This is a genomic window from Kitasatospora sp. NPDC023385, assembly GCF_055664045.1.
In genome coordinates this window covers 1-203430 of sequence record NZ_JBVOOL010000014.1, presented here as the reverse complement: position 1 = coordinate 203430, position 203430 = coordinate 1, and the positions used below count along the sequence as shown (strand labels likewise).

At 73.0% G+C, this 203430-nt stretch carries 183 protein-coding genes, 7 tRNA genes, 2 pseudogenes and 1 riboswitch; of the genes and pseudogenes, 125 read left to right on the top strand and 67 right to left on the bottom strand.

What is annotated here, in order from left to right:
• Positions 1-275 precede the first annotated feature (275 nt).
• Entirely contained in the window at positions 276-929 is a 654-nt protein-coding gene (locus AC0B61_RS22965) for a DUF6000 family protein (protein WP_471742585.1), read from the bottom strand.
• A gap of 73 nt (positions 930-1002) precedes the next feature.
• On the bottom strand, positions 1003-2229 hold the full coding sequence (locus AC0B61_RS22960; RefSeq protein WP_471742584.1) for a hypothetical protein: 1227 nt from the start codon (positions 2227-2229) through the stop codon (positions 1003-1005).
• A gap of 164 nt (positions 2230-2393) precedes the next feature.
• Here AC0B61_RS22960 and argC point away from each other — a divergent pair, with 164 nt between their 5' ends.
• The 15 genes from argC to cobA all read left to right on the top strand — a co-directional run bounded on the left by argC (position 2394) and on the right by cobA (position 21204).
• A complete protein-coding gene (gene argC / locus AC0B61_RS22955; protein WP_471742583.1) occupies positions 2394-3422 on the top strand; it encodes an N-acetyl-gamma-glutamyl-phosphate reductase in 1029 nt (342 codons plus the stop codon).
• Between the two features lie 14 nt (positions 3423-3436).
• Positions 3437-4591: a bifunctional glutamate N-acetyltransferase/amino-acid acetyltransferase ArgJ gene (gene argJ / locus AC0B61_RS22950; protein WP_471742593.1), complete on the top strand. Its 1155-nt coding sequence runs from the start codon at positions 3437-3439 to the stop codon at positions 4589-4591.
• Positions 4592-4673: 82 nt separating this feature from the next.
• Positions 4674-5549 (top strand): acetylglutamate kinase, encoded by an 876-nt coding sequence (argB, locus tag AC0B61_RS22945; RefSeq protein ID WP_471742592.1) that lies wholly within the window; start codon positions 4674-4676, stop codon positions 5547-5549.
• On the top strand, positions 5546-6751 hold the full coding sequence (locus AC0B61_RS22940; RefSeq protein WP_471742582.1) for an acetylornithine transaminase: 1206 nt from the start codon (positions 5546-5548) through the stop codon (positions 6749-6751). The genes argB and AC0B61_RS22940 overlap by 4 nt, the downstream gene beginning before the upstream one ends.
• A 23-nt stretch (positions 6752-6774) precedes the next feature.
• On the top strand, positions 6775-7320 hold the full coding sequence (locus tag AC0B61_RS22935) for an arginine repressor (RefSeq protein ID WP_471742581.1): 546 nt from the start codon (positions 6775-6777) through the stop codon (positions 7318-7320).
• A gap of 114 nt (positions 7321-7434) precedes the next feature.
• Positions 7435-8859, top strand: coding sequence for an argininosuccinate lyase (gene argH / locus AC0B61_RS22930; protein WP_471742580.1), 1425 nt, complete (start codon positions 7435-7437; stop codon positions 8857-8859).
• A gap of 108 nt (positions 8860-8967) precedes the next feature.
• Entirely contained in the window at positions 8968-9225 is a 258-nt protein-coding gene (locus AC0B61_RS22925; protein WP_471742579.1) for an RNA polymerase sigma factor, read from the top strand.
• Between the two features lie 246 nt (positions 9226-9471).
• On the top strand, positions 9472-9972 hold the full coding sequence (locus AC0B61_RS22920; RefSeq protein WP_471742578.1) for a GNAT family N-acetyltransferase: 501 nt from the start codon (positions 9472-9474) through the stop codon (positions 9970-9972).
• Between the two features lie 548 nt (positions 9973-10520).
• Complete coding sequence (locus tag AC0B61_RS22915) at positions 10521-11546, top strand: methionine ABC transporter ATP-binding protein (protein ID WP_471742577.1); 1026 nt, start codon at positions 10521-10523, stop codon at positions 11544-11546.
• Complete coding sequence (locus AC0B61_RS22910) at positions 11543-12271, top strand: methionine ABC transporter permease (protein ID WP_471742576.1); 729 nt, start codon at positions 11543-11545, stop codon at positions 12269-12271. Before AC0B61_RS22915 ends, AC0B61_RS22910 begins: the two co-directional genes overlap by 4 nt.
• A 57-nt stretch (positions 12272-12328) precedes the next feature.
• A complete protein-coding gene (locus AC0B61_RS22905) occupies positions 12329-13153 on the top strand; it encodes a MetQ/NlpA family ABC transporter substrate-binding protein (RefSeq protein WP_471742575.1) in 825 nt (274 codons plus the stop codon).
• Between the two features lie 208 nt (positions 13154-13361).
• Positions 13362-14021 carry a GNAT family N-acetyltransferase gene (locus AC0B61_RS22900; protein ID WP_471742574.1) on the top strand — a complete coding sequence of 220 codons (660 nt, stop codon included), beginning with the start codon at positions 13362-13364 and terminating at the stop codon, positions 14019-14021.
• 163 nt (positions 14022-14184) lie between these two features.
• The gene (gene cbiE, locus AC0B61_RS22895; protein ID WP_471742573.1) at positions 14185-15441 is read left to right on the top strand and encodes a precorrin-6y C5,15-methyltransferase (decarboxylating) subunit CbiE; all 1257 of its coding nucleotides are present in this window, start codon (positions 14185-14187) and stop codon (positions 15439-15441) included.
• Between the two features lie 528 nt (positions 15442-15969).
• Entirely contained in the window at positions 15970-19848 is a 3879-nt protein-coding gene (gene cobT / locus AC0B61_RS22890; RefSeq protein WP_471742572.1) for a nicotinate-nucleotide--dimethylbenzimidazole phosphoribosyltransferase, read from the top strand.
• 108 nt (positions 19849-19956) lie between these two features.
• Positions 19957-21204, top strand: coding sequence for a uroporphyrinogen-III C-methyltransferase (cobA, locus tag AC0B61_RS22885; RefSeq protein WP_471742571.1), 1248 nt, complete (start codon positions 19957-19959; stop codon positions 21202-21204).
• 66 nt (positions 21205-21270) lie between these two features.
• On the opposite strand, the gene AC0B61_RS22880 is transcribed toward cobA, so the two are convergent.
• The gene (locus AC0B61_RS22880) at positions 21271-24012 is read right to left on the bottom strand and encodes a SpoIIE family protein phosphatase (protein WP_471742570.1); all 2742 of its coding nucleotides are present in this window, start codon (positions 24010-24012) and stop codon (positions 21271-21273) included.
• 89 nt (positions 24013-24101) lie between these two features.
• Here AC0B61_RS22880 and AC0B61_RS22875 point away from each other — a divergent pair, with 89 nt between their 5' ends.
• A complete protein-coding gene (locus AC0B61_RS22875; protein WP_471742569.1) occupies positions 24102-24908 on the top strand; it encodes a TrmH family RNA methyltransferase in 807 nt (268 codons plus the stop codon).
• A 789-nt stretch (positions 24909-25697) separates the two neighbouring features.
• Here the strand turns inward: AC0B61_RS22875 and AC0B61_RS22870 are convergent.
• Positions 25698-26972, bottom strand: a pseudogene (locus AC0B61_RS22870) (serine/threonine-protein kinase); the annotation flags it as partial.
• A 405-nt stretch (positions 26973-27377) separates the two neighbouring features.
• On the opposite strand from AC0B61_RS22870, the gene AC0B61_RS22865 reads away from it, so the two are divergent.
• Entirely contained in the window at positions 27378-27581 is a 204-nt protein-coding gene (locus AC0B61_RS22865; protein ID WP_471742568.1) for a hypothetical protein, read from the top strand.
• Between the two features lie 322 nt (positions 27582-27903).
• On the opposite strand, the gene AC0B61_RS22860 is transcribed toward AC0B61_RS22865, so the two are convergent.
• The 5 genes from AC0B61_RS22860 to AC0B61_RS22840 all read right to left on the bottom strand — a co-directional run bounded on the left by AC0B61_RS22860 (position 27904) and on the right by AC0B61_RS22840 (position 28421).
• Positions 27904-27975, bottom strand: a tRNA-Val gene (locus AC0B61_RS22860).
• Positions 27976-28016: 41 nt separating this feature from the next.
• A tRNA-Val gene (locus tag AC0B61_RS22855) sits at positions 28017-28088 on the bottom strand.
• 41 nt (positions 28089-28129) lie between these two features.
• Positions 28130-28201: transfer RNA gene (locus tag AC0B61_RS22850), tRNA-Val, on the bottom strand.
• A 33-nt stretch (positions 28202-28234) separates the two neighbouring features.
• Positions 28235-28308, bottom strand: a tRNA-Cys gene (locus AC0B61_RS22845).
• Positions 28309-28348: 40 nt separating this feature from the next.
• Positions 28349-28421 (bottom strand) — tRNA-Gly (locus tag AC0B61_RS22840).
• Between the two features lie 379 nt (positions 28422-28800).
• Between AC0B61_RS22840 and AC0B61_RS22835 the strand changes: the two genes are divergently transcribed.
• The 3 genes from AC0B61_RS22835 (at position 28801) to AC0B61_RS22825 (ending at position 31661) form a co-directional block, all read left to right on the top strand.
• Positions 28801-29862 carry a chorismate-binding protein gene (locus AC0B61_RS22835; protein WP_471742567.1) on the top strand — a complete coding sequence of 354 codons (1062 nt, stop codon included), beginning with the start codon at positions 28801-28803 and terminating at the stop codon, positions 29860-29862.
• Positions 29863-29905: 43 nt separating this feature from the next.
• Positions 29906-30736 (top strand): aminotransferase class IV, encoded by an 831-nt coding sequence (locus tag AC0B61_RS22830; protein ID WP_471742566.1) that lies wholly within the window; start codon positions 29906-29908, stop codon positions 30734-30736.
• A 79-nt stretch (positions 30737-30815) separates the two neighbouring features.
• Positions 30816-31661 (top strand): GNAT family N-acetyltransferase, encoded by an 846-nt coding sequence (locus AC0B61_RS22825; protein WP_471742565.1) that lies wholly within the window; start codon positions 30816-30818, stop codon positions 31659-31661.
• Between the two features lie 22 nt (positions 31662-31683).
• Here the strand turns inward: AC0B61_RS22825 and AC0B61_RS22820 are convergent, their stop codons facing one another.
• Positions 31684-32184 carry a DsbA family protein gene (locus tag AC0B61_RS22820; RefSeq protein ID WP_471742564.1) on the bottom strand — a complete coding sequence of 167 codons (501 nt, stop codon included), beginning with the start codon at positions 32182-32184 and terminating at the stop codon, positions 31684-31686.
• 110 nt (positions 32185-32294) lie between these two features.
• Here AC0B61_RS22820 and AC0B61_RS22815 point away from each other — a divergent pair, with 110 nt between their 5' ends.
• Entirely contained in the window at positions 32295-32753 is a 459-nt protein-coding gene (locus tag AC0B61_RS22815; RefSeq protein WP_471742563.1) for a hypothetical protein, read from the top strand.
• Positions 32754-32792: 39 nt separating this feature from the next.
• On the opposite strand, the gene AC0B61_RS22810 is transcribed toward AC0B61_RS22815, so the two are convergent.
• Both AC0B61_RS22810 and AC0B61_RS22805 read right to left on the bottom strand, forming a co-directional pair.
• Complete coding sequence (locus AC0B61_RS22810) at positions 32793-33362, bottom strand: CGNR zinc finger domain-containing protein (RefSeq protein ID WP_471742562.1); 570 nt, start codon at positions 33360-33362, stop codon at positions 32793-32795.
• Between the two features lie 399 nt (positions 33363-33761).
• Positions 33762-34175: an SsgA family sporulation/cell division regulator gene (locus tag AC0B61_RS22805; RefSeq protein WP_030056266.1), complete on the bottom strand. Its 414-nt coding sequence runs from the start codon at positions 34173-34175 to the stop codon at positions 33762-33764.
• 195 nt (positions 34176-34370) lie between these two features.
• On the opposite strand from AC0B61_RS22805, the gene AC0B61_RS22800 reads away from it, so the two are divergent.
• From AC0B61_RS22800 to AC0B61_RS22790, 3 genes are all read left to right on the top strand, one after another.
• Complete coding sequence (locus tag AC0B61_RS22800; RefSeq protein WP_471742561.1) at positions 34371-34829, top strand: TIGR02611 family protein; 459 nt, start codon at positions 34371-34373, stop codon at positions 34827-34829.
• 72 nt (positions 34830-34901) lie between these two features.
• Positions 34902-34973, top strand: a tRNA-Val gene (locus AC0B61_RS22795).
• Between the two features lie 209 nt (positions 34974-35182).
• A tRNA-Val gene (locus AC0B61_RS22790) sits at positions 35183-35254 on the top strand.
• 80 nt (positions 35255-35334) lie between these two features.
• Here the strand turns inward: AC0B61_RS22790 and AC0B61_RS22785 are convergent.
• Entirely contained in the window at positions 35335-36102 is a 768-nt protein-coding gene (locus AC0B61_RS22785) for an exonuclease domain-containing protein (protein WP_471742560.1), read from the bottom strand.
• A gap of 166 nt (positions 36103-36268) precedes the next feature.
• Between AC0B61_RS22785 and AC0B61_RS22780 the strand changes: the two genes are divergently transcribed.
• The 4 genes from AC0B61_RS22780 (at position 36269) to AC0B61_RS22765 (ending at position 40781) form a co-directional block, all read left to right on the top strand.
• Complete coding sequence (locus tag AC0B61_RS22780) at positions 36269-36829, top strand: DUF4365 domain-containing protein (RefSeq protein WP_471742559.1); 561 nt, start codon at positions 36269-36271, stop codon at positions 36827-36829.
• 32 nt (positions 36830-36861) lie between these two features.
• Positions 36862-38025 carry a hypothetical protein gene (locus AC0B61_RS22775; protein WP_471742558.1) on the top strand — a complete coding sequence of 388 codons (1164 nt, stop codon included), beginning with the start codon at positions 36862-36864 and terminating at the stop codon, positions 38023-38025.
• An 88-nt stretch (positions 38026-38113) separates the two neighbouring features.
• Positions 38114-40093, top strand: a complete 1980-nt coding sequence (thrS, locus tag AC0B61_RS22770; protein ID WP_471742557.1) for a threonine--tRNA ligase — start codon at positions 38114-38116, stop codon at positions 40091-40093.
• A 127-nt stretch (positions 40094-40220) separates the two neighbouring features.
• On the top strand, positions 40221-40781 hold the full coding sequence (locus AC0B61_RS22765) for an HIT family protein (RefSeq protein ID WP_471742556.1): 561 nt from the start codon (positions 40221-40223) through the stop codon (positions 40779-40781).
• Positions 40782-40853: 72 nt separating this feature from the next.
• On the opposite strand, the gene AC0B61_RS22760 is transcribed toward AC0B61_RS22765, so the two are convergent.
• Positions 40854-42500 carry a hypothetical protein gene (locus AC0B61_RS22760; RefSeq protein WP_471742555.1) on the bottom strand — a complete coding sequence of 549 codons (1647 nt, stop codon included), beginning with the start codon at positions 42498-42500 and terminating at the stop codon, positions 40854-40856.
• A 208-nt stretch (positions 42501-42708) separates the two neighbouring features.
• On the opposite strand from AC0B61_RS22760, the gene AC0B61_RS22755 reads away from it, so the two are divergent.
• Positions 42709-43137, top strand: coding sequence for a thiol-disulfide oxidoreductase DCC family protein (locus tag AC0B61_RS22755; protein WP_471742554.1), 429 nt, complete (start codon positions 42709-42711; stop codon positions 43135-43137).
• Here the strand turns inward: AC0B61_RS22755 and AC0B61_RS22750 are convergent.
• Entirely contained in the window at positions 43125-45173 is a 2049-nt protein-coding gene (locus AC0B61_RS22750; RefSeq protein WP_471742553.1) for an elongation factor G-like protein EF-G2, read from the bottom strand. The two genes, AC0B61_RS22755 and AC0B61_RS22750, sit on opposite strands and share 13 nt — an antisense overlap.
• Before the next feature lie 255 nt (positions 45174-45428).
• Here AC0B61_RS22750 and pgsA point away from each other — a divergent pair, with 255 nt between their 5' ends.
• From pgsA to AC0B61_RS22670, 16 genes are all read left to right on the top strand, one after another.
• Positions 45429-46076, top strand: coding sequence for a phosphatidylinositol phosphate synthase (gene pgsA / locus AC0B61_RS22745; protein ID WP_471742552.1), 648 nt, complete (start codon positions 45429-45431; stop codon positions 46074-46076).
• Positions 46077-46092: 16 nt separating this feature from the next.
• Complete coding sequence (locus tag AC0B61_RS22740; protein ID WP_471742551.1) at positions 46093-47058, top strand: phosphatidylinositol mannoside acyltransferase; 966 nt, start codon at positions 46093-46095, stop codon at positions 47056-47058.
• A gap of 40 nt (positions 47059-47098) precedes the next feature.
• Complete coding sequence (locus AC0B61_RS22735; RefSeq protein ID WP_471742550.1) at positions 47099-48283, top strand: glycosyltransferase family 4 protein; 1185 nt, start codon at positions 47099-47101, stop codon at positions 48281-48283.
• Between the two features lie 120 nt (positions 48284-48403).
• Positions 48404-48784: a 5-carboxymethyl-2-hydroxymuconate Delta-isomerase gene (locus tag AC0B61_RS22730; protein ID WP_471742549.1), complete on the top strand. Its 381-nt coding sequence runs from the start codon at positions 48404-48406 to the stop codon at positions 48782-48784.
• A gap of 88 nt (positions 48785-48872) precedes the next feature.
• On the top strand, positions 48873-49373 hold the full coding sequence (locus AC0B61_RS22725; protein ID WP_471742591.1) for a hypothetical protein: 501 nt from the start codon (positions 48873-48875) through the stop codon (positions 49371-49373).
• Positions 49374-49501: 128 nt separating this feature from the next.
• Complete coding sequence (gene pdxS / locus AC0B61_RS22720) at positions 49502-50413, top strand: pyridoxal 5'-phosphate synthase lyase subunit PdxS (RefSeq protein ID WP_471742548.1); 912 nt, start codon at positions 49502-49504, stop codon at positions 50411-50413.
• A gap of 99 nt (positions 50414-50512) precedes the next feature.
• Positions 50513-51136 carry a pyridoxal 5'-phosphate synthase glutaminase subunit PdxT gene (gene pdxT / locus AC0B61_RS22715; RefSeq protein WP_471742547.1) on the top strand — a complete coding sequence of 208 codons (624 nt, stop codon included), beginning with the start codon at positions 50513-50515 and terminating at the stop codon, positions 51134-51136.
• A gap of 111 nt (positions 51137-51247) precedes the next feature.
• The gene (locus AC0B61_RS22710) at positions 51248-52006 is read left to right on the top strand and encodes a YebC/PmpR family DNA-binding transcriptional regulator (protein WP_030240747.1); all 759 of its coding nucleotides are present in this window, start codon (positions 51248-51250) and stop codon (positions 52004-52006) included.
• 141 nt (positions 52007-52147) lie between these two features.
• A complete protein-coding gene (gene ruvC, locus AC0B61_RS22705; RefSeq protein ID WP_471742546.1) occupies positions 52148-52702 on the top strand; it encodes a crossover junction endodeoxyribonuclease RuvC in 555 nt (184 codons plus the stop codon).
• Positions 52699-53310 (top strand): Holliday junction branch migration protein RuvA, encoded by a 612-nt coding sequence (gene ruvA, locus AC0B61_RS22700; protein ID WP_471742545.1) that lies wholly within the window; start codon positions 52699-52701, stop codon positions 53308-53310. Before ruvC ends, ruvA begins: the two co-directional genes overlap by 4 nt.
• 55 nt (positions 53311-53365) lie before the next feature.
• Positions 53366-54451, top strand: coding sequence for a Holliday junction branch migration DNA helicase RuvB (ruvB, locus tag AC0B61_RS22695; RefSeq protein WP_471742544.1), 1086 nt, complete (start codon positions 53366-53368; stop codon positions 54449-54451).
• A gap of 259 nt (positions 54452-54710) precedes the next feature.
• Complete coding sequence (yajC, locus tag AC0B61_RS22690; RefSeq protein ID WP_471742543.1) at positions 54711-55118, top strand: preprotein translocase subunit YajC; 408 nt, start codon at positions 54711-54713, stop codon at positions 55116-55118.
• A 147-nt stretch (positions 55119-55265) separates the two neighbouring features.
• On the top strand, positions 55266-57095 hold the full coding sequence (gene secD / locus AC0B61_RS22685; RefSeq protein WP_471742542.1) for a protein translocase subunit SecD: 1830 nt from the start codon (positions 55266-55268) through the stop codon (positions 57093-57095).
• Between the two features lie 4 nt (positions 57096-57099).
• Positions 57100-58197 (top strand): protein translocase subunit SecF, encoded by a 1098-nt coding sequence (secF, locus tag AC0B61_RS22680; RefSeq protein WP_471742541.1) that lies wholly within the window; start codon positions 57100-57102, stop codon positions 58195-58197.
• A gap of 26 nt (positions 58198-58223) precedes the next feature.
• Positions 58224-58775: an adenine phosphoribosyltransferase gene (locus AC0B61_RS22675; RefSeq protein ID WP_471742540.1), complete on the top strand. Its 552-nt coding sequence runs from the start codon at positions 58224-58226 to the stop codon at positions 58773-58775.
• 190 nt (positions 58776-58965) lie between these two features.
• The gene (locus tag AC0B61_RS22670; protein WP_471742590.1) at positions 58966-61380 is read left to right on the top strand and encodes a RelA/SpoT family protein; all 2415 of its coding nucleotides are present in this window, start codon (positions 58966-58968) and stop codon (positions 61378-61380) included.
• Positions 61381-61465: 85 nt separating this feature from the next.
• Here the strand turns inward: AC0B61_RS22670 and AC0B61_RS22665 are convergent, their stop codons facing one another.
• Entirely contained in the window at positions 61466-62695 is a 1230-nt protein-coding gene (locus AC0B61_RS22665; RefSeq protein ID WP_471742539.1) for a DUF349 domain-containing protein, read from the bottom strand.
• A 263-nt stretch (positions 62696-62958) separates the two neighbouring features.
• Entirely contained in the window at positions 62959-63807 is an 849-nt protein-coding gene (locus tag AC0B61_RS22660) for a peptidylprolyl isomerase (RefSeq protein ID WP_471742538.1), read from the bottom strand.
• 254 nt (positions 63808-64061) lie between these two features.
• Between AC0B61_RS22660 and AC0B61_RS22655 the strand changes: the two genes are divergently transcribed.
• The 8 genes from AC0B61_RS22655 (at position 64062) to rpsD (ending at position 72514) form a co-directional block, all read left to right on the top strand.
• Positions 64062-64769, top strand: coding sequence for an MBL fold metallo-hydrolase (locus AC0B61_RS22655; RefSeq protein ID WP_471742537.1), 708 nt, complete (start codon positions 64062-64064; stop codon positions 64767-64769).
• A 12-nt stretch (positions 64770-64781) separates the two neighbouring features.
• A complete protein-coding gene (gene hisS / locus AC0B61_RS22650; RefSeq protein ID WP_471742536.1) occupies positions 64782-66044 on the top strand; it encodes a histidine--tRNA ligase in 1263 nt (420 codons plus the stop codon).
• Complete coding sequence (gene aspS, locus AC0B61_RS22645) at positions 66041-67831, top strand: aspartate--tRNA ligase (RefSeq protein ID WP_471742535.1); 1791 nt, start codon at positions 66041-66043, stop codon at positions 67829-67831. Before hisS ends, aspS begins: the two co-directional genes overlap by 4 nt.
• A 113-nt stretch (positions 67832-67944) precedes the next feature.
• Positions 67945-68451, top strand: coding sequence for a GNAT family N-acetyltransferase (locus AC0B61_RS22640; RefSeq protein ID WP_471742534.1), 507 nt, complete (start codon positions 67945-67947; stop codon positions 68449-68451).
• Positions 68452-68582: 131 nt separating this feature from the next.
• Positions 68583-69401, top strand: coding sequence for a polyphosphate kinase 2 (ppk2, locus tag AC0B61_RS22635; RefSeq protein WP_471742533.1), 819 nt, complete (start codon positions 68583-68585; stop codon positions 69399-69401).
• Between the two features lie 75 nt (positions 69402-69476).
• Complete coding sequence (locus tag AC0B61_RS22630; protein ID WP_471742532.1) at positions 69477-70091, top strand: antibiotic biosynthesis monooxygenase; 615 nt, start codon at positions 69477-69479, stop codon at positions 70089-70091.
• A 46-nt stretch (positions 70092-70137) separates the two neighbouring features.
• Entirely contained in the window at positions 70138-71589 is a 1452-nt protein-coding gene (locus tag AC0B61_RS22625; RefSeq protein WP_471742531.1) for a replication-associated recombination protein A, read from the top strand.
• 310 nt (positions 71590-71899) lie between these two features.
• On the top strand, positions 71900-72514 hold the full coding sequence (gene rpsD, locus AC0B61_RS22620; RefSeq protein WP_030240707.1) for a 30S ribosomal protein S4: 615 nt from the start codon (positions 71900-71902) through the stop codon (positions 72512-72514).
• A gap of 88 nt (positions 72515-72602) precedes the next feature.
• Here rpsD and AC0B61_RS22615 read toward each other — a convergent pair whose 3' ends face one another.
• A complete protein-coding gene (locus tag AC0B61_RS22615) occupies positions 72603-72929 on the bottom strand; it encodes a tetratricopeptide repeat protein (protein ID WP_471742530.1) in 327 nt (108 codons plus the stop codon).
• 94 nt (positions 72930-73023) lie between these two features.
• The gene (locus tag AC0B61_RS22610; protein WP_471742529.1) at positions 73024-75267 is read right to left on the bottom strand and encodes an ATP-binding protein; all 2244 of its coding nucleotides are present in this window, start codon (positions 75265-75267) and stop codon (positions 73024-73026) included.
• Between the two features lie 222 nt (positions 75268-75489).
• Here AC0B61_RS22610 and AC0B61_RS22605 point away from each other — a divergent pair, with 222 nt between their 5' ends.
• From AC0B61_RS22605 to mltG (AC0B61_RS22585), 5 genes are all read left to right on the top strand, one after another.
• Positions 75490-75969 carry a DUF948 domain-containing protein gene (locus tag AC0B61_RS22605; protein WP_471742528.1) on the top strand — a complete coding sequence of 160 codons (480 nt, stop codon included), beginning with the start codon at positions 75490-75492 and terminating at the stop codon, positions 75967-75969.
• Between the two features lie 4 nt (positions 75970-75973).
• On the top strand, positions 75974-76462 hold the full coding sequence (locus AC0B61_RS22600; protein WP_471742527.1) for a DUF6167 family protein: 489 nt from the start codon (positions 75974-75976) through the stop codon (positions 76460-76462).
• The gene (gene alaS, locus AC0B61_RS22595) at positions 76462-79131 is read left to right on the top strand and encodes an alanine--tRNA ligase (RefSeq protein ID WP_471742526.1); all 2670 of its coding nucleotides are present in this window, start codon (positions 76462-76464) and stop codon (positions 79129-79131) included. Before AC0B61_RS22600 ends, alaS begins: the two co-directional genes overlap by 1 nt.
• Positions 79131-79613, top strand: coding sequence for a Holliday junction resolvase RuvX (ruvX, locus tag AC0B61_RS22590; RefSeq protein ID WP_471742525.1), 483 nt, complete (start codon positions 79131-79133; stop codon positions 79611-79613). The genes alaS and ruvX overlap by 1 nt, the downstream gene beginning before the upstream one ends.
• A gap of 140 nt (positions 79614-79753) precedes the next feature.
• Positions 79754-81031 carry an endolytic transglycosylase MltG gene (gene mltG, locus AC0B61_RS22585; RefSeq protein ID WP_471742524.1) on the top strand — a complete coding sequence of 426 codons (1278 nt, stop codon included), beginning with the start codon at positions 79754-79756 and terminating at the stop codon, positions 81029-81031.
• Positions 81032-81216: 185 nt separating this feature from the next.
• Here the strand turns inward: mltG (AC0B61_RS22585) and AC0B61_RS22580 are convergent, their stop codons facing one another.
• On the bottom strand, positions 81217-81675 hold the full coding sequence (locus tag AC0B61_RS22580; protein WP_471742523.1) for a hypothetical protein: 459 nt from the start codon (positions 81673-81675) through the stop codon (positions 81217-81219).
• Here AC0B61_RS22580 and mltG (AC0B61_RS22575) point away from each other — a divergent pair.
• The 9 genes from mltG (AC0B61_RS22575) (at position 81661) to AC0B61_RS22535 (ending at position 91466) form a co-directional block, all read left to right on the top strand.
• Positions 81661-83160 (top strand): endolytic transglycosylase MltG, encoded by a 1500-nt coding sequence (mltG, locus tag AC0B61_RS22575; protein WP_471742522.1) that lies wholly within the window; start codon positions 81661-81663, stop codon positions 83158-83160. The genes AC0B61_RS22580 and mltG (AC0B61_RS22575) overlap by 15 nt on opposite strands.
• Positions 83161-83194: 34 nt before the next feature.
• Positions 83195-84025, top strand: a complete 831-nt coding sequence (locus AC0B61_RS22570) for a shikimate dehydrogenase (protein WP_471742521.1) — start codon at positions 83195-83197, stop codon at positions 84023-84025.
• A 198-nt stretch (positions 84026-84223) separates the two neighbouring features.
• Positions 84224-85408, top strand: a complete 1185-nt coding sequence (gene aroC / locus AC0B61_RS22565) for a chorismate synthase (RefSeq protein ID WP_471742520.1) — start codon at positions 84224-84226, stop codon at positions 85406-85408.
• Complete coding sequence (locus AC0B61_RS22560; RefSeq protein WP_471742519.1) at positions 85405-85926, top strand: shikimate kinase; 522 nt, start codon at positions 85405-85407, stop codon at positions 85924-85926. The genes aroC and AC0B61_RS22560 overlap by 4 nt, the downstream gene beginning before the upstream one ends.
• The gene (gene aroB, locus AC0B61_RS22555) at positions 85919-87010 is read left to right on the top strand and encodes a 3-dehydroquinate synthase (RefSeq protein WP_471742518.1); all 1092 of its coding nucleotides are present in this window, start codon (positions 85919-85921) and stop codon (positions 87008-87010) included. Before AC0B61_RS22560 ends, aroB begins: the two co-directional genes overlap by 8 nt.
• Positions 87011-87018: 8 nt before the next feature.
• Positions 87019-87447 carry a type II 3-dehydroquinate dehydratase gene (gene aroQ, locus AC0B61_RS22550; protein ID WP_380351208.1) on the top strand — a complete coding sequence of 143 codons (429 nt, stop codon included), beginning with the start codon at positions 87019-87021 and terminating at the stop codon, positions 87445-87447.
• An 89-nt stretch (positions 87448-87536) separates the two neighbouring features.
• Positions 87537-88460 (top strand): AAA family ATPase, encoded by a 924-nt coding sequence (locus AC0B61_RS22545; RefSeq protein WP_471742517.1) that lies wholly within the window; start codon positions 87537-87539, stop codon positions 88458-88460.
• A 117-nt stretch (positions 88461-88577) separates the two neighbouring features.
• Positions 88578-89387, top strand: a complete 810-nt coding sequence (locus tag AC0B61_RS22540; protein ID WP_471742516.1) for an Fpg/Nei family DNA glycosylase — start codon at positions 88578-88580, stop codon at positions 89385-89387.
• Positions 89388-89474: 87 nt separating this feature from the next.
• The gene (locus AC0B61_RS22535) at positions 89475-91466 is read left to right on the top strand and encodes an AAA family ATPase (RefSeq protein WP_471742515.1); all 1992 of its coding nucleotides are present in this window, start codon (positions 89475-89477) and stop codon (positions 91464-91466) included.
• Here AC0B61_RS22535 and AC0B61_RS22530 read toward each other — a convergent pair.
• Complete coding sequence (locus tag AC0B61_RS22530) at positions 91463-93145, bottom strand: hypothetical protein (RefSeq protein WP_471742514.1); 1683 nt, start codon at positions 93143-93145, stop codon at positions 91463-91465. The two genes, AC0B61_RS22535 and AC0B61_RS22530, sit on opposite strands and share 4 nt — an antisense overlap.
• 52 nt (positions 93146-93197) lie before the next feature.
• The gene (locus AC0B61_RS22525) at positions 93198-93581 is read right to left on the bottom strand and encodes an ArsR/SmtB family transcription factor (protein ID WP_471742513.1); all 384 of its coding nucleotides are present in this window, start codon (positions 93579-93581) and stop codon (positions 93198-93200) included.
• Positions 93582-93663: 82 nt separating this feature from the next.
• Positions 93664-93877, top strand: a riboswitch (cobalamin riboswitch).
• A gap of 32 nt (positions 93878-93909) precedes the next feature.
• Between AC0B61_RS22525 and nicT the strand changes: the two genes are divergently transcribed.
• From nicT to AC0B61_RS22495, 6 genes are all read left to right on the top strand, one after another.
• Positions 93910-95025, top strand: coding sequence for a Nickel transporter NicT (gene nicT, locus AC0B61_RS22520; RefSeq protein ID WP_471742512.1), 1116 nt, complete (start codon positions 93910-93912; stop codon positions 95023-95025).
• Between the two features lie 62 nt (positions 95026-95087).
• A complete protein-coding gene (locus AC0B61_RS22515; protein ID WP_471742511.1) occupies positions 95088-96194 on the top strand; it encodes a M24 family metallopeptidase in 1107 nt (368 codons plus the stop codon).
• A gap of 80 nt (positions 96195-96274) precedes the next feature.
• Positions 96275-96838: an elongation factor P gene (gene efp, locus AC0B61_RS22510; protein ID WP_471742510.1), complete on the top strand. Its 564-nt coding sequence runs from the start codon at positions 96275-96277 to the stop codon at positions 96836-96838.
• A gap of 4 nt (positions 96839-96842) precedes the next feature.
• Positions 96843-97280 (top strand): transcription antitermination factor NusB, encoded by a 438-nt coding sequence (gene nusB / locus AC0B61_RS22505; protein ID WP_471742509.1) that lies wholly within the window; start codon positions 96843-96845, stop codon positions 97278-97280.
• A 197-nt stretch (positions 97281-97477) separates the two neighbouring features.
• On the top strand, positions 97478-98299 hold the full coding sequence (locus AC0B61_RS22500) for a thioesterase family protein (RefSeq protein ID WP_471742508.1): 822 nt from the start codon (positions 97478-97480) through the stop codon (positions 98297-98299).
• A 147-nt stretch (positions 98300-98446) separates the two neighbouring features.
• Positions 98447-99373: a hypothetical protein gene (locus AC0B61_RS22495; RefSeq protein ID WP_471742507.1), complete on the top strand. Its 927-nt coding sequence runs from the start codon at positions 98447-98449 to the stop codon at positions 99371-99373.
• A gap of 142 nt (positions 99374-99515) precedes the next feature.
• On the opposite strand, the gene bldD is transcribed toward AC0B61_RS22495, so the two are convergent.
• On the bottom strand, positions 99516-100019 hold the full coding sequence (gene bldD, locus AC0B61_RS22490; protein ID WP_030056198.1) for a transcriptional regulator BldD: 504 nt from the start codon (positions 100017-100019) through the stop codon (positions 99516-99518).
• Positions 100020-100348: 329 nt separating this feature from the next.
• Between bldD and pyrR the strand changes: the two genes are divergently transcribed.
• The 14 genes from pyrR (at position 100349) to AC0B61_RS22420 (ending at position 117247) form a co-directional block, all read left to right on the top strand.
• Positions 100349-100996, top strand: coding sequence for a bifunctional pyr operon transcriptional regulator/uracil phosphoribosyltransferase PyrR (gene pyrR / locus AC0B61_RS22485; RefSeq protein ID WP_471742506.1), 648 nt, complete (start codon positions 100349-100351; stop codon positions 100994-100996).
• Positions 100997-101001: 5 nt separating this feature from the next.
• Complete coding sequence (locus AC0B61_RS22480) at positions 101002-102006, top strand: aspartate carbamoyltransferase catalytic subunit (protein ID WP_471742505.1); 1005 nt, start codon at positions 101002-101004, stop codon at positions 102004-102006.
• On the top strand, positions 102003-103307 hold the full coding sequence (locus AC0B61_RS22475; RefSeq protein WP_471742504.1) for a dihydroorotase: 1305 nt from the start codon (positions 102003-102005) through the stop codon (positions 103305-103307). The genes AC0B61_RS22480 and AC0B61_RS22475 overlap by 4 nt, the downstream gene beginning before the upstream one ends.
• Complete coding sequence (locus tag AC0B61_RS22470; RefSeq protein WP_471742503.1) at positions 103307-103954, top strand: PH-like domain-containing protein; 648 nt, start codon at positions 103307-103309, stop codon at positions 103952-103954. Before AC0B61_RS22475 ends, AC0B61_RS22470 begins: the two co-directional genes overlap by 1 nt.
• Positions 103951-105156: a glutamine-hydrolyzing carbamoyl-phosphate synthase small subunit gene (gene carA, locus AC0B61_RS22465; RefSeq protein ID WP_471742502.1), complete on the top strand. Its 1206-nt coding sequence runs from the start codon at positions 103951-103953 to the stop codon at positions 105154-105156. Before AC0B61_RS22470 ends, carA begins: the two co-directional genes overlap by 4 nt.
• Entirely contained in the window at positions 105149-108457 is a 3309-nt protein-coding gene (gene carB, locus AC0B61_RS22460; RefSeq protein ID WP_471742501.1) for a carbamoyl-phosphate synthase large subunit, read from the top strand. The genes carA and carB overlap by 8 nt, the downstream gene beginning before the upstream one ends.
• Positions 108458-108545: 88 nt before the next feature.
• Complete coding sequence (locus tag AC0B61_RS22455; RefSeq protein WP_471742500.1) at positions 108546-109649, top strand: quinone-dependent dihydroorotate dehydrogenase; 1104 nt, start codon at positions 108546-108548, stop codon at positions 109647-109649.
• A gap of 47 nt (positions 109650-109696) precedes the next feature.
• Positions 109697-110530 (top strand): orotidine-5'-phosphate decarboxylase, encoded by an 834-nt coding sequence (gene pyrF / locus AC0B61_RS22450; protein ID WP_471742499.1) that lies wholly within the window; start codon positions 109697-109699, stop codon positions 110528-110530.
• Between the two features lie 383 nt (positions 110531-110913).
• The gene (mihF, locus tag AC0B61_RS22445) at positions 110914-111240 is read left to right on the top strand and encodes an integration host factor, actinobacterial type (RefSeq protein ID WP_030056187.1); all 327 of its coding nucleotides are present in this window, start codon (positions 110914-110916) and stop codon (positions 111238-111240) included.
• Positions 111241-111289: 49 nt separating this feature from the next.
• Positions 111290-111847, top strand: coding sequence for a guanylate kinase (gene gmk / locus AC0B61_RS22440; RefSeq protein WP_471742498.1), 558 nt, complete (start codon positions 111290-111292; stop codon positions 111845-111847).
• A gap of 39 nt (positions 111848-111886) precedes the next feature.
• The gene (rpoZ, locus tag AC0B61_RS22435) at positions 111887-112153 is read left to right on the top strand and encodes a DNA-directed RNA polymerase subunit omega (RefSeq protein ID WP_030240625.1); all 267 of its coding nucleotides are present in this window, start codon (positions 111887-111889) and stop codon (positions 112151-112153) included.
• Positions 112154-112357: 204 nt separating this feature from the next.
• A complete protein-coding gene (coaBC, locus tag AC0B61_RS22430) occupies positions 112358-113587 on the top strand; it encodes a bifunctional phosphopantothenoylcysteine decarboxylase/phosphopantothenate--cysteine ligase CoaBC (RefSeq protein WP_471742497.1) in 1230 nt (409 codons plus the stop codon).
• A gap of 160 nt (positions 113588-113747) precedes the next feature.
• Positions 113748-114971: a methionine adenosyltransferase gene (gene metK, locus AC0B61_RS22425; protein WP_471742496.1), complete on the top strand. Its 1224-nt coding sequence runs from the start codon at positions 113748-113750 to the stop codon at positions 114969-114971.
• Positions 114972-115063: 92 nt separating this feature from the next.
• Complete coding sequence (locus AC0B61_RS22420; RefSeq protein WP_471742495.1) at positions 115064-117247, top strand: primosomal protein N'; 2184 nt, start codon at positions 115064-115066, stop codon at positions 117245-117247.
• Positions 117248-117372: 125 nt separating this feature from the next.
• Here the strand turns inward: AC0B61_RS22420 and AC0B61_RS22415 are convergent, their stop codons facing one another.
• Both AC0B61_RS22415 and AC0B61_RS22410 read right to left on the bottom strand, forming a co-directional pair.
• Positions 117373-117543, bottom strand: a complete 171-nt coding sequence (locus AC0B61_RS22415; RefSeq protein WP_471742494.1) for a hypothetical protein — start codon at positions 117541-117543, stop codon at positions 117373-117375.
• Positions 117544-117547: 4 nt separating this feature from the next.
• Positions 117548-118062 (bottom strand): annotated as a pseudogene (locus tag AC0B61_RS22410) (hypothetical protein); the annotation flags it as partial.
• Between the two features lie 288 nt (positions 118063-118350).
• On the opposite strand from AC0B61_RS22410, the gene def reads away from it, so the two are divergent.
• The 4 genes from def (at position 118351) to AC0B61_RS22390 (ending at position 122215) form a co-directional block, all read left to right on the top strand.
• Positions 118351-118896, top strand: coding sequence for a peptide deformylase (def, locus tag AC0B61_RS22405; RefSeq protein WP_471742493.1), 546 nt, complete (start codon positions 118351-118353; stop codon positions 118894-118896).
• 104 nt (positions 118897-119000) lie between these two features.
• Entirely contained in the window at positions 119001-119969 is a 969-nt protein-coding gene (fmt, locus tag AC0B61_RS22400) for a methionyl-tRNA formyltransferase (RefSeq protein ID WP_471742492.1), read from the top strand.
• A gap of 67 nt (positions 119970-120036) precedes the next feature.
• Positions 120037-121470 (top strand): RsmB/NOP family class I SAM-dependent RNA methyltransferase, encoded by a 1434-nt coding sequence (locus AC0B61_RS22395; RefSeq protein WP_471742491.1) that lies wholly within the window; start codon positions 120037-120039, stop codon positions 121468-121470.
• A gap of 157 nt (positions 121471-121627) precedes the next feature.
• The gene (locus AC0B61_RS22390; protein ID WP_471742490.1) at positions 121628-122215 is read left to right on the top strand and encodes a hypothetical protein; all 588 of its coding nucleotides are present in this window, start codon (positions 121628-121630) and stop codon (positions 122213-122215) included.
• Between the two features lie 61 nt (positions 122216-122276).
• Here AC0B61_RS22390 and AC0B61_RS22385 read toward each other — a convergent pair whose 3' ends face one another.
• The 4 genes from AC0B61_RS22385 to AC0B61_RS22370 form a co-directional block, all read right to left on the bottom strand.
• Entirely contained in the window at positions 122277-122729 is a 453-nt protein-coding gene (locus AC0B61_RS22385) for a hypothetical protein (protein WP_471742489.1), read from the bottom strand.
• Positions 122730-122926: 197 nt separating this feature from the next.
• Positions 122927-123220, bottom strand: coding sequence for a sulfurtransferase TusA family protein (locus AC0B61_RS22380; RefSeq protein WP_471742488.1), 294 nt, complete (start codon positions 123218-123220; stop codon positions 122927-122929).
• A gap of 44 nt (positions 123221-123264) precedes the next feature.
• Entirely contained in the window at positions 123265-123741 is a 477-nt protein-coding gene (locus AC0B61_RS22375; RefSeq protein WP_471742487.1) for a MarR family winged helix-turn-helix transcriptional regulator, read from the bottom strand.
• Positions 123742-123815: 74 nt separating this feature from the next.
• Complete coding sequence (locus AC0B61_RS22370) at positions 123816-124169, bottom strand: DUF6204 family protein (protein ID WP_471742486.1); 354 nt, start codon at positions 124167-124169, stop codon at positions 123816-123818.
• A 358-nt stretch (positions 124170-124527) separates the two neighbouring features.
• On the opposite strand from AC0B61_RS22370, the gene AC0B61_RS22365 reads away from it, so the two are divergent.
• A complete protein-coding gene (locus AC0B61_RS22365) occupies positions 124528-124686 on the top strand; it encodes a hypothetical protein (protein ID WP_471742485.1) in 159 nt (52 codons plus the stop codon).
• A gap of 337 nt (positions 124687-125023) precedes the next feature.
• Here the strand turns inward: AC0B61_RS22365 and AC0B61_RS22360 are convergent, their stop codons facing one another.
• Positions 125024-125713 (bottom strand): alpha/beta hydrolase, encoded by a 690-nt coding sequence (locus AC0B61_RS22360; protein WP_471742484.1) that lies wholly within the window; start codon positions 125711-125713, stop codon positions 125024-125026.
• Between the two features lie 457 nt (positions 125714-126170).
• On the opposite strand from AC0B61_RS22360, the gene AC0B61_RS22355 reads away from it, so the two are divergent.
• On the top strand, positions 126171-127763 hold the full coding sequence (locus AC0B61_RS22355) for an outer membrane protein assembly factor BamB family protein (RefSeq protein ID WP_471742483.1): 1593 nt from the start codon (positions 126171-126173) through the stop codon (positions 127761-127763).
• A 172-nt stretch (positions 127764-127935) separates the two neighbouring features.
• Positions 127936-128745 carry an alpha/beta fold hydrolase gene (locus AC0B61_RS22350; protein WP_471742481.1) on the top strand — a complete coding sequence of 270 codons (810 nt, stop codon included), beginning with the start codon at positions 127936-127938 and terminating at the stop codon, positions 128743-128745.
• Positions 128746-129211: 466 nt separating this feature from the next.
• Here AC0B61_RS22350 and AC0B61_RS22345 read toward each other — a convergent pair whose 3' ends face one another.
• The 3 genes from AC0B61_RS22345 to AC0B61_RS22335 all read right to left on the bottom strand — a co-directional run bounded on the left by AC0B61_RS22345 (position 129212) and on the right by AC0B61_RS22335 (position 131596).
• Complete coding sequence (locus AC0B61_RS22345; RefSeq protein ID WP_471742480.1) at positions 129212-129769, bottom strand: hypothetical protein; 558 nt, start codon at positions 129767-129769, stop codon at positions 129212-129214.
• Positions 129766-130908: a serine hydrolase domain-containing protein gene (locus AC0B61_RS22340; RefSeq protein WP_471742479.1), complete on the bottom strand. Its 1143-nt coding sequence runs from the start codon at positions 130906-130908 to the stop codon at positions 129766-129768. The genes AC0B61_RS22345 and AC0B61_RS22340 overlap by 4 nt, the downstream gene beginning before the upstream one ends.
• Positions 130909-131107: 199 nt before the next feature.
• A complete protein-coding gene (locus tag AC0B61_RS22335; protein ID WP_471742478.1) occupies positions 131108-131596 on the bottom strand; it encodes a hypothetical protein in 489 nt (162 codons plus the stop codon).
• Between the two features lie 255 nt (positions 131597-131851).
• Here AC0B61_RS22335 and AC0B61_RS22330 point away from each other — a divergent pair, with 255 nt between their 5' ends.
• Complete coding sequence (locus tag AC0B61_RS22330; RefSeq protein ID WP_471742477.1) at positions 131852-133234, top strand: pyridoxal-phosphate dependent enzyme; 1383 nt, start codon at positions 131852-131854, stop codon at positions 133232-133234.
• Here the strand turns inward: AC0B61_RS22330 and AC0B61_RS22325 are convergent.
• A complete protein-coding gene (locus AC0B61_RS22325) occupies positions 133231-134016 on the bottom strand; it encodes a TetR/AcrR family transcriptional regulator (RefSeq protein ID WP_471742476.1) in 786 nt (261 codons plus the stop codon). The genes AC0B61_RS22330 and AC0B61_RS22325 overlap by 4 nt on opposite strands.
• 127 nt (positions 134017-134143) lie before the next feature.
• On the opposite strand from AC0B61_RS22325, the gene AC0B61_RS22320 reads away from it, so the two are divergent.
• From AC0B61_RS22320 to AC0B61_RS22290, 7 genes are all read left to right on the top strand, one after another.
• A complete protein-coding gene (locus tag AC0B61_RS22320; RefSeq protein WP_471742475.1) occupies positions 134144-135148 on the top strand; it encodes an ATP-binding cassette domain-containing protein in 1005 nt (334 codons plus the stop codon).
• The gene (locus tag AC0B61_RS22315; RefSeq protein WP_471742474.1) at positions 135148-135969 is read left to right on the top strand and encodes an ABC transporter permease; all 822 of its coding nucleotides are present in this window, start codon (positions 135148-135150) and stop codon (positions 135967-135969) included. Before AC0B61_RS22320 ends, AC0B61_RS22315 begins: the two co-directional genes overlap by 1 nt.
• 110 nt (positions 135970-136079) lie before the next feature.
• Positions 136080-137066, top strand: coding sequence for an aldo/keto reductase (locus tag AC0B61_RS22310; protein WP_471742473.1), 987 nt, complete (start codon positions 136080-136082; stop codon positions 137064-137066).
• A 444-nt stretch (positions 137067-137510) separates the two neighbouring features.
• The gene (locus AC0B61_RS22305; protein ID WP_471742589.1) at positions 137511-137978 is read left to right on the top strand and encodes an Imm21 family immunity protein; all 468 of its coding nucleotides are present in this window, start codon (positions 137511-137513) and stop codon (positions 137976-137978) included.
• 319 nt (positions 137979-138297) lie between these two features.
• Complete coding sequence (locus AC0B61_RS22300; protein ID WP_471742472.1) at positions 138298-138987, top strand: TetR/AcrR family transcriptional regulator; 690 nt, start codon at positions 138298-138300, stop codon at positions 138985-138987.
• Positions 138988-139124: 137 nt separating this feature from the next.
• Positions 139125-139649 (top strand): DUF4188 domain-containing protein, encoded by a 525-nt coding sequence (locus AC0B61_RS22295; protein WP_471742588.1) that lies wholly within the window; start codon positions 139125-139127, stop codon positions 139647-139649.
• Between the two features lie 176 nt (positions 139650-139825).
• Positions 139826-140449, top strand: a complete 624-nt coding sequence (locus tag AC0B61_RS22290) for a C39 family peptidase (RefSeq protein ID WP_471742471.1) — start codon at positions 139826-139828, stop codon at positions 140447-140449.
• A gap of 86 nt (positions 140450-140535) precedes the next feature.
• Here AC0B61_RS22290 and AC0B61_RS22285 read toward each other — a convergent pair whose 3' ends face one another.
• A complete protein-coding gene (locus AC0B61_RS22285; RefSeq protein WP_471742470.1) occupies positions 140536-141387 on the bottom strand; it encodes an SCO6745 family protein in 852 nt (283 codons plus the stop codon).
• Positions 141388-141666: 279 nt separating this feature from the next.
• Between AC0B61_RS22285 and rpe the strand changes: the two genes are divergently transcribed.
• On the top strand, positions 141667-142350 hold the full coding sequence (rpe, locus tag AC0B61_RS22280) for a ribulose-phosphate 3-epimerase (protein ID WP_471742469.1): 684 nt from the start codon (positions 141667-141669) through the stop codon (positions 142348-142350).
• A gap of 645 nt (positions 142351-142995) precedes the next feature.
• Here rpe and AC0B61_RS22275 read toward each other — a convergent pair.
• Positions 142996-143382, bottom strand: coding sequence for a RidA family protein (locus tag AC0B61_RS22275; protein ID WP_471742468.1), 387 nt, complete (start codon positions 143380-143382; stop codon positions 142996-142998).
• Positions 143383-143857: 475 nt separating this feature from the next.
• Between AC0B61_RS22275 and AC0B61_RS22270 the strand changes: the two genes are divergently transcribed.
• The 3 genes from AC0B61_RS22270 (at position 143858) to AC0B61_RS22260 (ending at position 149666) form a co-directional block, all read left to right on the top strand.
• Positions 143858-144814 (top strand): LuxR C-terminal-related transcriptional regulator, encoded by a 957-nt coding sequence (locus AC0B61_RS22270; protein WP_471742467.1) that lies wholly within the window; start codon positions 143858-143860, stop codon positions 144812-144814.
• A gap of 127 nt (positions 144815-144941) precedes the next feature.
• Complete coding sequence (locus tag AC0B61_RS22265) at positions 144942-148013, top strand: helix-turn-helix transcriptional regulator (RefSeq protein WP_471742466.1); 3072 nt, start codon at positions 144942-144944, stop codon at positions 148011-148013.
• Positions 148014-148283: 270 nt separating this feature from the next.
• Positions 148284-149666, top strand: coding sequence for an MFS transporter (locus AC0B61_RS22260; RefSeq protein ID WP_471742465.1), 1383 nt, complete (start codon positions 148284-148286; stop codon positions 149664-149666).
• Here AC0B61_RS22260 and dpgD read toward each other — a convergent pair.
• From dpgD to AC0B61_RS22175, 17 genes are all read right to left on the bottom strand, one after another.
• Positions 149663-150553 carry an enoyl-CoA-hydratase DpgD gene (gene dpgD, locus AC0B61_RS22255; protein ID WP_471742464.1) on the bottom strand — a complete coding sequence of 297 codons (891 nt, stop codon included), beginning with the start codon at positions 150551-150553 and terminating at the stop codon, positions 149663-149665. The two genes, AC0B61_RS22260 and dpgD, sit on opposite strands and share 4 nt — an antisense overlap.
• Positions 150550-151983: an enoyl-CoA hydratase/isomerase family protein gene (locus AC0B61_RS22250; protein WP_471742463.1), complete on the bottom strand. Its 1434-nt coding sequence runs from the start codon at positions 151981-151983 to the stop codon at positions 150550-150552. Before AC0B61_RS22250 ends, dpgD begins: the two co-directional genes overlap by 4 nt.
• A complete protein-coding gene (dpgB, locus tag AC0B61_RS22245; RefSeq protein WP_471742462.1) occupies positions 151980-152732 on the bottom strand; it encodes an enoyl-CoA-hydratase DpgB in 753 nt (250 codons plus the stop codon). The genes AC0B61_RS22250 and dpgB overlap by 4 nt, the downstream gene beginning before the upstream one ends.
• Before the next feature lie 26 nt (positions 152733-152758).
• A complete protein-coding gene (gene dpgA / locus AC0B61_RS22240) occupies positions 152759-154078 on the bottom strand; it encodes a 3,5-dihydroxyphenylacetyl-CoA synthase DpgA (RefSeq protein WP_471742461.1) in 1320 nt (439 codons plus the stop codon).
• Between the two features lie 148 nt (positions 154079-154226).
• Entirely contained in the window at positions 154227-155498 is a 1272-nt protein-coding gene (locus tag AC0B61_RS22235) for an aminotransferase-like domain-containing protein (RefSeq protein WP_471742587.1), read from the bottom strand.
• A gap of 59 nt (positions 155499-155557) precedes the next feature.
• The gene (locus AC0B61_RS22230) at positions 155558-156448 is read right to left on the bottom strand and encodes an LLM class flavin-dependent oxidoreductase (RefSeq protein WP_471742460.1); all 891 of its coding nucleotides are present in this window, start codon (positions 156446-156448) and stop codon (positions 155558-155560) included.
• Positions 156449-156494: 46 nt separating this feature from the next.
• Positions 156495-157547 carry a methyltransferase gene (locus AC0B61_RS22225; RefSeq protein WP_471742459.1) on the bottom strand — a complete coding sequence of 351 codons (1053 nt, stop codon included), beginning with the start codon at positions 157545-157547 and terminating at the stop codon, positions 156495-156497.
• The gene (locus AC0B61_RS22220; protein WP_471742458.1) at positions 157544-158740 is read right to left on the bottom strand and encodes a glycine amidinotransferase; all 1197 of its coding nucleotides are present in this window, start codon (positions 158738-158740) and stop codon (positions 157544-157546) included. Before AC0B61_RS22220 ends, AC0B61_RS22225 begins: the two co-directional genes overlap by 4 nt.
• Before the next feature lie 24 nt (positions 158741-158764).
• Positions 158765-160099: a preATP grasp domain-containing protein gene (locus AC0B61_RS22215; RefSeq protein ID WP_471742457.1), complete on the bottom strand. Its 1335-nt coding sequence runs from the start codon at positions 160097-160099 to the stop codon at positions 158765-158767.
• A 113-nt stretch (positions 160100-160212) separates the two neighbouring features.
• Positions 160213-161448: an ATP-grasp domain-containing protein gene (locus AC0B61_RS22210; RefSeq protein WP_471742456.1), complete on the bottom strand. Its 1236-nt coding sequence runs from the start codon at positions 161446-161448 to the stop codon at positions 160213-160215.
• A 10-nt stretch (positions 161449-161458) separates the two neighbouring features.
• Entirely contained in the window at positions 161459-163048 is a 1590-nt protein-coding gene (locus AC0B61_RS22205; protein WP_471742455.1) for an FAD-binding oxidoreductase, read from the bottom strand.
• Complete coding sequence (locus tag AC0B61_RS22200; RefSeq protein ID WP_471742454.1) at positions 163045-164094, bottom strand: AurF N-oxygenase family protein; 1050 nt, start codon at positions 164092-164094, stop codon at positions 163045-163047. The genes AC0B61_RS22205 and AC0B61_RS22200 overlap by 4 nt, the downstream gene beginning before the upstream one ends.
• Positions 164095-164128: 34 nt before the next feature.
• Positions 164129-164818 carry a 2OG-Fe dioxygenase family protein gene (locus AC0B61_RS22195; protein ID WP_471742453.1) on the bottom strand — a complete coding sequence of 230 codons (690 nt, stop codon included), beginning with the start codon at positions 164816-164818 and terminating at the stop codon, positions 164129-164131.
• Positions 164819-165254: 436 nt separating this feature from the next.
• On the bottom strand, positions 165255-165698 hold the full coding sequence (locus tag AC0B61_RS22190) for a MarR family winged helix-turn-helix transcriptional regulator (RefSeq protein WP_471742452.1): 444 nt from the start codon (positions 165696-165698) through the stop codon (positions 165255-165257).
• Positions 165692-166408 (bottom strand): SDR family NAD(P)-dependent oxidoreductase, encoded by a 717-nt coding sequence (locus tag AC0B61_RS22185; RefSeq protein WP_471742451.1) that lies wholly within the window; start codon positions 166406-166408, stop codon positions 165692-165694. Before AC0B61_RS22185 ends, AC0B61_RS22190 begins: the two co-directional genes overlap by 7 nt.
• A 278-nt stretch (positions 166409-166686) precedes the next feature.
• Entirely contained in the window at positions 166687-167970 is a 1284-nt protein-coding gene (locus tag AC0B61_RS22180; RefSeq protein ID WP_471742450.1) for an MFS transporter, read from the bottom strand.
• Between the two features lie 264 nt (positions 167971-168234).
• Entirely contained in the window at positions 168235-169644 is a 1410-nt protein-coding gene (locus AC0B61_RS22175) for a right-handed parallel beta-helix repeat-containing protein (protein ID WP_471742449.1), read from the bottom strand.
• Positions 169645-169738: 94 nt separating this feature from the next.
• Here AC0B61_RS22175 and AC0B61_RS22170 point away from each other — a divergent pair, with 94 nt between their 5' ends.
• Positions 169739-170899: a Dyp-type peroxidase gene (locus AC0B61_RS22170; protein WP_471742448.1), complete on the top strand. Its 1161-nt coding sequence runs from the start codon at positions 169739-169741 to the stop codon at positions 170897-170899.
• A gap of 125 nt (positions 170900-171024) precedes the next feature.
• Here AC0B61_RS22170 and AC0B61_RS22165 read toward each other — a convergent pair whose 3' ends face one another.
• The 3 genes from AC0B61_RS22165 to AC0B61_RS22155 all read right to left on the bottom strand — a co-directional run bounded on the left by AC0B61_RS22165 (position 171025) and on the right by AC0B61_RS22155 (position 174767).
• Positions 171025-172314 (bottom strand): cytochrome P450, encoded by a 1290-nt coding sequence (locus AC0B61_RS22165; RefSeq protein WP_471742447.1) that lies wholly within the window; start codon positions 172312-172314, stop codon positions 171025-171027.
• A gap of 137 nt (positions 172315-172451) precedes the next feature.
• Positions 172452-173066, bottom strand: a complete 615-nt coding sequence (locus AC0B61_RS22160) for a TetR/AcrR family transcriptional regulator (RefSeq protein WP_471742446.1) — start codon at positions 173064-173066, stop codon at positions 172452-172454.
• Between the two features lie 120 nt (positions 173067-173186).
• Positions 173187-174767 carry an FAD-dependent monooxygenase gene (locus AC0B61_RS22155; protein WP_471742445.1) on the bottom strand — a complete coding sequence of 527 codons (1581 nt, stop codon included), beginning with the start codon at positions 174765-174767 and terminating at the stop codon, positions 173187-173189.
• 99 nt (positions 174768-174866) lie between these two features.
• On the opposite strand from AC0B61_RS22155, the gene AC0B61_RS22150 reads away from it, so the two are divergent.
• Together AC0B61_RS22150 and AC0B61_RS22145 are read left to right on the top strand one after the other, a co-directional pair.
• Positions 174867-175478, top strand: a complete 612-nt coding sequence (locus AC0B61_RS22150) for a TetR/AcrR family transcriptional regulator (protein ID WP_471742444.1) — start codon at positions 174867-174869, stop codon at positions 175476-175478.
• Positions 175479-175558: 80 nt separating this feature from the next.
• Positions 175559-176101, top strand: coding sequence for an MOSC domain-containing protein (locus tag AC0B61_RS22145; RefSeq protein ID WP_471742443.1), 543 nt, complete (start codon positions 175559-175561; stop codon positions 176099-176101).
• Between the two features lie 5 nt (positions 176102-176106).
• Here AC0B61_RS22145 and AC0B61_RS22140 read toward each other — a convergent pair whose 3' ends face one another.
• From AC0B61_RS22140 to AC0B61_RS22125, 4 genes are all read right to left on the bottom strand, one after another.
• Positions 176107-176553, bottom strand: a complete 447-nt coding sequence (locus tag AC0B61_RS22140) for a hypothetical protein (protein ID WP_471742442.1) — start codon at positions 176551-176553, stop codon at positions 176107-176109.
• A 10-nt stretch (positions 176554-176563) separates the two neighbouring features.
• Positions 176564-176857 carry a hypothetical protein gene (locus AC0B61_RS22135; RefSeq protein WP_471742441.1) on the bottom strand — a complete coding sequence of 98 codons (294 nt, stop codon included), beginning with the start codon at positions 176855-176857 and terminating at the stop codon, positions 176564-176566.
• Positions 176858-177023: 166 nt separating this feature from the next.
• On the bottom strand, positions 177024-177305 hold the full coding sequence (locus tag AC0B61_RS22130; protein WP_471742440.1) for a metal-sensitive transcriptional regulator: 282 nt from the start codon (positions 177303-177305) through the stop codon (positions 177024-177026).
• Between the two features lie 111 nt (positions 177306-177416).
• Positions 177417-177749, bottom strand: coding sequence for a heavy-metal-associated domain-containing protein (locus tag AC0B61_RS22125; protein ID WP_471742439.1), 333 nt, complete (start codon positions 177747-177749; stop codon positions 177417-177419).
• Positions 177750-177969: 220 nt separating this feature from the next.
• Here AC0B61_RS22125 and metF point away from each other — a divergent pair, with 220 nt between their 5' ends.
• The 3 genes from metF to AC0B61_RS22110 all read left to right on the top strand — a co-directional run bounded on the left by metF (position 177970) and on the right by AC0B61_RS22110 (position 181010).
• On the top strand, positions 177970-178914 hold the full coding sequence (metF, locus tag AC0B61_RS22120) for a methylenetetrahydrofolate reductase [NAD(P)H] (RefSeq protein ID WP_471742438.1): 945 nt from the start codon (positions 177970-177972) through the stop codon (positions 178912-178914).
• Positions 178915-179061: 147 nt separating this feature from the next.
• Positions 179062-180237: a permease gene (locus AC0B61_RS22115; RefSeq protein ID WP_471742437.1), complete on the top strand. Its 1176-nt coding sequence runs from the start codon at positions 179062-179064 to the stop codon at positions 180235-180237.
• Positions 180238-180440: 203 nt separating this feature from the next.
• Positions 180441-181010: a GNAT family N-acetyltransferase gene (locus tag AC0B61_RS22110; RefSeq protein WP_471742436.1), complete on the top strand. Its 570-nt coding sequence runs from the start codon at positions 180441-180443 to the stop codon at positions 181008-181010.
• 391 nt (positions 181011-181401) lie between these two features.
• Here the strand turns inward: AC0B61_RS22110 and AC0B61_RS22105 are convergent, their stop codons facing one another.
• Both AC0B61_RS22105 and AC0B61_RS22100 read right to left on the bottom strand, forming a co-directional pair.
• Entirely contained in the window at positions 181402-181611 is a 210-nt protein-coding gene (locus AC0B61_RS22105; protein ID WP_471742435.1) for a DUF397 domain-containing protein, read from the bottom strand.
• Complete coding sequence (locus tag AC0B61_RS22100) at positions 181598-182485, bottom strand: helix-turn-helix domain-containing protein (RefSeq protein ID WP_471742434.1); 888 nt, start codon at positions 182483-182485, stop codon at positions 181598-181600. Before AC0B61_RS22100 ends, AC0B61_RS22105 begins: the two co-directional genes overlap by 14 nt.
• 274 nt (positions 182486-182759) lie before the next feature.
• Between AC0B61_RS22100 and AC0B61_RS22095 the strand changes: the two genes are divergently transcribed.
• The 5 genes from AC0B61_RS22095 (at position 182760) to AC0B61_RS22075 (ending at position 184639) form a co-directional block, all read left to right on the top strand.
• On the top strand, positions 182760-183194 hold the full coding sequence (locus AC0B61_RS22095) for an ATP-binding protein (protein WP_471742433.1): 435 nt from the start codon (positions 182760-182762) through the stop codon (positions 183192-183194).
• Positions 183191-183472, top strand: a complete 282-nt coding sequence (locus AC0B61_RS22090) for a hypothetical protein (protein WP_471742432.1) — start codon at positions 183191-183193, stop codon at positions 183470-183472. Before AC0B61_RS22095 ends, AC0B61_RS22090 begins: the two co-directional genes overlap by 4 nt.
• Positions 183469-183666 (top strand): hypothetical protein, encoded by a 198-nt coding sequence (locus AC0B61_RS22085; protein ID WP_471742431.1) that lies wholly within the window; start codon positions 183469-183471, stop codon positions 183664-183666. The genes AC0B61_RS22090 and AC0B61_RS22085 overlap by 4 nt, the downstream gene beginning before the upstream one ends.
• A 150-nt stretch (positions 183667-183816) precedes the next feature.
• A complete protein-coding gene (locus AC0B61_RS22080) occupies positions 183817-184290 on the top strand; it encodes a hypothetical protein (protein ID WP_471742430.1) in 474 nt (157 codons plus the stop codon).
• Positions 184291-184399: 109 nt separating this feature from the next.
• A complete protein-coding gene (locus AC0B61_RS22075; RefSeq protein ID WP_471742429.1) occupies positions 184400-184639 on the top strand; it encodes a hypothetical protein in 240 nt (79 codons plus the stop codon).
• Positions 184640-184718: 79 nt separating this feature from the next.
• Here AC0B61_RS22075 and AC0B61_RS22070 read toward each other — a convergent pair whose 3' ends face one another.
• Positions 184719-185669 (bottom strand): hypothetical protein, encoded by a 951-nt coding sequence (locus AC0B61_RS22070; protein WP_471742428.1) that lies wholly within the window; start codon positions 185667-185669, stop codon positions 184719-184721.
• Positions 185670-185863: 194 nt separating this feature from the next.
• Between AC0B61_RS22070 and AC0B61_RS22065 the strand changes: the two genes are divergently transcribed.
• Complete coding sequence (locus AC0B61_RS22065; RefSeq protein WP_471742427.1) at positions 185864-188116, top strand: heavy metal translocating P-type ATPase; 2253 nt, start codon at positions 185864-185866, stop codon at positions 188114-188116.
• A gap of 133 nt (positions 188117-188249) precedes the next feature.
• Here the strand turns inward: AC0B61_RS22065 and AC0B61_RS22060 are convergent, their stop codons facing one another.
• Positions 188250-190019: a serine/threonine protein kinase gene (locus tag AC0B61_RS22060; protein ID WP_471742426.1), complete on the bottom strand. Its 1770-nt coding sequence runs from the start codon at positions 190017-190019 to the stop codon at positions 188250-188252.
• 227 nt (positions 190020-190246) lie between these two features.
• Here AC0B61_RS22060 and AC0B61_RS22055 point away from each other — a divergent pair, with 227 nt between their 5' ends.
• The 7 genes from AC0B61_RS22055 to AC0B61_RS22025 all read left to right on the top strand — a co-directional run bounded on the left by AC0B61_RS22055 (position 190247) and on the right by AC0B61_RS22025 (position 200897).
• On the top strand, positions 190247-194455 hold the full coding sequence (locus AC0B61_RS22055) for a hypothetical protein (RefSeq protein ID WP_471742425.1): 4209 nt from the start codon (positions 190247-190249) through the stop codon (positions 194453-194455).
• Positions 194456-194613: 158 nt separating this feature from the next.
• Complete coding sequence (locus tag AC0B61_RS22050) at positions 194614-195039, top strand: hypothetical protein (protein ID WP_471742424.1); 426 nt, start codon at positions 194614-194616, stop codon at positions 195037-195039.
• Positions 195036-195809: a nucleotide exchange factor GrpE gene (locus tag AC0B61_RS22045; protein ID WP_471742423.1), complete on the top strand. Its 774-nt coding sequence runs from the start codon at positions 195036-195038 to the stop codon at positions 195807-195809. The genes AC0B61_RS22050 and AC0B61_RS22045 overlap by 4 nt, the downstream gene beginning before the upstream one ends.
• Before the next feature lie 22 nt (positions 195810-195831).
• Complete coding sequence (locus AC0B61_RS22040; RefSeq protein WP_471742422.1) at positions 195832-198399, top strand: Hsp70 family protein; 2568 nt, start codon at positions 195832-195834, stop codon at positions 198397-198399.
• Positions 198396-198713: a hypothetical protein gene (locus tag AC0B61_RS22035; protein ID WP_471742421.1), complete on the top strand. Its 318-nt coding sequence runs from the start codon at positions 198396-198398 to the stop codon at positions 198711-198713. Before AC0B61_RS22040 ends, AC0B61_RS22035 begins: the two co-directional genes overlap by 4 nt.
• 92 nt (positions 198714-198805) lie before the next feature.
• The gene (locus AC0B61_RS22030; RefSeq protein WP_471742420.1) at positions 198806-199045 is read left to right on the top strand and encodes a chaplin; all 240 of its coding nucleotides are present in this window, start codon (positions 198806-198808) and stop codon (positions 199043-199045) included.
• 160 nt (positions 199046-199205) lie between these two features.
• Positions 199206-200897 carry an AMP-binding protein gene (locus AC0B61_RS22025; protein ID WP_471742586.1) on the top strand — a complete coding sequence of 564 codons (1692 nt, stop codon included), beginning with the start codon at positions 199206-199208 and terminating at the stop codon, positions 200895-200897.
• A 78-nt stretch (positions 200898-200975) separates the two neighbouring features.
• On the opposite strand, the gene AC0B61_RS22020 is transcribed toward AC0B61_RS22025, so the two are convergent.
• The 3 genes from AC0B61_RS22020 to AC0B61_RS22010 form a co-directional block, all read right to left on the bottom strand.
• Positions 200976-201293, bottom strand: coding sequence for a YccF domain-containing protein (locus AC0B61_RS22020; protein ID WP_471742419.1), 318 nt, complete (start codon positions 201291-201293; stop codon positions 200976-200978).
• A gap of 475 nt (positions 201294-201768) precedes the next feature.
• Positions 201769-202713 (bottom strand): S41 family peptidase, encoded by a 945-nt coding sequence (locus AC0B61_RS22015; RefSeq protein ID WP_471742418.1) that lies wholly within the window; start codon positions 202711-202713, stop codon positions 201769-201771.
• A gap of 278 nt (positions 202714-202991) precedes the next feature.
• Positions 202992-203222 (bottom strand): hypothetical protein, encoded by a 231-nt coding sequence (locus AC0B61_RS22010; RefSeq protein ID WP_471742417.1) that lies wholly within the window; start codon positions 203220-203222, stop codon positions 202992-202994.
• Between the last annotated feature and the right edge of the window lie 208 nt (positions 203223-203430).

Below are 203430 nucleotides of genomic sequence, written 5' to 3'. Positions count from 1 at the left end.
TACCGCTCTCACCTCATCGACGGATGCCTCGCCGCCACCGGCCTGATCATGGACGGCTGACCACCTTCAGACCGACATTACGAATTCAACTTCAGCAGCTCCTTGTAGTCGGTCGGAAGAGCAATGCCGAGCCGTGATTCCACCGAGGGCCAGTCGATCGTCCTGGTCCTCGTGCTCTCCCAGCCCGTGATGGCTGCGAGCTTGTCGTTCCACCTCGCTGTTGTGTCCACGCCGATGAGTAAACCGCAGCGTGCCGACAGTGGCGGCACCAGGCCTTAGCTGAGGCCGCCGCTATCCCCGAGGTCAGCCACGGGCGGGGCGTCCGGCCACGGCCACTCACACCAGGCGTCCAGGCCGTGCCGCTGGGCATCTGCCGTCCATGCGGGATTACCGCGCAAGTGCGGCAGGGCCTCTACCCAGCGATCCCATGGACCGTCGATAGCAGTGAATCGTTGCGCGTAGTCGGTGCCCAGCAGGATGTCCAGCCGGAGCAGGGCGCCCATGGCGAGTGGCTGCTCGTATCGGCGATCGAGCTGCGGTAGATACCGGGCGAGGTACTCCGTCAGGATCTGGGCATCCTCGGTTGTACCGAACCTGGCCAGCGCGAAGCAGTAGCCCTGGCCGGCGTACGTCAGTTCGCTGGCCAGTAGGAGCTGCCCGATCAAGCTCCGCCACTCGGTCCGCCTGGCCACCCCGGCCAGCCACGAAGCGGTCAACCGCGAGCGCCATTCGTAGCCGAAGAGCGCGCTCAGCTCTTCGACGGTCACTGAAGCGGCATCCGAGGCGAGGGCTTCGACGAAGTTCGATTGCTCTGGCCCATCCAGCCTGACGAAGTTGCCGTGCAGCAGCTCCAAGTACCTTTGGCCGGGTGTGACATAGCGCTCCAGCACATGCTCCTGGCCGACCTCGCGTGGATGCCTCATGCTCATCGGGCCATCCTCTCGAAGCCGTCAAGCCTTCAGCTGCTCGGGGCACGCACCGCTCGGCACTTTGGGGAGGGAGTTAGTCGGTCCACCTGACTGGGTTGCCGTGCAGATTTCCGTCTCCACAGGGCCAGACGCCGGAGGAAAGTGAGCCGAGTGGGGTCTGAAAAAGCAACAGCTCACTGTCCAACGCAAAAGCGATCTGCCCGGTGTCGAGCAGCAGGGTGCGGCTCATGACGTTTCGGGAGTCGTCGGTCGAGAAGTACTCCTGCTGCCCGAGGCTCGAGTCGATTGCCAGGAGCCTGCCGTCTCGCCAGAACACCGCGGTGCCCGCACAGTCCAGCGCGGGGTAGGAGGTGTAGTAGCCGGTCAGCGCAGGCCCGTCTACCAGCGCCCCTGTGTCGGTCAGCTCCCGGAACTTTGAGCGCGACGGGAGACGGTTTTCCAGTTCGGGACCCCGAACCGCACCGGACGCATCGACCAGCATGGCTCCGTGGCTGTTCCAGTGCGCGACCCGACCGCCGTCGCGGTTGTATCGCGCGGTGCTGAACTCCCCGTAGCCCTGCGAGCCGATCAGGAACTCCGCTGGCCCGGCAATGGCTTTCCGGCCCGCCGGCAAGGGCTTCGTCGATGCGACGATCCCTCCGCCCGCCAGGTCCAGGAAGAAGGTGGCGCCGATCCCACTGCGTTGCTCCACGAAGCTGGCGGCCACTCTGTCCCCGGACACCAGCAGCGGTTCCCAGTGATCGACGTCGACTTCCTGCGGAGTCCACGGCCGCTTGGGGCGCACCTCCCAGTCGGTCTGGACTCCCGCCTCAACCACACCTGCGTGAGAGAGCGCGCCGAGACTGATCGGTGACGACCACAGGCACCGGCCGTCGCGGGCGTACCTGGCTACACGGGGCTCGCGGTACGGGGTGTCGCCGCGCTGGAAGGGGGGAGCGGTGGCCCAGGAGATGCAGAACCCGTCGTCCAGTACCACGAAGGCGCTGATCTCTTCGCCGGCGTCGCAAGCAGGGGCAACAACGCTCCCGGTATCACCGTCCGGGCCGATTTCCTCCAGCACCGGACCGCTGTCCCCAGGCCGGGCCAGCCACATCACTCCCTGACGGGAGCCACGAGACCGCGGATGCCCGGTGCCTGGAAAGGTCCGCTGCCACAGCACGGCACCCGAGAGGTCCACCGCACTCAGAACCGTTTCGAGGATGTCGACCCCGTAACTCGTCACGTAGAGCGGGCCTGCAGGGTGGTGGGCTGCCAGGCTCCGCACCTGGCCGGGCATGGCTACACGCGTAGGGACGATCATGGATCCGAATCCTTCCGCATCGGGAAGGATCGTGTTGGGCCAACAATGGATCTGATGGGCCAGCCATCGATCCTCGTCACACGCCCCCGGTGTGGATCGACACATCCTCCTTGCATGGATTTTCCCCCGCGCGTATATTCATGCCACGACAAAGGAGGAACGCCATGGCATTGCGAGTCGCCGTCGCCGGCGCGAGCGGGTACGCGGGCGGGGAGGTGCTGCGCCTGCTGCTCGGCCACCCGGAGGTGGAGATCGGGGCACTGACCGGCGGCTCGAACGCGGGCACCAGACTGGGCGCGCTGCAGCCGCACCTGATCCCGCTCGCCGACCGCGTCCTCGAACCCACCACCACCGAGGTGCTGGCCGACCACGACGTGGTGTTCCTGGCGCTGCCGCACGGCCAGTCCGCCGCCGTCGCCGAGGCGCTCGGCCGGGACGTCCTGGTGGTCGACTGCGGCGCCGACTTCCGGCTCAAGGCCGCCGCCGACTGGGAGCAGTTCTACGGCTCCCCGCACGCCGGCACCTGGCCCTACGGCCTGCCCGAACTGCCCGGCCACCGCGCAGCGTTGAAGGGCAGCAACCGCATCGCCGTACCCGGCTGCTACCCGACGGCCGTCTCCCTGGCGCTGTTCCCCGCGTACGCGGCCGGCCTCGCCGAACCGGAGGCCGTGGTGGTCGCCGCCTCCGGCACCTCCGGCGCCGGCAAGGCCGCCAAGCCGCACCTGCTGGGCAGCGAGGTGATGGGCAGCGTGAGCCCGTACGGCGTCGGCGGCGTCCACCGGCACACCCCGGAGATGGTGCAGAACCTCACCCCGCTCGCCGGGGAGCCGGTCACCGTCTCCTTCACCCCCACCCTCGTCCCGATGCCGCGCGGCATCCTCGCCACCTGCTCGGCCAAGGCCAGGCCCGGCGTGAGCGCCGAGAGCCTGCGCGCCGCCTACACCGAGGCGTTCGCGGACGAGGCCTTCGTCCACCTGCTGCCCGAGGGGCAGTGGCCGCAGACCAGCAGCGTCTACGGCGCCAACACCGCCCTGGTCCAGGTCGCCCTGGACTCCACCGCGGGGCGGATCATCGCGATCAGCGCGATCGACAACCTGGTCAAGGGCACCGCGGGCGGCGCGGTGCAGAGCATGAACATCGCCCTCGGCCTCCCCGAGGAGCTGGGCCTCCCCCTGAACGGAGTCGCACCGTGAGCAACAGCAGCAACCTGGGCGTGACGGCCGCCAAGGGCTTCCGGGCCGCCGGCGTCACCGCCGGCATCAAGGCCTCCGGCACCCCCGACCTCGCCCTGGTGGTCAACGACGGCCCCTCGCTCGCCGCCGCCGGCGTCTTCACCGCGAACCGGGTCAAGGCCGCGCCGGTGCTCTGGTCCGAGCAGGTCCTCAAGGGCGGCCAGGTCTCCGCCGTCGTCCTCAACTCCGGTGGCGCCAACGCCTGCACCGGTCCGCTCGGCTTCCAGGACACCCACGCCACCGCGGAGCGGGCCGCCGCCGAGCTGGAGCTCAACGCCGGCGAGGTCGCCGTCGCCTCCACCGGCCTGATCGGCGTACGGCTGCCGATGGACCTCCTGCTGCCCGGCATCACCCTCGCCGCCGGAGCGCTCAGCGAGACCGGCGGGGAGGCCGCCGCGATCGCCATCAAGACCACCGACACCGTGCACAAGACCGCCCAGGTCACCAGCCCGGCGGGCTGGACGGTCGGCGGCATGGCCAAGGGCGCGGGTATGCTCGCCCCGAGCCTCGCCACCATGCTGGTCGTGCTCACCACCGACGCCGCCGTGGACAGCGCCGGCCTGGACGCGGCGCTGCGCGGCGCCACCCGCACCACCTTCGACCGGATCGACTCCGACGGCTGCATGTCGACCAACGACACCGTGCTGCTGCTCGCCTCCGGCGCGTCCGGCACCACCCCGGACCAGGCCGAGTTCGCCGAGGCCGTCCGCACGGTCAGCGCCGACCTGGCCCGCCAGCTGATCGGCGACGCGGAGGGCGCGAGCAAGGACATCCGGATCGACGTCACCGGCGCCGCCACCGAGGACGAGGCCGTCGACGTCGCCCGGACGATCAGCCGCAACAACCTGCTCAAGTGCGCCATCCACGGCGAGGACCCCAACTGGGGCCGGGTGCTGGCCGCGATCGGCACCACCACCGCCGCCTTCGACCCGAACCGGCTGGACGTCGCCATCAACGGCGTCTGGGTCTGCAAGGACGGCGGCGTGGCCGAGGACCGCGACCTGGTGGACATGAAGGGCCGCGAGGTCGTCATCACCGCGAACCTCAACGCCGGTACGGCGAGCGCCTCGCTGTGGACCAACGACCTCACCGCGGACTACGTCCACGAGAACAGCGCCTACTCCACCTGATCCGCGCTCCAGACGAGGGATACCCGTGCAGATCGCACCCAAGGGCGAACAGGCCCGCAACAACACCGCGTTGCCCAAGGCCATGACGCTGATCGAGGCGCTGCCGTGGCTGGAGCGCTTCCACGGCAAGACCGTCGTGGTCAAGTTCGGCGGCAACGCCATGGTGGACGACAGCCTCAAGTCGGCCTTCGCCCAGGACGTCGTCTTCCTCCGCTACGCAGGCCTCCACCCGGTCGTGGTGCACGGCGGCGGCCCGCAGATCAGCGCCCAACTCGACAGGCTCGGCCTGGAGTCCAGCTTCACCAACGGCCTGCGGGTCACCACTCCCGAGACCATGGACGTGGTCCGGATGGTGCTGGCCGGCCAGGTGCAGCGCGAGCTGGTCGGCCTGCTCAACGGGCACGGCCCGTTCGCCGTCGGCATGACCGGCGAGGACGCGCACACCATGACGGCGGTCAAGCGCTACGCGGTGGTGGACGGCGAGCAGGTGGACATCGGCCTGGTCGGCGACATCGTCAACATCGAGGCCGGCGCGGTGAAGGCGCTGATCGCCGACGGCCGGATCCCGGTGATCTCCTCGATCGCGCGCGGCGCCGACGGCCACGTCTACAACATCAACGCCGACACCGCCGCCGCCGCCCTGGCGGTCGCGCTCGGCGCCGAGATGCTCGTCGTCCTCACCGACGTCGAGGGCCTCTACAAGGACTGGCCGAACTCGGACGACGTGATCAGCCAGCTCAACGCGAGCGAGCTGGAGGAGCTGCTGCCCGTGCTGTCCAGCGGCATGGTCCCCAAGATGGAGGGCTGCCTGCACGCCGTCCGCTCCGGCGTGGGCACCGCCCGCGTCCTGGACGGCCGGGTGCAGCACAGCCTGCTGCTGGAGATCTTCACCGACGAGGGCATCGGCACGATGGTCGTGCCCGACGACGAACCGACCGTGACCGGGGGACTGGCATGACCGCGAACGAGCAACTGACCGGCCGGTGGCAGCACACCTTCACCGACAACTACGGCACCCCCCGGATCCCACTGGTGCGCGGCGAGGGCAGCAAGCTCTGGGACGCCGACGGCAAGGAGTACACCGACCTGCTGGGCGGCATCGCCGTCAACGCCCTGGGCACCGCGCACCCGGCCGTCGTCGAGGCGGTCGGCCGGCAGATCGCCACCCTGGGCCACGTCTCCAACCTCTTCATGGCCGAGCCGACCATCGCCCTGGCCGAGCGGCTGCTGGCACTGGACGGCCGGGAGGGCGGCCGGGTGTTCTTCTGCAACTCCGGCGCCGAGGCCAACGAGGCCGCGTTCAAGATCAGCCGGCGGACCGGCCGCACCCACCTGGTCGCCCTCCAGGGCGCCTTCCACGGCCGGACCATGGGCGCCCTCGCGCTCACCGGCCAGCCCGCCAAGCAGGATCCGTTCCGCCCGCTGCCCGGCGACGTCACCCACGTCCCGTTCGGTGACGTCGAGGCGCTGCGCGCGGCCGTCACCACCGGGACGGCAGCGGTCTTCCTGGAGCCCGTCCAGGGCGAGAACGGCGCGATCCCGCTGCCCGACGGCTACCTGAGGGCGGCGCGGGAGATCACCCGGGCCACCGGCACCCTGCTGGTCCTGGACGAGATCCAGACCGGCGTCGGCCGCACCGGCCACTGGTACGCCCACCAGGCCTTCGAGGGCGTCGAGCCGGACGTGGTCACCCTGGCCAAGGCGCTCGGCGGCGGCCTGCCGATGGGCGCCGTCCTCGCCTTCGGGGAGGCCGCCGAACTGCTCACCCCCGGCCAGCACGGCACCACCTTCGGCGGCAACCCGGTGGCCGCCGCGGCCGGACTCGCGGTGCTGGACACCATCGAGTCCGAGGGGCTGCTGGAGCACGTCCGCAAGCTCGGCGAGCGGCTGCGGCAGGGCGTCGAGGCGATCGGCGACCCGCTGGTCTCGCACGTGCGAGGGGCCGGCCTACTCCTCGGCATCGTGCTCACCGAGCCGGTCTCGGCCAAGGTCCAGGCCGCGGCGCAGGAGGCGGGCTTCCTGGTCAACGCGGCCGTCCCGGAGGCCGTCCGGCTGGCACCGCCGCTGGTGCTGACCGAACAGGAGGCGGACGCCTTCCTCGCGGCGCTGCCGGGCATCCTCCGGGCGGTGCGCGAGAGCGCCCCCGCCGATGCGAGTTGACCGTCGTCCGGGAGAATCATCACATGACCGCTTCCCACTCCGGCCCCTCCGCCGGCCCGACGCCGCAGGTCCCGCAGACCCGCACCGCGCGCCACCGGCGGATCGTGGACCTGCTCACCCGCCAGCCCGTGCGTTCGCAGAGCCAGCTCGCCAAGCTGCTCGCCGACGACGGGCTCGTGGTCACCCAGGCCACCCTCTCCCGGGACCTGGACGAGCTGGGCGCGGTCAAGATCCGCAACCGGGACGGCGCGCTGATCTACGCCGTCCCGGCCGAGGGCGGCGACCGCACGCCGCGCGCGCCGATGGGGGAGTCGGCCAGCGAGGGCCGGATGGCCCGGCTGGCCGGCGAGCTCATGGTCTCCGCGACGGCCTCCGGCAACCTGGTGGTGCTGCGCACCCCGCCGGGCGCCGCGCAGTTCCTGGCCTCGGCGATCGACCAGGCCGAGGTGTTCGAGATCATCGGCACCATCGCCGGCGACGACACCGTCCTGCTGATCAGCCGTGACCCGGCCGGCGGCCAGGCGCTCGCCGACCACCTCATGCAACTCGCCCAGGCCAAGGCGCAGTAGCGCCCTTGACCGGAGGAGCCCCGGCCGACGGAGTCCCGTCGGCCGGGGTTTGTGTTTCATGCGCTGTCGTGCATACTTATGCCATCTACCGCACATGTGTGAAGGAGTCACGCGATGACCGCGCAGCAGTCCGCCGACGTCCGCCTCTGGGGCGCGCGCTTCGCCGACGGCCCGTCCGAGGCGCTGGCCAGGCTCTCTGCCTCGGTCCACTTCGACTGGCGCCTCGCGCCGTACGACATCGCCGGCTCCAAGGCCCACGCCCGGGTCCTGCACAAGGCGGGCCTGCTCTCCGACGACGAGCTCGCCGCCATGCTGGCCGGCCTGGACCGGCTGCTCGCCGACGTCGAGGCGGGCACCTTCACCGGCACCGTCGCCGACGAGGACGTCCACACCGCCCTGGAGCGCGGCCTGCTGGAGCGCCTCGGCCCCGACCTCGGCGGCAAACTGCGGGCCGGGCGCTCGCGCAACGACCAGATCGCGACCCTGTTCCGGATGTACCTGCGGGACCACGCGAAGACCATCGGCGGCCTGCTGCTCGACCTCCAGCACGCCCTGGTCGGCCTCGCCGAGGCGCACCCGGACACCGCGATGCCGGGCCGCACCCACCTCCAGCACGCCCAGCCGGTGCTCTTCGCCCACCACGTCCTCGCGCACGTGCAGGCCCTCGGCCGGGACGCCGAGCGGCTGCGCCAGTGGGACGCCCGCACCGCCGTCTCGCCGTACGGCTCCGGGGCGCTGGCCGGCTCCTCCCTCGGCCTCGACCCGCAGGCCGTCGCCGCCGACCTCGGCTTCGAGGGCGGCTCGGTCGGCAACTCCATCGACGGCACCGCCTCGCGCGACTTCGTCGCCGAGTTCGCCTTCGTGACCGCGATGATCGGCATCAACCTCTCCCGGATCGCGGAGGAGGTGATCATCTGGAACACCAGGGAGTTCGGCTTCATCACGCTGCACGACGCCTTCTCCACCGGCTCCTCGATCATGCCGCAGAAGAAGAACCCGGACATCGCCGAGCTCGCCCGCGGCAAGTCCGGCCGCCTGATCGGCAACCTGACCGGCCTGCTGGCCACCCTCAAGGCCCTGCCGCTCGCCTACAACCGGGACCTGCAGGAGGACAAGGAGCCGGTCTTCGACTCCTGCGACACGCTGGAGGTGCTGCTGCCCGCGTTCACCGGGATGTTGGCCACCCTCACCGTGCACCGGGAGCGGCTGGAGGAGCTGGCCCCGGCCGGCTTCTCGCTCGCCACCGACATCGCCGAGTGGCTGGTCAAGCAGGGCGTGCCGTTCCGGGTCGCGCACGAGGTGGCCGGCGCCTGCGTCAAGGTCTGCGAGGCCGAGGGCATCGAGCTGTCCGACCTGACGGACGCGCAGTTCGCCGCGATCTCCGAGCACCTGACGCCGGAGGTCCGGTCGGTGCTCAGCGTGCACGGCGCCATCGGCGCCCGCGACGGGCGAGGCGGCACCGCCCCCTCGGCGGTCGCGGTCCAGCTCGCCGAGGTGAAGGCGGACCTGGCGCGGCAGCAGGACTGGGCGCGGGGTTGACCGAAGGCCTGCGGGAGGAGGGGCGCGGCGGTCCGACCGGCGCGCCCCTTCGGCGTACGCGCCCCGGCCCGGGCGTAACCGGCCCAGCCCCGGGCAGTCATGCACGGTGTGTGCACCACCCTTCCGCCCGTCCCCTCCGCCGAGGACGTCTACCTCGCCGACCGCCGCCGCCGCGTGGTCCGGGAGACCGTCGCCGCCCTGCCCGGGCGCTGCCCCGAGCTGGTCGCCGCCTTGGCCGAGAATCCGCCGCCCACCTACCGCGAGCTCGCCGAGCGCCTCGGGATGCCCCGCGGCTCGATCGGCCCCACCCGTTCCCGCTGCCTCGCCTGCCTGCGGACGCTGCTCCACGCGGAGCGTTACCCGTGAGCATCCGCGGGCCGGCGGGAGCTCCGCCCCGGTGCGGCTCTCCGCGTCCCCTCGCCCTCCCCACCGCCCCCTCCGCGCCCGGGCGTGACCCTCGCCACGTCCGGCCCCGAGAAGGTTGAGCGGAGCTGACGCCCGGGTAGAGCGCTGGCGAACGCAGCTCTTGACGGTGGCGCGATCATTCGGATACTGAGCGTGAGCGCGTCACCCTCTGCGCGCCGGGCACGACGACTGGGGAGGCCCCTCCACATGGGCATGAGCGTGATCATCTCGGCTGCGGAGGCCGAGGACGCGGAGCAGATCCTCAAGCTCCAGTACCTCGGCTACCAGCCCGAGGCCGAGCTGTACGGCGACTGGGCGATCGAGCCCCTGACGCAGAGCCTGGAGAGCCTGCGCGCCGAACTGACCGAGCGGTACTTCCTGGTCGCCCGGCTGGGCGACGAGGTGGTCGGCACCGTCCGCGGCCACCGCGGCCCCGACGGTGCGGCCCGGATAGAGCGCCTGGTCGTCCACCCGCGGATGCAGCGCCACGGTCTCGGCGGCCGCCTCCTGGACGCCCTGGAGCGCCGCCTCGCCGAGGACGGCCCGGTGAGCTCCTACCGCCTGTTCACCGGCCACCGCAGCCTCGGCAACCTGCGCCTGTACGCCCGCCAGGGCTACCGGCAGACCAAGGTCGAGCAAGTCAGCAGCCGGCTGAGCTTCGTCCACCTGGAGAAGCCCGCGAGCACGCAGCTCGCCGCGACGGCCTGAACCTGGCCGCCGCCGCCGATCCTCGGCGCCGCCACCATCCGGACGTTCCGGTGGCGGCGCCGAGGCATATCACCGCTGGTGGCGGCCGTAAGTGTCCGCATTGCGGACGGCGTGGCCAAATGATTGGGCGGAAATCGGCCCATCTGTTTTACTGGCTCACATGACTGCGACGACGAACTGGACCCCCACCGGCACGCTGCCGGCAGGTGAGCGTGCCATGTGCCGTCGAATGTGTCACCGCTGAGGGCCACCGCCCCCGGCACCCCGCGCGGGTGCCCTCTCCTCGCGCCCCGAAGCGAGACCCCGGCCGCTCCCGCTCGTGTGAGCGCGTCCGTCCTCCCGTACCCCTCCCCTTGCCATGCCCGCCCACCCGCGGGCGCCGGTGACTCGTAAGGGCCACGCCGTCGCGCGGCCCGGCCGTCCGACGGCCACGATCAAGGGGTTGACAGGTCCGGATCCCCCTGGCGAAGCGCCGTACGACGCCGCCCGGCCGCAACCCGGTCGGGGGGTCGACCCACGCCGCCCGCCCCCGACCCACGGAAGCAGCTGTGATCACCACCACGGACCTCACGAAGGTCTACCGCTCCCGAGGCCGCGAGGTGACCGCCCTCGCCGGTGTCGACCTGCACGTCCGACCGGGAGAGGTCTACGGAGTCGTCGGCACCAGCGGCGCCGGCAAGTCCACCCTCATCCGCTGCGTCAACATGCTGGAGCGCCCCACCTCCGGCACCGTCACCGTGGACGGGGTCGAACTCACGGCGCTGTCCGGCGGCGAGAACCGGGCCGGCCGGGAGCTGCGCGAGGCGCGCCGCCGGATCGGCATGGTCTTCCAGCACTTCAACCTGCTCTCCTCGCGGACCGTGCAGCAGAACGTCGAGCTGCCGCTGGAGATCATCGGCCTGGACCGCGCCCAGCGCCGCCGTCGGGCCGCCGAACTGCTCGACCTGGTCGGGCTCGGCGACAAGGCCCGCAGCTACCCCAACCAGCTCTCCGGCGGCCAGAAGCAGCGCGTCGGCATCGCCCGCGCCCTGGCCGGCGACCCCAAGGTGCTGCTCTCCGACGAGGCCACCTCGGCGCTCGACCCGGAGACCACCCGGTCGATCCTCAAGCTGCTGCGCGACCTCAACCAGCAGCTCGGCCTGACCGTCCTGCTGATCACCCACGAGATGGACGTCATCAAGTCCGTCTGCGACTCCGCCGCCCTGATGCGCGGCGGCCGGGTGGTCGAGTCCGGCGGGCTGGCCGACCTGCTGGCCGAGCCCGGCTCCGAGCTGGCCCGCGAGCTGTTCCCGCTCAGCGAGTTCGGCACCGGCCACCCCGGCTCCACCGTGCTGGAGATCACCTTCCAGGGCGACACCTCGGCCCGGCCGTTCGTCTCCCAGCTGGCCCGCACCTACCAGATCGACATCAACATCCTCGGCGCGGCCGTGGAGACCATCGCCGGCCGGATGGTCGGCCGGATGCGGGTCGAACTGTCCGGCGGCCACCAGGACAACGTGGTGCCGATCGGCTTCCTGCGCGAGCAGGGCCTGCAGGTGGACGTGATCGGTGCGGCGAACGGAGCGGTGGCATGACGTGGGACCAGATGCAGGAGCTGATGTGGCCCGCCACCCAGGAGACCTTCCAGATGGTCGGGGTGTCCGCGGCCGTCACCGTACTGCTCGGCCTGCCGCTGGGCGTCCTGCTGGTGCTCACCGACAAGGGTGGCCTGCTGGCCAATCGGGCCGTCAACAAGGCCATCGGCTTCGTGGTGAACCTCGCCCGCTCGGTGCCGTTCATCATCCTGATGATCGCCCTGATCTCCTTCACCCGCTGGCTGGTCGGGACCTCGATCGGCTGGCAGGCCGCGACCGTGCCGCTGACCATCGGCGCCATCCCGTTCTTCGCCCGCCTGGTCGAGACCTCCGTCCGTGAGGTCGACCGCGGCCTGGTCGAGGCGGTCCAGTCGATGGGCGGCAGCACCTGGACGATCGTCCGCAAGACCCTGCTGCCCGAGGCGCTGCCCGGCGTCGTCGCCTCCGTCACCACCACGGTCATCACGCTGATCGGCTACTCCGCGATGGCCGGCACGGTCGGCGGCGGCGGCCTCGGCACCCTCGCCGTCAACTACGGCTACCAGCGCTTCGAGACGGCCTTCATGTGGGTCATCGTCGCCGAGCTGGTGATCATCGTCACCGCCGTCCAGCTGATCGGCGACTTCGCCGTCGGCCGCCTCGCCCACCGCGGCCGCAGCGGCGGCCGGACCCGCCTGCTGGGGCGCACCCCGACGAGCCCCGACAAGGACCTCGTCGCCTCCTAGACCTCCCCCGTCCGACTCCGGACGCGGCTCCCCGCATCACGCAGAAAGGCACTTTTCGTGCGCAACGCCCTGAAGTTCACCAGCGCCCTGGCCACCGCCGGCCTCGCCCTCTCCCTCGCCGCCTGCGGCAGCTCGGGCTCCTCCTCCTCGGACCCGAACGCGCCGCTCAAGGTGGTCGCCAGCCCCACCCCGCACGGGCAGATCCTCAAGTACGTCAAGGACAACCTTGCGGACAAGGCCGGCCTCAAGCTCGACATCAAGGAGGTCACCGACTACGTGACCCCCAACACGGCGGTGCAGGACGGTTCGGCCGACGCGAACTACTTCCAGCACGTCCCGTACCTGGAGGACTTCAACAAGAAGCACGGCACGACCATCGTCTCGGTGGAGACCGTGCACCTGGAGCCGCTCGGCCTCTACTCCAAGAAGGTCAAGGCGATCACCGACCTGCCGGACGGCGCCACCATCGGCCTGCCCAACGACGCCACCAACGAGGGCCGCGCGCTCAAGCTGCTCGCCGACAACAAACTGATCACCCTCAAGGACGGCGTCACCACCGCCGCCACCCCGGCCGACGTGACCGGCAACCCGAAGAACCTCAAGTGGAAGGAACTGGAGGCCGCCCAGCTGCCCCGCTCGGTCTCCGACCTCGACGCCGCCGTCATCAACGGCAACTACGCGCTCGACTCCGGCCTGAAGCCGGCCACCGACGCGCTGGTGCTGGAGAAGGCCGAGGGCAACCCGTACGCCAACATCCTCGCCGTCAAGAAGGGCAAGGAGAACGACCCGCGGGTCAAGAAGCTCGCCGAGCTGCTGCACTCCGACGAGGTCAAGAAGTACATCACCGACACCTTCCAGGGCTCGGTCACCCCGGCCTTCTGACCGTCGCCGGCCGCCGTACCGGCCGACGCCCGCCGCCCGACCGGGCCCCCGCCGCACCTCGGCGGGGGCCCGGTCGGGCAGTATGCACCCGGGACGCCCCGGGCGACGGCGTTCTGACGTACCGTCGCGCACGCGGCGCACCAGGTGGTACCCGGAGCGCGACGGAGGCGTACGGTGTTGTGTTCACGACCCGGCGAGGAGAGACGGCATGGCAGCGAGCTTCCCCGAGACCGCCATCAGCACCGAAAGGCTGCTGCTGCGACCCCTTGCGGAGGACGACGCCCCCGGCCTGGCCACGATGATGGCCGACGACCTCGTCCTGGCGTGGACCGACCTCCCGCACCCCTTCACCGAGGAGTACGCGGCCGCGCTCGCCCGCACCCTCGCCCCCGCCCACCGGGCCGCCGGCCGCGGCATCGTCCTGGCCGTCACCGAGCACCTGACCCAGCGCCTGGTCGGCCTGGTCGAGCTGCGCAACACCGACTGGCGGCTGCGCAGCACCGAGATCTCCTACGTCACCGCCGCCTGGGCACGCGGCGAGGGCTACGCCCCCGAGGCCGTCCTCGGCGTCGCGCAGTGGCTGTTCGAGGACCGCGGCTTCCTGCGCCTGGAGATGCGCACCGCCGCCGGCAACACCGCCGCCCAGCAGGTCGCCCAGAAGATCGGCGGCATCAGCGAGGGCGTGCTGCGCAGCGCCTGGATAGTGCGCGGGGACTCCGGGTACTCAGGGGAGGCCGAGTCCGGGGCGGCGTCCGCGGAGAGCCGCAGCGACCTCATCCTGTGGAGCCTGCTCCCGGAGGACCTGGAGACACCCGAACCGCAACCGCACGGCTGGCACGGCGACCACCGCTACGTGCTGCGCGACTGAGCCGGCACCGCTGCCGCTACCACTACCGTCACCGCGCCGCGGACTCGGCGCGGACATGTGTGCGAGATGTCGGCGTCCAAGGGACGACACCCGGTAGCCTCTCCACCGGCGCCGCACGACGGCGCACCGAGTGGCGCACCGAGTCGAGGGAGAACGGCCGCAGATGGCTGACCGGATCACGGTCATCGGGTGGGACGGCACGCCGCTGACCGAGGCCGCCGGTGCGGCCCTCGCCGCGGCGACCCTGGTCGCCGGAGCCCCGTACCAACTGAACGCCCTCCCGGTGCCGGAGGCCGCCGAGCGGATCACCCTCGGCGCCATCGAGTCGGCCGCCCGACGGATCGCCGAGCACCGCGGCGCCGCCGTCGTGGTCGCCGAGGGCGACCCGGGCTTCTTCGGCGTGGTGCGCACCCTGCGCCGCCCCGAGTACGGCCTGGAGCTGGAGGTGCTGCCCGCCGTCTCCTCCGTCGCCACCGCCTTCGCCCGGGCCGGGATGCCCTGGGAGGACGCCCAGGTGGTCAGCGCCCACGGCGGACGGCTGCGCCGCGCGGCCAACATCTGCCGGGCCCACCCCAAGGTCGCGGTGCTCACCGCCCCGGGCGCCGGGCCCGCCGAACTCGCCCTGATGCTGCGCGGGGTGCACCGGACCTTCGTCGTCTGCGAGGCCCTCGGCACACCGGAGGAGGACGTCACCGTCCTCACCTCCGACCGGATCGCCGACCACGTCTGGCGCGACCCCAACGTGGTGCTGGTGATCGGCGGCGCCGCCCAGGTCGCCACGGTGGACCAGGCGGCCGGCTGGCTGGCCGGGCGCCCGGTCGGCTACCCCGGCGCGGAGAGCGGCTGGGCGCTCCCCGGCGACGCCTACGCGGGCGCCGGGCGCACGGGTGGTGAGACGGGCGCGCCGGAGGTGCTCCCCGCCCACGTGCGCGCCCTGGTGCTGGCCCGTCTGGGTGCACGCCCCGGGGACCTGGTCTGGTCGGTCGGCGCGGGCAGCGGCGCCCTCGCGGTCGAGGCGGCCCGGTTCGGCGCCGCCGTGGTCGCCGTCGAGGGCTCCCGGTCGGCCTGCGCCCGGCTGACCGTCAACGCCCGCCGGTACGGCGTCGAGGTGGAGGCCGTGTACGGCAGCGGCCCCGAGGTGCTGGGCGGCCTGCCGGAGCCGGACGCGGCGGTGGTGGAGTCCGGCGGCCCGGACGTGGTGCGCGCCGTGCTCGCCCGCAGGCCGGAGCGGTTCGTCGCGCTGCCCCGGACCTTCGCCGAGGCGGAGGAGGTCCGCCGGGCGCTCGGCGAGGCCGGCTACCGGGCGGACGGCGCGCTGCTCCAGTCGACGCCGCTGCGGCCCGTCGGCGAGGCCGGCGGACTGGAACTGGGGGCGGGCGGAACCGGCGTGCTGGTGCTCTGGGGTGAGCAGATCGTGTGAAGGCCTCGGGTGCGCCCCGGGTCCGTCCGGTGGTACGGGTGGGCAGGGACGGGGGCGCGGAGGGGGCGTGGAGGGGCTCCGACGGTGATCCAGGTCGCATCCGGACACTGATTCGGGAGGTGACCGCGCCGGGCCGGTAGTGTGACGTCCTGGGCGGCTGCAGCGATCGGCGACCCACCCGATTCGGTCGGTTTGTCACCTTTCTGACGTGGTGCAACCCCGTTCCGCTCGGAGTGTGGGCAATTCGACGAGCTTCGTGCCGGACCTGGAGAATGCCGTAGGGTCCGGTGCGGTCGTGCCGGTTGCTCCGGGTTGTCGTTGTTTCAGACGATGTGTGCCGCCCCGTGTGGCGGCGCGCGGGGCCGGGTGCCGCAGTGCGCCGGAAGGACTCGGGCCGCAGCGCTACGGCGCGGCGGCCGCGTGTGGTTGAGGGGCGGGTCGGTCGCAGGCCCGGCCCGTGCGGATGGGCGCTGCGATCGGTGATCGTGTCGCCAAGGGCGCGGCAGCGGCCTGGAAGGAGCTTTGACAATGACCGATGGCGGCCACGTCCCGGGCGAGGGACTGCCGGAGCACCTGCACGCCGGGCCCGACCGGCTCGGCGGACCGGAGGGCGTCGCGGGCGTTGCACCCCTGCAGGGCGTCGCGACGGACGGCGGTGTGATCCCGAATCCGGCAGCCCCGGTCGGCGCGATGCCCCTGGGTGCGGGCGTCATCCCGCCGCAGAGCCAGCACGGCTTCACCGGCGAGGGATGGGCCGCCGACCCGGGCGTCCCGCGCCCGGCCTTCCACTTCCTCGACCAGCCCGACGCGCCGGACGGCCTGGACGACGATGACGACGTACTGCTGATGCCCGGCCCGCAGGGCTCCTGGGGCGAGCCGCTGGCGTCCGTCCCGGGCGAGCAGGTGCCGCTCGCGCCGCAGCAGGACGGCATGCCGGTCGAGCCGTCCTGGCCGCCGGTGGACCCGCCGGTGCTCGGCGCCGAGCACGCCCAGCAGCCGTCCGTACCGGCGCAGCAGCAGGCGCAGCAGCCGATGACGCAGGCTCAGCCGCCGCGCCGCCCGCTGCACGCGGGGCCGCCGATCCCGGACCCGTCGCTGATGACCGGTCAGGTCCCGGTCCGCTCGTTGGCCGACCGCGGCCCGTCGCACGGCGGCACGCCCGCGCACGGCATCCCGGTCGTCGGCCGGCCGCCGATGCCCGAGGCCGCCGTCCAGGCTCCGGCCGCCGCGCCGCAGGCCGCTCCGATGGTGCCGGTGCCGCCGGTCGTTCCGGTGGCTCCGGCTGGCCCGGGGGCTCCGGCGGCGGAGGGGCAGCAGCTGCCGCACCCGCAGGACGCCCAGCAGGCGGTGCAGGTGCAGGTGCCGCTTGCCTCGCAGCCGATCGAGGCCGTGATGGCCGTCGAGACGGTCGGGGCGATCGAGGTGATCGAGGTCGCCGAACTCCCGGAGGCCGTCCAGGCCCTGCAGGGCGCTCACGCCGCGGCCCAGCCCGTGCAGTCCGTTCCGTCGGATCAGCCCGTTCAGCCCGTGACGGCGCCTCAGGCCGCGGTGGCGCCCGAGGCCGCTGCGGAGGCCGTCGCCGTCGCGGCGCAGGCCGTCGTGGCCGAGCCGGCCGTGGCGGAGGCCGCCGAGGCGCCGGCCGAGCCCGTGGCCGTCGAGGCCGCTGTCGCCGAGGCCGCTGTCGCCGAGGGCGCCGCCGCGCCCGTCGAGCAGCCCGAGGCCGCCACGCCGGCTGGTCAACCGCGCCGGATCTCCGCTTTCCTCGCCGCGCCCACCCCGCACGGCCTGCCCAAGATCGCGGCGGCCCCGCAGACCCCCGAGGCCGCGGCGCCGCAGGAGCCGGCGCCCATAGCGGCCGCCGACGCGCCGCAGGCCGCCGAAACCGTTCAGGCGGAGCCGGCCGCGCCTGGCGTGGAGCCCGTCCCGGATGCCGGGACGGCTGAGGCCGCCGTGGCCGCCGAAGGGGCGCCGGAGGCCGTCGTGGAGCCGGTCGCCGAGACCGCCGCGGGTACCGGTGAGATGCCGTCCGGCCAGGCCGTCAGCGAGCCCGTCGCCGAGGCCGAGCAGCCGCAGCAGCAGGAGGCCGTCCCGGCCGAGACCCCTGCGGAGGCCGCCGTCGAGCCGGTGGCGGAGCAGCCCGCCGAGGCGCCCGCCGACGCCGACGCCGACACCGCTGCCGCTGCCGTCGTGGAGCCGGTCGCCGAGGCCACCGTCGAGACCGAGGCGCAGCCCGCCGAGGCCGTCGCCCAGGAGCCCGAGCAGCAGCCCGTCGCCGAGGCCGCGCCGGAGGCCGTCGCCGAGCAGTCCGGGACCGGCGCCGCGAACGCCGCCGAGGCCGCTGCCGAGGCCTCCGTCGAAGCCGCCGCCGAGCAGGCCCCCGCGGGCCCGAAGGCCGAGAGCCCGGTCGAGGCCCCGGCCGAGGCTGTGGCCGAAGCCGTCACCGAGCCGGTCGCCGCCGCTGCCGCCGAGCCCGTCCAGGCGCAGGCCCCCGAGGCCCCCGCCGCCGAGGAGCCGCAGGTCGAGCAGCCCGTCGACCAGCAGGCCGAGCAGCAGGGCGACCAGCCGCCCGCCGACCAGTCCGTAGCCGAGCCCGTCGCCGAGCAGCCGTCGGCCGATGAGGAGCCGCAGCCCGAGGAGCCCGCCGAGCCGCGCGGACCGGCCGCCCCCGGCTACGGCGACACCGACCGCGAGGCCGTCCACCAGGTGATCCGCGAGCGCCGCGACGTCCGCAACGGCTTCCGTCCGGACCCGATCCCGCACGAGGTGCTGATCCGGGTCCTGGAGGCCGCCCACACCGCGCCCAGCGTCGGCTACTCGCAGCCCTGGGACTTCGTGGTCATCCGTTCGGCCAAGACCCGCAGGCGGATGCACGCCCTGGCCGAGCGCCAGCGCGAGGCGTACGCGGACTCGCTGCCCAAGGGCCGGGCCAAGCAGTTCAAGGAGATCAAGACCGAGGCGATCCTGGAGACCCCGGTCAACATCGTGGTGACCGCCGACCGCACCCGCGGCGGCCGGCACACCCTGGGCCGCCACTCGCAGCCGCAGATGGCCCCGTACTCGGCCGCCCTGGCCGTCGAGAACCTCTGGCTGGCCGCCCGCGCCGAGGGCCTGGGCGTCGGCTGGGTGAGCTTCTTCGACGACGAGGAGCTGGTCCGCGAGCTCGGCCTGCCGGAGCACCTGGAGGTCGTCGCCTACCTGTGCGTCGGCTTCGTCGACTCCTTCCCGGACGAGCCCGAGCTGGAGCAGCAGGGCTGGGCGAAGAAGCGCCCGCTGTCCTGGGTCGTCCACGAGGAGCAGTACGGCAATCGCGCGCTGCCCGGCGAGGAGCCGCAGAGCCTGCTCGCCGACACCCTGCGCGGCATCCGGCCGCTGGACGCCAAGGCGCTCGGCGAGGCCTGGGACCGGCAGAAGCGGATGACCAAGCCGGCCGGCTCGCTCGGCATGCTCGAGATCATCTCCGCCCAGCTGTGCGGCCTGTCCCGCAAGTGCCCGCCGCCGATCCCGGAGCCCGCCTGCGTGGCGATCTTCGCCGGCGACCACGGCGTGCACGCCCAGGGCGTCAGCCCCTGGCCGCAGGAGGTGACCGCCCAGATGGTCGGCAACTTCCTCGCTGGGGGAGCGGTGATCAACGCCTTCGCCAAGCAGATCGGCACCGAGGTCTGCGTGGTCGACGTCGGCGTGGCCGCCGAGCTGCCGGACGCCGTCCAGCAGGGCCGCGCCACCGGCCTGCTGCCGCGCAAGATCCGGCCCGGCACCGCCGACATGACGCAGGGCCCGGCGATGACCCGCGAGGAGGCCCTCAAGGCCATCGAGGTCGGCATCGAGACCGCCCGTGACCTGGTCGCGGCGGGCAACAAGGCACTGGTCACCGGCGACATGGGCATCGCCAACACCACCGCCTCCGCCGCCCTGATCTCGGTGTTCACCGGCCTCGACCCGGCCGAGGTCACCGGCCGCGGCACCGGCATCGACGACGAGACCCACGCCCGCAAGATCGAGGTCATCCGCGCCGTGCTGGCCCTGCACCGGCCCGACCCGAGCGACCCGGTCGGCGTGCTGGCCGCCGTCGGCGGCCTGGAGCACGCGGCCATCGCCGGTTTCCTGCTGGGCGCCGCCTCGCTGCGCACCCCGGTGATCCTGGACGGCGTCATCGCCGGTTCGGCCGCGCTGGCCGCCAAGGCCATCGCGCCCGAGGTGCTGGCCGCCTGCATCGCCGGCCACCGTTCCGCCGAGCCGGGCCACCAGGCCGCGCTGGCGAAGCTCGGCCTGCGTCCGCTGATCGACCTGGACCTGCGCCTCGGCGAGGGCACCGGTGCCCTGCTGGCCCTGCCGCTGGTGCAGAGCGCGGCCCGGGCGATGCACGATGTAGCCACCTTCGACTCCGCCGGGGTCACCGAGAAGGCCTGACGTACTCCCTGTCACCGCTGCGCGGGCCGGCCCGAGGGCGCGCCGGCCCGCGCAGCGGTGTCCCGCCGTACCGTCCCCCCACCCGCACCCCGATCAGGAGCACCGCCGATGACCGCGCCCAACCCGCACCCGAGCACCGAGGGCCTCACCCCCTACCCGGTCGGCCTGCTGCTGGCCGGTCGTCGCGTCGTCGTGGTCGGCGGCGGCCAGGTCGCCCAGCGGCGGCTGCCCGCGCTGATCGCCGCCGGGGCCGACCTGCACCTGATATCGCCGGCCACCACCCCGGCGGTCCAGGCCATGGCGGACGCGGGGGAGCTCACCTGGCACGCCCGCCCGTACCGGGACGGCGACCTGGCCGGCGCCTGGTACACCCTGGTCGCCACCGACGACCCGGCGGTCAACGCGGCGGTCAGCGCCGAGGCCGAGCGCGAGCGGGTGTTCTGCTCCCGCAGCGACGACGCCTCCGCCGCCACCGCCTGGACCCCGGCCAGCGGCCGGGACGCGGGCGCCACCGTGGCCGTCCTCACCGGCGACCCGCGCCACTCCGCGGCCCTGCGCGACGCCATCGTGGACGGCCTGCGGGACGGCTCGCTCGCCGCCCGCCAGTACCGCTCGCACGGCGCCGGCGTCGCCCTGGTCGGCGGCGGCCCGGGCGACCCGGACCTGATCACGGTGCGCGGCCGGCGCCTGCTCGCCGACGCCGACGTGGTGGTCGCCGACCGCCTCGCCCCGCGCGAGCTGCTCGCCGAACTGCCCGAGCACGTCGAGGTGATCGACGCCTCCAAGATCCCCTACGGCCGGTTCATGGCCCAGGAGGCGATCAACCGCACGCTGATCGAGCACGCCAAGGCCGGCAAGTTCGTGGTCCGGCTCAAGGGCGGCGACCCGTACGTCTTCGGACGCGGCGGCGAGGAGCTGCTGGCCTGCGCCGAGGCCGGCCTCCCGGTCACCGTCGTGCCCGGCATCTCCAGCTCGATCAGCGTCCCCGCCTCGGCCGGCGTGCCGGTCACCCACCGCGGCATGACGCACGAGTTCACCGTGATCTCCGGCCACGTCGGCCCGGACGACGAGCGCTCGCTCACCAACTGGGAGGCCGCCGCGCGGATGAGCGGCACCCTGGTGCTGCTGATGGCCGTGGACAAGATCGGCGCGATCGCCGCCAGGCTGGTCGAGTACGGCCGGGCGGCGGACACCCCGGTCGCGATCGTCCAGGAGGGCACCACCGCCGCCCAGCGCCGGGTGGACGCGACGCTGGGCACCGTCGCCGCCGTGGTCGAGGCCGAGGGCGTCAAGCCGCCGGCGGTCATCGTCATCGGCGACGTCGTCAACGTCCTGGCCGCGGCCTTCCGCCCGTAGGCATCCGCCCGTTGCGCCTCCCGCCCGCACACCTTCCCGGAGTGGGAAGTCGGCCCGTCCGACTTCCTACTCCAGCGGCTGCTCCGTCCAGATGACCTTCCCGGTCGCCGTGTACCGCGTCCCCCAGCGGTCCGCGAACTGCGCCACCAGGAACAGCCCGCGCCCGCCCTCGTCCTCGGTCGCCGCGTACCGCAGGTGCGGCGAGGTGCTGCTGCCGTCCGACACCTCGCAGATCAGCGCGCGGTCCCGCAGCAGCCGCACCCGGATCGGCGCAGAGCCGTACCGGATCGCGTTGGTGACCAGCTCGCTCAGGATCAGCTCGGTGACGAACGCGGCCTCGTCCAGCCCCCACTCCTCCAACCGCCGCGCCACCTCCGCCCGCACGGCCCCCACCGCCGCCGGGTCCGACGGCACGTCCCACTCCGCCACGTGGTCCGGTGCCAGCACCCTGGTCTGCGCCACCAGCAGCGCGATGTCGTCCTGCGGATGCAACGGCAGCAACGCCCCGAGCACGTCCGTGCAGGTCTGCTCAGGCGTGCGCGTCGGGCCGGCCAGCGCCGCGCGCAGCAGCTCCAGCCCCTCGTCGATGTCCCGCTCGCGGTCCTCCACCAGCCCGTCCGTGTACAGCACCAGGCGGCTGCCCTCCGCCAGCTCCACCTCGGCGGACTCGAACGGCAGCACCGCCAGCCCCAGCGGCGGCCCGGTCGGCAGCTCGGGGAACACCACCCGGCCCTGCGGGTCCACGACGGCCGGCGGCGGGTGCCCGGCGGTGGCCATCGTGCAGCGCCGCGACACCGGGTCGTAGATCGCGTACAGGCAGGTCGCCCCGGTCAGCCCGGCGCTCTCGCCGCCCGCCGCCTCGTCCTGGTCGATCCGGTTCACCAGCTCGTCCAGGTGCCCCAGCAGTTCGTCCGGCGGCAGGTCCAGGGTCGAGAAGTTGTGGATCGCCGTCCGCAGCCGGCCCATCGTCGCCGCCGCGTGCAGCCCGTGCCCCACCACGTCCCCGACCACCAGCGCCACCCGCGCGCCCGGCAGCGGGATCACGTCGAACCAGTCCCCGCCCACCCCGGCCTGGGCCGGCAGGTAGCGGTGCGCCACCTCCAGCGCGTTCTGCGCGGGCAGGCGGCGCGGCAGCAGGCTGTGCTGCAGCGTCACCGCCATCGCGTGCTCCCGGGTGTAGCGGCGGGCGTTGTCGATGCACACCGCCGCGTGCGACACCAGTTCCTCGGCCAGCGCCAGGTCCTCCGGCTCGAACGGCTCGGCCCGCTGCGCCCGCCAGAACCGGGCCACCCCCAGCAGCACCCCGCGCGCCCGCAGCGGCACCCGCGCCAGCGAGTGCATCCCGTACGCCACCATCCGCGCCGACTGCTCCGGGTCCTGGTCCCGCCACCGCCAGGCCTCCGCCAGGTTCGGTTCCAGGCCCGGCTCCCCGCTGTGCAGCGCCCCGGCCAGCGGGGTCTCGGGCACCACCTCCACCACGGTGCCGACCGGGTAGAACGGCGCGTCGTCCCGTACGCCCGCCACCGCCGCACGCCGCATCCGCCCCAGCGGGGCACCCACCGGAGGCTCCTCACCCGCCAGGACCTGCTCCGCGAGGTCCACCGTGACGAAGTCCGCGAACCTCGGTACCGCGACCTGCGCCAGTTCCTCCGCCGTCCGCGTCACGTCCAGCGTGCTGCCCACCGTCACCCCGGCGTCGTACAGCAGCCGGAGCCGCCGCTGGGCCCGGTCGGCCCGGCCGGACAGGGCCAGCAGCTCGGTGGAGTCACGCAGCGTGGCGACGCAGCCGGGCGGCCCGCCCACCTGATCGGTCAGCCGGACGTTCACCGCCAGCAGCCGCTCGCCGGACAGCACCACCTCGTCGGTCACCTGGCGGTTGGCGATCAGCAGCTCCAGCGGCGCAGGTTCCAGGCCCAGCTCGGCCACCGGCCGGCCCTCGGCGTCCGGCGGCAGGTCGAGCAGCCGGCGCGCCTCGTCGTTGCAGAGCAGCAGCCGCCCGTCCCCGCCGACGATCATGACGCCCTCGCGCACCGCGTGCAGCACGGCCGCGTGGTGCTCGTACATCCGGGTCATCTCGACCGGGCCCAGCCCGTGCGTCTGCCGCCGCAGCCGTCGGCTGATCAGCGCCGACCCCAGCGTGGCCAGGCCGACCGCACCGGCCGCCGCGCCCAGCACCACCGGCAGCTGCCGCTCGCTCGCGGTGCTGACGTGCGCCAGCGTGACGCCCGCCGAGACCAGCCCGACCACCTGGCCGTCCGGCGCGTACACCGGGACCACGGCCTGCACCAGCGGGCCGAGGGTGCCCGTGATGTGCTCGGTCACCACCTGGCCGTGCAGCGCGGGTTGGTAGTCGCCGACGAACTTCTGGCCGATCCGGGCCGGGTTCGGGTGGGTGTAGCGGATGCCCTGGTTGTTCAGCACCACGATGAAGTCCACGCCCGAGGCGATCCGCGCGGACTGCGCCTTCGGCTGCAGGACGGCGGTCGGGTCGGGGGAGCGCAGCGCGTCGACCATGCCCGGCGAGTTGGCGAAGGCCTGCGCGACCGCCACCGACCGGTTCCGGGCCTCGTTGTCGGCGTCCTTGTGCGACTGCACCACCAGTGCCACCACCGCGGCCACCACCAGCAGTAGCACGACCAGGATCTGCAGGGCGAACACCTGCCCGGCCACCGACCGGTGCCAGACCGGCCGCGCCCGCTTCGCGCGCGGCAGCTGTGGCCGACCGGGTGGGCGCCCACCGGGGGAGCCGGCGGAGCCAGTGGCGCCAGAGGCCGACGGAGCCCAGGATCGGCCCGGGTAACGGGCCATACGGTCATGCTTGCACTCCCACCAGCCGGGGACCACCCCGCCCCGTCGGCCGTTTGGCCTTCCCCGCCCCCGCTTGGCAAGATCGCAGGGTGTCCGAACCCAGCACCATCACCGACCCGGCCGACCCCCGCCTCGCCGACTACACCGGCCTCACCGACGTCGAACTGCGCCGTCGCCGCGAACCCGCGGAGGGCCTGTTCATCGCCGAGGGGGAGAAGGTCATCCGCCGTGCCCTCGCCGCCGGCTACCGGATGCGGTCGATGCTGCTCACCGCCAAGTGGCTGGACGTGATGGCCGACGTCATCGCCGAGGCGGACGCCCCGGTCCACGTGGTCGAGCCCGCGCTCGCCGAAGCCGTCACCGGCTACCACGTCCACCGCGGCGCCCTCGCCTCGATGGAGCGCAAGCCCCTCCCGGACGCCGCCGACGTGCTCACCGGGGCCCGCCGGGTCGCCGTCCTGGAGGGCCTGGTCGACCACACCAACCTCGGCGCCATCTTCCGCAGCGCAGCCGCCCTCGGCATGGACGCCGTCCTGCTCTCACCCGACTGCGCCGACCCGCTCTACCGGCGCGCCGTCAAGGTCTCCATGGGCGCGGTCTTCGCGGTCCCGTACGCCCGCCTCGACCCCTGGCCCGCCGCCCTGGACACCGTCCGTGCCGCCGGCTTCACGCTCCTCGCCCTCACCCCCGCCGAGGCCGCCGTCGACCTCTCCTCCCTCACTCCGTACAGCCTGCCCAAGGCCGCCCTGATGCTCGGCGCCGAGGGGGACGGCCTCACCCCCCACGCCATCGCCGCCGCCCACTACCCCGTCCGCATCCCCATGGCGCACGGCATCGACTCACTCAACGTCGGCGCCGCCGCAGCCGTCGCGTTCTACGCCGTCACCACCCCCTGACGGCTGCGCGACCCACGGCTCCTCTGGCCCGCCAGCCGCCACGGTGGCACGGGAAGCCAGCCCGTCCGACTTCCCGTGCAGGACCTCCGCCCGCCGTCCCGCGCAAACGCCCTACCGACCCGCGTCGGGTCAGCCCGTGGGGGCCGTGGGCGGGGCCGGGGCGGCGGCGGGGGGCGGGGTGGGGAGGCCGGCGGAGCCGGCGCCGGGCCAGGACTCGTCGAGGGTGCCGTCGGCCCGGACGGTGTAGCGGGTGGAGGTGACCGCGCCGGTGGCGGCCACGCGCTCCTCGCGGACGACCGTGCTGCCGTCCAGCCGCCAGGTGGCCACGGCCTGCGGGTCCGCCGCCGAAGTGCGGGAGGTGGTGGCGACCGGGGTGTCCCCGGCGAAGCCGTAGAGCTGGACGAGGTCGACCGGCGCCGATCCCTCTGCCCGCCGCAGGACAACGACGGCGGCCGGCAGGCCCCGGTACCTGGCCGGCAGGACCGCGCTCAGCGCGACCTGCGGCCCGGCCCCCGCCGAGTGCCCGTCCTTCAGCGTGATGGCGGGCCCGCCCGCCCCGTCGGGGTAGCTGCGGTTCGGCCAGTCGACCGCCGGCACCGGCCCCTGCGGGGGCGTCAACGCGCCGTCCGCCGCCGCACTGCCGCGCGCCGCCGCCGGGAGCGGGGTGGGCGATGCCTGCGGGGCGACGTCCACCGACGTGCCCGGTACCGCGAGCTCTCCGCCGCCCGAGCCGGCGTTCGCACGCGCGACCGTCCCGGCCGGCGGACGCAGCCCCTGGTTGCTGCGGTTCTCGCACCCCTGCGCCGCCGCGATGGCCAGCGCCACCCCGATCGTCACCGTGACGAAGACCACCAGCCGCTGGCGCAGCAGGCGTTGCCGCGCGGTGCCGGGGCGCCCGCCGGGGGCGGGGGTCTGCTGGCGGTCGCGGGGCCGGGCCCGGTCACGGGCGCCGGATCCCGCCGGGGGAGGTGTCTGGGGGCGGTCCGTCCGCAGCGGGCGGGTCACGGGCGTGGGCTCGGGCCGGGGGAGGGGCGCGCCCGCGCCCTGCGGCCGCCGCCCTGCGCTGCCCGCCACCTGCGCTCCCGGCCGGCCGGCCGCGGCCCGGGCCCGCGCCCCGGCGGACGGCTCGGGCGAGTGCCCGGGCGCGGGAACACCCGGCCGGGCACCCTCGTGGGAGGCGGGAGCGGTCGCACCGCGCCCGGGCCGGGCCGTGCGCGCGCCGTTGCCGGAGGCCCCGGTGGCGGCACCGCGCGCCGCCAGTTCGCTGAGCCGCTCGTGCAGCGCCGCCGCGCCGGGCCGTTCGGCGGGCTCCTTGGCCAGGCAGGCCCGGATGAGCGGCGCGAGTTGGAGCGGTACCGCCGACAGGTCGGGCTCCTCGTGGACGACCCGGTACAGCATCACCTCGGAGGAGGCCCCGGATCCGAACGGCGTGTCACCGGTGAGCGCGTACGCGAGGGTGGCCCCGAAGGCGAACACGTCGGTGGCGGGCGTGACGGCCGCCCCGCGGACCTGTTCGGGCGCGAGGAAGCCGGGGGAGCCGACCGCCGTGCCGACGTGGGTGAGCGTGCTGGCGCCGCGCGACCACGCGATGCCGAAGTCGATGATCCGCGGGCCGCGGGGCGAGAGCAGGATGTTGGACGGCTTGAGGTCCCGGTGGACGACTCCGGCCTCGTGCACCTTGACCAGCCCGTCGGCGAGCGCGGCCCCGATCCGGGCCGCCTCGGGCCAGTTCAACGGTCCCTCGTCGCCGACCCGCTTGTAGAGCGAGGGCCCGGGCACGTACGCGGTGGCCAGCCAGGGCCGGTCGGCCTCGATGTCCGAGCCGACCACGCGGGCGGTGCAGCCGCCGCGGATCCGGGAGGCGGCGGCGATCTCGCGGGCGAAGCGGGTGCGGAACTCCTGGTCCTCGGCGAGTTCGGCGCGGATCAGTTTGAGGGCGACGCGCTGCCCGCGGCGGTCGGATCCGAGGTACACCACCCCCATGCCGCCGGCGCCCAGTCGCCGGTGCAGGCGGTACGGCCCGACGATGCGGGGGTCCTCACGCCTCAGCCGCATCATCGCCATGTTCCGTTCCCCGTCAGGTGTGGGTGAGGCCCCGTCGGTTGGGCCATCGTCAGTTCCTGTCCGGCACAGCTTACGGACTGCCCGCTGCGGTGTGCTGATACGCAACACCTCAAGCCGCCGTCCGATTGTCCGATCGTGCGCTGACCCGCAGGTCAGAGGGGTGCCGGATCGCCTCTCGGGGTTGCCCCTCAGGGTTCCCCCGGGGGTCGGACGAGCATTCCGTCCCCCTGCGGTAGTAGGCCCTGGGGCCGAGCGTCATCCTCCGGGACGTCCGAGGAACAGTACGACGGCATGACGTCCGGCGGACCCCCCGACCAATAGCGTTGAGCCCAGCGGTGGACGGGGAGCTCGTCCCCCGAGGTAAGCCGTTCACCGCGCCAACTCGACCGGATCTGGAGCAAGGGCATGGCACCGCAGCTCATGGGTACCCCCCGCCGCCGTCGGCCGGCCTTCGTCCAGTCCCGGTCCACCACCGAGCAGCCCACCCGGCACCCCGCGGTGGCGCTGGCCATGGCCCTGCCGTGCGCCGTGCTCCTGGTACTGCTCTTCGGCGGTTGGGACCAGATGGCGAGCCAGGCCCAGGCCGTCGCCGATCTGATCATCCGCTGAGGAGCACCTGAGAAAGGCGCCGCTCCGAGGGGCGGCCACAGAACGGGCACCGGTCCCCAGGGGACGGGGAGCGGTGCCGCCGGGGAAGCCGCGGCCGTGGTGACACGCGGACGGGCGAGGAGCGGTACGCAGAGCGCCCCGGCAGGCGGAGATGCCGCGTACGGACGTCGGTGAGGGCGTCCGTACGCGGCTCTTCTGTTCTCGTCTTCCCGCCGGCCGACGCAGAGGCCCCCAGGTGCCAAGGCGGCGGCCCCGAGGCAAGGACCCGAACGCAAAAGGCCGGAGCCACGATCCTGACGGATCGCGGCCCCGGCCGTTACTGTGCGCGATACTGGGATTGAACCAGTGACCCCTACCGTGTCAAGGTAGTGCTCTCCCGCTGAGCTAATCGCGCCTGGTATGGCGGTCCTGCAGCAGACCCCGAAGGGCCCGACGTGCGCGATACTGGGATTGAACCAGTGACCCCTACCGTGTCAAGGTAGTGCTCTCCCGCTGAGCTAATCGCGCCTGGTATGGCGGTCCTGCAGCAGACCCCGAAGGGCCCGACGTGCGCGATACTGGGATTGAACCAGTGACCCCTACCGTGTCAAGGTAGTGCTCTCCCGCTGAGCTAATCGCGCGGGGAGGTCTCCGGGAGAACCGGATGAACCTCTTGGAGGTGGAGACGGGATTTGAACCCGTGTACACGGCTTTGCAGGCCGTTGCCTCGCCTCTCGGCCACTCCACCAGGCAACACACGAAGAACGATCTTACACTGTTCTCCATCGAGCGGACGACGAGATTCGAACTCGCGACCCTCACCTTGGCAAGGTGATGCTCTACCAACTGAGCCACGTCCGCCTGTCTCCCAGGGCCTTCACCGTTTTTCTCGGCTGCGCTCCCTGGCGACGTGTTGAACTCTAGCGGATTCCGGGGCCAGCTAAAAATCCGTTCCCGCAGCGTGCCGAGGGGATGCCGGCCGCGTGCCGTTCCGTCAGTCCTTCCGGACGGTCACCGGCCGCCACCTGCGGCGCTCCCGGATGATCATCCGCGGCCACCTGGCGCACACCCGCGCGACGCCCGGACCGCTCAGGGCCGGGGCGGCTCACGCCCGGGTCTGTGCCCTGCCGCACACGCCCCGGCTCGCGAGCCCGGTCGCGCGAGCGGCTCCCCGGGCCCGGGCCCGCGCCCCCGACCTACACTTCAGGCACCGCCGCCCAGCACCCCGCGCAGGAGAACCGTGTCCGGCCACCCCGACCCCAGCACCCCGCTCGCCCGCTTCGGCGGCCGCCTGGCCACCGGGCTGCGCGACGTCACCTCGGACCCGGCCGCCCTCGACTCCCGCGGCTACTGGGCCGTCGCCTACGACTTCGAGGGCCGGCTCACCTGCGCCCGCTTCGACGAGGTCCGTCCGGCCCCCGCCCCGCCCTCCGGCGCCGGCTGGCGCGGCCCGGACGCCGGCAGCTGGCACAGCTCCCTGGACCGCACCGCCTACACCGCGGGCGTACGCCGCATCCGCGAGCACATAGCCGCCGGCGAGGTCTACCAGGCCAACCTCTGCCGCGTGCTGTCCGCGCCGCTGCCCGACCCGGACCTCACCGACGTCGACGCGCTCACCGGCCTCCTCGCCCACGGCAATCCCGCCCCGTACGCCGGCACCGTCCGCCTGCCCCGGCACGGCGTCGAGATCGCCACCGCCTCACCCGAGCTCTACCTGCGCCGCACCGGCCGCACCGTCTCCTCCGGCCCGATCAAGGGCACCGGCCGCACCGAGGACAACCTCCTCGACAAGGACCACGCCGAGAACGTGATGATCGTGGACCTCGTCCGCAACGACCTCGGCCGCGTCTGCGAGACGGGCAGCATCACCGTCCCCGACCTCTGCGCCGTCGAGAAGCACCCCGGCCTGGTCCACCTCGTCTCCACCGTCGAGGGCACCCTGCGCGACGGCGCCAGCTGGCCCGAACTCCTCGCCGCGAGCTTCCCGCCCGGCTCCGTCACCGGCGCCCCCAAGTCCAGCGCCCTGCGGATCATCGACGCCCTGGAGACCGCCCCGCGCGGGCCCTACTGCGGTGCCGTCGGCTGGGTCGACGCCGACCGGGGAGAGGGCGAACTCGCCGTCGGCATCCGTACCTTCTGGCTCGACCGGACCGACCCCGGCGCTCCCGTCCTGCGTTTCGGCACCGGTGCCGGCATCACGTGGGGCTCCGACCCCGAACGCGAGTGGGCGGAGACCGAACTGAAGGCCGCCCGCCTGGTCGCGATAGCGTCGGGCAGCGCAACCGACCCGGCCGGGGCGTGAGCCCCACCGGTCCCACTGGCCCACCGCTGAGGAGCAGCCCTCGATGCACAACCGCACCACGAGCTGGGTCAACGGCACGCTCGTCGATTCCGCAGACGCCGCCGTCTCGGTCCTCGACCACGGCCTCACCACCGGTGACGGCGTCTTCGAGACCATGAAGACCGTCGACGGCGAGGCCTTCGCGGTCACCCGCCACCTCGACCGGCTCACCCGCTCCGCCCGCGGCCTCGGCCTGCCCGACCCCGACCACGACCTGGTCCGCGAGGCCTGCGCCCAGGTCCTCGCCGCCAACCCCGCGCCGCTCGGCCGCCTGCGCGTCACCTACACGGGCGGCAACGCCCCGCTCGGCTCCGAGCGCGGCACGACCGGCCCCACGCTCGTCGTCGCCCTCGGCGCCATCAACCGCCGCCCCGACGAGACCGCAGTCGCCGTGGTTCCCTGGCGCCGCAACGAGCACAGTGCCGTCGCCGGGCTCAAGACCACCTCGTACGCCGAGAACGTCGTCGCCCTGGCCGCCGCCCACCGCGTCGGCGCCTCCGAGGCCCTGTTCGCCAACACCGCCGGCCGGCTCTGCGAAGGCACCGGCTCCAACGTCTTCGTGGTCATCGGCGGCCGCCTGCTCACCCCCGCCCTCGCCTCGGGCTGCCTGGCCGGCATCACCCGGCAACTCGTCATCGACTGGTGCGACGCCGAGGAGGCCGACCTCCCGCTCGACGCCCTCCAGACGGCGGAGGAGATCTTCCTGACCTCCACCACCCGCGACGTCCAGGCCGTCACCCGCGTCGACGACCGTGAGCTGCCGCGCATCGGGTCCGTCACCGCCAAGGCCATGGCCGTCTTCTCCGAGCGCAGCGGCGACGACCTCGACCCGTGACCCCCGCCCCCGGGAGACGGAACCGGCCGCGTGCAGACCCTCGTGGATAACCTTCCGAGCAAGGGGAAGGGAGCACCACATGACCACCACGCTGCGCCCCGAGGGCCCGGAGACACCCACCGCGGCCGGTGGCCGCACCAGACGCTGGCGGATCCTGACCAACGGCCGCCCGGTCGGCGCACTGCGCACCACCGCCGTTCCGCATGGCAGCCAACTCTGGGGTGGGATCGATGAGTTGGAGGTCTCCGAAGGACGCGGCCGGGGGCGCGGCACGTTCGGTGCGCTGGCCGCGGAGGAGGTGCTGCGCACCTGGGGCTGCACCCGGGTGGACATCAGGATCCCGGAGTCGGCGCCGATCGCCCGCGCCCTCGCCGCAGCCCTCGGGTACACCGAGCGCATGCGGACCCTGAGCAAGCGCCTGGCCGCCGCCCCCGCCCTGCCCGCCGGGCTCGTCGCGAGGCCGATCGAGGCCACGGAGCTCACGGCTTGGCTCGACCGGGCCGCGGAGGACTTCGCCCGCGGGCTCACGGCTTCCGGCCTCAGCGAGGAGGAGGCCCGCGCCATGTCGGCCGGCGGCCAGGAGCACCTGCTCCCGCAGGGCGCCGACACCCCGGGCGTGGTCCTGCGCAGCCTGTACCGTGCCGACGGCGGGTCGGGGCCGTACGGCTCGATCTGGGTGGACCTCCACCTGCGCGACCTGCCGGACGGCGAGCCGCTCGCCTGGGTGATGGTGGTGGAGGTGCCCCCGGCCCACCGGAGCCGGGGACACGGCCGCACCCTGATGCTGCTCGCCGAGCGGGAGTGCCTGGCCGCCGGGGTGCGCAACCTCGGCCTCAACGTCTTCGCCGACAACGACGTCGCCGTCCGGCTGTACGCCTCGCTCGGCTACCGGGTCACCAACCGCCTGTACGGCAAGGCGCTCTGACGTGCCGTCAGGACGTCCGCTGTCAGGCCGTCTTCGCTTCCTCGATGGCGGCCGTGATCCGCTCCCGCAGCCCGTCCTGGCTCTGCCCGCCGTCGAGGCGCTTGCCGCTGATCACGTACGTCGGCGTGCCCGTGATCCCGATCGCCTTCCCCTCGGCCTGGTCGGCGTCCACGGTCAGCATGTGCCGGCCGTCGATCAGCGCGGTGTCGACCTCCTCGACGTCCACCCCGACCTCCCGGGCCACGTCCAGCAGCACCTGCGGCCCGCGCGCGTCCAGCTCCTCGACCCGGGCCAGCAGCGCCTCCACGAACGGCCAGCCCAGTCCCTGGGCGAACGCCTCCTCGGCCGCCTCCGCGGCGGCGTAGGCGTGCTTGTGCTTCTCCAGCGGGAAGTGCCGCAACTCCACGGGCAGGGCGTCGCCGTACTGAGCGCGCAGCGCCCGGACGTCGTCCAGCGCGGTGCGGCAGTCGGGGCACTGGAGGTCGCACCAGAACTCGAGCCGGGGGAGGGAACCATCGATCATTCCCCCAGTGTTCCACTAGTGGGTGCCCGCTCCGGCCGGTGGTGCGCCCGAAGGCGGACCGACAGGGAGGCGTCGATGACCAGGACGACCGGACACGAAGGGGCGGTCCCGTGCTGAGCGCGGCGATCAGCTTCGTCCTCACGGCGGGCGGGGTGGCCGTCGCAGGCCTGCGGGCCTACCGGCGGCGCTTCCTCTCGGCGACCCGCTGGTTCGCGGTGGCGCTGCTGCCCGCCGGGCTCTACCTGACCGGCCTGTTCCCGTTGGCGAGCACGATCGGCCGGGCGTTCGCCGACTGGGCGGCCAAGCTGGTCTTCGACCCCCGGGTGTGGGCCGGCATCGTCCTGCTGGGCGTCTCCGCGGTCCTGCTGGTCACCACCCGGTGGGCGGGCCGGCGCGGCACCGCCGTGGAGACCGCGCCGGAACGCCCCGCGGCCACCGGCCCGACGCCCGAGCGCCCCGCCGTGGCGCCGGCACCCGCGGCCCCCAAGAGGCAGACCGGCGGCAAGCGGGAGGACGGCCTCGGCGACTTCGCCGACATCGAGGAGATCCTCCGCAAACGCGGAATCTGATCGCCGCCCCCGGCGGCACCGGAGCGGCCCCCCGGCGGGTCAGGCGGAGGGGACCGCCTCCGCCGAGCGCTGCCGCGCCCGGTACGCGGCGACGTGCAGCCGGTTGCCGCACGTACGGCTGTCGCAGTAGCGCCGGGAGCGGTTCCGGGAGAGGTCGACGAAGACCCGTGCGCAGTCCGGCGCCTCGCACCGGTGCAGCCGCTCCCGCTCGCCCGCCATGAGGATGAAGGCCAGTGCCATGCCCAGCTCGGCCGCCAGGTGGTCGCCGAGAGCGGCATGCGGCGCGAAGTAGTGGATGTGCCAGCCGTGGCCGTCGTGGTTGGTCAGCCGGGGCGTCGTCCCGGCGGCCGCGACGATCGCGTTGACCATGTCGGCGGCCTTCGCGGTGGACTCCGTCCCGAACACCTCGCGCAGCCGGGTGCGCAGCTCGTGCACCCGGCGCAGGTCGTCCTCGGTAAGCGAGTCGATCTCGCTGATCTCCTGGCGGACCACGAAGGCGTCCAGCGCGGCGACGTCCGGCAGCCGCTCGGCGCCGCACACCTCGGGCGCGGTGTTGAGGAGCTCCACGAGGATGCTCAGCGCGCACTCGGTGTCATGGGTGATCAGCACGTTGGGGGCTCCTCGCGCAGGGGACTCCGATACCCCGCGTCCACGGTTACCCCAGACCATACCGGGCCTTGTGCCAGAAGGGCGGAGGGTTCTTTCGAAGCTGTGTACGTATTCCGCCAGAGCGTCCGAAACCGGCCGCCGCCCTGCCGTCCCGGCCCCCGGAGCGGTGCAGACGTCGGCGCCCGGCATCGAGGCCGGCCACCCGTTTCGGATGGCCGGCCTCGATGCCGGGCGCCTGTGGTGCTGCGGGTCCGCTCCGGTGGGAGCGGGCCACCTGCCGGCCCCGAGACCGCGTCGTGCGCGGCTGAGTCCGCTGCCGTGCCCCCGAGTAGGACGGCAGCGATGACGGCAGGGGGTACGGCCCCGCCGACGGCGGGGCGTGACCGCCTCCGGTCGGGGTCAGCTTTCGGCGAGGATGTGGGACAGCTCCCGGTCGAGGTCGAAGTGACGGTGTTCGGTGCCGGGGGGCACCGCGGCATCCGTCCGCTTGAGGAACGACTCAAGCGCCCGGGCCGGGGCCTCCAGCAGGGCTTCTCCTTCCGGAGAGCTCAGTGCGATGCAGACCACCCCTTGCCCGTGGCTGCGCGACGGCCACACCCGGACGTCGCCGGTACCGGTGGGTCGGTGCAGCCCCTCCGCGAGGAGATCTCGGGCGAACACCCACTCCACGGTCTCGTCGGCGCCCGTGTGGAACGTGGCGTGCACGGCGTAGGGGTCGGCGGTGTCGTAGCGCAGGCCCGCGGGGACGGGCAGTGAGGACTCGCTGGACACGATGAGGCGCAGGTGCAGCTCGCAGCTGACCGTGGTGTTCATAAGCGCCATGGCCTTTCGCTCAGTGTGCGCTCGGGGAATCGCACGTCGGCGAACGGACCATCCCACCCCCAAGACCGATGTAAACCCCTCTGTCCCGATTCGGGCGCGAGTCGTACCCCTTACGGCGCATTGCGGAATCGTCCCGGTGCGGGCGGGCCGGGCATTACCGAGGTGCTTCTTGGTTAGTTTCCTGGCATGACTGTGCGAAACGACAAGACGGCCGAGAACACGAGAACGGGTGAAGCGGCTACGGCGGATGACGCGGCTGTCGCGGGCGGCCGGGCGGTCGGCTCCCGGGCTCCCGCCTTCGTTCGCCGCTCGCCGGCGCTGCACCGGGCCTGGCAGGCGGTGATCTTCCTGGCCGGGCTCGCGGTGGTCGCGCTCGGCCTGGTCATGCTGCCGCTGCCCGGCCCGGGCTGGGTGGTGATCTTCCTGGGCATGGGGATCTGGGCCACCGAGTTCGTCTGGGCCCAGCTGGCCCTGCGCTGGACCCGTCGCAAGGTCGCCGAGGCCGCCCGGCAGGCCATGGAGCCGCGGGTGCGCCGCCGCAACCTGACGATCACGGCGGTCGGTCTGGCCGTCCTCGCCGGCGCGGGCGGCTGGTACCTCGCCCGCTACGGCCTGGTCGTCCCCTGGCGGCTGGACGAGAGCTGAGGGGGTCGGGCCCGGGGGCGGGGAGAGGGTTCGGACCACCCTCCGGGATGCGGTAATGTTTTCCCTGCACCCGGGCGATTAGCTCAGCGGGAGAGCACTTCGTTCACACCGAAGGGGTCACTGGTTCGATCCCAGTATCGCCCACCGGAATGCATTGTGATACGTGAGGCCCAGCCGATTATCGGCTGGGCCTCACGTATATTTCCGGAATCCGCCGGAAGGGCCGTCCGTAATCGGCTGAGCCTCAGTCACCTTCCGCGCGGAGCACGAGTTCTGCGGATGCGTCGGCGCTTCCCCTAAGGGACGAGTTGTACGACGACCCCCGAATGGTGCTACTGTTCTTCTCGTTGCCCGGGCGATTAGCTCAGCGGGAGAGCACTTCGTTCACACCGAAGGGGTCACTGGTTCGATCCCAGTATCGCCCACCGGACAGCACGCAGGCCCTGACCAGGAAACCGGTCAGGGCCTGCGGCGTACCCGGCGCCCGAACTGCCGGGGCCGACAGCTACGCCGCCGCCTCGCAACCGTGCTCCGGCTCCAGCCGACGGCCGCAACCGCACCGGGCCGGCCGCAGCGGCCAGGACAGGTCCACCCGCTCCGTCACCCCCGAGCGGTCGAACCAGCTCTGCAGCCCGCGCGCCTGCGCCGCGTGCCAGATCGCCTGCCGCAGGTGCAGCTCCGCAGCCGGCAGGCCGCCGAGCGCCGCCGGGTAGCGGGCGCCTATTCGCCGGGTCAGTGCCAGAGCCGCCGTCGCGTCCGCCGCCGCGTCGTGCGCTCCGGCCAGCTCCACGGCGTAGTGGGCGCACAGGTCCGTCAACGTCCGGCGGCCCTTGCGGTAGCGGTCCACATGCTTGTCCAGCACCCGCGGATCCAGCACCAGCAGCCCGGCCGCCGCCAGCCCGTCGGCCAGCGTCAGGCCGTGGTGGCGGCGCAACTCCCGGTCCAGCAGCGTCAGATCGTACGGCGCGTTCATCACCACCACCGGGTGCCCGGCCCGCGCCTCGGCCGCCAGTGCGCGGGCGACCTCCGCCACCACCGCGCCGGCCGGCCGGCCGTGGGCGCGCACCCGCTCGTCGGTGATGCCGTGCACCGCACGGGCGCCGTCCGGGATCGGGACGCCCGGATCAGCGAGCCAGGTGGTCGTCCGCACCGGTGCCCCCGGGGCGAGTTGGACCACGAGGGCGGCCGAGACGATCCGATCGGACTCGACGTCCACGCCGGTGGTCTCGGTGTCGAAGGAGGCGAGCGGGCCGGTGTACCAGTGCTGCTGCATGACTGCCCCTCAGACGAGCGCTGCGCGCCCGGTTGATACCCGGTCCTGACGCTTCTTCAACCCGTTTGGCCCACGCCCGACCGGGGATCCTGCCCATGACTGTCCCGTTCGTACGACCGGCGCGTTCGCATTCGGGCGGGCCCGGAACCGGGGAGGGCACGGGGCGATGGCACTGACACAGCCGCAGCCGCAGCCCGAGGAGGCGACGGCCGTCCTGCGGGGGAACCTCGCGGTCACCGCCTGCATGGAGACGCTGCAGGTCGGCTATCTGCACGCGGTCGCCGCCGCGGCCGGCTGCTCGCTCTCCCAGCCGTTCCCGGACAACGGCATCGACTGGCAGGTCAACCACGGCTCCCGGGCGCACGACGTGGACGACGAGGTCACCATCAAGATCCAGCTCAAGGCCACCCAGCAGATCGCCCCCGGCCCGGCCGGGCGGTTCTTCAGCTTCACCCTGGACAACGACCACCTGCGCAAACTCGCCCGGCCCAGGGTCGCCGTCCCCCGGATCCTGGTCGTGATGCTGCTGCCGAGCCGGGTCGACCACTGGCTCCGGGCCCGCCCGGACGCCCTGGAGCTGCGCCACTGCTGCTACTGGGTCAACCTGGCCGGCCACCCGGTCACCGGGCGGCGGCGGACCAACGTCCGGGTGCCCACCGACAAGGTCTTCGACGACCGCGCGCTCTGCGACATCATGGCCCGGGTCGGCGCGGGCGGCAGCCCGTGACGGCCCGGGCCCGGCAGCGAGGAGCCGAACCCATGACACTGCCGCACGGACCGGACGAGCCGGCCCCGGCCCTGCCCGACCCGGCCACCGTCGACCCCGCGGTGCTCTCCACCCTGCTCGCCCGGCACGGCTGGGTCCGCCGCGGCGGCCCGGCCGCCCGGTACGGCCGCTGGACCCCGCCCGACGGTGAACCCGGCACCAGCCTGCTCGTCCCGGCCGGGGGCGGCTTCGACGACGCGGTCGAACTCCTCACCGACGCCGTCACCGCGCTCTCCCGCTCCCGCACCCCCTCCGCCCGCTCGATCCTGCTCGCGCTCACCGTCCCCGGCGACGAACTGCGCTGGCGCCGCGAGCCGCCGGGCCCCGCCGACGCCGCCCACTGGGACGACGCCGAGCGGCTCCGCCAGGCGGCCCGCGGGATGCTCGCCGCCGGGGCCAAGGCCGCCCGGACCAGGGCCGCCTACTTCGGTGCCCGCCTGGACGGTCTCGCCGGGGACTACCTGGATCGCGTCCTGGTGGTCGAGCAGGGCGCCGCCCTCACCGCGTACACCCCCGCGCCGGAGGGGCGCGCCGCCGTCACCACCCTCGTCCGCGGGCTGGAGGCGCTGCGCGACGCGGTCGACTACCGCCGGGTCAGCGGCGGGCCCGAAGCCTTCGAGAACGCCGTCCAGGCCGGGGTGAGCCGGGAACTCGTCCAGTCCGTCGAGGAGTTCGTCCGCGACGCGACGGCGGCCCGGCTCACCGTCTCCTGGTCGCCCGCCGCCGGGGCGCCGGGCGGCTTCGGGGACCGCAGGATCGTCCTCGACTTCTCCCCGGGGGACCTGCCCGCCCTCACCGAGGCCGCCGAACTGCTGGAACGGATCGAGCCCGCCGTCGCCGTCACCGTGGTCGGCGTGGTCACCCGGCTCAAGCGCAACGACCCGGCCGGCCCGGGCTCGGTACGGCTGCGCGTCCTCGGCGGCGCCGAGGTCCGCGAACTCAAGGTCCGGCTGCCCGACCCCGACTACCGGCTCGCCGCCGAGGCCCACCTCGCCGGCCTGCCGGTGCGGGTCGCCGGGCGGCTGGAGCGGCACGGTGGCTTCCGCCGCCTGACCGGCCCGCACGGACTGGAACTGTGCGGCTGGGAGGAAGGGGACCGCGAGCGGCTGCTGAAGTCGCTCGGAGCGGGGGCGGAGGGCGCGGAGGAGGGGGCGTAGGTGGACGGCGGGGGCGGCGCTCTCGGTACCATCGTCACGCGCAGCGCTGTGTTGCGTCCTCTGAAATCCAGCACGTCAGGAGAGACCGGTGACGGACGTCCGGGTAATCATCAGCCGCGAACCCGATCGGGAAGAGCGCGTGGTGACGACGGGCACTACGGCCGCCGAGCTCTTCGCCGACGACCGCTCGATCATCGCCGCCCGGGTCGGCGGCCAGCTCAAGGACCTCGCCTACGCCGTCCAGGACGGCGACGAGGTCGAGCCGGTCGCGATCGGCAGCAAGGACGGCCTGGACATCCTGCGCCACTCCACCGCGCACGTCATGGCCCAGGCCGTGCAGCAGCTCTACCCCGAGGCCAAGCTCGGCATCGGCCCGCCGGTCAAGGACGGCTTCTACTACGACTTCGACGTCGAGAAGCCCTTCCACCCCGATGACCTCAAGGCCATCGAGAAGCGGATGCAGGAGATCATCAAGCGCGGGCAGAAGTTCTCCCGCCGCGTGGTCACCGACGAGGCCGCCCGCGAGGAGCTGGCCGCCGAGCCGTACAAGATGGAGCTGATCGGCCTCAAGGGCTCCGCCGCCACCGCCGGCGAGGGCGCCGACGTCGAGGTCGGCGCCGGCGAGCTCACCATCTACGACAACCTGGACGCCAAGACCGGCGAGCAGTGCTGGGGCGACCTCTGCCGCGGCCCGCACCTGCCCAGCACCCGGCACATCCCGGCGTTCAAGCTGATGCGCAACGCGGCCGCCTATTGGCGCGGCAGCGAGAAGAACCCGATGCTCCAGCGCATCTACGGCACCGCCTGGCCGACCAAGGACGAGCTCAAGGCCCACCTCGACTTCCTCGTCGAGGCGGAGAAGCGCGACCACCGCAAGCTCGGCAACGAGCTCGACCTCTTCTCCATCCCGGAGGAGATCGGCTCCGGCCTCGCCGTCTTCCACCCCAGGGGCGGCATCATCCGCCGCGCCATGGAGGACTACTCGCGCAAGCGGCACGAGGAGGAGGGCTACGAGTTCGTCTACACCCCGCACGCCACCAAGGGGAAGCTCTTCGAGAAGAGCGGCCACCTCGACTGGTACGCGGACGGTATGTACCCGCCCATGCAGCTCGACGAGGGCGTGGACTACTACCTCAAGCCGATGAACTGCCCGATGCACAACCTGATCTTCGACGCGCGCGGCCGCTCGTACCGTGAACTGCCGCTGCGCCTCTTTGAGTTCGGGACGGTGTACCGCTACGAGAAGTCCGGCGTCGTGCACGGCCTGACCCGGGCCCGCGGCTTCACACAGGACGACGCGCACATCTACTGCACCCGCGAGCAGATGGCGGAGGAGCTCGACTCCACGCTGACCTTCGTGCTCAACCTGCTCCGCGACTACGGTCTGACCGACTTCTACCTGGAGCTGTCGACCAAGGACCCGGTGAAGTACGTCGGTTCGGACGAGACCTGGGAGGAGGCCACCGCCGTCCTGGCGAGCGTGGCCGAGAAGCAGGGCCTTCCGCTGGTGCCGGACCCGGGCGGCGCGGCCTTCTACGGCCCGAAGATCTCGGTGCAGGCGCGCGACGCCATCGGCCGTACCTGGCAGATGTCGACCATCCAGCTGGACTTCAACCTGCCCGAGCGCTTCGACCTCGAGTACACGGCGGCGGACGGCTCGCGCCAGCGGCCGGTCATGATCCACCGCGCGCTGTTCGGCAGCATCGAGCGGTTCTTCGCGGTGCTGCTGGAGCACTACGCCGGCGCCATGCCGCCGTGGCTGGCCCCGGTCACCGTGACCGGCATCCCGATCACCGACGAGCACGTGCCGTACCTGCTGGAGGTCGCGGCCGAGCTCAAGAAGCACGGGGTCCGGGTCGAGGTGGACACCTCGGACGACCGCATGCAGAAGAAGATCAGGAACGCACAGCGCAGCAAGGTGCCGTTCATGCTCATCGCGGGCAACGACGACGTCGAGGCGGGCGCGGTCTCCTTCCGCTACCGCAACGGCGAGCAGAAGAACGGGGTGCCGCGCGACCAGGCGATCGCCGAGATCGTCGATGCCGTGGCGCGCCGTATCCAGGTCTGACCGGTTCCCCGCCTGAGCGGGGGGTGGCCCTGGCGTTCCGGTGGCCGAGGCGGTCCACGAAGTCCCGCGCGGGGCAGGCTCTCGATGAGTCTGCCCCGCGCGGCTTTGCATCCACCGTCGGGCGAATATGCTGATCAGCATGACGACTGAGCCGGAACTGCAGCGGGGCGTCGGGGAGCCGGACGGCTTCCGCCGCCTGTGGACCCCCCATCGGATGGCGTACATCCAGGGTGAGAACAAGCCCACCGGCCCGGCTCCGGACGACGGTTGTCCGTTCTGCTCGATCCCGTCGCTGAGCGACGAGGACGGGCTGGTCATCGCCCGGGGAAGCGCCGTGTTCGCGGTGCTGAACCTGTACCCGTACAACGGCGGGCACCTGATGGTGGTCCCGTACCGGCACGTGGCCGACTACACCGACCTGGACGAGGCGGAGACGGTCGAGTTGGCCGCCTTCACCAAGAAGGCGATGACCGCGCTGCGGGCGGCCTCCGGGGCCCACGGGTTCAACATCGGCATGAACCAGGGCGCGGCGGCCGGCGCCGGGATCGCGGCGCACCTGCACCAGCACGTGGTGCCGCGCTGGGGCGGGGACACCAACTTCATGCCGGTGGTCGGCCACACCAAGGTGCTGCCGCAACTGCTGGCGGACACCCGCAAGATGCTGGCCGAGGTCTGGCCGCAGGGCTGACCCGGAGCGCGCGTGGGAAGGGGCCCGCCACCGACGAGATCGGTGGCGGGCCCCTTCGTCGCGCGCGGCGGGTCAGCCGGCGTTGAACGTGTCGACGTCGTACGGGCGGCTGCCCTGCGCCTCGGACTTGATGATCGAGGTGCGGTTCTTGAAGAACCGGTCGGCGTCGAGGTCGTGCTCCCGCAGGAACTCCAGCGTGGCGGTGTGGACCGCGTTGAGCACCGGGACGGAGGCGTTCATGGCGTTGTCGATCATGGTGCGGTTGTCCCACGCGCGGCCGACCCAGACGTGCCGCAGGCCGAACGGCTCGGGCAGGCCGAGCCCGCCGCCGAGCCAGCCGAGCAGGCCGGGCATCCGGTAGAACGGGGCCCGGACGGCCTGGCGGACGACCTCGTCGTTGTCGATCAGGGGGAGCTTGACGGTGTGCTCCTCCCAGAACTTCACGGTCTTGGCGACCGTCTTCTCCTTGTCCTTGGGCTTGTCGAAGAAGACGCCCTTGACCGGGCCGAGCGCGTAGCCGGCCACCGAGATGGTCAGCACGTCGGCGAGCAGGGTGACGGTGACGGTGAAGGTGATGACCAGTTTGCCGTCGTGGGTGATGAACTGGGTGGCGAGGTAGTGCCGGGGGCCGCCGGGGAAGGTCTGCTTGTCGGCGATGCTCTGTACGGCGAAGTCGCGCATCCGGTCGCCGTCCATGTCGGCGTTGCCGGGCCGGCTGATCTCGTCGGCGCCCGCGCTGATGTCGAAGACCACCCACTGCTTGATGGCCACGTTGGGGATGCCGCTGTTGGCGACGTGGCTGATGCCGAGCCCCTTGAGATGGGAGGAGATCCGGCGGACCAGGTCCCAGGGGTGGAAGGCGCGGAAGTCGGCGTGGCCCTCGGCGGGGTGGAGGGTGTCGGCGAGGCGCCACTCGCCCCAGCGGCGGCCGGCGCCGAGGATGCCCTTGGGGACGGCGTAGTGCTGGACGTTGGTCTCCTGCTCGGCGTCCAGGCGGCCCAGCTTGTCGCGCAGCTCGACGGCCTTCTTGTCGAGGTCGTCGCGGGGGACGGCCTTGGCGACGGTGGCGGCCACCGCGGTGCCCTCGACCAGGGACTGCCAGCGGGCGCGCATGTCCTTGGCGGAGCGCTCGACGATCCGGCGGGCGAGGTACCAGCCGATGACCGGGGCGAGCATCGTGATCCGCAGGTAGATGCCCAGGACGCCGGTGGCCGGGGGGCGCAGCACGAGGAAGACCGCGAGGGCGCCGGCCAGGGCGAGGGTGATGCCGCCGTAGACGCCCGCGCTCCTCGGGTTGTCCCGTTTGAGCCAGGCGCGGACCTGGAAGGCGGCGAGCCAGAGCAAGGTGCCGGGCAGGAAGAGCGCGCCCGTGACGAGGGTGACGGTGGTGAGCTGCCGGTCCCGGTTGTGGCGCAGCTCCTCGGCGGCCAGGCAGTGCTCGACGACCTGGCGGGTGTCGACGCCGAAGGACGGGACGAGGGGTTTGCGGCCGCCGCCGAGGGCGCGGGAGATGAGCGCCTTGCTGAAGGCCTCGCCGACGTTGGGGCGCAGGAGGGCGAAGCGGCCCTTCTTCTCCTTGGCGTCGGCGACGGCTTCCACGAAGGGGCCGATCTCGCCGTCGCGGTAGGCGGCCGAGGAGAGCGCCTGGGTGACGGCGGTCTGCGGGCCGGCGTCGGTACGGGGTATCTGCGCACCCGGGGTCATGTCGAGTGTGGTCACGGTGGCGTCCCCTCCTCCCCTTGTCAGCGGCAGGTTACCGTGCCGCGGCACCCCTGCGCCGATGATCGTCTGAAGTACCGTCACGATCGAGCCGAACCGGGGCCCGAGGGGCATGATGCCCAGCTTCGACCCGGTCGATGCCCCGCCGGGGCGGGCCGGGGTAAGGCGGAGGAGGATGCTGGTGGAGACGGCGAAAAGGGGAGTGGCTGTGAAGGATCCGGTGCTGGTCTTCGACGGGGACTGCGCGTTCTGTTCGTCCTGTGTGCGCTGGGCGGAGCGGTACTTGCGGCAGACGCTGGCCTCGGGGGGCTGGGAGGCGGTGGCGTTCCAGTTCGCGGATCTGGCGGCGCTGGACGTGCGCGCGGGCGGCCGGGGCGAGGTGTCGGCCGAGCGGGCGGAGCGCGAGGTGCTGTGGGTGACGCCGACGGGGCGGGTGTACGGGGGCGCGCAGGCGGTCGCGCGGCTGCTGATGCGCTCCGGCGGGGCGTGGGCGTACCTGGGCGCGGTGTTGACGGCGGCGCCGGTGCGGCCGGTGGCGGCCCTGGCGTACCGGTGGGTGGCGCGCAACCGGCACCGGCTGCCGGGGGGTACGGCGGCGTGCGCGCTGCCGAACCGGCAGGCCGCTCAGTCGGTGTAGCGCTCGGCCAGGGCGGTGGGCATGGGTTCGTGGCGCAGGTAGGCGCGGGAGAACTCGGCGGTGCCGTGGGTGAGCGAGCGCAGGTCGACCGGGTAGCGGACGAGTTCGAGTTCCGGGACCTCGGCGCGCAGCAGGGTGAGGCCGGGGCCGCCGGTCTCGGTGCCGAGGACGCGGCCGCGGCGGGCCGAGAGGTCGCCGAGGACGGCGCCGAGGTAGTCGTCGGGCAGCAGGACGCTGACGGCGGCGACGGGTTCGAGCAGGCGGATGACGGCGTGCTCGGCGGCGTCGCGCAGGGCGAGGGCGGCGGCGTTCTGGAAGGACGCGTCGGAGGAGTCGACGGAATGCGCCTTGCCGTCGGTCAGGGTGACCCGGATGTCGACGAGCGGGTGGCCGGTGGCGACGCCCTTGCCGAGCTGGGCGCGGACGCCCTTCTCGACGGAGGGGATGAAGTGCTTGGGGACGGCGCCGCCGACGACGTGCTCCTGGAACTCGAAGCCGGAGCCGGCCGGGAGGGGCTCGACCTCGAGGTCGCAGATGGCGTACTGGCCGTGGCCGCCGGACTGTTTCACGAGGCGGCCGTGGCCGGCGGCGGCGGTGCCGAAGGTCTCGCGCAGGGCGACCTTGGGCGCGACGGTGTCGACGTGGACGCCGTGGCGGGTGCGGAGGCGGTCGAGGACGACCTCGACGTGGGCCTCGCCGGTGCACCAGAGGACGAGCTGGTGGGTGTCGGGGTTCTGTTCGAGGCGTAGCGCCGGGTCCTCGGCGGTGAGGCGGGTGAGGGCCTGGGAGAGCTTGTCGTCGTCGGCCTTGCTGTGGGCTTCGACGGCGATCGGGAGCAGCGGTTCGGGGACGGTCCAGCCGTCGAGGTCGACGGGGTGGCCGGGATCGTGGACGGTGTCGCCGGGGCGGGCGGTGGTGAGCTTGGCGGCGCAGACGAGGTCGCCGGCCACGGCGTGCGGGACGGGGCGCTGGAGCTTGCCGAAGGGGCTGGTGAGGGCGGTGACGCGTTCGTCGCCGTTCTGGTCGGCGGTGTGCGCCGGGCCGACCAGGTGGATCTTGGTGTCGGGGCGGAGGGTGCCGGCGTAGACGCGCAGCAGGCTGATCCGGCCGACGTAGGCGTCGCCGGTGACGCGGACGACCTGGGCGGCGAGCGGGGCGTCGGGGTCGCAGGCGGGGGCGGGACGGGTGCGTTCGGTGGGGTCGGGGAAGGTGTGCGCGATCAGGTCGAGGAGTTCGGTGGCGCCGAGGCCGTTCTCGCTGGTGGGGACGGCGGGGTGGAGGGCGCAGGCGAGGACTTCGCGGCGCAGGCCGGCTTCCAGGGAGTCGGTGTCGAGGGCGTCGCCGGCGAGGTAGCGCTCCATGAGGGTGTCGTCCTGGCCGGAGATGGCCTCGACGAGGCTGTCGTGGGCGGGGCCGGTGTCGGGGAGCGGGGTGGCGTCGCCGTAGGTGTCGCCGGTGAGCAGGTCGACGCTGCCGTCGGGGCGGCCGTCGTGGAGAACGGGCAGGAAGAGCGGGCGGAGGGTGTCGGGGCCCAGGCCGAAGGCGTCGTGGCAGGTGGTGAGGATGTCCTCGAAGCCGCTGTGGGCGAGGTCGAGTTTGGCGACGGCGATGGCGCGGGGGATGCCCTCGGCGGCGCACTCGCGCCACAGGGCGCGGGTGGGGGCGGTGACCGGGTCGGCGGCGGAGACGACGAAGACGGCGGCGTCGGCGGCGTGCAGGGCGGCGCGCAGGTCCGCGGTGAAGTCGGGGTGGCCGGGCGGGTCGAGCAGGTTGATCTTGACGCCCTTCCATTCCAGCGGCAGCAGCGAGAGCTGGACGGACCGCTGCTGCTGGTGCTCGATGTCCTCGTGGTCGGAGACGGTGGTGCCGTCGGTGACGCGGCCGGCCCGGCCGGTGGCGCCGGCGGCGTGGGCGAGGGATTCGGCGAGGGTGGTCTTGCCCACACCGCTGGAGCCGATGAGGACGACGTTGCGCAGGTCCCGGGGGCCGGTGACGGCGGGTGCCTGGCCGGCTCGTGCCGTGCTGCGGTCGGGCATCGGGGTCTCCTCCCGTGGCGCCGAGGCTGTCCATCGCAGTCTAGGGTCGGGTTCGGCCGGGGCGCGTGTCGTACGGCCGGTCGGTGACCGTACGTGTGCGTGCCGTGGGTGCGCGCGGTGTCGGACGGTGCGTGCGCCGGAGCGTGTCGTCGGCGTGGCTACGATGGGTGGGCCGGACGGGCTGATCCGTTCGGCCGTCTGCCGCGTCTGCTGCGCCAGGCGGGTACCAGGGAGAACGGAGCGGCTGGGAAGGCCATGCTCAACAAATACGCGCGTGCCTTCTTCACACGTGTCCTGACCCCGTTCGCCGCGTTCCTGATCCGGCTGGGCGTGAGCCCGGACGCCGTGACGCTGATCGGCACCGCCGGCTCGGTGGCCGGCGCGCTGGTGTTCTTCCCGCGGGGGGAGTTCTTCTGGGGCACCATCACGATCACCCTGTTCATCTTCTCGGACCTCGTGGACGGGAACATGGCCCGCCAACTGGGCCGGAGCAGCAAGTGGGGGGCTTTCCTGGACTCCACGCTGGACCGGGTCGCGGACGCGGCGATCTTCGGCGGGCTGGCGATGTGGTACGCGGGCAAGGGGGACAACAACCTGCTCTGCGCGGTGGCGATCTTCTGTCTGGCGAGCGCCCTGGTGGTGTCGTACACCAAGGCGCGGGCGGAGAGCCAGGGCCTGCCGTGCGACGTGTCGGGGCTGGTGGAGCGGGCCGAGCGGCTGGTGGCGGCCCTGGTGGCGGCCGGGGTCGCGGGTCTGCACACGTTCGGTGTGCCGTACGTGGAGTGGCTGCTGCCGGTGGCGCTGTGGCTGGTGGCGGCGGGCAGCCTGGTCACGGTGTTCCAGCGGATGCTGACCGTGCGCCGGGAGGCGTTCGAGGCCGACCGAGCGGCGGCCGGGAGCTGATGGGGGGCGTCCTGCGGTGACGGACCGACTGGTGTACTGGGCGTACGCGCTGGGGTGGGGGGTGCTGAAGCACCTGCCGGAGCCGGTGGCGCGCGGGCTGTTCGACCGGCTGGCGGACTACGCGTGGCGCAAGCGCGGCAAGCGGGTGCTGCAGCTGGAGGCGAACCTGCGGCGAGTCCGCCCGGAGCTGGACGAGGCCGCGCTGCGGTCGCTGTCGCGGGCCGGGATGCGCTCGTACCTGCGGTACTGGATGGAGTCGTTCCGGCTGCCGGTGTGGAGCCGGGAGCGGGTGGCCCGGGACGTCCGGGTGGACGGCTTCGAGCACCTGCGGGAGACGCTGGAGGCCGGTCGGGGCGCGGTCATAGCGCTGCCGCACATGGGCAACTGGGACCTGGCGGGCACCTGGGTGGCGCAGCAGGGCTACCCGTTCACCACGGTCGCGGAGCGGTTGAAGCCCGAGCGGCTGTTCGACCGGTTCGTGGCGTTCCGGGAGGGCCAGGGCATGGAGGTCCTGGCGTTGACCGGCGGCGGGGTGAACGTGATCGGCACGCTGGCGCGGCGGCTGCGCGAGGGCCGGCTGGTGTGCCTGGTGGGGGACCGGGACCTGTCGGAGGCGGGCCTCGAGGTGTCGTTCTTCGGCGAGGCGACCCGGATGCCGGCCGGTCCGGCGGCGCTGTGCCAGCGGACCGGGGCGGCGCTGCTGCCGGTGACGCTCTGGTACGACGGTCCGATGCTGCGGGCGTTGATCCACCCCGAGGTGGTGGCGCCCGAGGAGGGCGACCGCAAGGAGCGGACGCGCGCGATGACCCAGGCGATGGCGGACGTGTGGGAGCGGGGGATCCGCGAGTACCCGCAGGACTGGCACATGCTGCAGAAGTTCTGGCTCGCCGACCTGCCCGCCCGTGAGACGGTGAAGGAGCAGGCGTCCGCGGTCCGCGCGGAGGCGGCTCCGGAGCCCGCGGCCGAGGCCTCCGGGGCCTGAGCCCGACCCGTACGACTGTCCTGAGGAGCTTGAGGAACCCGTGAAGATCGGCATCGTCTGCCCGTACGACTGGGACGTCCCCGGCGGGGTGCAGTTCCACATCCGGGACCTGGCCGAGCACCTGATCGCCCTGGGGCACGAGGTGTCGGTGCTGGCGCCGGCCGAGGACGACGAGGCGCTGCCGCCGTACGTGGTCTCCGCCGGGCGGGCGGTGGCGGTGCCGTACAACGGGTCGGTGGCGCGGCTGAGCTTCGGCATCCTGTCGGCGGCGCGGGTGCGGCGGTGGCTGCACGACGGGCGGTTCGACATCCTGCACGTGCACGAGCCGGCCTCGCCGAGCCTGTCGATGCTGGCCGCCTGGTCGGCGACCGGGCCGATGGTGGGGACCTTCCACACCTCCAACCCGCGCTCGCGGGCGATGATCGCGGCCTCGCCGATCCTGCAGCCGGGCCTGGAGAAGATGCGGGCCCGGATCGCGGTGTCGGAGTACGCCCGGCGGACGCTGGTGGAGCACCTGGGCGGGGACGCGGTGGTGATCCCGAACGGCGTGGACGTGGGCTTCTTCGCCGGGGCCGAACCGGACGAGCGCTGGACCGGCGGCGCGGCCAAGGGGGAGCCCGGCACGATCGGCTTCATCGGCCGCATCAACGAGCCGCGCAAGGGCCTGCCGACGCTGCTGGCGGCGCTGCCGAGGATCGTGGCGGAGCGCCCCGGGGTGCGGCTGCTGGTGGCCGGCAAGGGCGACGAGCAGGAGGCCGTCGCCGGCCTGGCGCCGGAGGTGCGCCGGCACGTGGAGTTCCTCGGGATGGTGAGCGACCAGGAGAAGGCCCGGCTGCTGCGCAGCGTGGACCTGTACGTGGCGCCGAACACCGGCGGCGAGAGCTTCGGCATCATCCTGGTCGAGGCGATGTCGGCGGGTGCCCCGGTGCTGGCGAGCGACCTGGACGCGTTCAAGCAGGTGCTGGACGGCGGGGACGCGGGCGAGCTGTTCCCGGTGGAGGACGCGGACGCGCTGGCCCGGACGGCGCTGCGGCTGCTGGGCGATCCGGCGCGGCTGGACGAGCTGCGGAAGGCGGCCTCGCGGCACGTGCGGCGGTTCGACTGGTCGACGGTCGGCGCGGACATCCTGGCGGTGTACGAGACCGTGACGGCGGGGGCCGCGGCGGTGGTCGAGGAGGACGAGCGCAGCGGGCGGCGCGGCCGGTTCGGGCTGGCCCGGGACTGATCCGGGACTGGCCCGCCCCTGATCCGGGACTGGTCCGCGGCTGATCCGCGACGGGGGAGAGGGCGGGCGCGGCCCGGCCGTCGGCCGGGTTAGGGTCGGGCGACCGTACCGCTTCACCGCATGGGGGAAACGATGCCGCACATCTCCGTCGACTACTCGGCCGGCCTGGCCGGCGGGTTCGACCGCCGGGCGCTGGGCCTGGCGATCAACCGGCTCGCGGAGGAGACGATCGACGCGAAGCCGGGGTCCTGCAAGACGCTGTTCCGGCAGAGCGAGCAGCTCGTGGTCGGCACGAGCGGGACGTCGGCGGACGCCCAGGTGTACGTCGAGGTCCAGATGTTCCCCGGGCGGACGCCGGAGGCGAAGGCCGCGCTGAGCGAGGGCGTCCTGGCGCTGCTGGCCGAGCACGTCAAGCCGGCCGCCGGCACGCGGCTGTTCACCGCCGTGAACCTCGCGGACATCGACCGGGACAGCTACCGCAGCGCGGTCGCGGCGGGCTGACACCGGCCCGGGCGGCCGGTGACACCCGGTAACGTAGCGGCCCGTGACTACCTGGATCTGGGCCGGCGTGGCCGTGGTGCTCTTCGGCATGTACCTGAGTTGGACGGCCGGCCGGTTGGACCGGCTGCACGCCCGGATCGACGCCGCCCGGGCGGCGCTGGACGCGCAGCTGGTCCGTCGGGCCTCGGTGGCGATGGAGCTGGCGACGTCCTCGCTGCTCGACCCGGCGACCTCGCTGGTGCTGCTGGACGCGGCGCACGCGGCCCGGCAGGCCGACGACGAGCAGCGCGAGGTCGCGGAGAGCCAGCTGAGCCTGGCGCTGCGGGCGGTGTTCGAGGAGCCGGAGCAGGTGGCGGTGCTGGTGGCCGAGCCGGGCGGTGAGGACGCGGTTCGTGATCTGACGGCCGCGGTGCGCCGGGTGCCGATGGCCCGCCGGTTCCACAACGACGCGGTGCGGGCGGCGCGGGCGGTGCGCGAGCACCGGCTGGTGCGCTACTTCCGGCTGGCGGGCAAGGCGCCGTTCCCGTTGGCCTTCGAGATGGACGATGCCCCGCCGCCCGCCCTCACCCCCGAGGGAGCGCCTGCTTAGGCTGTCCCCGGATACGGCCCGTTTGTCGCATCCCGTCGTCCGGGCTGGACTTGGTGGCGCATCGATGGCTCACCCGGTCTGCCTACCATAGGGCGATAGCACTGGTTCATTCTCGAGTGAGGTCTCACGTGTCCACCACCCCCACCACCGCAGACCAGCCGCAGATCGGTACCGCCCGGGTCAAGCGCGGCATGGCCGAGCAGCTCAAGGGCGGTGTGATCATGGACGTGGTCAACGCCGAGCAGGCGAAGATCGCCGAGGACGCCGGCGCGGTGGCCGTCATGGCCCTTGAGCGGGTTCCGGCCGACATCCGCAAGGACGGCGGCGTGGCCCGCATGTCCGACCCGAACATGATCGAGGAGATCATCGCCGCGGTCTCCATCCCGGTGATGGCCAAGTCCCGCATCGGCCACTTCGTCGAGGCCCAGGTCCTGCAGTCGCTCGGTGTCGACTACATCGACGAGTCCGAGGTGCTGACCCCGGCCGACGAGGTCAACCACTCCGACAAGTGGGCCTTCACCACCCCCTTCGTCTGCGGCGCCACCAACCTGGGCGAGGCCCTGCGCCGCATCGCCGAGGGCGCGGCCATGATCCGCTCGAAGGGTGAGGCCGGCACCGGCAACGTCGTCGAGGCCGTCCGCCACCTGCGCCAGATCAAGAACGAGATCGCCAAGCTGCGCGGCTTCGACAACAACGAGCTGTACGCCGCCGCCAAGGAGCTGCGCGCCCCGTACGAGCTGGTCAAGGAGGTCGCCGAGCTGGGCAAGCTGCCGGTCGTGCTGTTCTCCGCCGGTGGCGTGGCCACCCCGGCCGACGCCGCGCTGATGCGCCAGCTGGGCGCCGAGGGCGTCTTCGTCGGCTCCGGCATCTTCAAGTCGGGCGACCCGGCCAAGCGCGCCGCCGCCATCGTGAAGGCCACCACCTTCTACGACGACCCGAAGATCATCGCGGACGCCTCCCGCAACCTCGGCGAGGCCATGGTCGGCATCAACTGCGACACCCTGCCGGAGACCGAGCGCTACGCCAACCGCGGCTGGTAGTCGCCCGCAGCTTCCGAGCCGGCCCGCCGCAGCGCCTCGGCGCGTGCGGCGGGCCGTGCCACGTCCTCCCGTAGCAACGATCGATTGAGGTTGAAGACCGTGAGCACTCCAGTCATCGGCGTCCTCGCCCTGCAGGGCGACGTCCGCGAGCACCTCGTGGCGCTGGCCGAGGCCGACGCGCTCGCCCGCCCGGTGCGCCGTGCCGAGGAGCTGGCCGAGGTCGACGCGCTGGTCATCCCCGGCGGGGAGTCCACCACCATGTCCAAGCTGGCGCTGCTGTTCGGCGTGATGGACCCGCTACGCGAGCGGGTCGCCGCCGGGATGCCGGTCTACGGCACCTGCGCGGGCATGATCATGCTGGCCGACAAGATCCTGGACGGCCGCGACGACCAGGAGACCGTCGGCGGGATCGACATGACGGTCCGCCGCAACGCCTTCGGCCGCCAGAACGAGTCCTTCGAGTCCGGGATCGCCTTCGAGGGCCTGGACGACGCGCCGGTGCACGGCGTCTTCATCCGCGCCCCCTGGGTCGAGGCGGTCGGCGCGGGCGTCGAGGTACTGGCCGAACTGCCCGCCGCGGACGGCCCGGAGAGCCGGATCGTCGCCGTGCGCCAGGGCAACCTGCTGGCCACCTCGTTCCACCCGGAGCTGACGGGCGACCACCGGGTGCACGGGTACTTCGTGCGGATGGTCGAGGAGCACCTCGCGGTGGCCGCGCGCTGACCGTGCGGCAGCTGTGCGGTGGCCGTGCGCTGACCGTGTGCGTCTCACCGGTGACGGCACCGGTAAGATCTCATCTGTTTCCTTCCCATCGGCGACGTAAAGGAGCTGGCGATGTCCGGCCACTCTAAGTGGGCTACCACCAAGCACAAGAAGGCCGTGATCGACGCCAAGCGCGGCAAGCTCTTCGCCAAGATGATCAAGAACATCGAGGTGGCGGCGAAGACCGGCGGGCCGGACCCGGCGGGCAACCCGACGCTCTACGACGCCATCCAGAAGGCCAAGAAGAGCTCGGTCCCGATCGACAACATCAACCGCGCCGTCAAGCGCGGTGGCGGTCTCGAGGCCGGCGGCGCCGACTACCAGACCATCATGTACGAGGGCTACGGCCCCAACGGCGTCGCCGTCCTGATCGAGTGCCTCACCGACAACCGCAACCGCGCCGCCTCCGACGTGCGCGTCGCGATGACCCGCAACGGCGGCTCGATGGCCGACCCGGGCTCGGTGTCGTACCTGTTCACCCGCAAGGGTGTCGTCATCGTCCCCAAGGCCGACGGCGTGGACGAGGACAAGCTGTTCGAGATCGTCCTCGACCAGGACCCGGAGGAGATCAACGACCTCGGCGACTCGTTCGAGATCGTCTCCGAGGCCTCCAAGATGGTCGACGTCCGCACCGCGCTGGTGGACGCCGGCATCGACTACGACTCGGCCGAGGCGAACTTCCTCCCGAGCATGCAGGTCGAGCTGGACGTCGACGGCGCCCGCAAGATCCTCAAGCTGATCGACGCGCTGGAGGACAGCGACGACGTGCAGAACGTCTTCGCCAACTTCGACATCCCCGACGAGGTCGGTGCGCAGCTCGACGCCGAGTGATCCACGTGATCCACGTGATTCACGGCGAGTGATCTTCGCACTGCCCGGCCCGGTGGTCCCAGGACCGCCGGGCCGGTGTCGTCGCGGGGTTGTCGGACCCGGACGGTAGCCTTCGCAGGTCGGAGACGAGAGGCGGGGCGAGTGGTACGGGTACTGGGCGTGGACCCGGGGCTGACCAGGTGCGGGGTCGGCGTGGTCGAGGGCGCGCCGGGCCGGCCGTTGCGGATGGCCGGGGTCGGGGTGGTGCGCACTCCCGCCGAGGCCGAGATCGGGCAGCGGCTGCTCCAGGTCGAGCAGGGCATCGAGGCCTGGCTGGACGAGCACCGGCCCGACCTGGTCGCCGTCGAGCGGGTGTTCGCGCAGCACAACGTGCGCACCGTGATGGGTACCGCGCAGGCCAGCGCGGTCGCGATGCTCTGCGCGACGCGCCGCGGCATCCCCGTCACCCTGCACACCCCGAGCGAGGTCAAGGCGGCCGTCACCGGCTCCGGCCGGGCCGACAAGGCCCAGGTCACGGCCATGGTGCAGCGCCTGCTGCGGCTGGACGCCCCGCCCAAGCCCGCGGACGCCGCCGACGCGCTGGCGCTCGCGATCTGCCACATCTGGCGCGGCGGGGCGACCAACCGGCTGGAGGCCGCCGTCCGGGCCGCCCAGGCCACGCCCCGTGCCACCCCCGTGAAAGGAACGTACCGGTGATCGCCTTCGTGCAGGGGCCCGTGGCGGCCATCTCCTCCGGGGTCGCGGTGGTCGAGGTCGGCGGGGTGGGCATGGCCGTGCAGTGCACCCCGAACACCCTGGCCGGCCTGCGGCTGGGCGAGCCGGCCCGGCTGGCGACCTCACTGGTGGTGCGGGAGGACTCGCTGACCCTCTTCGGCTTCGCGGACGACGACGAGCGCGCCGTCTTCGAGATCCTGCAGGCCGCGCCTGGTGTCGGCCCCAAGCTGGCGCAGGCGATCCTCGGCGTGCACAGCCCCGACGCGCTGCGGGCCGCGATCGCGGGCGGCGACGAGAAGGCGCTGGTCGCCGTCCCGGGCATCGGCAAGGCGAAGGCGGCCAAGCTGCTGCTGGAGTACAAGGACAAGCTGGGCGCCCCGCACGGCGCGGTGCCCGCGCAGAAGCCGATCGCCGCCGGCCCGGCGCCGTGGAGCGAGCAGCTGCACTCCGCGCTGACCGGCCTCGGCTACGCCCCGCGCGAGGCGGACGAGGCGGTGGCGGCCGTCACCCCGGACGCCGAGGCCCAGCAGGTGCCGGACGTCGGCGCGCTGCTCCGGCTCGCGCTGCGCGGCCTCAACCGCGCCCGCTGAGACCAGCTGACGACCTGTCGGTTTGTCGACTCTGGAGACTTGGGAGCCCACGACGATGTACGACTCGGAACCCGCCGACCGGCTGGTCACGGCCGCCGCGGACGGCGAGGACCAGGCGGTGGAGGCGGCCCTGCGCCCCAAGGTCCTGGACGAGTTCATCGGCCAGGAGCGGGTGCGCGAGCAGCTGTCCCTGGTGCTCCAGGCCGCCCGCAAGCGCGGCAGCGCGCCCGACCACGTACTCCTGAGCGGGCCGCCCGGGCTGGGCAAGACCACCCTGTCCATGATCATCGCGGCCGAGCTGGGCGCCCCGATCCGGATCACCTCAGGCCCGGCCATCCAGCACGCGGGGGACCTCGCGGCGATCCTGTCCTCGCTCACCGAGGGCGAGGTGCTCTTCCTCGACGAGATCCACCGGATGTCCCGGCCGGCCGAGGAGATGCTCTACATGGCGATGGAGGACTTCCGGGTCGACGTAATCGTCGGCAAGGGCCCGGGCGCCACCGCCATTCCGCTGGAACTGCCGCCCTTCACCCTGGTCGGCGCCACCACCCGGGCCGGCCTGCTGCCGCCCCCGCTGCGGGACCGCTTCGGCTTCACCGGGCACATGGAGTTCTACGCCCCGGCCGAGCTGCAGCGGGTGGTGCACCGCTCGGCCGCGCTGCTGGACGTGCAGATAGACCCGGCGGGCGCCGCCGAGATCGCCGGCCGCTCGCGCGGCACCCCGCGCATCGCCAACCGGCTGCTGCGCCGGGTCCGCGACTACGCGCAGGTGCGGCACGACGGCGTGGTCACCGTCGGGATCGCCGCCCAGGCGCTGGACGTCTACGAAGTGGACGCCCGGGGACTGGACCGGCTGGACCGCGCGGTGCTGAACGCGCTGCTGAGGCTGTTCGGCGGCGGCCCGGTCGGTTTGTCGACACTCGCGGTCGCCGTGGGGGAGGAGTCCGAGACCGTCGAGGAGGTGGCCGAGCCCTTCCTGGTCCGCGAGGGCCTGCTTGCCCGGACCCCGCGGGGGCGGATCGCCACCGCCGCGGCCTGGCAGCACCTCGGCCTGACCCCGCCGGTGCAGACCCCGTCGGGCCAGACCGCTCGCGGACGCCTGCCTGCCCAGTCGGAGCTGTTCCCCGCCGACGAATGTTGACCGCCCTCGGCTGAACGGGTGAGCCGCGCCCGGACGTTCCCGCCCGGTGTCGCCGCCGGACCCCAAGGCGGGGCCGGGAACCGGGTCCGGGAAACAGTGCAGGCGGAGGGTCGCCACTTTCGGGGGCAGGATGCGATGCTTGGCGTTGTCCGATCGATTCGGGGTTGCATAGACTCCGCCGGACCGCCCCTCTCACCTGACGGGCCGACCCATACCACACAGGCCGCCGGCCGGCGGCCCGTAAAGGACCCTGGCTGCAGTGAACCTCATCATCCTTCTCCTCCCGATCATCGCGATCGTGCTCATGTTCCGGTCGCAGAAGAAGCGCCAGCAGCAGCAGCAGAGCATGCAGACCGCGCTGGAGCCCGGGGCCGGAGTGCGCACCATCGGCGGCCTGTACGCCCAGGTGAAGGCGGTCAACGACGAGACCGTCGAGCTGGAGCTCGCGCCCGGCGTGATCGCCCACTTCACCAAGAGCGCGGTCGCGGCCGTCCTGGACCCCCAGGAGTACGACGCGATCATCAACGGCCGCCCCGCCGACGACGAGCTCCCCGAGCCGGAGGCCGAGGACGCCGACGCCGAGCCGGCCGAGGACAAGCCGCTGTCGCTCGCCAAGGACAGCGCCGAGAAGGGCGACGTCGAGGGCGGGGCTCCCGCGAGCAAGTAGTACGGACGGGCAATCCGCCCGGACGCGCGGCGCAGTGCCGCGAGCCCACAGGACCTCAGGGCCGCAGAACCGCCGGACCCCTGTCCCGCCACGAGCCGGACGGGGGTCCGGTCGGGGAAGTGGCATGGACAGGGAGAAACGAGCAAGGTGGCAACACCCAAGTCGCGCCCGCGCGACGGCTACCCAGGGCGGGCGCTGGCCCTCATCCTGGTCGTCACCGTCGGACTGGTCGCCCTCATGTTCGGGACGGGCAACACCAAGCCCCGGCTCGGGATCGACCTCGCCGGTGGCACCAGCATCACGCTGACCGCGAAGTCGACCGACCCCAAGGCGATCAGCAAGTCCAACATGGACATCGCCACCGGGATCATCGAGCGCCGTGTCAACGGCATGGGTGTCTCCGAGGCGGAGGTCCAGACCCAGGGTGACGACACGATCATCGTGAACATCCCCAAGGGCGGCGACCGGCAGAACGCGGCGGACCAGGTGGGCACCACCGCGAAGCTGTTCTTCCGTCCGGTCCTGGCCGTGGCGCCCAGCGGCATCACCGCCCCGGCGCCGACCGGCACCCCGTCCGCGGGCGCCACCGGCACCCCGGGCGCGGCCCCGTCGGCCGGTGCCGCTCCCTCGGGCGCCGCGGGTAGCGGCGCGCCGTCCGCGCCCGCGAGCGCCACCAAGCAGGGCCGCACCGTCGGTGAGGCGCTGGCCGCCGAGGGCACCAGCCCGACGGCCGCCGCGACCGGCGCGAGCGCGGCCCCGACGGCCGCCGCCACCGGCAGCGCCGCCCCGGCCGCCAGCGGCGCCCCGAGCGCCCCGGCCACCCCGCCGAGCGCCGCCGACCTGAGCGCCGCGATGACCCAGGGCACCGTCCCGCCGGAGCTGTCCGCCGCCTTCGCCGCCCTCGACTGCTCCAAGCCCGAGGTCCGCGCCGCCCAGACCGGGCCCGAGGAGAAGGCCGTCGTCGCCTGCTCCCAGAAGCCCGAGAACGGCTACTACGAGAAGCTGGCCCTCGGCCCCGTCGCCGTGAAGGGCTCGGACGTCTCCAAGGCCCAGCCCAGCCTGGACACCCAGCAGGGCTCCGGCTGGCAGGTCCAGCTGCAGTTCAACGGCACCGGCACCGACGCCTTCGCGAAGGTCACCGGCCAGCTGGCCACCCAGACCCCGCCGACCAACCAGTTCGCCATCGTGCTGGACAACCAGGTCGTCTCGCACCCGCAGGTCAACGGTCCGATCCCGGGCGGCAGCGCGGTCATCACCGGCCGCTTCACGCAGGCCGAGGCGAAGGACCTCGCCAACGTGCTGGGCTACGGCGCCCTGCCGCTGGAGTTCGCCAAGAGCGACATCACCACCGTCTCCCCGGCGCTCGGCGGGGACCAGCTCAAGGCCGGTCTCGTCGCGGGCCTGATCGGCATGGTGCTGGTCGTCGCGTACTCGCTGCTCTACTACCGCGGTCTCGGCCTGGTGTCGATCGCCGGTCTGATCGTCTCGGCGATCATGACCTACTCGATCATGAGCCTGCTCGGCGGCGGGATCGGCTTCGCGCTGAACCTGCCCGCGGTGTGCGGTGCGATCGTCGCGATCGGCATCACCGCCGACTCCTTCATCGTGTACTTCGAGCGCATCCGCGACGAGGTCCGCGAGGGCGCCCCGCTGCGCCCGGCGGTCCAGCGGGCCTGGCCGCGCGCCCGGCGCACCATCCTGGTCTCGGACTTCGTGTCCTTCCTCTGTGCCGCCGTGCTCTACGCGGTCTCGGTCGGCAAGGTCCAGGGCTTCGCGTTCACGCTGGGGCTGACCACCGCGCTCGACGTCGTGGTGATCTTCCTCTTCACCAAGCCGCTGATCACCCTGCTGGCCCGCCGCAAGTTCTTCCTGGACGGCCACCCGTGGTCCGGCCTGGACCCGAAGCGGCTGGGCGCCCGCCCGCCGCTGCGCAGCAGCCGTCGCCGTAGCCCCTCCTCTGCCGTGAAGGAGGCCTGACACCGTGTCGCGCTTCTCCAATCTGGGCCACCGGCTCTACCAGGGCGAAATCAGCTTCGACTTCGTCGGTCGCCGCAAGCTCTGGTACTCCATCTCCGGCGTGATCGTGCTGGTCGCCGCGATCGGTCTGGCCATGGGCCTGCACCTGGGCATCGAGTTCAAGGGCGGCTCGGTCTACACCGTGGCCAAGCCCGGCCTGACCGTCTCCCAGGCGCAGGAGAAGGCCGACCAGGTCGTCTCCTCGCACCCGCTGGTCCAGTCGACCGACAACGGCAAGATCCGGATCCAGGTCAGCACCGAGGAGCCGAAGAGCTCGGACGAGGTGCGCTCGCAGCTCGCCGAGAAGATCGGCATCCCGCTGGACACCGTCGAGGCGCAGGTGATCGGCCCCAGCTGGGGCAAGCAGATCTCCAACAAGGCACTCACCGGTCTGATCATCTTCATGATCCTGGTGACGGTCTACCTGGCGATCGCCTTCGAGTGGCGGATGGCGGTGGCCGCCCTGGTCGCCCTCATCCACGACCTCCTGATCACCATCGGCGTGTACGCCCTGGTGGGCTTCGAGATCACCCCGGGCACGGTGATCGGCTTCCTGACGATCCTCGGCTACTCCCTCTACGACACGGTCGTCGTCTTCGACACCGTGAAGGAGAACACCAAGGGGCTCGCCAAGCAGAACAAGCTCACCTACAGCGAGGCGGCCAACGCGGGCCTCAACCAGACCCTGGTGCGCTCGCTCAACACCACCGTCGTCGCACTGCTCCCGGTCGCCGCACTGCTGTTCATCGGCGGCGGCTTCCTGGGCGCCGGCACGCTGAACGACATCTCGCTCGCGCTGTTCATCGGCCTCGCGGCCGGTGCCTACTCCTCGATCTGCGTCGCCACCCCGCTGCTGGCGCAGCTCAAGGAGGAGCAGCCGGACATGAAGGCGCTGCGCAAGCGCGTCCTGCAGCACCGCGCCGCGGCCGCCAAGGCCGAGCCGTCGGACGCGTCCGCCACGGACGAGCCGGCGGAGGACGACCAGCCTGCGGGTATGGTCGGTCAGCGCGGCCGGGCAGCCGGCACCACCCGTGCCAAGGGCCGTCCGTCCACCAAGCGCTGACCGCACCACGACCCCGAGGACACATCGTGACCACCGCCGACATCGCCCTGGCCGAGCTGCTGAACAGCCGGATCCGGGACGTCCCGGACTACCCGAAGCCGGGTGTGCTGTTCAAGGACATCGCGCCGCTGCTCGCCGACGCCGAGGCGTTCGGCGCCCTCACCCGGGCGCTGGCCGACCGGGCCGAGGCACTCGGGGCGACCAAGGTGGTGGGCCTGGAGGCGCGCGGCTTCGTGCTGGCGGCCCCGGCGGCCTTCGCGGCCGGGCTCGGCTTCGTGCCGATCCGCAAGCAGGGCAAGCTGCCCGGCGAGGTGTTCCGGCGCTCGTACGAGCTGGAGTACGGCTCGGCGACGCTGGAGGTGCAGTGCGACGCCTTCACGCCCGGTGAGCGGGTTCTCGTGGTGGACGACGTGCTGGCCACCGGCGGGACCATCGGCGCCTCGCTGGACCTGGTGAAGGAGGCCGGGGCCGAGCTGGCGGGCGTCGTGGTGCTGATGGAGCTGGGCTTCCTGGACGGCCGCGAGCGGCTGGCCGGGCACCTCGGCGACGCCCCGCTGGAGACGCTGGTCACGGTCTGACGGACCCGCGTGAAGGACGGCAGTCGGAACTTCCGACTGCCGTCCTTCCGTTTCCTGGCCCGGCCGGATGAACACCGGGCCGCCCGGCTCGGTACCATGAAGATTCATCCCCTCCCGGTTGTCCCCGTCCGTTCGGGCCCGGCAGGGGTCGGCCCGGTGCCCCGAGGAGTAGTCCTTGCCCGACGAGGTTGTGCCCACGGCCGAAGCGGCCGCTCCCGAAGACCGTCCCACGCCCTCGGGGGCCACCCCGGCACGCCCGGCGCCGACCTCCTCGCGTTCGCTCGCGCCCTCCGGCCGCGGTTCCACCGGCGGCATGCGGGCCCGGCTGGCCCGCCTCGGCGGTCAGCGCTCCAGCGTGCTCAACCCCGTCCTGGAGCCGCTGTTCCGCTCGATCCGGGCCAATGACCCGAAGGCCGACCCGGCGCTGCTGCGGGACATCGAGCGGGCGTACGCGGTGGCCGAGAAGTGGCACCGGGGGCAGAAGCGCAAGAGCGGCGACCCGTACATCACCCACCCGCTGGCCGTCGCGACGATCCTCGCCGAACTCGGCATGGACGCCCCGACCCTGATGGCCGGGCTGCTGCACGACACCGTCGAGGACACCGACTACGGCCTGGAGACCCTGCGCAAGGACTTCGGCGACTCGGTGGCCCTGCTGGTGGACGGCGTCACCAAGCTGGACCGGGTCAAGTTCGGTGAGGCCGCGCAGGCCGAGACCGTCCGCAAGATGGTCGTCGCGATGGCCAAGGACCCGCGCGTCCTGGTGATCAAGCTGGCCGACCGCCTGCACAACATGCGCACGATGCGCTACCTCAAGCGGGAGAAGCAGGAGAAGAAGGCCCGCGAGACGCTGGAGATCTACGCCCCGCTGGCGCACCGGCTGGGCATGAACACCATCAAGTGGGAGCTGGAGGACCTCGCCTTCGCGATCCTCTACCCCAAGATGTACGACGAGATCGTCCGGCTGGTCGCCGAGCGCGCCCCCAAGAGGGACGAGTACCTGGCGACCGTCATCGACCAGGTCCAGGCGGACCTGCGCGGCGCCCGGATCACCGCCTCCGTCACCGGCCGGCCGAAGCACTACTACTCGGTCTACCAGAAGATGATCGTCCGGGGCCGGGACTTCGCGGAGATCTACGACCTGGTGGGCATCCGGGTCCTGGTCGACACCGTCCGCGACTGCTATGCGGCGCTGGGCACCATCCACGCGCGGTGGAACCCGGTGCCGGGGCGGTTCAAGGACTACATCGCGATGCCCAAGTTCAACATGTACCAGTCGCTGCACACGACGGTGATCGGCCCCGGCGGCAAGCCCGTCGAGCTCCAGATCCGCACCTTCGACATGCACCGGCGCGCCGAGTACGGCATCGCCGCGCACTGGAAGTACAAGCAGCGCGCGGTCGCCGGGGCCTCAAAGGTCCGCACCGACACCCCGAACCAGGTCCGCAAGGACGACAAGGCCGGCGCCGTCAACGAGATGGCCTGGCTGCGGCAGCTGCTGGACTGGCAGAAGGAGACCGCCGACCCGGGCGAGTTCCTGGAGTCGCTCCGCTTCGACCTGGCCAGCAACGAGGTCTTCGTCTTCACGCCCAAGGGCGACGTGATAGCCCTGCCGGCCGGCGCGACCCCGGTCGACTTCGCCTTCGCGGTGCACACCGAGGTCGGCTACCGGACGATAGGCGCCCGGGTGAACGGACGCCTGGTGCCGCTGGAGTCGACGCTGGAGAACGGCGACACCGTCGAGGTGTTCACCTCCAAGGCGGAGAACGCCGGACCGTCCCGGGACTGGCTGGGCTTCGTCAAGTCCCCGCGCGCCCGCAACAAGATCCGTGCCTGGTTCTCCAAGGAGCGCCGCGAGGAGGCGATCGAGCACGGCAAGGAGGCGATCGTCCGGGCGATGCGCAAGCAGGGCCTGCCGATCCAGCGGATCCTCACCGGCGACTCGCTGGTCACCCTGGCCCACGAGATGCGCTACCCCGACATCTCCTCGCTCTACGCCGCGATCGGCGAGGGCCACGTCGCCGCGCAGAACATCGTGCAGAAGCTGGTCCAGGCGCTCGGCGGCGAGGAGGGCGCGACCGAGGACCTGGCGGAGACCGCCACCCCGACGCACGACAACCGCCGTGCGGCGCGCCGCCGGGCCAAGGGCGACCCGGGCGTGATCGTCAAGGGCGTCGAGGACGTCTGGGTCAAACTGTCCCGCTGCTGCACCCCGGTGCCGGGCGACCCGATCGTCGGCTTCGTGACCCGCGGCAACGGCGTCTCGGTGCACCGCGCCGACTGCGTCAACGTGGAGTCGCTGAGCCAGCAGCCGGAACGCATGATCGACGTCGAGTGGGCGGCCACCCAGTCCTCGGTCTTCCTGGTGGCCATCCAGGTCGAGGCGCTGGACCGCTCCCGACTGCTCTCGGACGTCACCCGGGTGCTGTCCGACCAGCACGTCAACATCCTGTCGGCGGCGGTGCAGACCTCGCGCGACCGGGTGGCGATGAGCCGCTTCACCTTCGAGATGGGCGACCCGAAGCACCTCGGGCACGTGCTCAAGGCGGTGCGCGGCGTCGAGGGCGTGTACGACGTCTACCGCGTCACCTCCGCCCGCAAGTGACGGCGGGCACGACGGCCTGACGGCATGAGGAAGGCCCCCGGGGAGCTCCCCGGGGGCCTTCCTCATGGTGACCGTTCGGGCCGGGTCAGCCGCTGAACTCCTCCTGGCTCCGGTGCGCCTGCTCCAGCAGGGTCTGCACGCCGGCCAGCTCGGACTCCAGCTTGGCGACCTTGGCGGCGTTGCCGGCCGTACGGGCCCGGTCCAGGTCCGACTGGATCTTCTCGGCCTTGGCCTGGAAGAGGCCGACCATGCCGGCCGCGCGGGCCTTGGCCTCCGGGTTGGAGCGCTTCCACTCGCTGTCCTCGGCCTCGCGGATGGCCCGCTCGACCGCGTTCAGCCGGCCGTCCAGCTTCGGACGGACCTCGCGCGGCACGTGCCCGATCGCCTCCCAGCGCTCGTTGACCTCGCGCAGCGCGGCCTTGGCGGCCTTCAGGTCGGTGATCGGCAGGATCGCCTCGGCCTCGGCGGCCAGCGCCTCCTTGAGCTTCTGGTTCTCCACCTGCTCGGCGTCGCGCTCGCTGAACACCGAGGAACGGGCCTGGAAGAAGACGTCCTGCGCGCCGCGGAACCGCGCCCACAGCTCGTCCTCGATGTCCCGCTGGGCCCGGCCGGCGGCCTTCCAGCGCGCCATCAGGTCGCGGTAGGCGGCCGCGGTGCTGCCCCACTCGGTGGACGAGGACAGCGCCTCGGCCTCGGTGACCAGCGCCTCCTTGGTCTGCCGGGCCTGCTCGCGCTCGGCGTCCAGGGTGGCGAAGTGCGCCTTGCGGTGCTTGGAGAAGACCGAGCGGGCGTGCGAGAAGCGGTGCCACAGCTCGTCGTCGCTCTTGCGGTCCAGCCGCGGCAGGCCCTTCCAGGTGTCCACCAGGGCGCGCAGCCGGTCCCCGGCCTCCCGCCACTGGGTGGACTCGGCGAGCTGCTCGGCCTCGGCGACCAGGGCGTCCTTGGCCGCGCGGGCCTCGTCCTGCGCCTTGGCGCGGGCGGCCTTGCGCTCCTCCCGCCGGGCCTCGATCTCGCCGGCGAGCGTGTCCAGCCGCTTGGCCAGGGCCTCCAGGTCACCGACGGCGTGCCCCTCGACCACCTGCGCACGCAGGTGCTCCAGCGCGGTCTGGGCGTCCTTGGCGGCCAGGTCGGTGGTGCGCACCCGCTTCTCCAGCAGGCCGATCTCCACCTCGATGCCCTGGTACTTGCGCTCGAAGTAGGCGAGGGCCTCCTCGGGCGAGCCGGCCTGCCAGGAACCCACGACACGTTCGCCGTCGGCCGTCCTGACGTAGACCGTGCCCTGCTCGTCCACACGGCCCCACGGGTCGCTGCTCATAGCGCGTCCTCCACATGACGTCGCGCCCGCGCCGGGGCGGCGCGCGACCGTCGTCCACAGTTGATGTGCGGCGGACCGATGAGTCCGCCGTCCCCGTCCGCCGTGCCTTTCTGCCGAGGGTGACGGCTAGGCGGGTCCGGGCACCCTATACAACGCCAACATAGGCGACCAGGCCCGGTGCTGTCCGCATCCGGGCCGGGCGATTTCGGGCCGGGGCCGGGCGAGGACGTCCTGGACGTCGCCCGCGGCGGCCCCGGGGTTGGTCAACCCTTCGAGACCGTAGCCGAGTTGAAGGTGACGTCGGCCATCGGGTGGCCGTCCGGGGCGCCCTCCAGGGTGCCGGCGGCGGCGATCTTCTGCACCACGTCCAGGCCGCCGGTGATCTTGCCGAAGGGGGTGTAACTCGGCGGCAGCTTGGTGTCCTTGTAGACCAGGAAGAACTGGCTGCCGTTCGTGCCGGGGCCGGAGTTGGCCATCGCCACGGTGCCCGCCGGGTAGGTCGCGCCGGTCAGGTTCTCGTCCGCGAACTTGTAGCCGGGACCGCCGGTGCCGCCGGGGACCGTCGCGCTGGCGGTCGGATCGCCGCACTGCAGCACGAAGATGCCGTCGGTGGTGAGGCGGTGGCACTTCGTGTGGTCGAAGTACTGCTGGCCGGCCAGGAAGGCGAAGGAGTTCACGGTGTGCGGCGCCTTGGCCGCGTCCAGCGCGATCGTCACCTTCCCGCAGTTGGTGTCCAGGGCCATGGTGTACGAGCCGCTCGGGTCGATCGACATGGCCGGCTCGGCCTGCCACTGCTTGCCGTTGGGCGCGCCCGGCGCCGGATCGGCGCAGCCCTCGACCGGCTTGCGGGTCGGCGTCGCCGGCGTGGTCGGCCCCGTGGCCTGGGTCGGCGCGGCCTGCGCGGAGCTCGCGCTCGCCTTGTCCTTGCCGTCCGAGCCGAAGGCGCCGGTGGCGACCAGCGTTCCGCCGGCGGCCAGGACCACGACGGCGAGCGAGGCGCCCAGGATCGTGTTGCGGCGCCTGCGTGCGGCCACCGCCTCGGCCCGCCGCTCCATCTGGCGCTCGTACTTCTCGCGGGCGAGCTGCCGCCGCCGCTGTTCGCTGCTGACCACCGGCCGTGTCTCCTACGGATCGTGCGGGGAAAAGTGGAGGGATTCCGGAGCGGATCATCGCATCCCTCGGCGCCCAAGTGTAGGGACCGGGCCCGTAAGAACGCGGTGAACCTGTCAGACGGCCGCGCCCGGCCACCCCTATCTGGTTAGCAACCGGGCCCGCACCGCCGGTAGGCTGCCCCTGAATGACGGATTCGCAGCATCACTCCTGGTGGTCCTCGCAGAACCGACCGCCGCACACCCGAAGGACGCGCGTGTTCATCGCCGGATTCCCCGCTGGAGCCTGGGGCACCAACTGCTACCTGGTCGCTCCGGCGGCGGGCGAGGAGTGCGTCATCGTCGACCCCGGCCACCAGGCGGCCCGCGGCGTCGAGGAGATGGTCCGCGAGCACCGGCTCAAGCCCGTCGCGGTGCTGCTCACGCACGGCCACATCGACCACGTGGCCTCGGTGGTCCCGGTCTGCGGCGCCCGCGGCGTCCCGGCCTGGATCCACCCCGAGGACCGGTACATGATGTCCGACCCGGAGAAGGCGCTCGGCCGCTCCCTGGGCACCCAGCTGATGGGCGAGCTCACCGTCGGCGAGCCCGACGACGTGCGCGAGCTCACCGACGGCAGCGTGCTGGAGCTCGCCGGCCTGCGGCTCACCGTCGACCACGCGCCGGGCCATACCAGGGGGTCGGTGACCTTCCGGACGCCCGGTGCCGAGGACCTCCCCCCGGTGCTGTTCTCGGGCGACCTGCTGTTCGCCGGCTCCATCGGGCGTACCGACCTCCCGGGCGGGGACAGCGAGGCGATCATGACGTCGCTGGCCCGGGTGTGCCTGCCCCTCGACGACTCCACCGTGGTCCTCTCCGGCCACGGCGGTCAGACCACCATCGGCCGCGAGCGCGACACCAACCCCTACCTCCGACAGGCAGCAGGGGCGACCGGCGCCCCGGCTTTCCCGCGACGAGGAATGTGACGGATAGAGAAGTTGAGCACCTTCACCGCCCCCAAGGGCACCTACGACCTGCTGCCCCCCAGCTCCGCGACCTTCCTGGCGATCCGCGAGCGCATCGCCGCGCCCGCCCGCCGGGCCGGCTACGGCTACGTCGAGACCCCGGTCTTCGAGGACGTGAAGCTGTTCTCCCGCGGCGTCGGCGAGTCCACCGACATCGTCACCAAGGAGATGTTCTCCCTCACCAAGCGCGGCAAGGAGGACCTCGCGCTGCGCCCGGAGGGCACCGCCTCGGTGCTGCGCGCCGCGCTCCAGGCCAACCTGCACAAGCAGGGCAACCTGCCGGTGAAGCTCTGGTACTCCGGCTCGTACTACCGCTACGAGCGCCCGCAGGCCGGCCGTTACCGCCAGTTCTCCCAGGTCGGCGCCGAGGCGATCGGTGCCGAGGACCCGGCGCTGGACGCCGAGTTGATCATCCTGGCCGACGACGCCTTCCGCTCGCTGGGCCTGAGCGACTACACCCTGCTGCTCAACAGCCTCGGCGACAAGCAGTGCCGCCCGGTCTACCGCGCCGCGCTGATCGAGTTCCTGTCCGGCCTGGACCTGGACGAGGACACCCGCCGCCGCGCCGAGATCAACCCGCTGCGCGTCCTCGACGACAAGCGCGAGGCGGTGCAGGCCCAGCTGGTCGGCGCGCCGATGCTGCGCGACTTCCTGTGCGAGGACTGCAAGGCGTACGACGAGAAGGTCCGCGAACTGCTCACCGCGGCCGGCGTGGCCTTCGTCGACGACCCGAAGCTGGTCCGCGGCCTGGACTACTACACCCGCACCACCTTCGAGTTCGTGCACGAGGGCCTCGGCGCGCAGTCCGCGATCGGCGGCGGCGGCCGCTACGACGGCCTGTCCGAGATGATCGGCGGCCCGGCGCTGCCGTCCGTCGGCTGGGCCCTCGGCGTGGACCGCACCTTCCTCGCGCTGGAGGCCGAGGGCGTCACCCTCGACCTGCCGTCCGCCACCGCCGTGTACGCGGTCGCGCTCGGCGAGGAGGCGAAGAACGTCCTGTTCGCCAAGGTGGTCGAGCTGCGCCGGGCCGGCGTGGCCACCGACCTCGCCTTCGGCGTCAAGAGCATCAAGAACGCCATGAAGTCCGCCGACCGGTCCGGCGCCCGCTTCGCCCTGATCGCCGGGGACCGGGACCTCGCCGAGGGCGTCGTCCAGCTCAAGGACATGAGCACCGGCGAGCAGACCCCCGTCGCCCTCGACGCACTCGTCCCCACCCTGAAGGAGAAGCAGCTGTGATCCGCACGCACGACGCGGGCACGCTCCGCCCGGAGCACGCAGGCACCACCGTCACCCTGGCCGGCTGGGTCGCCCGCCGCCGCGACCACGGCGGCGTCGCCTTCATCGATCTGCGCGACGCCTCCGGCACCGTGCAGATCGTGGTCCGCGACCTGGACTCGGTGCACGGCCTGCGCGCCGAGTACTGCGTCAAGGTCGTCGGCGACGTCCGGGTGCGCCCCGAGGGCAACGAGAACCCGGACATCCCGACCGGCGCGATCGAGGTCGTCGTCAGCGGGATCGAGGTGCTCTCCGAGGCCGCCCCGCTGCCCTTCCCGGTCGCCGAGTACGAGCCGGGCACGGTCAACGAGGAGGTCCGGCTGCGCTACCGCTACCTGGACCTGCGCCGCGAGGGCCCGGCCAAGGGCCTGCGGCTGCGGTCCAAGGTCAGCAACATCATCCGCCGGGTGATGGAGGAGAACGACTTCCTCGACATCGAGACGCCGTACCTCACCCGCTCCACCCCCGAGGGCGCCCGCGACTTCCTCGTCCCGGTCCGCCTGCAGCCCGGCCACTGGTACGCGCTGCCGCAGTCGCCCCAGCTGTTCAAGCAGCTGCTGATGGTGGCCGGCATGGAGCGCTACTACCAGATCGCCCGCTGCTTCCGCGACGAGGACTTCCGCGCCGACCGGCAGCCGGAGTTCACCCAGCTGGACATCGAGGCCTCCTTCGTCGACCAGGAGGACATCCTGGCCCTCGGCGAGAAGATCATCGGTGCCGTCTGGCGCGAGGTCCACGGCTACGAGATCCCCGCCCCGCTGCCGCGGATGACCTACGCGGACGCCATGGGCCGCTACGGCTCCGACAAGCCGGACGTCCGCTTCGGCCAGGAACTCACCGACCTCACCGGGTACTTCAAGGGCACCGAGTTCCGCGTGTTCCAGGCCCCGTACGTCGGTGCCGTGGTCATGCCCGGCGGCGCCTCGCAGCCGCGCAAGCAGCTGGACGCCTGGCAGGACTGGGCCAAGGCGCGCGGCGCCAAGGGCCTGGCCTACGTGCTCATCGACGCCGAGACCGGCGAGCTGCGCGGCCCCGTCGCCAAGAACCTCTCCGCGGAGCACCTGGCCGGCCTGGCCGCCGCCGCGGGCGCCAAGAACGGTGACGCGGTCTTCTTCGCGGCCGGCAAGGAGCGCGCCTCGCAGGAGCTGCTCGGCGCCGCGCGGCTGGAGATCGGCCGCCGCTGCGGGCTGATCGACGAGTCGAAGTGGGCCTTCCTCTGGGTCGTCGACTTCCCGATGTTCGAGCCGATCGAGGACGACAAGGGCGTCTTCCAGGGCTGGCACGCGGTGCACCACCCGTTCACCGCCCCGACCGCGGAGTCGCTGGACACCTTCGACACCGACCCGGGCGCGGCGCTGTCCAACGCGTACGACCTGGTCCTCAACGGCTCGGAGCTGGGCGGCGGTTCGATCCGTATCCACCAGCGCGACGTGCAGAAGCGGGCGTTCGACGCGATCGGCCTCTCCGAGGAGGAGGCGGCCTCGCAGTTCGGCTTCCTGCTGGACGCCTTCAACTACGGGCCGCCGCCGCACGGTGGTGTCGCCTTCGGCCTGGACCGGATCGTCACCCTGCTCGGCGGGTACGACACCATCCGCGACGTCATCGCCTTCCCGAAGACGTCCACCGGTGGCGACCCGCTGACCGGTGCGCCGACCCCGATCACCCCGGCGCAGCGCCGCGAGGCCGGCGTGGACGCCCAGCCCAAGGTCCGCGAGGACGCCAAGTCCGAGGCGCAGCCCGCGTCCTGACGTCGCGTCATCGGCGTCATCCGCGTCATCCGTTAACCTGCAACGGCCCCGGACGGTCCACCCACCGTCCGGGGCCGGGCCACAACGGTGTGTGACACAGGGAGGGTCGACCCATGCAGATCACCACGAGAGTCGAACGTCCGCAGGACGCCCCGGCGACCAGGCGCGTCCACATGGCCGCGTTCCCCGGCCCGGACGAGGCGGACCTGGTGGACGCGCTGCGCCGCGATCCCGCCTGGCTGCCCGGCCTGTCACTGGTCGCGGTCGACGAGACCGGGCTGGTGGTCGGGCACGCCCTGCTGACCCGGCTGCGGGTCGGGGAGGGCGACGCGGTGGCGCTCGCGCCGGTCGCCGTGGCGCCCGAGTGGCAGCGCCGGGGCGTCGGAGACCTCGTCGTCCGGGCCGCGCTGTCGGCGGCCGAGGAGGCGGGGGAGAAGCTCGTGGTCGTCCTCGGCGACCCGGAGTACTACGCGCGGTTCGGCTTCCGGCCGGCCGGGCGGCACGAGGTCGTCGGCCCGTTCGAGGTGCCGGAGGCCTACTTCCAGGCGCTGCCGCTGACGGCGTACGACGGCGACCCGCGCGGGCTCTGCCGCTACCCCGAGCCCTTCGTCGGGGTCTGAGGCCCGCGGCGGAAGCCCGCCGGTGAGTCGGCCGCTCCGCCTCCTCCGACCGCTCCGTTCCGATCTGCGGACCCGCCGTGCCGCGCCTACGGTGAGGGTGCATCAGCATCAGCCGGACGGAGGACCAGAGGGTGGCCGACGAGCAGCGGACCGCGAGGCCGGAGCGACTGACGAGGAAGCCGTACGAGCGGGAACTGCTGCGGCTGCAGCAGGAGTTGGTGAAGCTCCAGGAGTGGGTGCGGGTCGAGGGCGGCCGGCTCGTGGTGGTCTTCGAAGGGCGAGACGCCGCGGGCAAGGGCGGGGCCATCAAGCGGGTGACGGAGTACCTGAACCCGCGCATCGCCCGGATCGTGGCGCTGCCCGCACCGACCGAGCGGCAGAAGACCCAGTGGTACTTCCAGCGGTACGTCGAGCACCTGCCGGCGGCCGGCGAGATCGTGCTGTTCGACCGCAGCTGGTACAACCGGGCCGGAGTCGAGCGGGTGATGGGCTTCTGCACCGACGAGGAGTACTGGCAGTTCCTGCACCAGTGCCCGACCTTCGAGCGGATGCTGACCGAGGCGGGCATCCTGCTGCGCAAGTACTGGTTCTCGGTGAGCGACACCGAACAGGAACGGCGCTTCCGGGACCGGCTGGAGGACCCGATGAAGCGCTGGAAGCTCTCCCCGATGGACGTCGAGTCGATCACCCGCTGGGAGGACTACTCACGGGCCAAGGACGAGATGTTCATCCACACCGACACCCCGGACTCGCCCTGGTACGTGGTGGAGAGCGACGACAAGCGCCGGGCCCGGCTCGACATGATCGCCCACCTGCTCTCCACCCTGCCCTACCGCGAGATCAGGGCGCCGCAGATCGAGCTGCCGCCCCGCCCGGCCTCGCGCGGCTACCAGCGGCCCCCGCGCGGCCTGCAGAAGTACGTTCCGGACCACGCTGCCACACTGGACTAGGAGACGGGGTTTCTCCGGGCGCCGCATCCGACGACGGCCCCGCGTGGCGTCCGGGCGTCCTTGGGAGGCACGCTCATGTTCGTTCGTACCGTCTACGCCACCGGCCACCCCGCCCGGATCGAGCAGACCCTCGACGGGCTCCGCACCGAAGCTCTCGCACTCCTCTCCGGGCAGCCCGGCTACCGCGGCTACGGGCTGTTCGCCGACCGGGAGCTCGGCAAGATCGCGATGGGCTCTTGGTGGGAGTCCCGGCAGGCCGAGCAGGACAGCCACCGGGACCTGGCCGAGCGGCGGGCCGAGCTGCTGGCGCCCCTCGCGGGCACGGCGGCCACCGACGTCTGGGAGGCCGCGGTGGTGGCCCCGCCCGGTGCGGCCGGGCCGGGCGGCGGGTTCCGGATGGTGCAGGGCTGGATCGACCCGGCCAGGCTGACCACGCTGGTCGAGGTCTTCCGGGACCGCGCACTGCCGACCCTGGCGAAGCTGGGCGGGTTCGTCACCGCCGCGCTGCTGACCGACCCGGCGACCGGACGCACCTCGGTGGGCGCGATCTTCGCCGACCGGGAGAGCTTCGTGGACTCGCGCGGCCCGATGGCCGACGCCCGGGCCCAGGCGGTCGCCGCGGCCGGATCCACCGTGTGGGCGGTCGAGGAGTTCGACGTCGTGCTGCTGGACAGCCCGCTGCAGGACTGAGGGCGTGCGGCCGAACGGTGTCGGCGGCCTCGCATAGGCTTCCGGTGTGGACGAACCGGACCTCTTCACCGCCGCCGCCGAGGAACGCCAGGCCAAGGAGCCCGGCCGGGCGCCCCTGGCCGTACGGATGCGCCCGCGCACCCTCGACGAGGTGGCCGGGCAGCGGCAGCTGCTGAAGCCCGGCTCGCCGCTGCGGCGGCTGGTCGCGGGCTCGCGCGGGCCGGCGGCCACCAGCTCGGTGATCCTCTGGGGGCCGCCCGGCACCGGGAAGACCACGCTGGCGCACGTGATCAGCCAGGCCGTCGAGGGGCGCTTCGTCGAGCTGTCCGCGATCACCGCCGGGGTCAAGGAGGTCCGGGCGGTGATCGACGGTGCCCGGCGGGCGGTCGGCATGTCCGGCCGGGAGACGGTGCTCTTCCTGGACGAGATCCACCGCTTCTCCAAGGCCCAGCAGGACTCGCTGCTGCCGGCCGTGGAGAACCGCTGGGTCACCCTGATCGCGGCGACCACCGAGAACCCGTACTTCTCGGTGATCTCCCCGCTGCTGTCCCGCTCGCTGCTGCTCACCCTGGAGTCGCTGACCGACGAGGACATCCGCGCGCTGCTGCGCCGCGCGGTGGCCGACGAGCGCGGCCTGGCGGGCGCGCTGGAGCTGACCGAGGACGCCGAGGACCACCTGGTGCGGCTGGCCGGCGGCGACGCCCGACGGGCGCTCACCACGCTGGAGGCGGCCGCCGGGGCGGCGCTGGAGAAGAGTGAGGCGAGCATCACGCTGGCCACCACCGAGACGGCCGTCAACCGGGCGGCGGTGCGCTACGACAAGGACGGCGACCAGCACTACGACGTGGCGAGCGCGCTGATCAAGTCGATCCGCGGCAGCGACGTGGACGCCACCCTGCACTACCTGGCCCGGATGATCGAGGCGGGGGAGGACCCGCGGTTCATCGCCCGCCGGCTGATGATCTCGGCCAGCGAGGACGTCGGCCTGGCGGACCCGACGGCGCTGCAGACGGCCGTCGCGGCCGCGCAGGCGGTGGCGCTGATCGGCTTCCCCGAGGCCCGGATCATCCTCTCCCAGGCGGCGATCGCGCTCGCCCTGGCGCCCAAGTCCAACGCCGCCTACCTGGCGATCGACGCGGCGCTGGCGGACGTCCGGCAGGGCCTGGCCGGCGCGGTGCCGGCGCATCTGCGGGACGCGCACTACGGCGGCGCGGGCAAGCTCGGCCACGGCAAGGGGTACCAGTACCCGCACGACCTGCCGGAGGGCATCGCCGCCCAGCAGTACGCGCCGGACCAGGTGCACGGCAGGGAGTACTACCAGCCCACCCGGCGCGGCGGCGAGGCCCGGTACGCGGACGTCGTGGAGTGGACCCGGGGGCGGCTGCGCGGGGAGCGGCGGAGCGAGAAGGCGGCGGAGCGCAGGACCGAGGCCGAGGCGAAGGCCGCGCCGGGGGCGGAGAAGAAGGCCGGTACGAAGCCCGGGGAAGAGGGCGACTGATCGGCGGCTATACTCGATCGGAGTGCCATGTCCCGGGACGGCGGCGGGGGAGACCCCACCGACCGGCCGCACCAGCGGGGCATCGGCCGTAGGCCCCTTCCGAGGGGTCCGCACCAGGAGCGTCGCGCACCGTCTCGGTGTCGCGGACGGCCCGGATTCCGGGTCGTTCCGTGTGACAAGCACTTCCGTGCCCGGCTCCGGAGAGCGGCTGATCCCATCGCGCAGGCGGCGGGGTTTTCTCCGGGTCGCGACGAGCGACCTCCGTCAACACCTGGTGAAGCCGTATTCATAAGCAAGGAAGGTTTGGTTCATGGCGAACCAGAAGCGCCCCAAGGTCAAGATCGCGCGCGCGCTCGGCGTGCCGCTGACCCCGAAGTCCGTCAAGTACTTCGAGGCCCGCCCGTACCCGCCCGGCCAGCACGGCCGTGGTCGCAAGCAGAACTCGGACTACAAGGTCCGTCTGCTCGAGAAGCAGCGTCTGCGCGCCCAGTACGACCTGAGCGAGAAGCAGATGGCGCGCGCGTTCGACCGCGCGAAGAAGGCCGAGGGCAAGACCGGTGAGGCGCTCGTCGCCGACCTGGAGACCCGCCTGGACTCCCTGGTGCTGCGTTCGGGCATCGCCCGCACCATCTACCAGGCCCGCCAGATGGTCGTCCACGGCCACATCGAGGTCAACGGCGGCAAGGTCAACAAGCCGTCGTTCCAGATGAAGCCGGGCTTCGTCGTGACCGTCCGCGAGCGCAGCAAGGAGAAGGTCCCCTTCCAGGTCGCCCGTGAGGGTGGCTACGCGGGTGAGGGCCAGACCCCGAAGTACCTCGAGGTCAACCTGAAGGCCCTGGCCTTCCGCCTGGACCGTGCGCCGCAGCGCAAGGAGGTCCCGGTGATCTGTGACGAGCAGCTGGTCGTCGAGTACTACTCGCGCTGACCCGCGAGTGGTCCCGCTCCTCGCGGGACCACGAGTGAGCCCCCGTCGCCTTTCGAGGCGGCGGGGGCTCGCCCCTTTTGTCGGTGCTTCACCGGCTCTCGCCGGTCATCGCGGCGGCCAGCCGCAGGTGCGGGCGGGCCTCCTCGGCGCGGCCCTGGCGCTCCAGGGTGCGGCCGAGCATCATCCGGGCGTAGTCCTCGGCCGGGTCCGCGTCCAGGATCCGGCGCAGCTCGGCCTCGGCGCGGCCGAGTTGGGCGGAGTGGTAGTAGCTGCGGGCGAGCAGCAGCCGGACGGAAGTGTTGGCCGGCTCCTCGGCCAGCACGCCCTCCAGCATGCGGGCGGCGTCGGTGTACGCCTTGGAGTCGAAGTAGAACTTCGCCATGCGGTACTCGTCGGCGGCGTTGTGGACGGCCATGGTGTTCCTTCCCGGTGGATGCTTGCCTCCTCAAGCAACGGGCAAGTATCGGGTATTCCGGGCCTCGGCGTTGCCGGTCTCAGCGCTGCCGGTCTCACCTCCTCCGGACGGGCGAGGGCGCCGGGGCCGGCGGCATCGAGCGCGGCCCCGGGCCCGGCTCGGCGCCGCTCGCCGAGCTCCCGCCCTCGAGCGCTCGGGAGACGGCGGCGTCCAGGTCCAGCCGGGCGCCGGCCTCGAAGCACTGCTCGTACTCCTGGTCGGTCAGCCCGGCCCGGGCCCGCTCGGCGCACTCCTGGTGCGTGCCGAAGAAGTTCCGCGAGCCCAGGAAGGGTGTGCCGACGGTGCGCCAGATCCGGTGCGCGGCGCCCTGCAGCACCCGGGCCTCGCGCAGGTCGCCCGGTTCGCCGGGGCCGCTCGGTTCGGTCTCCAGCAGCGCCAGCAGGTCGATGCCCAGCACGATGCCGAGCAGGTCGTGGAAGAGGTGGTTCAGCCGGACGCACTCCCGGGCCAGCGCGCGGGCCGGCTGGACGGCGCCGTCCAGCCAGTGCGAGTACGCCATGGCGTACAGCACGTACGCGTACGCCCACTGCTCGCCGTGCTCCTCGCACAGCTCGCGGGCCTGGCCGAACCAGAGCTCGCCGCTGTCCGGGTCGCCCTGGAACAGGTAGGCCAGGCCCAGCTCCAGCATGGCCATCGCCACGTTGCTGTTGAGCTCGCCGATCGTCCGGTAGTGCCAGAGCGCCTCCTCGAACAGTTCGGCGGCGCGCTCCGGGTCGTCGCCGATCAGGGCGGCGCAGCCCTGGCGGTGGACGGCGTAGGCGAGGGCGCGGTCGTCGCCGGTGTCCAGGGCCTGGCGGCGGCACTCCTCCAGGGCCGGCCGGGCGGCGGCCAGGTCGCCCTGCAGGGTGGCCATGTAGCCGGTCACCCAGAGCGCCTTGGCGCGGGCCTCGGTGGGTTCGCGGTCCAGGGCGAGCGCGCGGTCCAGCCAGTGCCGGCCCTCGCCGAGGTGGCCGCAGCCGACCCAGTAGAACCAGAGCGTGCCGGCCAGCAGCAGGGCGATCTGCTCCTCGCCCGGCTCGGCGAGGCAGAACTCCAGCGCCGCGCGGAGGTTGGTGTGGGCCAGCTCGGTGCGTTCGGCGGTCTCGGCCTGCCGGGGGCCGAACCACTCGACCTCGCCCCAGGTGGCGACGCCCAGGTACCAGTCCCGGTGGCGGCACAGCAGCCGCTGCTCCTCGCCGGTGGCGCGCAGCCAGTGGCCGCCGTACTCGCGCAGGGTGTCCAGCAGGCGGAAGCGGACGCCGAAGGCGCTGTCCTCGCGCAGCACCACCGACTTGGCGACCAGTTCGTCGAGCAGGTCGAGCACGTCCTCGGGCTCGATGCCCTCGCCGGCGCAGACATACTCGGCGGCCTCCAGGTCGAAGCTGCCGGCGAAGACCGAGAGGCGGGCCCAGAGTAAACGTTCCTGCACCGTGCAGAGCTCGTGACTCCAGCCGATCGTCGTCCGCAGCGTCTGGTGCCGCGGCAGGGCCGTGCGGGAGCCCCCGGTGAGCAGCCGGAAACGGTCGTCCAGCCGGGCGGTGATCTGCTCCACCGACAGTGCGCGCAGCCGACCGGCGGCCAGCTCCACGGCCAGCGGGATGCCGTCCAGCCGACGGCAGAGCAGGGCGACCGCCTCCGCGTTCGCCGCCGTCACCTCGAAGGAGGGCAGCACCGCCCGGGCCCGGTCGGCGAACAGTCGCACCGCGTCCGGCAGCGCGGCGGCGGGCACCGGGGCGTCGGGCGCCGGAGTATCAGGCACCGGGCCGACCGGCAGCGGCGCGACGGTCAGCAGGTGCTCGCCCGAAGCCCGCAGGGCGGTGCGGCTGGTGGCCAGCAGCCGCAGCCCGGGCAGGGCCCGCAGCAGCGCGTCCGCCAGCTCGGCGCAGGCCTCCACCAGGTGCTCGCAGCCGTCCAGCACCAGCAGCAGGCGGCGGTCGGCAAGCCGCTCGGTCAGGATGTCCAGCGGCGGCCGGGCGGTGCCGTCGGTCAGCCGCAGGGACTCCAGGACGGCGTGGCCGAGCAGCAGCGGGTCCTGCACCGGGGCCGCGTCCACCAGCCAGACGCCGTCCGGGAACACGTCGCCCGCGCGGGCCGCCGCGCGCAGTGCCAGTCGGCTCTTGCCCACCCCGCCCGGCCCGGTGACGGTCACCAGCCGGGCGACGGCCAGCAGGTCCGTCAGCTCGGCCAGCTCCCGTTGCCGCCCGACGAAGCCGGTCACCTCGGCCGGCAGCCGGCCGAGCTCCGGCTCGCGCGGCCCCGCCGAGGGCTCCCACGGCTGTGCTGTCCAGTCGCCGGCCAAGCGCTGCTCCCCGTGTTCCAGGCCCGGGCCGTCGCGGTCCGGACGCGCATCGGGCCGTACGGACGACGGCCTGCCTGGCAGAACGAGGTGACCGACCGGTAGGTTACGCGCGCGGTTCGCACACCCGGTCGGATCGCCCGCGCGGATAACCCGGTCCGGAAACCGGGCGTCGGCGCGATAGGGTTCCGTCTGGAGAACGGCAAGGCGAGGGAGCGCGCAAAGGTGTCCGTGGGAGAGCTGGCCGGATTGCTCGTCGCCGTGTTCTGGGCGGTCCTGGTCACCCTGCTCGCCGTGGTACTGGTCCGCCTCTCCCGGGTGCTGAAGGAGGCCGCCGTGCTGGTCTCCGCGGTCACCGAGCAGGCCGTCCCGCTGCTGACCGACGCGGGCGCCGCGGTGCGCAGCGCCAACGAGCAGCTGGAGCGGGTGGACGAGATCACCGCCAACGTGCAGGACGCCGCCGCCAACGCCAACGCGCTCTCCTCCACCGTGGCCGCCACCCTGGGCGGACCGCTGGTGAAGGTCGCCGCCTTCAGCTACGGCGTCCGCAAGGCCGTCGCCAAGCAGCAGGGCACCCTGCCCTCCGTGCCGCTGCAGAGCGGCGAGCGCGAGGAGCTGGCCCGGCTGATCCGGGCCGAGGTGCGCGCCGCGACCGCGCCCCGCAGCGGCCTGCTCGCCCGGGTCCGGCGCGTGGTGAGGGGCTGACGGCATGGTGCGACGCATCTTCTGGATGGCGGTCGGCGCCGGCGCCACCGTCTGGGCCATGAACAAGGCCAACGAGGCCGTGCACCGGCTCACCCCGGACAGCCTCTCCGGCACCGCCGCGCGCGGCGCGCTGCACCTGGGCGACCTGGCCAAGCAGTTCGCCCAGGACGTGAAGGCCGGCATGGCCGAGCGCGAGGAGCAGCTGAAGGACGACCTCGGGCTGCACGGCACCGCCGTGGTGGAGCCCCGCGGCGCGCGCCGGTCCCCGTCGCCCACCACCACCCTTCTCGGGAAGCGCTCCGCGCTGCCGCCCCCGGGCGAGCCGCAGTACCGAGCTATCTCGGCGGCGCCCGGCAGCCCGGCCGCCGCCCTGCCCCCGTCCAGCAGTTCCCGCGCGGCATCCACCGGTGCCCGCACCACCCGGACCACTGAAGAAACGCCCCGCCGCGCCCTGCCGCCGCGGGGCGGCACCCCGAACCGGAAGGACCACTAATGGAGTCGGCTGAGATCCGCCGCCGCTGGCTGCGCTTCTTCGAGGAGCGCGGCCACACCGTCGTTCCGTCGGCGTCCCTGGTCGCCGACGACCCCACCCTGCTGCTCGTCAACGCCGGCATGGTGCCGTTCAAGCCCTACTTCCTGGGCGAGGTCAAGCCGCAGTTCTCGCGCGCCACCAGCGTCCAGAAGTGCGTGCGCACCCTGGACATCGAGGAGGTCGGGAAGACCACCCGGCACGGCTCCTTCTTCCAGATGTGCGGCAACTTCTCCTTCGGCGACTACTTCAAGGAAGGCGCCATCAAGTTCGCCTGGGAGCTGCTCACCGGCTCCGTCGCGGACGGCGGCTACGGCCTGGAGAAGGAGAAGCTCTGGATCACCGTCTACAAGGACGACGACGAGGCCGAGCAGATCTGGCGTGACGTCATCGGCGTCCCCGCCGAGCGGATCCAGCGCCTCGGCATGAAGGACAACTTCTGGTCGATGGGCGTCCCCGGCCCCTGCGGCCCGTGCTCGGAGATCAACTACGACCGCGGCCCCGCGTACGGCGAGGAGGGCGGCCCGGCCGTCAACGGCGAGCGCTACCTGGAGATCTGGAACCTGGTCTTCATGCAGTACGAGCGCGGCCACGGCGACGGCAAGGACGGCTTCGAGATCCTCGGCGACCTGCCGAGCAAGAACATCGACACCGGCCTCGGCCTGGAGCGCCTCGCCGCCATCCTGCAGGGCGTCGACAACCTCTTCGAGATCGACACCAGCCGGATGATCCTCGACCGCGCCGCCGAGCTCACCGGCCACACCTACGGCGCCGACCACAAGTCGGACGTCTCGCTGCGCGTGGTCACCGACCACATCCGCACCGCGCTGATGCTGATCGGCGACGGCGTCACCCCCGGCAACGAGGGCCGCGGCTACGTGCTGCGCCGCATCCTGCGCCGCGCCATCCGCAACATGCGCCTGCTGGGCGCCACCGGTCCGGTCGCCAAGGACCTGACCGACGTCGCGATCAAGGCGATGGCCCCGCAGTACCCGGAGCTGGAGAGCGACCGCAAGCGCATCGAGACGGTCGTCGTCGGCGAGGAGGCGGCCTTCCTGCAGACCCTGAAGGCCGGCACCAGCCTGCTCGACGCCGCGGTCACCGAGACCAAGCAGTCCGGCGGGGCCGTCCTCTCCGGCGACCAGGCGTTCAAGCTGCACGACACCTACGGCTTCCCGATCGACCTCACCCTGGAGATGGCCGAGGAGCAGGGCCTCCAGGTGGACGAGGCCGGCTTCCGCCGCCTGATGCAGGAGCAGCGGGACCGCGCCAAGGCGGACGCCAAGGCCAAGAAGATGGGCCACGCCGACGTCGCCGCGTACCGCGACGTCGCCGACAAGTCCGGCGCGAGTGTCTTCACCGGTTACAGCCTCACCGAGGGCGAGGCCACCGTGGTCGGCCTGCTGGTGGACGGCGTTCCGGCGCCGGCCGCCTCCGAGGGAGACGAGGTCGAGATCATCCTCGACCGCACCCCGTTCTACGCCGAGGGCGGCGGCCAGCTCGCCGACCACGGCCGGATCCGGCTGGAGTCCGGCGCGGTGGTGGAGATCCGCGACGTGCAGCAGCCCGTCCCCGGTGTCACCGTGCACTCCGGCGGGGTGCTGTTCGGCGAGGTCGTGCTGGGCGCCTCGGCGTACGCCACGATCGACATCGAGCGCCGCCGGGCGATCGCCCGCGCCCACTCGGCCACCCACCTGACCCACCAGGCGCTGCGCGACGCGCTCGGCCCGACGGCCGCCCAGGCCGGCTCCGAGAACGCCCCCGGCCGCTTCCGCTTCGACTTCGGCTCGCCCGCCGCCGTCCCGGGCAGCGTGCTGGTCGACGTCGAGCAGAAGATCAACGACGTGCTGGGCCGGGAGCTCGACGTGACCGCCGAGGTCATGACGATGGACCAGGCCCGCAAGGCCGGCGCCATCGCGATGTTCGGCGAGAAGTACGGCGACGAGGTGCGGGTCGTCTCCATCGGCGACTTCTCCAAGGAGCTGTGCGGCGGCACCCACGTCGGCAACACCGCCCAGCTGGGCCTGGTGAAGCTGCTCGGCGAGTCCTCGATCGGCTCCGGCGTGCGCCGGGTGGAGGCCCTGGTCGGCGTCGACGCGTACAAGTTCCTGGCCCGTGAGCACACCGTGGTCTCCCAGCTCACCGAGCTGGTCAAGGGCCGCCCGGAGGAGCTGCCCGAGAAGATCTCGGGCATGCTCGCCAAGCTCAAGGACGCCGAGAAGGAGATCGAGCGCTTCCGCGCCGAGAAGGTGCTGGCCGCCGCGGCGGGCCTGGCCGCCTCGGCCGAGGACGTGCACGGCATCGCCGTGGTCGCCGCGCAGGTCGCCGACGGCGTGGGCGCGGACGAGCTGCGCAAGTTGGTCCTGGACGTGCGAGGCCGGCTCGGCTCGCGCCCGGCAGTGGTCGCTGCGTTCACCGTGGCGAACGACCGCCCGCTGACCGTGATCGCCACCAACGAGGACGCCCGCGGCCGCGGCATCAAGGCTGGCGAGCTGGTCCGGACCGCCGCCAAGACCCTCGGCGGCGGCGGTGGCGGCAAGGACGACGTCGCCCAGGGCGGCGGCTCCAACCCGGCCGCGGTCGGCGAGGCCATCGCCGCGGTGCGGGGCCTGGTGGCGGAGCGCGCCTCCTGATGTCCGAGTCGGAGCCGAGACCCTTCCGGCGTGGGCGGCGGATCGCCGTCGACGTCGGCGACGCCCGGATCGGGATCGCGTCCTGCGATCCCGACGGGGTGCTCGCCACGCCCGTGGAGACCGTCCCGGCCGGAGCGAAGTCGCAGGCCAGGATCGCCGCCATCGTCGAGGAGTACGACGCGATGGAGGTGATCGTCGGGCTGCCGCGCTCACTGAGCGGCAAGGAGGGCCCGGCGGCGGAGAAGGTCCGGGCGTACACGGCGCGGCTGGCCAACCGGCTCTACCCGGTGCCGGTTCGGCTGGTGGACGAGCGGATGTCGACCGTCACCGCGACGCACGGGCTGCGTGCCTCGGGGGTCAAGGCGAAGAAGGGCCGTTCGGTGGTCGACCAGGCCGCCGCGGTGGTGATCCTGCAGACCGCCCTTGAGTCCGAACGGGTGAGCGGACGCCCGCCCGGTGAGAGCGTCGAGGCGGTCGGCTGAGGAGCCTGATCTAACGTCCCGATAGAGGGGTCCGTGCGGACGCGTTCGCACGGACCCCTTTTTCGTTCGATTCCTTGTCTATTTTGGATCGATTTATGTCGATCCTGATCGATCTGGGACTGTCGAGGGGGCGCGAGCCAATGACCGACCAGGACTTCCACCCGGGGCTCACGCCCGGACATCTCGGTGCGCCGGTGATGGAGCCGGAGGGCCGTCCGCCGTCCGCGCCCCGTCCGCGCCCCGATGCGCCCGATCCGCACCGACGGCGTAACGGACTGGCCTGCGGGCTCACCGCGCTCGCGCTGATCGCGGTGTTCGGCGGCGGCGGACTGACCGGGTACACCTGGCTCCAGTCCCAGCGCAAGCCGCCGGCCGCCGCCGACTACGCGGGGCAGGGCAACGGCAGCGTCCAGGTCTCGGTGCCGGAGGGCGCGGGCCTGTCCCAGATCGCCTCCGCACTGGTCCGCAACGGGGTGGTGGCCAGCTCGCTCGCCTTCACCCGGGCCGCGAAGGGCAGCGCGGCGGCCGCCGGACGGATCCAGCCCGGCACGTACACGCTGAAGCAGCGGATGTCGGCCGCGGCGGCCCTGGCGATCCTCGTCGACCCGGCCAACGCCAACGGCCTGACCATCCCCGAGGGCTGGCGCGGCTACCAGATCTACGCGGCCATCGACAAGAAACTGGGCCTGCCCGAGGGCACCACCCAGCACACCGCGCAGGAGCAGGGCGCCGAGCTGGGCCTGCCGGACTTCACGAACGGCAGCCCCGAGGGCTACCTGTTCCCGGCGACGTACAGCGTCACCGACGGGACCACCGCGCTCGACCTGCTGAAGCAGATGGTCGAGCGGGCCGGCAAGGAGTACATGCGCGACGACGCCAACGTCGTCGCACAGAACCTCGGACAGACCGCGTACGGGCTGGTCACCGTCGCCAGCATGATCCAGGGCGAGGCCGACAACACCGAGGACATGGGCAAGGTCGCCCGGGTCATCTACAACCGGCTGGCCAAGGGCATGCCGCTGCAGCTGGACTCCACGATCAACTACGCGCTCGGCCGCTCGACCCTCAACACCACCGTGACCGAGACCAAGCTCGACTCCCCCTACAACACCTACCTGCACTCCGGACTGCCGCCGACACCCATCTCCAACCCGGGGCGGCAGGCGATCATGGCCGCGCTGGACCCGACGCCGGGGGACTGGCTGTACTTCGTCACCGTGAAGCCCGGGGACACCCGGTTCACCGACAGCTTCGAGGTTCAGCAGCGCAACGTGGCGGAGTTCAACGCCAACCGGGCGGCCAAGCCGAGCGCCTCCGCCCCCTCGTCCGGAGCGGCCTCCGGCTCGGCGTCCGGCTCGGCTCCGGCCGCGCCCTCGGGCTCCGGCGCGCCCGCCGGCTCCGGGGCGACGACGCCGTGACCGTGGTGTGCGCCGTCGGTGAGATCGCTCACTGACGGTGCGTCCGCCCGGCCGGGGGTACGGCTGCGGTACGGTAACGTCTCCCTCCAGGCGCTGCGCTAGCACGCCGGTTCGAGAATCAGCCGGGACAGCCTCGTCCCGGACGGCCGGTCCGATCCGCTGGCCGTCACCGTCGGTTAAGGGGATCAATGACCGATCTGGGCGGGGGCTACGGCCCCCAGGGCGAGCCGTGGCACCCCGGTGATCCCGGGTACGACGGCCGGCAGCCGGTCCCCGGCCAGCAGGACGGCCAGTGGCAGCAGCAGTACCCGCAGCAGGGCCAGCAGGTCCACCAGGGCCAGCACGGTCAGCACGGTCAGCAGGGCCAGCAGCCGTACGGGGACGTGCAGCAGGGGTACGCGCAGCAGCAGATGCCCGAGCAGGTCTACGCCCAGCAGCAGATGCAGCAGCAGGTCTACGCCCAACAGCAGGGGTACCAGCAGCAGGGGTACCCGGGCGGGCAGCAGGGATATCCGCACCAGGGCGACGCCCAACAGCAGCAGATGCAGCCGCAGGGCTACCAGCAGCAGGGATACCAGCAGCAGGGGTTCTCGGGCGGCGGGCAGCAGGGATATCCGCAGCAGCAGGAGATGCAGCAGGGCCACCCGCAGCAGCAGATGCAGCAGCAGGGGTTCCCGGGCGGCCAGCAGACCGGCATGCAGCAGCAGGCCGTGCCGCCCCAGCAGCAGATGGCGCCGCAGCAGCCCCGGTCGCAGGCCGCGCCGGCGCCCTCGCCCGCCTCGGGCCCCGGGCCGGACGGCATCGACTGGGAGGCCGAGGCCGCAGCGCTGGAGGCCGGCGCGGACCCGGTCGGCGTGCCCGAGGGCGGGACCGACGAGTGGGACGGCCACGAGGAAGGCCTCCACGACGGCAGCCACCGCGAGGGCGGCCACCACCAGGGCGGCGAGTACCCGGACCAGGACGCCGAGCACCAGGAGGCCGGTTTCCTCGGCGAGCAGGACGACTCCCGCGAGGGGAAGAAGAAGCGCAAGGAGAAGGGCAAGAAGTCCGGCCGCCGCAACGGCGGCGCCTGCCTCCTGGTCGCGCTGGTGCTGCTCGGCGCGGTGGGCGGCGCCGGTTGGTGGGGCTACGACTTCTACCAGAGCCACTTCGGCCCGGTGCCGGACTTCACGGGCGAGGGCACCGGTGCCGTCCAGGTCGAGGTCAAGAAGGGCGCGGTCGGCGGGCAGATCGGCCTGGCGCTGAAGAACGCCGGCGTGGTCAAGAGCGTGGACGCCTTCACCAAGGCCTGCAACGCCGAGCCCAAGTGCGGTTCGATCCAGTTCGGCTACTACCAGCTGAAGAAGGAGATGCCGGCCGCCGCCGCGCTCAAGGGACTGCTCGATCAGGCGGGCGGTGCGGCGATCGTGATCCCCGAGGGCAAGAACTCCACCGAGATCTACGCCATGATCGACGCCAAGCTGAAGCTGGCGGCGGGCGCCACGGCGGCCGTGGCCGCGGCCCAGGTCAACGACCTCGGCCTGCCCGCGTACGCGCAGGGCAAGATCGAGGGCTTCCTCTGGCCGACCCGCTACAACCTCGCCGACGGCACGAAGCCCGAGGACCTGCTCAAGCAGATGGTGAAGAACGCCACCGAGAAGTACGCGGACCTGGACGGCCAGGCCGCGTCGGTGGGCCTCAAGAACGGCTACGAGGTGATCACCGAGGCGAGCATCCTGCAGCGCGAGGGCAACAACGTCGCGGACTTCGCCAAGATGGCCAAGACCATCCAGAACCGGCTGGCCGCCGCCGGCGAGATCAACCACAAGCTGGGGATGGACACCACGCTCCAGTACTCGCTGGGCCGCAAGGACCTCACCAAGAAGGACATGGACGACGCGTCCAACAAGTACAACACCTACCTGAACCCGGGCCTGCCGCCGACTCCGATCTCCAATCCCGGCGACGACGCGCTCAACGCGGTGCTCCACCCGGCGGACGGCAAGTGGCTGTACTTCATCGCGATGGACCCGGAGCACACCCTCTTCGCCGAGACGAGCAAGGAGCACTACGCCAACGTCAAGGCGTACTGCCAGGCGGCCGGGCAGGGCTTCGACGAGGCCCGCGGCCACTGCACCACCGCCAAGTAGCCCTGTCCGCAAGACAGTTCACCGAGAGGCAGCGTTGACCAGCAAGCACCGGGCGGCCGTCCTCGGCTCGCCGATCGCCCACTCGCTCTCGCCGGACCTGCACCGGGCCGCGTTCGCGGCGCTCGGGCTGGACGGCTGGCGCTACGACCGCTTCGAGGTCGACGAGGCCGGCCTGCCCGGCTTCGTCGCCGGGCTGGACGAGGCCGAGTGGGCCGGACTGTCGCTCACCATGCCGCTGAAGCGGGCGATCCTCCCGCTGCTGGACGAGGTCAGCGCGACGGCCCGCTCGGTGGACGCGGTGAACACCGTGGTGTTCACCGCCGACGGCCGGCGCACCGGGGACAACACCGACATCCCCGGGCTGGTCAACGCGCTGCGTGAGCGCGGGATCACCGAGGTGCCCGAGGCGGCCGTCCTGGGTGCCGGAGCCACCGCCTCCTCGGCCCTGGCGGCGCTCGCCCAGATCTGCACCGGCGAGGTGACGGTCTACGTGCGCAGCGCCGAGCGGGCCCGGGAGATGGCCGAGCTGGGCGAGCGGCTGGGCGCGGTCGTCCGCACCGCCGACTGGGAGCGCGGCGCCGAGGCGCTGGCCGGTCCGCTGACCGTCTCCACCACGCCGGCCGGGGCCACCGACGCCTTCGCCGGTTCGCTGCCCGCCGCGCCGGGCGCGCTGTTCGACGTGCTGTACCACCCCTGGCCGACGGCCCTGGCCGCCGTCTGCGCCGAGCGCGGGGCGACCGTCCTGGGCGGGCTGGACCTGCTGGTGCACCAGGCGGTGCTGCAGAACGAGGCCTTCACCGGGCGGGCTCCCGGGCCGCTGGCGGCGATGCGCGCGGCGGGGGAGAAGGCGCTCGCCGGACGCTGAGCCCGGCCCTTCGGCCTGGCGCCCGCACGCCTTCCGACCCGTTCCCGGGCGGGATCGCGGCCGGATGGTGGCCGGTTGCCGTCCGTCACGCGGACTGTGCCGCCCGGTGCCGCCGGGACATGAAAGGATTCAGGCACAAGGCACGCCCGGGCGGGCCCCGGCGGCGCCGTGGGCCGGTCCGCTGATGAAGGAGCTCCGTTGGGTACGTTGCGCTGGCTGACGGCGGGGGAGTCGCACGGCCCCGCACTCGTCGCGACGCTGGAAGGCCTGCCCGCCGGTGTACCGGTCACCACCGCCGTGGTGGCCGACGCGCTGGCGCGCCGCCGGCTCGGTTACGGCCGCGGGGCCCGGATGAAGTTCGAGCAGGACGAGGTGACCTTCCTCGGCGGCGTCCGGCACGGCCTGACCATGGGCAGCCCGGTGGCGGTCATGGTCGGCAACACCGAGTGGCCGAAGTGGGAGCAGGTCATGTCGGCCGACCCGGTCGACCCCGAGGTGCTGGCGGGCCTGGCCCGCAACGAGGCGCTCACCCGCCCCCGGCCCGGCCACGCCGACCTGGCCGGCATGCAGAAGTACTCGATCGACGAGGCCCGGCCGATCCTGGAGCGCGCCAGCGCCCGGGAGACGGCCGCCCGGGTCGCGCTGGGCGCCGTCGCCCGCGCCTACCTGCGCGAGGTGGCCGGGATCGAGATCGTCAGCCATGTGGTCGAGCTGGCCGCCGCCAAGGCGCCGGCCGGTGTGCTGCCGCTGCCCTCGGACGAGGCCCGGCTGGACGCCGACCCGGTGCGCTGCCTGGACTCGGACGCCTCGAAGGCGATGGTCGCCGAGATCGACCAGGCCCACAAGGACGGCGACACCCTCGGCGGCGTGGTCGAGGTGCTGGCGTACGGCGTGCCGGTGGGCCTCGGCTCGCACGTGCACTGGGACCGCCGACTGGACGCGCGGCTGGCCGCCGCGCTGATGGGCATCCAGGCGATCAAGGGCGTCGAGGTCGGTGACGGCTTCGACCTGGCCCGGGTGCCGGGCTCCCAGGCGCACGACGAGATCGTGCCGACCCCCGAGGGCGTCAGGCGCACCTCCGGCCGCTCCGGCGGCACCGAGGGCGGGCTGTCCACCGGTGAGGTGCTGCGGGTGCGCGCCGCGATGAAGCCGATCGCCACCGTGCCGCGGGCGCTGCAGACCCTGGACGTGCGCACCGGCGAGCCCGCCAAGGCGCACCACCAGCGCTCGGACGTCTGCGCGGTGCCCGCCGCGGGCATCGTCGCCGAGGCGATGGTCGCGCTGGTGCTCGCCGACGCGGTCAGCGAGAAGTTCGGGGGCGACCACGTCAGCGAGACCCGCCGCAACGTGCAGGGCTACCTCGACCACCTGATCATCCGATGACCACGCCGATCATCGTGCTGGTCGGCCCGCCCGGCAGTGGCAAGACCACCGTCGGGCGGGCCCTGGCCGCACGCCTGGGCGTCGACTTCCGGGACACCGACGCCGACGTCGAGGCCACGGCCGGCAAACCCATCCCGGAGATCTTCGTCGACGAGGGCGAGCCGCGATTCCGCGCGCTGGAGGCGGCGGCCGTGCGCGCGGCCGCCTCGGGCCACGACGGGGTACTGGCGCTCGGCGGCGGCGCGGTGCTGGCCGAGGCCACCCGCGAACTGCTGCACGAGCTGCCCGTCGTCCTCCTGGAGGTCCCGCTCGCCGACGCGGTCAAGCGGGTCGGCCTGGACGCCCCGCGCCCGCTGCTGGCCGTCAACCCGCGGGCCCGCTGGCGCGAGCTGATGGAGGCCCGCCGCCCCCTCTACCTGGAGGTGGCCACCGCCGTGGTCGACACCGCCGGGCGTACCCCGGAACAGGTCGCGGACGCCGTACTGGAAGCACTGGAGCTGAAGACCCCCCATGACTGACACCACCGTCAGGATCCACGTCGGCGGCACCGCCGGCCACGACCCGTACGACGTGCTGATCGGACACCAGCTGCTCGGCGAGTTGGCGCCGCTGATCGGGACGCGCGCCAAGCGGGTCGCGATCATCCACCCGGAGGCGCTGGCCGCCACCGCCGACGCCGTCCGCGACGACCTGCTCGGCGAGGGCTACGAGGCGATCGCGCTGCAGGTGCCCAACGCCGAGGACGCCAAGAGCGCCGAGGTCGCCGCGTACTGCTGGTCGGTGCTCGGGCAGACCGGCTTCACCCGCAGCGACGTCGTCGTCGGCCTCGGCGGCGGCGCGACCACCGACGTGGCCGGCTTCGTCGCCGCCACCTGGCTGCGCGGGGTGCGCTGGGTCTCCATGCCCACCACGCTGCTCGGCATGGTCGACGCGGCCGTCGGCGGCAAGACCGGCATCAACATCGCCGAGGGCAAGAACATGGTCGGCGCCTTCCACCCGCCGGTGGGCGTGCTGGCCGACCTCGACACCCTGGAGACCGTGCCCAAGCACGACTACGTCTCCGGTCTCGCCGAGGTCATCAAGTGCGGCTTCATCGCCGACCCGGTCATCCTCGACCTGATCGAGGCCGACCCGGAGGGCGCCAAGACCCCGGCCGGGCCGCACACCGTGGAGCTGATCCGCCGCGCCATCCAGGTCAAGGCCGACGTCGTCTCCGGAGACCTCAAGGAATCCGGGCGGCGCGAGATCCTCAACTACGGCCACACCCTCGGCCACGCCATCGAGCGCAACGAGCGGTACAAGTGGCGGCACGGCGCCGCGATCTCCATCGGCATGGTCTTCGCCGCCGAACTCGGCCGTCTGGCCGGGCGGTTGGACGACGAGACGGCCGACCGGCACCGCGCCGTGCTGGCCTCCGTCGGCCTGCCGCTGACCTACCGGGCGGACGCCTGGCCCAAGTTGCTCGACGCGATGAAGATCGACAAGAAGTCGCGCGGCGACCTGATCCGCTTCATCGTCCTCGACGGCCTCGGCAAGACCTCCGTGCTGGAGGGCCCCGACCCGTCCCTGCTGGTCGCCGCCTACGCGGAGGTCTCGGCGTGACCAGGGTCATGGTGCTCAACGGCCCCAACCTCGGCCGGCTGGGCAGCCGCGAGCCGGACGTCTACGGCGCCACCTCGTACGCCGGACTGGTCGAGCGCTGCACCGCGCTCGGCAAGGAGTTCGGCTTCGAGGTCGAGGTGCACGAGACCAACTCCGAGCAGCAGATGGTGGAGTGGCTGCACGAGGCGGCCGACGGGCAGGTGCCCGTGGTGATCAACCCGGGTGCGTTCACGCACTACTCGTACGCGATGCGGGACGCCGCCGCGCAGCGCACCGCGCCGCTGATCGAGGTGCACATCTCCAACCCGTACGCCCGGGAGGCCTTCCGGCACACCTCGGTCATCGCCGCGGTGGCCTCCGGCACCATCGCCGGTTTCGGGCTGGGCTCCTACGAGCTGGCGCTGCGCGCGCTGGCCGAGCGGCTCACCACGCGCTGAGGGCCGGGGCCCACGGCCCGGCGGCGGACTGTGCCCGCCGCCGGGCCGCCGTGTAGTGTCCCCGCTGAGGAGAGGTGTCGGGAGGTGCCGTGACGCAGTACGCCGGAGGTGGGCAGGTCCCGCCGCGTCCCGCCGCTCCGCCGGTGCCGCCGGGGGGCGGCGCGGGGGCGGCTCCGTCCAGGGCGTCCGGTCCGCCGCCTCCTCCGCCGCCTCCACTGCCTGCGGTTCGGCCCGGGGCCGCCGCTCCGGCGCCGCCGGTCGCTCCCGTTCCCGCGCCCGCCGCCCCCGCGCCGGGCGCTCCGCCCGCGCAGGCCGCCGGTCCGGCCCCGTCCCAGGTGGCGACGTCCGCTCCCGGGGCCGGCGCGCCGATTCCGGCCGGGGGCACCGGTCACTTCGTGCTGCCCTCCGGGATGCCCGTCCAACTGCCCGCGCACCCGCCGCGGCAGCACGCGCCCACCGGTCCGATCGCCGTCCTGCTGATCGGTCCGGCCGGAGCCGGCAAGACCACCGTCGCCCGGTACTGGGCCGAGCGCCGGCCCACCCCGACCGCGCACATCAGCCTGGACGACGTCCGCGAATGGGTGCAGTCCGGCTTCGCCAACCCGCAGTCCGGCTGGAACAACGCCTCCGAGGCGCAGTACCGGCTGGCCCGCCGCACCTGCGGCTTCGCCTGCCGCAACTACCTGGCCAACGGCATCTCCTGCATCATCGACGACGCCGTCTTCCCGGACCGCCCGGCGATCGGCCTCGGCGGCTGGAAGCGGCACATCGGTCCCGGCATGATCCCGGTCGTGCTGCTGCCCAGCCTCGACTCGGTGCTGCACCGAAACGCCCGCCGCGGCGGCAACCGGCGCCTCGGCGACGAGGAAGTGGCACGGATCCACGGGCGGATGGCCGGCTGGTACAACTCCGGGCTGCCGATCATCGACAACTCCTCGCTGGACGTCGCCGGGACGGCCGCCGAACTGGACCGTGTCATCCTGGCCCGGCTGATGGGCATGCCGGTCCGCTGAACTGCCCGCCCGCCGATCCGGCGGCCGTGGCGTGTCAGTGCCGGCTGCGATGATGGAGGAGTCCTCGGGCCCGCCCACCGGCCCGTCCTGTCGAACCACCCGGGGGAGCTGACGCCCGTGCCGGAAGGCCACATCATCCACCGCCTCGCCGCCGAGAACCACAGGGCCTTCGGCGGCCGCCCCGTCCGGGTCTCCAGCCCGCAGGGCCGGTTCGCCGACGAGGCCAAGGTGATCGACGGGCAGCTGCTCACCGGCGCCGAGGCCACCGGCAAACACCTCTTCCTCGGCTTCGAGGAAGGCGCCTGGGTCCACATCCACCTCGGCCTCTACGGCGGCTTCACCTTCGCCGCCGGCCCGGCGCCCCAGCCCGTCGGCCTGGTCCGGCTGCGGCTGGAGAACGAGGACGGCTACGCCGACCTGCGCGGCCCCAACACCTGCGCGCTCGTCACCGACGCCCAGAAGGCCGCCGTCGCCGTCCGCCTCGGCCCCGACCCGCTGCGCGCCGACGCCGACCCGGAGGCCGCCTGGCGCAGGATATCGGGCAGCCGGACGACCGTCGCCGCGCTGCTGATGGACCAGAAGGTGCTGGCCGGGGTGGGCAACGTCTACCGGGCCGAGGTGCTGTTCCGCCACGGCATCGACCCGCACCGGGCGGGGCGCGACCTCACCCGCCGCGAGTGGGACGCGGTCTGGACCGACCTCGTCGCCCTGATGCACCAGGGCGTCGCCGCCGGCCGGATCGACACCGTCCGCCCCGAACACACCCCCGAGGCGATGGGCCGCCCGCCCCGCGTGGACGACCACGGCGGCGAGGTGTACGTCTACCGGCGCGCGGCCATGCCCTGCCTGGTCTGCGGCACGGACGTCCGGACGGAGGCGCACGCGGCGCGCAACCTCTTCTGGTGCCCGCGCTGCCAGGCGGCCTGAGGCGGGGATTCCGGCCGTCGGGCCGGTCCGCAGCCCGTAGGCTGGGGCCGACCGGCCGGAGGGAGCAGGCTGATGGAGCGGCGGGACGTGGCCAACACCGTGTCAGACACCACGGTGGGCGGCCACCTGGTGCAGGCGCAGCACATCGGCTCGGTGCACCTCCACCAGGCCGAGGAGCTGCCGAGACCGCATCAGGTCCGGCGGACGCACGGCCCGTTCGTCAACCGTGAGCCGGAACTCGCCGCGTTGACCGCCGCCCTGGGCCGGGTCGAGACGGGCGAGCTCGGTGTGGTGGTGTTCACCGGCCTCGGTGGGGTCGGGAAGACCGAACTGATCGCCAGGTTCACGGAGGAACACCGGGCCCGCTTCCCGGACGGGGACCTCTACGCGGACCTCCAGGCCTACCGGCACCAGAGCGGGGTGGATCTGCCGGAGCTGCTGGCGGGCTTCCTGCGCGCGCTCGGCACCGAGTCCCCCGCGGCGGAGGCCGAGCGGTTCACCAAGTTCCGGACGGTCACCGCCGGGCGCCGGTGCCTGTTCTTCCTGGACAACGTCGAACACGCCGCCGAGGTCCGGGCGCTGCTCCCCTCCGGCGGGCTGGTGGTGGTCGCGAGCCGGCGACGGCTGCCCGCCCTGCGGATGGACGGCGCCGAGGTGCGGCAGCTCGGGCCGCTGAGCCCGGAGGCCGGCGCTGAGCTGGTGCGGACCTGGCCGGGCTCCGAGCACGGCACCAACGAGGAGCTTTCGGCGCTGGTCGAGCTGTGCGGCGGGCTTCCGCTCGCGCTGAGCGTGGTCGGCAGCCAGCTGCTGGACCACGAGAACCTGCCGATCGGTGAGGTGGTGGCCGAACTCCACGACCGGGAGGGCAGGTTGGCCGTGCTGAACGACGAGGACGGTGACCTCGGCCCGACCTACGACGCGGTGTACGAGCGGCTGCCGGCGCAGGGCAAGGCGCTCTACCACCTGATCGGCGTGCACCCCGGCCCGTTCCTGTCGGCCGGGCTCGCGCAGGCGGCGGGCATCGAGCGGGCCGCACGGGTGCTGTCGGAGCTGCGCGCCACCCACCTGGTGGACGAGGTGGTGGACGACGACACGTCCGAGAAGCGCTTCCGCGCCCACGACGTGGTGCGGCTGCACGCCTACGGCCGGGTCCGGGACCTGCCGGACCGGGCCGAACTGCTCGCCCGGGTGGTGGCGTACTTCCGCGGCCGGGCCTCGCGGGCGGACCGGTCGATGGGGCCCCGGCTGCGGTTGCAGGACCCGAGCGGCGACGGGCTGCCGGGATTCCCGTCCGGCGCCGCCGCGCTGGAGTGGCTGCACGCCGAGCGGGCCAACCTGCGCGCGGTGGTGGAGGCGGCGGCCGAGCAGGGCTGGCACGGCGAGGTGTGGCGCCTGTGCGAGTCGCTCTGGCCGCTGTACCACGGTCGCAAGCTCTACCAGGACTGGATCGCCACCCACCGGCTCGGGGTCGAGTCGGCGCACTGGGACAACCAGCCGGACGCCGTGGTCCGGATGCGCAACCAGCTGGCCCGCGCCCACTACGAGCGCAAGGAGTACCCGCTCGCTGCCGAGCAGTTGGCGCTGGCGGCGGAGCAGCTGCCGCTGGTGACCAGGCGCCAGGTGGCGGGGGTGCTGCACGAGACGGACGGCCTGCTCTGTCTGGCTGACGGCCGCCCGGGCCGGGCGGTGGAACGGTTCGCGCTGGCCCTGGAGGAGAACCGGGGCGACCCGCACGGCGAGATCGTGCAGAGCTACAACGTGGCGCAGGCACTGATCGCCGACGCTCGCCCGGACGAGGCACTGACCGTGCTGGCCGGGGCCGCCGCGCAGGCCGGTGCCACCGGGGATGACGACATGCTGATGAAGCTGCCGCTGGTGACCGCCCGGGCCCACCGGGCGCTGGGGCAGCTCGCTCCCGCCGTCGCGCACGCCGAGGACTGCGTCCGGAGGGCGAAGGCGCGGAGCCAGTACGCGAAGGAGGCCCAGGCGCACACCCTGCTGGTCTCCCTCGCCGCGGAACTGGACGACCCGGAGCTGGCCGAGCGCAGCCGGGCCCGGCTGCGGGAGCTGGCCGGCTAGGGCCCGGTGGTGAAGGACACCCGGGTGCGGTGCCTGCCGCTGCGGACGGTGAGGCCGTGCTCGGGGAGGCCGGCCGGGTCGCCGCCGTCGGCGAGCCAGCAGGCCACGGCGGAGCCGAGCAGCAGCGGGTCGAGGACGGGATCGGGGCAGCCGAAGTCCCGTTCGGCGCGGGCTTCGAGCAGCAGGCCGCCGGGCAGCCGGAGCAGGTGGAGGGCGGGGCCGAGGGCGGCCACCGCGACGGTGAGGCCGGGGAGTTCGGCGGTGGTGGCGGTGAGCCAGTCGACGGCCGGGCGTTCGGCGTGCGGCTCGGTGCGGGCGAGGACTTCGGCGGTGTACCGCAGGGCGTCGTTGGGGTGGTCGTCAGTGAGGGCGTGGAAGCCGCGCGGGGTGTGGTCGTCGGGCTGGAACGGGTAGCGGCGCAGACTGACCTCGGTGCCGTCGCTCTTGCCCTCGACGTCGTACGCGGTGGGCCCGGCACTGTCCCCGGGGTCGGGCGCGGGCTTGGGGTAGGGCGGGAGGACGGCTTCGTGGGCGGGTTCGTCGAGGCCGTCGAGGAACGAGTAGAGCAACGGGCGCAGCAGTCGGGCTGATTCGCCGCGGTGGGCGAGCGAGCGGTCGGTGATGCCGGTCAGGTCGGCCTGGTCGGAGGGATCCCGGGCGAGGGCCTGTTCGAGCTGGGCGGCGAGGTCGCCGTCGGGGTCGAGGACGGGGGCGGCCTGCCCGAAGGCGTAGCTGGGGGAGCGCGGGTCGAGTTCGGCGGCGCCGGTGGCGACGAGCACGGTGGGCCGTTCCAGGGCGGCGCTGTAGACGGAGACCGAGCCGTGGTCGCCGATCACGCAGTCGGCGGCGACCAGGGCGGCCTGCCAGCCCCGGTGGGGCGGGACCAGGCGCAGGCCCATCCGGCGGGCGTCGTCGAGCAGGGCTTCGGGGTCGTGCCGGCTCCAGATGTTGGGGTGCAGGACGACGGCGACGGTGTACTCGTCGGCGGGCAGGCGGCGGACCAGGCGCTGGGGCAGGTCGGGGCGGCGGCCGAGTAACGAGTGCTTGCTCCAGGTGGAGTTGACGACGACGAGGCGGCGGCCGTCGACGGCGCCGAGCGCGGCACGGTAGGCGTCGCGGGAGCGCCGGCTGCGCAGCATCCGGTCGAAGCACGGGTCGCCGACGACCTGGGCGACGTCCAGGGCCTCGGGGCAGGAGGTCCGCAGGCGGTCCAGCTGTTCGGGGTGGGAGAGGCCGAGGACGTCGACGAACACCCTTCCGCGGTGGGTGAGTTCGTTGCGGGAGAGGCCGGCGGCGCTGGTCGTGTCGCCGGTGGACTCGGTCACCAGGCGGTTGTAGCCGGCGCCGTGCGGGAGGACGACGAGGCGGGCGTCCAGGCGGTGCATGGAGGAGTGGACGGCGCAGGCGACGGCCAGGTCGAAGTGGTGCCGGACGGCGTCCTCCCAGTCCAGCACGGTGAAGCCGGGCAGGCCGCGCAGGTATTCGTCCAGGGCGCGGTCGGCGAAGGCGGAGCCGGGGTTGACGGTGAAGTACCGGGCGATGCCGTCCGGTTTCAGCAGGGTGAGGACGTCCAGGACGCGGGTGGCCGAGGTGAGGGTACGGGCGACCGCCAGCACGTGGGCCTTGACCGGGAGGGTGTTCCACCGGTCGGCGGGCCAGGCGTGGGGGTGGGACGGCACACCATGATCGTACTCATCCGGGCCGCCGTGGGTGCGGTTTCCCGAGTGTCGGTCAGCCCGCTGCCGCGCTCGGCTCGTGGTGCTCGGCGGCGGCGCATTCGTCGAGCAGGGGGCGCATGCTCTCGTCCACGAGCTGGTAGCGCACCACACGTCCGTCCTTGTCGCCGCTGACCACGCCCGCCGTGCGGAGCAGCCGCAGGGCCTGGGAGACGGCGGGGTCGCGCATGCCGGTGGCGACCGCGAGGTCGGTGACGGCGAGCGGGCCGGCCCGGTGGAGGGCGAGCAGCAGGGCGAGCCGCCCCGGGTCGGCGAGCAGGGAGAAGCGCTCGGACCAGGACCGGACGTGCGCGGTGTCGCCGATGGCGGCGATGGCCTCGCAGACCCGGTGCCCGTCGATGGTGCGGTGGCCCGCGCGGTCGGCCGGTACGAGATGCATGCGGACATTCTTGCAGGCGGGTGCCTGTGATCCTGGACACCTGCGCAGGTGCGCAGCCTTGCATGGGTAGGGGCGCGGCCCCTACGGTGTTCCCCGCCGTGGTGCTCGGGAAGACCGGTGACGGACCCTCAGGGGGCCGGAGTCCGGAGCGGCCCTCGCCACTGTGATCGGGTCATTCCTTCGTCCTCGACGGAATGCCGTCCGTGTCCACGATGCCACTGGGTGCCTCGCGCGCCTGGGAAGGCGGACCCGGACGTCCCGTAAGCCAGGAGACCGGCCACGGCACTTCACGAACTGTTTCCACGAGGTGTTGGAGCGTGATCCGGAGATGACCCTGCCCGAAATCGCCGCCGCGGATGCGAAGGCGGTGCCCTCGGTGCTGCCCACCTTCCGGTGGCGGCGCGAGGACACCGTACGCACGGCCGGGCTGATGGGGGTGATCCTGGCCATGCACGTGGTGGCCTTCGGGACGCTCGTCTTCCTGGTCGCACCCGAGCGGTACGCGGTCGGTACCCAGGTCTTCGGGGTGGGCCTGGGTATCACCGCGTACACCCTCGGCATGCGGCACGCCTTCGACGCCGACCACATCGCGGTGATCGACAACACCACCCGCAAGCTGATGGCGGACGGCAAGCGGCCGGTCTCGGTCGGCTTCTGGTTCGCGCTCGGGCACTCCTCGATGGTGGTGGTGATGGCCGCGCTGGTGGCGGGCGGCGCGCAGCTGGCGAACACGCTGATGGACGACGAGTCGGCGACCCACAAGTGGCTCGGCGTGGTCGGGACGACCACCTCCGGGGTGTTCCTCTACCTGATCGGCGCGCTCAACCTGGCGGCGCTGCTCGGCATCGTGAAGGTGTTCCGGTCGATGCGGGCCGGGCAGTACGACGAGGCGGAGCTGGAGGCGCACCTCGACTCGCGCGGCTTCATGGCCCGGGTGCTGAACCGGGCGACCCGCTCGATCACCCGGCCCGGGCAGATGTTCCCGGTGGGCATGGTGCTCGGCCTGGGCTTCGACACCGCGACCGAGGTCACCCTGATGGTGATGGCCGGCTCCGGTGCGGCCTCCGGGCTGCCCTGGTACGCGATCGTCTGCCTGCCGCTGCTGTTCGCGGCCGGGATGAGCCTGTTCGACACGCTGGACGGGACCTTCATGAACTTCGCGTACCAGTGGGCCTTCGCCAACCCGGTGCGCAAGGTGTACTACAACCTGACCATCACCGGGCTGTCGATCGCGGTGGCCTTCGTCATCGGCACCATCGAGCTGGTCGGGGTGCTGCACGAGAAGCTCGACCTGACCGACCCGGTGACCGGCTGGATCGCGGAGATCTCGTTGGACAACGTCGGCTACGCGATCGCCGGGCTGTTCGTCGTGGTCTGGGCGGCGGCGATCGCGTACTGGAAGCTCGCCCGGGTCGAGAAGCGCTGGACGCCCCACGAGTCGTGAGGGCGCTCCGGATCGGGGGTGCTCGGCGGGCGGTTTGGGGTGGGGGTTCGTAGGCTCGACGCATGGCGGATGCGTACGCGGGTCGGCGGGAGCGGGTGAGGGAGCACTGCGGTGCGGCCGGGGCCGATGCGGCGCTGATCACCCGGGCGGCGAACGTGCGGTACCTGACGGGCTGCGCGCCCTGCGGGGCGACGCTGCTGCTGACCAGGGAGCGGGCGCTGCTCGCGCTGCCCGACGACCTGCCGCCGGACGACTCCGGGGAGCACCTGATCGACCCGGACGTCACGCAGCTGCCGGTCGCGGCGGGCGCGGACACCGCGCTGGCCGCCGCGGCCGCCGCCGCCGGCTTCGGGGTGGCGCGCCTGGCGGTGGAGGAGCACGACCTGACCGTCAGCCGGCACCGGGCGGTGGCGGGCATGGCCGAGCGGGCCCGGCTGGCCGACCTCGGCCAGGTGGTCGAGCGGCTGCGGGTGGTCAAGGACGAGCACGAGATCGCGGACCTGCGGATCGCCGCCGAGATCGCCGACCAGGCGCTCGGCGAACTGCTGGAGTCGATCCTGGTCGGCCGAACCGAACGGCACCTGGCGATGGAGCTGGAGCGCCGGATGATCGACCACGGCGCCGACCGGGCCGCCTTCCCGGTGTCGGTCGGCGCCGGCAGCCACTCCGGCCAGGCCGCGCACCAGCCGACCGACCGGCGAGTGGAGGAGGGGGACTTCCTGACCGTGGTGATGGGCGCCCAGTACCGCGGCTACGGCGTCTCCACCGCCCGGACCTTCGTGATCGGCGCGGCCCCCGCACCCTGGCAGGTGGACCTGCACCGGCTGGTCTTCCGCGCCCAGCGGGCCGGCCGGGAGGCGCTCGGTCCCGGCGTGGAGCAGTGCGTACCCGACCGGGCCGTCCGGCAGGTCCTGGAGGCCGCGGGCCACACCGAGGCCTCCCCGCACCCGGTGGGCCACGGCATCGGGCTGGAGATCCGGGAGGCGCCGCGCCTCGGTCCGTCGGACATGGGTAAACTGGACAGCCGCGTGCCGGTCACCGTCGGCCCAGGAGTCCACCTCCCGGGCAGGGGCGGTGTCCGGATCGAGGACACGCTCGTCGTCCGCCCTCTGGAAGAGGGCGGTCCCGAGCTGCTCACCATCACCACCAAGGAGCTCCTCGCCCTGTGACCGCGGCCGCCAGACGGCCGTCGGCGGCAGGACGCGACCCCTTGGTTCCTTGACAGCTATATCCAGGAGTAAGTGCGCCCGTGGCTTCCACGAACGATCTCAAGAACGGCATGGTCCTCAAGCTGGAGGGCGGCAAGCTCTGGTCCGTGGTCGAGTTCCAGCACGTGAAGCCCGGCAAGGGCCCGGCCTTCGTGCGGACCAAGCTCAAGGAGGTCCTGTCCGGCAAGGTCGTCGACAAGACCTTCAACGCGGGCACCAAGGTCGAGACCGCCAACGTCGACAAGCGGGGCATGCAGTTCTCGTACAAGGACGGCGAGAACTTCGTGTTCATGGACATGGACACCTACGACCAGCTGACCATCGAGCCGGCCGTCGTCGGCGACGCCGCCAAGTACCTGCTGGAGGGCTTCGAGGCCGTCGTCGCCACCAACGAGGGCGCGGTGCTGTACATCGAGCTCCCGGCCGCGGTCGAGCTGACCATCGCCGAGACCGAGCCGGGCGTCCAGGGCGACCGCTCGACCGGTGGCACCAAGCCGGCCACCCTGGAGACCGGCGCCGAGATCCAGGTGCCGCTCTTCGTCACCACCGGTGAGAAGGTCAAGGTCGACACCCGCGACGGCAGCTACCTCGGCCGGGTGAAGTAAGTCCGTGTCGGCCGCACGCAGCAAGGCCCGTACCAGGGCCTTCCAGATCCTCTTCGAGGCCGACCACCGCGGGGTCGACCCGCAGCGGGTCCTCGCGGACTGGGTGGCCCGCGCCCGGGAGCCGAAGCCCGACGAGGGCACCCCGCAGGTCGGCGAGTACACGATGGAGCTGATCGAGGGGTACGTCCAGCACGCCCGTCGCATCGACGACCTGATCTCGCAGTACGCGGTGGGTTGGACGCTCGACCGGATGCCGATCGTGGACCGCAACGTCCTGCGGCTCGGCGCGTACGAGCTGATCTGGGAGGACCGCGTCCCGGACGCGGTCGTCCTGGACGAGGCCGTCGAGATCGCCAAGGAGTTCTCCACGGACGACTCCCCGGCCTTCGTCAACGGCATGCTCGCCCGCTTCATGGAGCTGAAGCCGAGCATCCGCCGGTAGCCGGCCGTGCCTCGCGGACGGCCGCCGGACCCCGACGTCGGGGTCCGGCGGCCGTTCTGCGTTTCCGGCTCCGTTCCTGGTTCGCGGCCCGGTCCGGCGTTCCCCGGCCGTCGCGCGTTTCACCCGCGCGGCGTAGGGTGGGGCCCTACTCGTCAGTAACTTGACGTCCGGAACCAGGCGTGAAGGGCAGGTCCCCCATGACCACCGTGATCCGCAGCGAGTTCGACCAGGGCATCGCCCTGACCAGACACCCCGAGGAGCCCGGCCGCTACGAGGCCGAACTCGGCGAGGGCTGGCAGATCGGCGGCGGGGTCAACGGCGGGCTGCTGCTGGCCGTCGCCGGACACGCGCTGTCGCTGGAGCACGACACGCACCCCGATCCGGTGTCGATCAGCGGTTACTACCTGTCCGCCTCCACCCCCGGCCCGGCCACCGTCCGCACCGAGGTGCTGCGCAGCGGCCGCGGGCTCTCCACCGGCACCGCCTCGCTCAGTCAGGACGGCGTCGAACGGCTGCGCGTGATCGCCAGCCACGGCGACCTCTCCCGCGCCGACGGCGAGGTGCGCACCAGCGCGCAGCCGCCGCGGCTGCCGCCGCCGGACCAGTGCATCGGCGTGGAGCACGCGCCCAAGGAACTGATCGCCCAGGCCGCCCTGCTGGAGCGCTTCGACCTGCGGCTGGACCCGGCCACCGTCGGCTGGGCGCTCGGGCAGCCCTCCGGCAACGGGCGGATCCAGGGCTGGTTCCGGCTCGCCGACGGCCGCGAGCCCGACCCGCTGCTGCTCCTGCTGGTCGCCGACGCACTGCCGCCGGTCACCTTCGACCTCGGCATGCCGGGCTGGGCCCCGACCGTCGAACTGACCGTCCACCTGCGCGCCAAGCCCGCCCCGGGCTGGCTGCGCGTCACCCACGCGACCCGCAACCTGGCCGGCGGTTACTTCGAGGAGGACGCCGAGGTCTGGGACGAGTCCGGCCGCCTGGTCGCGCAGTCCCGCCAGCTGGCCCGGGTGCCTCGGTAGGTCCGCCGCCGGTGCTATTACCGGTGGTTACGTTCCTGTGACACGCCGTACGTGTGCGGCGCGCGCGGCTGGGGAGAAAGACGGTCAGCGGCGACCCGCCGCCGACCGTCACCGCCGACGGCCGCCCGCCGAAGCCAGGAGCCACCGATGACTCGAAATGGCCGCGCCCGCCGCAACTCCGACTGCACCGCCGGCGGTTCGCGGCCCGTGGTCCGGGCGCCGCACCGGCCGCAGCGGGCCGAGGGCGCCGAGGGTGCCGACCAGGCGTTCGTCATCGGGGTGCTGGCCGGCGCCGCCGACTTCGCGCGGGCCCGGGTCTGGGGGATCTCCGACGCCCCCGACTACGAGCGCTACCTGGCCGAGACGGCAGAGTTGCTGGCCGACGCGCTGGAGCGGTTCGACAGCGTCCGGGCCCGGGTGTTCCACCCGCAGGACTTCGCGGAGTTCTGCCTGCTGCACGGGCTCGACCCGGCCGAGCCGGCTTCCCGCGACCGCTACCTGGTCAACCCGCCGCTGCAGGCCCAACTGCTCGCCTACCAGGGCGAGGAGCTGGCCGGGGACTTCGTCCCGCGCCTGATGCGGGCCCGCGAGAACGGCCTGACGCTCTGCCACGTCGACCTGCTGCTCGACGGCGGCCTGTACGGGGGCGCGGACGAGCAGGACGAGGAGCACACCCGCTGGGTGCGCGCCGCCTACCAGCGCGGCGGCGAGGTGTTCCGGCGGATGCTGGTCGGCGCGGGCGCCGGCGTGTACGAGCTGCGCCTGCGGGTGGACGCGCCCGGCGGGCCGCTGACCGCGGCGGCGCGGGTGCTGCAGTGGGAGGACGGCGTGGTGCGGATCAACGACGAGGACCTGGAGCTGGTCTGCGCGGTGCTGTGCGCCGGGCTGGCGCTGGAGCTGCCGGGCGTCGCGGTGCTGCACGGCTCGCAGGGCTCGGCCGCCTCCTGCGGGGAGTACCTGCCGGCCTCCTGGGCCTGGTCGAGCGGTGGCCAGGACTGGGCGCCGGCGGCGCGGCCGGTCCGGCTGGACGGGGTGGCGGCCCAGCCCGGCTACAGCCTGGGCACGGTCTGCTGACACCCCGGCGGGCGTCCCGGACACACCGCGGCGCGGCCCCCGGGACCGGGGTGCCGCGCCGTGACGTTTCTGCGTGCCGGCACCGGCGAAGCGAGTGCCGGCGCCTGTAAGGATCCGCTGGCGGGAGCCGGTGCGGTGAGCCTCAGCTCGCGTCCTCCTCGCGCACCGCACGGCGCGCGTCGGGGTTCAGCACGCCCCAGGAGATCAGCTGCTCGGTGAGGATCGACGGCGACTGGTCGTAGATGACGGCCAGGGTGCGCAGGTCGTCCTGGCGGATCGACAGCACCTTGCCGTTGTAGTCGCCGCGCTGGCTCTGGATGGTCGCCGCGTAGCGCTGCAGCGGGCCGGCCTTCTCGGACGGGACCTGGGTCAGTCTCTCCAGGTCGAGGACCAGGCGCGGCGGCGGCTCGGCCGCGCCACCGGGGGTGCCGCCGGGCAGCAGCTCCTGCACCGGGACGCCGTAGAACTCCGCCAGCTCGGCCAGCCGCTGCACGGTGACCGCACGGTCGCCGCGCTCGTACGAGCCGACGACGACTGCCTTCCAGCGCCCCTGGGACTTCTCCTCGACACCGTGCAGGGAGAGACCCTGCTGAGTGCGGATCGCTCGGAGCTTGCCTCCGAGTTGCTTCGCGTAGTCGCTGGACATTGATCTCCCCGGACGAGATTGCTTCGCGTTCAGTGGTGGGTCACGGGCGTTGCCGCCGCCGTTACCGGTGGGTTCGACGTGCGTCTCGTAACTCACTGTGAGGTTACGTAGAGTAAGGTAGTTGCGTCAAGCCGAATGGGGCAGTCGTGCGAATGGCCCGCATCGTCGGCGCGTCCGGGGTGTTAACCCCGGGAAGCGGAATGGTGGACTTCTGTTTGCCGCCCAGCGCACTGCTAGGATGGCCCGAAGCCCACGCCGACTCGGCGGGGGCCGTCCCAGACATCCTTTAAGGCCCGTCCAGTGAGGCGGGGAAGGAGGTCCGCTTCGGCATGACCGCACACCAGGAACAGACTCCGCGACCGCCGCACCAGGTGCTGGACGGCACGGACATCGCCCGGGTCGTCACCCGGATAGCGCACGAGATCGTCGAGCGCGCCAAGGGCGCGGAGGACGTCGTGCTGCTCGGCATCCACACCAGGGGCGTCCACCTCGCCCGCCGCCTGCACGCCAGGCTGGCGCAGATCACCGGGCGCGAGATCCCGCTGGGCACCCTGGACATCACCATGTACCGGGACGACCTGCGGCTGAAGCCCGCCCGCGCCCTGGAGCACACCGAGATCCCGCCCGGCGGCATCGACGGCAAGCTCGTCGTGCTCGTCGACGACGTGCTCTTCTCCGGCCGCACCATCCGCGCCGCACTCGACGCGCTGAACGACATCGGCCGCCCCCGCGCCGTCCAGCTCGCCGTCCTCGTCGACCGCGGCCACCGCGAGCTGCCGATCCGCGCCGATTACGTGGGCAAGAACCTCCCCACCTCGCTGCGCGAGGCCGTGCAGGTGCGCCTGTCCGACAGCGACGGCGTGGACGCCGTGCTGGTCGGTGACCGGGACCACGCCGCCGCGTCGCGACCTGCGCGCACTGAACAGGGCACGCAGGCCACCGCCGCCAAGCCCACCGAATCGCACCTCCCGGAGTAGCCCGCGTGAAGCGCCACCTCGTCTCCGCCGCCGATCTCAGCCGCGACGACGCGCTGCTGATCCTGGACACCGCCGAGGAGCTGGCCCAGCTCTCCGGCCGGGCCGTCAAGAAGCTGCCCACGCTGCGCGGCCGCACCGTCGTCAACCTCTTCTTCGAGGACTCCACCCGGACCAAGACCTCCTTCGAGGTCGCCGAGAAGCGCCTCTCGGCCGACGTCATCAACTTCTCCGCCAAGGGCTCCTCGGTCTCCAAGGGCGAGAGCCTCAAGGACACCGCGCTGACCCTGCAGGCCATGGGGGCCGACGCGGTGGTCATCCGCCACCACGCCTCCGGCGCGCCAGCCCGGCTGGCCCAGTCCGACTGGCTGCACGGCAGTGTGATCAACGCCGGTGACGGCACCCACGAGCACCCCACCCAGGCGCTGCTCGACGCCTTCACCATGCGTCGCCACCTCAACCCGGGAGCGCCGGCCGGCGCCCTCCGGCAGGGGCTGGCGGGCCGCCGGGTGACGATCGTCGGCGACGTCCTGCACAGCCGGGTCGCCCGCTCCAACGTGCACCTGCTGACCACCCTCGGTGCGCAGGTCACCTTCGTCGCCCCGCCGACGCTGCTGCCGATCGGCATCGAGAACTGGCCCTGCGAGATCAGCTACGACCTGGACAGCGTGCTGCCCAAGACGGACGCGCTGATGATGCTGCGGGTGCAGCGCGAGCGGATGAACGCCGCGTTCTTCCCGACCGAGCGCGAGTACAGCCGCCGCTACGGCATGAACGGCCTCCGGATGACCCAGCTGCCGGAGCACGCCATCGTGATGCACCCCGGCCCGATGGTCCGGGGCATGGAGATCACCGCCGAGGTCGCCGACTCGCCGCGCTGCACCGCGGTCGAGCAGGTCGCCAACGGCGTCTCCGTCCGGATGGCCGTCCTCTACCTGCTGCTCGGCGGGGCCGTCTTCGCCGACGGGCCCACCGACTCCCCCCGCACCGACTCCGTGGAGACCGCTCAGTGACCAGCTACCTGATCCGCAACGCTCAGATCCTGGGCGGCGCCCCGCAGGACCTCCTCCTCGCCGACGGCGTGATCAAGGAGATCGGCACCGGCCTGGCGGCCGAGGCGGACATCGAGATCGACGCCACCGGGCTGATCGCCCTGCCCGGCCTGGTCGACCTGCACACCCACCTGCGCGAGCCCGGCCGCGAGGACGCCGAGACCGTGCTCACCGGCACCCGCGCCGCCGCGATGGGCGGCTTCACCGCCGTCCACGCGATGGCCAACACCACCCCGGTGGCCGACACCGCCGGCGTGGTCGAGCAGGTTTGGCGGCTCGGCCAGGAGGCCGGCTACTGCGACGTGCAGCCGGTCGGCGCCGTCACCGTCGGCCTGGAGGGCAAGAAGCTCGCCGAGCTCGGCGCGATGCACGAGTCCGCCGCGAACGTCCGGGTCTTCTCCGACGACGGCAAGTGCGTGGACGACGCGGTGCTGATGCGCCGCGCCCTGGAGTACGTCAAGGCCTTCGACGGCGTCGTCGCCCAGCACGCCCAGGAGCCGCGGCTCACCGAGGGCGCCCAGATGAACGAGGGCCAGGTCTCCGGCGAGCTCGGGCTCGGCGGCTGGCCGGCCGTCGCCGAGGAGGCGATCATCGCCCGCGACGTGCTGCTCGCCGCGCACGTCGGCTCCCGGCTGCACGTCTGCCACCTCTCCACGGCCGGCTCCGTGGAGATCGTCCGCTGGGCCAAGGCCAAGGGGTGGGACGTCACCGCCGAGGTGACCCCGCACCACCTGCTGCTCACCGACGAGCTCGTCCGCTCCTACGACCCGGTGTACAAGGTGAACCCGCCGCTGCGCACCGCCGAGGACGTCCAGGCGCTGCGCAAGGCGCTGGCCGACGGCACCATCGACGCCGTCGCCACCGACCACGCGCCGCACCCGGCCGAGGACAAGGACTGCGAGTGGGCCGTGGCCGCGATGGGCATGGTCGGCCTGGAGACCGCGCTGTCCGTCGTGCAGCAGACCATGGTCGACACCGGCCTGCTGAACTGGGAGGGCGTCGCCGACCGGATGTCCCACCGCCCGGCCCGGATCGGCCGCCTCACCGGGCACGGCCGGCCGATCTCGGTGGGTGAGCCCGCCAACCTGGTGCTCTTCGATCCCGCGTACCGTGGAGCCGTGAACCCGGACAGCTTCGCCACCCGCAGCCGCAACACCCCCTACAAGGGCCTGGACCTGCCGGGACGGGTGCACGCCACCTTCCTGCGCGGGCGCGCCACCGTGCTGGCCGGCGAGCCGGCCGAGCAGGACGGCTCGGTGTGATGCACTACGCCACACTCGCCAAGGAGCAGGCGAAGGTCACCAACTGGCCCGGGTACATCGGCTGGTCCGTCGGCCTGCTGATCGTGATCGGCCTCGTGTACTGGCTGATGCGCCAGGGGTGGAACTGGCGCCGCACCCTGCAGTCCGGCATCCCGCCGCTGCCCGCGGTGCCGGCCGGTGCCGGGCGCGCCATCCTGGAGACCAGCGGCCGGTACCACGGCACGACCACCGCCGGGAACTGGCTCGACCGGGTCGTCGCGCACGGCCTGGGCACCCGCAGCCGGGCCGACCTCACCCTCGGCGAGGACGGCCTGCTCGTCCGGCGCCCCGGTGACGTCGACCTCTGGATCCCGGCCGCGCACCTCACCGGGGCCCGCACGGACTCCGGGATCGCCGGCAAGGTCGTCCCGTCCGGACTGCTCGTCGTCACCTGGACCCTGCCCCAGCCCTCGGCCGGGGGGACCGCCACGGACGCCATCGAGCTGGACTCCGGCTTCCGGGCCGACCACCCCGACGAGCACGCCGCCTGGGTCGAGGCGATCGCCAACCTTGCCACCCGCACGCAGACGCAGCAGCCGCCGCAGGCGCCGCAGACGAAGATGACGAAGATGACGAAGACGAAGATGACGGAAGAGGCCGCTCGATGACCGCACCTGCCCCCACCACGCAGCGCCAACGGCGGGAGCGCGCGTTTCCGGATCGTGCTGCCGCCGTGCTCGTCCTGGAGGACGGCCGGACCTTCCGCGGCCAGGCCTACGGCGCGACCGGCGAGACCTTCGGCGAGGCCGTCTTCAACACCGGCATGTCCGGCTACCAGGAGACCCTGACCGACCCGTCGTACCACCGCCAGGTGGTCGTGATGACCGCCCCGCAGATCGGCAACACCGGCTGGAACGACGAGGACGACGAGTCCAAGCAGATCTGGGTCGCCGGCTACGTCGTGCGCGACCCCGCCCGGGTCTCCTCCAACTGGCGCTCCCGCCGCTCGCTCGACGAGGAACTGGTCCGCCAGGGCGTCGTCGGCATCAGCGGCATCGACACCCGCGCGCTGACCCGCCACCTGCGCGAGCGCGGCGCGATGCGCTGCGGCATCTTCTCCGGCGAGGCCCTGGCCGACCCGGCCGCCCTGCTCGCCCGGGTGCAGCAGTCACCCGAGATGAAGGGCGCCGACCTGTGCGCCGAGGTCGCCACCACCGAGCCGTACGTGGTGCCCGCCATCGGTGAGAAGAAGTTCACCGTCGTCGCGCTGGACCTCGGCATCAAGGCGATGACCCCGCAGCGGATGGCCGAGCGCGGCATCGAGGTGCACGTGCTGCCCGCCAACGCCACGCTGGAGGACGTCTACGCGGTCGAGCCGGACGGCGTCTTCTTCTCCAACGGCCCGGGCGACCCGGCCACCGCCGACCACCAGGTCGCCGTCGCGCAGGGCGTGCTGGAGCGCAGGACCCCGTTCTTCGGGATCTGCTTCGGCAACCAGATCCTCGGCCGCGCGCTGGGCTTCGGCACCTACAAGCTCAAGTACGGCCACCGCGGCATCAACCAGCCGGTGCAGGACCGCACCACCGGCAAGGTCGAGGTGACCGCCCACAACCACGGCTTCGCCGTGAACGCGCCGCTGGACAAGGTGAGCGACACCCCGTACGGGCGGGTCGAGGTCTCCCACGTCTGCCTGAACGACGACGTGGTCGAGGGCCTGCAGGCGCTCGACGTCCCCGCCTTCAGCGTGCAGTACCACCCCGAAGCCGCGGCAGGCCCGCACGACGCGGCCTACCTCTTCGACCGGTTCGTCGAGCTCATGCGGGGCGACGACAAGCAGAGCGTGAAGCTCATGGAGGGCCAGCGTGCCTAAGCGCACTGACATCAAGTCCGTCCTGGTGATCGGCTCCGGTCCGATCGTGATCGGCCAGGCCGCCGAGTTCGACTACTCGGGTACGCAGGCCTGCCGGGTCCTCAAGGCCGAGGGCCTGCGGGTGATCCTGGTCAACTCCAACCCGGCCACGATCATGACCGACCCGGAGATCGCCGACGCCACCTACGTCGAGCCGATCACCCCGGAGTTCGTCGAGAAGATCATCGCCAAGGAGCGCCCCGACGCGCTGCTGCCGACCCTGGGCGGGCAGACCGCGCTCAACACCGCGATCTCCCTGCACGCCGCCGGCACGCTGGACAAGTACGGCGTCGAACTGATCGGCGCCGACGTCGAGGCGATCAACAAGGGCGAGGACCGCGAGCTCTTCAAGGGCGTCGTCGAGGCCGTCCACGCCAAGATCGGCCACGGCGAGTCCGCCCGCTCGGTCATCTGCCACACCATGGACGAGGTGCTGGCCGGCGTCGACACGCTCGGCGGCTACCCGGTCGTCGTCCGTCCCTCCTTCACCATGGGCGGCGCCGGCTCCGGCTTCGCCCACGACGAGGAGGACCTGCGCCGCATCGCCGGCCAGGGCCTGACCCTCTCGCCGACCACCGAGGTGCTCCTGGAGGAGTCCATCCTCGGCTGGAAGGAGTACGAGCTGGAGCTGATGCGCGACAAGCAGGACAACGTCGTGGTCGTCTGCTCCATCGAGAACTTCGACCCGATGGGCGTGCACACCGGTGACTCGATCACCGTCGCCCCGGCGATGACCCTCACCGACCGCGAGTACCAGACCCTGCGCGACATCGGCATCGCCGTCATCCGCGAGGTCGGCGTCGACACCGGCGGCTGCAACATCCAGTTCGCCGTCAACCCCGACGACGGCCGGGTCATCGTCATCGAGATGAACCCGCGGGTGTCCCGCTCCTCGGCGCTCGCCTCCAAGGCCACCGGCTTCCCGATCGCCAAGATCGCCGCCAAGCTGGCCGTCGGCTACACCCTGGACGAGATCCCCAACGACATCACCGAGGAGACCCCGGCCTCCTTCGAGCCCACCCTCGACTACGTCGTGGTCAAGGTGCCGCGCTTCGCGTTCGAGAAGTTCCCGAGCGCCGACGCCACGCTGACCACCACCATGAAGTCGGTCGGCGAGGCCATGGCCCTCGGCCGCAACTTCCCCGAGGCGCTGCAGAAGGCCCTGCGCTCGCTGGAGAAGAAGGGCTCCCAGTTCTCCTGGACCAGCCCGGTCGGCGGGAAGGCCGAGCTGCTGGCCAAGGCGGGCGTGCCCACCGACGGCCGGATCAACACCGTGATGGACGCGATCCGGGCCGGCGCCACCCCGGAGGAGGTGTTCGAGGCCACCAAGATCGACCCGTGGTTCGTCGACCAGCTCTTCCTGCTGGACGAGATCGCCACCGAGCTGGCCGAGGCCGCCGAGCTCACCCCGGAACTGCTGCGCCACGCCAAGCGGCACGGCTTCTCCGACCAGCAGATCGGCGAGATCCGCGGCCTGAAGCCGGACGTCGTCCGCGAGGTGCGCCACGCCCTCGGCATCCGCCCGGTGTTCAAGACCGTCGACACCTGCGCCGCCGAGTTCGCCGCCAAGACCCCGTACTTCTACTCGTCCTACGACGAGGAGAACGAGGTCGCCCCGCGCACCAAGCCCGCCGTGATCATCCTGGGCTCCGGCCCGAACCGCATCGGCCAGGGCATCGAGTTCGACTACTCCTGCGTGCACGCCTCCTTCGCGCTCGCCGAGGCCGGGTACGAGACCGTCATGGTCAACTGCAACCCGGAGACCGTCTCCACCGACTACGACACCTCCGACCGGCTCTACTTCGAGCCGCTCACCCTGGAGGACGCGCTGGAGATCGTCCACGCCGAGCAGCAGGCCGGACCGCTCGCCGGCGTGATCGTCCAGCTCGGCGGCCAGACCCCGCTCGGCCTGGCCCAGGCGCTCAAGGACAACGGCGTGCCGATCGTCGGCACCCAGCCCGAGGCGATCGACCTCGCCGAGGAGCGCGGCGCCTTCGGCCGCGTCCTGCGCGACGCCGGCCTGCCCGCGCCCAAGCACGGCACCGCGTTCTCCTTCGACGAGGCCAAGGCCATCGCGGACGAGATCGGCTACCCCGTCCTCGCCCGCCCGTCCTACGTGCTCGGCGGCCGCGGCATGGAGATCGTCTACGACGAGGTCTCGCTCGCCTCCTACCTGGAGCGGCACGCCGGCCTGATCTCCGAGCACCCGGTGCTCATCGACCGCTTCCTGGACGACGCGGTGGAGATCGACGTCGACGCGCTCTACGACGGCACCGAGCTCTACCTCGGCGGCGTCATGGAGCACATCGAGGAAGCCGGCATCCACTCCGGCGACTCCGCCTGCGCGCTGCCCCCGATCACCCTCGGCGGCCACGACATCAAGCGCCTGCGCGCCTCCACCGAGGCCATCGCGCGCGGTGTCGGCGTCCGCGGTCTGATCAACATCCAGTTCGCCCTCTCCGGCGACATCCTCTACGTCCTGGAAGCCAACCCGCGCGCCTCCCGGACCGTCCCGTTCACCTCCAAGGCGACCGCGGTGCCGCTGGCCAAGGCCGCCGCCCGGGTCTCCCTCGGCGCGACCATCGCCGAACTGCGCGCCGAGGGCCTGCTCCCGGCCGAGGGCGACGGCGGCACGCTGCCCGCCGACGCGCCGATCGCGGTCAAGGAGGCCGTGATGCCGTGGAGCCGCTTCCGCGACGTGCACGGCCGCGGCGTGGACACCGTGCTCGGCCCGGAGATGCGCTCGACCGGTGAGGTCATGGGCATCGACAAGGTCTTCGGCACCGCGTACGCCAAGGCCCAGGCCGGCGCCTACGGCGCGCTGCCGACCAAGGGCAAGGTCTTCGTCTCGGTCGCCAACCGCGACAAGCGCAACCTGGTCTTCCCGGCCCGCGCGCTGGTCAGCCTCGGCTTCGAGGTGCTCGCCACCGCCGGCACCGCCGAGGTGCTGCAGCGCGGCGGCATCCCGTCCACGCTGGTGCGCAAGCACAGCGAGGGCGAGGGCCCGAACGGCGAGAAGACCATCGTCCAGCTGATCCACGACGGTGAGGTCGACCTCATCATCAACACGCCGTACGGCACCGGTGGCCGCCTCGACGGCTACGAGATCCGCACCGCGGCCGTGGCCCGCGCGGTGCCCTGCCTGACCACCGTCCAGGCGATGGGCGCGGCCGTCCAGGGCATCGACCGGCTGCTGCGCGACGAGGTCGGAGTGATGTCGCTCCAGGAGCACGCCGAGCTGATCAACGCCGGCCGCAAGTAGCACCACCGCAGTGGGGGGCACCGAAGCCAGTCGGGTGCCCCCCACTCCTGTGTCCGAATCCGCTCGCCGCTCCGGGAGTTGACCCCCCTTGTACAAGCTTCTGTTCGACCTGGTCTTCAAGAAGATGGACCCCGAGAAGGCCCACCACCTGGCCTTCTTCTGGATCCGGCTCGCCTCCTCGGTGCCCGGCCTGCGCACCCTGGTCCGGCTGGTGCTCGCCCCGCGCGACCGGGCCCTGCGCACCACCGCCCTCGGCCTCGACCTGCCCGGCCCGTTCGGCCTCGCGGCCGGCTTCGACAAGAACGGCGTCGGCATCGACGGCCTGGCCATGCTCGGCTTCGACCACGTCGAGATCGGCACCATCACCGGCGAACCCCAGCCCGGCAACCCCGCACCCCGGCTGTTCCGCCTGGTCGAGGACCGCGCGCTGATCAACCGGATGGGCTTCAACAACCAGGGCTCGGCCCGGGTCGCCGCCCGGCTGGCCGCCCGCCCGCACACCAGCTCCACCCCGGTGATCGGCGTCAACATCGGCAAGACCAAGGTGGTCGAGGAGGCCGACGCCGTCGCCGACTACGTCAAGTCCACCGAGCGGCTGGCGAAGTACGCCGACTACCTGGTGGTCAACGTCAGCTCGCCGAACACCCCCGGGCTGCGCAACCTGCAGGCCGTGGACCACCTGCGGCCGCTGCTCGCCGCCGTCCGCGAGGCCGCCGACCGCACCACCGCGCACCACGTGCCGCTGCTCGTCAAGATCGCCCCCGACCTGGCCGACGAGGACGTCGACGCGGTCGCCGACCTCGCCCTGGAGCTCGGCCTGGACGGCATCATCGCCACCAACACCACCATCGGCCGCGAGGGCCTGCGCACCGACGCCGGGCGGGTCGAGGAGATCGGCATGGGCGGCCTATCCGGCGCCCCGCTCAAGGCCCGCGCCCTGGAGGTCCTGCAGCGGCTGCGTGCCCGTACCGACGGCCGGCTGACCCTGGTCTCGGTCGGCGGCATCGAGACCGCCGAGGACGCCTGGCAGCGGATCATCCACGGCGCCGACCTGGTCCAGGGCTACAGCGCCTTCATCTACGAGGGCCCCTTCTGGTGCCGACGGATCCACCAGGGCCTGTCGGCCCGGCTCCGGGCCGCGGGCTACCGCGACCTGGCGGCGGCCGTCGGCAGCGCCACGCGCGACTCGTGACCACCGCGGCCACCGGAACGACCCGTACGACCCTCGGAAAGGACGACATGACCCTCGCCCCGTTCGGCGCCCGACTGCGCCACGCCCTCGACACCCGCGGCCAGCTCTGCGTCGGCATCGACCCGCACGCCTCGCTGCTCGCCGCCTGGGGGCTCGGCGACGACCTCACCGGGCTGGAGACCTTCACCCGCACCGTGGTCGAGGCGCTGGCCGACCGGGTCGCCGTGCTCAAGCCGCAGGCCGCCTTCTTCGAGCGCTTCGGCAGCAAGGGCATCGCGGTGCTGGAGGAGGCCGTCGCGGAGGCCCGGGCGGCCGGCGCGCTGGTCCTGATGGACGCCAAGCGCGGCGACATCGGCTCCACCATGGCCGCCTACGCCGAGGCCTTCCTGTCGCCCGGCAGCCCGCTGTTCTCGGACGCCGTGACGGTCAGCCCGTACCTCGGCTTCGGCTCGCTGCGCCCCGCCCTGGACCTGGCCCGAGAGCAGGGCTGCGGCGTCTTCGCGCTGGCGCTCACCTCCAACCCGGAGGGCGCCGAGGTGCAGCGCGCGGTGGGGGCGGACGGCGAACCGGTCGCGGCCTCGGTGCTGCGGCAGCTGGCGGCCGAGAACGCGGGCGCCGCCCCGCTGGGCTCCTTCGGCGCGGTGGTCGGTGCGACGCTGGCCGACGCCGGCGTGGAGCTGGCCATCAACGGCCCGCTGCTGGCCCCCGGCATCGGCGCCCAGGGCGCGACCATGGCGGACCTGCCGCGGGTGTTCGGCGGCTCGGTGATCAACGTGGTGCCGAGCGTCAGCCGGGACGTGCTCAAGCACGGCCCCTCGGTGACGGCGCTGCGGGCGGCGGCGGACCGCTTCGCCGGCGAGTTCGCGGACGCCGTCAAGTAGCGCCCCCAACGAGCGGCAGGCGCCGCCGGATTGCGGCCGGCGCCGCCCTGGTAGCCGCCCGGTGACCCTGTGGAGTGTGCGCAGGACGGCGGCGCCGTCGAGGAGTTGACGTGAGCGCCGTCACATCGGGCCTGTCAAAGTCTCGCAATCGCGGTCATTTTGCCCGGGAAAGTCCTGGTCGGCCTTGGCTGACCAGGACTTTTCGTGTTCTTTTCCTGACGTGGCGCCGCAATGCGGGTAGTGTCCGGCGATAGGTCATCGGCGAGCCCCGATTTTCGTGGCTCCCGCAGGTCAGGGCCCTGTGGTTCTCCTTGCGGACGGTGTCCTGGGCACCAAACCAGTCCTAGCTCAATTCCTTCCATCCACACCCTGAGGTGAACGGCGTGGCTCTTCCGCCCCTTACCCCTGAACAGCGCACCGCCGCGCTCGCCAAGGCCGCCGAGGCTCGCCGGGAGCGCGCCGAGGTCAAGAACCGGCTCAAGCACTCCGGCGCCTCGCTGCACGAGGTGATCAAGGCCGGCAAGGCTGACAACGACGTGATCGGCAAGATGAAGGTCTCGGCCCTGCTGGAGTCCCTTCCGGGCGTCGGCAAGGTGCGCGCCAAGCAGATCATGGAGCGGCTCGGCATCAGCGAGAGCAGGCGTGTCCGCGGGCTCGGTACGAACCAGATCGCCTCCCTGGAGCGGGAGTTCGGCGGGGGTGCCGCCTGACCGTGCCCCGGTGGTCCCAGGATCGTCCGCGATCCGGGATAATCGGTGCATGAGTGAGCGTCCGCGGCTGACCGTGCTCTCCGGCCCCTCGGGGGTCGGCAAGAGCACGGTCGTCGCTCATATGAGGAAGATGCACCCCGAGGTCTGGCTCTCGGTGTCGGCGACGACCCGCCACCCGAGGCCCGGCGAGAAGAACGGGGTCCAGTACCACTTCGTCGACAACGACGAGTTCGACAAGCTGGTCGCCAACGGCGAACTGCTGGAATGGGCCGAGTTCGCGGGGAACCGCTACGGCACCCCGCGTGCGGCCGTGCTGGAGAAGCTGGAGCGCGGCGAACCCGTGCTGCTGGAGATCGACCTGCAGGGTGCCCGGCAGGTGCGGGGGTCGATGCCCGAGGCGCAGCTGGTCTTCCTGGCCCCGCCGAGCTGGGACGAGCTGGTCCGCCGGCTGACCGGCCGGGGCACCGAGCCGCAGGACGTGATCGAGAAGCGGCTGGCCGCCGCCAAGATCGAGCTCGCCGCCGAGCCCGAGTTCGACACGACCCTTGTCAACACCTCCGTCGAGCAGGTAGCGGCCGAACTGCTAGCCTTGCTCGGAGTAGCCTGACCTGTCTGTGTCTTTTCCACCCTTTCGGAAGGTTTTCGCGTGTCCTCTTCCATGACCGCGCCCGAGGGCATCATCAACCCGCCGATCGACGAGCTGCTTGAGGCCACCGACTCCAAGTACAGCCTCGTGATCTACGCCGCCAAGCGCGCGCGCCAGATCAACGCGTACTACTCGCAGCTCGGTGAGGGCCTGCTGGAGTACGTCGGCCCGCTGGTCGACACCCACGTGCACGAGAAGCCGCTGTCGATCGCGCTGCGCGAGATCAACGCGGGCATGCTGACCGCCGAGGCGATCGAGGCCGCCTGAGGCGGTTGTTGTTTCCGGAAGGGCCCGGCGGAATCGTTTCCGCTGGGCCCTTCGGCGTTCCACCGGGGTGCTGGTGGGTTGGGGCGCTGGCGGGTTTGGGTGCGGGCTCGGGGCGTGGTTTTGGGGGCGGGGTGGGGCACCGTGCGGGTGGCGGCTGAGGGGCCGTAGGGTGGGCGCGTTCCCGGTGCGGAGAGAGGTCGGTTCATGAGCGTGACTGCGGACGCCCCGCGGGTGGCCCTCGGCGTGAGCGGCGGGATCGCCGCCTACAAGGCCTGCGAGCTGCTGCGCCGGTTCACCGAGTCCGGCCACCAGGTCACCGTGGTGCCCACTGAGGCCGCGCTGCACTTCGTCGGCGAGGCGACCTGGGCCGCGCTGTCCGGGCGCCCGGCCGCCACCGAGACCTGGGAGCGCGTGCACGAGGTGCCGCACGTGCGGATCGGGCAGCAGGCCGACCTGGTCGTGGTCGCCCCCGCCACCGCCGACCTGATCGCCAAGGCCGCGCACGGCCTGGCCGACGACCTGTTGACCAACACCCTGCTCACCGCCCGTTGCCCGGTCGTCCTGGCGCCCGCCATGCACACCGAGATGTGGGAGCACCCGGCCACCCGGGACAACGTCGCCACGCTGCGCCGCCGGGGCGTGATCGTGCTGGAGCCGGCTGTCGGGCGGCTCACCGGCAAGGACACCGGCAAGGGGCGGCTGCCCGAGCCGTCCGCGATCTTCGACGCCTGCCGGGCCGTGCTGCGCCGCGGCGGCGCGGTGGCGCACGACCTGGCGGGCCGGCACGTCGTGGTCTCGGCCGGCGGCACCCGGGAGCCGCTGGACCCGGTGCGCTTCCTCGGCAACCGTTCCTCCGGCAAGCAGGGCTACGCGCTCGCCGTGACGGCCGCGGCGCGCGGGGCCCGGGTGACCCTGCTCTCGGCCAACGCCGAGCTGCCGGACCCGGCCGGGGTGGACGTGGTGCACGTGTCGACCGCGCTGGAGCTGCGGGAGGCGGCCCTCAAGGCCGCCGCGGACGCGGACGCCGTGGTGATGGCCGCGGCCGTGGCTGACTTCCGCCCCGCCGAGTACGCGACCGGCAAGATCAAGAAGGTGGCGGGGGTGGAGCCGGCGCCGGTCGCGCTGGTCCGCAATCCCGACATCCTGGCCGAGCTGTCGGCCCACCGGCCCCGTTCGGGCCAACTCGTCGTCGGTTTCGCGGCGGAGACCGACGACGTGCTCGCCAACGGCCGCGCCAAGCTCGTCCGCAAGGGGTGCGACCTGCTCGTCGTCAACGAGGTGGGCAACGGCAAGGCCTTCGGCACGGACGTCAACGAGGCCGTCGTCCTCGGCTCGGACGGCAGTGAGACGGCCGTTCCGGTGGGCCCGAAGGAGGCGCTGGCGGACGTGGTCTGGGACCTGGTCGCAAAGCGGCTGGAAACGGTCGGCAACTGAGCGGCAACTGATCGGAAGCGCCTGGGGAACGGTCGAGAAATCCTGAAGCGGGTGACGTTCGACGGAGGCAGCCGGTTAGACTCCAGGAATCAAGTCTTTCCGGAGTTCCCGGTCCACCCGGGACCTTCAGTCAGCAGCCGCTGCAACCCCAGGGAGCGCTGTGTCTCGCCGCCTGTTCACCTCGGAGTCCGTCACCGAGGGACACCCCGACAAGATCGCTGACCAGATCAGCGACACCATCCTTGACGCTCTCCTGCGCGAGGACCCGACCTCCCGGGTCGCCGTGGAGACGCTCATCACCACCGGCCAGGTGCACGTGGCCGGCGAGGTGACGACCAAGGCGTACGCCCCGATCGCCCAGCTCGTCCGGGACAAGATCCTGGAGATCGGGTACGACAGCTCCAAGAAGGGCTTCGACGGCGCCTCCTGCGGCGTGTCGGTGTCCATCGGCGCCCAGTCGCCCGACATCGCGCAGGGTGTCGACACCGCGTACGAGGCACGCGTCGAGGGCTCCGCCCAGGGCGACGACACCGACGACCTGGACAAGCAGGGCGCCGGCGACCAGGGCCTGATGTTCGGCTACGCCTCCGACGAGACCCCCGAGCTCATGCCGCTCCCGATCACCCTGGCGCACCGCCTCTCGCGCCGGCTGACCGAGGTCCGCAAGAACGGGACCATCCCCTACCTGCGCCCCGACGGCAAGACCCAGGTCACCATCGAGTACGACGGCGACAAGGCCGTCCGCCTCGACACCGTGGTCGTCTCCACCCAGCACGCCAGCGACATCGACCTGGAGTCGCTGCTCACCCCGGACATCCGCGAGTTCGTGGTCGAGCCGGAGCTGAAGGCGCTGGCCGAGCAGGGCATCAAGCTGACCACCGACGGCTACCGCCTGCTGGTCAACCCGACCGGCCGCTTCGAGATCGGCGGCCCGATGGGCGACGCCGGCCTCACCGGCCGCAAGATCATCATCGACACCTACGGCGGCATGGCCCGCCACGGCGGCGGCGCCTTCTCCGGCAAGGACCCGTCCAAGGTGGACCGCTCGGCCGCGTACGCGATGCGCTGGGTGGCGAAGAACATCGTCGCCGCCGGCCTCGCCCGCCGCGCCGAGGTGCAGGTCGCGTACGCGATCGGCAAGGCCGAGCCGGTCGGCCTCTTCGTGGAGACCTTCGGCACCGAGACCGTGCCGGTCCTCACCATCCAGAAGGCCGTCTCCGAGGTCTTCGACCTGCGTCCCGCCGCGATCATCCGCGACCTGGACCTGCTGCGCCCGATCTACTCCCAGACCGCCGCGTACGGCCACTTCGGCCGTGAGCTGCCGGACTTCACCTGGGAGCGCACCGACCGGGTGGAGCAGCTGAAGGCCGCCGTGCAGGACTGACGTCCGAACGTCGTGAAGCGGCGCCCGTCCCTCTCCGGGGCGGGCGCCGCTCTGTGCGTGGTGTCGGTCTGACCTGGTAGTAGTTGGTGGCGATGAGCAACACAGGGGAGAACGGGGCCGGCGGCGTCGGCGAGACGAGTGGTGTCGGCGGGGTCGGCGCGACCGGCGGCGTCGGCGGCGTCGGCCGGAGCGGCGAGACCGGTGGGGTCGGCGAGCCGGAGCAGCTGGCGTTCATCCGGGAGACGGTCAAGCGGGCCAAGCCGCGCACCTGGCGCGGAGCCAAGCGGGCCGAGCACCTGCCGGTGGCCCGGGTCGTGGTGGACAAGGGCGTGCTCACCATCGACAAGTTCTTCGACTACGCCGTGCCGGCCGACATGGCCGACGAAGCCCAGCCGGGCGTCCGGGTGCGGGTGCGCTTCGGGGCGCGCGTGGTCAAGGGGCAGCGCGAGGGCGGCGAACTGCACGACGGGTTCATCGTCGCCCGACTGGAGAAGAGCGACTTCCCTGGGCCGCTCGCCCCGCTGGCACAAGTGCTCTCGCCCGAACCCGTCCTCAGCCCGCAGCTCCTGCGACTGTGCCGGACCGTCGCCGACCGCTACGCCGGGACGCTCGCCGACGTGCTGCAACTCGCCGTCCCGCCCCGGCACGCCAAGGCCGAGGCCGAGCCCTCCCCGCAACCCCTGCCGCGCCCCGCCGCCCCGGGCCCCGGCGGCTGGCAGCGCTACCCCGCCGGACCCGACTTCCTCGCCGCGCTCGCCGGCGGCGGATCGCCGCGCGCCGTCTGGGCGGCGCTGCCCGGCCCCGGCTGGCCGTACGAGATCGCCCGCGCGGTGGGGGCGACACTGGCGAGCGGGCGCGGCGCGCTGGTCGTGCTGCCGGACAAGCGGTCGGTGGCCCGGGTCGACCAGGCGCTGACCGAACTGCTCGGCCCCGGGACGCACGTCGCCCTGGAGGCCGACCTCGGCCCGCGCGAGCGCTACAAGCGCTGGCTCACCGTGAGCCGCGGCTCCGTGCACGCCGCGATCGGCACCCGCGCCACCATGTTCGCGCCGGTGCGCGACCTCGGACTGGTCGTCGTCTGGTCGGACGGGGACAGCAGTCACAGCGATCCCCGCGCTCCGCACCCGCACGTCCGGGAGGTCGCGCTGCTGCGCGCCGCCGAGGAAGGCGCGGCGGTGCTGCTGGGCGGCCACGCGGTCACGGTGGAAGGCGCGCAGCTGGTCAGCACCGGCTGGGCGCGCCCGCTGGTCGCCGACCGGGAGACCGTGCGGCAGGTCGCGCCGCGGGTGCGGACCGTCACCGACCAGGACCAGCACCGCGACGCGGCCGCACAGGCCGCCCGGCTGCCCTCGGTGGCCTGGGAAGCCGCCCGGGAAGCGCTGGCGGCCGGACACCCGGTGCTCATCCAGGTGCCCCGGCGCGGCTACGTGCCCCGGCTGGCCTGCGGGCGCTGCCGGACCCCGGCCCGGTGCCGGCGGTGCGAGGGACCGCTGGAAGCGCCCTCGGCGGACGCGGCGCTGCACTGCGGATGGTGCGGCGAACCCGAGAACGAGTGGCACTGCCCGGAGTGCGGATCCTTCCGGCTGCGGGCCCAGGTGATCGGCGCCCGGCGGACGGCGGAGGAACTGGGCAAGTCGTTCCCGCGGATCCCGGTCCGGACCTCGGGACGCGACGCCGTACTCGCCACCGTGCCGGACGAGCCCTCGCTGGTCATCTCCACCCCGGGCGCGGAGCCGGTGGTGGAAGGCGGCGCGAGCGGCGGCGGGTACGGGGCCGCGCTGCTGCTGGACGGGTGGGCGCTGCTGAGCCGGCCGGACCTGCGGGCCGGCGAGGAGACCCTGCGGCTGTGGCTGGCGGCCGCCGCCCTCGTGCGGTCCTCGGCCGAGGGCGGCACGGTGGTCGTGGTCGCCGAGCCCTCGGCCCGGCCCGTCCAGGCGCTGGTGCGGTGGGATCCGCTCGGGCACGCCGGGCTGGAACGGGACGAGCGGGCGCAACTGCACTTCCCGCCGGTGTCGCGGATGGCGTCGGTCAGCGGGAGCCCGGCGGCCGTCGCCGACCTGCTGGGCCTGATCCGGCTGCCGGAGGGGGCGGACGTGCTCGGGCCGGTGCCGGTACCGGTGCTGCGCGGGGAGGACCAGGAACGGGCGCTGCTGCGCGTCGCGCCCGGGCAGGGGGCGGCGCTCGCGGCGGCGCTCAAGGCGGCGCAGATCGCGCGGATCGCGCTGCGGACGGCGGAGCCGGTGCGGGTGCGGATGGATCCGACGGACATCGGCTGAGGCCGTTCGGCCCTGGGTGCGGAGGGGGTGTGGGGACCGGTCGGCGGGGGGAGTGAGCGGACGGGTCGGCGGGGCGGGGTGGGTGAGCCACCCCGCCCCGGACGGTCCGGTGGCGGTCGAGTCCGTCAGCCGCGCAGGGGGATGCCCGTGCGGTCGACGGGGGTGCCGCGGTCGATGGGGGTGCGGTCCACGGAAACGCGCTCGGGGGGCGTGCGGTCGATGGCGGGGTGCTCGATGGGTGTGCGGTCGAGGGGGGTGCGGTCGAGGGAGGTGCGCTCGATGGGCGTGCGGTCCATCGGGCCGCGGTCGAGGGCGGCGCGGTCCAGGCTGCTGCGGTCCAGGCCGCCCTGGCGGGCGGCGGGGACGGTCGCGGCCAGGCCGCTGGTGGGCGCGGCGGGCAGCTCCTCGGCGCGGTCCGGGCGGCTCGGGCCCGGAACGGCGGCGCTGGCGGCGAGGAGCTCGCTGGTCGGGCGGCGCATGCCGTAGCGGCGGTGCACGGCCTGCTTGGTGACCCCGAGGGCGGAGCCCACCGAGTCCCAGGAGAACCCCAGCGCGCGGTCGAACTCGACCGCCGCCGCCACGAGGGTCTCCACGCTCTCCCGCAACTCCTGTGCCAGGCGCACGGTCGGCGCCGGCGCCCGTCCGTACACCACGAAGCCGGCCGAGGTGCTGGGTCGGCGAGGTCGGTAGACGTTTCCCAGTTGGGCGGTGAGCGTCCGCAGCGCGTCGACCTGGCGCCTCACCCGCTCGATGTCCCGCACCAGCAGGTGCAGGCTCGCCCGCGCCCGGGCGTCGTGGTTGATCTGCTCGGCCATGGCTTACGCGCCACCTTCCGTACGGTTCAGCTCGGCCGGAGCGCGGTGTCCCGTGCGCCCGGCCCCGGTCAATCTCTCTTGACCAACGCCGAATCGGGGGCCGGGGTAACGCCGCTCGGCAGAGTCGGGATATGCCGGGGGTCCTCCGGCGGGTCCTCCGGCGGGTCCTCCGGCGGTCCGAGGGCGTGGGGGACGGGGCCGGTGCGTTGCATAGACTTGGCGGGAACAACCGTTGCCCGCAGTCCTTCCCGGACGCCCGACACCTCGACGGACAGGAGCCCGCACCCCGTGGCGATCCAGCCGATCCGACTCTTCGGAGACCCCGTCCTGAGGGCCACCGCCCAGCCGGTGACCGTGTTCGACAAGGAACTGCGCAACCTGGTCCGCGACCTCACCGAGACCATGCTGGACGCCCCCGGCGCCGGCCTGGCAGCCCCCCAACTCGGCGTCTCGCTGCGGGTGTTCACGTACCACGTGGACGGCGTCACCGGGCACCTGATCAACCCGGACCTGTCGCTCAGCGAGGACGAGCAGGAAGGCCCCGAAGGCTGCCTCTCACTGCCCGGACTGCGCTACGACACCAGGCGCGCGTACGGCGTGGTGGCCAAGGGCTTCAACATGCACGGCGACCCGGTCACCCTGGAAGGCACCCAACTGCTCGCCCGCTGCATCCAGCACGAGACCGACCACCTGGACGGCATCATCTTCATCGACCGGCTCGACCGCGAACAGCGCAAGGCCGCGCTCAAGGCGATCCGCGAGGCGGACTGGGACGGCGGGCCGGCGCCGGTCGTCAAGGTCTCGCCGCACAGCACCTTCGGCGCGGCGCGCTGAGCTTGCGTCCTTCCGGCGTGCTCTCCTGACGCGCCCCCCGACGCGCTCTCCCGATGCGTCCTACCAATGCGTCCTCCCGACTTCGTTCTGCAGAAAGGCACTTGATGCGTCTCGTCTTCGCCGGCACCCCCGAGGTAGCCGTTCCCGCCCTGGACGCCCTGCTCGCCTCCGACCGGCACGAGGTCGTCGCGGTGGTCACCCGGCCCGACGCCCCCGCCGGCCGCGGCCGCAAGCTGGTCGCCAGCCCCGTCGCGCAGCGCGCCGAGGAGGCCGGGATCGAGGTCCTCAAGCCGGCGAAGCCCAGTGACCCCGAGTTCGTCGCCCGGCTCACCGAACTCGCCCCCGACTGCTGCCCCGTGGTCGCCTACGGCGCGCTGCTGCGCCCCGGCACCCTGGAGATCCCCAAGCGCGGCTGGGTCAACCTGCACTTCTCGCTGCTGCCCGCCTGGCGCGGCGCGGCCCCCGTCCAGCACTCGGTGCTGGCCGGCGACGAGGTCACCGGCGCGTCCACCTTCCTGATCGAGCAGGGCCTGGACTCCGGCCCGGTCTACGGGGTGATCACCGAGGAGATCCGCCCGACCGACACCAGCGGCGAACTGCTCACCCGGCTCTCGCTCTCCGGCGCCCGGCTGCTCGTGGCCACCATGGACGGCATCGAGGACGGCTCCCTGCACGCCGTGCCGCAGCCGGCCCAGGGCGTCACGCTCGCGCCGAAGATCACCGTCGAGGACGCCCGCATCGACTGGCACCACCCCGCGCTGCGGATCGACCGCGTGGTGCGGGGCTGCGCGCCGGCACCGGGGGCGTGGACGGAGTTCCGGGGCGAGCGGCTGAAGGTCACCGGGCCGGTGAAGCTGCTGCCGGAGTCGGCCGAGCTGGCGCCCGGCGAGGTGGCGATGGCCGGCAAGAACAGCGTGCGGGTCGGCACCGGCAGCCACGACATCGAGCTGGGCGAGGTCCGCCCGCAGGGCAAGAAGGCCATGCGGGCGGCGGACTGGGCCCGGGGCGCCCGGCTGGAGGCGGGGGAGCGCTTCGGGGGCGAGGCCGCGGGGGGCCAGGGCTCCGAGGGCTGACACCTGGTTCAAACGTTACTGTTCGAGTGAGATCTTCCGATAACAACCGCAGCACTTTGAGGCACCCGTGACCACCCCCAGCGCCAGCCGCGCCCCCCGCCCGCACCGCCGCCCGAAGAAGGACCCGGCCCGGATCGTCGCGTTCCGCGCCCTGCGCGCCGTCGACGAGCGGGACGCGTACGCCAACCTGATCCTGCCCTCGCTGCTCCGCGAAGCCGAGCAGAAGGGCATGGACCGGCGCGACGCCGCCCTGGCCACCGAACTCGTCTACGGCACCCTGCGGCTGCAGGGCACCTACGACGCGATCATCGCGGCCTGCATCGACCGGCCGCTCAGCAAGGTCGACCCGCCGGTGCTGGACGTGCTCTCGCTCGGCGCCCACCAGCTGCTCACCACCCGGATCCCCAGCCACGCCGCCGTCTCGGCGACCGTCGAACTCGCCCGCGTCGTGCTCGGCGACGGCAAGGCGAAGTTCGTCAACGCCGTGCTGCGCCGGATCAGCGCCCGCGACCTGGACGCCTGGATCGAACAGGTCGCCCCGCCGTACGACCAGGACGCCGAGGACCACCTGGCGGTCGTCCACTCGCACCCGCGCTGGGTGGTCTCCGCGCTCTGGGACTCGCTCGGCCGCTGGCAGCCCGACGCCTCCGGGCGCAGCGCCATCGAGGACCTGCTGCGCGCCGACAACGAGCGGCCCGAGGTCACCCTCGTCGCCCGTCCCGGCCGCGCCACCGTCGGCGAGCTCGCCGACGCCCTGCCCGAGGCCCAGCCGGGACGCTGGTCCCCGTTCGCACTGCGGCTCGCCGAAGGCGGCGACCCCGGCTCGGTCGAGGCCGTGCAGGACAACCGGGTCGGCGTCCAGGACGAAGGCAGCCAGCTGGTCGCACTCGCCCTCGCGAACGCCCCCCTGGAAGGCCCCGACCGGATCTGGCTCGACGGCTGTGCCGGCCCCGGCGGCAAGGCGGCGCTGCTCGCCGCACTGGCCGCCGAACGCGGGGCGGGGCTGGTCGCGAGCGAGAAGCAGCCCCACCGGGCCCGACTGGTGGCACGCGCGCTGGAGGGCAACCCCGGCCCCTACACGGTGATCGCGGCCGACGGCACCCGCCCGGCCTGGCGGGCCGACGGCTTCGACCGGGTGCTGGTCGACGTGCCGTGCTCCGGACTGGGCGCGCTGCGACGCCGCCCCGAGGCGCGCTGGCGCCGCCGACCGGCAGACGTCGCGGCCTTCGGGCCGCTCCAGCGGGACCTGCTGCGCTCGGCCATCGACGCCACCCGGGTCGGCGGCGTGGTCGGCTACGCAACCTGCTCGCCGCACCTGGCGGAAACCCGGGCGGTCGTGGACGACGTGCTGCGCGAGGAGGCCGGGCGGGTCGAGTGGATTGACGCGCGTCCGCTGCTGCCCGGCGTCCCGGCGCTCGGCGACGGGCCGGACGTGCAGCTGTGGCCGCACCTGCACGGGACGGACGCGATGTACCTGGCGCTGCTGCGGCGGACGGCCTGAGCGGGGGGCGGGGGGGGCGGACCTCGCTCGTTGAGAGGGCGCTCGTTGAGGGGCGCCCGTTGAGGGGCGCTTGCACCTCCCCCCCTAGATCCGGATGCTGCGGCTGCGGCGGGCGGTACTGGGAGCGGTGGCCAGGCGTGGGTCGACACCGGAGGAGTTGACGTTCGTGCACCGTTTGGCCCGGCTGTCGGAGGACGAACGTGGGCGTCTGATCGGGGAGTTCCTGGCAGGCGTGTTCGGTGGGGTGGTGTCGGGGGCGATGGCTGGTGGGCGGTTTGCCGGGGTGGCGCGCTCGTTGACGCCGGAGCTGCCGGAGGACCCGTCCGCCGAACAGGTCGAGGCCTGGGTGGAGTTGGCGCAGTTGGCGGGGGACGAGGGGTTCCGGGCACTGCTGCGCGGGCTCGCCGAGGACGAGGCGGCGGAGGGCGGCGAAGGCCGACCTCGGCCCGGACTGGCGGTGGCGGTGCGGAAGCTGGCCGGCTGGGCGCTCGCGGCAGGGATGGCACCGACGTCGGATGGGGCGTCGGCCGTCGTGGCCGAGCTGTTGCAGCAGTACGCGGGAATGGTGCCGGGAGGGGACGGGGAGACGCGCGGTCGGTTGGTGGCGCGGCTCGCGGCACGGCTGGCGGCGGTGGCGGACCCGCGACGCGAGCGTTACCTGGAACTGCTGGCGGTGGTCAACGGATGGTCAGCGCCGAAGAGTTGTGCGGCGGAAGTGGAGTGGGCGCTGCGCGCCGTGGCGTGAGTCGGGGCTCGGGCGCGGGCTGAGGCGGTTACGGCTGGGAGTCGGTCGTCGCCGGTGGCGACTACGGCTGCACCGGGGGCGGGCAGGGGAGGCTGGTGAGGAACGCGTGGGCCTGGGCGCGGAGGTGGTCGACCGGCGGGTCCTCGCAGACCACCTCCAGGCCGAGTGCGGTCGTCTGGTCCCAGTGGAAGTAGGACTGGTAGGCCAGGTACGGCCGGTGGCCGTCGGTCGGGTCGAGACCGACGGCGAAGGTCGCGAAGCGGGTCAGTTCCCGCCCCGTCCGCGCGAGCTCGGTCCGGGAGAGCTGCCATTCGAACTCGTACGGCTCGGGTTCCGCGGGCAGGTCCAGCAGGGCCTGGGCGAGCTGGCGGACCTCGTCCGGGTTCGCGAAGGGGAGGCGCTCGGACCCGTGGGGCGTGGCGGCGAGCAGCTCCCAGTCGTGGCCGTTGTGGCTGACGGTCAGTGCCCACTGGCCGTCCTCGTTGTGCCAGTGGCAGTGGAGGGTCGGGTCCATGCTGGTCAACCTCCCTGTGGTTCTCGGCCGTTCGTCTCCCTCATCGTGGCACACCGGACAGCTGAGGGAAGTCGGGAGTGAGCCGTTCTCGGGCCCCTTGCCAGGTCTTCTGGAGCGGACGGGTCGCCGAGGACCTGGGCGCGGAACTCCCGCTGAGGTGGACGCCGAAGGGCACTTGCGGGAGTCGGGCCGCGCGGTCAGCCGGTGGTGGGGGCCGGGTGCCAGGGGCGGTCGGGGCGGGTGTGGACGGGGGCGGAGGTGAGACGCAGGGCGTACACCTCGCGGTCGGTGGCCTCGTACGGGACCTGGCCGAGGTATGCGTGGCCGGTCAGGTGGCACCAGGCGGGCAGGTCGAGCGGGGCGGCGGGGTCGGTGGTGTGGATGTGGACCACCGCGCCGGCCGGGAGGTGGGCGATCCGGGCGCGCAGGCGGAGCAGCAGCTGGACGCAGAGCAGGCCGGTGCCGTCGACGGTGAGGTCGGGGTCGGTCATCGGGGGGTCTCCTGGGAGTGCGGGGGCTTCTCGGCCGGTGGCGTTCAGCCGAGCTGCCGGCCGGGGGCGGTGCCGCCGAGGCGCGTGAGCAGGGCGGACAGACGGGTGAGGTCGTCGGCGTTCCACTGGTCGGCCGCGAAGTGCTCGGCGGCGACCTGCTGGGCGGTGTGCAGCATCTCGGCGAGGCGTTCACGCCCCGTCGGGGTGAGGGCGGCGTACGCGACCCGGGCGTCGCGGGCTGCGGCCTCGCGGGTGACCAGGCCGATCCGCTCCAGCGGTGCGAGACCCCGGGTCACGCCGGAGGCCGTGAGGCCGAGGGCCTCGGCGAGATCGACCCGGCGCATCCTGCCGCCCGGAGCCTGGGACAGGTGGAGCAGCATGGTGAAGTCGGACAGGCTCACGCCGTGCAGCCTGCTGAGGCCCGCGTCGAACCGTTTGACCACGGCCGTCTGGGCGCGGGCCAGCCGCAGGGCGGTGTCCAGCGGGTCGGGGCCCGGGCTCGTCCTGGCTTGGTCTGTCATTGCCACCTCCTTGACTGCTCAAGTATAGCCCGCCGGGAAGCCGTCAAGGAGGTGGCGGAGGGGGTGGGGCTGGATCAGCGAGCGGTGGCGGCGCGGCGCTGCCGCTTGCCGAGCGCCGCCTGGGAGAGGTCCTCGGCCTGGGAACGGAGGTTCTTGAAACCGTAGCCGCGCTCCGCGAGCCAGCCCTGTGCCGCCTGCTCGGCCCGTTCGGTGGCCCCCAGGATGTCCTCCTCGGCCTCGCCCTCGTCGAGGAAGCGGAAGGTGAACGCGGCCCGCGCGGAGAGGTCGTAGCTGAGGTGGCCCTCGCGGGTGAAGGCGGCACGCAGCACGTCGTGCTCGGGTGCCGCACTGACGAGCTCGGCGCGCTGCTCCTCGGTGAGGCCGTCGAAGACGCCGCGCACCATGATGCGGAAGGTTCGGGTAGTCATCCCCCGACGATAGGCAGGAGGGGCGGCCGACCGCCAACGCGATTTCGGAGCGCGTCGGTCGGCCTGGCATCTCCTGTTCTCCCTTGGCCGTGCTGGCCTGGGCGGGGGTGTGGGCGGCGGTGTGGGCCGGTGGGTGGACGGGCGCGGCTGCGGCGGTGCCGCCCAGCAGGGCGGCCATGGCCGAGGCGACAGCGGCGGTACGGAACAGGACGCGGGAGCGGGCGGCTGACGTCGCGGTGGGACGGGACTCAGGATGCACACCCGCGCCAGGGCTGTCCACCATCCGTTGCTGAACCCGACCTCGGGCAGGACGCCCGCCCAGGCGAGCGGGTAGAGGTCGAACATCGCCACCAGGGCGATGCCGCCCAAGGCCGCCGGGACTACCGCGGTGGCCGGCGCCACCCGCCGGCCGCCGAGGAACGGCACCCAGCGCGGCACCACCTCGCCCCACCCGCTCACCAGGCCGGTGGTCAGCAGCGCCAGCGCCTCGGTGAGCACACTGAGCCCGACGACGTAGAACGGCGTCCACCAGGAGCGGCCGGTGCCGCCGGGTCGACCATGCCCATCCGGAAGTCCGCGGCGAACGGCAGCCGCCACAGGCAGTGGGGCAGCACGACGAACGGGAGGGCTCTGGCGAGTCGGAGGGCCCACGCGGGGACGGGATGCTCGGTGTCGCCGAGCGGGAGGGCGGGACGTGCGATCGGCATGACCCCACCCTCGCCGGACCTCGACGGCGGTGCGTCGGCCACGCGCACGATCACGATCCCCCACGAGAGCCATCCCTCGGTCGTCCCGGCGGCCGACCGGCGGCAGAGCCCGGGCGGCCGTCTCGGAAGTCCGTTACGGGACGGCCCTCAGGCCCGGGTGGGGAGGCGGGTGCAGACCGTGCCGGTTGCGAGGGGGGCGGGGGCGGCGTTCAGGGTGGCGAGGGTGAAGTCGGTGGTGAGGGCGCTGATGTCGCGGGCTTCGCGGAAGAGGTAGTGGTTGCCGCCGGGGGCCTCGTAGCGGGCGAGGTCGGGGGCGACCCGGCGGGCGCGCAGCGCGTACTCCAGGGACTGGGTGGCGTTGGCGGCGCTGTGGTCGCCGGTCCCGTGGACGATCAGTACGCGTCGCCCGGCCAGCTGGTCGACCGGGTCGCCGCTGGGCAGCCAGGGGGCGATGCCGGCGACGCCGACGACGGACGGGTGACCGGCGCACCAGAAGGCGGCGCGGCCGCCGAGCGAGTTGCCGATCAGGACCACCGGTGCGCCCGGGTGCCGGCGGGCGAGTTCGTCGAGCGCCCAGCGGGTGTCGACGGCGGTGTCGGCGTCGGCGCCGTTCCAGCCGCTGTAGCGGTAGCGCAGCAGGTGCACGGCGACCCCGTGGGGACGGCCGCGGTCGGTGAGTTCGGCGGCGACGTCCCGCAGACCCAGTTCGGCGACCTTCAGCGGCCCGGTGCGGCTGCGGAGGAAGCCGCCCGGAAGTAGCAGGGCGACGCCTTTGACCGGCTCGTCTCCCTGTCGGGGGGTCAGCTCGGCAGTGCGCGGACGCTGCGCTCGGAACACGCGAAATCCTTCCTGATGTGTACAGGCGGATTCTACGGTTCCGGCGGCGGGTCGTGGTGCGCGAGCAGGGACCGCCGAACCGGTCGGCGACGGTGCCGCCGCCGACCTGGGCGATCGGCGGTGGTTGGAGGCGGGCGTCGGCGCCGAAGTGCTTCCTGGCCTCAACCCGACCGCCCCGCCGAGGGCCGGTCGGTCGGCCGCTCGGCCGCTCGGCTGGGCGACGGGGCCGTGGGCATGGCGGGCCAATATTGGCCCCATGTCCCGGCGGGCTCGGTGGAGTCCCGGTGCCCGCGAGGCCGGTGCGGGCGATCCGTCGGCGCGTTCCGGCCCTCGCATGCGCAGGTGATGTCCGGGGTTTTCCCTGCTCTTTGTTTCGGATCATGGCGGCCTCTGCAACGATCCGAAGATCGTCGCCTCGTCGCGGGGAGGGCGGCGCGTGGCAGGGGGAGAGACCGGCATGGCCGTTGGGCCCGAGGACAGGGTCGTCCGGGCGGGGTGGGGTGCCAGGTTCGCCTGGAACAGGGAGACCTGGCTGGTGGTCTCCGGCGGCGTGCTGGGCGCCATGTTCGTCAGCATGGGGTTGGCGGTGCTGCTCGGGCCGGCGAACGGGTTCGGCGGCGACAGCCTGGCGTACATGGGCGTGATCAGCATCCTCGGGCTGATGCCGTGCGGCGCGGGCTTCGTCTGGGCCCTTATCCACCCCAGGTACGGGCTGCCGTCGGCCGCCGTCGGGGCGGTGCTGGGCCTGTCGATCTTCGTCTCCTTCGCCGGGGGCGGCCTCAACGACTCCTGGAAGGCGCCGCTGGACCGGCCGTCCACGACCCGCGCGGTGGGCAGCTGGACGGCCGGTGACCTGGTGGTGCGGGTGCGGCCCGACGTGGTGGTGGCGTACCGCGCTGCCACCGGCGCGGTCGTCTGGCGGTGGACTCCGCCGGGCGAGGACTCGGTGTGCGCGATGAGCCGGGGGACCGGGCAGGGCAGCGGTGCGGGCGGGGCTGCGGGCGGGTCCGCGGGCGGGGCTGCGGGCGGGTCCGCGGGCGGGGCTGCGGGCGGGCCTGCCGGGATGGGGGTCGGGGCCGTGATCGGACTGATCGGACACTCGCCGCACGACCGGCCGTGCTCGGCGGTGACCTCGCTGAGCCTCGCCGACGGCACGGAGGGCTGGACCGCCGCCGTCGATGCGCCGGCCCGCGACGGCGACGCGGCCGCGCCGGACGTGGTCGCCGTCGCCGGGCAGCACGTCGTGCTGCAGGAGAAGGGCGGCTGGCGGGCCGTACGGCTGACCGACGGCGGGGACGTCTGGCGCGGCACCGCCGACGCCGGCTGCTCCCCGCTGCAGGTCACGGCCGGGGCACAGGACGTGGTCACGGTCGCGCAGTGCGGCGGGGCGGCGCCCGTGCTGAGGTCACTGGCGGCCGCCGACGGGCAGGAGCGGTCGCGGATCGCCCTGCCGGCGACCGGCGGGCTGAAGAACCTCGCGGTGGTGTCGGTCGACCCGCTCGCGGTGTGGGTCGACGCCCAGGGCGAGCGCGGCACACACGCGGTGCTCAGCTACGACCGGGCCGGTCGGCAGCGGGCGTCGATCCCGGTCTCCGGGGACGAGTACGACCTGGACGTGATGCTGGGCGGCCTGCACGCCTTCGACGAGTTCGACGCCCGGCCGCTGTTCGGCGGGGTGGTCGTGGGCGACCTGTTCATCGTGCCGGGCGAGAAGCCCGGCGACGTCACCATCAGCGGCGGCAAGCACCCGAGCCGCAGCGCCACGGGCCGGCTGCTCGCGTACTCGCTCACGGACGGCGGGCAGCGATGGACGGCGGGCCTGGACGACCAGGTCACCGGGGTGGCGGTGGACGGGACCTCGGTGTGGGCGATGACCCGCGGCCGGATCGCCCGGGTGGACGCGGCCACCGGACGGCGGACCGCGGAGCTGGACGTGAACGGCACGGCGTCGCTGTACCCGGTGGACCTGTCGGTCTCGGGACCGGAGCGCTTCACAGTGGTGGCGGAGGACGGGACGCGGGACGAGCCGCCGGTGCGGGGGATGGGCTGAGGCTTCGCGGGGCGTCGGGCGTCGGGCGTTGGGCGCGCGGGCGCGGGCGCCGGGCGAGGGGGAAGCCGCCCTGGTCACGGACCGTGACGGGGCCTCCGGTCGGCGGATCTGACCCTTCCAGACAGGTGTGTCAGGCTGGTGGGGGAGCACCGCCGAGGTCGGGAGACTCGTGATGGCCGAGATCAGGGTGAACGGGGTGGCGCTGCACTACGAGGCCCACGGCGAGGGCCCCGGCGCCGTCCTGGTGCACGGTTCGTGGAGCGACGGGGACTCCTGGGCCCGGGTGGTGCCGGGCCTGGCGGAGTCCGCGACCGTGGTCGCCTACGACCGCCGCGGGCACAGCCGCAGTGAGGATCTGCTCACCCAGGGTTCGGTGTACGAGGACGCGGCCGACCTGGCCGGGTTGATCCACGGTCTCGGCCTCGCGCCGGCCTTCGTCTACGGGGACTCCTACGGCGCGCTGGTCACGCTCCGGCTCGCCTCCGCCCGCCCCGACCTGCTCCGGGGGATCGCCGTGCACGAGCCGCCCGGCTCCGGCATCCTCCTCGCCGACCCGGAGCTGCGCCCGATCGGCACCGCCTTCGCCGACCGGATCGCCGCCGTCCGTGAGCTGCTGGAGCAGGCCGAATCGGCCGCGGCCGCCGAACTGTACGTGAACAGCCTCGCCTTCGGGCCCGGCGCGTGGGAGCAACTGCCCGCGCCGATCCGGCACACGTACATCCGCAACGCGCCCACCTACCTCGACGAACTGCGCGACCCGGACGCGTTCGACCTCGACCTCACCGCGCTGGCCGGGTTCACCGAACCGGCGCTGCTGACGCAGAGCGATGACAGTGCGCCGATGTTCGGCGAGGTGCTGGACCTCATCGACCTCAGCCTGTCGAAGGCCGAACGGCACCTGTACACGGGCGCCGGCCACGCCCCGCACCTGTCGCAGCCGGAGGAGTGGGTCCGGGTGATCCGGCCGCGCGTCCTGGAGTGAGCGCTGCAGCTGCGCTGTACGGACGTTGACGGAGCGTCAGGCTTGTCCGTTCCGGCAAGTCCGGTGGGTCCGCCCGCCTTCTGATGACCGCCTTCCGCAGCCCGATCTCGGGCGATGAGGATTCGACCCTGGTCGAATCCTCGCTCGAATGCTCGCCATCGAAGTGCCCCGGGGCGCAGGCTACTTCCGTGACCGCGTCACGAACATGACGAGCACGCGCGGCCGCATCGCCGCCCTGCAGCCGGGTTGGCGCGCGACCCGCAGATCGTCATCGTCCCCGGGGCGGCGCACTCGGTGCAGACCCGGGCGGCCGACCCGGCCGGGCGGCAGGCGGTGTACGACTTCCTGCTGAAGTAGCCGGGGAGTTCAGGGGATCCGGTGACGGTCCGTTCCGCGCAGGGGACGGAACGGACCGTCGCTTCTTCGGAGTTGGGCTCTGGGCGTTCGGCGTTCGGTTCGCCAAGGCTCAGCCTTCGGCCGCGCCCCAGCCGTCGTCCGGCAGGGAGCGGTCCGGCTCGGGGCAGTCGACGTGGTCGTAGCCCCACAGCACCGCCTTGTGCAGCACCCACTCCTCCAGCGGTGGCTCGTCGTAACCCTCGCGATCGGTGAGGACCAGCTCCACCCGGACCTCCTCGGCCGGCGAGAACTCCAGGTTCCGCTGGTGGGGGAGGTTCTCGTACGTCACCGTCCGCCAGGGGCGGCCGGCGGCGGTCAGCGCGGCCATCAGGTCACGCTCGCCGACGTGGGTGTCGAGCGTCACCAACGCACCTTGCGCCCACGGGAGTTCGAGCTCGCCGTGCCAGACCGGCAGGGACAGCGACCGGAGCTGGCGGCAGCGGCAGAACACCGCCTGCACGTCGCCCCAGCCGAAGCCGTGCGGCCAGCGGTCGCCGCGGTGGAGGCGCCCGCCGTCCCACGGATCGCCGTAGCGCGCGGCGAGTTCGGGCAGCGAGGCGCCGTAGCGCAGGTCGCCGAGGCCGCCGGTGGTGGCCAGGCCGGTGAGGGCGGTGAGGAAGTCCGTCACCCCAGGCACCCGCGCACCGCGTCGATGAGTCGGGTCGCCCGGGCGTCGCCGTGGCCGATCATCCGGTTGGCGACATAGGCGAAGCCGATGCCGAACTCGTCGTCGCCGAAGGCGAACTGGCCGCCGGCGCCGTCATTGCCGAAGCTGCGCCCGCCCAGCAGTGCGCGAAAGGCCGGGGAGTCGAGTAGGACGCCGGAGCCCCAGCGGGCGCCCATGTCGAAGCCCAGGAAGCCCGCGCCGGAGGAGACTTCGCGCACCGCGTCGGTCACCGTGGCGGCGGAGAGCAGCCGGTCGCCGTCGTCCAGTCCGGTGACCGCCGCCGCGTACAGCCCTGCCAGGCCGGTGGCGGAGGCGACGGCGCCCGCGCCGGGCAGCTCGATCGCGTGCAGGGCCGGGTCGTTCCAGCCGTGCGGCACGTCCAGGCCGGGGAAGACCAGGGCGCCGTTCATCGTGACGATCCGGCTCAGCAGGTGCTCGGGGCCGGGCATCGGGCGGCGGCCCTCCGCCTCCACCAGTCGCGCCAGGCGCGGAAGTTCGCTCTCCGGCAAGCCGATCCAGACCGGCAGGCCGAGCGGCTCGGCGATCTCCTTGCGCAGGAACGCGCCCGGGGTCAGGCCGGTGATCCGGCGGATCACCTCGCCGACCGCGAATCCGAACACATGGCCGTGGTACTCGTAGTTCGTGCCCGGCTCCCAGAGCGGCTGCTGCGCCTCGATCGCCCGGATCACCGGCTCCCAGGCGGCGATCTCCTCGAAGGAGAGCACGGCGTCCAGGGCCGGGAGGCCGGCGCGGTGGCCGAGGATCATCCGGGTGGTGATGTCCTGCTTGCCGTGGCGGGCGAACTCGGGCCAGTAGCGGGCGACGGGGGCGTCCGGATCGAGCCGGCCCTGCTGGGCGAGCAGGTGCGCGCAGATGCTCACCGGGCCCTTCGCGCAGGAGAAGACCGGCACCACGGTGTCCTGCGTCCAGGCCCGGCCGGTGCGGTCGTCGGCCGTGCCGCCCCACAGCTCGACCACCTTGCGGCCGCCGGCGAACACCGTGACGGCGGCGCCCAGCTCGGGGAACTCGGCGAAGTTGCGTGCGAAGACGTCCGCGACGGCGCCGAACCGTTCGTCGGCCCAGCCCTGGTACTGCTGCATGGTGTGGCGCCCCGTTCTGGCCTCAAGATCATCGACCGCACCACGCTACGGGAGCCGGGCGGCTGTGACGAGGGGATTTCACCACGCCGGGACAGGTGGGGCAGGTGTGACGACCTCGGCGCCATAGGGAGGAGAAGCGCGGTGGAGGCGGGCTTGTGGAGGGGTGACGGACCGGGAGGTGTCGGCCGCGCTGACAGCGTCAGTGCCCGGCCGGTTGGCGGTGTGACCAGGCGGCGACCCCCAGCGCCGTCCCGATGCCGACGAAGGCCGCGGCCCCGGCCGGGACGACCCAGCCGGTCAGCGGACCGCCGCCCGGGTCGTCGCCGAGCGCGGCCACGAGGGCGGTGAGCAGCCCGTACGGGATCAGCAGCGTGCCGGCCCAGGCGGGGGCGAGCAGCAGGCGCTCGGGCAGGCCGCGGACCGGCGGGCGTCGGGCCAGGGTGAGCGCGAGGGCCACGCCCGTCACTGCCAGGACGGCGGTGAAGTCCACCCGGTGGCGCTCCAGCCAGACCAGGGCGGCCGGTGCGCCGTTGCGCCGGAAGTCGTCCGCGAGTTCGCAGCCGTCCGCCACACCCGCTCGGCCGCCCGCGGCCCAGTACGTCTTCAGGGTGATGTAGGGGAGGGCGAGGCAGCCGGTGAGGGTGACGGTGCCGGCTGTGCTGACGGCGCGCAGGTGGTGTCGGGTCATGTCCGGTCCTCGCTCCTTGGTTCTTGGCCTTGGTCCTTGGCCTTGGTCCTTGGTCCTCGGGTCCGCTTCTGCTCGGTGCTCGGCGGATCTCCGCGTCCCAAGCCTGCCGAGGGCGGCCGGGGTTGCCGTCCTGCGCGGGGTGGGGGCGCCTCCCTCGGGTGGGGGAGGCGCCCGTCAGGACGGCTAGCGGAGCGCGGGTGTGGGCAGGCTGGGTCGGAACGTCCGTACCCGCTGCACCTGATGAAGGAGCCCAGGATGACCGCAGTGCACGAATCCGTCCTCGACGCGATCGGCGGGACGCCGCTGTTCCGGCTCTCCCGGCTCGGTGCCGGTGTCGCCGCGCCGGTCTACGCCAAGGCCGAGTTCCTCAGCATCGGCGGCAGCGTGAAGGACCGCGCCGCGCTGTCCATGATCCTGGCCGCCGAGCGGGACGGTCTGCTGAAGCCCGGCGGGACGATCGTCGAGGCGACTTCCGGCAACACCGGCATCGGCCTGGCCATCGTGGGGCGCCGACGCGGGTACCGGGTGATCGCCGGAGTGTCGGACCGGTCGGCGCCAGAGAAGTCGGACATCCTGCGGGCGTACGGCGCGGAGGTGGTGCTCGCCGCGACCTCGGTGCCGCAGGAGGACCCGAGGCACCTGTTCAACGTGGTCCGGCGGCTCGCCGAGGAGATCCCCGGCGCCTGGCTCGCCAACCAGTACGACAACCCGGCCAATCCCGATGCCCATGTCCGGACCACCGGCCCGGAGATCTGGGAGCAGACCGGCGGCCGGGTGACCCACTTCGTCGCGGGCGTCGGCACCGGCGGCACCGTCACCGGCACCGGCGGGTACCTGAAGCAGGTGTCCGGCGGCGCGGTGAGCGTGGTCGGCGCGGACCCGGAGTCCTCCTCGTACGGGGGCGGCGACGGCAGCCCGTGGTTCGTCGAGAGCATCGGGCACTTCCTCCACCCCGAGACGGTCGAGGACCGCTGGCCGCAGGCCTACCGCTCGGAGGTGGTCGACTCCTTCGAGCGGATCCCGGACCGCGAGTCGCTGCTGACGGCGCGCCGGCTCGCGCGTGAGGAGGGCCTCCTGGTCGGCCCGTCCTCGGGCGCGGCGGTGGCGGCGGCGCTGCGGGTGGCGCGGCGGCTCGGCCCGGCCGACCTGGTGGTCGTGGTGCTGCCGGACTCGGGGCGCTCGTACCTGTCCAAGGTGCACAGCGACGCGTGGATGCGTGAGTGGGGTTTCCTGGAGGAAGGCGCCACGCTCCGGCCGCTGCTCGATACCGCCGGCCCGTTGGTCGCGGTCGAGGCCGGCGCCACCACGGGCGAGGCACTGGAGGCGCTGCGGGCCGCGCCGGGCGGTGTCGCCCCGGTCGTGCTGGCGCGGGCGGCGCGCCCGTTCGGGGTGAGCGCGACGGAGGTGGTGGGTTCGGTGTCGCGCGAGGTGCTGGCGGCCGCGCTCGCGGACGGCAGTGCCAAGCCGGGCGATCCGCTCGGCTCGCTGATCGGGCCGGCGCTGCCGGCGGTGGGTGTCGGGCAGTCGGCGGCCGAGGCGCGGGCGGCGCTGGGGCAGGCAGGGCGGTCGCAGCCGGGCGTGCTGGTGCTGGTGGACGGCCGGGTCGTTGGGGTGCTGCCGAGGGCAGCTCTGGTCTAGTCCTCCGTCGCGGGCGCCAGGATGGCGGAGATCACCCGGTCCAGGGTGCGGTCGAAGGCCCTGTCCGGGTCGGCAGGCGGGCCCGCCGTCGCGAACGCCTCGGCCAGGTGCGGGAATTCGCCGCTCGCCGCCGCCCGGCCGAGGTAACCGACCAGCTCCGACTGCCACTTGGCGCCCGCCGCCGCCGTCTGCTCGTACTGCGCGAACTGGGTGATGAACCCGTTGAACAGCGCCATCGCCTCCATCCGGGCACCACCGCCCAGGCCGGTGGGGGCAGTGACGGCGAGGAAGTGGTCGGTGTAGCGCAGGGCGTTGGGGCCGATGCCGGGGCGGGCCAACACCAGGCCGGGCAGCCAGGGGTGGCGGCGGGCGATGGCGAGCTGCTGGTGGGCGAGGTCGGCGAGGTCGGCCCTCAGGTCGCCGCTCGGCGCCGACGGCAGCCGGTACTCGCCGGTCACCGCGTCGAGCATCAGGTCGAGCAGGTGCTCCTTCTTCGGCACGTAGTTGTAGAGCGACATGGTGCCCGCGCCGAGCGCTGCCGCGACCCGGCGCATGGAGACCGCGTCCAGGCCCTCGGCGTCGGCGATCCCGATGGCCGCGGCCGCGATCGAGTCGCGGCTGTGGGCCGGGCGCGGGCCGCGGCCGGTGCGCTCGGGGCGCAGCCAGATCAGCTCGGGGGCCTCGGGGGCCTCGGGGGGTGCGGGGGGCGCTGGGGTCTCGGGCGGCGTGGGGCTGCTGGACGGTGCGGGCTTGTCGGGGGGTGTGGGGTTGCTGGACGGCACGGAAGATCACCTCGTTTTCCCATCTTAGGGACGTCCTCGGATCACCTCTCGGATACGTACGCCGTACGTAGTAGGATGCGCTTGTACGAGCTTCTACGTACGATGTACCTAGAGAACGGGGAGAGTCATGTCCGACACCACCCGGCCCGCCATCGAGATGGCGGGCGTGGAGAAACGATTCGGCGCCACCGAGGCCCTGCGCGGCCTCGACCTCACCGTCCCGGCCGGCACCGTCTGTGGCCTCCTCGGCCCCAACGGCGCCGGCAAGACCACCGCCGTCCGCGTCCTCGCCACCCTGGTCGCCCCCGACCGCGGCACCGCCCGGGTCGCCGGGCACGACGTCGTCCGTGCCGCCGAGGACGTCCGGCGCGCCATCGGCCTCGCCGGGCAGCACGCCGCAGTCGACGAAGGCATCACCGGCCGCGACAACCTCCGCCTGCTCGGCCGGCTCCACCGCCTCGGCGCCCGCCGGGCCCGGGCACGCGCCGACGAACTGCTGGCCCGCTTCGACCTGGACGACGCCGCCGACCGGCTCGTACGCACCTACTCCGGCGGAATGCGCCGGCGCCTCGACCTCATCGCCAGCCTCATCACCGGCCCACCCGTGCTCTTCCTCGACGAACCCACCACCGGGCTCGACCCGCGCAGCCGGCAGGACATCTGGGACAGCGTCAAGGAACTGGCGGACGGCGGTACCACCGTGCTGCTCACCACCCAGTACCTGGAGGAGGCCGACCGGCTCGCCGACGACATCGTGGTCGTCGACCACGGCGCCGCCATCGCCACCGGACCGCCCGACCGGCTCAAGGCGGCGATCGGCAGCCAGGTCTCCGTCACTGTGGCCGACCCGGGGCAACTCGCCGCCACCGCCGTCGCGTTGTCCGCCATGACCGGCGGTGACGCGCAGGTCGACGTCGCCGAGCGGACCGTCACGGTGCTGACGGCGCCGGGCGCCTCCGTCCTACTGCCCTCGCTGGTACGGGAGTTGGACGGTGCGGGTGTCGTCGCGCGGGACGTCGCGGTGCGGGTGCCCTCGCTGGACGACGTGTTCCTCGCGCTCACGAATCAGCCCGGCGGGGAGTCTGTCGGCGAGTCCATCGGTGAGTGCGCCGGCTCGGGGAGGGCCGTCTGATGGCCGCCGTCGGATACTCCGCCCCGCGACCGTCCGCCGTCGGCCGGCTGGTCTGCGACACCTGGACGTCGATGCTCCGCATCCTGCTCAACTACCGCCACTCGCCGGGCCTGTTGGCCGCCTCGCTGGGCGTCCCCGTGGTCATGGTGGTGGTCTTCGGGTACGTCTTCGGCAGCGCCATGCAGGTGCCGGGCGGCGGTGACTACCGGGAGTTCCTGATGCCCGGACTGTTCGCCATGGTCGCCACCAACGGCATCATGCCGACGATGGTCGGCGCCGCCCGGGACGTCGGGCGCGGGGTCACCGACCGGCTGCGCTCCATGCCGGTCTCCCGTACCGGCCTGCTGCTCGGGCAGACCCTCGCCGACCTGCTGGTCAGCCTGGTCGTGCTGGCGCTGCTCGCCCTGGTCGGACTCGCCGCCGGGTGGCGCGCCCGGCACGGACTCGGCGACACCGCAGGCGCGTTCGCGCTGCTGCTGCTCTTCCGGTTCGTGATGACCTGGGCCGGCACGCTGCTCGGCCTGGCCGTCGGCAAGGAGGAGGCCGCCGGCCAGCTCTCCGTGATGGTCTTCCCGGTGGCGATGGTCACCAACGCCTACGTGCCGACCGGCGGGATGCCCGGCTGGCTGCGGTTCGTCGCCGACTGGAACCCGATCAGCTCCGTCGTCCAGGCCTGCCGGGAACTCTTCGGCAACCCCTCGGCCCCCGGGTCCGCCTGGCCGATGCAGCACGCCGCGCTCGCCGCACTGCTCTGGAGCGGCGCACTGCTCGCGCTCTGCATGCCGCTCGCCGTAAGGAAGTTCGCGACGCACGGGCGGTGACCGGCCGGAGCCCGGCACGCCCGCCCCGATGTGCTGGATACCGGTGCCGTGTGCTGGACACCGCGCGATGCACTGGACACTGACGCCGGTGTGGTCTTGGGTGGAACGCCATGGAGTACACCCACCTCGGCCGCACCGGCCTGACCGTCTCCCGCCTCTGCCTCGGCACCATGAACTTCGGCCCGCACACCGAAGAAGCCGATGCCCACCGCCTCATGGACACCGCCCACGAGCGCGGCCTCAACTTCTTCGACACCGCCAACTCCTACGGCCGCGACAGCGAGGGCAACCTCCAGGGCCGCACCGAGGAGATCATCGGCCGCTGGTTCGCCCGGGGCGGCGGCCGCCGGGAGCGCACCGTCCTCGCGACCAAGGCCTACGCCCCCATGAGCTCCTGGCCCAACGACGGCAAGCTCTCCGCGCTCGCCATCCGCCGGGCCGTCGAGGCGAGCCTGCGGCGGCTGCAGACCGACCACATCGACGTGTACCAGATGCACCACATCGACCGGGCCACGCCCTGGGAGGAGATCTGGCAGGCGATGGAGGTCCTGGTCGCCCAGGGCAAGATCATCTACGTCGGTTCCAGCAACTTCGCCGGCTGGCACATCGCCCAGGCCCAGGAGGCCGCCCGCTCCCGCCACTTCCTCGGCCTGGTCAGCGAACAGTCCCTCTACAACCTCCTCGACCGCACCGTCGAACTCGAAGTCATCCCCGCCCTCCAGCACTACGGCCTCGGGCTCATCCCCTGGTCCCCGCTGCGCGGCGGCCTCCTCGGCGGCGTCCTGCGCAAGGAACGCGAAGGCACCCGCGGCCGCAGCGCCCTGGGCCACGCCGCAGACCTCCTCGCCAAGCACCGCGACCGCATCCAGGCCTACGAGGACCTCGCCGACGAACTCGGCACCGACCCCGCCGACCTCGCCCTCGCCTGGCTCCTCTCCCGCCCCGCCGTCACCGCCCCCATCATCGGCCCCCGCACCCCCGCCCACCTCGACGCCGCCCTCACCGCGCTCGACCTGGAACTCGACCAGAAGACCCTGGCCCGCCTCGACGAACTCTTCCCGGGCCACCGGCCGGCCCCGGAGGACTACGCCTGGTAGGCCGGTTGGCTGCCCGCCCGGCGCCTCGTCCCCGGCCCCGATTCCCATCGAGGGTCGGGGCCGGGTCAGTCGGTCCGGTTCGGCACCCAGCCGCCCAGCCCCCTCCGGGGCCACGGGGAGGCCGGGAACCGGCGGCCGGTCGGCGGTCCAGGGCAGGGCAGCACGTGGAGGGAGCCGGAGTCGAGGACGCAGTAGGCCGACCAGCCCACGGACCACGCCGTGCCGGGCTCGGCCAGGGTGACCGCCCAAAGAGCAGGACGTCGTCCTCGCCCAGCAGGCGGTCCACGGCCGAGCGCCGGAGCAGGATGCTGTTCGGCCCCGCACCGGCGAATCCCGGGTCGGTGAGGACGAGGTCCCCGGTGGACCGGTCGGTGAAATCCAGCCGGTGGCCGGTCCACCGGGCGTCGAGGCGGTCGGCGAGACGGCGGGTGGGAGCAGGGCTGGCTGGAGTCGGAGGGCGGCCCGTTCATCGTGGTTCCTCGCGATGCTCTGTCGCATTGGTCGGGAACGGAGGGCGACTACGACCGGGCCTGCGAGGTGGTTGAACTGGTCGGTGTCCTCGCTCTCCCTGGTGACGCCGAGGCGCTTGTCCTCGGGGATGAACCGCTCTCCACCGCCTATCTTCCCGAGCACCGAGTCCTCGTCCGCTGGTGCTACGCAGAAAGCGAGGAAGGCGTCGCTGACATCGTCCTGGCCGGACTTCCCGCCGCCGAGTGGGAAGAAGGACCCGTACTGAAAACCACGAGCGAGCTCGTCATGTTCGACGCCGCCTACTTCGGCACCGAGGTCGGGACACTCACGGACAGCACTGTTCTTGAACTCGGCGCCGCCAACTACCGAGTGGACTCGGCACGCATCGAGCCCGACCGCCTCACGTCCTTTCGCGTCCACCGATTCGTTGAGCTGACCTGACCCGACGTTGGTGCAGAGAACGTCCATGCAGTACGCGCTGTTCATGCCGTGGTCGGCCAGGCGTAGGAAGTTCCCGCGGCGGCCGGCGAGGTAGTGGGTGGTGGCGGAGAGGGTGAGGGCGGCGGCGATGCGGAGGGGGTTCGGGCGCAGGCCGAGGAGGCGGGCGCCCAGGAAGAGGGTGGCGGCCTGGACGGCGGTGTAGGTGGCGGCGAAGGTCGCGGCGCGGCTGGTGGGGCTGGGGGTGTGGACGGGCATGCGGGCTCCGGTGGGTGGGAGTGGGCGGGGCGGGGTGCCGTCCGGCTGTGGTAGCAAGGCAGGCATGACGGAGACGAGGGAGACGAGGGAGCTGGGCGGGGGTCGGGGGGCGTACCACCACGGGGCGTTGCCGGAGGCGTTGGTGGCGGCGGCGTTCGAGGTGTTGGACGAGCAGGGGCAGGAGAAGGTGAGCGTCCGGGAGGTGGCGCGGCGGGCGGGGGTGTCGGCGGGGGCGCCGTTCCGGCATTTCGCGGACCGGCAGGCGCTGTTGACCGCGTTGGCGGACCGGGTGCTGGCGGACTTCGTGCGGTGGCAGGAGGCGCAGGTGGCGGCTGCCGGGCCGGACGGCGGGGCCGGGGGCGCGTCCGGGGTCGGGGGCGAGTCCGGGGCCGGGTCCGGTGGTGGGTCGGTGATGCGGGCGGTCGGGCTGGGGTTCGTCCGGTACGCGGTGCGGCATCCGCGGCGGTTCGAGCTGGTGCGGTCGAGGGTGTTCACCGCCGTGCGGGAGCCGGCGCTGCGGGAGCAACTGGACGGGATCGACCGGGCGTTGACGGACGTGATCGCCGCGGACCAGGAGGCCGGTCGGCTGCGTCCCGGGGATCCGGCGCTGGTCGGGCTGGCCGGGCAGGCGTTGGTGTACGGGCTGGCGCAGATGATCGTGGACGGCTACCTGCCCGCCGAGAAGGCGGAGGAGCTGGCCGCGCAGGTGCTGGACACCTTCGGTCAGGGGATCGCCAACGGGCCTGGGAAGTAGCCGAATTGTGGCTGTGGCGAGCCTTGACCGGGGCATCGTGCGCTGATGTAATCACCGCTTACATGGGGTGCCGTTGCGATGGCAGCCGAGGGTGCGGGGAGGCCGGGATGTCCACGGGAAGCACGTTCGTCCGCTCGATGTTCGCCAAGCCGCTGCGCGGCCACACCACCGCCGCCGCCACCGGCGACACCGTGGTGCTGCTGATCGGCATGCGGATCAACCGGTTCTGGGCCGTGCACCACTGGGGCCCGGTGATGTTCGCGATGTTCCGGATGCTGCACGAGCTGCGCCGCAGCCCCGAACGCGGCCTCCTCGGCCGCATCCTGCTCACCGCCTCGCCGCGCACCTACTACGTCGTCCAGTACTGGGAGTCGAAGGAGAAGCTGTACGGCTACGCGAGCGCGCCGGACGGCTTCCACCACACCGTGTGGGGCATCGCCAACCGCAAACTGCGGGAGGGCAGCACGCGCGGGCACGTCGGGCTCTGGCACGAGACGTACATCGTGCCGGAGGGCGGGTACGAGTCGATCTACTTCGACATGCCGCCGTTCGGCCTGGCCGGTGCCACCGGCGCGCTCCCGGTGGAGGCGCGCGGACGGCGGGCGGCACAGCGGCTGGCCTACCGGTCGGACGCGGGGGAGAGCGGCGCGGCAGGCTCGTAGGGGGCGGCGGACAGGGGGCGGGGGCCGCGGGCGGGGTCGGTGTGCAGGGAGTGTCGCGGGTTGTCCGGCCTGCGGCGGCGTGAGAGCGTCGGGGGATGGTGGATCAGGGCAGCGCGCGGGCGGAACAGCCGGCGCGGTCGGAGTCGGTGGGGCGCGGGGCGCGGTCGGGGCACGGCGTGCGCGCGGTGCACGAAGTGCCGTACCGCGCGCAGTGGGAGTCCGCCGAGCTCGTACGGGAGATCGTCGACGGGCGGCTGGACGCCTCCGCGGACCCGCGCTGGGGGCAGTCGGGGGCGGCCACCCCCGAGGAGTACGCGTGGTGGTCCTGGCGGCTGTGCGGGGTGGCCTGCCTGCGGATGGCGCTGGAGCACTGGTGGGGGGTGACCCCGACGGCGATGGCGCTCGCGGGTGAGTGCGTGGCCGCCGGCGCGTACGTCCGGGACGGCGACAGCCTGCGCGGGCTGATCCACGCGCCGTTCGCCGCGTACGTCCGGCAGCGCTGGGGACTGGCCGCGCGGGCACGGGAGTTGACTCCCGAGGAGGTCGCGGCCGAGGTGGCTGGCGGGCACCTGGTGATGGTGTCGGTGCACCCGTCGATCCGGGAGCCGGACGGGCCGGACCCGGTGCGGCGCGGCGGGCACCTGGTGCTGGCGGTCGGCGCCACGGACACGGCGCTGCTGATCCACAACCCGTCCGGTTTCCCGGGCGAGTCGCAGGCCTTCGCGCGCGTGCCGTGGCGGTCGTTCGGGCAGTTCTACGCCGGGCGGGGGATCGTGCTCGGGCCGCCGGGGAGCCGGTAGTAGCGGCGGGGTGTCGGGTAGGGCTCGTCGGTTACGGAGTGCCGGTTGAGAGTGCCGGTTACCCAGTACCGGTTACGGCGCGTCGGTCACCGGCCGTCCGGCAGCCCCATCGGGTTGATCGGGATCTGGCCGCGACACAGTGCCGATATCGGCTTCAACGCCGCCGCCAGCCGGTCGAGTTCGGTGCGCGGATAGTCCTCCCACACCCGGGCGGCGGCCAGGTCGGTGGCGGCCTCCAGGGACTGGTGGCGGATCCGGCCGAGCTCGGTGACCGTGCCCTGGTCGGTCAGCCAGCCGCGCTCGACGAGGCGTTCGGTGGCCGCCTCCCACTCGTCGTCCGTCCATCCGCGCAGCGGCTGCAGCACCTCGCGCCGCAGGTCCATCGCGCAGCGGATCACCAGCGCCTCGCAGCCGTCCAGCCCGGTCGCCACCAGCGCGGCCACGTGGCCGTCGCCGCGGTGCTCGCGCATCACGGTGGCGGCCTGCCAGAGCCGCTCGTACCGGCCGCTCGGCCGGGGGAGCGCGGCGTTGGCGGCGGCCAGCACCCGGCCGGCGCAGTCCAGCCGGGACGCGGCCTGCTCCAGGGTCTCCGCGACGAGTTCGACCTGCTCCGGGTCCACGTGTTCCAGCAGTCGGGCCAGCGTTGCCGCCGAGCCCTTCAGCCGGGCGACCAGGGCCTCCTCCGGGCTCGCGTGCGTCCACACCTCCGGCAGTGCGCGCTCGACCATCGCCGGGGAGAAGTTGAAGAACGCGGCGGTCACCGGCGAGGCGTCCACCGCGCCGAGCGGCGCCGCGCGGCTGGCGAAGTAGCCGTGCAGACGGCCGTGCAGCCCGGCCTCCTCGAAGGCTGCGCGCCCCTCCGGGAGGAAGTAGGTGACGGCGTGCACCGGCTCGAAGAGCCACCACAGTGCGCGGGCGGGGTGGACGAGATCGGCCATCGGGAGCCTTCCTGGGACGGAGTCCCCCGGCGGGTGCGGGAGCTCGGCTGGGCGGGACGGCCCGACAGCTGCCCGCACGGCCGTACTCGGACCGCCCGGGCGGATGCGTGGACCGCTCAAGGGCTGATGACCACGGCGGTGCCCCCGGTAATCCCCCGCCGGGTGTGACGACGGTCACGCGGGGCCGCGGTGGGGCGGTCGGCGGCGGCACCGCGCGAGATGATGGGGCGAGGTGCCCGATGCCTGGGCACCCCAGCCCTCATGTGAAGGTAGTCGGTCATGGCCCAGATCAGCCCCAGCATCCTCTCCGCGGACTTCGCCCGGCTCGCCGAGGAGGCCGAGGCCGTCCGGGGCTCCGACTGGCTGCACGTGGACGTCATGGACAACCACTTCGTGCCCAACCTCACCCTGGGCGTCCCCGTGGTCGAATCGCTCGCCCGTGCCACCGACATCCCCCTCGACTGCCACCTGATGATCGAGGACCCGGACCGCTGGGCCCCCCAGTACATCGAAGCCGGCGCCGGCTCGGTCACCTTCCACGTCGAGGCGGCCGCCGCGCCCGTCCGGCTCGCCCGCGAGATCCGCGCCAAGGGCGCCCGGGCGTCCATGGCGCTCAAGCCTGGCACGCCGATCGAGCCGTACGAGGACCTGCTGCCCGAACTCGACATGGTGCTGATCATGACCGTCGAACCCGGCTTCGGCGGCCAGGCGTTCCTGGACATCATGCTGCCGAAGATCCGCCGCACCCGGGAACTGATCGCCAAGCACGACCTGGAACTGTGGCTCCAGGTCGACGGCGGCGTCGCGGCGAGCACCATCGAACGCTGCGCCGAGGCGGGCGCCGACGTGTTCGTGGCCGGCTCGGCGGTCTACGGCGCCGACGACCCGGCCGAGGCGGTCCGCAAGCTGCGCGAGCTCGCCGGCAAGGCATCGGCGGACGCCTGGTGGGCCTGCGAGCACTGAGCCCGCGGCGGCCGGCCGCCAAGCGCCCCGGCTGTCGGTGGAGCCTCTTCAGACCGGCCGCTCCCGCGCGCTGCCTCGCGCATCGCCGATCACGCGGAGATCGACGCCAAGTCTGTTGCAGGCCAAGAGAGCTGAACGCTTCCATGCGTGCGAACGCCTCGACCGCCGGCGCCGGGAGACCGACGTGCGCGGGGTCGGGCGTCTAACCGAGGGGTGAAAGGCGAGAGGCCCGGGTGTCGGCCTGCGGATGCTCCCGCAGGCCGACACCCGGGGGTCGTCCTGGACGACCGGGGTCCGCTGGCTGCTGACCTTGATCTCCTTGCCGGCGTGCCAGGGGATCTTGATCGTGTAGTTGAACTCACCGTAGGCCGGCAGGTCGGTGGGTCCGGCAGCGCGGACATGCCCCGAGGATCGGCAAACGTCGGTGTAGACCTGGTTGAACGTGGCCGCGCTGCTCAGACCCGAGCCGGGGTGGGTCATGCCAGGCGGAAAGTGCTCGGAGCGAGTCACGGAAGCGATGCCGGAACCATCCCACGTCCTCTGAGCACGGCAGTTGCGGAGGCAAAAGGCCGTCAAGCAGCCCTGGCGGCACCCTTGATGGCGCCTTCGGCCCGGTCGGCCGCGTGAGGCGGTGGGGAATGCGGGTCAGTGGGTGGGGAGGACGGCGAGGGCGTCGACCTCGACGAGCATTCCGGAGAGGAGGCCGACGATCACGGTGGTGCGGGCGGGAAAGGGGCGGCCGAGGAATGCGCCGTAGGCGGCGTCCATGGCGGGGAAATCGTCCGCGTGTGCGAGATAAACGCGGACCATGATGACGTCGGCGAAGGTCGCGCCCTCGGAGTCGAGAATGGCCTCGATGTTCCGGAGTGTTCGGGTGGTCTGTTCGGCGACTCCGCCGGGGACGAGTTTTCCGGTCTCCGGGTCGGTGCCGCCCTGGCCGGCGACCTGGAGGAGGGTGCCGCGGCGGGCGCCTTGGGAGTAGCTGCCGACCGGGGTGGGGGCGGAGGTGGTCTGGACGGCAATTCTGGACATATTCCCGTTTGTAGCCGTGGAGCGGGGTGGTGGCAAGGCGGCGGGGGCTTCGGGATCCGGACATGGCTTGATGTAGACACTTCAATCAGGGTGGACGAAGTGATGATTATCGGCTTATTTAGGCAATAGGTGTCTGTATTCGGACAGACCGGCCGACGGGTGGGGCTTCGGGCGCAGTGCCGGGTGGGGCGCGGGGTGCGGAATCCGGCGATCACGGTTCGGGTATTGCGGAGGGCTCAACTCCGATGTTAGGCATAGAGAAGATCGCCCTACGGATCGGGGGAGCTGATCACATGCGTCAGGTGCCGGCCAGTCATCGGATCTCCGTGGTGCCGGGCGCATTCGAGTGTTTCGAGTGTGACGTCCGCCGGCGGGGTCGGCGTTCTTTCGGGGTTATCAGGGATGGGTCGCGGGGGTTTTCCTGATGCTTGAACCGTTCGGCCTCGGGCCGGAAAGCGAAACCCTTTACCTGACGATGCTCCGCAATCCCGCCACGGATATCGCGAAGATCGCGGGAAGCCTGGGCTGGGACCAGGGCCGGACGGTGGCCGAGATCGCCAAGCTCGCCGGCCTGGGCCTGCTGCGGCCCTCGTACGAGGCGCCGGACACGCTTTACGCGGTCAGCCCGGAGGTGGGACTGCAGGACCTGCTGGCCCGTCAGCGGGTCGAACTGGCGCGCAGCCGGAGCCGGATCGAGGAGGGGAACGCGGCGCTCCAGGTGCTCCGCAGCGAGTTCGCCGACCGGCGGTTGACGACGATGGACGTGGAGGAGTTCGCCGGGGCCGACACCGTGTGCGACCAGGTGCGGCGGCTCTCCAGCGAGGCCCGGCACGAGGTCCTGGCCTTCGTGCCGGGCGGTCCGCAGCCCCCGGAGGCCCTGGCGACCAGCCGGGCGGCCCACCAGGACCTGCGCTCGCGCGGCGTGGAGTCCCGGTCGATCTACCTGAACACCGCCCGCAACGACCCCGCGACCCGGGCGCACCTGCGATGGCTCCAGGAACGCGGCGGCGAGGTCCGCACGATCGCGCTGCTGCCGCCGTGGATGATCCTCTTCGACCAGGAACACGCGCTGCTCTCGGTGGACCCGGACGACGTGCAGGGCAAGGCCGCGGTCCTGCTCTCCGGCCCGGGGACGGCCGCGATCGCGGCGCTGGCCTCGCTGTTCGACCAGTCCTGGCAGCAGGCGGCGCCGTTCGGGGCGCCGACCCGGGAACGGGACGCGGGCGACACCCGGGTCGAACTCGGCGGTGACACCAAGGCCGTGCTGCAACTGCTGCAGGAGGGCTACACGGACGAACAGGCGGGCCGGAAGCTGGGCATCTCCAGCCGGACGGTCGGCCGGATCGCCGGCAAGCTGATGACCCGACTCGGCGCCCGCAGCCGGTTCCAGGCGGGTGCGCTGGCCTCGCGGGAGGGGTGGCTCGACCAGTGAGGCAGGGGACGGTGCGGCGAAGGGGGCGGGGAGGCGAGGGTCGGGGAGCGGTGAGCCGAGGGGCGGGGTGCGGCAGCCGGGGCGCGGTCCGTTGATCACCCCCGGCGCCCGTGCCATGCTCGTCGGCATGCTGCGACGCCGGGCCGAGGTCGACCTCGTCGGACGGGACGGGGAACTCGGCGACCTGCTCGCCGCGATGGCCCGCGTCCGGGCCGGGGAGTCCGGGGCGGTCGTGGTGTCCGGGGAGGCGGGCATCGGCAAGACCCGGCTGGTCGCGGAGTTCGCGGCCGCTGCGGCGCGGGAGGGCGCGCTGGTCCTGACCGGGCGGTGCGTCGACACCCAGTCCGCGCTGCCGTACCTGCCGTTCGCCGAGATCGTGCAGCAGGCCGTTGCGGCCGGTCGGCTACCCGAACGGGACGGCGCACTGAGGCTGTTGGCCGCCGGGCGGACGCCCGAGGACGACCGTTCGCCGAGCCGGGTCGGGATGTTCTCGGCGGTCCTGGCAGCCGTCCGGGACCTGGCGCGGGACACCCCGGTGGTGCTGGTGGCGGAGGACCTGCACTGGGCCGACCGGTCCAGCCTCGACCTGCTGGCCTTCCTGCTGTCCCGGCTGGGCCACGGCCCGGTGCTGACCGTCGCGACCTACCGCAGCGACGACCTGGACCGACGCCACCCGCTGCGCCGGGTGCTGGCCGAGCTGTACCGGCTGCCGCACGTGCACCGGCTCGAACTCGCCCCGCTGGCCGGGGAGGAGACCCTCGGCCTGGTCCGCGCTCTGGCCGCGCCTGCCGACGGCGCGGGACCGACCCGGGACGCCGCCGAGCTCGAACGCATCGCCCGGCGCTGCGACGGCAACCCGTTCTTCGCCGAGGAACTGGTCGCCGCCGGGACGGGCGCACTGACCGGCGGCCTGTCCGAGGTGCTCATCGCCCGGGTCGAGCGCCTGGCGGACCCGACCCGGCGCCTGCTCCGGGCCGCCGCCGTGATCGGCCACCCGGCGCCCGCGGACACCCTGGGGGCGCTCGCCGAACTGGGCGGCGCGGAGCTGGACGACGCACTCCAACAAGCCCTCGACCACGGCGTGCTGGCCCCGGAGCCGCCCCGGAACGCCCCACCGGCGGCCGTCGCCGCCCAGCGCTTCGGCTTCCGCCACGCCCTCCTGCGCGAATCCGTGTACGACAGCCTGCTCCCCGGCCGGCGCGCCCGCCTGCACACCCGCTGCGCCGACCTGCTGGAACAGGCCCGGGGCAATGCGGCGGAGATCGCCTTCCACGCGCTCGCCGCGCACGACTTCCCGCTGGCGCTCAACGCCAGCGTGCGCGCCGCCCGGGACGCCGCGCACCGGGGCGCGTTCAGCGAGGTGCTCGCGCACAGCGAGCGCGCCCTCGACCTGTGGCCGAGCGTGCCCGACGCGGCCGCCGTCGCCGGGGCGAGCGCGGTCGGCCTGACCCGCCTCGCCGCGATGGGCGCGGGCGACAGCGGCGAACCCGAACGGGCCCTGGCGCTGCAGCGGAAGGCCGTCGAACTCGCCGAGGCGGACGGCGATCCGGCGGTCGCGGCGGCGACCCGGCTGCGGTACGGCCTCCGCCTGCTGGAGTTCCCCGGACGGGCCGAACAGGCCGCCCGCCAGGCCGAGACCGCGCTGCGGCTGCTCGCCGCCGCACCGCCGTCCGCCGACCGGGCGTGGAGCCACGCGCTGCTCGCCCGCGCGCTGAACCGGCTCGGCCGGACCGGCGAGGCCGCCGAGCAGGCCGCGAGCGCCGTCCGGGACGCGGTGGCAGCGGGCTCCCAGGCGGCGTTCGCGCCGGGCACCGACCCGTACGGGCCGGAGTGTGACGCGCTGGGCGCGGAGGCCGACGCGCGCATCACCCTGGCCTTCGCCGGGCTGCGGCGGCCCGGTGCCGCCGAGGTGCTGGCCGACATGCGGCAACACGGCGGCGTATCAGGGCACTTCGGGGTGGAACTGCGGGCGCACTACGGCCTGGGGCTGTCCAGGCTGCTGGCCGGTGACCCGGCCGGGGCGGTGGCCGAGTTCGCGGCCGGCGAGGAGCGGGCCGACCGGACCGGGACGACCTGGAGCGAGTACGGCCTGCGGCTGCGGACGGCCCGTGCGGTCGCGCTGTTCCGGGCCGGGGACTGGACCGGGGCCGAGGTGGCGCTGCGGGCGGACCATGTCCCGGGATCTGAGCTGATTGCCAGTCAACTCCTGGCTGCTGGGGTGGTGGTGGCTGCGGCCAGGGGCGAACGGGTGAGTGACCTCGGCGCCGAACCGGTGCCCCCGCACCTCGCCCTGCTCGCCGCCCAGGCGCGGGCCGAGGCGGCGCTGTGGCGCGACCGGCCGGAGACGGCCGCCGACGTGGTCCGCCGGACGCTCGACCTGGACCGCGATCGGGACCGCGACCGGGACCTCTACCGGGACCGCTACCGGGGCGAGCACTCGGCGGCCCGGCGGGCCGAGGAACTGCCGCTGTGCGCGCTCGGTGCGACCGCTCACGGCAGGCTCGGCGACGCCGACGCGGTGGCAGCGCTGGCGGCGCGGGCCCGCTCGCGCGCCGGGGACACGCCGTCCCCGGGCTGGCAGGCCTGGATCGACGCCGAACACCGGACGGCGCTCGGCGAGGCCACGGCCGCGCAGTGGGCCGAGGTCGCCGCCGCCTTCGCCCCCGCCGACGGCGGCTTCGGCGACCCCTACCGCCGGGCGCAGGCGCTGTGGCGCCGGGCGGAGGTGCTGGTCCGCACCCGTACGGCGGGCGCCGGGCGCCGGGCCGGCCACGCACTGCGGGCGCAGGCCGGCGCCGACCTGGAGCAGGCGGCCCGGATCGCCCGCCGGCTGGGCGCGGCGCCGCTGCTCGCGGCCGTCGAGGACCTCGCCGGGCGGATCGGCGTCCGGCCGGCGGCGGGGGCCTCGTCGGCGGCGGACGCGGCGGTGGCGGATGCGGCCAACGGGCCGACGACGGCGGGCGCGGCGGGCGCTTCGGGTGCGGCGGGCAGTCCGCTCACCGGTCGGGAGCGGTCGGTGCTCGGCCTGGTGGCCCAGGGCCTCACCAACCGGGAGGTGGGCGAGCGGCTGTTCATCAGCGAGAAGACCGTCAGCGTCCATCTGACCCGGGTGATGGCCAAGCTCGGCGCGGGCAGCCGGACCGAGGCGGTGGACGCGGCCCACCGCCGCCGCCTGCTCGGCCTGCCGTCGGACGTCTGAGACGTCCGTCCGGGACGCCAGTCCAAGACAATAGTCCGGAACGACCGTCCGGGACGACCGTCCGGGACGACCGTCCGGGACGTCCGTCCCGGACGACCGTCCAGGACGAGTGTGCGAACGTCCCCTTACCTGCCCCTTACCCCGTCTCGCCGGCCTCCGCCCGACACGACGTGATCTTCCGATGTGCCCTCCCGCCGTACGGCCGAGACTGGTCGGCGCCCGCGTGCGATCCCGGCGCGGCGTACACGACTCTCCACAGGGGAAGGGCCCATGAAGGAACTGCTCGCCGACGTCACACCGCTGCGGCGGTCCCCAGGCTTCCGGAGACTGTTCGTCGGCCAGTGCCTGACCATGGTGGGCAGCCAGGTCACCCAGGTCGCGGTGCCCTGGCAGGTGTACTCGGTCTCCCGTTCGCCCGTCGCGCTCGGGCTGGTCGGCCTCGCCGCCCTGCTGCCGATCGTCGTCTTCGGCATCTACGGCGGGGCGATCGCCGACTCGATGGACCGGCGCCGGCTGATCCTGATCACCTCCACCGGTTCGGCGGCGGTCAGCGTGGCGTTGACGGCCCAGGCGCTGGCGCACGTCGACAGCCTCTGGCTCCTGTACACCTGCGTCACCGTGCAGGCGGCGTTCTTCGCGATCGACCTGCCCACCCGGCGGGCGCTGCTGCCCCGGCTGGTCGACCCGGAGGACCTGCCCGCCGCCAACGCCCTGCTGCTGCTGGTGTTCACCGTGGGCATCGTCGGCGGTCCGCTGGCGGCCGGCGCGACGGTCTCGCTCGGCGGGTACGGCGCCGCGTACGCGGTGGACGTGGCGTGCTTCCTGCTCGCCATCACGTTCATCGCCGGGCTGCCGTCGGTGCTGCCGGAGGGCGGCGGGCGGCGCGCCGACCTGTCCTCGGTGGTCGAGGGCATCCGGTACCTCAAGTCCCGGCCGGTGCTGTGGATGTGCTACGTCCTGGACCTCAACTCGACGGTCTTCGCGATGCCGACGGCGCTGTTCCCGATCCTCGCGGTGGAGCGTTTCCACGGCGGGCCGGAGCTGGCCGGGTACCTTTCGGCGGCGCTGGCGAGCGGGGCGTTCCTGGGCTCGATGTTCGGCGGCTGGATGCCGAAGGTCGGCCGGCTCGGGCGGGCCGCGCTGCTGGCCGTGTTCGCGTGGGGGGTCTCGCTCGGGGCGCTCGGGCTGGCCGGATCGCTCTGGCTGGCCATGCTGCTGCTGGCGGTCGCCGGCTACGCCGACACGGTGAGCGCGGTCGAGCGGTCCTCGATCCTGCAGCACGAGACTCCGGACGAGCTGCGCGGCCGGACCTCCGGGGTGCTCACGGTGGTGGGCGCCGGCGGCCCCCGGCTCGGCGACGTGCGGGCGGGCCTGGTGTCGGCGGCCTTCGGGCCGGCCGTGGCGGCGGTGTCGGGCGGGGTGGCCTGTGTGATCGGCGCGCTGGCGCTGGCGAAGGCGGTGCCCGAGTTCACCCGCTACCGGATGACGGACCGGAAGGGCGAACCGTCCGGGGCGGCGTCGGCGGCGTCGGCGGCGGATCCGGCGGCGGATTCGGAGCCTTCCGGCACGAAGAGGAGTGAACCGGACGGAACGGGGCAAGCGACCGCCGCGCAGTCGTCGGCGGCGCAGCAACCGGCGCTCGCCGACGACTAGCGGGCCGTCAGGCCTCGGGGTTCCGGCCCCGGGGCTTGCCGGGCCGGGCTGTCGGCGGGCAGCCCGGTCCAGCGGGGCTCCCGTTTCTCTGCGAAGGCGCGGGGGCCCTCGACGGCGTCCTGGCTGCTTCGGCGCCGCTCCTCCCACCCGAAGCGCGTACCGAAGGCCTCCGCGAGCGGCATGTCCAGGGAGGCCAGGGCCGCCTCCTTGATCGCGTAGAGGGACAGCGGCGCGCCGCGCAGCACGTCCCGTACCCACGCCTCGGTCCGGTCGTCGAGTTCGTCGGCCGGCGCGACCTCGTTGACCAGGCCGAACCGCAGCGCGGTGGCGGCGTCCAGCCGCCGGCCGGTCAGCAGATGGCCCATCGCGGCCTTCAACGGCAGCTGGCGGACCAGCCGGAAGACGCCGCCCGCGCCCGGCATCAGCCCCAGGCCCGCCTCCGGCAGCGCGAAGACCGCGCGCTCGGAGGCAATCACCAGGTCGCAGGCGAGGGCGAGTTCGAAACCGCCGCCGAGCGCGTAGCCGTCCACCCGGGCGATCACCGGCTTGACCAGGCCGAAGCGCTCGGTCAGCCGGGGGTAGCCGGGCAGGCCGCGGCTGCCGAAGGAGGTGCGCGGCGTGCCGTCCGCGTCCAGCCGGGCCCGCTCGCGCAGGTCCTGGCCGACGGAGAAGGCCCGGTCGCCCGCGCCGGTCAGCACGGCCACCCGGATCCGGTCGTCGGCCTGGACGTCGTCCCACACCTGTGCCAACTCGGCGTGGGTGCGCAGGTCCATCGCGTTGAGGACCTCCGGCCGGTCGATCGTGACCCGGGCGACGTGCCCGTCCTTGCGGTAGTGCACGCGCGGGCGCTCGTCGCCTGCCCGCTTGGCCGCCGTCGGCTCGGTCATGCCGCTCCCGGCCGGGCCGAGAAGCGTCCGACCTTCGCCAGGACGTCCGCGTCGAACAGCCGCAGCGCCTGCTGCAGGGCGAACTCGGCCATGTACCGGCGGAACGCGTCCTCCGGTTCCTCCGCCAGGTTGAGCATCCGCCGGTTGGTGAGCACCGCCGGGCCGCGGAGGGCCCGCAGCGCCCGCTCGACCGCCGCGTCCACCTCCTCGGGCTCGACCACCTCGTCGGCCAGCAGTCGGGCGTCCGGTTCGGCGGCCCGGATGCGGCGGCCGCCGAGCACCAGCGAGCGGGACTGCCGGGCCCCCATCGCCCGGCCGAGGCGGAAGTTGGCCGCACCCGGCACGATGCCCTCCTGCGCGGCGGGCACGCTGAAGAACGCGTCGGCGGCGGCGATCACGTGGTCGAACACCAGGAGCAGCTGCGCCCCGCCGCCGATCGCGAAGGTGTCCACGGCGGCGACCCACGGCTTCTCCACCGTTCGCCGGTCCCAGCGCGGCCCGCCGCCGAAGCCGTTGCCGAAGCCGTTGCCGGAGCCGTTGCCGGAGCCGCCGGCGGGGTCGCCGCCGGTGCCGCCGGAGTCGTCGGGGAGCACGCCGCGGATCAGCTTGTGGATGTAGCCCAGTTCGCGTCGCAGCAGGAAGTCGACCAGCGGGATGCCGCCGCCGTGCAGGCTCTTGAGGTTGATGCCCGCGCTGAACACCCGCCGGCCCGCGTAGCGCGGATGGCTCATGACGCCGCCGCGCAGCAGGCCGACCTCGGTGCCGGGGTCGAGCAGGGCGAGGTCGACGGCGGTCTCCAGGTCCTCGACCTGCCGGGGGTCCTCGGCGTTGAGGCAGTCCTCCCGGACCATGGTGAGCCGGGCCGCGCCGTCGGTGCGCTCGATCCGGACGGAGCCGAGGTCGGCGCGGCCGTCGGCGGTGAACTCCGGCAGCAGGGCCAGGGCGCGGCCGGTCGGGCGCAGCATGGCGTCGAGCAGGTGCGGGCCGGCCGTGGGCGATGACAGGACGTGGCGGAAGAACAGGCCCTGGTCGATCTCCCGGCCCTCCTTCTGGGCCTGCGGCCGGGCGTGTTCGGCCGCCAGCTCGTCGGCGCCGGGCACCAGGCCGGGGAAGGCGAGGGCCGCGGCGGCGGCGAGTTCGGCGATCCGCAGGTGTTCCGTACGGCCGGTGGTCAGCTCGTCGTAGACGGCGTCGACGTGGGTCGTCAGGAAGGCGTGGCGCAGGACGCGGGCCTCGTCGTGCGCTTCGGCCGCGGCGGCGCGTTCGGCGGGGGAGCGGCGGCCGGGCGGGGCCAGGACGGTGAGGCGCGCCTCGCAGCGTTCGGCAGCGAGGGCGAGCGCCTTGCGGGCGGCGGCGAGTTCGCCCCTTACGGCCGCGAGTTCGCCCCGGACGGCGGCGGGTTCGCCCCGGGCGGCTTCGCGGGAGCTCATGCCGTCCCCTTGGAGGCCGTGCGGCGCAGCACCCGGTCGCAGGCGGCCAGGTGCACGCCGAGCGCCTCCTCGAAGGCGGTGGTGCCCGCGTCGAACATCAGCTGGCGCCGGATGGCCAGTTCGGCGCCGGACGTGGCCCCGAACGAAGCCCCGGACAGTGCCCCGAGCCGCTCCGCGGCGGCCGACAGCGCACCGGGCACGTCGTCGGAGACCTCGTCGATCAGCTGCACCGACCGGGCTCGGAACGCGTCGATCGGTTCTCCGAAGAGCAGCGCCCGGCGCACGGTGGCGACGCCCGCGCCCTGGCGTGCGAGCCGGTACAGGGCCATGCCCGGCCAGGTGCCGCTCGCGCCGCCGGTGGTCACCGGCACCACCAGTCGGGCGGTGGTGGTGGCGATCCGGTAGTCGGCGGCGAGCAGGGCGTCGAGGGCGGTGCCGCCGCAGTCGCCGTCCGCCACGGCGACGGTGAGGGCGGGCAGCCGTTCCAGCAGCCGCAGGCCGCGCTCCCACTTGCTCACCAGGCCGACCGTCAGACCGTCCGTCCAGCCCGGCCCGGGCGTGCCACCGAGGCGCAGCACCAGCCGGGCGCCGGGGCTGCGTTCGACCCGGTCGCAGGCCTGGGCGACGGCGGTCACCGAGGCCGCCGACAGTGGCTCCGTGCCGTCGATCGCGAGGGTCACCACGTCCGTCCCGGCCATGTCGTCCATCTCCGTTCCCATCTCGATTCCCATCGCCCTGCCGGTCGCCATGGCCGTCCCCGTTCCTGCCCCGTTCGTCACCACTGCACCAGCGCCGTCTCGATCGTCGAGCCCGGGCCCATCGTCATCAGCACGCCGTGCTCCCCGGGTCGGACGACCCGTTCGCGCAGCAGGCGCTCGTACGAGAACAGGAAGGAGCCGCTGGAGAGGTTGCCGTAGTCCCGCAGGACGCCCGTGGTGTGGCGGACGTCGTGCCGGGTGAGGCCGAGGTTCAGCCGGACGGCGTCGATGACCTTCTTGCCGCCGGAGTGGACCAGCCACTGGGCGATGTCGCTGCGCCGCAGGCCCGCGCCGGAGAGCAGGCCGTCCACGACCCGCTCGGCGTGGGCGCCGACCACGTACGGGATCTCGGGGTCGAGGAAGAAGCTGAACCGGATCTGGTCATCGTCCCAGTCGTAGCGCATGGCGCCCAGCGCGTCGGTGATGATGTGGCTGGCGAACGAGAGGATCCGCGGGCCGGGCGAGGCCGGCTCCCCCGCCGGCTCCTCGACCAGCTCGCCGACCAGCTCCCCGACCGGATTCGCCGCCGGGTTCGCCGCCGGGGCGGCGTCCTCGCCGGCGACCACCGCGATCGCCGCCGCGCCGTCGCCGAACAGGCTGTTCACGACGGCGGTGCGCATGGTGTCGTCGAAGGCGTACGCGGCCGAGCAGGCCTCGGCGCAGACCATCACGGCGACCTTACCGGGGTGGGCGGCGGCCCAGGCGGAGACCGCGTTGAGGGCGTTGAGGCCGGCGTTGCAGCCCATGCCGACGACGTCGACCCGGTGGCAGTCCGGGGCGATGCCGAGGTCGCGGATCAGCAGGGCGGTCAGCCCGGGGGTGAGGTAGCCGGTGGTGGTCACGCAGCACAGGTAGTCGATGTCGGCCAGGCCGAGTCCGGCGTCGGCGAGGCAGCCGAGCAGGGCCCGCGAGCCCATGTCGACGGCCAGTCGGCGGTGTTTGGCGAGCAGTTCACCCTGGGACTCGGGCAGGCAGCGGCCGTCCTCGTCCCGGGGCGGGATGGTGAGGTGGCGGCGTTCGATGGCGCTGTTCAGGAAGACGGAGCGGATCTTCGGGTCGTCGATCCGGAAGATGTCGAGCAGTTCGTGCTGGGTGTACGAGTCGGCGGTCACCGCCGTGCCGACGCCGGCGATGCGCGGCGCGGCCGGGGCGCGCGCCGGCCCGGGGGCGGTGTCGAAGGCGGGGGCGGGGCCGGGGCCCGGACGGCGGGATCCGGCCAGCACCGAGGGCCGGCTGTGGAAACGGACGGGCGTGGCCGGGTCGGTGGGGAGTGCGGGGCCCGCCGTGTCGACGGCGGCGCCGACGGCATCGACGGTGCTGACGGTGCTGAGGGTCATCGGAAAATCCATCCCCACCGGCGGCAGGTGCCGCGCGGTGTACGGGGGTTGCGGATACGGGCCGTGCGGGGATTGCGGATGCGAGCCGAGTGGGGCGGGGCGTGTGGATGCCGGGCCGTGCGGGGTGTGCGGCGGCGCGTCGCGGGAGTCAACGGAGCGGCCTCCCCCCGCCGGACGCCTCCGCCACCGCCTCCGCCTCCGCCTCGATGAAGCGCGCCAGGCGGGCGGTCCCTTCGGTGATGTCGTGTTCGGTGAGGTAGCTGGTGGACAGACGGATGCCATGGGTTCCGCCGCCGTGCGGATGGAAGTAGGACAGCGGCGTCCAGATCACGCCGTACTGCTGGGCCGAGCGCGCGAGGGCCGCGTTGTCGGCGGCGAACGGCACGTCCAGGGCGAGGAAGAAGCCGCCTTCGGGCCGGGTCCAGCGCACGCCGAGGGCTTCGCGGCGTTCGGGCGGGAAGCGTTCCTCCAGGCGGCGCAGGGTGGTGCGCATGGTGTCGCCGTAGTACGCGGAGGTCTTGGAGTTGAGGTGGGCGGTGTGGCCGTCCGCGGCGAGCAGCATCCCGGCCACGACGGCTTGGCTGAGTGGGGAGGTGTTCACCGTGACCATGCTCTTGATCTTGGTGAGTTCGGCGGCCAGCAGCCCGGTGCGGCCGGCCCGGTCGGTCACCGGCTGGTCGGCGACGGCGTAGCCGACCCGGGCGCCGGGGAACAGCGTCTTGGCGTACGAGCCGAGGTGGATCACCCGCCGGTCGCGGTCGAGGGCCTTGAGGGTGGGGATCCGCGGCCCGGGGCTGACCATCCGGTAGGGGCTGTCCTCCAGGATGAGTAGGTCCAACTCCTCTGCCAGGTCGAGTAGTTCGTGCCGGGTGCTGAGCGGCATGGTGGTGCCGCGCGGGTTGGCGTGGTCCGGGATCAGGTAGCAGGCCCGGGGCCGGCGCCCGCGGGCCCGTTCGGCGAGCACCGCGGCCCGCAGCGCGGCGCAGTCGAAGCCGCCGTCGCGGTCGTGGACCGGCGCGGTCTCGACGCCGAGCACCCGCGCGGCCCCGGCGGCGCCGACGTAGCAGGGGCTGGCCACCAGCAGCACGTCCTGCGGCCGGGCGTGCAGTGCGCGCACCGCCAGCAGCATCGCCTCCTGGCAGCCGACGGTGACCACCACGGCCTCCGGCGGGACGTCGATCCCCTCGTCCTTGCGCAGCGAGTCGGCGACCAGGCCCCGGATCCGCCCGGCGGTCGGGCCGTACTGGAACAGCGCGTCGCGGACCTGCCCGGGGGAGGAACCGGTCTCCTCCAGGTGGCGCAGGTAGCGGCGCAGGTGGGTGAAGACCTGCTCGACGTCGAAGAAGCCGTCGTACGGGCGCCCCGGCGCGAAGGAGATCGCGTCCGGGTAGCGCGTGGTGATCTCGTTGAGGAAGTTCATCGTGTCCAGGAGCGGGTCGGACACGCTGGCGTGCAGGTCGTCGGTCGTCAACACGGCTGTCACCTCGCGGAGTTGCCCGGCAGGACGGCGGCGATCTTCTCCAGTACGGCGGTGTCCCCGGCGTACGGGTGGTGCGCCCGGGGCCAGTTGACCACCAGGTCGGTGAAGCCCAGGTCGGCGAGGTGGCCCGCCGCGTCCTCGAAGGCCGCCGGGGAGTCGAGGACCCCGCCGACCGTCGCACCGGTGTGCAGCAGTCGGCGCAGCGTCCCCGGGTCGCGCCCCGCCTCGGCGCAGGCCCGGTCCAGCGCGGCCTGCTGCCGGGCGAGCAGCGGCAGCGCCTCGCGGTACGGGAGCGCGTCGAACCGGCCCGGAGTGCCGTTGGTGATCCAGATGTCGGCGTACTCGGCGGCCAGCCGCATCGCCCGGTGGCCGCCGGCGGCCACCGCGAGTGGGACGCGGGGCCGCTGGACGCACCCGGGGTGCATCCGGGCGCCGTGCGCGCCGTAGTGGCGGCCGGTGTGGTCGGTGACCGGCTGCCGCAGCAGCAGGTCGGTGAGGTGGAGGAACTCCGCGAAGCGGTCCGCGCGTTCGGCCGGGGGCCGCTCCCGGCCGGTCAGCACCGTCCCGTCGTAGCCGCCCGCGCCCGCTCCGAGGCCGCAGACCATCCGGCCGCCGGAGACGTCGTCGATCGTCATGACCTCCTTGGCGAACGGGACGGGATGGCGGAACTCCGGCGTGGCGACCAGCGTGCCCAGCCCGATCCGCGAGGTGACGGCCGCGGCGGCGGCCAGGGTCGGCAGGCAGCCGAACCAGGGCTCGTCGCGCAGCCACCGCCAGCTCAGGTGGTCGTGCGTCCACGCGTGGTCGAAGCCGAACTCCTCGGCGCGCAGCCACCGTTCGCGGGCTTCGGGCCAGCGCTGCTCCGGGAGGATCACGATGCCGACGCGCACGGCAGCCCCTCCCGACCCCACCGCTGCGACCGGCCCTCCGCTGGGCTCACGGCCGGATGCCCGTGACGAGCCCGTGCTCGTACGGCAGGTCCGCGACGGTGCCGACGTCGACGAACCCGGCCTCGGCGAGCCAGCGTTCGTAGTCGTCCGCCGGGTAGGACATCCCCTGCCCGGTCGCCAGCACGTTGAGGTAGAGCGAGAGCCGGGCGCCGTAGAGGCCGCGCTGCTCCTCGTCGGCCGCGTGGTACCCGTACACCGCGACCTTGCCGCCGGGCGGCAGCGCCTCGAAGGCCTTGGTCAGCAGGGCCAGGATCTGGTCGTCGTCGAAGACCTCCAGGCAGTGGCTGAACAGCACGCACTGCGCGTCGCGCGGGAACGGGTCGAGGAAGATGTCGCCGGGGTGCAGGGTGACGCGGTCGGCGAGCGGGGCGGGCATCCGGCGGGTGCCGATCTCGGCGACGCTCGGCATGTCGAAGACGGTGAACCGGACGCCGGGGTGGGCGGCGGCGAGCGCCTTGGCGGTGGTGCCGTCGCCGCCGCCGACGTCCAGGACGTGGTCGACGCCGGCCAGGTCCAGGTGGTCGACGATCCCGCTCATCGACCGCAGGGTGAACGCGGTCATCGAGCGGTGCAGCACGTCCTGCAGCTCGGGCCGGTGCTCCAGCCGCTGGTAGAGGGTGGGTTCGGCACCGGGGTAGGCGGCCAGCGCGGTGTTCTCGCCGGTGCGCAGCGCCTCGGTGAGGTGGGCGAAGGCCGGGTAGTAGATCCGCTGCCAGCCGAGCAGGATGTCCTGCCAGTTGTCCTCGCCGCCGGCCGCGAAGAAGTCCTCGGCGACCGGGGTGTTCAGGTAGGCGCCGCCGTCGCGCCGGATCAGTTCGGTGGTGCACAGCGCGAACAGCAGGACGCGCAACTGGTGCGCGGGCAGGCCGAGGGCGGCGCGGATCTCCTCGAAGGAGGACTTGGGGCGCCGCGACAGGTGGTCGAAGACGCCGAGTTCCGCGCCGGCCACCACGGCGTTGAACAGCGCGGGGCCGTTGGCGATCAGGTGGAACCGCTCCAGCACCCGGTCGTGGTCGTAGGTGTCGTGGGTGTCGCTCATCCGAGGTAGTCCTCCGGGCCGCCGTCGCGCACGGTGTCCAGCGTGAAGCAGTGGAAGCCGCCGCCGAACAGCCGCCGGTGGCGGTGCACCACCGGCACGACGGTGAACCGGGCCCGCTCCAGGGTGCGGATCAGTTCCGGGCAGGCGGCGTTGACCAGGACGGTCTCCTCGTCCACCGAGAGCACGTTGAGGTCGATGTACTTGCTGGTGAGGATGAGGTCGTCGTCCTCGTACTGCGGGAAGTTGTTCACCTCCGGCACGGGCGGGACGATCAGGTCCCAGGTGCGCAGCGGCTCGGGCAGCAGCTCCGCGACCTGCTCGGAGCGCACCAGCAGCGTGCCGGGGCGCAGCGCGAGCACCATGCTGTCGATGTGGCTGTCGCTGAGCCGGTGGACCCGGTGGAAGCGGAACCGGCCCTCGAAGTGGCGTTCCAGCCAGTCGACGGCCAGGGCGTGGTTGGCGGTGGAGATGTTGACGACGACGTCGCGGCCGAGCCGCAGGCACTGCGCGCCGTCGAACATCATCTCGAAGCCGACGTCGTACGGGGAGGGCTGCGCGTCGCGGACCGGCTCGGTCGGGCCGCCGACCGAGCCGTGGGCGTAGGACGGGTCGAAGGAGGCGTCCGTCATCAGCGGGCGGGGCATGACCGTCCAGCGGGCGCCGGCGGCGAAGTACTCGGCGAAGACCGGGGTGAGCAGCTGGGTCTCGAAGTAGCGCGAGCGGATCATCGGCGGCGTCTCGACGATCTCGTCGCCGAGGACCAGCGTGTTGTCGCGCAGGTTGAGCGGCGGCACGACGGCGGCCGACCAGGCGGGGGTGCGCACCTCGACGGTGGCCTTGTCCAGCGGCAGCGGGCGCAGCACCTTCACGCCGAGCGACCGCAGGGTGGCGACGATCCCCTCGATGTCCTCGGTGAGCTCGTCGACGTAGCGCTGCTTGATCGGCGACTGGCCGGTGCGGGTGCCCGGGCCCGCGCCGTCCGTCCCGTCGGCGCTTCGTCCGTCGGTGGCGCTCCGGCCGTCGGTGGCGCCCGGGGCGGTCAGCCGGGGGTAGTACCACTCGGAGCGGACCAGGTTGTCGTGGTGGAAGAGGTCGAAGGAGAGCTCACGCTCGTGCGAGGTGTAGTTCTCGGCGGAGCCGACGACCACCTCGCGCAGCCTCGACCACTCGTCGTAGCTGTTCAGCTGGACCATGGTTGACCTTCCGTCGGGTCGGCGTTACGCCGGGGAGGGCAGGAACAGGGACTCGACCCGCTCGCGGACGAGCTCGGCGGCCTCGAAGTCCTCGGCGATCACGCAGAACCGCACCGTGCTGTCCGCGTGGCTGAACGCCTTCACCAGGACGACGCCCGTGCGCGCGTCCCGGTCGTAGGCCAGGCCGGATTCGGCGAGCTTGTCGGCAGCGGCCTGGAACGACGGCACCGGCCACCTGCAGTACTCGACGAGCACCCGGCTGTCGGCGTAGTCCGGCCCGACCAGCTGGCGGCCGATGACGGTGTAGATGTGGGTGGAGCCGGTGATCCGCCCGTTGTACTCGGTGAACATCACCTCGCCGGTGCCGGTCACGATGGCGTCGGCGCAGAACTGGCCCCGGAAGCCCATCATCCGCAGCGCCTCGCACAACCGGCCGCCGGCGGCCACCAGTTCGGGCAGCGCGCGGGGCGGCAGCCCGGGGGAGGGGATCACCTGGGCGTTGGCGACCGGCGCGGACAGCATCTCGCCGTGCTCGGAGAACACCGGGCCGTCGTCGGTGATGACGAACTCCACGAAGATGCCGCGGCTGTCGGGGACGTAGCGCTCGACGACCGCCGGGAAGCGGCTGCCGTTGGTGGCCCACTCCCACCGCTCGTCCAGGTAGGCCCGGATCGCGGCGCGGTCGGGGAGCACCAGCACCCGCTCGGCGCCGACCGGGCGGTAGCCGTCGACCGGACTGACGATCTCGTTGCCGAGGCCGCCGCAGGAGTAGTCGCGCTTGACCATCGCCGGGTAGCCCTTGGCGAAGAGCCCGGCGATGACCTCCTCGGCGTCGACCTTGTTGGTGCACACCCCGCCCTCCGGCAGCGGCACCCCCGAACCGGCCGCCACGGCCCGGAAGACCGCCTTGCTGTTGAGCAGCATCCCGCCGCCCTGGCCGACGAACGCGTGGCCCGGCACGGCGTCCAGGAAGCCGAGCGCGCGGCCCAGCTCGACCACCGAGGCCTCCGGCGTCAACGGGATCACGTCCTCGACCGGGCGGTCGGCGATCGCTTTGGCGAGGTCGTCGCGGAACTCCTGGTTCGCCAGCCGGTCGGCGGTGAGCAGGTCGGTGCCGGCCGCGCCGGCCGGCGGCACCAGCACCTGGAAGGAGGAGCGCGGGGTGCCGGTCAGGGCGGTGATGTAGTCGACCAGCTCCTCCTCCGGCTCCTGCGGCAGGACGACGATGTCGTCCGGCCGGGCGAACCAGACGAGCAGCTGGGCGGAGGCGGCGGCCGTCTTCAGGTGCGCCTGCGGCAGCAGCACCGGGTCGCCGGCGAGTTCGTCGGTGAAGCAGTTGCCGATCAGCAGCCGGGGCATGGGCGGTCTTCCTTCCGAGAGGTGCTTTCGAGGCGTGCTTCTGGGACGTCTCTCCCAGGTGTGGCTGTGGTGCGGGTGCGAGTGCGGGTGTGCGCCTGCGGGGGAGCGGCGGGTCACCGGCGGACGTAGACGCCCTGGTCCTCGTACGCCCGGATCCGGGCCCGGTCGCGGTCGACCGCCGCCGTCGACGGTGCGGCGAGGTAGACGTATCCCGGGACGGTGGCCAGGTCGACGGTCTGCGGCACCGCCTGCCCGGGCGCGAGCGGCGCGCTGAGTTCCACGAAGGACTCCAGCGAGCGGTAGTGCTCCTGCCAGGCGTCCGAACCGGCGATCCCGGCCCGGTGGTTGGACAGGTAGACCTGGCGCAGCTCCTGCGACCAGCGCAGGTCCTCGTCGGGGAAGGCCTTGAACGCCTCCGGGTCGGTCAGGGCGAGGGCGTACAGGTGGACGTGCGAGGTGCCGAGGTACTTCTCGTGCACCCAGGGGTGGATGGAGCCCATCAGTCGCGCGCCGGTCTCGATGAGCACCGGCCCCGACGGGGTGAGCATCACCTCGCTGTGCGCCGCGCCGTGGGCGATGCCGAGCGCGGTGACGGCCTCCCTGGTGTACGACACCACCTCCTCCGCCTGCGGGTCGCAGCGCTGGACGGGCTCGTGGTAGTCGTACACCGGAGAGCCGTACGGGCCCTTGTTCTTGGCGCACTTGAGGATTTCGGCGACCTTGTGCACGCCGTCCCGGGAGACGGTGTTGACGATGTACTCGTCGCCCTCCAGGTAGTCCTGGACGAGCACCGCCCGGTTGGCGGCGCCGATGAAGTTCGGCCGGCCGAGGACGTCCTCGGCGGCCTCGCGGACCTGCGCGGCGGTGCCGCAGATCCGCACGCCGTCGGTCGCGGCGCTGGCGAGCGGTTTGACCACGACGGCCGTGCCGCCGTTGGCGGTGAACCAGGCGCCCGCCTCGTCGGCGGAGGAGGCGAGCGTGCCGGACGGGGCGGCCAGCCCGGCCGCGCGCAGCAGGTCCGCCATCCGCGCCTTGTCCCGCCGGGCGGGTGCGGTGCGGACGTCGTTGCCGGGCAGGCCGAGGCGGTGGCCGAGGGTGTCCGCGAGGACCACCCCCGACTCGCCGCCCGCGATCACCTGGTCCACTCCCAGCCGGCGCAGGGCCGCGACCGCGTCGTCCTCCGGCAGGTGGCCGAGGTCGACGGCGTAGGCGCCCGGGTCGAAGCCGCGGGTGTAGGAGTCGCGGAAGGCCGGCTGGGTGCGCAGGTGGACGCATTCCACCGCGTGCTCGGCGAGTTGTCGGACCAGGAGCCGGGAGGTCGAGAAGCCGTCCACTACCGCGATGCGCATCCGAGGCTCCTCACTCCGGGGTGGCCGGCCGAATCACCGTCACGGGGATGTCCGGGTTGTGGTGGACGTCGTGGTCGGGGCGGACGTCGTGGTCGGGCTGGAAGCCCTGGTCGGGGCGGATGTTCTGGTTGTGGTGCAGGACGTTGTCCGGGTCGTACGCCTCCTTGACGGCGGCCAGCCGCCGGTAGCGCGCGTCCCCGTAGACCTCCCGCACCTTGTCGGCGCGCTCGTCCACCAGGTAGTTGACGTAGCCGCCGGCGTGGCTCCACGGGTCGAGCCGTTCGACGGAGCGCCGGGTCCACGCGATGTTCTCCGCGTCCGCGTCCGCCGCCGACTCTCCCCACTGCGCGGAGACGGTGTGGATGAACGGCGCGTCCCGGTTGGGGAAGGCGCTGTCCTCGTCGGGGACGTCGGCGATCGCGCCGCGCAGGTACTCGAAGTTGATCGAGGACAGCGGCGAGGGCATCACGGCGAGGGAGTCGACCATCTCCGCGGTGGCGGGTGCCGGAATGCCGGTCAGGTAGCGGGTCTTGGTGTAGTAGCGGTTGCCGTTCGGCCGCTCGTGGTCGCCGCCGCTCTGCAACTGCCGGTACGCGACCTCGCCGCTGGCCGTGGCGGCCGGCGGCACCGCGGCGAACAGCGGCTCGGAGGCGGCCGAGCCCTGCTCGGGAGCGCCGAACCACACCGCCGTCAGGTAGAGCGCGGGCCGTCCGCGCAGCCGCTCGGGCAGCCAGGTCTCGTAACCCGCGTACTGGCCCGCGACCTTGAGCGCGCCGGCCACGTGCAGATCGGCCGACAGCTCACCCGCGAACGCCCGGTAGTGCGCCAACACTTCCTCCGCGTCGGCGAGTTCGTACACCCCGGTACGGCGGTGCACCGGCACGGCCGGTCGCAGCCGCAGCGTGAACCGGGTGACGATGCCGAAGTTGCCGCCGCCGCCGCGCAGCGCCCACAGCAGCTCGTGGTGGTCCCGCTCGGTCGCCTCCACCACCGCGCCGTCCGCCAGGACCACCTGTGCGGCGAGCACGTGGTCGCAGGTCAGGCCCCACCGGCGGCTCAGCCAGCCGTACCCGCCGCCGAGGGCGAGCCCCGCCAGGCCGGTGCGGGAGATGATCCCGGTCGGGCAGACCAGCCGGTGCGGCGCGGTCGCCGCGTCCAGGTCGCCGAGCAGGCAGCCGCCCTGCGCCCGCGCGGTCCGGGCGGCCGGGTCGACGTCGACGCCGCGCATCAGCGAGAGGTCGACCATGACGGTGTCGTCGGCCACCGCCGTCCCCGCCACGTTGTGCCCGCCGCCGCGCACCGTCACCTCGTGCCCCGCCTCGGCGGCGAAGCGCAGCGCCCGGCGGACGTCCGCCACCGTGCGGCAGCGGACGATGTGCGCCGGACGGCGGTCGTGCATGCCGTTCCAGACCCGGCGCGCCGCCTCGTACCCGGGGTTGCCCGGCCGCAGCCAGACCCCGTCCAGGACGGGTACGGCGCTGCGTCGGGCGCTCACGGCGCGGCGAGCGCCGGGAGTGGCGGCAGCGCGGTCGGGGATCGGCGCTTGTCCGGTGCCCGTGGTCGGTCGGGCGCCGGTGGCCCGTCCGGGGTTCGCGGTCATCGCAGCGTCACCCCGCCCCAGTCGAAGTCGACCTCGTCCAGCGCCCCCAGTTCGGCGCAGAGGCTGTACAGCGCGCTGTAGTCCTGGACGAGCATGGTGCGCCCCTGGTCCTGCTCGACCTCGCGCATCATCCGCTCGCCGCCCGCCACGCCCACCACCCGGACCACCCGGCGCCAGGTGGTGAAGTCGTTGGCGCCGAACGCCCGCATGCCGTCGCTCACGGCGTCCAGGAAGTACGCCCGGCGCTCGGCGTCCAGGCCGGAGCAGACCTCCTTGGCGACCTCCTTGGAGATCGAGGAGTGGCAGTACTCGTCGCGGTTGTGCAGGGTCGCGGTGGCCCGGTTCACCGGCTGCACGTCCGGGTCCTCGGCGATCAGGTTGAGGTAGGCGTTGATGGACAGCTCGGACACCGTGGTGAAGGCCAGCGTGGTCAGGTCGCGCTGCCACGGGTGCCCCGCCTCGGCCAGCCGCTCGGCGTGGCGGCGCGCCTTCCTCGCCACCGGCAGCTCGCGTTCCGGCAGGTGCCAGCCGCGCCGACGGCGGGTCACCGCACTGGCGTTGAGGTGCATCAGGGTGTGGTACTGCTCGTCCACCATGGCCTGGGTCGCGGCCAGGACGGAGGTTTCGGACAGTCCGGTGCCGAAGGCGTCCCGGGCGATCAGCTCGAAGCCCGGGTTCACCACCCGCTGCTCGTTGTCCATCACGTTCTTGTTGAACGCCACCCAGGCCCAGGCGAGCAGCCGGGACCGCTGCGCCTCGTCGAGGGCGAGGTAGCAGGGGTGGTCCCGGAACGGGAGAAGGTGCTCGGGGTAGTCGGGGCGGTCGGGCTCGAACAGGTCGTCCAGGTCCGGTTCGGGCCGCTTCACCGAGGCCCGCCGGGCCCAGTTGCCGGCCAGCCGGGCGATGACGGCGTTCTCGACGGGATCGTCCGGGTCGTGCTCCGGCAGGTGCGGGGACGGGGACGGGGACGGCGGCGGGGACGGGGATTGGGACGGGCGCGGATGCGGGGACGGGTGGCCGGCGTCGGCGGCCGGAAGGTGGGCCATGGCGTGCGTCCTCTCGGGGGGCTCCTGGGGTCGGCTACCAGGTGCCGGCGAGTACGGCCTTCTCGTACGCCTCCCCGTAACGCCGGTCCGGCCAGGCGTTGTAGGCGAGCAGGAAGAGGTCGCGGTGTCCCTCCTGACCGTGCGGCGCGGCGATGTCGGTCGCGTAGTGCCGCATCTTCCGGTCGTCCAGGACGACGGCCTGCCCGGGCTGGAGCACCGTCCGGGCGAACGGCACGTCGCTGTCCATCGGCATCAACTGGGTTTCGCCGCCGGTGATGTTGGACCGGTCGATGACGGCGATCACGCTGAAGGTGTGCCCGTCCTGGTGCGGCCCTTCCGGCACCGAGACTCCCCGGGTGTTGTCGTCCGAGACGATCCGCCACTGGTGCACGTCCACCTGCCAGTCGGTGGAGGTGTCCAGCGGGACCTCGTCCGCGCCCGCCCGCACCAGCGCCCCGGGGTCGATCCGCAGCGGCTCGAAGTCCCGCAGCTGTCCACCCGTCACGCCGTTGAACTGCGTCGCCTGGCAGAACGGACGGTGCGGCAGCAGCTCCAACTGCCAGCCGTCGTGGGCGGAGTGGGCGATCCGGAACTGCGAGAACCGGCGGTGGCGGAACTTGCCGTCGCAGTACCGGTCGAGGGGGAGGGCGGGGAACTCCCGGAGGACGGACTCGTCGAGCGCCGGGACGGAGAAGAACTGGTAGTGCCGTTCATTGAGCGCCATGCGAAAGCCAGCCGTTCTGTGGGGTGTCAGACGACGCAATGGAGGCCACGGGGGGAGGGCAGGGGGCACCGAACCCCGGGCACGGGCCCGGTCGGAGGGTCACTCCTGCGATGACCATCGTCATTCGGCATGACCACGGCGTTCAAGGGATCCGGGCTTCCGGAACCGGCATGACGTGATCCGGACAGGCTGGAGCGGCAGAAGGGGCTTTCGGCCGAGCGGATGTGACGTGACGTCAGGTGTCGGCGACTCCGTCAGCGAGCGACGCGTCCGGTCGTTTCTGCCGCGCTCGTGGTCGATGTCGGACACGGACGGGTCGCGGCCGCCGATCCCGAGGAGGCAGGAGGCGACGGTGCCGCGGGTTACGGTGCGGGGCGTGACCTTGTTCTTCGTCCCTTCCGGTCTTGGTGGTCACCCCCCGGTGCGGGCCGGCGGGTCACTGGTCCTCGACCCCGTCCGCGTCGAGGATGCGGGTGAGGAGTTCGGTGAGCTGCCTGAGGTCGTCGGCCGGGAGGGTGCCGATGGCCGGCGGCGGCCGCAGAAGGATGGCGTCGACGGTCGTGATGGCGTCGTGGCCGGCGGCCGTGAGCGTCACCAGTTTGCGGCGCCGGTCGTCGGGGTGCGGTCGGCGTTGGACGAGGCCCTGGGTTTCCAGTTTGTCGACGATGAGCGTCACGTAGGGAGCGTCGATGCCGTTGGCCTGAGCGAGTTCGCTGAGGGTCATCGGCCGTTCCCGGAGCTGGAAGAGGAGCTTGCCGCGGCCGCCGCCGAGGCGGAACCCGAGCGCCTCGGCGAGTTCGCCGTGCCGGTTGTGGGACTCGACGAACCCCCGCATCAGGGCCCAGGCCCGGACGACCGGGTCGGTCGGGACGGCTACCACGGTACGGTCCGGCCGAGGTAGTCGACGTAGTGCAGCCCGGGCTCGCCCCGCAGGGCGTCGAGGGTCCTCACCACGTTGGGGATGCTGTCGTCGATGCCGAGCCGGGCGTCCGGGCCACCGAGGTCGGTGCGCACCCAGCCGGGGGCCATCAGGACGAGGGCCCGCTCCTCGCCGCTGTGCCGCGCCGCGTAGCTGCGCATGAAGGTGTTGAGCGCGGCCTTGCTCCCGCGGTACACCTCGTGGCCGCCGTTGACGTTGTTCGTCACGCTGCCCTGGCCGGAGGACATCACCGCGATGGTGCCCGCCGGGTCGATGCGGTGGTGGAAGGCCTCCACGACGCGCAACGGGCCGAGCGCGTTGGTGACCATCACCCGGGTGAACTCGTCGGTCGAGGTCTCCGCCACCGTGCCCTCGGGCTGGTTGGTGACGCCGGCGTTCACGAACAGCAGGTCGAACGTCCGGTCGGCGAGGCGGCCGTGGAGCGCCGCGATCTGTGCGGGCTCGGTGATGTCGACGGTCTCGATCTCGATCCGCCCGTCGCTGGCGTCGGCCAGCTCGTGCAGCGGGGTGCGGTCCGTGCCGCGCACGGTGGCGGTGACCTGCCACCCGCCCCGCACCCACTCCTGGGCGAGGGCCAGGCCCAGGCCCCGGGACGCGCCGATCAGCAGGACCCGCCTGGCGGACTCCGGACGTGCATTGGTTGTAGGCATAGCAATGATTGTATCCCCTATAACTAATTCGTGGCCACCGCCGACCACGCCACTGCGCCGGGGGCGGATGGCAGGCCAAGGAGTGGCAGGGCAAGGGGCGACAGGCCAAGGGGGGTGAGGTCTGGCGGCGGACGCGAAGAGGCGGCCCCACGCGCCGTGCGTGGGGCCGCCTCTTCGCCGGGTCGCTCTGCCGCCCGGCACTGCTGCGAGAGGCGGCGTGGACCACGGCCCGCGCCGCGGGCGGAGGCTGAGGCGACCCGAACCGGCTGCGCCGGGGGCTACTCGCCCTCGGGGGAGGCAGCCTGCGCCTTCGGCTCCTGGGCCTGGTTCGACTCCATGGCGGTCATCCGCGGCAGCAGGAACAGCACGGCGACCAGCAGGACCAGGAGCAGGCCGCCGCCGAGGAGCAGGGGCGTGCGGATGCTGGTCACGGAGGCGATCCAGCCGCTGAGGGACGCGCCGGCCATGATGCCGAGGCGACTCAGCAGCATGTAGCAGCTGTTGACCCGGCCGAGCAGCTCCTTGGGCACGGCCTGCTGGCGCAGCGAGATCGCCTGGATGTTCCAGGTCACGATGCCGAAGCCGATCACGCCGTACAACGCCGCGACTTCGAGCACCGAGGTGCTCATCCCCATCAGGATCAGCGAGACGCCCATCAGCAGGAAGGCGCCCGCGATCCGGGTGCCGCGACTGAGCAGGCGGCTGAGCCGGCCCGCCAGGGTGCTCGCGGCGGTGCCGCCGATCGCGCCCGCCGCGAGGACGATGCCGTAGGAGGCGGCGGGGGCGTGCACCACCTTGGTGACCATCAGGACCATCATCGTGGTGCCCATGAAGCAGGTCAGGGCGCCCAGGGTGGAGAGGACGGCCAGCGTCCGTACCTCGCGGTGGCGGAACAGCCAGTCGACGCCCTCGCGGATCTCGGTGAGCACCGGGCGGCCGGCCTGGACGCGGGCGGCGGTGGAGCGGCCGGTGGCGGCGACCAGGGCGGCGGCGAGCGCGAAGGAGATGCCGTCCACCGTGAACGGGTACCCGGCGGCCACGGCGAACAGGGCCGAGCCGAGCAGCGGGCCGATCAGGTTGCCGCCGACGAGCATGTTGGCCTGCATCCGGCCGTTGGCGGCGTCGAGCTGGTCGGGGCGCACCAGTTCCGGAACGGCCGAGGTGGCGGCGTTGGAGAAGACCGTCTCGCCGCAGCCGAGCAGGAAGGCGAGGGCGGCGAGCGCGACCAGCGGCGGGTCGGCGAGGAAGACCCAGGAGGCGAAGCCGAGGACGACGGCGGCGCGCAGGGCGTCGATCGTCCACATCAGCCGCCGCCGGTCGGCCCGGTCGGCGAGCACCCCGCCGTACAGCGACATCAGGAGGAAGGGCAGCGACGCGGCGACGGAGACCACGGAGACCGCGCTCGGGGAGTCCGAGACGGCCACGGCCAGCAGCGGCAGGGCCGAGTCCCGCATGCCGTCGCCGACCGAGGAGATCGCCGAGGCCGACCACAACAGGGTGAATTTCCGGCCGAGTTGGGGACGGCTTTTGGATGGCTTCTCGGCCAGGTCTGCTGCGGTCACCGACGCAGTATGTCATGTCCGCGGAGGCTTGTTCGGGCGGATTCCGAACTGCCCCGGCTGTCCGGAACTGCCCGTGTCCGCACGGAAGTCGGGCTCGTCCGGAGCTGTCCGAGACTGTCCTGACTGCGCCTCTGCCCCCCTCGCGGGTCCACCGCCGCCCCGGGCCGCCCGGCGGGCGGACGGGCGACGGGGCGGGCGGACGCGCGGTGAGTGGACGCGCGGCGGGCGGCATGGCGGCCTCCGGTCGGGTGCGGACTCGTGCGGTCAGTGCGTCGGGACGGCGTCGGCGGTGGCCGGGAGCGGGTAGGCGTCGGGGTCGACGGGCCCCGGGAGGCCGGTCGCCGGGCGGCCCGGGGCGGTCGGGTCGGGCAGGGACGGCTGGGCGGGCGGGGCCTTCACCTGGCTGAACGGGATGCCGGGCGGCGCCTGGACCGGGCTCGTCCGGCCCGCGGGTACGGGGCCGCGGCCCTGGGCGGTGCAACTCGCGACGGTCTCCAGGTTCTCGGGGCTCTGGACGGCGGGCTGGTTGCCGGTGAAGCAGTTGCCCGGGTCGGCGGAGGCCATGGCGAGGTCGGTGCCGTTGCCGGTGGCGCGGTTGCCTTCGACCCGGTTGCCGCCGGCGGGGTGGCCGGGCGGGTCGGTGATGACGATGCCGACCGCCCGGTTGCCCTGGACGAGGTTGCGCTGCACCGTGTTCGCCGTGCCGCCACCGATGCCGATGCCGATGCCGTAGCCGCCGTCGGCTTGTTCGGGGGTGTCGGCGGCGTTGTTGTCGGTGACGACGTTGCCCGCGATGACCGCGCCGTGCTGCGGGGCGAGGGCTTCGAGGTCGTTGGAGTTGACGGTGACGCCGACCCGGTTGGCGGTGACGCGGTTGCCGACGACGGTCAGCCCGTCGGAGGCGTTGGTGAGTTCGATGCCGACGGCGTTGCGTTCGACGGTGTTGCCGCGCACCAGGGTGTCGCAGGGCTTGCACTGGCCGACGTAGATGCCGGAGTCGGCCTGGCCGGAGGCGTACGAGTCCTCGATGACGCCGCCGCGCGCGTCGAAGGCGTAGATCCCGTACAGGCCGTTGTTGTAGGCGGTGACGCTGGTCGCGCGGAAGCCCTGGACGACGGGGAAGCGGGTGGTGTCCAGCGGGTCGTAGGCGGAGCCGCCGGCGCCGTGTTGCTGCAGCTTCTCGTCGGTGACGCCGGTGAACAGGACGCCGTTGGCGAGGTAGCCGTGGACGGTGAGGTTCTCGACGACCGAACCCGGGCCGGTGACGATGACGCCGTTGACGAGGCGTACGCCGCCGTCGAGGACCACCGTGTTGCGGTCGGTGCCGCGCAGCACGATCCGGGGCTTGGCGATCCGGACGCTCTCGCGGTAGGTGCCCGGGTCGACCAGGACGGTGTCGCCTTCGCGGGCGACGTCCACGGCCTGCTGGATGGTCGGGAAGTTCTGCGGCACCCGGACGACCGTGCCCCCCGGGTGCTTCGCGTCGGAGGAGGCCGGGCCCGTCGAGGAGCAGCCGGCGAGGACGAGGACGGCGGCGGTGAGCAGGGCGGTGAGCAGAGGGGGGAGTATCGCCGGGAACCCGGCCCCCGGTGCGGGCGGTGCCGGCGGTGCGGGCGGTGCGGGAGGTGCCGGCGTCGAGGCCGTTGTGCGGATCCGGGACTGACGTGTGGTCAAAAGTTGCATAAGGCGTGTTCTATCGTCTCCAATGTCGCCCATGCATGCCGAAACCGGAAAGGTGCCGAACCGGCCGCGAACCGTCGGGAGCGGGGTGGACCGACGGGCCCTGCTCGCGGGCGGGGCGGTACTGGCCGCCGGGGTCGGTGCCGGGATCGGCGCCGGGGTCACGGCGCTGGCCCGCGGGGGAGACGGTGTACGGGCCGCGGCGCCGCCGCCCGAGCCGCCCGTCCCCTTCCACGGCGACCGGCAGGCCGGGGTGACGGCCCCGCAGCAGCCGGCCACCCACCTGCTCGCCTTCGACCTGGCGCCCGCCGCGACGTCGGACGGCCGGGCCGCCCTGCGGGGCCTGCTGGGGGAGCTGACGCGGGTGCTCGCCGCCGCGGCCGACGGGACGTCGACGGACCCGCGCCTGCGGGGCGGCGAGCCGGCCCGGCTCAGCGGTCTGGTGGGGGTCGGTCCGAGGGCGGCGGCCCGGCTGGGGCTGAACGTTCCGCCGCCGGTCCTGGCCGAGCTGCCCGCCTTCCCCGGCGACCGCCTCGACCCGGCGCGCGGCGGCGGCGACCTGCTGGTGCAGCTGTGCGCGGCGGACCGGTGGCCGCTGACCGTCGTCGCCGAACAGGTCGGCGCGGCCGCCGGGGCGGCGGGGGCGGCGGTGCGGTGGACGCAGTCCGGCTTCCTGCCCCGAACGGCGGCGGGCACCACGCCGAGGAACCTGTTCGGCTTCAAGGACGGTACGGCGAACCCGGACGAGGAGGCCGCCCGGCAGTGGGTCTGGGGCCCGTCGGGGCCGCACCAGCACGGGACGGTGCTGGTCTACCGGCGGATCCGGATGGACACCGCCGCCTTCGCGGCCCTCCCCGGCGACCGGCAGGACCAGGCGATGGGGCGCCGGTCCGGCGACGGCGCGCCGCTCACCGGCACGGCGGAGCACGACGAGCCCGACATCTATGCGAAGAACCCGGACGGCTCGTACGTCATCCCGGCCACCGCGCACGTCCGGCTCTCCAGCCCCCGGCTCGACGGCGGCGCCCGGATGCTGCGGCGTGGCTACAGCTACGACGACGGGCCGGCGGACAAGGGGCTGCTGTTCTGCGCCTTCATGCGGGATCCGGCCCAGTTCACCCGGGTGCAGAACCGGTTGGCGGCGCGGGACGCGCTGAACCCGTTCCTGGCGCACACGGCGTCGGCGGTGGTGTACGTGCTGCCGGGGGCCCGGGAGGGCGCGGTGCTGGGGGAGGGGCTGTTCGGGTGACCCGCAGGGCCGTGCCGCCGTCGGCTGCGGACGGCGGCACGGCCTGGGGTGGCGCGGCCTGGGGTGACGCGCCCTGAGGTGGCACGGCCCGGTGTCGCGTGGCCCTTGGGCTCGGAGCCCGGCTGTCACCAGGTGACGGGGATCCGGGCCGGGCTGCGGGTGGTTCCGCCGAGTTGCCAGGCGATGTCCGCGACCGGGCTGGCGAGCCGCAGGCCGGGGAGGGCGGTGGCGAGGCGGTGGAGGGATTCGCGCATTTCGAGCCGGACGCGCCAGGCGCCGATGCAGTAGTGGGGCCCGGCGCTGAAGGCGAGGGTGGGGGCGGCGAGCGGCAGGTCGAGGTCGGCGTCGAGGCCGTCGGGGTAGACGGCGGGGTCGCGGTTGGCGCTGCCGAGGCTGATGGCCAGGACGGCGCCGGCCGGGATGGTGGCGCCGCCGAGTTCGATCGGTGCGGTGGCGCGGCGGATGGTGGCCTCGTCGTCGCCGAGCGGGATGAAGTGGAGCAGGCGTTCGGCGGTGCGTTCGGCGGTGTCCGGGTCGGCGAGGCGGGGCCAGTGGTCGGCGCGTTCGCCGAGGAGGTAGACGAGGGCGTTGCCGAGGGCGCCGGCGACGCTCTCGTTGCCGCTGGCGGTGAGTCCGGCGACGAGGTAGACGAGTGACTCCTCGGGGATGCCGCCGTCCTGGTCGGCGGCCTGGACGAGCCGGCTGACCAGGTCGCCGCCGGGCTCGCGGCGGCGGCGCTCGATCAACTCCGCGGTGAACGCGCCGTATTCGGCGAGGGCTTCGGCGTGCTCCGCTGCCTGCTCTCGGGAGTGCTCCGCCGCAGTGCCGTCTGCGGCTGCCCCTTCGGCCGTGCCGCCTGCGGCTGCCTCCCCCGCTGCCGCGTCCTCGCCCTGGGCGAGCAGTGCGAGGGTCCAGCGGTGCAGCCGGTCCTCGTCCAGGCTGTCCGGTCCGTTGCCGTCGAGCCCCATCAGCCGGGTGGTGACGGCGAAGGGCACCGGCCGGGCGAACGCGGTGACCAGGTCGGCGGGCGGCCCGGCGGCGACCAGCGCGTCCACGGACTGTTGGACGGCGGCCGCGACCCAGGGCTGCCAGCCGGCGATGGCGCGCGGGGTGAAGGCCCGTTGGACGGTGCCGCGCAGGCGGCGGTGGGCGGGGCCGTCCTGGTTGAACAGGGACGCCGGGTTGGCGGCCACGTCGGCGGTGGTGCCGGCGGTCCCGACGTCGTGGAGGTCGGCCCGGGTGATCCGGGGGTCGCCGAGGACCTGCCGGACGTCGTGGTAACGGGTGACCAGCCAGGCGGGGGTGCCGTCGGGGAGGGTGGTCGGGTGGGGTGGTCGGGCGGGGGAGACGGGGAGCCGGTGGAGCGGGGGGAGGGTGGTGAGGGTGGTCCGGGTGTCGGTGGCGGCGGATTCCATGGGGCCCTTCGGGGTCGGTGCGGCTCGGTTTGTCTCGGTTTGTCTCAGTGCAGCCTTTACGTCCAACTGTCATATTTTCTGCGACAGTTGTCCGCTTCCTGCGGACTTTCCCCGTTACGGACCGATGGTAAGCGCCGTCACCCCCAGTCGGGCGCCGGATCGGCGGCCAGGAGCGGCCGGAGCGCGCCCAGTACGGCGCCGATGCAGGCGTCGCGCAGCTCGTCGCGGGTGCAGGTCTCCTCGGTCAGCCAGTCGATGACGAGCACCCGGACGAACACCAGCCAGCTGCGCAGGACCTGCGACACGGCCCGTCGCGCGTTCTCGTCCGCGAGCGGGAGAACGCCGAGCAGGCGGCCGCGGAGGGCGTCGAGCTCCTCGGTGATGATCGTCTGGATCACCTGGTCCCCGGCCAGGACGCGGTTGGCGGCGAGTGCGGCGTGCCGGTTGGCGATGAAGTAGTCCAGGTGGGCGTCCATGCCCTCGACCAGCTGCTCGATCAGCGTGTCGGCCGGGTCGAACCGGCTGCGGGTGAGCAGGTCGTCGGCGGCCTGCCGGTAGACCTCCGCGAACAGGTCGTGCTTGCTCGGGAAGTGGCGGTAGAGCAGGGCGCGCGAGACCCCGGCCGCCTCGGCGACCTCCTCCATCAGCACCTCCTCGTACGGCCGGGCGGCGAAGAGGCGGGCGCCGACGGACAGCAGCTGGGCACGCCGGTCGGCCGGGGAGAGGCGGCGGCGCGGTTCGTGGACTGGCATGCGGGCCAGGCTACTTGACACGTGTCTACTAGTGGCGCGGCCGTCCGCGCCGACCCGTCCGGCCGCGTCGGGCGGGGCGTCCGCGCCGGACGATGCGCCTGCGCCCGCGCCGTGCGGGGCTCACGCGACTGGTGCGTAGCTCCCCAGGTGCCCGGCGAGGGTGCCCGGGGCGGCGGTGGCCCCGGTGAGCGCGACGTAGCCGTCCGGCCGGACCAGCACGACGGCGTCGCCGCGCAGCCCGTACGCCCGGGCGACGTGGCCCCCGGGGTCGAGCACGGCGGCCCGGCGCAGGATGACGGAGGCGGGCAGCGAGGCTTGCCCTGACGGCTCGTCCAGGGCCGGGTGGCCGCCGAGGGTCAGCAGCGTGAAGTGCGGGCCGCGGAAGAGGTCGAACAGTCGGGTCGGCGTGCCGTCGGCGGTGGCGCAGGGCGCGTCCGGGGCGCGGTCGCCGGCCCGGATGCCGGTGGTGTCGTCGAGGTCGCGGCCGAGCGGGCCGCCCCGGTAGCCGACGGAGAGCCCGGTGAAGTCGTCTCCGGCGGCGGCCAGGTTGACGAACTGGTCGGTCAGCGCGCGGGCTCCGTCGGCGCCGAACAGCGCCCTGTGCTGGGCGGAGCTGGCGGCGAGGACGGCGCGGGCCACGGGCAGCCGTTCGGCCTCATAGCTGTCGAGCAGCGCGTCGGGAGCGCCGCGCAGCACCGCGGCCAGCTTCCAGCCGAGGTTGTGCGCGTCCTGGATGCCGGTGTTCATGCCCTGGCCGCCGGCCGCGGACTGGCAGTGGGCGGCGTCCCCGGCGAGCAGCACCCGGCCGTCGCGGTACCGCTCGACCATGCGGACGGTGGGCCGCCAGACGGTGGACCAGACCGGTTCGTGCAGCGTGACCCCGGACAGGCCGGCCCGTTCGGCGAACAGCGCGCGGAACGTCTCCAAGGTCGGTTCCGGGATCCCGCCGCGCCCGTCCGGGTCGACGGCGGCGTGCACGGCCCAGTTGGCGTCCGCCCGCATCGGGACCATCGTCAGCGCGCCGATGCCGAGCCGGGGGTCGTGCCAGATGTGCAGGGAGCCGGTGTCCAGGCCGTCGACCTCCATGGCGGCCATGAGGAACCGTTCCTCGTCCCAGGTCTCGCCGAGGAAGGGGATGCCGGTCAGCTTGCGGACGGTGCTGCGGCCGCCGTCGCAGCCGACCAGGTAGCGGGCGGCCAGCAGCTTCGTCCGGTCGCCTGCGCCGCGGACGGTGGCGAGCACGCCGTCCGCGTCCTGGGCGTAGCCGACCAGTTCGGTGTCCGTCTCGACCGTGACGCCGTACGCGGCGAGCCGGTCGCGCAGGACCGCCTCGGTGTGGTGCTGGCCGAGCAGCAGCATGCCGCCGTACGGGCGGTCGGGCGTGGACGGGTTGGCGGGCGCCGGGTCGACCTCGCGGACGAGCCGATTGCCCTCGTACGTACGGACCTTGAGGTCGGCCGTGCCGCGGTCGAGGATCGCGTCCACGACGCCGAGGTCGTCGAACACCTCCAGGGTGCGCGGGGTGATGCCCTTGCCGCGGACGCCGCGGTCGCGGAACCGCGGCTCCCGCTCGATGACGCGGCAGCCGATCCCGGCGCGGGCCAGTCCGAGGGTGAGCGCGAGCCCGACGGGGCCGGCGCCGACCACCAGGACTTCGGTCGTCCCGGCTTCGGTCGAACGGGTGGTGCAGACGTTGCGCATGACGGGTCTCCCCCTGGCCATCCAGCCATAAGATACGGCGCGTTTCTTGTTTTCGACTGTAGGCTGCCCCAATAAGAAACGCAACGTATCTACAAATCTGTGGAGTGGGACGCGGTGGTGGACGGCAAGCCGGTGCGGCGGCGCGGTGACGAACTGGAGCGGGCGATCCTGGACGCCGTCTGGGCCGAACTCGCCGAGCACGGCTACGACAGGCTCACCATGGACGGCGTCGCCGCCCGCGCCCGCACCAGCAAACCGGTGCTCTACCGCCGCTGGCCGAACCGCGCCGCCCTCGTCATCGCCGCCCTCGACCGCAACGCCCCCGACTACCAGGAGCCGCCCGACACCGGCGAGTTGCGGGTGGACCTGGCACTCTTCCTGGGCGGCCTGCTGCACCGCTTCGACGACCTGCCGACCGACGCTGTCCACGGTCTCCTCGTCGACCTGATGCGCGACCCCGAACTGCGGGCCGGCTTCACCAGCGGCCTGACCGCCGAAGGGCCGGTCACCAGCCTCGGCACGATGATGCGCCGCGCCGCCACCCGAGCCGAGATCAACCCCGCCCGGCTCACCCCCCGCGTCGTCTCCCTCCCGCTCGACCTCCTGCGGGACGCGTTCCTGACCACCGGGACCGTACCCACCGACCAAGTGGTGGCGGAGATCCTGGACCAGGTCGTGCTGCCGCTCCTCCGGGCGCCGTCCGACGGCTGATCGGTCGTCGGGCCGCGGTCGACCGGCGGTGGCTATGCTCGGGGTCGATCGAACGGACGTCCGTGAGGAGGGCTCGCAGGATGAGCGGCACCGTGGTGGCAGTCAGCAGCAACGCCGAGTACTCGTTCACCAAGCCGAACCGGGCCGGCATCACGCTGCTCACCGGGCTCGGCGTCGAGGGTGACGTGCACGCCGGAGTGACGGTCAAGCACCGGTCGCGGGTCGCCCAGGACCCGACCCAGCCCAACCTGCGCCAGGTCCACCTGATCCACCGCGAACTCCTCACCGAGCTCGGCGAGTCCGGGTTCGACGTGGTGCCGGGCGCGCTCGGCGAGAACGTCACCACCGAGGGCGTGGACCTGCTCGGCCTGCCGGTCGGTGCGGTGCTGCGGATCGGGCCCGACGCGGAGGTGGAGGTCACCGGCCTGCGCAACCCGTGCGCGCAGATCGAGGCCTACCGGGCGGGGCTGCTCAAGCAGGTCGTCGGCCGCGCCGAGGACGGCACGATCGTGCGGCGCGCCGGGATCATGGGCATCGTCCGCACCGACGGCGCAGTCCGGCCCGGCGACACCATCGCGGTCGAACTGCCGGACGGCCCGCACCGGGCGCTTGACCGGGTCTGAGGGGCCTACGGCCAGCGGACCTCGCCGCCCCGGACCTCCAAGGCCTCGAAGGCGTCCGACTCGTAGAACCTGACCCAGCCCACCCGGACCAGGTCGGGCCCCGGGCGGTGACTCGCGTCCGCCCTGACGGCCAGCCAGCGGATCAGCGGCGCGAGATCGTCGAAGGAATCCGGGTGGACCTCCTGGCGGGCGGCCAGGGACCACGGCGCCGGCCCGCCCTGCGACGCCTGCGTCAGATCCGCCAGCAGGGCCCCGCCGATCCGGTGGGCGGAGCCGCGCTCGCCGAGCAGCGGTTCGGCGCACCCTTCGTCGTCCAGGGGGAGGTCGGGGATGATCCGCAGCACCTCGGGGCGGGGGCCGAGTCCGAGGTGGAAGCGCAGTTCGGCGCACTCCTCGGCGGACAGGTCCGTCGTCAAGTCCAGGGCGATCAGCAGTTCGTAGAGGTCGGCCATGGCGGCCACGCTAGCGAACCGGCTCACCGTCGGTGCGGCGCAGGTCGTAGAGGTACGACTTTCCGGCCTTCCAACTGCGCCAGGGGCAGAGCGGCGGGAACATCTCCCCGGCCGTCCCGCCCGGCAGCGGCGCGGAGTTGGGCACCCCGTCGGCATCGACGGTGCACCAGCCGCGCTCGGGCAGCCACCGGCACCAGATGTCCAGGTCGGTCCGCTTGAACGACGGCCTGCCGTGGAAGGTGCCGTCCGGCCGGAAGCGGTAGACCAGGCCGTCCAGGCGGCGGACGAACTCGATCGACGACATCGCGGATCCCTCCAACTCGACTACGTGGCAAGGCCGGTGGTGTCTGCCACCGGTAGGGCAAGAGACTACTGCTCGCCGGGTGAGGGTCGTCCGAAATATCTTCCGCGATACCCCCTCCCTGTATTGGCGAGGGCCGGGATGCCGGGGGTCCGTCGCCGAGGCGGCGTCAGGACCTGACGAGGCGGGCGATGGCCTGGTTGGCCTCGCGGATCTTGGTGCTCGCCTCCTGGCCGCCCTCGGTGATGGCGTCGCGGACGCAGCATTCGATGTGCTCGTCGAGGAGTTGGAGCGCGAAGGACTGGAGGGCACGGCTGGCGGCGGAGACCTGGGTGAGGACGTCGATGCAGTAGGTGTCCTGCTCGACCATGCGCTGCAGGCCGCGGATCTGGCCCTCGACGCGACGGAGCCGCTTGAGGAAGTCGTCCTTGTGGGAGCTGTAGCTGGCCATGGCCGTCTCCGGTTCCTGTGCGGTGAGGAGGGTTTTCACTCTACCGGCGTGCGGGAGGAGGGAAGTCGGCCCGGACGGCGGGGGGTCGCCGTCCGGGCCGGTGACGGATGGTCAGCCGTCGAGGCGGCCGACCAGGTCGTAGCCGGCCTCGTCGATCGCGGCGGCCACGTCGGCGTCGGCGAGCGGCTGGGTGCTGCCGACGGTGACCCTGCCGGTGGTGAGGTCCACGGCGACGTCGGTGACGCCGACGAGCTTCGTCAGCTCGGCGGTGACCGAGGTGACGCAGTGGCCGCAGGTCATGCCCTTGACCTCGAACGTCGAGGTGAGGGCGGCTGCGACGGCGGTGGTCGCGGCGGTGTCGGTGCTGCACGAGCCGCAGCAGGAGGCGGCCTCGGTGGTGGCCTCGGTGGTGGCCGAGTCGACGGTGGCTGCGGTCTCGCTCATGGTGGTGCTCCTGTCGTCAGTGCCCGGCGCCGCCCGGAGTGGCCCGGTCGGCTGCTTCGCTGTTGAACGTACCATACCCCCCTAGGGTATCCAAGAGGCCGTCAGGACCGCTCTGTCGCAGCCCTGTTGCGGGCCGCGGGCAGGGTGGAGACGAGCCCCCGTGCCGAGCCCCCGGCACCCGGCGGCGGACGACCGACACCCACCACCCGAGGTGACCCCCATGGACCAGACCACCCGGAGCCGCCCGCGAAGCCTCCGCGACATCCTCGCGGCCGGTGAACGGACGTATTCCTTCGAGTTCTTCCCCGCCAAGGACGAGGCCGGTGAGCGGGCCCTGTGGGCCGCGATCCGGCGGGTGGAAGCGGCCGCGCCGACCTTCGTCTCGGTCACCTACGGCGCCGGCGGCTCCTCCCGCGACCGCACCATCGAGACCACCGAGAAGATCGCCGCACAGACCACGCTGCGCCCGGTCGCCCACCTGACCGCCGTCGGCCACTCCACCGCCGAACTCCATGCCGTCCTGCGGCGCTACGCGGACGTCGGGATCCGCGACGTGCTCGCCCTGCGCGGCGACCCGCCCGGCAACCCCAACGGCGCCTGGGCGCCGCACCCGCACGGCCTGCGGCACGCGGCCGAGCTGGTGAAGCTGGTCAAGGAGTGCGGCGCGTTCACCGTAGGCGTGGCGGCCTTCCCCGAGCGCCACCCGCGCTCGGCGAACTGGGACGACGACACCCGGCACTTCGTCGCCAAGTGCCGCGCGGGCGCCGACTACGCCGTCACCCAGATGTTCTTCGAGGCCGAGCACTACCTGAGGCTGCGGGACCGGCTGGCCGCGGCGGGCTGCGAGACCCCGGTCATCCCGGAGATCATGCCCGCCACCGACGTGCGCCAGATCAGCCGCTTCGCCGAACTCAGCGGGGCGTCGTTCCCGGCCGGCCTGGCGCTGCGCCTGGCGGCCGCCAGCGGCGACCGGGCCGCAGCGCACCGCATCGGCGTCGACCACGCCACCCGGCTCGCGGAGCGCCTGCTCCGCGAGGGCGCGCCCGGCCTGCACTACATCACCCTCAACCGCTCCACCGCCGCGCTGGAGATCCACCGCAACCTCGGGCTCGGTGGGCCGACGGGACAGCTCGCGGCCCCGGCGCCGATCAGCAGTCCCGCCTGACGGGCATGAGCATGGGCCTGGACGTGGTCGGCGAGGGGGTGGCCGCCGGGCCGGGCGTCCTCGGCGTGCCAGTGTTGCTGATACCCCGTACGGGTATAGGGTGGCTCGCGCCCATCGAGTCCCCCGGCGCCACGAAGGCGGACCACCATGCACGGAATCCCGCACGCGATCCTGCACGCGCTGTCCATCACCGGATCGATGACCTGGGAGATCACCTGGGCCCTCGTCCTCGGGTTCCTGCTCTCCGCCGTCGTCCAGGCCGTCGTACGCAAGTCCACCGTCGTCCGGCTCCTCGGCGACGACCGACCGCGCACCCTCGCCGTCGCCTCCGCCCTCGGCGCGGCCTCCTCCTCCTGCTCGTACGCCGCCGTCGCGCTGGCCCGCTCGCTGTTCCGCAAGGGTGCGGACTTCACCGCCGCGATGGCCTTCGAGATCGCCTCGACCAACCTGGTCGTCGAACTCGGCGTGATCCTGGCCCTGTTGCTGGGCTGGCAGTTCACGGCGGCCGAGTTCGTCGGCGGGCCGGTGATGATCCTGCTGCTCGCCGTGCTGTTCCGGCTGCTGCTGCGGCCCCGCCTGCTGCGCGAGGCCCGCGAGCAGGCGGAACACGGCCGGGCCGGCTCGATGGAGGGGCACGCGGCGATGGACATGTCGGTCGCCGGGGAGGGCACCTTCGCCCGGCGGCTGCTGTCCCGCCGGGGCCTCACCTCGGTGTCGCACGTCTTCGTGATGGAGTGGGCCGCCATCCTGAAGGACCTGGTGATCGGTCTGCTCATCGCCGGTGCGATCGCCGCCTGGGTGCCCGACTCGTTCTGGCAGGCGTTCTTCTTCGCCGACCACCCACTGGCCGGAAAGCTGTGGGGGCCGCTGGTCGGGCCCCTGGTGGCGATCGCGTCGTTCGTCTGCTCGATCGGCAACGTGCCGCTGGCCGTGGTCCTTTGGAAGGGCGGCATCAGCTTCGGCGGCGTGGTCGCGTTCATCTTCGCGGACCTGCTGATCCTGCCGATCCTGAACATCTACCGGAAGTACTACGGCGCCCGGATGGCCCTCTTCCTGCTCGGGACGTTCTACGCGGCGATGGTCGTCGCCGGGTACGTGGTCGAGTTCGCGTTCGGAGGGCTCGGCCTGGTCCCGGATCAGCGGGAGGCGGAGATTCCGATGGCGGGCGTGGAATGGAACTACACCACGTGGCTCAACATCGCGTTCCTACTGGTGGCAGCCGCACTGCTCGCACGCTTCTTCCGCACCGGCGGCGTCGCGATGCTACGGATGATGGGCGGCAGCCCGACGGAGGGGGAGCGAGCAGGACACGGCCACCATTGACGGTCGGAAGGCGTGCGCGAGAAGTCGGCCGGGCCGACTTCTCGCGCAACGATGCTTACGACTTGGGGAGCGGTAGAGGCGGGTCCTCGGCCGTGACGTGAAGGCGACCGCGCCATGCTGCTGTTCCTCCAGCACCCCACCCGGTGACAGACGCGGTCCGAAAACTCTTTGGACTGTCGGGCCCCCTCGGCCATGATCCTCGCGTGACCACCTACCTCGAGTCCGAGCGCCTGACCCTGCGCCCCTTCACCGCCGCCGACGCGGACCTGCTGATCGAGCTGGACAGCGACCCGGCGGTGATGCGCTACCTGACCGGCGGCGCTCCGACCCCGCCGGAGGAGATCCGCGACCTCGCCATCCCCAACGTCCTCGCCGGCTACGAGCGCTGGGATCACGACCTCGGCCTGTTCGCCGCGCACGAGAAGGACGGCGGCGCGTTCGTCGGCTGGTTCTGCCTGCGTCCGCTCCGCAGCGGCCCGCGTGAGGAGGCCGAACTCGGCTACCGCCTGCGCCAGGTGGCGTGGGGCCGGGGCTACGCCACCGAGGTCTCGCAGGCGCTGCTGACAAAAGGGTTCGCCGAGCTCGGCATCCGCATGGTCTGGGCCGAGACGCTGACGGTGAACCGCCCATCGCGCAACGTCATGGAGAAGCTCGGGATGACGCTCGCGGAGAACGTCCCCACACCGGACGACATGATGGCGGTTGAGGGTTCCGAGCACGGGGGTATGCGGTACGAGATCACGAAGGAGCAGTGGGAGCGGCGGCAGGCGTAGGCGGCACGAGGCGCGGCGCCCCTGGATGTGAAGTCATCAGCCCGCGCGGGCCTTGTCTGATCATGCCCTATCGGCATATCCCGACAGCATCTTGCCGAACTCGCCGCTGAGCTCACCCCGGCATGGGAGGCACAGCAGGAGTCTGCGCTGCGGGCCTCGCGGCGGCGATCACCGCCGCGAGGCCGGTGACACCGGCCGCCGCGAATACTTCGCGGAGACCCAAGACGCCATAGCCGACCTGGTCTCCGACCGGTCAGCCCGCCGGGCCACCCGCCGCAAGACGAGCAAAGAACTCGTCCTCGCCGCCGACGCCCGCCCGACGTCCTGCTGAGCAAATCCCAGGCGGATTGCTCAGCCGAGCCTGCCCAGATTCTTATCGCTCCCCAAGCCGTCAGGCGCTGGGGATGTCCCCGGCTTTGATGGCGGTGAGGAATGAGGTCCACGCGTCGGTTGGGAATACAAGCGTCGGCCCGCTGGGGTCCTTGGAGTCCCGAACCGGGACGATGCCGCTGTTGAGGAACGCGACCTCAACGCATGCGGACTGCCCGTTGCTGCGGGTGGACTTGAACCACGCCGCTCCTGTCAGATCAATCGCGTCCATAGCTTCCTGCCACTTCGGAGATGAGCAGCTTCGACGCCTGTTCACTGAGCGCTGTCTCCCAGATGTTCGTGAACGCGGCGTCGTAGCGTTCCACTTCGTGGGGCTTGTCCAGGTACAGGTCGCCGGTGAATCCGTCCGCATAGACGGTTGGCGGCTCCGTCTCGGAGCCGTCGCCGTTGAGCGGGAAGCGCAGAATCCCGAACGGGCCTGTCAGGACGCCCAGGTGCAGACCCGTGTCGAACGGGACGACCTTGATGGTGACGTTGGGAAGCTCGCTCACCTCCAGCAGGTGAGCGAGCTGTCCGGCCATGACTTTGCCGGCACCGATGGGGCGCCGCAGCACCGCCTCGTTGAGCGCAACATCGAAGACCGGCGGATCGGTGGCCCGGGTGAGGAGCACCTGGCGAGTCGAGCGAAGATGAACTCGCCGTTCGATCTCCTCATCGTCGTCGTCGGGATTGTGTGCCTGCATGATCACGCGCGAGTAGTCCTCGGTCTGCAGCAGGCCGGGAACCAACTGGCTCTCGTACCACGCGATCTTCGAAGCCGCTTCTTCCAGCCCGATGAACAGATCGAACCCTTCGGGGATCACATCCCCGTAGGCATGCCACCAGCCGCGGGCCTTGGTCTCCTTCGCCAGCCCCATCAGCGCCTCGGTCAGTTCCGCCGGTGCGCCGTAGACCTTGCACATGGCCTCGACATCGAGGCTTCGCAATGATGTTTGACCGGTCTCGATGCGCCACATCTTCGCTTCCGACCACTCCAGACTGCGGGCTGCTGCCCGCACTGTGAGTCGCGATCGGTTGCGCAGATCGCGCAGGTACCGCCCGAGTTGCCTGCGCGGCACCGTTGATCCAGTTGGCCCCTCTGGCATGGCCTTCCCCTTCCCGGCTTCCAGTATGAAGCACCGTCAGCGCTCGAAATGAAAGCACCTGTGCGCCCGCTTCGCAATGAACGTCAACCGGATGAGTTGCACGGTTCGAATCCCGCAAAATGAAGTCTTGCAGATTTCGGAGAGTCGGGAGCAGACTACGAGCAGTAGTCCGCCGCTCGCGCACGGTGACCTTGCCGGATGGTCGTTCGGGCATCCCTATGCCTCTTTCGGGCCACCGCTGATCGCTGCGAGCCGAAGTTGGAGGGGCCCCGCCATGTCCGAAATGCTGGAGAAGCCACCTGGCCCTGCGAGCGAGTGCTCGTGGTGGCTGCCCAGGCACCGCACGTCCGCCGGTTCTGCCCGGCGGCTGCTCCGAACCTTCCTCGCCGGACAGGCCGGTGGCGAACGTCTCACCACCTCCGGCGAGTTGGTGCTCGGTGAGCTCGTCGCCAACGCGGTCCTCCATGCCAAGACCCCGCCGGGGCGGCTCATCTTCATCCGCTTCGAGCTCCACCGCGGCGCGCTCCGCGTCGAGGTGCACGACGCCGACGACAAGCGGCCGCCTATTCCGTCCCCCGCGGCCGAGTGTGACGAGACCGGGCGCGGGCTGTGGCTCGTCTCGCAGGTGGCGTCCGACTGGGGTTGCTGCCCGCGCGAGGGCGGCGTCGGCAAGGTCATCTGGGCGCTGATCGAAGGGGGCGCGCGGTGAGCGTCGAACTCCCCTTTCCCGTCACCGTCGAGATCAAGGGCATCACGAAGGTCGCCACCTTCACGAGGCTTTCCGACGCCCTCGACGCCATCCGCACCAGCCTCGCCCGACTCCCGTTGGACGACGACCAGGCCGGCTACCTCGCTGATCTCTTCGCCGACGCCTCCGCCGCGCGCATCGCCCACCAGTTGGTCGAGTTCGGCGCGGTGCGCGCGATCGCCTTCATCGGCGTCGAGTCGGCCCACCCGATCTACCTGTGTGTGACGGGGCCCGAGTGATCCGTCGCCTCACCTGGGCCCGCGTCGAGATGTGGTGGTGCCTCAGTGCCCAGTTCTCCCGCCCGGTCCGCGTGATCAGCCCCCGCCGCCAGGCCGCCCACACCGAGATGCAGCTCTGGTCGGCCACCCCGGGCAACGCCGAAGCCCTTCTTCGCTCCGTGCTCCGGCAAGCCGCCCGACACCCGCTCGGGTAAACGGAGGGGCCGGGCGGTCCTTCGCGGATCGCCCGGCATCTTTCGTGCGGGCGGCGCGGCCGCGTCCGCCATGGCCCATATAGCCAACCACTGATCCTCGGACGGCTTACTTGGTCTCCTGGGGCCGACATCCGAGCTACTGTGGATGTCATGACTGCGGCCTACGAGGACGTGCCCTTCAGTGAACTGCTTCACCACCCTGCCGCGACGACGCGAAGACTGGATGCCGTCCGGGCCTTGAGACTCCGGCGACGCGATGCCGGAGACCTCGCCCTGATGCGCGTCGACCAGATGGAGCGCGACGCCACGGTCGTGGACTTCACCGCCCGCCTGCTCGCGGGGCTGGTGCGGACCGACAATCTCGCCGCCCTGCGCCAAGCGCTGCCCGAAGCCCTACCGTGGAGCACCTTCCTTCCTGCCGAGGATGTCGACACGTTGCTCGCCGAACTGGTCGATACGGCGGGCGGCGCGGTGGCCCTGGACAACCTCGCCCCGCTCGCACTCCTGCTCACCCAGTGGAAGCACAGCGCGGAGATCCACGCGGACCCAGCGTTGCACGCCATCCTCACTCGGGAGCCCGAAGGCGACCTGGGGCCCGTTCGTCTGCCCGAGGGATCCGAGTGAGTCCGAAGAGGGGGACCGCGCGGCGCCACCCCCGATCGGTGACGAGTACGACCTTCGGTTCGCCAGCTCGGAAGCGGCGGAGGGCTGGGAACGTTTGAGTCGCCAAGCGGTGGGGAACCTGCGCCGCGCGTTCGAGAGAATCCGCGCCGCCCCCCGGGCAGGCGATATCCCTGGTCGCCAGCACCGGCTCAAGGGTGGCCTCGGTTCGGCCACCTTCAAGGGGCAGGCGGTGGAGCGCTGGCAGTACGAGGTCACGGGTGGCGGACGCATCTGGTACGTGATCGACGATGCCAACCGCACCGCATGGATCACCTATGCGGGTACCGGCCACCCCAAGGCCACGGACTGACCCGACAAGGGATTGGGCGCACGCCAAGGTGCCGGGCGGTCCTTCGCGGATCGCCCGGCGCCTTTCGTGCGGGCGGCGTTCAGTGCTGGTGGTCGCCGGTCGGCTGCTCGGTCGGGGCGGCGCTCGGGGCGGGGGTGGTGCCGTCGGTGGTCACGGTGAAGGCGGCGGTGTGGACGGTGTCCTGGTGTTGGAAGTCGAGGAAGAGCCGGTAGCTGCCGCCGCTGGGGGCGGTGGTGGTGAAGCCGATCTCGGGGCCGGGGGTGGTGGTGTCCGGGTGGACGTGGAGGTAGGCGAGGTCGCCGGCGCGCAGCGCGACGAGGTGGCCGTAGGCGCCGAGGTAGGGCTGGAGGTCGGTGGCCGGCCGGCCGTCCTTGCTGACGTTCAGGGTGAGTCGGCCGCTGCGTCCGGGGGTGAGGTCGCCGCCGAGGGTGACGGTGTAGCCGTCGACGGTGACGGTCCGGCCGGTGTGGGGGAGTGGGGCCGGGCGTAGGTCGCCGGCGGCGTGGAGGTCGGCGCCGAGAGTGAGGCCGTCGGTGGCGCCGGCGGGGGTGAAGTCGGCGAACACCCGGTACTCGCCTGCGGCGGGGACGGCGGTGGGGGCGCTCCAGGTGCCGTCGGCGGCCAGGGTGGGGTGCAGGTGCTGGAAGGTGGACAGGTCGCGCGGGGCGACGATCAGGTGGAGTTCCTTGTCGTGCTGCTGCTGGTAGGCGGTGACCGGTCGGCCGTCCGTGCCGAGGATGCGGAACCGCAGGTCGGTGGGGGAGCCGGCGGTGACGTAGGGGTTCTCGACGCTGAGGGTGTAGCCGCGTTCGGAGATCTGTAGCCCGCCGGGCAGGTGTTCAGTGGCTCCCTGCGGAGCGCCCCCTCCGGCGTCCTGTCCCGAGTGTCCCGCGTGCTCCGCGTGCTCCGCGTGTCCGGCGGTGACGGGCTTGGGGGAGGGGCTGCCGGTGGCGTGGCCGACTCCGAGGGCGAGGACGAAGGCGGCGGCGAGTCCGGTGGTGTAGGCGGTGATGCGCAGGGCGGTGTTCATGGCGGGGTCTCCTCAGGCGTTGACGTAGCGAGTGAATACCCACCGGGGGTATCGGGTCAAGCGTTTCGGCAGCATCAGAAATACGGTTAGGGGGTATCGGTGGAGGGTTGTCACCGGTACCCCCTGGGGGTATAACTGAGTCATCACCGACGGCCGGTACGGCGACGGCACGACGACTGTCACGAGGAGCGACGATGACTACCCAGGCACCCGCCTCAGCGGAGGTGGAACTCTCGATCGGCGGAATGACCTGCGCCTCGTGCGCGGCCCGGATCGAGAAGAAGCTCAATCGGATGGACGGGGTCACGGCCAGCGTCAACTACGCCACCGAGAAGGCGAAGGTCTCCTTCGAGGATGGCGTCGGAGTCGCCGACCTGATCGCCACCGTCGAGGCCACCGGGTACACCGCCGCCCTGCCGAAGCCCCCTGCCGCCCCAGGGGCCGCCGGGCAGGCCGAGCAGGACGACGCGGCCGACGAACTCGCCCCGCTGCGCGCCCGGTTGTTCACCGCGCTGGCGCTCGCGGTGCCGGTGATCGCGATGGCGATGGTGCCCGCGCTGCAGTTCGACAACTGGCAGTGGCTGTCCCTGACCCTGGCGGCCCCGGTCGTCACGTACGCCGCCTGGCCGTTCCACAAGGCCGCGTTCACCAACGCCCGGCACGGCGCCGCGACGATGGACACCCTGGTCTCGCTCGGCACCGGCGCCGCGTTCCTGTGGTCGCTGTGGGCGCTGTTCTTCGGCGACGCCGGGATGCCGGGCATGCGGCACGGCTTCGAGTTCACCATCGCCCGCAGCGACGGCGCGTCCGACATCTACCTGGAGGCGGCGGCCGGCGTCACCGCCTTCATCCTGGCCGGCCGCTACTTCGAGGCGCGCTCGAAGCGCACCGCCGGCGCCGCGCTCAAGGCGCTGCTGGAACTGGGTGCCAGGGACGTGGCGGTGCTGCGTGGCGGGTCCGAGGTGCGCATCCCGATCGCCGAACTCGCCGTGGGTGACCGCTTCGTGGTCCGCCCGGGCGAGAAGATCGCCACCGACGGCCTGGTGGTCGAGGGCGCGTCCGCGGTGGACGCCTCGATGCTGACCGGCGAGTCCGTCCCGGTCGAGGTGGCCGTCGGCGACGCCGTCACCGGCGCCACCGTCAACGCGGGCGGCCGACTGGTGGTCGAGGCCACCCGGGTCGGCGCCGACACCCAACTGTCCCGGATGGCCAAGCTGGTGGAGGACGCGCAGAACGGCAAGGCCGCCGCCCAGCGCCTCGCGGACCGGATCTCCGCGGTCTTCGTGCCGATCGTCATCACCCTCGCCGTGGCCACCCTCGGCTACTGGCTGGGCACCGGCGAGGGCTGGACCGCCGCCTTCACCGCCGCCGTGGCCGTGCTGATCATCGCCTGCCCGTGCGCCCTGGGCCTGGCCACCCCGACCGCCCTGCTGGTCGGCACCGGCCGCGGCGCCCAACTGGGCATCCTGATCAAGGGCCCCGAAGTCCTGGAGTCCACCCGCAAGGTCGACACCATCGTCCTGGACAAGACCGGCACCGTCACCACCGGCCGGATGACCCTGCTCGCCGTCCACACCACCGACACCACCACCGAGACCGAGGCACTGCGCCTGGCCGGCGCCCTGGAGCACGCCTCCGAACACCCGATCGCCCGGGCCATCGCCGCTGCCGCCGCCGAGCGCACCGGCGACCTGCCCCCCGTCGAGGGCTTCGAGAACGTGCCGGGCCTGGGCGTCCAGGGCGTCGTGGACGGCCACGCCGTGGTCGCCGGGCGGGAGGCGCTGCTCAACGAGTGGTCGCAGTACCTGCCGGAGGGGCTCGCCGAGGCCAAGGCCGCGGCCGAGGCGGCCGGGCGCACCGCGGTCGCGGTCGGCTGGGACGGCCAGGCCCGGGCCGTCCTGGAGGTGGCCGACGCGGTGAAGCCGACCAGCGCCGAGGCGATCGCCGAGCTCCGCGCGCTGGGCCTCACCCCGGTGCTGCTGACCGGCGACAACCGGCTGGTCGCCGAGGCCGTGGCCGCCGAGGTCGGCATCGAGCCCGAACACGTGATCGCCGACGTCATGCCGCAGGACAAGGTCGACACCATCAAGCGGCTGCAGGCCGAAGGCCGGGTCGTGGCGATGGTCGGCGACGGCGTCAACGACGCCGCCGCACTCGCCCAGGCCGACCTGGGCCTGGCGATGGGCACCGGCACCGACGCCGCGATCGAAGCCGGCGACCTCACCCTGGTCCGCGGCGACCTGCGCTCGGCCGCCGACGCCATCCGCCTCTCCCGCCGCACCCTCGGCACCATCAAGAGCAACCTGTTCTGGGCCTTCGGCTACAACGTCGCAGCGATCCCCCTCGCCGCCGCCGGACTCCTCAACCCCATGATCGCCGGAGGCGCCATGGCCTTCTCCTCGGTCTTCGTGGTCGGCAACAGCCTCCGGCTGCGCCGCTTCCGCTGAGCCGCTGCGTTCCCGGCCACCCTCCTCCACCCTCCACCACCCTCCACCGCCCTCCACCGCCGACACCGAGGCCCCGGAACCCCGCCGTTCGGGTTCCGGGGCCTCGGCGTCGGCGCGGGCCGCGACCGGCGGATCAGTCCTCCGGCAGCTCCACCGCCTGCCAGCGGTACGCCGCGTCCTCCTGCCAGACCTGCAGCTCGCCCTCCACCACCGCGGCCAGGCAGAGCCGCCAGTCGTCGCCCATCGCCAGCGCGACCCGGGTGGCCGGGCGCAGGGTGGGGCGCCACCAGCGCGGGCGGCGGGAGGCGCCGCCGGGCGGCAGCCGCAGCCGTACGCCGCCCGCGCCGGCCAGGGCGATGGTCGGGCCGCCGCGGTGGCCCGCCATGGCGATGCCGAGGGAGGGTTCGCCGTCGCCGATCTCGGTGCCCGCCCCGGCGGCGCCGATGGTGTGCAGCTGGACGGAGCCGTCCGGCCGCAGCGTGGCGGCCTGCGGGCCGGCGGAGGTACGGGCCAGCGCCCCGGCGCGCGGCGTGCCGGCCGGGCCCAGTGGGCGCGGCGGCTCGGCCGAACCGGGCCGCCAGCTCAGCACCCGCCCGCGGTGCTCGACCAGGACCAGCCAGCGGCCGGGGAGTTCCTCGACCGCCGCCAGCACCCGGTCGGCGGGGCAGCCGGGCAGTTCCTGGCCGGTGAGGGTGAGGCCGGGCGCCCAGCGGTAGGAGCGCAGGGTGCCCCCGGCGGCCGTCCAGACCGTCATCTCCGCGGCCGGGTTGACGGCCCCCGCCAGGCCGCTGACCCCGCGCGCGGCCTCCCACCAGCCGCCTGCCGTACCGACCCAGAGGGTGCCGCCGCGGTCCTCGGCGCAGACCACCAGCTCGCCCTGGTGTCCGGCCCAGCCGGCCGTCAACTCCCGTACGACGCCGGGGCCCTGGCCGGCGGGCAGCCGGTGGTCGGCGTGGCCGGGGCCGGCCAGCGCGGTGCCGTCGGCGCCGCCGGTCACCACCAGCGGGCGCCCGGCCCGGTCGGGCAGCACGGCCAGGCCCGAGGTGCGGGCCACCGGCCGGTGGGCGCGCAGCAGTTCGCGGCCGCGGCCGATCCACGGGCCGAGCGGGGAGGGGCGGCGGTCCGGCTCGCGGGCCAGCGGTTCGCAGGCCCAGCGCGCCAACTCCTCGGTGTAGCCGGCTGCGAGGAGTTCGGCGCGGGCCTGTTCGGCGGCGAGCCGGTGGTCGAGCCGGCCGTGGTCGGGCAGCAGCAGGGTGCGGACGAGGGTGCCGACCGCGAAGAGGTCCTTGGCGGTGGTCGGAAAGCCGCCGACCTGCTCGGACTCCGGCGGGACGTGCCCGGGGGTGAACACCGCGACGGTCAGGGTGTGGTCGAGCGGGGCGAGGAAGGTCAGGTCGATCAGTTTGACCTGCCCCTGGCCGTCCACCAGGACGTTGGCGGGGGAGATGTCGCGGTGTACCCAGCGTTTGCGGTGCAGCTCGTCGACGATCCGGCAGAGCCGGGACAGCACCTCGGCCACCGCCGCCGGGCCGCCGCGCTGGCTGCGGGCCCAGGTGTGCAGCGGCACGCCCTCGACCCAGGGCGAGATCTGGTAGCCGAGCAGTCCGGCGGGTGGCGCCGCGCCGGGCCGGTGCGGGGAGGGGCCGAGCAGGAAGCTGGGCACCACCAGGTCGGTGATGTCGAGCCGGTGCGCGTTGTGCGAGACGTCGTCCCAGCGGCCGAGCCAGCGCCGCACCTCGGACGGGTCGCGCTCCAGCATGATCTTCGCGGCGACGAGCTCCTTGCGCCCGTTGTGGCCCGTGCGCACCGCCCGCCACACCTCGGCCTCGCCGCCCCGGTGGTGGAACTCCAGGAGTTCGTACTGCTCGGGGTCGAACTCCGGCCCGAACCGGAGGCCGGGCACCCAACGAGACTCGGACACACGACCCCCGACGCTTCTGACCGCTGTTGACGCGCTCGTTCATCTCCTGCCGGCGCGTCGCCCAGGATAGTGCTCTTTCCTGTTCGTCTGTCCGACCGAGGGCCTATTCTGATGGCGTTCGAGCAACATCACGAAACCACGTCAACTAATGATCAGCAGAACCGCGTTGGTCATCGAGTGGGCGAAATCCGGACACAGGGGGACGGCGCATGGCGCTGCTAGCGGTGCTGCTGATCGTGGTGGCACTGGCCGGTACGGCCGCCGTCGTACTGGTCCGCCGCCGAACGGCCCCGGACGCCGCGGCCGTGGCGAAAGCCCTGGCCACGGCCGCCGAACGGCTCTCCGCCGGCAAGGCCGCCCAGGCCCGCCGCCGCTACGCGCGGCTCGCCAGGCAACTCGCCGCCGGGCCCGTGGAACTGCGCCCGCAGCGCGGCCTCGCACTCCTCGGCCAAGCCGAGGCCAGCACCGCCGCCGGCGACCGGCAGGCCGCCCTCGCCCTGCACCGCGAGGCCTTCCCGCTGCTCACCGACCCGGCCCGGCAACTGCCCCGGTGGAGCCTGCGCAGCCTCGCCGAGGAACGGCTGCAGGCCCCCGACGGCGACCTCGCGCCGCTGCTCGCCCTCCTCCAGGCCACCGCCGCCGGCGCCGAACCCGGCGAGGAGGCCGAAACCGCCGCCCGCGCCCTCGACCACCTCCAGCGCCGATGCCGCGAAGGCGCCGCCGAGCAGCGCGACGACGCCACCGCCCGCGCCCTCGCCGCCCTTCCCGGCCGGGACTGGCCGGTCCTCGCCCGCGCCGCCCTGCTCCGCGACACCGCCCGCGCCGACGAGGCCGAGGCCCTGCTCGCCGCCGCGGCCCCCGCCGGCAGCGGCGAACTCTGGTTCCGCTGGGGCGCCCAGCTGTACACCCTGCACCGCGACGAACCCGCCGTCACCGCCTTCGACGAAGCACTGCGGCGCGGCGCCGGCGAGCCCTCCCCCTGGGGCCGCGGCCCGGCCCTGCGCACCGACACCCTGCTCTTCCGCGGCCTGGCCCGGCAGCGCCTCGGCGCCACCGAACCCGCCTGGGCCGACCTCGCGGCCGCCGCCGTGGAGACCCCGACCGACCCCAGGCCCCGCTACGCCCTCGGCCGGCTCGCCCTGCTGCTCGGCGCCGACGACCAGGCCCGGGAACAGTTCACCGCCGCCCTGACCGTCCAACCCTCCTTCGCCCCGGCCCGGTTCGGCCTCGCCCTGGTCCACGAACGGGCCGAGCGACCCGCCGACGCCGCCGCCGACTACCGCGCCGGCCTCGGCCACGCCCCCGACTGGCGCCCCGCCCGGATCAGGCTCGGTGCCGCCCTGCTCGCCGCCGGCCAGGCCGACGAAGCCGAGCCCGTCCTGCGCGCCGAGGCCGACACCGACCCCGGCTCCCGCTGGACCCGGATCGCCGCCTACCACCACGGCCTCGCCCTCGCCCGCACCGACGACCCGGCCGGCGCCCTCGCCCGCTGGGAACCGCTGGACGACGAGGACCTGAACGAACGCCGGGCCCTCGCCCGCGACCGGATCGCCCGCACCCGCCTCGCCACCGACCCGGGCGCCGCCCGCGAACTCTGGCAGCGGGCCGCCGCCGAACACCCGGCCGCCCCCGGCTACCGCGCCGCGCTGCGCGAAGCCGCCCTGCGCGAGGCCGCCCACCTGCTGGTCACCGGCCGCGACCACCCCGAACCGCGCGAACGCGCCGTCGCCGCGCTCGCCCTCGCCGACAGCCTGCCCGGCGCCCTCACTCACCGGCAGGCCCGGCTGCGCGCCGCCCTCGCCCTGACCGCAGGCACACCGCAGACCGTCACCACCCTGCTCGACGCCGCCGGCGGCCTGCGCGACCGCTACCACCTGGCCGCCGTCGCCCTGCTGGCCGGCCGCCCGGCCCAGACGATCGCCCTGCTCGGGCCGCCCGACCCGGCCGGCGACCCCGCGACGGCCCGGCTGCGAGCCCTGCTCGCCGAACGGGCCGGCAACTGGGCCGTCGCGCTCGACTGGTACCGCCACTTCCTGGCCGCGGCGGCTCCTGCTGCTCAGGCGGCTCCGGCGGCTCCTGCTGCTCAGGCGCCCGCTGCGACGTCGGCAGACTGCGCGCTGTGCGACCGGCCCGCCACCGGCGCCTGCGGCGGCTGCGGCCGCGAAGCCTGCACCGACCACCTGCACGCCCCCGAGGGCGCCGCCACCTCCCGCTGCGTGAGCTGCGCCGGGCCCGCGCTGCGCGCCGTGCTGGACTGCGCCCGCCGCGCCGGCACCCCCGAGCAGGCCGAACCCGTCCTCGCCGCCTGGGCCGCGGCCCTCGGCGACGGCGCCGCCGCCGCACCGGTCCGGCTCGACCTCGCTCTGCTGCGCGCCGAACTCGGCCGCCTCGACGAGGCGCTGGCCGACCTGCCGTCCGACGCCACCACCGTCCGCGCCGCCGTCCTGGTCCGCCGGGCGGCCGCCGCCCTCGCCGCCGACCAGCCCGGACGGGCCGCCGGCGACCTGCGCCAGGTCCTCGCCCTCGCCCCCGGGCACCCGCCCGCGGCGGGCGCGCTGGTGCTGCTCGCCGAGCACGAGGCGCACCAGCACGCCGTCGAGGGCCGCCACCGCGAGGCCTGGCAGGCCTACCGCGCACTGCTCCTCAAGGACCCGGCGCACCCCCGGCTGCTGCACGCCCTCGGGCTCGCCGGCTACCGGCTCGCCGCCGCTGCCGCCCCTGGCGCCGCCGGTGCCGCAGCCCCTGACACCGCCACCGCCGCCACCGCCACCGCCGCCGGCCCCGGTGAGTCCGAGGCGCCCGACGCGGAGGTCTGGGGCTGGACGCTCGGCTGCCTGGTCGCCGCCCTGCACCAGCCCGAGCTGTGGGCCGAGTCCGCCCGGATCACCGGCCGCACCGCCGAACCGTCCCGGCTGGCCGCGGCCCGCACCGGTCTGATCGACCGCCTCCGGGACGACCTGCGCGCCGTCGACCGGGCCGCCGGCCGCAGCGGCGACGAGGTCGACGCCTGGACGCTGCTCCTCGGCATGGAGGCCCACACGGCCGATGCCCTCGCCCAGGAGGACATCCGGATAGCCCTGCCCGGCCGCCCCGCCCGCCGCCTGACGGCCGGCCCCACGCTCGACCGGCTGCTCCGCGCTGAACCCGGACCCACCGCCTGGGCGGACGCCTTCGACCAGGCCGTACGGGCTTGGCGGAGCCGCGCGGAGGGCCCCGACGCACCGCCTCTCGCCCGCACCCTCAGCCTGTTCGGCCCGCTCGGTCCGCAGCACTACCTGCAGCTGCAGGGCCGTCAGGCCGCCGCCGTCGCCGCCCTGGACGCGGTGGCCGAGAGCGAGCGCGGCGAGGCCTGGCAGGCACTGCTCGGCGAGTCCCTGGTCAGCCAGGCGCGCGAGCACCACCGCCACCAGGACTGGCGCGAGGCGCTGGACTGCCTCAGCCGCGCCGCGGCCGTCCCCGGCGTCGTGCTGCCCGCCGACGCCGCCGCCATCGCCGCCGAGTCCGGCGTCCGGGCCGCCCGCGCGCTGCTCAAGAACACCGTCGACGACCAGCCCGGGGCGGCCGACCTGCTGGAGAAGGCGTTCGCGCTGGCCCCCGACGACCCCGAGGTGCGCGGCGACCTCGGCGCCACCTACGCCCAGTGGGCCCGCAAGATCAACAACGAGGACAAGGACTACCCCCGCGCCCTCGACCTGCTGCAGAAGAGCCTGGAACTCGTCCCCGGCGACCCGACCGCCCGGCACTTCCTGATAGCCGCCCTCGGCAACCGGGCCGGCCAGCTCAGCCGCCCCGAAGCGACCGACGCGCAGCTGGAGGAGGCCGCCGGCGCCTGGCGGTCCCTGATCGACCTCAGCCCCGACCCGGACCACCGGCTCGGCCTCGCCTTCGTGCTGCGCCACCTCGCCCGGTCCGCCGCCTTCGCCGACGACCGCGTCCGCGCGGTGCGGCGGATGGCCGAGGCCCTGGACGCCGACCCCGAGTGGGACGGCGACGCCGACCGGGAGGCCCCGCGCCGCGTCGCGGTGATGCTCGCCAACCACGTCGTGGACGCCCTGCAGGACCAGCCGTTCACCGACCAGGCCGCCATGCTGCGGAAGGCCCAGTCCTACGACGACTCCACCGACATCCGCCGGCTGATGGTCAGCGTCTGGCGCGGCGAGGCCATCAGCCACTACGAGGCCCGCCGCTACCGCGAGGCGATCCGGCTGCTGGAGGAAGCGCTCGGCCTGTCCGGCACCCCGGAGGACACCGGCAAGCTGCACCGCGAACTCGGCATCGTCTACGGCTCGTACGCCGTCCAGCAGGCCAACGCCCGCCAACTGCGGACGGCCCGCGACCTGGCCCGCCAGGCCGTCGAGCACAGTCCGGACGACGCGGAGCTGAAGTCGATGCAACGGCGGATCAACTCGCTCTACTGACGGCAACCGCCGGGCAGTTGCCGTCGTCCTAGACCGTGCGCGCCGCAGGCCGTGCGAGTCGACCCAGCCGTCCCGACCCCGAGAGCCGCTCCAAACCCCGAGAGCCGTCCGAGCCGCCCCGACCGTCCCAGTCGTCGTGAGGAGAGAGACCGCCCGCCATGCCACTGCACGAACCGTCGCCGTACGAGGTCCTGGGCATCCCGCTCACGGCCGGGGTGCGCGAGATCAACCTCGCCGTCGGGCCCGCGATGCGGGCGGCCCGCTACAGCCGTCAGCAGATCCAGGAGGCCGCAGCGCTGCTGCGCAACCCGGACCGGCGGCTGGAGTCGGACCTCCAGCAGCCCCTCCCGCCGGAGCCGGTCGAGCAGGCCGCCGACCTGCTGGCGCCCGCGCTCGCCGAACCGCTGCTGGTGATCGAGCGCCCGCCGCTGCCGCCCGTCCCCGCCCTCCTGGCACTCCACCGCTCCGAACTGGCCGCCGACTTCGCCGAGCCCGCCCCGTCCGGGGCCGACCCCGAACCGCCCGTCCCCGCCCGCTACGCGGCCGACCTGTCCGTGCTGCCGCAGATCGAGGTCCCCGAATGACCGACGCACCGACCGCATCCCTGCTCGACGGCCACCGGCGGCTGGAGATCCCGCCCGGCGTCGAGGACGTCGACCTGGAGCGAAAGTTCGGCCAACTGCTCTTCCGCGCGTCCCTGTTGGGGAACAAGCTGGCGGAACAGCAGCAGACCGCCCGGGCCGAACAGCGCGAACTGCTGGGCATCCTGGTCGAGGTGGACGACGCGCTCGCCGCCCTCGGCCTGGACGGCGAGCTGGTGGCGCTCGGGCGCGGCGCGGGCATCGAGGCCACCCGGCGACGGCTGCTCGGCCGGCTGGCCAAGGCGAAGGTCCGTCCGATGCGCCTGGAGGGCATGACGGCCGACCCGGACCTGACCGAGATCGTGGGGATCGAGGCCCGGGCCGGGGTGGCGCCGGAGACGGTGGTGCGGACGGTGGTCACCGGGTTCTTCTGGGGGGACGAGGTGCTGCGACGGGCCCAAGTGGTGGTCGCCGCACCGCAATGGGAGCCGGAGCCGGAGCCGCAGCCGGAGCCCGTGGGCGCCTCGGAGCCGACGTCGGCCGAGGTCGAGGACGCGCTCCAGGGGGAGAAGCCCGACGAGCCGGAGGCCGACGGAGCCACCCCGCGCGAAGCGGCCCCCGGACCGGCCCCCGCACCGTCTCCCGAAGCGGCCCCCGAACCCGCCGCCGACCAGGACGCCGCGTCGGTCGCCCGCGCCCAGCCCAAGGCGGCCCCGCCCCGGGCCCGCCGCAAGGCCACGGTCGCCGGCAAGCGGACCAAGCGCAAGAAGTAGCCAGGACCACGAGGGGAACGACATGTACCGCACACTCGGCATCGACCTGGGCACCACCAACTCGGTGGTCGCCCACCTGCGCCGGGGCGAGCCGGAGATCATCTTCAACCGGCAGAACCAGGAGGCCACGCCCTCCGTGGTCGGCAGCGGCCGCAAGGGTGAGCTGCTGGTGGGCTCCACCGCGCGCAGCCGGATCGCGATCGACGGCGCCAACGTGATCCGCTCGGTCAAGCGCTTCATGGGCCGCAAATTCAAGGACCCGCAGGTCCAGGCGGCCCTCAAGGAGGTCGACTACAAGGTCACCGCGGGCACCGACGGAGACGTCAACGTCTGGTTCAACGGCCGCTCCTACACCCCGATCGAGATCTCCGCGATCATCCTGCACCGGCTCAAGGAGGACGCCGAGCAGCGCTTCGGCGAGCCGTTCCCCCGGGCCGTCATCACCGTCCCCGCCTACTTCGGCGAGCGGCAGGTCGCGGCCACCCAGGAGGCGGGCCGGATGGCCGGCCTGCACGTGCTGCGGATCATCAACGAGCCGACCGCCGCCGCGCTCGCGTACGGGATCACCTCCGAGGCGGGCGACGAGGGCCGGACCGTCCTGGTCTACGACCTCGGCGGCGGCACCTTCGACATCTCCATCCTGCTGCTGGTGCCCGGCTCGGTGTCGGTGCTCGGCATCGAGGGCGACAACCTGCTCGGCGGCGACGACTTCGACCGCGCGATCACCACCGCGCTGCTGGAGGACATCCGCGAGGAGTACGGCTCGGACTACCAGCCCGACCTGCGGGACCGCCCGAAGATCGGCTCCACCGCCGAGACCATCAAGATCGAGCTCTCCAACCAGGAGTCCTCCGAGGTCATCCTGCCCGGCCTGGGCGCCGGACAGCTGGTGCTGGAGACGGAGTTCGAGCGCGCCCGCTTCGAGGAGCTGATCGAGGCGCAGATCGAGCGCACCATCGAACTGACCCACAAGGCCATCATGCAGGCCAACCTGACCGTCGGAGACATCGACGAGGTGGTGCTGGTCGGCGGCTCCACCGCGATCCCGCTGGTCGCCCGCCGGCTCGGCGAGGTGTTCGGCCCGCGGCGGATCCGGCGCGGCGTCAACCCGATGCAGTGCGTGGCGCTCGGCGCGGCCGTACAGTCCGCGCTGGTCGGCGACGTGGAGTGCCCCGAGTGCCGGGCCCCCGGCGACCTCTCCGCCTCCAACTGCGCCAACTGCGCGACCTCCCTGCTGGGCGGCGCCCGGGTCGCCTGCCCGACCTGCCACCTCCCGGTGGACCCGGAGGCCGCCGACTGCCCCAAGTGCGGCCAGGACGTCAACGGTCCGGCCGGCGGCGGTGCCATCCCGAAGCAGACACAGGCCACCACCGTGGTCCGAAGCGACAACTGCCCGCGCTGCGGCACCCCCGCCGCCCCCGGCGTCACCGCCTGCGAGCTCTGCGGCGAATCGCTCAACTCGGCCGCCCCCGGCCGGACCAGGGTGGCCTCCACCGCCGCCGAGGACGTCGGCCTGCGCTGCGCCGCCTGCGGCGTGGTCAACCCGCCGGGCAGCGAGGTCTGCCAGGGCTGCGGCGAACTGATGCAGGTCACCAACCCCTTCGACATCACCCCGAAGAACCTCGGCATCGAGCTCAACGACGGCCGCCTCGCCGTCATCATCCCCAAGAACACCAGCTACCCGACGAGTTCACCGGTCAGCCGGGAGTTCGTCGTCTCCGGCAGCGGCCGCCAGCGGCTGGAGATCGCCGTCTACGAGGGCGAGCACGAGATCGCCCAGCAGAACGAGCTGATCGGCCACCTCACCCTGCGCCTGCCCGAGGGCCTGGGCGGCCGGGCCCCGGTGGAGGTCTCCTTCGGACTCGACCGCGACCGCACCATCACCCTGTCCGTCCGGATCCAGGGCGGCGCCGAGAAGACCGTCAAGCTGGAGCGGGTCACCCTCGACCCGGAGCTGAAGGTCCAGGTCGAGGAGCAGCAGCGGCAGATCGAGTCCTTCACCGACCGCTGGGGCGGCGAGCTGACGGAGGCCGAGATGCGCGAGGCCCAGCGGCTGATGGAGACCCTGGACGACCTGGCGGCCGGCCAGACCCGCGGCCAGTCGGTGGACCAGGCGCTGGAACGGGCCCAGCTCCAGCTCAAGGCCCAGCGCTGGGTGCGCGGCTCGGAGGCGTACCTGAGCCTGTTCCTCCACTACTGCGAGAAGCACCTCGACCCGAGCGACCTGGACCGCCTGCGGTCGGTGGCCGCCGAGCTGCGGCTGCGCCGCGAGGCGGCCGACTGGGAGGGCGCGATGCACGCGGCCCAGCGGGCGGACGAACTGTGCGACTCACTCGGCCACACCATGCGCATGCTCACCATGTGCAACGTCTACGTGACCCAGAACATGGTCTCGCCCGCCCTGGGGCAGCTGATCATGGCCGAGCTGCGCGGGCTGGACGCCGCCGTGGAGGCGCCCAACATGGAGGAGGTCAACAAGCACATGTCGAACCTGCTGGCGCTGTACGCGCAGGCGCAGCGGGAGCTGGGCAGCGAGCCGACCGCCGAGTCGCTGGGCCCGGTGCGCCCCGAGGAGGCCGGTCCCCGATGAGCCCCGTGACCGACCCGGAGGTGCTCTGCCCGCTGTGCAAGGTCACGGCGGACCCGCAGAGCCTGTGCTGCCCCTCCTGCCGGGAGGACCTGTCCGCGCTGTTCCGGCTGCGTTACGCCGGTCGGATCGACTACAACCGGGCCCTCGACGCGCTGCACGCCGGGGACACGGCCACCGCGCTGTTCCGGCTGCGCAGTGCGCTGGCGGCCGAGCCCGGCCTGGATCCGGCACGTGACCTGCTGGAATCACTGGGCGTGGCCGATTCTGCCGGGCTCGTCCCGGTCGGTCGGGAGGGCGACACGCCCTCTGAGTGACCAATTCGGACGCTCCCGGCCTGCCGTCGCGTTCCATCGGTGCGAGTGTGATCGTCACACGGAAGTTCGCCACCCTCACAAGGAGTGACGCAATGCGTCTTCGCACCTACTTCGCCGCCACGGCCGTCGCCGCGGTGTGCGTCCTCGCCGGTGCCGGTACCGCCGCCGCCGGCAGTGCCACCGCCAACGGTGTCGCCTACGGCTCGCCGGGCGTCCTGTCCGGCAACCAGATCCAGGTCCCGATCAACCTCGAGGCCAACGTCTGCGGCAACTCGATCGGCATCATCTCGATCCTGAACCCGGCCTTCGGCAACACCTGCGTCAACGCGTGACACGAGTGCTGGGGCCGTCCGTCGAACCAGGCGGACGGCCCCAGCGCCATGTCCGGGTCGCGCTCGCCACCCCCGTTCGGGGGTGGCGTCCCGGCCCCGGCGCCGGGACGATGGCACCCCGACCCGCACCGCCGTACCGAGGAGCCAGACCGTGCCGACCATGCCGACCTCGCACAGCTACGCCTCCGGCACCTCGGACGTCCCGCTGCTCGGCGACACCATCGGGGAGAACCTCGACCGCGCGGTGCACGCCTTCCCCGACCGCGACGCCCTGGTAGACCGCCCCACCGCCCGCCGCTGGACGTACGCCGAACTCGCCGCCGACATCGACGCCCTCGCCCTCGGCCTGCTGGAGGTCGGCATCGCCAAGGGCGACCGGGTCGGCATCTGGGCACCCAACTGCGCCGAGTGGACGCTGACCCAGTACGCCACCGCCAAGCTCGGCGCGATCCTTGTCACGGTCAACCCGGCCTACCGCGCCCACGAGTTGGAGTACGTGCTGAACCAGGCCGGGATCCGGCTGCTGGTCGCCGCCGAACGCTACAAGACCTCCGACTACGCCGCGATGATCGAGGAAGTCCGCCCGCGCTGCCCCGGGTTGGAGCGGGTCCTGCTGACCGGCAGCCCCGCCTGGGGCGAGGTGCTCGCCGCCGGGCGGCGGGCCGGACCGAAACTGCGCGACGAATACGCCTGCCGCCAGGGCGAGTTGAGCCCGGACGACGCGATCAACATCCAGTACACCTCCGGGACCACCGGATTCCCCAAGGGCGCGACACTGTCGCACCACAACATCCTCAACAACGGGTACTTCGTCGGTGAACTGCTCGACTACACGGAGCAGGACCGGATCTGCATCCCCGTGCCGTTCTACCACTGCTTCGGGATGGTCATGGGAAACCTGGCGGCCACCTCGCACGGCGCCTGCATGGTCATCCCGGCCCCGTCCTTCGAGCCCGGCGCCACCCTGGCCGCCGTCGCGGCCGAGCGCTGCACCTCGCTGTACGGCGTGCCGACCATGTTCATCGCCGAACTCGCCGAACTCGCCGAACTCGCCGACGCCGCTGACGCCGCTGACTCTGCTCTGCAGGGATACGACCTCACCAGCCTGCGCACCGGCATCATGGCGGGCTCGCCCTGCCCGAGCGAGGTGATGAAGGAGGTCATCGGGCGGCTGGGCATGGCCGAGGTCGCCATCTGCTACGGCATGACCGAGACCTCGCCGGTCTCCACCCAGACCCGCGCCGACGACTCGGTCGAGCGCCGCGTCTCCACCGTCGGCCGGGTCGGCCCGCACCTGGAGGTCAAGGTGATCGACCCGGCCACCGGCCGGACCGTCCCCCGCGGCGAGCCCGGCGAGCTGTGCACCCGCGGCTACTCCGTCATGCTCGGCTACTGGAACGAGCCCGAGCGAACCGCCGAGGCCGTCGACGCCGCCCACTGGATGCACACCGGGGACCTCGCGGTGATGGACGACGACGGCTACCTCGCCATCACCGGGCGGATCAAGGACATGGTGATCCGCGGCGGGGAGAACCTGTACCCGCGCGAGATCGAGGAGTTCCTCTACACCCACCCGGACATCCTCGACGTCCAGGTCATCGGCGTCCCCGACCCCAAGTACGGGGAGGAGCTGATGGCCTGGATCCGGATGCGCGAGGGCGCCGAGCCGCTCACCGCCGAGGCCGTCCGCGCGTACTGCACCGGCCGGCTCGCACACGTCAAGATCCCGCGCTACGTGCAGGTGGTCGAGGAGTTCCCGATGACGGTCACCGGGAAGATCCGCAAGGTCGAGATGCGCGAGGCGGCGCTGCGGATCCTGGGCCTGGAGGCGGGTTCCCCTCCCTCCGCCTGACACCCCGCTCCGCACACGCACACACATGGACGGCCGGCCGGGGCAGAAGCCCCGGCCGGCCGTCAACGTGCGGAGCGGCTACCGCGCGCCCCATTCCTGGTCGGTGGGGACGATCTCGCGGCCCAGCGGCATCAGCGAGATCGGGATCATCTTGAGGTTGGCCCACCCGAACGGAATTCCGATGATCGACAGGAACGGCGGAATGCTCGTGATCAGGTGCCCGATCGCCAGCCACCACCCGGCGAACACCAACCAGATGACATTGCCGACGCACGACGCGGGCCCGGCATCCGGCCGTTCCACCGCCGTCCGCCCGAACGGCCACAGGATGAACCCGGCGATCCGGAACGAAGCAATGCCAAACGGGATCGTGTTCGGACGCTCAGCACGGCGCACTTTCGCCGCTCCGCTTCCGGCTGACGCTGCCGCGCGCTTGACCAGCGCACACCCCGATGGCCGACGAGGAGCTCTGCCCTCGTCGGCCATCAGTGCTCGTGGCGACTAGTGCCAACGCCGTTCAGTTAGGACAGTCGGGGTCACGCCAAAGATGGTCTGTAAAAAAGAACGCTGGACAGACTCGACCGACGCCGAAATCCGGGCCGTCCAGCAAGCCTGGGCCCGAGCAGGCATCGATCACGGGCGTGATCACATCAGGCGCGTCAGAACCGCGAAACTCAAGTGCAAGAGGAATGGTCAAGACCCGTGGATCGAGGGGAGCTCAGCGGTGCGCCGGAGTCCGCCGAGACCGAGATCGTAGATCGTCCGGTTGATCTTCCAATTGGTCTCTATCAGCCTGCGGCTTTGCGGCCCGTTGGACGCGGGGACAGGCAAGATCTTCCATCTCACGCGCCCAGCGGGCTTGCCGACCGGGTCACTGGCGGGCTTCTCTGCGGAGGTCCAGGCCGGAGACACCGCCGTTGGCCGACTGCGCGATTCGGGTCAGTGCGCCTTGGTGCGCTACGTCGAGCGCCTGCTCTGATGGGGTGTCAATGTCAGGTGCAACGCCGACTCCCTCCCAGTTGGTGCCCGTGACGGCGATGGTCGCCCGGGCGCTGGGCACCTTGACCGAGATGTGTTCGGTAAGTTGGAAAGTGCCCGTCGGGTGAGCTCCGCCTCGGGTGGTCTCACCGACTACGAGGGCGCGCCGGTGTGCTTGCAAGGTGTAGGCGAGATCCTCTCCGCCGGAGAAGGTACGAGCGCTGGTGAGCACGTAGACCGGGCGGTCGAGGTAGCGCGGAGCGGGCAGGTGCGCCGTGGTCCAGTACTGGCGGGTGGTGTCGGTGAGGCGATCGTAGATGTCTTTGATGTGCGTCTGGTCGTCCGGGAAGAAGTAGCTGCACCACATGGTGCAGCCCTCGGGCGACCCGCCGAGACATTCGCGCAGGTCGAGGATGAGTGCGTCGGTGTGGGCGACTAATTCCATGGCCGCGCCGATCATCCGGGCGCCCTCGCCGGCGTCGGCGATTCGCCGGATGTCGAGATAGCCGATGTTGCCCTCAAGATGCTCGAAGCCTCGGACCCCCTGGTTGGCGGCCCGCATCCGGGCGAGGAAGGCGGTCTGGCCTTGGTCTGCGTTCCCCAGGTCCAGGGGTTGCGGCTCGTCCTGCCAGCGCAGTCCCAGGTGCTTGTCCGGGCAGATCTCCCGCAGGTGCGTGGTGACCGTCTCGCAGAGCGACGGGCCGTTCAGGGCGTCGTACTCGTCAGCGGCCAGTCGCTTCCGGATCGCGCCGTCGATCTCCAGGGCTCGCTCGGGGAAGACGTATCCGGCCACTATGTGGTCCAAGGCCAGTGCGACTATCTCTGCATTGGTGGGCATGATCAAGAAGGATAGACTCCTGCTTGTCTGGACCGACCAATTATGAACCAACCCGGGTTCGGTGGGGACTCGAATTCGTGTAAGGATTCGAGTTATGGCACGTCCTTCCTCTCTATCTGTCTGACTTCCTCCTATCCGTCTGAGCTGCGCCGTGGTATGTGCGCATGGCCGCCGAGGTCCTCGGGTCACTACCCGAACGAGTCGGCCGCGTTGCGGGCCGTCGCGGAGAAACTGGGCATCGACTCCGCCGAAACTCTGCGCAACTGGGCGCGATGGGATCAGGTCGGCTCCGGGTAGGGTCCGGGGACGACCACCGAGAGGTCCACGCAGATCAAGGCGATGAAGAAGGAGGTCGCCGGACTCAAGCGCGCGCACGAGATCCTGAAGGCCGCGGCGAGGTTCTTCGCGGCCAAGCTCGACCGGCCCCACCTGCGCTCGTAGCGTTCATCGACGAGTACCGGGGCCGCTTCGGCGAGGTCGAGCCGATCTGCCGCGTGCTCACCGAGCACGGCTGCAGCATCGTCCCCTCCACGTACAACGCCCACCACCAGCGCGTGGCCCCACCCTCCGCCCGCACCGTGTGCGACGAGGAACTCAAGGCTCTCATCAAGGAGGTTTACAACGCTACTGAAGTTGAATTCGTAATGTCGGTCTGAAGGTGGTCAGCCGTCCATGATCAGGCCGGTGGCGGCGAGGCATCCGTCGATGAGGTGAGAG

Bases quoted from the DNA above. Each gene is read 5' to 3' on its own strand.
- AC0B61_RS22965 (WP_471742585.1), bottom strand. From the start codon at position 929: ATGAGCATGAGGCATCCACGCGAGGTCGGCCAGGAGCATGTGCTGGAG.
- AC0B61_RS22960 (WP_471742584.1), bottom strand. From the start codon at position 2,229: ATGATCGTCCCTACGCGTGTAGCCATGCCCGGCCAGGTGCGGAGCCTG.
- argC (WP_471742583.1), top strand. From the start codon at position 2,394: ATGGCATTGCGAGTCGCCGTCGCCGGCGCGAGCGGGTACGCGGGCGGG.
- argB (WP_471742592.1), top strand. From the start codon at position 4,674: ATGACGCTGATCGAGGCGCTGCCGTGGCTGGAGCGCTTCCACGGCAAG.
- AC0B61_RS22940 (WP_471742582.1), top strand. From the start codon at position 5,546: ATGACCGCGAACGAGCAACTGACCGGCCGGTGGCAGCACACCTTCACC.
- AC0B61_RS22935 (WP_471742581.1), top strand. From the start codon at position 6,775: ATGACCGCTTCCCACTCCGGCCCCTCCGCCGGCCCGACGCCGCAGGTC.
- argH (WP_471742580.1), top strand. From the start codon at position 7,435: ATGACCGCGCAGCAGTCCGCCGACGTCCGCCTCTGGGGCGCGCGCTTC.
- AC0B61_RS22920 (WP_471742578.1), top strand. From the start codon at position 9,472: ATGGGCATGAGCGTGATCATCTCGGCTGCGGAGGCCGAGGACGCGGAG.
- AC0B61_RS22910 (WP_471742576.1), top strand. From the start codon at position 11,543: ATGACGTGGGACCAGATGCAGGAGCTGATGTGGCCCGCCACCCAGGAG.
- AC0B61_RS22900 (WP_471742574.1), top strand. From the start codon at position 13,362: ATGGCAGCGAGCTTCCCCGAGACCGCCATCAGCACCGAAAGGCTGCTG.
- cbiE (WP_471742573.1), top strand. From the start codon at position 14,185: ATGGCTGACCGGATCACGGTCATCGGGTGGGACGGCACGCCGCTGACC.
- cobT (WP_471742572.1), top strand. From the start codon at position 15,970: ATGACCGATGGCGGCCACGTCCCGGGCGAGGGACTGCCGGAGCACCTG.
- cobA (WP_471742571.1), top strand. From the start codon at position 19,957: ATGACCGCGCCCAACCCGCACCCGAGCACCGAGGGCCTCACCCCCTAC.
- AC0B61_RS22880 (WP_471742570.1), bottom strand. From the start codon at position 24,012: ATGGCCCGTTACCCGGGCCGATCCTGGGCTCCGTCGGCCTCTGGCGCC.
- AC0B61_RS22865 (WP_471742568.1), top strand. From the start codon at position 27,378: ATGGCACCGCAGCTCATGGGTACCCCCCGCCGCCGTCGGCCGGCCTTC.
- AC0B61_RS22830 (WP_471742566.1), top strand. From the start codon at position 29,906: ATGCACAACCGCACCACGAGCTGGGTCAACGGCACGCTCGTCGATTCC.
- AC0B61_RS22825 (WP_471742565.1), top strand. From the start codon at position 30,816: ATGACCACCACGCTGCGCCCCGAGGGCCCGGAGACACCCACCGCGGCC.
- AC0B61_RS22820 (WP_471742564.1), bottom strand. From the start codon at position 32,184: ATGATCGATGGTTCCCTCCCCCGGCTCGAGTTCTGGTGCGACCTCCAG.
- AC0B61_RS22805 (WP_030056266.1), bottom strand. From the start codon at position 34,175: ATGAACACCACGGTCAGCTGCGAGCTGCACCTGCGCCTCATCGTGTCC.
- AC0B61_RS22800 (WP_471742561.1), top strand. From the start codon at position 34,371: ATGACTGTGCGAAACGACAAGACGGCCGAGAACACGAGAACGGGTGAA.
- AC0B61_RS22785 (WP_471742560.1), bottom strand. From the start codon at position 36,102: ATGCAGCAGCACTGGTACACCGGCCCGCTCGCCTCCTTCGACACCGAG.
- AC0B61_RS22780 (WP_471742559.1), top strand. From the start codon at position 36,269: ATGGCACTGACACAGCCGCAGCCGCAGCCCGAGGAGGCGACGGCCGTC.
- AC0B61_RS22775 (WP_471742558.1), top strand. From the start codon at position 36,862: ATGACACTGCCGCACGGACCGGACGAGCCGGCCCCGGCCCTGCCCGAC.
- AC0B61_RS22765 (WP_471742556.1), top strand. From the start codon at position 40,221: ATGCTGATCAGCATGACGACTGAGCCGGAACTGCAGCGGGGCGTCGGG.
- AC0B61_RS22750 (WP_471742553.1), bottom strand. From the start codon at position 45,173: ATGCCCGACCGCAGCACGGCACGAGCCGGCCAGGCACCCGCCGTCACC.
- pgsA (WP_471742552.1), top strand. From the start codon at position 45,429: ATGCTCAACAAATACGCGCGTGCCTTCTTCACACGTGTCCTGACCCCG.
- AC0B61_RS22730 (WP_471742549.1), top strand. From the start codon at position 48,404: ATGGGGGAAACGATGCCGCACATCTCCGTCGACTACTCGGCCGGCCTG.
- AC0B61_RS22725 (WP_471742591.1), top strand. From the start codon at position 48,873: ATGTACCTGAGTTGGACGGCCGGCCGGTTGGACCGGCTGCACGCCCGG.
- AC0B61_RS22710 (WP_030240747.1), top strand. From the start codon at position 51,248: ATGTCCGGCCACTCTAAGTGGGCTACCACCAAGCACAAGAAGGCCGTG.
- ruvB (WP_471742544.1), top strand. From the start codon at position 53,366: ATGTACGACTCGGAACCCGCCGACCGGCTGGTCACGGCCGCCGCGGAC.
- AC0B61_RS22665 (WP_471742539.1), bottom strand. From the start codon at position 62,695: ATGAGCAGCGACCCGTGGGGCCGTGTGGACGAGCAGGGCACGGTCTAC.
- AC0B61_RS22640 (WP_471742534.1), top strand. From the start codon at position 67,945: ATGCAGATCACCACGAGAGTCGAACGTCCGCAGGACGCCCCGGCGACC.
- AC0B61_RS22630 (WP_471742532.1), top strand. From the start codon at position 69,477: ATGTTCGTTCGTACCGTCTACGCCACCGGCCACCCCGCCCGGATCGAG.
- rpsD (WP_030240707.1), top strand. From the start codon at position 71,900: ATGGCGAACCAGAAGCGCCCCAAGGTCAAGATCGCGCGCGCGCTCGGC.
- AC0B61_RS22615 (WP_471742530.1), bottom strand. From the start codon at position 72,929: ATGGCCGTCCACAACGCCGCCGACGAGTACCGCATGGCGAAGTTCTAC.
- AC0B61_RS22600 (WP_471742527.1), top strand. From the start codon at position 75,974: ATGGTGCGACGCATCTTCTGGATGGCGGTCGGCGCCGGCGCCACCGTC.
- alaS (WP_471742526.1), top strand. From the start codon at position 76,462: ATGGAGTCGGCTGAGATCCGCCGCCGCTGGCTGCGCTTCTTCGAGGAG.
- ruvX (WP_471742525.1), top strand. From the start codon at position 79,131: ATGTCCGAGTCGGAGCCGAGACCCTTCCGGCGTGGGCGGCGGATCGCC.
- mltG (WP_471742524.1), top strand. From the start codon at position 79,754: ATGACCGACCAGGACTTCCACCCGGGGCTCACGCCCGGACATCTCGGT.
- mltG (WP_471742522.1), top strand. From the start codon at position 81,661: ATGCAGCAGGGCCACCCGCAGCAGCAGATGCAGCAGCAGGGGTTCCCG.
- AC0B61_RS22560 (WP_471742519.1), top strand. From the start codon at position 85,405: ATGACCACGCCGATCATCGTGCTGGTCGGCCCGCCCGGCAGTGGCAAG.
- aroB (WP_471742518.1), top strand. From the start codon at position 85,919: ATGACTGACACCACCGTCAGGATCCACGTCGGCGGCACCGCCGGCCAC.
- aroQ (WP_380351208.1), top strand. From the start codon at position 87,019: ATGGTGCTCAACGGCCCCAACCTCGGCCGGCTGGGCAGCCGCGAGCCG.
- AC0B61_RS22525 (WP_471742513.1), bottom strand. From the start codon at position 93,581: ATGCATCTCGTACCGGCCGACCGCGCGGGCCACCGCACCATCGACGGG.
- nicT (WP_471742512.1), top strand. From the start codon at position 93,910: ATGACCCTGCCCGAAATCGCCGCCGCGGATGCGAAGGCGGTGCCCTCG.
- AC0B61_RS22515 (WP_471742511.1), top strand. From the start codon at position 95,088: ATGGCGGATGCGTACGCGGGTCGGCGGGAGCGGGTGAGGGAGCACTGC.
- AC0B61_RS22500 (WP_471742508.1), top strand. From the start codon at position 97,478: ATGACCACCGTGATCCGCAGCGAGTTCGACCAGGGCATCGCCCTGACC.
- AC0B61_RS22495 (WP_471742507.1), top strand. From the start codon at position 98,447: ATGACTCGAAATGGCCGCGCCCGCCGCAACTCCGACTGCACCGCCGGC.
- bldD (WP_030056198.1), bottom strand. From the start codon at position 100,019: ATGTCCAGCGACTACGCGAAGCAACTCGGAGGCAAGCTCCGAGCGATC.
- pyrR (WP_471742506.1), top strand. From the start codon at position 100,349: ATGACCGCACACCAGGAACAGACTCCGCGACCGCCGCACCAGGTGCTG.
- AC0B61_RS22470 (WP_471742503.1), top strand. From the start codon at position 103,307: ATGCACTACGCCACACTCGCCAAGGAGCAGGCGAAGGTCACCAACTGG.
- carA (WP_471742502.1), top strand. From the start codon at position 103,951: ATGACCGCACCTGCCCCCACCACGCAGCGCCAACGGCGGGAGCGCGCG.
- pyrF (WP_471742499.1), top strand. From the start codon at position 109,697: ATGACCCTCGCCCCGTTCGGCGCCCGACTGCGCCACGCCCTCGACACC.
- gmk (WP_471742498.1), top strand. From the start codon at position 111,290: ATGAGTGAGCGTCCGCGGCTGACCGTGCTCTCCGGCCCCTCGGGGGTC.
- coaBC (WP_471742497.1), top strand. From the start codon at position 112,358: ATGAGCGTGACTGCGGACGCCCCGCGGGTGGCCCTCGGCGTGAGCGGC.
- AC0B61_RS22420 (WP_471742495.1), top strand. From the start codon at position 115,064: ATGAGCAACACAGGGGAGAACGGGGCCGGCGGCGTCGGCGAGACGAGT.
- AC0B61_RS22415 (WP_471742494.1), bottom strand. From the start codon at position 117,543: ATGGACCGCACGCCCATCGAGCGCACCTCCCTCGACCGCACCCCCCTC.
- fmt (WP_471742492.1), top strand. From the start codon at position 119,001: ATGCGTCTCGTCTTCGCCGGCACCCCCGAGGTAGCCGTTCCCGCCCTG.
- AC0B61_RS22385 (WP_471742489.1), bottom strand. From the start codon at position 122,729: ATGGACCCGACCCTCCACTGCCACTGGCACAACGAGGACGGCCAGTGG.
- AC0B61_RS22380 (WP_471742488.1), bottom strand. From the start codon at position 123,220: ATGACCGACCCCGACCTCACCGTCGACGGCACCGGCCTGCTCTGCGTC.
- AC0B61_RS22375 (WP_471742487.1), bottom strand. From the start codon at position 123,741: ATGACAGACCAAGCCAGGACGAGCCCGGGCCCCGACCCGCTGGACACC.
- AC0B61_RS22370 (WP_471742486.1), bottom strand. From the start codon at position 124,169: ATGACTACCCGAACCTTCCGCATCATGGTGCGCGGCGTCTTCGACGGC.
- AC0B61_RS22365 (WP_471742485.1), top strand. From the start codon at position 124,528: ATGCCGCCCAAGGCCGCCGGGACTACCGCGGTGGCCGGCGCCACCCGC.
- AC0B61_RS22355 (WP_471742483.1), top strand. From the start codon at position 126,171: ATGGCCGTTGGGCCCGAGGACAGGGTCGTCCGGGCGGGGTGGGGTGCC.
- AC0B61_RS22350 (WP_471742481.1), top strand. From the start codon at position 127,936: ATGGCCGAGATCAGGGTGAACGGGGTGGCGCTGCACTACGAGGCCCAC.
- AC0B61_RS22340 (WP_471742479.1), bottom strand. From the start codon at position 130,908: ATGCAGCAGTACCAGGGCTGGGCCGACGAACGGTTCGGCGCCGTCGCG.
- AC0B61_RS22335 (WP_471742478.1), bottom strand. From the start codon at position 131,596: ATGACCCGACACCACCTGCGCGCCGTCAGCACAGCCGGCACCGTCACC.
- AC0B61_RS22330 (WP_471742477.1), top strand. From the start codon at position 131,852: ATGACCGCAGTGCACGAATCCGTCCTCGACGCGATCGGCGGGACGCCG.
- AC0B61_RS22320 (WP_471742475.1), top strand. From the start codon at position 134,144: ATGTCCGACACCACCCGGCCCGCCATCGAGATGGCGGGCGTGGAGAAA.
- AC0B61_RS22315 (WP_471742474.1), top strand. From the start codon at position 135,148: ATGGCCGCCGTCGGATACTCCGCCCCGCGACCGTCCGCCGTCGGCCGG.
- AC0B61_RS22310 (WP_471742473.1), top strand. From the start codon at position 136,080: ATGGAGTACACCCACCTCGGCCGCACCGGCCTGACCGTCTCCCGCCTC.
- AC0B61_RS22300 (WP_471742472.1), top strand. From the start codon at position 138,298: ATGACGGAGACGAGGGAGACGAGGGAGCTGGGCGGGGGTCGGGGGGCG.
- AC0B61_RS22295 (WP_471742588.1), top strand. From the start codon at position 139,125: ATGTTCGCCAAGCCGCTGCGCGGCCACACCACCGCCGCCGCCACCGGC.
- AC0B61_RS22285 (WP_471742470.1), bottom strand. From the start codon at position 141,387: ATGGCCGATCTCGTCCACCCCGCCCGCGCACTGTGGTGGCTCTTCGAG.
- rpe (WP_471742469.1), top strand. From the start codon at position 141,667: ATGGCCCAGATCAGCCCCAGCATCCTCTCCGCGGACTTCGCCCGGCTC.
- AC0B61_RS22275 (WP_471742468.1), bottom strand. From the start codon at position 143,382: ATGTCCAGAATTGCCGTCCAGACCACCTCCGCCCCCACCCCGGTCGGC.
- AC0B61_RS22270 (WP_471742467.1), top strand. From the start codon at position 143,858: ATGCTCCGCAATCCCGCCACGGATATCGCGAAGATCGCGGGAAGCCTG.
- AC0B61_RS22265 (WP_471742466.1), top strand. From the start codon at position 144,942: ATGCTGCGACGCCGGGCCGAGGTCGACCTCGTCGGACGGGACGGGGAA.
- AC0B61_RS22260 (WP_471742465.1), top strand. From the start codon at position 148,284: ATGAAGGAACTGCTCGCCGACGTCACACCGCTGCGGCGGTCCCCAGGC.
- dpgD (WP_471742464.1), bottom strand. From the start codon at position 150,553: ATGACCGAGCCGACGGCGGCCAAGCGGGCAGGCGACGAGCGCCCGCGC.
- AC0B61_RS22250 (WP_471742463.1), bottom strand. From the start codon at position 151,983: ATGAGCTCCCGCGAAGCCGCCCGGGGCGAACCCGCCGCCGTCCGGGGC.
- dpgB (WP_471742462.1), bottom strand. From the start codon at position 152,732: ATGGCGACCGGCAGGGCGATGGGAATCGAGATGGGAACGGAGATGGAC.
- dpgA (WP_471742461.1), bottom strand. From the start codon at position 154,078: ATGACCCTCAGCACCGTCAGCACCGTCGATGCCGTCGGCGCCGCCGTC.
- AC0B61_RS22235 (WP_471742587.1), bottom strand. From the start codon at position 155,498: ATGAACTTCCTCAACGAGATCACCACGCGCTACCCGGACGCGATCTCC.
- AC0B61_RS22225 (WP_471742459.1), bottom strand. From the start codon at position 157,547: ATGAGCGACACCCACGACACCTACGACCACGACCGGGTGCTGGAGCGG.
- AC0B61_RS22220 (WP_471742458.1), bottom strand. From the start codon at position 158,740: ATGGTCCAGCTGAACAGCTACGACGAGTGGTCGAGGCTGCGCGAGGTG.
- AC0B61_RS22215 (WP_471742457.1), bottom strand. From the start codon at position 160,099: ATGCCCCGGCTGCTGATCGGCAACTGCTTCACCGACGAACTCGCCGGC.
- AC0B61_RS22210 (WP_471742456.1), bottom strand. From the start codon at position 161,448: ATGCGCATCGCGGTAGTGGACGGCTTCTCGACCTCCCGGCTCCTGGTC.
- AC0B61_RS22205 (WP_471742455.1), bottom strand. From the start codon at position 163,048: ATGACCGCGAACCCCGGACGGGCCACCGGCGCCCGACCGACCACGGGC.
- AC0B61_RS22200 (WP_471742454.1), bottom strand. From the start codon at position 164,094: ATGGCCCACCTTCCGGCCGCCGACGCCGGCCACCCGTCCCCGCATCCG.
- AC0B61_RS22195 (WP_471742453.1), bottom strand. From the start codon at position 164,818: ATGGCGCTCAATGAACGGCACTACCAGTTCTTCTCCGTCCCGGCGCTC.
- AC0B61_RS22185 (WP_471742451.1), bottom strand. From the start codon at position 166,408: ATGCCTACAACCAATGCACGTCCGGAGTCCGCCAGGCGGGTCCTGCTG.
- AC0B61_RS22165 (WP_471742447.1), bottom strand. From the start codon at position 172,314: ATGGAATCCGCCGCCACCGACACCCGGACCACCCTCACCACCCTCCCC.
- AC0B61_RS22160 (WP_471742446.1), bottom strand. From the start codon at position 173,066: ATGCCAGTCCACGAACCGCGCCGCCGCCTCTCCCCGGCCGACCGGCGT.
- AC0B61_RS22155 (WP_471742445.1), bottom strand. From the start codon at position 174,767: ATGCGCAACGTCTGCACCACCCGTTCGACCGAAGCCGGGACGACCGAA.
- AC0B61_RS22145 (WP_471742443.1), top strand. From the start codon at position 175,559: ATGAGCGGCACCGTGGTGGCAGTCAGCAGCAACGCCGAGTACTCGTTC.
- AC0B61_RS22140 (WP_471742442.1), bottom strand. From the start codon at position 176,553: ATGGCCGACCTCTACGAACTGCTGATCGCCCTGGACTTGACGACGGAC.
- AC0B61_RS22135 (WP_471742441.1), bottom strand. From the start codon at position 176,857: ATGTCGTCGATCGAGTTCGTCCGCCGCCTGGACGGCCTGGTCTACCGC.
- AC0B61_RS22130 (WP_471742440.1), bottom strand. From the start codon at position 177,305: ATGGCCAGCTACAGCTCCCACAAGGACGACTTCCTCAAGCGGCTCCGT.
- AC0B61_RS22125 (WP_471742439.1), bottom strand. From the start codon at position 177,749: ATGAGCGAGACCGCAGCCACCGTCGACTCGGCCACCACCGAGGCCACC.
- metF (WP_471742438.1), top strand. From the start codon at position 177,970: ATGGACCAGACCACCCGGAGCCGCCCGCGAAGCCTCCGCGACATCCTC.
- AC0B61_RS22115 (WP_471742437.1), top strand. From the start codon at position 179,062: ATGCACGGAATCCCGCACGCGATCCTGCACGCGCTGTCCATCACCGGA.
- AC0B61_RS22105 (WP_471742435.1), bottom strand. From the start codon at position 181,611: ATGGACGCGATTGATCTGACAGGAGCGGCGTGGTTCAAGTCCACCCGC.
- AC0B61_RS22100 (WP_471742434.1), bottom strand. From the start codon at position 182,485: ATGCCAGAGGGGCCAACTGGATCAACGGTGCCGCGCAGGCAACTCGGG.
- AC0B61_RS22095 (WP_471742433.1), top strand. From the start codon at position 182,760: ATGTCCGAAATGCTGGAGAAGCCACCTGGCCCTGCGAGCGAGTGCTCG.
- AC0B61_RS22080 (WP_471742430.1), top strand. From the start codon at position 183,817: ATGACTGCGGCCTACGAGGACGTGCCCTTCAGTGAACTGCTTCACCAC.
- AC0B61_RS22070 (WP_471742428.1), bottom strand. From the start codon at position 185,669: ATGAACACCGCCCTGCGCATCACCGCCTACACCACCGGACTCGCCGCC.
- AC0B61_RS22065 (WP_471742427.1), top strand. From the start codon at position 185,864: ATGACTACCCAGGCACCCGCCTCAGCGGAGGTGGAACTCTCGATCGGC.
- AC0B61_RS22055 (WP_471742425.1), top strand. From the start codon at position 190,247: ATGGCGCTGCTAGCGGTGCTGCTGATCGTGGTGGCACTGGCCGGTACG.
- AC0B61_RS22050 (WP_471742424.1), top strand. From the start codon at position 194,614: ATGCCACTGCACGAACCGTCGCCGTACGAGGTCCTGGGCATCCCGCTC.
- AC0B61_RS22045 (WP_471742423.1), top strand. From the start codon at position 195,036: ATGACCGACGCACCGACCGCATCCCTGCTCGACGGCCACCGGCGGCTG.
- AC0B61_RS22040 (WP_471742422.1), top strand. From the start codon at position 195,832: ATGTACCGCACACTCGGCATCGACCTGGGCACCACCAACTCGGTGGTC.
- AC0B61_RS22035 (WP_471742421.1), top strand. From the start codon at position 198,396: ATGAGCCCCGTGACCGACCCGGAGGTGCTCTGCCCGCTGTGCAAGGTC.
- AC0B61_RS22030 (WP_471742420.1), top strand. From the start codon at position 198,806: ATGCGTCTTCGCACCTACTTCGCCGCCACGGCCGTCGCCGCGGTGTGC.
- AC0B61_RS22025 (WP_471742586.1), top strand. From the start codon at position 199,206: ATGCCGACCTCGCACAGCTACGCCTCCGGCACCTCGGACGTCCCGCTG.
- AC0B61_RS22015 (WP_471742418.1), bottom strand. From the start codon at position 202,713: ATGCCCACCAATGCAGAGATAGTCGCACTGGCCTTGGACCACATAGTG.